The organism is Methylobacterium sp. Leaf456 (assembly GCF_001425465.1).
GTDB lineage: Bacteria > Pseudomonadota > Alphaproteobacteria > Rhizobiales > Beijerinckiaceae > Methylobacterium.
Genome location: NZ_LMQV01000034.1, coordinates 1 through 223,644 on the forward strand (window position 1 = coordinate 1; position 223,644 = coordinate 223,644).

The 223,644-nt window shown below is 69.8% G+C and carries 213 protein-coding genes, 1 other RNA gene and 4 pseudogenes (1 of these 218 only partly in view); 95 read left to right on the forward strand and 123 right to left on the reverse strand.

Annotated elements, in window-relative coordinates:
* From ASG52_RS27300 to ASG52_RS15620, 4 genes and pseudogenes are all read right to left on the reverse strand, one after another.
* Positions 1–736: pseudogene (locus ASG52_RS27300) on the reverse strand (IS630 family transposase); the annotation flags it as partial.
* Position 737: 1 nt separating this feature from the next.
* Positions 738–964 (reverse strand): annotated as a pseudogene (locus ASG52_RS28405) (helix-turn-helix domain-containing protein); the annotation flags it as partial.
* A gap of 264 nt (positions 965–1,228) precedes the next feature.
* Positions 1,229–1,873, reverse strand: a complete 645-nt coding sequence (locus ASG52_RS15615) for a hypothetical protein (RefSeq protein WP_056244982.1) — start codon at positions 1,871–1,873, stop codon at positions 1,229–1,231.
* 33 nt (positions 1,874–1,906) lie between these two features.
* Positions 1,907–3,100 carry a hypothetical protein gene (locus ASG52_RS15620; RefSeq protein ID WP_056244985.1) on the reverse strand — a complete coding sequence of 398 codons (1,194 nt, stop codon included), beginning with the start codon at positions 3,098–3,100 and terminating at the stop codon, positions 1,907–1,909.
* Positions 3,101–3,368: 268 nt separating this feature from the next.
* On the opposite strand from ASG52_RS15620, the gene ASG52_RS15625 reads away from it, so the two are divergent.
* Positions 3,369–5,273, forward strand: a complete 1,905-nt coding sequence (locus ASG52_RS15625) for a cation:proton antiporter domain-containing protein (protein WP_056244987.1) — start codon at positions 3,369–3,371, stop codon at positions 5,271–5,273.
* Between the two features lie 192 nt (positions 5,274–5,465).
* Complete coding sequence (locus ASG52_RS15630) at positions 5,466–6,725, forward strand: glycosyltransferase family 25 protein (RefSeq protein ID WP_056244989.1); 1,260 nt, start codon at positions 5,466–5,468, stop codon at positions 6,723–6,725.
* A 72-nt stretch (positions 6,726–6,797) separates the two neighbouring features.
* On the opposite strand, the gene ASG52_RS15635 is transcribed toward ASG52_RS15630, so the two are convergent.
* A complete protein-coding gene (locus tag ASG52_RS15635; RefSeq protein ID WP_056244990.1) occupies positions 6,798–8,186 on the reverse strand; it encodes a tetratricopeptide repeat protein in 1,389 nt (462 codons plus the stop codon).
* Positions 8,187–8,311: 125 nt separating this feature from the next.
* Complete coding sequence (locus ASG52_RS15640; RefSeq protein WP_056244994.1) at positions 8,312–9,208, reverse strand: DUF3313 domain-containing protein; 897 nt, start codon at positions 9,206–9,208, stop codon at positions 8,312–8,314.
* Positions 9,209–9,466: 258 nt separating this feature from the next.
* Here ASG52_RS15640 and ASG52_RS15645 point away from each other — a divergent pair, with 258 nt between their 5' ends.
* Complete coding sequence (locus ASG52_RS15645) at positions 9,467–10,966, forward strand: MFS transporter (protein WP_056244997.1); 1,500 nt, start codon at positions 9,467–9,469, stop codon at positions 10,964–10,966.
* Here ASG52_RS15645 and ASG52_RS15650 read toward each other — a convergent pair.
* The 3 genes from ASG52_RS15650 to ASG52_RS15660 all read right to left on the reverse strand — a co-directional run bounded on the left by ASG52_RS15650 (position 10,923) and on the right by ASG52_RS15660 (position 13,798).
* Positions 10,923–11,423, reverse strand: coding sequence for a DoxX family membrane protein (locus ASG52_RS15650; protein WP_056245000.1), 501 nt, complete (start codon positions 11,421–11,423; stop codon positions 10,923–10,925). The two genes, ASG52_RS15645 and ASG52_RS15650, sit on opposite strands and share 44 nt — an antisense overlap.
* A gap of 79 nt (positions 11,424–11,502) precedes the next feature.
* The gene (locus tag ASG52_RS15655) at positions 11,503–12,669 is read right to left on the reverse strand and encodes a multidrug effflux MFS transporter (RefSeq protein ID WP_056245760.1); all 1,167 of its coding nucleotides are present in this window, start codon (positions 12,667–12,669) and stop codon (positions 11,503–11,505) included.
* Positions 12,670–13,123: 454 nt separating this feature from the next.
* On the reverse strand, positions 13,124–13,798 hold the full coding sequence (locus ASG52_RS15660) for a hypothetical protein (RefSeq protein ID WP_286159072.1): 675 nt from the start codon (positions 13,796–13,798) through the stop codon (positions 13,124–13,126).
* Between the two features lie 252 nt (positions 13,799–14,050).
* On the opposite strand from ASG52_RS15660, the gene ASG52_RS15665 reads away from it, so the two are divergent.
* Both ASG52_RS15665 and adh read left to right on the forward strand, forming a co-directional pair.
* Positions 14,051–15,757, forward strand: a complete 1,707-nt coding sequence (locus ASG52_RS15665; RefSeq protein ID WP_286159073.1) for a serine hydrolase — start codon at positions 14,051–14,053, stop codon at positions 15,755–15,757.
* Between the two features lie 194 nt (positions 15,758–15,951).
* Entirely contained in the window at positions 15,952–17,475 is a 1,524-nt protein-coding gene (adh, locus tag ASG52_RS15670) for an aldehyde dehydrogenase (protein WP_056245003.1), read from the forward strand.
* Positions 17,476–17,768: 293 nt separating this feature from the next.
* Here adh and ASG52_RS15675 read toward each other — a convergent pair whose 3' ends face one another.
* The 7 genes and pseudogenes from ASG52_RS15675 to ASG52_RS15700 form a co-directional block, all read right to left on the reverse strand.
* Entirely contained in the window at positions 17,769–19,421 is a 1,653-nt protein-coding gene (locus ASG52_RS15675; protein WP_056245005.1) for a methyl-accepting chemotaxis protein, read from the reverse strand.
* Positions 19,422–19,484: 63 nt separating this feature from the next.
* Positions 19,485–20,498, reverse strand: coding sequence for a cytochrome-c peroxidase (locus ASG52_RS15680; RefSeq protein ID WP_082552597.1), 1,014 nt, complete (start codon positions 20,496–20,498; stop codon positions 19,485–19,487).
* 220 nt (positions 20,499–20,718) lie between these two features.
* Positions 20,719–21,045, reverse strand: coding sequence for a hypothetical protein (locus ASG52_RS27305; protein ID WP_156383994.1), 327 nt, complete (start codon positions 21,043–21,045; stop codon positions 20,719–20,721).
* 153 nt (positions 21,046–21,198) lie between these two features.
* Positions 21,199–21,408 (reverse strand): annotated as a pseudogene (locus tag ASG52_RS15685) (IS1 family transposase); the annotation flags it as partial.
* Positions 21,409–21,798: 390 nt separating this feature from the next.
* Positions 21,799–23,088, reverse strand: a complete 1,290-nt coding sequence (locus ASG52_RS15690) for a type III PLP-dependent enzyme (protein WP_056245010.1) — start codon at positions 23,086–23,088, stop codon at positions 21,799–21,801.
* 111 nt (positions 23,089–23,199) lie between these two features.
* Positions 23,200–24,732 carry an AMP-binding protein gene (locus tag ASG52_RS15695; protein WP_056245014.1) on the reverse strand — a complete coding sequence of 511 codons (1,533 nt, stop codon included), beginning with the start codon at positions 24,730–24,732 and terminating at the stop codon, positions 23,200–23,202.
* Positions 24,733–24,740: 8 nt separating this feature from the next.
* Positions 24,741–24,989 (reverse strand): acyl carrier protein, encoded by a 249-nt coding sequence (locus ASG52_RS15700; protein ID WP_056245017.1) that lies wholly within the window; start codon positions 24,987–24,989, stop codon positions 24,741–24,743.
* Between the two features lie 184 nt (positions 24,990–25,173).
* On the opposite strand from ASG52_RS15700, the gene ASG52_RS15705 reads away from it, so the two are divergent.
* The gene (locus ASG52_RS15705) at positions 25,174–26,115 is read left to right on the forward strand and encodes an NAD(P)H-binding protein (protein ID WP_286159086.1); all 942 of its coding nucleotides are present in this window, start codon (positions 25,174–25,176) and stop codon (positions 26,113–26,115) included.
* Between the two features lie 196 nt (positions 26,116–26,311).
* Here ASG52_RS15705 and ASG52_RS15710 read toward each other — a convergent pair whose 3' ends face one another.
* Genes ASG52_RS15710 through ASG52_RS15720 form a run of 3 tightly spaced genes read right to left on the reverse strand, consistent with a single transcriptional unit; the run spans position 26,312 to position 33,011 of the window.
* Complete coding sequence (locus ASG52_RS15710) at positions 26,312–27,202, reverse strand: transglutaminase family protein (RefSeq protein ID WP_056245020.1); 891 nt, start codon at positions 27,200–27,202, stop codon at positions 26,312–26,314.
* Complete coding sequence (locus ASG52_RS15715; RefSeq protein ID WP_056245023.1) at positions 27,199–29,742, reverse strand: circularly permuted type 2 ATP-grasp protein; 2,544 nt, start codon at positions 29,740–29,742, stop codon at positions 27,199–27,201. Before ASG52_RS15715 ends, ASG52_RS15710 begins: the two co-directional genes overlap by 4 nt.
* Entirely contained in the window at positions 29,739–33,011 is a 3,273-nt protein-coding gene (locus ASG52_RS15720) for a transglutaminase family protein (protein WP_056245026.1), read from the reverse strand. The genes ASG52_RS15715 and ASG52_RS15720 overlap by 4 nt, the downstream gene beginning before the upstream one ends.
* 379 nt (positions 33,012–33,390) lie before the next feature.
* Here ASG52_RS15720 and ASG52_RS15725 point away from each other — a divergent pair, with 379 nt between their 5' ends.
* A complete protein-coding gene (locus tag ASG52_RS15725) occupies positions 33,391–34,560 on the forward strand; it encodes a zinc-binding metallopeptidase family protein (protein WP_056245028.1) in 1,170 nt (389 codons plus the stop codon).
* A 159-nt stretch (positions 34,561–34,719) separates the two neighbouring features.
* Here ASG52_RS15725 and ASG52_RS15730 read toward each other — a convergent pair whose 3' ends face one another.
* Positions 34,720–35,391, reverse strand: a complete 672-nt coding sequence (locus tag ASG52_RS15730; protein WP_056245031.1) for a DUF2147 domain-containing protein — start codon at positions 35,389–35,391, stop codon at positions 34,720–34,722.
* Between the two features lie 276 nt (positions 35,392–35,667).
* Positions 35,668–35,877, reverse strand: a complete 210-nt coding sequence (locus ASG52_RS15735) for a hypothetical protein (protein WP_056245034.1) — start codon at positions 35,875–35,877, stop codon at positions 35,668–35,670.
* 515 nt (positions 35,878–36,392) lie between these two features.
* On the opposite strand from ASG52_RS15735, the gene ASG52_RS15740 reads away from it, so the two are divergent.
* Entirely contained in the window at positions 36,393–36,635 is a 243-nt protein-coding gene (locus ASG52_RS15740; protein WP_056245037.1) for a hypothetical protein, read from the forward strand.
* 53 nt (positions 36,636–36,688) lie between these two features.
* Here ASG52_RS15740 and rpmF read toward each other — a convergent pair whose 3' ends face one another.
* From rpmF to ASG52_RS15765, 5 genes are all read right to left on the reverse strand, one after another.
* Positions 36,689–36,877: a 50S ribosomal protein L32 gene (gene rpmF / locus ASG52_RS15745; RefSeq protein ID WP_056245039.1), complete on the reverse strand. Its 189-nt coding sequence runs from the start codon at positions 36,875–36,877 to the stop codon at positions 36,689–36,691.
* A gap of 242 nt (positions 36,878–37,119) precedes the next feature.
* Positions 37,120–37,980, reverse strand: a complete 861-nt coding sequence (locus tag ASG52_RS15750; RefSeq protein WP_056245042.1) for a transglycosylase SLT domain-containing protein — start codon at positions 37,978–37,980, stop codon at positions 37,120–37,122.
* 178 nt (positions 37,981–38,158) lie between these two features.
* Positions 38,159–38,974: a Cof-type HAD-IIB family hydrolase gene (locus tag ASG52_RS15755; protein WP_056245044.1), complete on the reverse strand. Its 816-nt coding sequence runs from the start codon at positions 38,972–38,974 to the stop codon at positions 38,159–38,161.
* Positions 38,975–38,982: 8 nt separating this feature from the next.
* A complete protein-coding gene (locus ASG52_RS15760; RefSeq protein ID WP_056245047.1) occupies positions 38,983–39,519 on the reverse strand; it encodes a gluconokinase in 537 nt (178 codons plus the stop codon).
* Complete coding sequence (locus ASG52_RS15765; RefSeq protein ID WP_056245049.1) at positions 39,512–40,834, reverse strand: hypothetical protein; 1,323 nt, start codon at positions 40,832–40,834, stop codon at positions 39,512–39,514. The genes ASG52_RS15760 and ASG52_RS15765 overlap by 8 nt, the downstream gene beginning before the upstream one ends.
* A 266-nt stretch (positions 40,835–41,100) precedes the next feature.
* Between ASG52_RS15765 and ASG52_RS15770 the strand changes: the two genes are divergently transcribed.
* Together ASG52_RS15770 and ASG52_RS15775 are read left to right on the forward strand one after the other, a co-directional pair.
* Positions 41,101–42,267 carry a polysaccharide biosynthesis/export family protein gene (locus tag ASG52_RS15770; RefSeq protein WP_056245051.1) on the forward strand — a complete coding sequence of 389 codons (1,167 nt, stop codon included), beginning with the start codon at positions 41,101–41,103 and terminating at the stop codon, positions 42,265–42,267.
* 8 nt (positions 42,268–42,275) lie between these two features.
* Positions 42,276–42,965: a phosphorylase family protein gene (locus ASG52_RS15775; protein WP_056245054.1), complete on the forward strand. Its 690-nt coding sequence runs from the start codon at positions 42,276–42,278 to the stop codon at positions 42,963–42,965.
* On the opposite strand, the gene hpnH is transcribed toward ASG52_RS15775, so the two are convergent.
* Positions 42,915–44,081, reverse strand: a complete 1,167-nt coding sequence (hpnH, locus tag ASG52_RS15780; RefSeq protein WP_056245056.1) for an adenosyl-hopene transferase HpnH — start codon at positions 44,079–44,081, stop codon at positions 42,915–42,917. The two genes, ASG52_RS15775 and hpnH, sit on opposite strands and share 51 nt — an antisense overlap.
* 577 nt (positions 44,082–44,658) lie before the next feature.
* On the opposite strand from hpnH, the gene ASG52_RS15785 reads away from it, so the two are divergent.
* A complete protein-coding gene (locus tag ASG52_RS15785) occupies positions 44,659–47,307 on the forward strand; it encodes an MMPL family transporter (RefSeq protein WP_056245058.1) in 2,649 nt (882 codons plus the stop codon).
* Positions 47,308–47,394: 87 nt separating this feature from the next.
* Here ASG52_RS15785 and ASG52_RS15790 read toward each other — a convergent pair whose 3' ends face one another.
* The 7 genes from ASG52_RS15790 to ASG52_RS15820 all read right to left on the reverse strand — a co-directional run bounded on the left by ASG52_RS15790 (position 47,395) and on the right by ASG52_RS15820 (position 55,370).
* Positions 47,395–48,207 (reverse strand): YfdX family protein, encoded by an 813-nt coding sequence (locus ASG52_RS15790; protein WP_056245061.1) that lies wholly within the window; start codon positions 48,205–48,207, stop codon positions 47,395–47,397.
* Between the two features lie 261 nt (positions 48,208–48,468).
* Positions 48,469–49,695: a GGDEF domain-containing protein gene (locus ASG52_RS15795; RefSeq protein WP_056245064.1), complete on the reverse strand. Its 1,227-nt coding sequence runs from the start codon at positions 49,693–49,695 to the stop codon at positions 48,469–48,471.
* A gap of 192 nt (positions 49,696–49,887) precedes the next feature.
* The gene (gene hpnK, locus ASG52_RS15800) at positions 49,888–50,727 is read right to left on the reverse strand and encodes a hopanoid biosynthesis-associated protein HpnK (RefSeq protein ID WP_056245067.1); all 840 of its coding nucleotides are present in this window, start codon (positions 50,725–50,727) and stop codon (positions 49,888–49,890) included.
* Between the two features lie 127 nt (positions 50,728–50,854).
* A complete protein-coding gene (gene hpnJ, locus ASG52_RS15805) occupies positions 50,855–52,279 on the reverse strand; it encodes a hopanoid biosynthesis associated radical SAM protein HpnJ (protein ID WP_056245070.1) in 1,425 nt (474 codons plus the stop codon).
* Between the two features lie 57 nt (positions 52,280–52,336).
* Positions 52,337–53,533: a bacteriohopanetetrol glucosamine biosynthesis glycosyltransferase HpnI gene (hpnI, locus tag ASG52_RS15810; RefSeq protein ID WP_056245073.1), complete on the reverse strand. Its 1,197-nt coding sequence runs from the start codon at positions 53,531–53,533 to the stop codon at positions 52,337–52,339.
* 92 nt (positions 53,534–53,625) lie between these two features.
* A complete protein-coding gene (locus ASG52_RS15815; RefSeq protein WP_056245076.1) occupies positions 53,626–54,240 on the reverse strand; it encodes an MlaC/ttg2D family ABC transporter substrate-binding protein in 615 nt (204 codons plus the stop codon).
* Positions 54,231–55,370, reverse strand: a complete 1,140-nt coding sequence (locus tag ASG52_RS15820) for an HpnL family protein (protein WP_056245079.1) — start codon at positions 55,368–55,370, stop codon at positions 54,231–54,233. The genes ASG52_RS15815 and ASG52_RS15820 overlap by 10 nt, the downstream gene beginning before the upstream one ends.
* A gap of 222 nt (positions 55,371–55,592) precedes the next feature.
* Here ASG52_RS15820 and ASG52_RS15825 point away from each other — a divergent pair, with 222 nt between their 5' ends.
* Positions 55,593–56,783: a hypothetical protein gene (locus tag ASG52_RS15825; protein ID WP_056245082.1), complete on the forward strand. Its 1,191-nt coding sequence runs from the start codon at positions 55,593–55,595 to the stop codon at positions 56,781–56,783.
* A 217-nt stretch (positions 56,784–57,000) separates the two neighbouring features.
* Entirely contained in the window at positions 57,001–57,255 is a 255-nt protein-coding gene (locus ASG52_RS15830) for a DUF6894 family protein (protein WP_056245085.1), read from the forward strand.
* 37 nt (positions 57,256–57,292) lie between these two features.
* Here ASG52_RS15830 and ASG52_RS15835 read toward each other — a convergent pair whose 3' ends face one another.
* The 7 genes from ASG52_RS15835 to ASG52_RS15865 form a co-directional block, all read right to left on the reverse strand.
* A complete protein-coding gene (locus tag ASG52_RS15835) occupies positions 57,293–57,475 on the reverse strand; it encodes a hypothetical protein (protein WP_156383995.1) in 183 nt (60 codons plus the stop codon).
* A gap of 185 nt (positions 57,476–57,660) precedes the next feature.
* On the reverse strand, positions 57,661–57,873 hold the full coding sequence (locus tag ASG52_RS15840) for a hypothetical protein (protein ID WP_056245090.1): 213 nt from the start codon (positions 57,871–57,873) through the stop codon (positions 57,661–57,663).
* A 70-nt stretch (positions 57,874–57,943) separates the two neighbouring features.
* Positions 57,944–58,555, reverse strand: a complete 612-nt coding sequence (locus ASG52_RS15845; RefSeq protein ID WP_056245091.1) for a glutathione S-transferase — start codon at positions 58,553–58,555, stop codon at positions 57,944–57,946.
* A 37-nt stretch (positions 58,556–58,592) separates the two neighbouring features.
* Positions 58,593–59,744, reverse strand: coding sequence for an alpha/beta hydrolase fold domain-containing protein (locus tag ASG52_RS15850; RefSeq protein WP_056245770.1), 1,152 nt, complete (start codon positions 59,742–59,744; stop codon positions 58,593–58,595).
* Positions 59,745–60,044: 300 nt separating this feature from the next.
* Positions 60,045–60,266, reverse strand: coding sequence for a hypothetical protein (locus tag ASG52_RS15855; protein ID WP_056245094.1), 222 nt, complete (start codon positions 60,264–60,266; stop codon positions 60,045–60,047).
* Positions 60,267–60,326: 60 nt separating this feature from the next.
* A complete protein-coding gene (locus ASG52_RS15860; RefSeq protein WP_056245096.1) occupies positions 60,327–61,175 on the reverse strand; it encodes a metallophosphoesterase in 849 nt (282 codons plus the stop codon).
* Between the two features lie 20 nt (positions 61,176–61,195).
* The gene (locus ASG52_RS15865; RefSeq protein ID WP_056245100.1) at positions 61,196–61,801 is read right to left on the reverse strand and encodes a cation efflux transmembrane domain-containing protein; all 606 of its coding nucleotides are present in this window, start codon (positions 61,799–61,801) and stop codon (positions 61,196–61,198) included.
* A gap of 188 nt (positions 61,802–61,989) precedes the next feature.
* On the opposite strand from ASG52_RS15865, the gene croR reads away from it, so the two are divergent.
* The 13 genes from croR (at position 61,990) to ASG52_RS15930 (ending at position 75,706) form a co-directional block, all read left to right on the forward strand.
* On the forward strand, positions 61,990–62,466 hold the full coding sequence (gene croR, locus ASG52_RS15870) for a 3-hydroxybutyryl-CoA dehydratase (protein WP_056245102.1): 477 nt from the start codon (positions 61,990–61,992) through the stop codon (positions 62,464–62,466).
* 2 nt (positions 62,467–62,468) lie between these two features.
* Positions 62,469–63,281 carry a TrmH family RNA methyltransferase gene (locus ASG52_RS15875; RefSeq protein WP_056245104.1) on the forward strand — a complete coding sequence of 271 codons (813 nt, stop codon included), beginning with the start codon at positions 62,469–62,471 and terminating at the stop codon, positions 63,279–63,281.
* 88 nt (positions 63,282–63,369) lie between these two features.
* Positions 63,370–64,863 carry a helicase HerA domain-containing protein gene (locus ASG52_RS15880; RefSeq protein WP_056245105.1) on the forward strand — a complete coding sequence of 498 codons (1,494 nt, stop codon included), beginning with the start codon at positions 63,370–63,372 and terminating at the stop codon, positions 64,861–64,863.
* Between the two features lie 95 nt (positions 64,864–64,958).
* Positions 64,959–66,548, forward strand: a complete 1,590-nt coding sequence (crtI, locus tag ASG52_RS15885) for a phytoene desaturase family protein (protein WP_056245107.1) — start codon at positions 64,959–64,961, stop codon at positions 66,546–66,548.
* The gene (locus tag ASG52_RS15890) at positions 66,548–66,970 is read left to right on the forward strand and encodes a DUF2141 domain-containing protein (RefSeq protein WP_056245110.1); all 423 of its coding nucleotides are present in this window, start codon (positions 66,548–66,550) and stop codon (positions 66,968–66,970) included. Before crtI ends, ASG52_RS15890 begins: the two co-directional genes overlap by 1 nt.
* Before the next feature lie 9 nt (positions 66,971–66,979).
* Positions 66,980–67,933 carry an ABC transporter ATP-binding protein gene (locus tag ASG52_RS15895; RefSeq protein ID WP_286159075.1) on the forward strand — a complete coding sequence of 318 codons (954 nt, stop codon included), beginning with the start codon at positions 66,980–66,982 and terminating at the stop codon, positions 67,931–67,933.
* A complete protein-coding gene (locus ASG52_RS15900) occupies positions 67,930–69,129 on the forward strand; it encodes an ABC transporter permease (RefSeq protein ID WP_056245115.1) in 1,200 nt (399 codons plus the stop codon). Before ASG52_RS15895 ends, ASG52_RS15900 begins: the two co-directional genes overlap by 4 nt.
* Positions 69,130–69,241: 112 nt before the next feature.
* A complete protein-coding gene (locus tag ASG52_RS15905) occupies positions 69,242–70,078 on the forward strand; it encodes a type 1 glutamine amidotransferase (protein WP_056245118.1) in 837 nt (278 codons plus the stop codon).
* Positions 70,079–70,186: 108 nt separating this feature from the next.
* On the forward strand, positions 70,187–71,725 hold the full coding sequence (locus ASG52_RS15910; protein ID WP_056245121.1) for a phytoene desaturase family protein: 1,539 nt from the start codon (positions 70,187–70,189) through the stop codon (positions 71,723–71,725).
* A gap of 65 nt (positions 71,726–71,790) precedes the next feature.
* Entirely contained in the window at positions 71,791–72,546 is a 756-nt protein-coding gene (locus ASG52_RS15915) for a lysophospholipid acyltransferase family protein (RefSeq protein WP_156384007.1), read from the forward strand.
* On the forward strand, positions 72,543–73,685 hold the full coding sequence (locus ASG52_RS15920; RefSeq protein WP_056245126.1) for a glycosyltransferase family 2 protein: 1,143 nt from the start codon (positions 72,543–72,545) through the stop codon (positions 73,683–73,685). The genes ASG52_RS15915 and ASG52_RS15920 overlap by 4 nt, the downstream gene beginning before the upstream one ends.
* A 132-nt stretch (positions 73,686–73,817) precedes the next feature.
* Positions 73,818–74,930 carry a Ppx/GppA phosphatase family protein gene (locus tag ASG52_RS15925; protein WP_056245127.1) on the forward strand — a complete coding sequence of 371 codons (1,113 nt, stop codon included), beginning with the start codon at positions 73,818–73,820 and terminating at the stop codon, positions 74,928–74,930.
* 59 nt (positions 74,931–74,989) lie between these two features.
* On the forward strand, positions 74,990–75,706 hold the full coding sequence (locus tag ASG52_RS15930) for an RlmE family RNA methyltransferase (RefSeq protein WP_056245130.1): 717 nt from the start codon (positions 74,990–74,992) through the stop codon (positions 75,704–75,706).
* Between the two features lie 123 nt (positions 75,707–75,829).
* Here the strand turns inward: ASG52_RS15930 and ASG52_RS15935 are convergent, their stop codons facing one another.
* The 13 genes from ASG52_RS15935 to ASG52_RS15990 all read right to left on the reverse strand — a co-directional run bounded on the left by ASG52_RS15935 (position 75,830) and on the right by ASG52_RS15990 (position 95,888).
* Entirely contained in the window at positions 75,830–77,236 is a 1,407-nt protein-coding gene (locus ASG52_RS15935) for an alginate export family protein (protein ID WP_502691080.1), read from the reverse strand.
* A gap of 446 nt (positions 77,237–77,682) precedes the next feature.
* A complete protein-coding gene (gene murD / locus ASG52_RS15940) occupies positions 77,683–79,056 on the reverse strand; it encodes a UDP-N-acetylmuramoyl-L-alanine--D-glutamate ligase (protein WP_056245133.1) in 1,374 nt (457 codons plus the stop codon).
* A 197-nt stretch (positions 79,057–79,253) separates the two neighbouring features.
* Positions 79,254–80,336: a phospho-N-acetylmuramoyl-pentapeptide-transferase gene (gene mraY / locus ASG52_RS15945; protein ID WP_056245136.1), complete on the reverse strand. Its 1,083-nt coding sequence runs from the start codon at positions 80,334–80,336 to the stop codon at positions 79,254–79,256.
* A 95-nt stretch (positions 80,337–80,431) separates the two neighbouring features.
* Positions 80,432–81,892, reverse strand: a complete 1,461-nt coding sequence (locus ASG52_RS15950; RefSeq protein ID WP_056245138.1) for a UDP-N-acetylmuramoylalanyl-D-glutamyl-2,6-diaminopimelate--D-alanyl-D-alanine ligase — start codon at positions 81,890–81,892, stop codon at positions 80,432–80,434.
* Complete coding sequence (locus ASG52_RS15955; protein ID WP_056245141.1) at positions 81,889–83,352, reverse strand: UDP-N-acetylmuramoyl-L-alanyl-D-glutamate--2,6-diaminopimelate ligase; 1,464 nt, start codon at positions 83,350–83,352, stop codon at positions 81,889–81,891. The genes ASG52_RS15950 and ASG52_RS15955 overlap by 4 nt, the downstream gene beginning before the upstream one ends.
* Before the next feature lie 195 nt (positions 83,353–83,547).
* Positions 83,548–85,368, reverse strand: coding sequence for a peptidoglycan D,D-transpeptidase FtsI family protein (locus ASG52_RS15960; RefSeq protein WP_056245143.1), 1,821 nt, complete (start codon positions 85,366–85,368; stop codon positions 83,548–83,550).
* A 68-nt stretch (positions 85,369–85,436) separates the two neighbouring features.
* Positions 85,437–85,865: a cell division protein FtsL gene (gene ftsL / locus ASG52_RS15965; RefSeq protein ID WP_056245147.1), complete on the reverse strand. Its 429-nt coding sequence runs from the start codon at positions 85,863–85,865 to the stop codon at positions 85,437–85,439.
* Positions 85,862–86,899 carry a 16S rRNA (cytosine(1402)-N(4))-methyltransferase RsmH gene (gene rsmH, locus ASG52_RS15970; RefSeq protein ID WP_056245150.1) on the reverse strand — a complete coding sequence of 346 codons (1,038 nt, stop codon included), beginning with the start codon at positions 86,897–86,899 and terminating at the stop codon, positions 85,862–85,864. Before rsmH ends, ftsL begins: the two co-directional genes overlap by 4 nt.
* Before the next feature lie 415 nt (positions 86,900–87,314).
* Positions 87,315–87,718: RNase P RNA component class A (rnpB, locus tag ASG52_RS17095), an RNA gene on the reverse strand.
* A gap of 46 nt (positions 87,719–87,764) precedes the next feature.
* Positions 87,765–90,209, reverse strand: coding sequence for an NAD-dependent DNA ligase LigA (gene ligA / locus ASG52_RS15975; RefSeq protein ID WP_056245153.1), 2,445 nt, complete (start codon positions 90,207–90,209; stop codon positions 87,765–87,767).
* 294 nt (positions 90,210–90,503) lie between these two features.
* On the reverse strand, positions 90,504–93,671 hold the full coding sequence (locus ASG52_RS15980) for a multidrug efflux RND transporter permease subunit (RefSeq protein ID WP_056245156.1): 3,168 nt from the start codon (positions 93,669–93,671) through the stop codon (positions 90,504–90,506).
* Between the two features lie 163 nt (positions 93,672–93,834).
* Entirely contained in the window at positions 93,835–95,172 is a 1,338-nt protein-coding gene (locus tag ASG52_RS15985; protein ID WP_056245775.1) for an efflux RND transporter periplasmic adaptor subunit, read from the reverse strand.
* Positions 95,173–95,468: 296 nt separating this feature from the next.
* Positions 95,469–95,888, reverse strand: a complete 420-nt coding sequence (locus ASG52_RS15990) for a hypothetical protein (RefSeq protein WP_056245157.1) — start codon at positions 95,886–95,888, stop codon at positions 95,469–95,471.
* A gap of 323 nt (positions 95,889–96,211) precedes the next feature.
* On the opposite strand from ASG52_RS15990, the gene ASG52_RS15995 reads away from it, so the two are divergent.
* From ASG52_RS15995 to ASG52_RS16010, 4 genes are all read left to right on the forward strand, one after another.
* Positions 96,212–96,733, forward strand: a complete 522-nt coding sequence (locus tag ASG52_RS15995) for a L,D-transpeptidase (protein ID WP_056245778.1) — start codon at positions 96,212–96,214, stop codon at positions 96,731–96,733.
* Between the two features lie 53 nt (positions 96,734–96,786).
* A complete protein-coding gene (locus ASG52_RS16000; RefSeq protein ID WP_056245160.1) occupies positions 96,787–98,142 on the forward strand; it encodes a glutamine synthetase family protein in 1,356 nt (451 codons plus the stop codon).
* A 264-nt stretch (positions 98,143–98,406) separates the two neighbouring features.
* Positions 98,407–98,886 (forward strand): TonB-dependent receptor domain-containing protein, encoded by a 480-nt coding sequence (locus tag ASG52_RS16005; protein ID WP_056245165.1) that lies wholly within the window; start codon positions 98,407–98,409, stop codon positions 98,884–98,886.
* Between the two features lie 235 nt (positions 98,887–99,121).
* Positions 99,122–99,928 (forward strand): invasion associated locus B family protein, encoded by an 807-nt coding sequence (locus ASG52_RS16010; protein WP_056245168.1) that lies wholly within the window; start codon positions 99,122–99,124, stop codon positions 99,926–99,928.
* 312 nt (positions 99,929–100,240) lie between these two features.
* Here ASG52_RS16010 and ASG52_RS16015 read toward each other — a convergent pair whose 3' ends face one another.
* The 8 genes from ASG52_RS16015 to ASG52_RS26505 all read right to left on the reverse strand — a co-directional run bounded on the left by ASG52_RS16015 (position 100,241) and on the right by ASG52_RS26505 (position 107,433).
* The gene (locus tag ASG52_RS16015) at positions 100,241–100,930 is read right to left on the reverse strand and encodes a DJ-1/PfpI family protein (RefSeq protein ID WP_056245170.1); all 690 of its coding nucleotides are present in this window, start codon (positions 100,928–100,930) and stop codon (positions 100,241–100,243) included.
* 25 nt (positions 100,931–100,955) lie between these two features.
* Positions 100,956–102,089, reverse strand: coding sequence for a hypothetical protein (locus ASG52_RS16020; RefSeq protein ID WP_056245173.1), 1,134 nt, complete (start codon positions 102,087–102,089; stop codon positions 100,956–100,958).
* Complete coding sequence (locus ASG52_RS16025) at positions 102,086–102,925, reverse strand: SGNH/GDSL hydrolase family protein (protein WP_056245781.1); 840 nt, start codon at positions 102,923–102,925, stop codon at positions 102,086–102,088. Before ASG52_RS16025 ends, ASG52_RS16020 begins: the two co-directional genes overlap by 4 nt.
* Positions 102,926–103,289: 364 nt before the next feature.
* Positions 103,290–104,489: a DNA-processing protein DprA gene (dprA, locus tag ASG52_RS16030; RefSeq protein ID WP_056245175.1), complete on the reverse strand. Its 1,200-nt coding sequence runs from the start codon at positions 104,487–104,489 to the stop codon at positions 103,290–103,292.
* A 32-nt stretch (positions 104,490–104,521) separates the two neighbouring features.
* Positions 104,522–105,130, reverse strand: a complete 609-nt coding sequence (gene plsY / locus ASG52_RS16035; protein ID WP_056245177.1) for a glycerol-3-phosphate 1-O-acyltransferase PlsY — start codon at positions 105,128–105,130, stop codon at positions 104,522–104,524.
* Positions 105,127–106,437: a dihydroorotase gene (locus ASG52_RS16040; protein WP_056245180.1), complete on the reverse strand. Its 1,311-nt coding sequence runs from the start codon at positions 106,435–106,437 to the stop codon at positions 105,127–105,129. The genes plsY and ASG52_RS16040 overlap by 4 nt, the downstream gene beginning before the upstream one ends.
* Positions 106,438–106,830: 393 nt before the next feature.
* On the reverse strand, positions 106,831–107,214 hold the full coding sequence (locus ASG52_RS16045) for a type II toxin-antitoxin system HicB family antitoxin (protein ID WP_056245183.1): 384 nt from the start codon (positions 107,212–107,214) through the stop codon (positions 106,831–106,833).
* Between the two features lie 12 nt (positions 107,215–107,226).
* The gene (locus ASG52_RS26505) at positions 107,227–107,433 is read right to left on the reverse strand and encodes a type II toxin-antitoxin system HicA family toxin (protein ID WP_082552599.1); all 207 of its coding nucleotides are present in this window, start codon (positions 107,431–107,433) and stop codon (positions 107,227–107,229) included.
* Positions 107,434–107,617: 184 nt separating this feature from the next.
* Between ASG52_RS26505 and gatC the strand changes: the two genes are divergently transcribed.
* The 4 genes from gatC (at position 107,618) to ASG52_RS16065 (ending at position 110,781) form a co-directional block, all read left to right on the forward strand.
* Entirely contained in the window at positions 107,618–107,905 is a 288-nt protein-coding gene (gene gatC / locus ASG52_RS16050) for an Asp-tRNA(Asn)/Glu-tRNA(Gln) amidotransferase subunit GatC (protein ID WP_056245186.1), read from the forward strand.
* A gap of 78 nt (positions 107,906–107,983) precedes the next feature.
* Positions 107,984–109,465 carry an Asp-tRNA(Asn)/Glu-tRNA(Gln) amidotransferase subunit GatA gene (gene gatA / locus ASG52_RS16055; protein ID WP_056245189.1) on the forward strand — a complete coding sequence of 494 codons (1,482 nt, stop codon included), beginning with the start codon at positions 107,984–107,986 and terminating at the stop codon, positions 109,463–109,465.
* Between the two features lie 7 nt (positions 109,466–109,472).
* The gene (locus ASG52_RS16060; protein ID WP_056245191.1) at positions 109,473–109,781 is read left to right on the forward strand and encodes a hypothetical protein; all 309 of its coding nucleotides are present in this window, start codon (positions 109,473–109,475) and stop codon (positions 109,779–109,781) included.
* Positions 109,782–109,830: 49 nt separating this feature from the next.
* A complete protein-coding gene (locus tag ASG52_RS16065) occupies positions 109,831–110,781 on the forward strand; it encodes a class I SAM-dependent methyltransferase (RefSeq protein WP_056245195.1) in 951 nt (316 codons plus the stop codon).
* Here the strand turns inward: ASG52_RS16065 and ruvX are convergent.
* Positions 110,778–111,275, reverse strand: coding sequence for a Holliday junction resolvase RuvX (ruvX, locus tag ASG52_RS16070; RefSeq protein WP_056245198.1), 498 nt, complete (start codon positions 111,273–111,275; stop codon positions 110,778–110,780). The genes ASG52_RS16065 and ruvX overlap by 4 nt on opposite strands.
* The gene (locus ASG52_RS16075; RefSeq protein WP_056245200.1) at positions 111,272–111,847 is read right to left on the reverse strand and encodes an SMI1/KNR4 family protein; all 576 of its coding nucleotides are present in this window, start codon (positions 111,845–111,847) and stop codon (positions 111,272–111,274) included. Before ASG52_RS16075 ends, ruvX begins: the two co-directional genes overlap by 4 nt.
* 158 nt (positions 111,848–112,005) lie before the next feature.
* Between ASG52_RS16075 and ASG52_RS27310 the strand changes: the two genes are divergently transcribed.
* Positions 112,006–112,191 (forward strand): hypothetical protein, encoded by a 186-nt coding sequence (locus tag ASG52_RS27310; RefSeq protein WP_156383996.1) that lies wholly within the window; start codon positions 112,006–112,008, stop codon positions 112,189–112,191.
* A gap of 236 nt (positions 112,192–112,427) precedes the next feature.
* Here ASG52_RS27310 and ASG52_RS16080 read toward each other — a convergent pair whose 3' ends face one another.
* Entirely contained in the window at positions 112,428–113,375 is a 948-nt protein-coding gene (locus tag ASG52_RS16080) for an aspartate carbamoyltransferase catalytic subunit (protein WP_056245207.1), read from the reverse strand.
* A 433-nt stretch (positions 113,376–113,808) separates the two neighbouring features.
* Here ASG52_RS16080 and ASG52_RS16085 point away from each other — a divergent pair, with 433 nt between their 5' ends.
* The 5 genes and pseudogenes from ASG52_RS16085 to ASG52_RS28785 all read left to right on the forward strand — a co-directional run.
* Complete coding sequence (locus tag ASG52_RS16085) at positions 113,809–114,096, forward strand: hypothetical protein (protein ID WP_056245208.1); 288 nt, start codon at positions 113,809–113,811, stop codon at positions 114,094–114,096.
* Positions 114,097–114,269: 173 nt separating this feature from the next.
* Entirely contained in the window at positions 114,270–115,082 is an 813-nt protein-coding gene (locus tag ASG52_RS16090; RefSeq protein ID WP_200945626.1) for a cytochrome b/b6 domain-containing protein, read from the forward strand.
* Positions 115,079–115,987 (forward strand): molybdopterin-dependent oxidoreductase, encoded by a 909-nt coding sequence (locus tag ASG52_RS16095; protein WP_056245213.1) that lies wholly within the window; start codon positions 115,079–115,081, stop codon positions 115,985–115,987. Before ASG52_RS16090 ends, ASG52_RS16095 begins: the two co-directional genes overlap by 4 nt.
* A 340-nt stretch (positions 115,988–116,327) precedes the next feature.
* The gene (gene topA, locus ASG52_RS16100) at positions 116,328–119,042 is read left to right on the forward strand and encodes a type I DNA topoisomerase (protein ID WP_056245216.1); all 2,715 of its coding nucleotides are present in this window, start codon (positions 116,328–116,330) and stop codon (positions 119,040–119,042) included.
* An 11-nt stretch (positions 119,043–119,053) separates the two neighbouring features.
* Positions 119,054–119,235 (forward strand): annotated as a pseudogene (locus tag ASG52_RS28785) (hypothetical protein); the annotation flags it as partial.
* A 5-nt stretch (positions 119,236–119,240) separates the two neighbouring features.
* Here the strand turns inward: ASG52_RS28785 and tkt are convergent.
* The 3 genes from tkt to ASG52_RS16115 all read right to left on the reverse strand — a co-directional run bounded on the left by tkt (position 119,241) and on the right by ASG52_RS16115 (position 124,002).
* On the reverse strand, positions 119,241–121,316 hold the full coding sequence (tkt, locus tag ASG52_RS16105; RefSeq protein WP_056245219.1) for a transketolase: 2,076 nt from the start codon (positions 121,314–121,316) through the stop codon (positions 119,241–119,243).
* Between the two features lie 49 nt (positions 121,317–121,365).
* Positions 121,366–123,225 (reverse strand): glycoside hydrolase family 15 protein, encoded by a 1,860-nt coding sequence (locus ASG52_RS16110; RefSeq protein ID WP_056245220.1) that lies wholly within the window; start codon positions 123,223–123,225, stop codon positions 121,366–121,368.
* A gap of 180 nt (positions 123,226–123,405) precedes the next feature.
* Positions 123,406–124,002 (reverse strand): hypothetical protein, encoded by a 597-nt coding sequence (locus tag ASG52_RS16115; RefSeq protein WP_056245223.1) that lies wholly within the window; start codon positions 124,000–124,002, stop codon positions 123,406–123,408.
* 164 nt (positions 124,003–124,166) lie between these two features.
* Here ASG52_RS16115 and ASG52_RS16120 point away from each other — a divergent pair, with 164 nt between their 5' ends.
* From ASG52_RS16120 to ASG52_RS16155, 8 genes are all read left to right on the forward strand, one after another.
* Complete coding sequence (locus ASG52_RS16120; RefSeq protein ID WP_056245227.1) at positions 124,167–124,754, forward strand: ANTAR domain-containing response regulator; 588 nt, start codon at positions 124,167–124,169, stop codon at positions 124,752–124,754.
* Entirely contained in the window at positions 124,751–125,764 is a 1,014-nt protein-coding gene (locus tag ASG52_RS16125; protein ID WP_056245230.1) for a CmpA/NrtA family ABC transporter substrate-binding protein, read from the forward strand. Before ASG52_RS16120 ends, ASG52_RS16125 begins: the two co-directional genes overlap by 4 nt.
* Positions 125,765–126,195: 431 nt before the next feature.
* The gene (locus tag ASG52_RS16130; protein WP_056245234.1) at positions 126,196–127,488 is read left to right on the forward strand and encodes a CmpA/NrtA family ABC transporter substrate-binding protein; all 1,293 of its coding nucleotides are present in this window, start codon (positions 126,196–126,198) and stop codon (positions 127,486–127,488) included.
* Entirely contained in the window at positions 127,488–128,345 is an 858-nt protein-coding gene (gene ntrB, locus ASG52_RS16135; RefSeq protein ID WP_056245236.1) for a nitrate ABC transporter permease, read from the forward strand. The genes ASG52_RS16130 and ntrB overlap by 1 nt, the downstream gene beginning before the upstream one ends.
* 11 nt (positions 128,346–128,356) lie before the next feature.
* Positions 128,357–129,151, forward strand: a complete 795-nt coding sequence (locus tag ASG52_RS16140; RefSeq protein WP_056245239.1) for an ABC transporter ATP-binding protein — start codon at positions 128,357–128,359, stop codon at positions 129,149–129,151.
* A 19-nt stretch (positions 129,152–129,170) separates the two neighbouring features.
* On the forward strand, positions 129,171–130,391 hold the full coding sequence (locus ASG52_RS16145) for an NAD(P)/FAD-dependent oxidoreductase (RefSeq protein WP_056245242.1): 1,221 nt from the start codon (positions 129,171–129,173) through the stop codon (positions 130,389–130,391).
* Between the two features lie 11 nt (positions 130,392–130,402).
* Entirely contained in the window at positions 130,403–132,193 is a 1,791-nt protein-coding gene (locus ASG52_RS16150) for a NirA family protein (protein ID WP_056245246.1), read from the forward strand.
* A complete protein-coding gene (locus ASG52_RS16155) occupies positions 132,190–133,797 on the forward strand; it encodes a sulfite reductase subunit alpha (protein ID WP_056245250.1) in 1,608 nt (535 codons plus the stop codon). The genes ASG52_RS16150 and ASG52_RS16155 overlap by 4 nt, the downstream gene beginning before the upstream one ends.
* A gap of 15 nt (positions 133,798–133,812) precedes the next feature.
* Here ASG52_RS16155 and ASG52_RS27315 read toward each other — a convergent pair whose 3' ends face one another.
* Positions 133,813–133,959, reverse strand: a complete 147-nt coding sequence (locus ASG52_RS27315; RefSeq protein WP_156383997.1) for a hypothetical protein — start codon at positions 133,957–133,959, stop codon at positions 133,813–133,815.
* Between the two features lie 368 nt (positions 133,960–134,327).
* On the opposite strand from ASG52_RS27315, the gene ASG52_RS16160 reads away from it, so the two are divergent.
* Entirely contained in the window at positions 134,328–134,543 is a 216-nt protein-coding gene (locus ASG52_RS16160; protein ID WP_056245253.1) for a hypothetical protein, read from the forward strand.
* Positions 134,544–134,606: 63 nt separating this feature from the next.
* Here the strand turns inward: ASG52_RS16160 and ASG52_RS16165 are convergent, their stop codons facing one another.
* The 3 genes from ASG52_RS16165 to mntR all read right to left on the reverse strand — a co-directional run bounded on the left by ASG52_RS16165 (position 134,607) and on the right by mntR (position 135,759).
* Positions 134,607–134,819, reverse strand: coding sequence for a hypothetical protein (locus tag ASG52_RS16165; protein WP_056245256.1), 213 nt, complete (start codon positions 134,817–134,819; stop codon positions 134,607–134,609).
* Positions 134,820–134,967: 148 nt separating this feature from the next.
* On the reverse strand, positions 134,968–135,276 hold the full coding sequence (locus tag ASG52_RS16170; RefSeq protein ID WP_056245259.1) for a hypothetical protein: 309 nt from the start codon (positions 135,274–135,276) through the stop codon (positions 134,968–134,970).
* A 12-nt stretch (positions 135,277–135,288) separates the two neighbouring features.
* Positions 135,289–135,759, reverse strand: a complete 471-nt coding sequence (mntR, locus tag ASG52_RS16175) for a manganese-binding transcriptional regulator MntR (RefSeq protein ID WP_056245260.1) — start codon at positions 135,757–135,759, stop codon at positions 135,289–135,291.
* A 277-nt stretch (positions 135,760–136,036) separates the two neighbouring features.
* Between mntR and ASG52_RS16180 the strand changes: the two genes are divergently transcribed.
* Positions 136,037–137,368 carry an Nramp family divalent metal transporter gene (locus tag ASG52_RS16180; protein WP_056245783.1) on the forward strand — a complete coding sequence of 444 codons (1,332 nt, stop codon included), beginning with the start codon at positions 136,037–136,039 and terminating at the stop codon, positions 137,366–137,368.
* 27 nt (positions 137,369–137,395) lie between these two features.
* Complete coding sequence (locus tag ASG52_RS26510; protein WP_082552600.1) at positions 137,396–138,037, forward strand: DUF3885 domain-containing protein; 642 nt, start codon at positions 137,396–137,398, stop codon at positions 138,035–138,037.
* A 3-nt stretch (positions 138,038–138,040) separates the two neighbouring features.
* Here the strand turns inward: ASG52_RS26510 and ASG52_RS16190 are convergent, their stop codons facing one another.
* Positions 138,041–138,931 carry a LysR family transcriptional regulator gene (locus ASG52_RS16190; protein WP_056245267.1) on the reverse strand — a complete coding sequence of 297 codons (891 nt, stop codon included), beginning with the start codon at positions 138,929–138,931 and terminating at the stop codon, positions 138,041–138,043.
* A 159-nt stretch (positions 138,932–139,090) separates the two neighbouring features.
* Here ASG52_RS16190 and ASG52_RS16195 point away from each other — a divergent pair, with 159 nt between their 5' ends.
* The 6 genes from ASG52_RS16195 (at position 139,091) to ASG52_RS16220 (ending at position 144,921) form a co-directional block, all read left to right on the forward strand.
* Positions 139,091–140,416 carry an SLC13 family permease gene (locus ASG52_RS16195; RefSeq protein WP_056245271.1) on the forward strand — a complete coding sequence of 442 codons (1,326 nt, stop codon included), beginning with the start codon at positions 139,091–139,093 and terminating at the stop codon, positions 140,414–140,416.
* Positions 140,417–140,561: 145 nt separating this feature from the next.
* Entirely contained in the window at positions 140,562–140,963 is a 402-nt protein-coding gene (gene sdhC / locus ASG52_RS16200; protein WP_056245274.1) for a succinate dehydrogenase, cytochrome b556 subunit, read from the forward strand.
* 11 nt (positions 140,964–140,974) lie between these two features.
* Positions 140,975–141,394, forward strand: coding sequence for a succinate dehydrogenase, hydrophobic membrane anchor protein (gene sdhD, locus ASG52_RS16205; protein WP_056245277.1), 420 nt, complete (start codon positions 140,975–140,977; stop codon positions 141,392–141,394).
* 29 nt (positions 141,395–141,423) lie between these two features.
* Entirely contained in the window at positions 141,424–143,244 is a 1,821-nt protein-coding gene (gene sdhA, locus ASG52_RS16210) for a succinate dehydrogenase flavoprotein subunit (RefSeq protein WP_056245280.1), read from the forward strand.
* 15 nt (positions 143,245–143,259) lie between these two features.
* Positions 143,260–144,072 carry an O-methyltransferase gene (locus ASG52_RS16215; protein ID WP_056245283.1) on the forward strand — a complete coding sequence of 271 codons (813 nt, stop codon included), beginning with the start codon at positions 143,260–143,262 and terminating at the stop codon, positions 144,070–144,072.
* Positions 144,073–144,096: 24 nt separating this feature from the next.
* Entirely contained in the window at positions 144,097–144,921 is an 825-nt protein-coding gene (locus tag ASG52_RS16220; protein ID WP_056245285.1) for a succinate dehydrogenase iron-sulfur subunit, read from the forward strand.
* A 19-nt stretch (positions 144,922–144,940) separates the two neighbouring features.
* On the opposite strand, the gene ASG52_RS16225 is transcribed toward ASG52_RS16220, so the two are convergent.
* Positions 144,941–145,165: a hypothetical protein gene (locus ASG52_RS16225; RefSeq protein WP_056245786.1), complete on the reverse strand. Its 225-nt coding sequence runs from the start codon at positions 145,163–145,165 to the stop codon at positions 144,941–144,943.
* A 495-nt stretch (positions 145,166–145,660) separates the two neighbouring features.
* On the opposite strand from ASG52_RS16225, the gene ASG52_RS16230 reads away from it, so the two are divergent.
* The gene (locus tag ASG52_RS16230; RefSeq protein ID WP_056245288.1) at positions 145,661–146,683 is read left to right on the forward strand and encodes an LLM class flavin-dependent oxidoreductase; all 1,023 of its coding nucleotides are present in this window, start codon (positions 145,661–145,663) and stop codon (positions 146,681–146,683) included.
* A gap of 12 nt (positions 146,684–146,695) precedes the next feature.
* On the opposite strand, the gene ASG52_RS16235 is transcribed toward ASG52_RS16230, so the two are convergent.
* Entirely contained in the window at positions 146,696–146,941 is a 246-nt protein-coding gene (locus ASG52_RS16235; protein WP_056245290.1) for a hypothetical protein, read from the reverse strand.
* Between the two features lie 280 nt (positions 146,942–147,221).
* Here ASG52_RS16235 and ASG52_RS16240 point away from each other — a divergent pair, with 280 nt between their 5' ends.
* Positions 147,222–148,253 carry an aldo/keto reductase gene (locus tag ASG52_RS16240; protein ID WP_056245293.1) on the forward strand — a complete coding sequence of 344 codons (1,032 nt, stop codon included), beginning with the start codon at positions 147,222–147,224 and terminating at the stop codon, positions 148,251–148,253.
* Positions 148,254–148,274: 21 nt separating this feature from the next.
* Here the strand turns inward: ASG52_RS16240 and ASG52_RS16245 are convergent, their stop codons facing one another.
* From ASG52_RS16245 to ASG52_RS16260, 4 genes are all read right to left on the reverse strand, one after another.
* The gene (locus ASG52_RS16245; RefSeq protein ID WP_056245296.1) at positions 148,275–149,747 is read right to left on the reverse strand and encodes a HAMP domain-containing sensor histidine kinase; all 1,473 of its coding nucleotides are present in this window, start codon (positions 149,745–149,747) and stop codon (positions 148,275–148,277) included.
* Positions 149,744–150,433: a response regulator transcription factor gene (locus ASG52_RS16250; RefSeq protein ID WP_056245299.1), complete on the reverse strand. Its 690-nt coding sequence runs from the start codon at positions 150,431–150,433 to the stop codon at positions 149,744–149,746. Before ASG52_RS16250 ends, ASG52_RS16245 begins: the two co-directional genes overlap by 4 nt.
* 66 nt (positions 150,434–150,499) lie before the next feature.
* The gene (locus tag ASG52_RS16255) at positions 150,500–151,009 is read right to left on the reverse strand and encodes an OsmC family protein (protein WP_056245301.1); all 510 of its coding nucleotides are present in this window, start codon (positions 151,007–151,009) and stop codon (positions 150,500–150,502) included.
* 64 nt (positions 151,010–151,073) lie between these two features.
* Complete coding sequence (locus ASG52_RS16260) at positions 151,074–151,853, reverse strand: ABC transporter ATP-binding protein (protein ID WP_056245303.1); 780 nt, start codon at positions 151,851–151,853, stop codon at positions 151,074–151,076.
* 175 nt (positions 151,854–152,028) lie between these two features.
* On the opposite strand from ASG52_RS16260, the gene ASG52_RS16265 reads away from it, so the two are divergent.
* A complete protein-coding gene (locus ASG52_RS16265) occupies positions 152,029–154,026 on the forward strand; it encodes a methyl-accepting chemotaxis protein (protein WP_056245307.1) in 1,998 nt (665 codons plus the stop codon).
* Positions 154,027–154,059: 33 nt separating this feature from the next.
* On the opposite strand, the gene bchO is transcribed toward ASG52_RS16265, so the two are convergent.
* Genes bchO through ASG52_RS16285 form a run of 4 tightly spaced genes read right to left on the reverse strand, consistent with a single transcriptional unit; the run spans position 154,060 to position 157,943 of the window.
* Positions 154,060–154,950 (reverse strand): alpha/beta fold hydrolase BchO, encoded by an 891-nt coding sequence (bchO, locus tag ASG52_RS16270; RefSeq protein WP_056245310.1) that lies wholly within the window; start codon positions 154,948–154,950, stop codon positions 154,060–154,062.
* A gap of 14 nt (positions 154,951–154,964) precedes the next feature.
* Positions 154,965–156,830 carry a magnesium chelatase subunit D gene (locus tag ASG52_RS16275; protein WP_056245312.1) on the reverse strand — a complete coding sequence of 622 codons (1,866 nt, stop codon included), beginning with the start codon at positions 156,828–156,830 and terminating at the stop codon, positions 154,965–154,967.
* A gap of 4 nt (positions 156,831–156,834) precedes the next feature.
* Positions 156,835–157,314, reverse strand: coding sequence for a DUF192 domain-containing protein (locus ASG52_RS16280; RefSeq protein WP_082552601.1), 480 nt, complete (start codon positions 157,312–157,314; stop codon positions 156,835–156,837).
* A 14-nt stretch (positions 157,315–157,328) separates the two neighbouring features.
* Complete coding sequence (locus tag ASG52_RS16285) at positions 157,329–157,943, reverse strand: cold-shock protein (RefSeq protein ID WP_056245319.1); 615 nt, start codon at positions 157,941–157,943, stop codon at positions 157,329–157,331.
* Between the two features lie 248 nt (positions 157,944–158,191).
* Here ASG52_RS16285 and ASG52_RS16290 point away from each other — a divergent pair, with 248 nt between their 5' ends.
* Complete coding sequence (locus ASG52_RS16290) at positions 158,192–159,175, forward strand: heparan-alpha-glucosaminide N-acetyltransferase (RefSeq protein ID WP_502691081.1); 984 nt, start codon at positions 158,192–158,194, stop codon at positions 159,173–159,175.
* Positions 159,176–159,425: 250 nt separating this feature from the next.
* On the opposite strand, the gene efp is transcribed toward ASG52_RS16290, so the two are convergent.
* A complete protein-coding gene (gene efp / locus ASG52_RS16295; protein WP_056245324.1) occupies positions 159,426–159,992 on the reverse strand; it encodes an elongation factor P in 567 nt (188 codons plus the stop codon).
* 125 nt (positions 159,993–160,117) lie between these two features.
* On the opposite strand from efp, the gene epmA reads away from it, so the two are divergent.
* From epmA to ASG52_RS16315, 4 genes are read left to right on the forward strand one after another with little or no spacing between them, the layout of a single operon-like run.
* A complete protein-coding gene (gene epmA, locus ASG52_RS16300; protein ID WP_056245327.1) occupies positions 160,118–161,176 on the forward strand; it encodes an EF-P lysine aminoacylase EpmA in 1,059 nt (352 codons plus the stop codon).
* Positions 161,173–162,237 carry a lysine-2,3-aminomutase-like protein gene (locus tag ASG52_RS16305; protein ID WP_056245791.1) on the forward strand — a complete coding sequence of 355 codons (1,065 nt, stop codon included), beginning with the start codon at positions 161,173–161,175 and terminating at the stop codon, positions 162,235–162,237. The genes epmA and ASG52_RS16305 overlap by 4 nt, the downstream gene beginning before the upstream one ends.
* On the forward strand, positions 162,234–162,857 hold the full coding sequence (locus ASG52_RS16310; RefSeq protein WP_056245331.1) for a glutathione S-transferase family protein: 624 nt from the start codon (positions 162,234–162,236) through the stop codon (positions 162,855–162,857). Before ASG52_RS16305 ends, ASG52_RS16310 begins: the two co-directional genes overlap by 4 nt.
* A 58-nt stretch (positions 162,858–162,915) precedes the next feature.
* Positions 162,916–163,713 (forward strand): YdcF family protein, encoded by a 798-nt coding sequence (locus tag ASG52_RS16315; protein ID WP_056245334.1) that lies wholly within the window; start codon positions 162,916–162,918, stop codon positions 163,711–163,713.
* A gap of 3 nt (positions 163,714–163,716) precedes the next feature.
* On the opposite strand, the gene ASG52_RS16320 is transcribed toward ASG52_RS16315, so the two are convergent.
* From ASG52_RS16320 to ASG52_RS16360, 10 genes are all read right to left on the reverse strand, one after another.
* A complete protein-coding gene (locus ASG52_RS16320) occupies positions 163,717–163,980 on the reverse strand; it encodes a DUF3253 domain-containing protein (RefSeq protein ID WP_056245337.1) in 264 nt (87 codons plus the stop codon).
* On the reverse strand, positions 163,970–164,683 hold the full coding sequence (locus tag ASG52_RS16325; RefSeq protein WP_056245339.1) for a DUF599 domain-containing protein: 714 nt from the start codon (positions 164,681–164,683) through the stop codon (positions 163,970–163,972). The genes ASG52_RS16320 and ASG52_RS16325 overlap by 11 nt, the downstream gene beginning before the upstream one ends.
* 81 nt (positions 164,684–164,764) lie before the next feature.
* Entirely contained in the window at positions 164,765–165,049 is a 285-nt protein-coding gene (locus ASG52_RS16330) for an acylphosphatase (protein WP_056245344.1), read from the reverse strand.
* Positions 165,050–165,100: 51 nt separating this feature from the next.
* Positions 165,101–165,940 (reverse strand): formate/nitrite transporter family protein, encoded by an 840-nt coding sequence (locus ASG52_RS16335; RefSeq protein ID WP_056245345.1) that lies wholly within the window; start codon positions 165,938–165,940, stop codon positions 165,101–165,103.
* Positions 165,941–166,017: 77 nt separating this feature from the next.
* Positions 166,018–166,449 (reverse strand): gamma-glutamylcyclotransferase family protein, encoded by a 432-nt coding sequence (locus tag ASG52_RS16340; RefSeq protein WP_056245351.1) that lies wholly within the window; start codon positions 166,447–166,449, stop codon positions 166,018–166,020.
* Between the two features lie 31 nt (positions 166,450–166,480).
* Positions 166,481–166,615, reverse strand: coding sequence for a hypothetical protein (locus tag ASG52_RS28410; protein WP_286159076.1), 135 nt, complete (start codon positions 166,613–166,615; stop codon positions 166,481–166,483).
* Between the two features lie 32 nt (positions 166,616–166,647).
* The gene (locus ASG52_RS16345) at positions 166,648–166,842 is read right to left on the reverse strand and encodes a hypothetical protein (protein WP_056245354.1); all 195 of its coding nucleotides are present in this window, start codon (positions 166,840–166,842) and stop codon (positions 166,648–166,650) included.
* Between the two features lie 16 nt (positions 166,843–166,858).
* Entirely contained in the window at positions 166,859–168,862 is a 2,004-nt protein-coding gene (locus ASG52_RS16350; protein WP_056245357.1) for an acetyl-CoA carboxylase biotin carboxylase subunit, read from the reverse strand.
* 138 nt (positions 168,863–169,000) lie between these two features.
* The gene (locus tag ASG52_RS16355; protein WP_056245358.1) at positions 169,001–169,444 is read right to left on the reverse strand and encodes a hypothetical protein; all 444 of its coding nucleotides are present in this window, start codon (positions 169,442–169,444) and stop codon (positions 169,001–169,003) included.
* A gap of 172 nt (positions 169,445–169,616) precedes the next feature.
* On the reverse strand, positions 169,617–170,273 hold the full coding sequence (locus tag ASG52_RS16360) for a L,D-transpeptidase (RefSeq protein ID WP_056245360.1): 657 nt from the start codon (positions 170,271–170,273) through the stop codon (positions 169,617–169,619).
* A gap of 188 nt (positions 170,274–170,461) precedes the next feature.
* Here ASG52_RS16360 and ASG52_RS16365 point away from each other — a divergent pair, with 188 nt between their 5' ends.
* Positions 170,462–171,391, forward strand: a complete 930-nt coding sequence (locus ASG52_RS16365; RefSeq protein ID WP_056245795.1) for a histone deacetylase family protein — start codon at positions 170,462–170,464, stop codon at positions 171,389–171,391.
* A 52-nt stretch (positions 171,392–171,443) separates the two neighbouring features.
* On the opposite strand, the gene ASG52_RS16370 is transcribed toward ASG52_RS16365, so the two are convergent.
* The 3 genes from ASG52_RS16370 to aroC all read right to left on the reverse strand — a co-directional run bounded on the left by ASG52_RS16370 (position 171,444) and on the right by aroC (position 174,213).
* Entirely contained in the window at positions 171,444–171,674 is a 231-nt protein-coding gene (locus tag ASG52_RS16370) for a hypothetical protein (RefSeq protein WP_056245363.1), read from the reverse strand.
* Between the two features lie 332 nt (positions 171,675–172,006).
* Complete coding sequence (ribB, locus tag ASG52_RS16375) at positions 172,007–173,083, reverse strand: 3,4-dihydroxy-2-butanone-4-phosphate synthase (protein ID WP_056245368.1); 1,077 nt, start codon at positions 173,081–173,083, stop codon at positions 172,007–172,009.
* Between the two features lie 29 nt (positions 173,084–173,112).
* Positions 173,113–174,213: a chorismate synthase gene (gene aroC / locus ASG52_RS16380; RefSeq protein ID WP_056245371.1), complete on the reverse strand. Its 1,101-nt coding sequence runs from the start codon at positions 174,211–174,213 to the stop codon at positions 173,113–173,115.
* A gap of 131 nt (positions 174,214–174,344) precedes the next feature.
* On the opposite strand from aroC, the gene ASG52_RS16385 reads away from it, so the two are divergent.
* Both ASG52_RS16385 and ASG52_RS16390 read left to right on the forward strand, forming a co-directional pair.
* Positions 174,345–174,650 carry a type II toxin-antitoxin system RelE/ParE family toxin gene (locus ASG52_RS16385; protein WP_056245374.1) on the forward strand — a complete coding sequence of 102 codons (306 nt, stop codon included), beginning with the start codon at positions 174,345–174,347 and terminating at the stop codon, positions 174,648–174,650.
* The gene (locus tag ASG52_RS16390) at positions 174,647–174,934 is read left to right on the forward strand and encodes an addiction module antidote protein (RefSeq protein ID WP_056245377.1); all 288 of its coding nucleotides are present in this window, start codon (positions 174,647–174,649) and stop codon (positions 174,932–174,934) included. Before ASG52_RS16385 ends, ASG52_RS16390 begins: the two co-directional genes overlap by 4 nt.
* Here ASG52_RS16390 and ASG52_RS16395 read toward each other — a convergent pair.
* Both ASG52_RS16395 and ASG52_RS16400 read right to left on the reverse strand, forming a co-directional pair.
* Positions 174,909–175,538 (reverse strand): DUF3578 domain-containing protein, encoded by a 630-nt coding sequence (locus tag ASG52_RS16395; protein ID WP_056245380.1) that lies wholly within the window; start codon positions 175,536–175,538, stop codon positions 174,909–174,911. The genes ASG52_RS16390 and ASG52_RS16395 overlap by 26 nt on opposite strands.
* Complete coding sequence (locus ASG52_RS16400) at positions 175,535–176,668, reverse strand: anhydro-N-acetylmuramic acid kinase (RefSeq protein ID WP_200945621.1); 1,134 nt, start codon at positions 176,666–176,668, stop codon at positions 175,535–175,537. Before ASG52_RS16400 ends, ASG52_RS16395 begins: the two co-directional genes overlap by 4 nt.
* Before the next feature lie 124 nt (positions 176,669–176,792).
* Between ASG52_RS16400 and tyrS the strand changes: the two genes are divergently transcribed.
* Positions 176,793–178,064, forward strand: a complete 1,272-nt coding sequence (tyrS, locus tag ASG52_RS16405; RefSeq protein ID WP_056245382.1) for a tyrosine--tRNA ligase — start codon at positions 176,793–176,795, stop codon at positions 178,062–178,064.
* 17 nt (positions 178,065–178,081) lie between these two features.
* On the opposite strand, the gene ASG52_RS16410 is transcribed toward tyrS, so the two are convergent.
* Both ASG52_RS16410 and ASG52_RS16415 read right to left on the reverse strand, forming a co-directional pair.
* Positions 178,082–179,011, reverse strand: coding sequence for an AEC family transporter (locus ASG52_RS16410; protein WP_056245392.1), 930 nt, complete (start codon positions 179,009–179,011; stop codon positions 178,082–178,084).
* A gap of 10 nt (positions 179,012–179,021) precedes the next feature.
* Positions 179,022–180,044, reverse strand: a complete 1,023-nt coding sequence (locus ASG52_RS16415) for a polyprenyl synthetase family protein (protein ID WP_056245395.1) — start codon at positions 180,042–180,044, stop codon at positions 179,022–179,024.
* Positions 180,045–180,241: 197 nt separating this feature from the next.
* On the opposite strand from ASG52_RS16415, the gene ASG52_RS16420 reads away from it, so the two are divergent.
* Positions 180,242–180,475, forward strand: a complete 234-nt coding sequence (locus ASG52_RS16420) for a putative signal transducing protein (RefSeq protein WP_056245397.1) — start codon at positions 180,242–180,244, stop codon at positions 180,473–180,475.
* Positions 180,459–181,205 carry a tRNA1(Val) (adenine(37)-N6)-methyltransferase gene (locus ASG52_RS16425; RefSeq protein ID WP_056245399.1) on the forward strand — a complete coding sequence of 249 codons (747 nt, stop codon included), beginning with the start codon at positions 180,459–180,461 and terminating at the stop codon, positions 181,203–181,205. Before ASG52_RS16420 ends, ASG52_RS16425 begins: the two co-directional genes overlap by 17 nt.
* A 40-nt stretch (positions 181,206–181,245) precedes the next feature.
* Here ASG52_RS16425 and ASG52_RS16430 read toward each other — a convergent pair whose 3' ends face one another.
* Positions 181,246–181,584 carry a hypothetical protein gene (locus ASG52_RS16430; protein WP_056245401.1) on the reverse strand — a complete coding sequence of 113 codons (339 nt, stop codon included), beginning with the start codon at positions 181,582–181,584 and terminating at the stop codon, positions 181,246–181,248.
* Between the two features lie 225 nt (positions 181,585–181,809).
* On the opposite strand from ASG52_RS16430, the gene ASG52_RS16435 reads away from it, so the two are divergent.
* Positions 181,810–182,670 carry a S49 family peptidase gene (locus tag ASG52_RS16435; protein ID WP_056245404.1) on the forward strand — a complete coding sequence of 287 codons (861 nt, stop codon included), beginning with the start codon at positions 181,810–181,812 and terminating at the stop codon, positions 182,668–182,670.
* A gap of 34 nt (positions 182,671–182,704) precedes the next feature.
* Here ASG52_RS16435 and ASG52_RS16440 read toward each other — a convergent pair whose 3' ends face one another.
* Together ASG52_RS16440 and ASG52_RS16445 are read right to left on the reverse strand one after the other, a co-directional pair.
* On the reverse strand, positions 182,705–183,109 hold the full coding sequence (locus ASG52_RS16440) for a MarR family winged helix-turn-helix transcriptional regulator (protein ID WP_200945622.1): 405 nt from the start codon (positions 183,107–183,109) through the stop codon (positions 182,705–182,707).
* Between the two features lie 54 nt (positions 183,110–183,163).
* Positions 183,164–183,451 carry a putative quinol monooxygenase gene (locus ASG52_RS16445; RefSeq protein WP_056245406.1) on the reverse strand — a complete coding sequence of 96 codons (288 nt, stop codon included), beginning with the start codon at positions 183,449–183,451 and terminating at the stop codon, positions 183,164–183,166.
* Positions 183,452–183,627: 176 nt separating this feature from the next.
* On the opposite strand from ASG52_RS16445, the gene ASG52_RS16450 reads away from it, so the two are divergent.
* Entirely contained in the window at positions 183,628–184,098 is a 471-nt protein-coding gene (locus ASG52_RS16450; RefSeq protein WP_156383998.1) for a nuclear transport factor 2 family protein, read from the forward strand.
* A 1-nt stretch (position 184,099) separates the two neighbouring features.
* On the forward strand, positions 184,100–184,669 hold the full coding sequence (locus ASG52_RS16455; RefSeq protein ID WP_056245412.1) for a TetR/AcrR family transcriptional regulator: 570 nt from the start codon (positions 184,100–184,102) through the stop codon (positions 184,667–184,669).
* 213 nt (positions 184,670–184,882) lie between these two features.
* Here ASG52_RS16455 and ASG52_RS16460 read toward each other — a convergent pair whose 3' ends face one another.
* On the reverse strand, positions 184,883–185,116 hold the full coding sequence (locus ASG52_RS16460; protein ID WP_056245416.1) for a hypothetical protein: 234 nt from the start codon (positions 185,114–185,116) through the stop codon (positions 184,883–184,885).
* Positions 185,117–185,349: 233 nt separating this feature from the next.
* Between ASG52_RS16460 and ASG52_RS16465 the strand changes: the two genes are divergently transcribed.
* The 4 genes from ASG52_RS16465 to ASG52_RS16480 all read left to right on the forward strand — a co-directional run bounded on the left by ASG52_RS16465 (position 185,350) and on the right by ASG52_RS16480 (position 192,050).
* Complete coding sequence (locus tag ASG52_RS16465) at positions 185,350–186,282, forward strand: glycine--tRNA ligase subunit alpha (protein WP_056245418.1); 933 nt, start codon at positions 185,350–185,352, stop codon at positions 186,280–186,282.
* 86 nt (positions 186,283–186,368) lie between these two features.
* Positions 186,369–188,249 (forward strand): PhoX family protein, encoded by a 1,881-nt coding sequence (locus ASG52_RS16470; protein ID WP_056245421.1) that lies wholly within the window; start codon positions 186,369–186,371, stop codon positions 188,247–188,249.
* Positions 188,250–188,292: 43 nt separating this feature from the next.
* Positions 188,293–190,554: a glycine--tRNA ligase subunit beta gene (glyS, locus tag ASG52_RS16475; RefSeq protein ID WP_056245433.1), complete on the forward strand. Its 2,262-nt coding sequence runs from the start codon at positions 188,293–188,295 to the stop codon at positions 190,552–190,554.
* Positions 190,555–190,913: 359 nt separating this feature from the next.
* Entirely contained in the window at positions 190,914–192,050 is a 1,137-nt protein-coding gene (locus tag ASG52_RS16480) for a helix-turn-helix transcriptional regulator (RefSeq protein ID WP_056245435.1), read from the forward strand.
* Positions 192,051–192,305: 255 nt separating this feature from the next.
* Here the strand turns inward: ASG52_RS16480 and ASG52_RS16485 are convergent, their stop codons facing one another.
* Positions 192,306–192,560: a hypothetical protein gene (locus tag ASG52_RS16485; protein WP_056245438.1), complete on the reverse strand. Its 255-nt coding sequence runs from the start codon at positions 192,558–192,560 to the stop codon at positions 192,306–192,308.
* A gap of 128 nt (positions 192,561–192,688) precedes the next feature.
* On the opposite strand from ASG52_RS16485, the gene ASG52_RS16490 reads away from it, so the two are divergent.
* On the forward strand, positions 192,689–193,276 hold the full coding sequence (locus ASG52_RS16490; RefSeq protein WP_056245441.1) for a phospholipase A2 family protein: 588 nt from the start codon (positions 192,689–192,691) through the stop codon (positions 193,274–193,276).
* A gap of 3 nt (positions 193,277–193,279) precedes the next feature.
* Here the strand turns inward: ASG52_RS16490 and ASG52_RS16495 are convergent, their stop codons facing one another.
* Positions 193,280–195,088 (reverse strand): cation:proton antiporter domain-containing protein, encoded by a 1,809-nt coding sequence (locus ASG52_RS16495; protein WP_056245442.1) that lies wholly within the window; start codon positions 195,086–195,088, stop codon positions 193,280–193,282.
* Positions 195,089–195,239: 151 nt separating this feature from the next.
* Positions 195,240–195,569, reverse strand: a complete 330-nt coding sequence (locus ASG52_RS16500; protein ID WP_056245445.1) for a hypothetical protein — start codon at positions 195,567–195,569, stop codon at positions 195,240–195,242.
* Between the two features lie 314 nt (positions 195,570–195,883).
* Here ASG52_RS16500 and cysS point away from each other — a divergent pair, with 314 nt between their 5' ends.
* Positions 195,884–197,272, forward strand: coding sequence for a cysteine--tRNA ligase (cysS, locus tag ASG52_RS16505; protein ID WP_056245448.1), 1,389 nt, complete (start codon positions 195,884–195,886; stop codon positions 197,270–197,272).
* Positions 197,273–197,570: 298 nt separating this feature from the next.
* On the opposite strand, the gene ASG52_RS16510 is transcribed toward cysS, so the two are convergent.
* The 4 genes from ASG52_RS16510 to ASG52_RS16525 all read right to left on the reverse strand — a co-directional run bounded on the left by ASG52_RS16510 (position 197,571) and on the right by ASG52_RS16525 (position 200,429).
* Positions 197,571–198,440: a lysophospholipid acyltransferase family protein gene (locus tag ASG52_RS16510; RefSeq protein ID WP_056245450.1), complete on the reverse strand. Its 870-nt coding sequence runs from the start codon at positions 198,438–198,440 to the stop codon at positions 197,571–197,573.
* A 19-nt stretch (positions 198,441–198,459) separates the two neighbouring features.
* Positions 198,460–198,981, reverse strand: coding sequence for a GNAT family N-acetyltransferase (locus ASG52_RS16515; protein WP_056245453.1), 522 nt, complete (start codon positions 198,979–198,981; stop codon positions 198,460–198,462).
* A complete protein-coding gene (tsaB, locus tag ASG52_RS16520; RefSeq protein WP_056245455.1) occupies positions 198,978–199,658 on the reverse strand; it encodes a tRNA (adenosine(37)-N6)-threonylcarbamoyltransferase complex dimerization subunit type 1 TsaB in 681 nt (226 codons plus the stop codon). Before tsaB ends, ASG52_RS16515 begins: the two co-directional genes overlap by 4 nt.
* Positions 199,659–199,859: 201 nt before the next feature.
* Entirely contained in the window at positions 199,860–200,429 is a 570-nt protein-coding gene (locus ASG52_RS16525; RefSeq protein WP_056245458.1) for a NifU family protein, read from the reverse strand.
* A gap of 197 nt (positions 200,430–200,626) precedes the next feature.
* Here ASG52_RS16525 and ASG52_RS16530 point away from each other — a divergent pair, with 197 nt between their 5' ends.
* The 4 genes from ASG52_RS16530 to ASG52_RS16545 all read left to right on the forward strand — a co-directional run bounded on the left by ASG52_RS16530 (position 200,627) and on the right by ASG52_RS16545 (position 202,522).
* On the forward strand, positions 200,627–201,175 hold the full coding sequence (locus ASG52_RS16530) for a hypothetical protein (protein WP_200945623.1): 549 nt from the start codon (positions 200,627–200,629) through the stop codon (positions 201,173–201,175).
* A gap of 81 nt (positions 201,176–201,256) precedes the next feature.
* Positions 201,257–201,664, forward strand: coding sequence for a 50S ribosomal protein L19 (gene rplS, locus ASG52_RS16535; RefSeq protein WP_056245460.1), 408 nt, complete (start codon positions 201,257–201,259; stop codon positions 201,662–201,664).
* A gap of 163 nt (positions 201,665–201,827) precedes the next feature.
* Entirely contained in the window at positions 201,828–202,187 is a 360-nt protein-coding gene (locus ASG52_RS16540) for a nucleotidyltransferase domain-containing protein (protein WP_286159077.1), read from the forward strand.
* Positions 202,184–202,522 carry a HEPN domain-containing protein gene (locus ASG52_RS16545; RefSeq protein WP_156383999.1) on the forward strand — a complete coding sequence of 113 codons (339 nt, stop codon included), beginning with the start codon at positions 202,184–202,186 and terminating at the stop codon, positions 202,520–202,522. Before ASG52_RS16540 ends, ASG52_RS16545 begins: the two co-directional genes overlap by 4 nt.
* Before the next feature lie 82 nt (positions 202,523–202,604).
* Here ASG52_RS16545 and ASG52_RS16550 read toward each other — a convergent pair whose 3' ends face one another.
* Together ASG52_RS16550 and ASG52_RS16555 are read right to left on the reverse strand one after the other, a co-directional pair.
* A complete protein-coding gene (locus ASG52_RS16550; RefSeq protein ID WP_056245462.1) occupies positions 202,605–202,793 on the reverse strand; it encodes a hypothetical protein in 189 nt (62 codons plus the stop codon).
* Between the two features lie 28 nt (positions 202,794–202,821).
* Positions 202,822–204,018, reverse strand: coding sequence for a lytic murein transglycosylase (locus ASG52_RS16555; protein ID WP_056245465.1), 1,197 nt, complete (start codon positions 204,016–204,018; stop codon positions 202,822–202,824).
* A 493-nt stretch (positions 204,019–204,511) separates the two neighbouring features.
* Between ASG52_RS16555 and rpsD the strand changes: the two genes are divergently transcribed.
* Complete coding sequence (gene rpsD, locus ASG52_RS16560) at positions 204,512–205,129, forward strand: 30S ribosomal protein S4 (protein WP_056245468.1); 618 nt, start codon at positions 204,512–204,514, stop codon at positions 205,127–205,129.
* Positions 205,130–205,201: 72 nt separating this feature from the next.
* Here rpsD and ASG52_RS16565 read toward each other — a convergent pair whose 3' ends face one another.
* Positions 205,202–205,987 (reverse strand): class I SAM-dependent methyltransferase, encoded by a 786-nt coding sequence (locus tag ASG52_RS16565; protein ID WP_056245472.1) that lies wholly within the window; start codon positions 205,985–205,987, stop codon positions 205,202–205,204.
* Between the two features lie 7 nt (positions 205,988–205,994).
* Entirely contained in the window at positions 205,995–206,597 is a 603-nt protein-coding gene (locus ASG52_RS16570) for an LOG family protein (RefSeq protein WP_056245475.1), read from the reverse strand.
* A 195-nt stretch (positions 206,598–206,792) separates the two neighbouring features.
* Between ASG52_RS16570 and ASG52_RS16575 the strand changes: the two genes are divergently transcribed.
* From ASG52_RS16575 to ASG52_RS16595, 5 genes are all read left to right on the forward strand, one after another.
* On the forward strand, positions 206,793–208,733 hold the full coding sequence (locus ASG52_RS16575) for a LysM peptidoglycan-binding domain-containing protein (RefSeq protein WP_056245486.1): 1,941 nt from the start codon (positions 206,793–206,795) through the stop codon (positions 208,731–208,733).
* A gap of 144 nt (positions 208,734–208,877) precedes the next feature.
* Positions 208,878–210,797 (forward strand): ABCB family ABC transporter ATP-binding protein/permease, encoded by a 1,920-nt coding sequence (locus ASG52_RS16580; protein ID WP_056245488.1) that lies wholly within the window; start codon positions 208,878–208,880, stop codon positions 210,795–210,797.
* Positions 210,798–210,937: 140 nt separating this feature from the next.
* Entirely contained in the window at positions 210,938–211,969 is a 1,032-nt protein-coding gene (locus ASG52_RS16585) for a diguanylate cyclase domain-containing protein (protein WP_286159078.1), read from the forward strand.
* 64 nt (positions 211,970–212,033) lie between these two features.
* A complete protein-coding gene (locus ASG52_RS16590; RefSeq protein ID WP_056245492.1) occupies positions 212,034–212,744 on the forward strand; it encodes a phosphatidylserine decarboxylase in 711 nt (236 codons plus the stop codon).
* Positions 212,745–212,771: 27 nt separating this feature from the next.
* A complete protein-coding gene (locus tag ASG52_RS16595) occupies positions 212,772–213,596 on the forward strand; it encodes a CDP-alcohol phosphatidyltransferase family protein (protein WP_056245495.1) in 825 nt (274 codons plus the stop codon).
* 10 nt (positions 213,597–213,606) lie between these two features.
* On the opposite strand, the gene ASG52_RS16600 is transcribed toward ASG52_RS16595, so the two are convergent.
* Positions 213,607–214,065 (reverse strand): MEKHLA domain-containing protein, encoded by a 459-nt coding sequence (locus ASG52_RS16600; protein ID WP_056245497.1) that lies wholly within the window; start codon positions 214,063–214,065, stop codon positions 213,607–213,609.
* On the reverse strand, positions 214,058–214,402 hold the full coding sequence (locus ASG52_RS28070; protein WP_210170415.1) for a hypothetical protein: 345 nt from the start codon (positions 214,400–214,402) through the stop codon (positions 214,058–214,060). The genes ASG52_RS16600 and ASG52_RS28070 overlap by 8 nt, the downstream gene beginning before the upstream one ends.
* Before the next feature lie 46 nt (positions 214,403–214,448).
* On the opposite strand from ASG52_RS28070, the gene ASG52_RS16605 reads away from it, so the two are divergent.
* The 3 genes from ASG52_RS16605 (at position 214,449) to ASG52_RS16615 (ending at position 217,316) form a co-directional block, all read left to right on the forward strand.
* The gene (locus ASG52_RS16605) at positions 214,449–214,709 is read left to right on the forward strand and encodes a PH domain-containing protein (RefSeq protein ID WP_286159089.1); all 261 of its coding nucleotides are present in this window, start codon (positions 214,449–214,451) and stop codon (positions 214,707–214,709) included.
* Positions 214,710–214,832: 123 nt separating this feature from the next.
* Entirely contained in the window at positions 214,833–216,173 is a 1,341-nt protein-coding gene (miaB, locus tag ASG52_RS16610) for a tRNA (N6-isopentenyl adenosine(37)-C2)-methylthiotransferase MiaB (RefSeq protein WP_056245808.1), read from the forward strand.
* A gap of 36 nt (positions 216,174–216,209) precedes the next feature.
* Positions 216,210–217,316: a PhoH family protein gene (locus ASG52_RS16615; protein WP_056245504.1), complete on the forward strand. Its 1,107-nt coding sequence runs from the start codon at positions 216,210–216,212 to the stop codon at positions 217,314–217,316.
* Positions 217,317–217,506: 190 nt separating this feature from the next.
* Here the strand turns inward: ASG52_RS16615 and ASG52_RS16620 are convergent, their stop codons facing one another.
* The 4 genes from ASG52_RS16620 to ASG52_RS16635 all read right to left on the reverse strand — a co-directional run bounded on the left by ASG52_RS16620 (position 217,507) and on the right by ASG52_RS16635 (position 220,277).
* Complete coding sequence (locus ASG52_RS16620; protein WP_056245507.1) at positions 217,507–217,854, reverse strand: hypothetical protein; 348 nt, start codon at positions 217,852–217,854, stop codon at positions 217,507–217,509.
* Between the two features lie 108 nt (positions 217,855–217,962).
* Entirely contained in the window at positions 217,963–218,178 is a 216-nt protein-coding gene (locus ASG52_RS16625) for a hypothetical protein (protein WP_056245511.1), read from the reverse strand.
* A 235-nt stretch (positions 218,179–218,413) separates the two neighbouring features.
* Complete coding sequence (locus ASG52_RS16630) at positions 218,414–219,634, reverse strand: LL-diaminopimelate aminotransferase (RefSeq protein ID WP_056245514.1); 1,221 nt, start codon at positions 219,632–219,634, stop codon at positions 218,414–218,416.
* A 283-nt stretch (positions 219,635–219,917) separates the two neighbouring features.
* A complete protein-coding gene (locus ASG52_RS16635) occupies positions 219,918–220,277 on the reverse strand; it encodes a hypothetical protein (protein WP_056245516.1) in 360 nt (119 codons plus the stop codon).
* A 128-nt stretch (positions 220,278–220,405) separates the two neighbouring features.
* Here ASG52_RS16635 and ASG52_RS16640 point away from each other — a divergent pair, with 128 nt between their 5' ends.
* Complete coding sequence (locus ASG52_RS16640) at positions 220,406–222,199, forward strand: PHA/PHB synthase family protein (RefSeq protein ID WP_056245520.1); 1,794 nt, start codon at positions 220,406–220,408, stop codon at positions 222,197–222,199.
* Between the two features lie 103 nt (positions 222,200–222,302).
* Here the strand turns inward: ASG52_RS16640 and ASG52_RS16645 are convergent, their stop codons facing one another.
* Positions 222,303–222,839 (reverse strand): CreA family protein, encoded by a 537-nt coding sequence (locus ASG52_RS16645; protein ID WP_056245523.1) that lies wholly within the window; start codon positions 222,837–222,839, stop codon positions 222,303–222,305.
* A 152-nt stretch (positions 222,840–222,991) separates the two neighbouring features.
* On the opposite strand from ASG52_RS16645, the gene ASG52_RS16650 reads away from it, so the two are divergent.
* Positions 222,992–223,644, forward strand: the 5' portion of a protein-coding gene (locus tag ASG52_RS16650) for a DUF2865 domain-containing protein (protein WP_056245525.1). It continues 349 nt past the right edge of the window; the window shows 653 of its 1,002 coding nt (coding positions 1–653); its start codon is at positions 222,992–222,994; its stop codon lies beyond the right edge, outside the window.

Below are 223,644 nucleotides of genomic sequence, written 5' to 3' on the forward strand. Positions count from 1 at the left end.
CGCCCTCAGATCTGGAAGCGTCCGCGCGGCGGCTTTGCGCAAGTCAGCCTTCAGCTTGGCAAAGACTTGCTCGATTGGGTTGAGGTCCGGCGAGTAGGGCGGAAGGTAGAGCAGCTTGGCGCCCACCGCCTGAATGGCTTCGCGCACGCCGGCCACCTTGTGAGCAGCGAGGTTGTCCATAATCACCGTGTCACCCCGTTTCAGCACGGGCACCAAGGTGTCGGTGACATAGGCCCGGAAGCGCTGGCCGTTGGTGGCTCCGTCGAACAGGGCCATGGCCGCCATCCCGCTCGTGCGCAGGGCGGCCGTGACGGTGGTGGTCTTCCAGTGGCCGTGCGGAACCGCGACGCGGCAGCGCTCACCGCGCACGGCCCAGCCGTAGCGGCGCACCATGTTGGTGGTGGTCGCCGTCTCGTCGAGGAAGACGAGCCTGTCCGGGTCGAGTTCGTCCTGAGCCTCGAACCAGTCCTCGCGCTCAGCCCTCACGTCCGGCCGCTGCTGCTCGGCGGCGTGGAGCGTGTTTTTTTGTGCGTGACGGCGTGGCGCCGGAAGAAGCGGGACAGGCCGCTCTCGCTGGTAGCGATGCCGCGTTCGGCCAGCAGGGCGCGCAACTCCGACAGGGTGAGCGTCGGTCGATCCAAGCGCAGTTTGACGATGAACGCGGCTTGCGCTTCGAGGTGCTGCGAGCGCCGGTCGCCGCCCTGCGGCTTGGCCGCCACCCGGCCTTCCCGCTCGANAAGCGCAGTTTGACGATGAACGCGGCTTGCGCTTCGAGGTGCTGCGAGCGCCGGTCGCCGCCCTGCGGCTTGGCCGCCACCCGGCCTTCCCGCTCGAAGCTCTCCTGCCAGCGAATGGCGCTGGCGGGACTGACCCCGAACCGCTCCGCCGCCTGACGGCGCGAGGCACCCTCGGACACGGCCTTCACGACGCGTTCGCGCAGATCCGATGACAACGCTGAGCCCATCAATCCTCCTGTCGAGGACCAAAGGGAATCAGATCACGCCGTGCCAGGGAACCCCGAACGACTCGCAGCGGTCGGCAACAGCTCTAGAGCTGATCCCTAAGGAGAGGGCCTCGGCGAGCGTGCCCTTCAACGGATGACAACGCTGAGCCCATCAATCCTCCTGTCGAGGACCAAAGGGAATCAGATCACGCCGTGCCAGGGAACCCCGAACGACTCGCAGCGGTCGGCAACAGCTCTAGCCGACCGGCGTCGCCGAGGCTCCGATCAATTGTCGAGCTTCTTGTCGTACCAGACGCATTTCTTGACGAGTTCGGCGAGGTTGTACTCACGGCTGGTCGTCTCGACGAGCTTGCGGTCGATCGCGATGTTGACCTGCTTGATGTCGGTGCTGAACAGGCTCATCGGCGAGGCGAAGTAGCAGAACTGCTTGGTCGGGTTCGTGCCGGTGCCCTCGAAGTTCCAGCCGGTGACGATGTCGCCGGTGAGGTAGGGCGTGCTCTTGAACACCGTGTAGGTGGTCCGCACCGGGGCCGAGCCCTCCGGCTGTTTGGCGGCGGCTGCCGCCTGGACCGCGGCGAGCGGCGAGGCCGCGGCGGCGGGCGGCGGCTCCAGCTTCAGCACGGTGTCGGTGAGCGTCACCTCGCCCTTGGTCTTGAGCGTCACCTCGGAGAGCGCCGCCTGCATCGCGCTCGCGATCTTCTCGGCGGCCGAGTCGAACTGGTTCATGTAGGCGTAGCCATAGGACGCCGCGCCGACGCCGATCCCGGCCAAGGCCAGGAAGATGCCCGCCCCGCTCGCCCGCCACAGGAAGGCGCGGGCGAAGGCCATACGCGCCTCGGCGCGCAGGCGACCGTTCACGTTCTGCGCCAGCACGAGGTTCTCGTGCGTGCCGTCGGTCAGGATACTCATGGCGGGCGGGCTCTGGACGGGAACGCGTGAGACTTAAGCCGTCGCCGGCACGGGAGCGGGCGGAGCCGGCGGCACGGTCGGCGCCGTGCGGCGGTCGAGCGGGATCACCGAGCCCTCCCGCGCCGCGGGGCGCAGCGGGTTGTTGGCGATCTCCTGGCGCACGGTCTCGGCGACCGAGGAGAGGAGATAGGGCGCGGCCTCGGCGCTCACCGCGGCGCCGAGGTCGTCCTCGTCCATGAAGGTCCGGCGCACCGACACCGCCGAGAGCGCGAGGATCGTCGAGGCGAAGGCGGCGCAGAGCGCGGGCACGAACACGAAGATGCGCAGGAAGGCATGGACCTGAGCGTCGCTCACCTCGATCGGATCGACGCCGTAGACCATGGCGGTGAAGGAGTGGAGCTGCGAGCGGTTGACCGAATTGCGGTAGGCCTGCTCGGCATCGGCGACCTTGCGGTCGGCAGCCCCCCGGTCGAGCAGGCCGCGGGCCTTGCGCGCCTCCTCCAACTCCTTGACGACCGCGCCGCGGTCGGTTCCGGCCTTGGACACCGCGGCGTTGAGCGTCGCGGTGCGCGGGTCGGTGACGCATTTGAGGTTCGAGTAGCGCACGCCCCGGCTGTTGGTGCCGTAGACGCGCTCGCAGCGCTGCGCCGGCAGCCCCGCGAGCTGCGAGGCGTTCTCGGCGGAGCGCTTCTCGATCTGCTCCAGTTCGCCGGCGTATTGCTCGACGCGGGCGTTGGCGGCAGCGATCCGCGTGTCGATGCTGTCGCGGTCGGCCTGGGCATCCTTGAGGGCGGTCTTGGCCTTGGCCGCGTCCATCAGGCGGGGATGGAACATCATCTCGCCGAGTTGCGACACCGACTTCGTCGTCACGCCCGCGGCGAAGATGATGCCGACGATGGCGAGCCCCCTCACGAACCACGAGCGCTGGGTGCGTGCCAGGATGCCGAGCGGCACGCGGCATAGCTCGACCGCGGCGTAGACCAGCGGCGCGAGCAGCATGAAGTAGAAGGCGCGGTTGTCGCCGTCGCTGTAATAATCCGCGAACAGCCAAGCGCCCGCCAGCGAGGCGCCGATCACCATGAACTCGACGAGGTAGGCGATGGAGACGTAGCCCCACTTGATGCGGTAGCCGCGCTCCACGTCGCGCTCATGCTTCCAGCGGCTCTGGTCGAGCGCCCATTCGCGCCGCTCGCGCGCCACGTCCCGGTTCGGCGACTTCCTGAACATCGATCTCGACGGGCCTCTGCGGAACGGCGAACCGACCATTCCCTAACATCGGGTTACTCAAGCGTAAGCGTGCATTGTGCCGAAGTTGTGCCGCCTGCCGCGATCATCGGTGGACGGCGGGGTGCCGATTGCCGCAGCGCGAAATTCTTCACGTCTTGGGGGCTGCGCGGGATGAAAGCGGTTGCCCCCGCGTGGACCCGCCGCCCATGATGGCGGCGGACCTCCCGGCAAGCCCCCGCTCCTCACCGACAGGCATACGCACCTCCCGATGACCGCACCCGTGCAGGCCGCCACCCAGATCGCCGCGGAAGCCGGGGCGCAGGCGGGCGGCTACAAGGAAGCGATCCTGTTCCTCGTCACCGCGGGCGTGGTGGTGCCGCTGTTCCACCGCCTGCGGGTGAGCCCGGTGCTCGGCTTCATCGGCGCGGGCGCGCTCCTCGGGCCGTTCGGTCTCGGGCGCTTTTCCGAGACCCATCCGTGGCTCGGCCTCGTCACCATCGGCAGCCGCTCCGAGATCGCGCATCTCGCCGAATTCGGCGTCATCTTCCTGATGTTCATGATCGGCGTCGAGCTGTCCTGGGAGCGCCTGCGGGTGCTGCGGCGGCTTGTGTTCGGGCTGGGATCGATCCAGGTGATCGCGTCCGCCGCCATCATCGCCGTGATCCTCGTGGCGCTCGACCAGCCGGTGGCGGGCGCGGTGCTGGTCGGGCTCGGGCTCGCTCTCTCTTCCACCGCGGTGGTGCTGCCTGTGCTGGCCGAGCAGAAGAGGCTCGGCACGCCCGCCGGCCGCGCCAGCTTCGCGGTGCTGCTGTTCCAGGATCTCGCGGTGGCGCCGATCCTGTTCGCCATCGCCGTGCTCGGCCGCAACGACGGCGGCAATCTCGGCGCGGCGCTCGCCGTGGCGCTCGGTCAGGCGGCGATCGCGCTGGCTCTCATCGTCGTCGCCGGCCGCGTGGCGTTGCGCCCGCTGTTCCATCTCGTGGCGCTGACCCGCTCGCCCGAGCTGTTTATGGCGGCCTGCCTCCTCGTCATCGTGTCGACCGCGCTCGTCGCCGCCGCGAGCGGCCTGTCGATGACGCTGGGCGCGTTCGTGGCCGGCCTGCTGCTCGCCGAGACCGAGTACCGCCGCGCCATCGAGGCGACGATCGACCCGTTCAAGGGGCTCTTGCTCGGCGTGTTCTTCGTCTCGGTCGGGATGAGCCTCGATCCGGCACAGCTGCTGGCCGCGCCCGGCGCGATCCTCGGCCTCGCGGTCGGCCTCCTCGTCATCAAGGGCGCGGTGTTGTGGGCCGGCGCCCGCTTCATGGGAATCCCCCGTCCGGTTGCCCTGGAGACGGCCCTCCTGATCGGCCCCGGCGGCGAGTTCGCCTTCGTGCTGATCGGCGGCGCGATGATCGCCGGGCTGGTGCCGGAGCCGGTCGGCGCCGCCGCCCTGATCGTCACCACCGTCACCATGATCGCCATTCCGGCGCTCGCGGTGCTGGGGCGCCGCGTCGGTCGGCGCGTGTCGAGCGCGCAGCTCGGCCGGGCGCGGGCCGAGCCGGTGCCGGAGGCGGTGCAGAACCGGGTGATCGTGGCGGGCTACGGCCGGGTCGGGCGGCTCGTCGGCGAGATGCTCAAGCGCCACGACATCCCCTATCTGGCGCTGGACGCCGACCCGGCCCGCGTCGCCGAGCATCGGCGGCTCGGCAGCCCGGTCTATTTCGGGGATTCGGCCCATCCCGAGATGCTACGCCGCTGCGACATCGCCACGGCGCGCGCCCTCGTGGTCACCCTCGACACCCCGAGCGCGGTCGAGGCGGTGGTGCAGGCCGCCCGCGCCGAGCGGCCCGATCTCACCATCGTGGCGCGGGCCCGTGACGCCCGCCACGCCACCGAACTCTACGAGATGGGCGTGACCGACGCGGTGCCGGAGACGATCGAGGCCTCGCTCCAACTCTCGGAGGCCGTTCTGGTTGATGTCGGCGTGCCGATGGGCCACGTCATCGCCTCGATCCACGAGCGCCGCGAGGAGTTCCGCGCCATGCTCAAGCGCAAGGAAACCGACCAGCGCCCGGCCTTCCGCGCCCGCCGCACAGTCGGCAAGGCGGGGCCCAAGGGAAATGCCAAGGCGGCCGATCCGGCCATACCGCGCGAGGGCGGCCCCTCGGAGCCGGCGAGCCGGAGCGCGTAAGTGGGCGGACTCGGTCTCCTCATGCGATCACTCCGGGTCGTCCGAACGCTCCAATTGCGGTGCCTCGCGCTTGCCGATATTGCGGGGCGGAACGCTCGATCGCCCGTTCGGCGCGCCCTCGCGGCCGGCGTCTCCAGGGACAGGACATCGCATTGTCCTGCATCCGAGCCTTCGCACGCAGACGGGTCCAAGATGAGCGAAGCCGGCTTCAAGTCCATCGTGATGACGACGTTCGCGCGTCTCAACCGAGTCAACAAGGGGCTGCACCGCCATCTCGTGAAGACCGGCGGCACCTCGCTCCTCGATCCAGGCGCGGAGGAGTTGCTGGCGGTCATCGGCGAGGACAGCGACGATTCCATCACCGAGATCACCCACTTCTTCCAGCAGAACAACCTGCTCGCCCTGTCGATCGCCGCGGCGGACCGGATCTTCGTCCGCCGGGCCGAGGCCGGCACTGTGCCCTCGCCGACCCGGATCCTGCATCAGTTGCGCCGCTACGAGAGCCTCGGCCTGTTCGAGGCGGTCGAGCGTCTGGCTAAGCACTACGGCGAGCGCCGGCCGCATCCGGCCCTCGACCTGCTCCTGGCGCGGATGCTGGTGGATCGGGGCGCCTACGACGCGGCCCTGGCGGTGATCGCCCGCGGCGGCCAGGATGAGGAATGGGCCTCGCTCCTCAAGCGGATCGAGGCCGAGCGGCCTCTCGTCGAGAGTGAGCGGTCGGGGCCCGGCCGGAGCTACGACGTGGCGGTCGTGAACCTCGTTCAGGATTACGCGCGCCGCGACATGTCCCTGGCGGCGATGCGGCGCGGCGGCCTCGACTTCCGCATCGTCCCGGCCATCCGGGTCGACGAGATCCCGGCCTCCGATCAGGGCCTGTTCCGCAAGCCCCTGCGGCGGCTGGAGGACGGCAGCTTCGGCAACCAGGCGACGCAGTATCGCATCTGGCGCAAGGCCGCCGACGAGGGGGCCGACCTCACCGCCGTGTTCGAGGACGACACCTGCGCCAGCATGGCGCTGGAGCCGTTCCTGCGCCACGCGCCGATCCCCGAGGATGCCGAGATCATCTTCTTCAACAACCGGCTCTGCGGCGAATCCGACCGCCTGACGGTCCGGCCGATCGGCGAAGCGCTGGCCGACACCAGTCGGCGTCATCCGGGGCTACGGGCGCCGGGGGCGGACGGCTACATCCTGTCCCGATCCGGGGCCGAGAAGCTCGCGCGGATCGTGAAGATCGAGAAGTTCCACTCCCCCGGGACCGACTGGTACATCCTGGCCCACAGTATCCGGCGCGAGGAACTCGCGCTGCTGAATCCGGACTCGGTCCTGTTCCAGGCTCTCAACACCCGATGCCACGGGGCGGAGTTCGCCGACATCGTGCTCAACGGCTACATGACGAGCCTGCCGCTCGGCTACAACCGCCCGCTGGGCGCCGCCCGCTTCAACCGCGTCTAGTGCCTCATCCTTCGGTTCCCAAAGGGATCAGCCCTTCGGCGGGGCGTCGGGGCAGCGCCCCGACTCCTCCTCTCAGAGCGTATACTGAGCCCGCCAATCGGCCTCCGACAGCCCCTCGGTGAACTGGCGCGAGCGGTAGCCGAGCCAGAAATCGGCCACCGACCCGATGTCGACGATGATGCCGCCGCGGTCCTTGGCGGCGTCGGCGTACATCTTGCCGAGGAAGCCCGCGGCGTTGAGGCAGAGCGTGCCGCGCGGCATCGTCTCGATCTCCCGCAGGATCTGATAGTAGACGTCCGGGAAGTGCGGCGCGGTGAGGTCGCTCTTGAACAGGTTCGCGCTCGCCGCCCGGCTCGGCGTCCGGTAGACGGTCACCTCCTTCAGCCCGAACCGCTCCTTCAGCACGCCTTCGAGCTGCGGATGACAGGTGAAGATCGCGCAGCGATCGACCTTCTTGAGGATGTTGTGGATGCTGTTGCGCGTCTGCAGGCCGACATTGGCGTGGCAGCCGGTGAACTTCATCCGCCGGAAGATGTCGGGCGATTCCCGCTTGATCCGGTCGATCAGCCGGATGACGTTGACGTAGCCGAAATAGCCGCGCTCCTCGCTCTTCCAGGTCTTGCGCAGGGGCGGGATGTCCGGGATGCCGACGAGGTCGGCATTGAGGATGGCCTTGAGCAGCGGGGCCTGGAGCCGGTCGATGAACAACTCGATCGCCGGCTTGCTCGGCCCGAACCAGATGTTGAGGTTGCGCGCGAGGTTGTGGTTGCGCGCGACCGTGAAGGCGTCGTCGAACAGCATCGCGCCGATGGCGACGCCCTCGCCGTCGCCGAGCCGCAGGAAGTGATACGGGCGCTCGTTCTCGATGGCGCTCACGATCTCCGCCTCGATCCCGGCGGAATCGAGCAGGTCCGTGCCCGGAAGGAGCGTCTTGCGCAGGGCGCTGACCTTCTCGTAGTGGAACGCCTCGAAGTAATCGACCCGGCTGTCATCGAGCGTCAGCGCCGTATGCTCGACGTTGTGCGCGCGGGCGGCGTCCAGTTCGTGCCGGGCGAGCGCGAAGTTGCGCTCGTCGATGTGCAGCGTCACCACGTCGTGATAGGCCGAGACGTAAGTGGGATCGACCGCCTTGATCGCGTCGGCGGCAGCGATGATCTCGTCCTTGTTCTTGCGTCGGCGGGCGATGTTGAACTTGGCGATCAGGCCTGAGCGGACCTCGTTCGGCTTCTTGCTTGTGGCCACGACGAAATCGGCCAGCCGCTCGGCCGCATCGGGACTGTCCTGCCGGTTCAGGAGCTCGGCGAGCTGCACCAGGGGCAGGAGGTTGTCCGGCTGCTGCAGGAACTGGCCGGCGAGGTAATCGACGAGGCCGGCGGGGTCGTCCTTCTCCGAGGGCCTCGCGCGCGCCTTGTCGGAGTCCGGGGACGGACCCGCCAGGAGGTCTGCCAGGATCGCACTCATTCCGCTGCCTTGACTCGCTTGGCCCCGCGCCTCGGTCGAGGCACGGGACGAGGGCCGCCGCCGATCGCTCGATCGGAGGTGGCGACCGGACTGTCGCCGGGCGCTCGGGCGCCGCGCGGGATGCTCTAGCGCAATCCGCCCTTGTCGGTCCAATCCGGCGGCAGGCCGATCATGTCGCCGAGGATGCCGTCGATGCCGGGCGCGCGGCCGTAGACGGCACAGTCGGGATCGAGGGGCGCCTCGCCCAGAGTCGTGATGCGGATGCGGTCGTAGGTCGGGATCTGCAACTCGCCCCGGAACGGGTCCTTGGTGGTGGCGAGGTAGGAGCCGAAATCCTGGCCGAATTCGCCGGCGAGGTCGTAGGCGTCGGAGGCCGCCGAGAAGCGGGCCGAGTTGGTGAAGGCGTTGGCCGCCCCGCCCCAGATCATCGCGGCGCGCTGGCGCTTGCGCGCGTCGAGCGCCTCCGCCTCGATGGTCAGGCTGCCGAGCCCGATCGGCACCCGCGGCACCGGGATCTTGCCCACCGTGTTGGCGAAGCCCACGCCGACCTGTCCGGCAATCGAGATCGCCGTCGAGGCCGCGATAGTGGTGCCCGCCGCCGGCACGTTGGTCAGGTCGATGCGGGTGATCGCCGAGCGCACCGTCAGGTCGGCCGGGCCGGCGGAGACGATGTCGTAGCGCAGCGACAGGTCGTAGCAGAGCGCCCGGTCGGCGGCGTTGGCGATCAGGCGCCGCTCCACCGCGTCGAGGCCGGGGCCGGAGACGGCCTCCGTGAACGCGGTGGGCACGATCCGCACGGTGCGGACCGTCTGCGGCAGGGTCGGATCGATGAACAGCTTGGACTCGGAGGCGACGGCGTCGCTCGTCACGAACTGGTCGGCGCGCGTCAGCGTGCGCCCGTCGGTGAGCACCACGTCGCCGCAGCCGGCGAGCAGGCCGAGCGCGCCGGCCACCGTGGCGGCGGCCAGCCCGAGGCGCGCCGCCCGGATCGAGGGGCGGGAGAATTGCGACCGCAGCAGCATCAGTCTCTTTCGCGGAGGAACGGGGCCGGCGCGGTGATGCGCCGTCCCGCCGGGGCGGAAAGGGTTGTGTCGTCTCGGACGGGAAGCCTAGCCGTAGCGGGCCCGAGCCGGAAGGACGAGGCGGCTGTCCGAGGGGTCCAGCGGGGCGTATCCGGGGGCCTGTGACCGTTCAGCAACGATGTTTCCGGGGGCCTCGGCGCCGGCCTCCGTCATATGAGCGTTGCAACCGAACCGCCCGTCCCGCGCTTGTCTCCGCCGATGCGCCCCGCCCAGATCGTCCCCCTCGTCGTCGCCACCGCCTTGTTCATGGAGAACACCGATTCCACGGTGATCGCCACGGCGCTGCCGGCCATCGCGGCGAGCCTGAACGAAGACCCGATCGCGCTCAAGCTCGCGCTCACCGCCTATCTCGTGAGTCTGGCGATCTTCATTCCCGTCTCGGGCTGGGCCGCCGATCGCTACGGCGCCCGCAACGTGTTTCGGGCCGCGCTCTGCGTCTTCATGGCGGGCTCGCTCGCCTGCGCGGCGTCGAGTTCGCTCCTCGGCTTCGTCGCCGCCCGCTTCGTCCAGGGGATCGGCGGGGCCATGATGGTGCCGGTCGGGCGGCTCGTGATCCTGCGCTCCGTCCCGAAATCCGAACTCGTCGGGGCGCTCGCCTACCTGACGATCCCGGCGCTGATCGGCCCGATCCTCGGGCCGCCGCTCGGCGGCTTCATCACCACCTACGCCGACTGGCGCTGGATCTTCTTCATCAACATTCCCATCGGCTTGGCCGGGATCGTGCTGGCCACGCTCTATATCGGCGACATCCGGGAAGAAGAGCGCCCGCCGCTCGACGTGCCCGGCTTCCTGCTCTCGGGAGCCGGGCTCGCCCTGATGATGCTCGGCTTCGCCTCGACCGGGCGCCATCTCCTGCCCGACGGCGTGTCCTGGGGCTGCATGGGCACCGGCGCCTTGCTGATAGCGCTCTACCTGCGCCACGCCCGGCGCACCGAGCACCCGCTGATCCGCCTCGATCTCCTGCGCTATCCGACCTTCCGCGCCGCGGTGACGGGTGGCAGCCTGTTTCGCATCGGCACCGGCGCCATCCCGTTCTTGCTGCCGCTGATGCTGCAGATCGGCTTTGGGCTCGATCCGCTGCATTCGGGGCTGATCACCTTCGCGGCCGCCGCCGGCGCACTGCTGATCAAGATCGTCGGCCCGCGCATCCTGCGCGCTCACGGTTTCCGCCGGGTGATGGTAACGAACGCGTTGATCGCCTCCGCCTTCCTCGCGATCAACGGGCTGTTCACTGCCGAGACCCCGCACTGGATCATCGTTTCGGTGCTGCTGCTCGGCGGCTGCGTGCGCTCGCTTCAGTTCACCTGCGTCAACGCCATCGCCTATGCCGACCTCGAATCGCGGGAGATGAGCGCGGCGACCAGCTTGGCGAGCGTGGCGCAGCAGCTCTCGCTCAGTCTCGGCGTCTCCATCGGCGCTCTCGCGCTGGAGGGTGCCGCGAGCTGGCACGGCCATTCGGGCATCCGGCCGGAGGACTTTTCCCTGGCCTTCCTGGCCGTGGCGATCATCTCGGCCGGATCGTTCTTCGTTTTTCGCCGCCTCGCGCCGGATGCCGGCGCCGAGGTGTCGGGTCAGCGCCGGATGGGGGGCGTGGAGGCCGGGCCCGGCGCGGTGCCCAGGCCCGGCGACGGCTCGTTCTCGACGCTGCAGCCGCTTACGCCGCCGCCCGGGCCGGAGCCCGGCCGCCCGCGCGCCTAGCCGGAGCCTTTTTCGCGGGCGCCCGCGCCGGCTGCGGCGCAGCGCCCGAGCGCGCGAAGTAGCCTTGCCAGCTCCAGGCGCCGGGGCCGGTCATGGCGTACATCAGGAAGGCGCCGGCCAGCCCGAGATCGGCCAGGAAGAAGGTCCGCTCCGTCACGGCGCTGCCGCCCACGAACTGCCAGAACGGGTGCAGCAGCGCGGCCATCGCCGCCACGAAGCCGGCCATGGCGAGCCCGGTGATGCGCGGCATCACCCCGAGGATGAGCGCAAGCGGCCCGAACACCTGCACGACCACCGCGGCCGTCGCCACCGCGTTCGGGGCCGGGCAGCCGGCGCCCGCCAGCGTCAGCGCGAAGCCCGAGACGTTGAGCGCCCGCGCGATGCCGGTCGGCAGGAGTGCCGCGGCCATGAGGAGGCGGGCGGCGAGGAGGACGCCGTTCTGGGCAGAACCGAACAAGGGGGGGCTCCGGGGCACGAGAGGCAGTCCCGGAACGGTGTCGGTTCAGGCTGAATCGGCGGTTAAGCCGATCCGCCCATCAACCGGAAATCCCTGCCCGGTACAGGCGCCCGCGCTCGGTCCAGGCGACGACGAGGAGAGAGAGGGCACCCAAACTCGCATAGCCGATCGTCACCGGCATCACCGTGCCGTCGAAGGCGCGCCCGATCAGCCAGCCGCAAAAGGCGCCGAGCATCGTCGTGTAGAAGCCGAGGAAGGACGAGGCGGTGCCGGCAATCGCCCCGAGCGGCTGCAAGGCGAGTGCGTTGAAGTTCGGCATGACGAAGCTGATCAGGAACTGGTTGAGCGCCAGCACCCCGAGGAACAGCGCGATCGGCGGCTGCCCCTGATAGGCGAGCCCGATCCCGACCTGCACCAGCCCGATTGCCGTGAAGGCGGTGACGCCCGCATGCGAGAGCGTCCGCATCCCGAGCCGCCGGACGATGCGGGAATTGACCAGCGTCGCCGCCCCCATGGCGCCCGCCACCAGCCCGAAGGCCACCGGGAACAGGGCGCCGAGATGGTAGAGCCCGGTGTCGAACACCTGCTGGGCCGAGCCGACATAGCCCATGATGCAGCCGGTCATGAGTCCGAGCGCCGTGGCGTAGCCGATGGCGACGCGGGTGCGCAGCACGGTGCCGAGCGCCTCCATCGTCGCCGAGAACGACAGCGGGCGGCGATACTCGGGGTGCAGCGTCTCCGGCATGCGCGCGGCGAACCACAGGGCGAGAATGCCCCCGAGCGCCAGCATCGAGACGAAGACCCAGTGCCAGGAGCCGAGCAGCAGCATCGTCGCGCCGATGGCCGGCCCGAGCATCGGAATGATCAAAAAAACCATCATGATGAGCGACATCACGCTCGCCATCTCGCGGCCCGAGAAGCGGTCGCGCACGATCGCGGTCGAGAGCACCCTTCCCCCCGCCGCGCCGATGCCCTGGATGACGCGGGAGGCCAAGAGCCACTCGAAGCTCGGCGCCACCATGGCCAGCCCGCAGCCGGCAGCATAGATCGCGAGGCTCGCCAGCAGCACCTTGCGCCGCCCGAGCGCGTCCGAGACCGGCCCGTAGACGATCTGGGCAAGCCCGAAGCCGATCATGTAGACGTAGACGAGGAGCTGGAGGCTGTTGGCGTCTTCGACCGCGAACCGCTGCTGGATCAGCGGAAAGGCCGGCAGCAGGTTGTCGATCGACATGGCGGTGACCGCCATCATCAGCGCGACGATGCCAACGAACTCTGCAAATCCCGGCCCGACCCAGGGCGGCCCGGCGGCATTCGTCGCGCTGCCGGGAGCGGGCCGAGGGGATGGGGTCACGTCGGATGGCCTTGAAGCGCGGGAGCCGGGCCGCTTGTGCGGACGGGCGCTGGGCGAGGTCGGTGCGGAAAGACACCGCGCGCCGTGATCGTTCCCGGATGGGGCGGGTTCAAATCGACCAATCCGCCACCCGCGCATCCCCTCTCTCCGCTGCGCTGGGAGAGGGCTTCATGCCCCCTTGTCGGGGCATGAAGCGAGGCGGCAGCCGGCGGTGAGGGGGCTTCGACGGAAGTGGCTCGATCGGATAAGCCCCCTCACCGCCGCTCCGGCTTCGCCTCTCTTTCTTGGAGGACGACGAGGTCCCTACAGGCCTCTCCCCGCGTGCGGGGATGAGGAGAAAACCTCCGCCTTACTTCTTCCCCGCGGCCTTGCCCGAGGCGTCCTTCGCGGGCTCCGGCGCGTCCTTCCCGGCATCCTTGTCGTCGCCGGCATCGTCCGGCCCCAGCGCCGCGCTCAGCTTTTCGTAGTTTTGGGTCACGAGCGCGATGTTGCCCTCCGGCGGCTTGCCGCCCGGCTCGCCCGCGGCGATGGCGCCCTTCAGCTCCTTCACCGCCGCCGCCTTGTCCTTGGCCGGCATGGTCTTGTCGGCCTCCAGCGCGGCGAGCTGTTTTTTCAGCAGCGGCGTGATGCCGACATAGCTCTTGGTCTGCGGGTCGATCCCCTCCAGCACCGCGTCGATGCTCTCGCTGGTGTCCTGGAACTCGTCGAGGCTGGCGAAGCCGTTGCGCTTCACGATGGCCTCGGCTTCTCCTTGCGCCTTGGCCTCGGCCTTCGGATCGGGCTTGTCGGGGGACCCTGCGTCGATCTTGGCGAGTTCGGGCTGGGCCGCGAGCACGCCGTCGATCTTGGCCTGCGTCAGCTCCACGGGCTTCGGGGCCTCCGTAGGCTTCTCCGCTGGCGCGGGAGCGGCCTTCTGCTTGGTCGCATCCGCCTTCTGGGCGAGCGCGGGGGCGGTCGCGAGGGGGGCGGCGAAGCCCGCTCCGATGAGGGAGGCGGCGAGCCAGATGCGCGCGGATGTCGTCATGTCGTCTGCCTTCAGCTGTGGGGCTTTCCCGAAAACCGGGGGCCGCCTGCGGCAACCGCGGGTCGGTCGCCGGCAACCGGTCCCGGTTGCGGCTCCGGGAAAGCCGTGGAATCATCTCGGAGGGTCGCGGCAAAACCGTGATCGCCCTCGTCGGGAGGCCCTCGCTGAGACCCCCGAAACGTCCGGAGCCCGGAACCGTTGCACGCCGGCCCCCTTGTCTCCGTTCTCGTTTTCGCGATCCTGCTGGTCCCCGTGCACGCGGCCCCGGCCGATTACGCGCGTCGCGCGGCGGCCCTGATCGAGCCCTACCGCGAGTCCGGGCTGATGAGCGGCACGATCCTCGTCGCCAAGGACGGCAAGCCGGTGTTTCGCCAAGCCTACGGGCTGGCCAACCGCGAGTGGAACGCCAAAAACACCCTCGACACCCACTTCCGCATCGGCTCGCTGACGAAGCAGTTCACGGCGGCCGCGATCCTCCAGCTGGTGGAGGCGGAAAAGCTCTCGCTCGACGATCCAGTCGCCCGCTTCTATCCGGAGGCGCCGAAGGCCTGGGACGGCGTGCGGGTGCGCCATCTCCTCAACCACACCTCGGGCATCATCAACTATACGGCCCTGCCCGATTACCTGCCGGCAATCTCGCGGATCGAGCGGCCGGCCCGGGCGCTGGTCGAGCTGGTGACGGGCGAGGCGCTGCTGTTCGAACCCGGCGCGCGGGTGGAGTACAGCAACACCAACTACCTGCTGCTGGGGCTCGCCATCGAGTTCGCCTCGGGCGAACCCTACGCGCGCTACCTCGCCGAGCACATCTTTTCGCCGCTCGGCCTCAAGGACACCGGCTACGACGACGCCACCGCGATCCTGCCGCGGCGCGCGTCGGGCTACCGCTTCGGCCAGGGCCAATGGCGCAACGCGGCGCCGATGGCCTCCTCGGTCGCCTACGCGGCGGGCGGGCTCTATTCCACCGTCGACGACCTTCTCGCCTGGGACGAGGCGCTGTTCTCGGGGAAGGTCATCTCCGAGGCGTCGCGGCAAAAGATGTTCGACGACGGCGGGCGCGGCTACGGCTTCGGATGGTATGTCGGCACCGCGCATGGGCGCACGCTGTGGTCGCATGGCGGCGCGGTCCCGGGCTTCCTCGCCATGACCGATTACTACCCCAGCGAGCGGCTGGCGGTGATCGTGCTCGCCAACAACGAGAACGCCCCGGCGCAGAAGATGGCCCGCGAACTGGCGGCGCTCTGGTTCGGGTTCATCGAGACGCCGGACCCGATCGTACTCGAAGACATGATCCTCGATCGCTACGCCGGGACCTATCGGCTGGGCCCTCGCTTCTTCCTCGACGTGCGCCGCGACGGCGGGCGGCTGATGGTCCAGGGAACAGGGCAGCCGGCCAACGCCTTCGTGCCGGAGAGCGACCGCACCTTCTTCTCCCGCGTGGTCGATGCCCGCATCACGATCGACACCGAGCCCGACGGGCGCCCCAACGGGCTGGTGCTGCACCAGAACGGGCGCGACCGGATCGCCCCGCGGATCGACCCAGCGGAGGCCGCCCGCATCCTGGCCGAGCCGCGTCGGCCGCCGGTGGAGGTGTCGCTCGATCCCGCTCGCCTCAGTCCGCATGTCGGCCGCTACAGCCTGGCGCCGGGCCTCGTCCTGACGGTCGGGCTGGAGAACGGCCGGCTGTGGGCGCAGGCGACGGGCGAGCCGCGCCACATCCTCTACGCCGAGGACGAGCGCGCGTTCTTCATGAAGAGCGTCGAGGCGCAGATCACCTTCGAGGGCGACGGCGTGGGCCGCACCACCGGCCTCGTCCTCCACCGCGGCGGACTCGACACCCCCTGCCCGCGCATCCCCGAGAGCCGCCCGCCCCCCGGCCGCGATGGCGCCACGCGGGTAAAAACGGAAACCGGCAGCACCGCACGGTCCTCCGGGGTCGCCAGACGCGGTGATCGGGACTAAATGAAGAGCGAGCCCGCGGACAGGCAAGTCTGGAACGGTTCCGCTTTCGCCTCGGAAACCTCAAGTCCGGCCGTGTCTTGCCGCGCTGCAACAGCGGTTTGGCCTAAAGTCCACCTTGATCCGCCGGGCCGATCGGCTTTCTCTCCCGCGGAACGCCGGGCACGGCCAACCAACAATGTGATGGAGGATTCGCGATGAACAAGCCGGAGTTCCTAGCCGACGCCAAGACGAAGTCGCCCTTCTCGGCGCGCTACGACAATTTCATCGGCGGCCAGTGGGTCGCGCCGGCCAGCGGCCGCTACTTCGAGAACACCTCGCCGATCACCGGCAAGGTGATCTGCGAGGTCGCCCGCTCGGACGCGCAGGACATCGAGAAGGCGCTCGACGCCGCGCATGCCGCCAAGGAAGCCTGGGGCCGCACCTCGCCCGCCGAGCGCGCCCGCATCCTCCTCAAGATCGCCGACCGGATGGAGGAGAACCTCGATCTGATCGCGCTGGCCGAGACCTGGGACAACGGCAAGCCGATCCGCGAGACCACCGCCGCCGACATCCCGCTCGCCATCGACCATTGGCGCTACTTCGCCAGCTGCGTGCGGGCGCAGGAAGGCGCGATCTCCGAGATCGACCACGACACGGTCGCCTACCACTTCCACGAGCCGCTCGGCGTCGTCGGCCAGATCATCCCGTGGAACTTCCCCATCCTGATGGCGGTGTGGAAGCTCGCCCCCGCGATCGCCGCCGGCAACTGCGTGGTGCTGAAGCCCGCCGAGCAGACCCCGGCTTCGATCCTCGTCGTGATGGAACTGATCGGCGACCTGCTGCCGCCGGGCGTCATCAACGTCGTCAACGGCTTCGGCCTGGAGGCCGGCAAGCCGCTCGCCTCCAACCCGCGCATCGCCAAGATCGCCTTCACCGGTGAGACGACCACCGGCCGCCTCATCATGCAGTACGCCTCGCAGAACCTGATCCCGGTCACGCTGGAGCTGGGCGGCAAGTCGCCGAACATCTTCTTCGGCGACGTCGCCAACGAGGACGACGACTTCTTCGACAAGGCCCTCGAAGGCTTCACGATGTTCGCCCTCAACCAGGGCGAGGTCTGCACCTGCCCGAGCCGCGCGCTCGTGCACGAGTCGATCTACGACCGCTTCATCGAGCGCGCGATCAAGCGCGTCGAGGCGATCACCCAGGGCTCGCCGCTCGACCCGGCGACCATGATCGGCGCGCAGGCCTCCTCCGAGCAGTTGGAGAAGATTCTTAGCTACGTCGACATCGGCAAGCAGGAAGGCGCGGAGTGCCTCACCGGCGGCGCCCGCGGCAACCGCGACGGCGAACTCGCCGACGGCTTCTACATGCAGCCGACGGTGTTCAAGGGCCACAACAAGATGCGGATCTTCCAAGAGGAGATCTTTGGGCCCGTCCTCTCGGTGACCACCTTCAAGGACGACGAGGAGGCGCTCTCCATCGCCAACGACACGCTCTACGGCCTCGGCGCCGGCGTGTGGACCCGCGACGGCACTCGCGCCTACCGCTTCGGCCGCGCCATCCAGGCCGGCCGCGTCTGGACGAACTGCTACCACGCCTACCCGGCGCATGCGGCCTTCGGCGGCTACAAGCAGTCCGGCATCGGCCGTGAGACCCACAAGATGATGCTCGACCACTACCAGCAGACCAAGAACATGCTGGTCAGCTACTCGGCCAAGAAGCTCGGCTTCTTCTAAGAACCTCCAACCTCCCGAGACCCACCTCCAGCCCCGGCCGAAAGGCCGGGGTTTTTTTGTTTTTGCGAGCCGGCGGTGCGGAAAAACCTCGGGATCGTGCCGCATCTTCACCGAGCCCCACCCGCGACCGCTGCCGGTTAAGCGAGGCCCGGATGGCGCCCTCGCCAAGGACTGGTTTCGACCCAGTGCAGACAATGCGTCGGTCCGCTTTCACCGATCGAGCGCGCGTCCGCTCCAATCGGACCCTTCGCGTCCGGTGCCCATGTCGGATCGAGGTCGCCACAATGTAGCAGTCAAGCAGCCCTGACGCTGACCAGGAAGCGGGCGACCTCCTGGCGCAACTGCTCGGCTTGGTCCGACATGTCGGAGGCGGCCTGCAGGACGTGGTCGGCGGCGAAACCGGTCTGCTCCGCGGCCTCGGCGACCTCCGCGACGTGACCCGTCACGGCGCGGGTGCCCTGCGCGGTGCGGCCCACCCGGTGCACGATCACGCTCGTGGCCGCGCCCTGCTCGCCGACGGCGCCGGTGATCGAGGCGGCGACCGTGTCGATCTCGCCGATTCGCGCGGTGATGCCGCCGATCGCCGCCACCGCCTGACCGGTCACCCCCTGGATGCGGGCGATCTGCCCGGTGATCTCGTCGGTCACCCGCGTCGTCTGCGTGGCCAGCGCCTTCACCTCGGAGGCCACCACCGCGAAGCCCCGCCCGGCCGAGCCGGCGCGCGCCGCCTCGATGGTCGCGTTCAGGGCGAGGAGGTTGGTCTGGCTGGCGATGTTCGAGATCAGGGCGACCATCTCGCCGATCTGCCCGGTGGCCGCGCTGAGTTCCCGCACCACGCCGGCCGTCCGGTCGGCATCCGTCACCGCCCCGCGGGCGAGGTTGGCCGATTCCTGCATCTGACGGCCGATCTCGGAGACCGAGGAGCCGAGTTGCTCGGTCGCTGCCGCGACGGCATCGACATTGGTCGCTGCCTCGCCGGCAGCGGCACTCATCCGGGCGGAGCGCTCGGCGGTGTGCCCCGCGGTGACGCTCATCGTCCGCGCGGTCTCGCGAAGCTGGGCGGCGGAGGTGCCGACCGTGCCGACGATGCGGCCGACGGACGCTTCGAAGCCGTCGGCGAGGCTGCGCACCATCGCGCTGCGTTCGGCGGCGGCGCCGGCCTGGGCCGTCTCGGCCTCGAGGGCGCGGCTGCGAACGAGGTTGTCCCTGAATACCTGGACGGCGGCGATCATCGCTCCGATTTCGTCCCGGCGGTCCGTGGCCGGGAGGGCGACGTCGAGGTCGCCGCCAGCGAGCCGGGTCGTGTCGCCGGCCAGCCTGACGAGCGGCTTCGAAAGGGTGCCCGAGAGCCAGAATGCCACGCCCGCACCCACGGCGACGGTCGCAGCGGAGAGGCCGAGCATCAGCCAGATCTTCCACGCCATCGCCGCACCCGTGGCGCCGATCTGCGCCTGCGCCTCCTGGCCGGCCAGAACCACGGCTTCGTCGAGATCGCGGCCGATCGCGGCGCTGTGGCGCGCCATCACCGCCAGGGTCGGGATCGCCCGCGCCTTGCGCAGACCCAGCAGGATCTCCGCGTCCGCGCGCCATTGCCGGGCCTCGGCCTCGGCGGTGCTGGACAGGGCGAGCATCCGCTCCGAGAGGGCCGAGCCCTTCAGGCGGCCGAGCCCCGCATCGAGGGCGTCGGCATTCGCGGTGAACTCGCCGCCGATCCGCTTCACGTCGAGGAGGTCGGTCATGGCGGTGACCCTTGCCACGAGGGCCTCGGCCCGGCGGAAACGATCGCGGGCGGTGCGGCTGGCCTCGTTCGCCTCGACCGCGCGCCCGGCGAGACCGGAAAGCTCCTCGAAGGCGGAGAGGCCCGTGAGGCCTGTCATCGCGGACAGGAGCCCGCCGAGCAGCATGAAGCCGAGAAGCGGCAACAGGATCTTGTGGCGAATCAACATTGCGGATTCGTCTCGTCGTTCGTCCGGGTGGGACGGCGTGGAAAATGGGAAGGGACGGGCCAATCAGTTCGGCAGGTTCGGCAGCGCCGTCTCGGTCTGGTCCGCGGTCAGCGAGCGCAGGAACGCGATCAGGTCCGCGCGCTCGCCGTCGCTGAGGCTGACCGGCTTCATCAGCGGCGACCGCGAGGGACGCGCCAGGCCGCCGTTCTCGTAGTGGGCGATGATCGCTTCGAGATCCGCGAACTGTCCCGCATGCCCGAACGGCGCCCGGTAGCTCAGGTTGCGCAGGCCGGGCGTCTTGAAGGCGTGCTTCGCGTAGCGGTCGTCGGGATCGATGGCGGCGCGGCCGATATCCTTGGTGTCGATGCCGAGATCGTGGAACTTGTTGTCGGTGAAATTCCAGCCGGTATGGCAGCCGGCGCAGGCCGCCTTGCCGGTGAACACGGCAAAGCCCCGCTTGGCTTCGCCCGACATCGCAGCCTCGTCGCCGTCGATCCAGCGGTCGAACGGCGCCCAGCCGGAGACGACGGTCCGTTCATAGGTGGCGATGGCCGTCAGGATCGTGTCCTGCGTCACGCCCTTGCCGGGAAACAGGGCGTCGAACGACGCCTTGTATTCGGGGATGCGCTTGAGGCGGGTGATGATCTCGGGAAACTTGCCGTCCATCTCGGCGTCGGCGGTGATCGGGCCCATCGCCTGGGTTTCGAGGTCGGGCGCGCGGCCGTCCCAGAACAGGGTCGGGATCCAGGCGGCATTGAGCACCGAGGGGGCCTTGCGGGCGAGCGGCTTGTTGGTGGCGCCGATCGCGCCGGGAACCGGCACCTCGAACCCGAAGGACGGGTTGTGGCAGCTTGCACAGCTCAGGTTCTGCTTGCCGCTGAGACGGGGATCGAAGAAGAGCATTTTGCCCATCGTTGCCATCTGGGGCGAATAGGGAGCCTCGTCCGGGAAGGGGATGTGCGTTGGGCGCTTGTAGGCAGCTTTGGCGGACTCCAGGCTCTGCGCTCCGGCCGTGAGCGAGGCGAGGCAACCGATCGCGAATTGCACCCCCGCAAAGAAACCGAACCTCGGAAGCATTCGTACAGCCCCTAGTGGCGTTTAGTATGTTTTCAGCGTGTTATGTTGCATATGTTAATTTATCTTCAAGCGATGGATTGCCCCCCCCACGCATTCGGCCAACCACCGAATTCGCAAGATTTGAGGAGATGCCTGAACCAACAAAGCGTCCGTGACGCTGCAACTAGATCCTTATTCGGCAGTTCCTGGTGGCGCTCACATCGGACTGGTCGGTAGTGTCTCAGTTTGAATTTTCGGCGGTCTTCTGGTCCCATCGGCGCAGGAGCCAGAGGGCCGTCAATAAGATAGCGCTTTGCAGAAACGTAAAAATTGAAACGCCAACGATATTTGATGACTTCATTTTTTGTTTAAAGGTGATTCCGGGGTTGCTTTTGATATCTGGCGTGACGTAGTCAAATATATAATATGAGAGCGAGCCAGAGATGATCAAAGTTATAATAACAAGAAATATATAGGCGCGGATAGGCACACGATTCTGCTTGACTAGAACAAATGTGCCTAAAAAGAATGTCGGCAACATGAAAATGGCATACATGACCATCAGCATCACAAAGGTCAATAAAAACTAATAATAAATTGCGTAATACTGTGATTATCATACACAGATGAAGACACCGAGAGAATGATTGACACCGCGAGCCACAACATTAGCGAAGCTGTATACCACGCCTTGAAGCAATAAATCCAATCGCTCCCCCATTTAGGCATCTAAAGTATCGCCTCGCTTCTTGTATGGCCCGCGCTTGCCCGGCGCGGGCGCCGCCGCCTCAACAAGCGCGGCGATGTCTTCCATGCTCCACAACCGATCCGACACGCCCGCCGCCATGGCCGGGCTCATCCGATGCTTCTTGTGCAACATCACGAAGTTGTACCAGACGGTGTAGAGCGCGACCATATGGGCGTGGTTCTCAGACGGGAGCGCCGAGCGCGCCGGACCGGGATCAAATTTCAAGCTGAGACACTACCGACTGGTCGCTTGTGTCTTGAATGTCTGGTTTGAGCCGCGGCGGCAAAACCTGCTTTCCACCCTCGGCGGGCGCTCGCAAGGTCGAACCCGTTGGGCGCGGGTGTGAAAAAAAGCGCGCCCCGAAGGACGCGCTCTGGAGGTCGGCGCTGTCGGATATGGGGTCGATGACAGCGTCGCCGTACTGTAACGCGCCGGTGGCGGCTTAAACAGCCAAGCTGACATCACCGACGCGTGAGGCGTGTTGCCCTGACCTGAATCGGGTTCCGGTACCCCAGTGATCTTGCTGCCTAAATCCGAAAAAATTTCTCCCGTCGAGGAGAGGGTGGAGCCAGATCAATCCCCGCGCACCCGGATCACCCTGGCGCTTCCCCCCTCTACCAGCACCTCGGCCGGCATCGGGTGGCTGAGGAAGCCGGTCGGGCTCGCGGTGAGCCCGTAGGCGCCCGATTGCAGCACGGCGACGAGGTCGCCCTCGGTCAGTTCGGGCAGCGGGGCCGCGCGGGCGAGCACGTCGAGCGGCGTGCAGAGCGGGCCGGAGACGGTGCAGGGCGTGGCCCCCTCCCCTTGCCGAACCGCGACCACGGGAAAGTCGCGCTTGACGATCTGGCCGAGATTGCCGCTCGCCGCGAGATGGTGGTGCATGCCGCCGTCGGTGATGACGAAGCGGCTCCCGCGCGAATGCTTCACCGCCAGCACGCGGGCCACGTAGATTCCCGCCGGCCCTGCGAGATAGCGGCCGGGCTCCAGCACCACGCGGGCGCCCGCCAGCAGCGGGTTTCTTCGGAGTGTCTCGATCAGCGGCGGCAGCCCGGCGCGCAATGCCTCGAGATCGAGCGTCGCGTCGCCGGAAAAGTACGGGATGCCGAGCCCGCCGCCGAGATCGATCGTCTCCAGCGGTCGCGCTGTTTGTTGCGCGATCTGAGCCGCCAGCTCCAGGCCGTAGGCCCATTGCCCGAGCAGCGTGTCGGCCTTGAGCCCCTGCGTGCCGGCGAACAGGTGGAGCCCGACGAGGTGCAGGCGCGGTTGCCCTTCCACTGCGGTGATCGCCTCGGACAGCTCCTCCTCGTCGAAGCCGAACGGCGAGGGTTTGCCCCCCATCCGCATCGCCCCGCCCTGCGCCGTCGCGCCGGGATTGATCCGCAGCGCCACCCGCACGGTCGTCCCGTGCCGCTCGGCAGCAGTGGCCACGCGGAAAAGCTCCTCGCGGTTTTCGAGGTGGATTTCGCCGATGCCGCCCCCGATCACCCTGTCGAGATCGGCCGCCGACTTGCCCGGCCCCGCGAACAGGATTCTTTGGGGTGGGACGCCGGCCTTGAGGGCCGCGTCGAACTCGGCGCCCGAGGCAATCTCGGCGCCGGCCCCTTCTTCGTGGAAGACGCGGATCACCGCCGGGTTGGGGTTGGCCTTGACCGAGTAATCCACCTCGGCAAAGCCCGCGACCGCCGCGCGGAGCGCCCGGTAGGCCCGGCGCAGCAAGTCCGCGTCGTAGACGAAGAGCGGCGTGCCGTAGTTTTGGGCGAGGTCGGTCAGCGGCAGGCCGCCGACGTGCAGGATGCCTGGCGCATCGCGCGAAAAGTTTTCGGCGATCAGGGCTGTGGCGAGATCGGGGGCGGTTTGGCTCATGACAGGACCGCCTCTGGGGCGACGGTGCCCCCCACCGTCTCCCTCATCCTGAGGTGCGAAGCGAAGCGCAGCCTCGGGATGAGGATGGTGGTGGGATGAGCGGGGTGGGAATCACCCATCAGCCCGGATCTCCGCCGCCGCGCGCTCGGCGGTGAGGCGCTTGTAATCGACCTTGCCGTTGGGAGTGGTCGGCAACGCACTCACCGCCTCGATGGTGCGCGGCACGAGATGCGGTGCGAGCGCCTTGCGCAGGCGCTGCATCACGTCCGCGGTCGCGGGCGCCGCCTCGGCGGGCACGGTGACGGCGTGGATGCGCTGGCCGAGGCTCGGATCGGGAAGGCCGATCACGGCCGCCGCGCGGAAGGCGCCGGTCTCCATCAGGGCGGCTTCGACCTCGGTGGGGCTCACCCGGAACCCCTGCGTCTTGATCATCGCGTCCTCGCGGCCGATGAAGCGGAAGAAGCCGTCGCCATCCTCCACCGCGAGGTCGCCGGAGCGGCAGACGAGGGCGGGCGCCTTCCCCTCCGGCGGAAACGGATCGGGCACCAGCACGCGGGCGGTGTCCTCGGGGCGCTTCCAGTAGCCCATCGAGACGGTGGGGCCGCGATGATGCAGGATGCCGGGCTCGCCTGCCTGCGCACGCCGTCCGTCCGGGGTGACCAGAAAGATGTCGGTCTCGGGGATGGCGCGGCCGATCGAGTCGGGGCGCCGGTCGATCTCGTCGGGCGGCAGGTAGGTCGAGCGGAAGGCCTCCGTCAGGCCGTACATCAGCACCACCGCCGTGTGCGGCAGGCGCTGGCGCAGGCGCGCGATGGTCGGCACCGCGAGGCCGCCGCCGGAATTCGTCAAGTAACGCAGCGCCGAAAGGTCGGCCTTGGCGAGATGCGGGGCGGCCCGCGTCAGCAGCGTCCAAAGGGTCGGCACGCCGGCCAGCCCCGTGATGCGGTGGGTCTCCAGCGCGCGCACCACGTCGTCGCCGAGCCGCGGCGTCAGCAGGACGATCCGGGCGCCCTGCTCGACCGTGGTGAGCAACTGGTTGAGGCCGTAATCGAACGAGAACGGCAGCACCGAGAGGATGCGGTCGTCCGACTGAATCCCGAGATAGGTCCGCACGATGCGGGTGCCCGCCAACAGGTTGCCGTGGGAGAGCATCACCCCCTTGGGCAACCCGGTCGAGCCCGAGGTGTAGAGGATCGCGGCCAGCCCCGCGGGGGCGGCCTCTCCGGGGGTGAGGGCCGGCTCGCCGGGCACGGCAGCCTCCTCCGTGAGGATGCGAACGCCAAAAAAATCGTCGAGCGCGCCTTCCAGGCTGTCGGCATGGCCCCGGTCGGTCAGGAGCGCGCGGGCGCCGCTGTCGGCGACGATGTGGCGGACCTGGCGCGGGCGAAGGCTCGGATGGATCGGCACGAACACGCCGCCGGCCGCAGCGACCGCGAAGAGCGCCACGCATTCGCGGATCGATTTCGGCAGCAGGATCGCGACCCGGTCCCCCGCCCCCAGGCCGAGCGCGGTCAGTCGCGCACTCAGCGCGGCGACGCGGGCCCGGAAGGCGCCGTAGGTGAGAGTCTCGGCGCCGTCCACGACGGCGACCGCCTCGTCGGCGCCCGCGCGCGCGAGCAGGTGATGCAGCAGGCTCGGGGCCATCGTTGGGATCAGGCGGGGCGCCGGTCGTCGATGAAGTGGGCCAGCGTGTCGACGCTCTCGAAGTTCGACAGGTCGAAGCTGTCCTCGTCGATCTCGACGCCGAAGCGGTCGCCGAGATGCATCATCAGGTCGAGGATGCCGATGGAGTCGAGGGCGTCGCTGGTGACCAGCGAGGTCGAGCCCGTGACCGAGCCGGGGGGCAGGCCCGGGTTGCGGGCCGCGATGAAGGCGAAGATCGCCTGTTTCACATCAGCCATCGACTGAACCACGGCCGTCGCCTTCCCCCAAACCTCGCGGCGGATGAGGTTCGCGGCTTACGCCCAAACGGGGGCTCAAGTCCATCGCACGCGCTCCGGCTTGACTTGGGGGCCGCCAACCGGTGCCCTCTCGCCCATGATGTCGAGCGACCCGAACAATGCCCCGAGGCCGCGCCGCGTCCTCGTGCTCGGCGGCACCGGCACGATCGGGCGGGCCACCGTGCGGGCGCTGGTGGGGCGCAGCCATGATGTGGTCTGCCTCGTGCGGCCGGGTTCCGATCCGGGGCTGCCGGCGGGGGCCGAGGCGCGCTTCGCCGACGTGACCGATCCGGTCGCCCTCGCCCGCGACGGTGTTCGCGGCGAGGCGTTCGACGTGCTGGTCTCCTGCCTCGCCTCGCGGACCGGCGCGCCCCGCGACGCCTGGGCGATCGACCACGACGCGCAAGCGAACGCGCTGGCGGCGTGCCGGGCGGCGCATGTGGGCCATGTCGTCCTGCTCTCGGCGATCTGCGTTCAGAAGCCGCTGCTGGCCTTCCAGCACGCCAAGCTGGCCTTCGAGGCGGCCCTGATCGCGTCGGGGATCGACTACAGCATCGTCCGGCCCACGGCCTTCTTCAAATCGCTGTCGGGGCAGGTCGAGCGGGTGCGGCGCGGAAAGCCGTTCCTCGTGTTCGGCGACGGCGAACTGACGGCCTGCAAGCCGATCTCCGACGACGATCTGGCCGCCTACCTCGCCGACTGCCTCGACGACCCTGAGCGCCGCAACCGCGTGCTGCCGATCGGGGGCCCAAGCCCCGCGATCACGCCGCGTGCGCAAGGGCAGGCCCTGTTCGCCCTGCTCGGGCGCGAGCCGCGCTTCCGGCAGGTCCCGGTGGGGTTTTTGGATACGATCATCGCCGTCCTGAGCGGGCTCGGCCGTTTCGTGCCGCCGCTCGCGGCAAAAGCCGAGCTTGCGCGGATCGGGCGCTACTACGCCACCGAATCGATGCTCGTCCTCGACCCCGCGACCGGCCGCTACGACGCGGAGGCCACGCCCTCGACGGGTTCGCAGACGCTGTTCGACTATTACGCGCGTTTGGTCCGCGGTGAGGCCGTGGCCGAGCGGGGCGACCATGCGGTGTTTTGATGCCGGTCGCGCTGGAGCCGAGTTTGGTCGGCCCATCCCACCCAACCCCCTCATCCTGAGGTGCTGAGCGTGAGCTCAGCCTCGAAGGAGGGCTCCAGGGATCGCGCGTTCCGCTGGAGCCCTCCTTCGAGGCTCCGCCTTCGGCTGCGCACCTCAGGATGAGGGGGAAGGTTGGAGGGGCGGGTCGAGCGGTCCGTCAGACCCCCGCCTCGTCCTCCGGGATCACATCCACCTCCACCGTCAGCTTCTGCGCCCCCGCCGACGAGACGATGCCGTCGATCGGGGCGACGTCCCCATAGTCGCGGCCGCGGGCGACGACGATGTGGTCGTTCTGGACGACGCAGTCGTTGGTCGGGTCGAGGCCGATCCAGCCGAAATCTTGCCCGCACCACAGCGCGACCCAGGCGTGGCTGGCGTCGGCGCCGCGCAGGCGCGGGCGGCCCGGCGGCGGGCGGGTGCGGAGGTAGCCGCTGACATAGGCGGCGGGCAGGCCGAGGCCGCGCAACCCCGCGATCATCACGTGGGCGAAGTCCTGGCAGACGCCGGCCCGGAGCGCGAAGGCTTCGGCCAGCGGCGTCGAGACGGTGGTGGCCTTGGCGTCGAATTTGAAGTCGTTGCGCATCCGCCGCATCAGCTCGACGGCGGCGCCGTAGGCGCTGCGCCCGGGGGAAAAGCTGCCGCGGGCGTAGTCGGTGACCGCGGGCACGAGCGGCACCCGCTGGCTGCGGAACTGGAAATGGGCCGGGCCGTCGGGGCCGAGGCTCGGCAGCGCGAGCGCGGCCTCGCGCACGGCCTCCCAGCCGGGGCCGGATTCCGGCCGTGGGGGCAAGGGGCGCTCGACTTCGACCCGCGAGAACGCCTCGACCGAGAAGGTCGTGTGCGGCGCGTCGAGGACGAGGCTGACCGTGTCGAGGCCAAAGAAGTCGCGCCGCTCCAGGCGGCTCTTCGGGGCCGGGCTGATCGCGACGGTGCTCTCCAGCACCCGCTGGCCGTCGCCGTCGCGGGGGCGCAGGCGCAGGGTGCAGCGCGCGGAGCGGACGGTGCGGGCGTAGCGGTAGGTGGTGAGGTGGCGCAGGCCGTAGATCACGCGAGACCCGTCAGCTTCTCGGGCCGCAGCGCCTCGGCGCCGCTGGGGAAGTAGCGGCCGGCGATGCCGTCGGCGAGGCGCTCCAGCTCCTCGGCGAGCACTTCCAGGCCCTCGCCGTCGATCTCCGCGGCCGGCGCGGTCTGGAAGGTGCCGGCGAGGTTGAGCGCGTGGCGGCGGTGCGGTTCGGGCAGGCCGTCGGCGGCGAGCGCGGGCAGCGCGTCGAGATGGGCGACGATCGCCGCCATCTGGTAGGCGACCGAGCGCGGGTTGTAGGGGTCGAGCACGCCCATGTCGCAGACCGCGTCGCGGCTGACGCCGGCGAGATAGCGGGCGCCGTAGGCGATCTGCGAATCGACCAGCGCCAGCATCACCCCGAGATCCTCGGCGGTGGCCTCCGCGCCGCAGAAGGCGGCGGCGAAGCCGCAGGTGTTGATCGCCCGCTCGATCCGCCGGCCCATGTCGACGAAGCGCCAGCCGGCGCCGTGGTTCATGTTCTCGTGGGCGAGCCCCGTCAGCGCCGAGAGATGGCCGAGCGCGCGCTCGGCCCGTCCGCGCAGCTGCGCCTCGGTCGGCGTGAAGACCTCGCTGAAGACGAGGGTGTCGCGCAGGTCCGCCAGCGAGCGCCACGCCTCCGCGGGCAGGCGCTCGCGCAGCGAGGCGGCGATGCGGCGGGCCTCCAGCGCGTGGTTGAGGGCCGAGCCGTAATGGTCGCGTCCGCTCAGCGCCTCCTGGGCGAGCACGGCGGTCGGCAGGTCGGCGGCCTCGACGCAGTGCCATTCCTTCAGCAGCGCGCGGATGCGGCGGGCGGTGGGCGCGTCCTCGGCGGCGCAAGGATCGGCGGTGATGGCCTCGCCGAAGCCGCCGAGATGCGCCTGGACGAGGCGGATCACGGCCTCGGTGCGCTCGAGATAGCGCCCGAGCCAGAACAGGTTGTCGGCGGCCCGCGCCGGCAGGTGGCCGGCGATGCGGCGGATGCGCGGCGGCGTGGTCGAGACGAGGCTCGGCGTGTCGACGGGGGTGTCGGAGAGAATCCAGACGTCGGCCGAGCGGATGCCGGCGCGCATCTCGCTCGGGTCGCCGTCCTCGCGCTCGGCGACGCGGCAGAACGCGCTCGGCAGCACGCGCCAGCCCTGCGGGGTCCAGGCGGCAAAGACCCGCATGACGAAGGGCCGGGCCACCAGCGCCCCGTCCTGCCAGGTCGGCATGGTCGAGAGCGCGGCGGGCTCCTGGGCCACCCAGTCGAAGGCGCGTTCGCGGAGCGCCGCCAGCGCCCGCTCGCGGGCCGCGCCGAAGGCGATGGGGGCCAGCAGCGCGTCGCGCTCGGGGCCGCGCACGGCGGTTGCCGCGGGTCGCAGCGTCAGGGCGTCGAGATGGTCGTGGGTGTGGGCCAGACCTTGCGCGTCGCCGCACCACCATGTCCGCGGGCCGGTAAGCCGCAGATCCTCGCCGGTGAGCGCGCGGGCGATGCCGGGCAGGTAGGGGCTCAGCGCCGCCGATTCGATCACGCCGGAGCCCGGCATGTTGCCCATCACCACGCCGCCCCGGCGCAGCACTTCGAGGAGGCCGGGCACGCCGAGGCGCGAATCGGTGCGCAGTTCCAGCGGGTCGAGATAGTCGGCGTCGATCCGGCGCCACAGGGCGTCGGCGCGCTTCAGCCCGGCGATGGTGCGGACATGGACGAGGCCGTTGCTGACGACGAGGTCATCGCCCTCGACCAGCAGGAAGCCGAGATAGCGGGCCAGCGCCGCCTGCTCGACATAGGTGCTGCTGTAAGGCCCCGAGGTCAGCAGGCAGATGCGCGGGTCGCTGCGCTCGCAGGCGGCCGCCAGCCCGGAGCGGAACGCCTGGAAGAAGCCCGGCAGGCGCTCGACATGGAGGTCGGCGAACAGGTCCGGGAAGGCGCGGGCCAGCACCATCCGGTTTTCCAGCGCGTAGCCGAGGCCGGACGGCGCTTGCGTCCGGTCGGCGAGCACCTGCCAGCGCCCGTCCGCGCCGCGGCCCACGTCGGCGGCGTAGATCGGCAGCCAGCGCCCGCCGGGCGGGGTCAGGCCGTGGGCCGGGCGCAGGTATTCGGGGCTGCCCGCGACGACGCCCGCGGGCAGCAGGCCGTCCGCGACGAGCCGGCCCGGCCCGTAGATGTCGGCGACGATGCGCTCCATCAGCCCGGCGCGCTGGACGATGCCCGCCGACAATTCGGCCCAGTCGGCCGCGCCGATGACGAGGGGCAGCGAGCCCAGCGGCCAGGGATGCTCCTGCTTGTCGCCGTAGACCCGATAGGAAATCCCCGCGTCGCGGATATGCCGCTCGGCGGAGAGGAAGCGGGCGGCGATCTCGCGGTCGTCGAAGCGAGCGAGCCGGTCGAGGAATCGGGGGTAGGCGCCGTGAAGCGCACCGTCGGCCCCCATAAGCTCGTCGGCGCGGCCGGGATGCGGCCTGTAGCCTTCCGTCCAGCGGCGGATTCGTGCCGCCGCCTCTTCGGCCACCGAGGCCGGATCGGGGCGCGCGGCCCCGTCCACAGCAAGGGCGGCCGCAGGCGTCATCTGGGAGCGGGCGTGCGCAGGTCGAGGGTGAGCGGGAACTCGGTCGAGCGCTCCTCGGGCGGCATCGTCACGGTGCCGGGGGTGTGGCCCATGGCATCGAAGCGGGCCAGCCGCCGCCCCTCCGCCTCGTAGGCGTTGACCGGGAAGCTCTCGTAGTTGCGCCCGCCCGGATGGCTGACATGGTAGCGGCAGCCGCCGAGCGAGCGGCCGCTCCACGAATCGAGGATGTCGAAGGTGAGCGGCCCGTGCGGCGGGATCGTCGGGTGCAGCGAGGAGGCCGGCTGCCACGCCTTGAACCGCAGGCCGGCCACCGCCTCGCCCAGAACGCCGGTCGGCGTCATCGGCAGGCGCCGGCCGTTGCAGGCGATCACGTGACGGCCGGGCACGAAGCCCTCGACCTTCACCTGAAGCCGCTCGACGGATGCATCCACGAAACGCACGGTGCCCCCGGCGGTCCCCTCTTCGCCCAGCACGTGCCAGGGCTCCAACGCCTGCCGCAGTTCGAGGCTCACGCCGCCCTGCTCGACCCGGCCGAAGACGGGGAAGCGGAACTCGCGCTGCGCCGCGAAGGCCTGGGCATCGAACTCGTAGCCGCCGACGCGGAGGTCTTCCAGCAGGTCGAGGAAGTCGGCCCAGAGGAAATGCGGCAGCATGAAGCGATCGTGGAGCGCCGTGCCCCAGCGGACACAGCCGCCGGTGCGCGGCTCGCGCCAGAGCCACGCCACGATGGCGCGCAGCAGCACCTGCTGGGCGAGGCTCATACGGGCGTCCGGCGGCATCTCGAACGAGCGGAATTCGAGCAGGCCGAGGCGCCCCGTCGGGCCGTCGGGCGAGAACAGCTTGTCGATGCAGATCTCGGCCCGGTGGGTGTTGCCGGTAATGTCGGCGAGGATGTTGCGGAACAGGCGGTCCACCAGCCAGTGCGGAATGTTGGCGCCCCCCGGCCCCGGCACCTGCGCCATGGCGATCTCCAACTCGTAGAGACCGTCGTGGCGCGCCTCGTCCATGCGCGGCGCCTGACTCGTCGGGCCGACATAGAGGCCGGCGAACAGATAGGACAGCGAGGGGTGGCGCTGCCACGTCAGCACAAGGCTCTTGAGCAGATCGGGCCGGCGCAGGAACGGCGAATCGGCCGGGCTCGCGCCGCCGAGCACCACGTGGTTGCCCCCGCCCGTGCCGGTGTGGCGCCCGTCGATCATGAACTTTTCGGCGCCGAGCCGGGTCTGGCGCGCCTCCTCGTAGAGGCCGCGGGTGATGTCCACCGCCTCGCGCCAGGAACCGGCGGGGTGGACGTTCACCTCGATCACGCCGGGATCGGGCGTGACCTTGATGACGGACAGGCGCGGATCGTAGGGCGGCTCGTAGCCCTCGATGTGGAGGGTGCGCCCCACGCTCTCGGCCGCCTTCTCCAAGTGGCCGACGAGGTCGAGATAGTCGTCGGCCCGCTCCAGCGGCGGCATGAACACGCACAGCACGCCGTCGCGCGGCTCGATCGCCAGCGCGGTGCGCACGGCGACGCCCTCGATCCCGCCGCCGTTGGCGCGGTCGGCGCCCTTCGGCAGCGGCGCGCCCGGCTCCCTCGGCAGGTCGCCGCGGTCTTCGAGCGGGTCCTGCGGGTGGTAGTAGGGGTAGGAATCCGGCGGCACGTGGGGCAGCGAGCCGAGCGGCAGGCGGAAGCCCATCGGCGAGTCGCCGGGGCTAAGATAGGCGCCGCCGCGGCGGAATTCCCAGGCCTCCGAGATCCACGCCCTGCCCTCGCCGGCGGCGAGGTTGGCGAGCGGCAGCACGTAGCCGACGGGCTGATCCAGGCCGCGCTCGAACACGCGCTTGAAGCGGGCGTCGGCCTCGACGCTGCCGGTCTGCGGCGCGGAGGTCGTGACGTTGACCGGCAGCTCGCTCTCGCGGCTCTTCCAGTAGACCGCGTCCTCGTAGGCCGGGAAGACGAAGCGGTTCAGGCCGAGCCGTTCGGCCAGCGCGCCTAGCAGCGCCTTGGCGTCGGCGACGGTGGCGTCCTTGGGGCCGGTCTCGGCGGCGATCCGGTCGGCGTTCTGCCAGATCGGTTGGCCGTCCTTGCGCCAGTAGAGGGCGAAGGCCCAGCGCGGCAGGCTCTCGCCCGGATACCACTTGCCCTGGCCGTAATGCAGCATGCCGCCTTTCGCGAAGCGGTCGCGCAGGCGGCGGATCAGCGTGTCGGCCAAGGCCCGCTTGGTCGGGCCCACCGCCGCGACGTTCCACTCGGGCGCTTCGAAGTCGTCGATCGAGACGAAGGTCGGCTCGCCGCCCATGGTCAGGCGCACGTCCTGCGCCGTCAGATCGGCGTCGATGCGCTCGCCGAGAGCATCCATGTCGGCCCAGACGTCTTCCGAGAACGGCTTGGTGATGCGCGGGGCCTCGGCCACGCGGGTGATCTTCATCTCGTAGGCGAACGCGACCTCGGCCGGCTCGGCGAGGCCGGAGATCGGGGCGGCCCCGTGATAGTGCGGCGTGGCGGCGAGCGGGATGTGGCCCTCGCCGGTGAGCAGGCCGGAGGTGGCGTCGAACCCGATCCAGCCCGCGCCGGGCAGGTAGACCTCGGCCCAGGCGTGGAGATCGGTGAAGTCGTTCGCCGTGCCCTTCGGGCCATCGACCGCGACCGTGTCGGGTACGAGCTGGATCAGGTAGCCCGAGACGAAGCGCGCCGCGAAGCCCAGGCGGCGCAGCACCTGCACCAGCAGCCACGCCGAATCGCGGCAGGAGCCGCTCTTCAGCGTCAGCGTCTCGGTCGGCGTCTGCACGCCGGGTTCCATGCGGACGCCGTAGGCGACCTCGCGGGCCACCAGCTCGTTGAGCGCGACGAGGAAGGTGACCGTGTGGGTCTCCTCCGGCACGCGCGTGAGGAAGGCGTCGATCTTCGGCCCCCTCGCGTCGTCGAGGACGAGGTAGGGGGCGAGCGCGAGCTTCAGGTCGTCGGCGTACGTGAAGGGGCGGCGCTCGGCGTAGGCCTCCACGAAGAAGTCGAACGGGTTGATCACCGCGAGGTCGGCGGTGAGATCGACCTCGACCCGGAACTCGCTGGTCTTCTCCGGGAAGACCAGCCGGGCGAGCCAGTTGCCGCTCGGGTCCTGCTGCCAATTGATGAAGTGGTTTTCGGGGACGACCTTCAGCGCGTAGGCCGGCACCCGGCTGCGGGTGTGCGGCGCGGGGCGCAGGCGGATCGTCTGCGGCCCGAGCGCGATCGGCCGGTCGTAGCGGTAATGCGTGACGTGGTGCAGGGCGGCTTGGATCGACACGGAATCTCCGGACGTCTCGTCTGATCGCGAACGGCCTCGCGGCGCAGGCTGTCGGGTGCTTCCCGCGCTTATACGACTACGGCGGGGCGAGGCACGCGGGAAAAGCAAGAAGCGTGCTTTGGGCACGCGGCGTGCTTTGGGGACTTCCGTGTGACCAGGCGCGAAGAGCGCCCCGCGCAGCGGACCTCGGCTTCGGCCGAGGTCGTCTAGCGGAGCGGAAAGCCCAAGCCCGCGGACGCGGGCGCCGGCGCTTGAGGCCTAACCGGTATCGGGATGATCGCTCCGAGCGATCATCCTGGAACCGTACTGGTACCGGCCGCTTAGGTCCCATGGGGGCCGGCGCGGCCGGACGATCCTCCCCGCTGCGCGAGCCGCATCCATGAAAATCTTCCAGTGCCAGGCCTGCGACCAGCCGGTCAGCTTCGAGAGCACGGTCTGCCAGAGCTGCGAGCGGCGGCTCGGCTATGTCTGCGACCGGCACGCGGTCTCGGCACTCGAACCCTGCGGCGAGGACGCCCGCGGCCCGTTGTTCCGCGCCTATGCCCATCCGGGGCGCAAGTACCGCTTCTGCGCCAACGCCGCGCACGACGCCTGCAACTGGCTGGTGCCTGAGGAGAGCGATGAGCCCTACTGCGTCACCTGCCGCCACAACCGCGTGGTGCCCGATCTCGCGGTGCCGGCCAATGTCGAGCGCTGGCGCCAGATCGAGGCGGCCAAGCGCCGGCTGTTCTACTCGCTGCTGCGGCTCGAACTGCCGCTGGTGACGCGGGTGCAGTATTCCGACGGCCTCGCCTTCGACTTCCTGGTCGATCCGTCCGAGACGCGCTCGCCCGGGCCCCCGGTGATGACCGGCCATCTCGACGGGCTGATCACGCTCTCCATCGCCGAGGCCGACGACGTCGAGCGCGAGCGGCGGCGCAAGCTGTTCGGCGAGTATTACCGCACCCTGCTCGGGCATTTCCGCCACGAGATCGGCCATTACTTCTGGAACCTGCTGGTGCGCTTCGACGCGAGCCTGCCGCTGTTCCGCGCCGTGTTCGGCGACGAGAGCGTCGATTACGGGATCAGCCTGCAGCGCTACCACGCCCACGGACCCGCGCCGCATTGGGAGGAATCGTTCGTCTCGGCCTACGCCACCGCCCATCCGTGGGAGGATTTCGCCGAGACCTTCGCCCACTACCTCCACATCGTCGATACGCTGGAGACCGCCAACGCGTTCGAGATCCGGGTGAAGCCCAAGCACCGGGCCGGCGCCGACCAAACGGGCGCCGTCACGGTCGATTTCGACCCCTACGAGACGCCGGACTTCCAGCGCGTGGTCGAGGCGTGGATTCCGTTGACCTACGCGATGAACTCGCTCAACCGCTCCATGGGCCAGCCGCCGCTCTACCCGTTCACGCTGACGCCCGCGGTGATCGCCAAGCTCGCCTTCGTCCACGAGCGCATCTACGCCGCGCGCCTGCCCGGCGGGATGGGGGTGGAGGGCGACGAGATGCTCAAGGCGGTGATCGCCGGCCTTCGCCAGCGGGTGGCCGCGCCGACGGTTTGATTTTTATAACACGCCGTCATTCCGGGACCGCGCAGCGGAACCCGGAATCCACCCGTGATGCGCGGCCTCACGGGGCGTCGAAGCCAGTCGTGGATTCCGGGTTCTCGCCTTCGGCGAACCCAGGAACGACGGCCCGTGGGTGATGCGCGGGCTCCGCCCTCATTCCGCCGGCTGGGCGGCCTTCGGCGCGGCGGGCTTGGGCGCGGGCTTGCCGGCGGGCGCCGGGCCGGCGGTGCCGGTGGCGGTCGGGCCGTTCGCGGCGGCGGTCGCGGGCTTGGGGGCCCACTCGGCATCGGCGCGCGGGCCGGTCGGGCTGTTGGTCGGGCCGGCGAGCTGGCCCGGCGCCATGTCGTTGACGCGCTTCCACGACTGGGACTGGCACAGGAACGCGATGAGGCAGCCCTTGACGGTCAGCTCCTCCGGCTCCTCCGACCAGACCGTCACGTCGTAGAACTTGCCGTCCTCGGCGTTGTAGATCTTGCCCTCGTAGCGGGCATCCTCGTTGAGCTTCAGCCCGAGAATGAGCTGATGGCCGAGCGAGGCGCGGGCGCGCTTCTTCGGGTCGGGGTTGCGGAAGTCGACCCGCGGCTTGCCCTCGTCGTTGTTGGGCACCTTCAGCCACACGGCGTAGCCGCACAGGTTCTTCTCCTGCGGGCCGCACTTCTCGACGCGGATGCGCGCCTTGCCGTCCTGGGTCAGCCACGTGCCCGACGGGTCGCGATGCGGGGCGGCCATGGCCGGGGCCGCCACGAGGGTCGCGAGGGCGGCGAACGCGCCGGCGCGGAGCATCGAACGAGCGGAGGCGAAGGCGGCGATCGGTTCAAAGGTCATGCAGTCATCCCCGTTCCGGCACGGCGGGCCGCGCCGCTCGTCACCGACATGGCTCCGGCCTCAGGGCCGGATGGCGGCAGGCCGATTTTCGCGGCCCGTTGCCTTCTGGCCGCAGCCATCGAACGGGAAGGTGACCGGATCATGACCGCTTCACGGCACTCCCGGAGCAAATCCCGAAGCGCAGGGATGGCCCCCGCGCAACGCGAAAGGAGCCGGTGCACCGGCACCGACCCCTTTGGCTCGTTCCATCCAGGCATTGCCGCCCGAGAGAAAAGGTTACTCCGCCGGGGTGACGTCGGCGGCGAAGTGGCCGCACCAGTCCTTGGAGGCGACCACCGGCCACAGGCCGTGGCCCTGCGGCTCCGGCTGGCTCACCGGCGGGTTGAAGCGGCACAGGCCCTCGTCGCCAGCGCCCTGGCCGGCATTGGTCTTGTGCTCGTCGAAGAAGCGGCAGCTCTGGCAGGCGGCGCTGTTGTTGCTCGACATGAAACTCTCCGATGTTTGCGGCGCCGGCTCGGAACCGGACCGCCTTCGAGTTTTTAATTAGAGCGATTCCAGAGAAGCGTCAAGCAGTTTAGAACGATTCCGGATTGTGAGCCGGGGAAGCAGCGGGTGTCGCTCGGTTTTCCCCCTTCGCTTCCGGGCTGCCGACCCGGCATTCGCACCACTCCGTCACCGCGAGGCGAAGCCGAAGCGATCCGGAGCGCGACGTGTTCGGAAGGGGCGAGACCGCGCCGACCACGCGGTCCCCGCACGACTCACCTGGACGATGCGGAGCGCTGGATGGCTTCGGGTTCGCCTTGCAATGACGGCGGAGGGCTCAAAGCTCTTCGCGGAGAGGCGATAGGCACGGAGCCCCGGCTCGTCGCCGGTGCCGAGCTCGCGGGCGAGTGCGCAGGAACCGGATTCGCCCGCGCGGTCCCGCGACAACACATTAAGATCCGGTTAACGTCGGCCCCGCTCTTGCACGAAAAACCCGTGCGGGGGCCGGAGAGGCGACGATGGATCGTTCCGGGACGCGAGACGGTGCCGAATCGGACAACGGCCGCACGGAGGCCGGGCGCGCGCTGGTCGCCGCGACGCAGGCCGGCCCGCCGCCGCGGGTCCGGGGCGGGCGTCCGCTCGCGGGATTCTTGACTCAGCTCATCGTCAGCGCCGACCCCGGCCTTCGTCCGGCGCGCCTGGAACGCACGAAGGCCGCGGTCGCGCTCTACGCGCGGGCCGCGGCCTTCGAACGGGGCTGACGCCCCGCTTCTTCTTCAATGAGACGAAGCGGCGCTTGAAGCGCCGATTCGGATCAGGCTTCCGCCGACTTCACCTTCATGACCTGACGGCCGCGGTACATGCCGGTCTTCAGGTCGATGTGGTGCGGACGGCGCAGTTCGCCCGAGTCCTTATCCTCGACATAGGTCGGGGCCTTGAGGGCGTCGGCGGAGCGGCGCATGCCGCGGCGGGAGGGGGAAGTCTTTCGCTTCGGAACGGCCATGGGAGTACCTCAGGCTAATAGGGCGCCCGAGGGATCCTCATCCGAGGATCGCCGACGGCACCACGTGCGTGACGGAGATTCGAGGCGGGCTGTATAGCGAGACCGATGCCGACTGGCTAGAGCGCTTTCAGACGAAGTGGAGGCCGGTTCGTCGTCAGAAAGCGCGGCAAAAAAGAACGAGAGCCGGCTCCGGCTCTCGTCGTAACGGATGCTTGTCCTACGCCCCTTACGGAAGGGTCGGATCAGGGCGTGGCGGCGAGGGCCGTGGCTTCCATGACCGGGGCGGCGGGGGCCTTGCGGGCGACCGTCACGGGGCGCGCGACGGAGGCCAGCACGGTCTCGGACGGGCGGCGCGGCGGCAGCGGCACCTCGACGGCGTCGCTCGTCTGGACCGGGGCGGCCGCAGCAGCGGCGGTGTAGGCGACGGGCGCGGCGGCGGCCTGGACGGCGGCGACCTGAACCGGGGTTTGCACCGGCTCGGCGGCGCCGGAGAGGGCGGCGGGCCGTCGCGGCGGCAGCGGCACCTCGACGGCGTCGGCCGGGGCGGTGGTGGGGGCGGCGTAGGCGAGCGCCTGCGTGCCCGTCGCCGGGGTGCTGCCGCGCAGCGCGAACAGGCCGTCGAAACCGTTGGCGGATTTGGCGGAAGAGGCGGCGACCGTCGTGGTCGAGGCCGCCTCTTGCGGCACGTCCGCCTCGATGCCGAGGCGCTTGGCGACGTAATAGTAGCCGCGGTTGTAGTAGCGGTAGGCCTGTTCGAGATCGCCCTGGGCGGCGCGGTAGGCGCCCGCGAGGTAGGCGATGCCGTATTTCAGGTTGGTGTTGGGATCGTAGAGCCCGGAGGCGTCGCCGCTGTAGCCGAGGCCGCGGGCGGTGGCGTGCTTGATCTGCATCAGCCCCAGCGCCGAGCCGCCCTTGGCGCGGGAATTGTAGTTGCTCTCGCGCTTGACCACCCGATGCACGAAGGCGGCCGGCACCTTGTAGGCGCGGGCATGCTCGGCGATCAGCGCGTCGATGTTGTCGCGACCAGACACCGAATCCGACGCCGCCTGGGCGAAAGCCGACGCCGGAAGGACGGCAAGCAGGGCGGCGAGGACGAGGCGCATGGGAGACCCGTGGTTTTTTCTACGGCTCAGTTTGTGCCCCCACGGGTCGGGTCGAAATGAGGCGGGAACGTGGATTTGCGGCCCTCAAGCCCCCCGCCCCGGCCCCTATCCCCGCCCCTGTCGCCGGAATGGCACAGCTTCGGTCGTGCTCGCGGGGCGCGGTGCAACCTGTGCGGATTCACACCGCGGCCAGCACGAATCGCTCGATGGCTTGCGCGAAGCCGTCCGAATCGTTGTCGGCGGTGACGTGGGTCGCCGCCGCCCGCACCGCCGGATCGGCATTGCCCATGGCGACGGAGAGCCCGCTCGCACGGAACATCGCCACGTCGTTGCCGGCGTCGCCGAGCGTGGCGATCCGTTCGGGCGGGAGGCCGAGGCGGCGCCCGAACTCGCGCACGAAACCGCCCTTGTCGGTGCCCGGCGGGGTCACGTCGAGGTAATAGGCCTGCGAGCGATGCACCGCCGCTTCGTCGCCGAGGTCGGCGGCGAGCGCGGTCTCGATCTCGGCCAGCCGGGCGTGATCGCGGCTCACGCCGACGATCTTGGCGGCTTCCGAGAGGAGCGGCGCGAGGTCTGCGACCACCTCCGGCTCGGCCTGGAGCGTGCGCCGCTCCAGATCGGCATAGGGCGCGGACGGGTCGCGCAGATGCCACGCGCCGCGGGCGAAGACCCAGGCATCGATCCCCTCCGCGTCGAAGCGCGCCACGGCTTCGCGCGCCGCGGCCTCCGGGATCAGAGCCTCGGACAGGATCGCGAGGTCCGGCCCGCACAAAGTGCTGCCGTTGAAGGCACCGAGCGGCAGGCGCAGGTTCAGGGCGGAGACGAATGGCTTCAGACCGACCGGCGGGCGGCTCGAGGCCAGGGTGAAGCCGATCCCCGCCGCATCGAGCCGGCGCACCGCCGCGATGGTCGCCGCGGTCAGGCTCTTGTCGGTGGTGACCAGGGTGCCGTCCACGTCGGAGACGACGAGGGCGATGCCTAAAGGATTGCTCATGCCGGTTCCTATCCGCAGAGGTCGCCGGGGGAGCGCCCGAGCCGGGTCGCCACCGCCGCCACGATGGCGTCGGGCCCGTCCTCGATGGCGACGACGATCGCCTCGTCCGGCCCCGGCGGCTCCAGGGCGGCGAACTGGCTGTCGAGGAGACTGGGCGGCATGAAGTGGCCGCGCCGCGCCGCGATCCGGCGGCCGATCAGGTCGCGGCTCCCCTCCAGGAAGACGATCCGCACCTCCGGCCGTTCGCCGGTCAGCGTCCGGCGGTAGCCGCGTTTGAGCGCCGAGCAGGCCACCACCCCGCCCTCCCCGGTCGCGAGCTGCCGGTCGATCCAGGCGCGGATCCGTTCGAGCCACGGCCCGCGGGCGGCGTCGTCGAGGGGATGGCCCGCGCGCATCCGCGCGATGCTTTGGGCGTCGTGGAAGTCGTCGCCGTCGGCGAGGGGCAGGCCGAGGCGCTGGGCGAGCAGCGAGGCCACGGTGCTCTTGCCGGAGCCCGACACGCCCGTGACCACGAGCACGAGGGGGGCGTCCGCGGCTTCAGTCATGCGGAGCTTCCGCGCGCTCGCGCGCGTGTTCTTCCCTGTCCGCGTCGAGGACGCGGTCGAGCAGGCGGCGGGGGCCGAGCGTCATGTCGAAGAAGTCGTACTCGCCCGGAAGGTCGTTCGACATCAGGAACTGGAAGTGCATCCGGAACGGCCGGAACCGGACCCGCTTGTAAGTCTCGGGCGAGATGATCTCGCGGAAGCGCGCGGAGCGGATGATCGGGTTGGCCACGACCGCGTCGGGGGCGAGAGCGAGGTCGAGCTCAGTTGCGGGGTTGAAGCCGGGAAAGTTCATCCAGTCCTGCGGCGCGCCGTAATCGACCCAGACGAGGTTGCGGCTCTTCACGAGGCTGGCGATCTCCGCCCGCAGCCGCTGCGCCCGCGGCTGCAGCGCCACCAGCGGCAGGCCGGAACCGAGGGTGACGAGTCCGAGATTCGGACCGTCGCCCGTGCCGAGGCCGGGCGCGCGGGCGATCATCCGGGCAGCCGTCTCGACGGCGGTGAGCGCACCGGAGGAATGGCCGACGATCAGGATCTCGTCGGGAGGCGTCTCTTCTTCATGGAGCGTCGCCATACGCGCGAGGGCGTGGTCGGCGAAGGCGTCGAGCCGCCGTTCGTAATCGGGGCGCCAGCCCTGGCCGTGCTGCCAGTTGAACACCCAGTCGTTCAGGAGCTGCCAGAAGAAGATTCGGTTGAGCGCGGCCTCCATCGCGGCGAGCAGCGCCAGCCCGACGACGAGGCCCGCCGGCACCGTGACGAGAGCGGGCAGGTCGAGGCCCAGCGTACCGCCCTCCCCCAGGGCGGCATGGACCGCGTAGGCGACCGCGCCCGCGGCGACGGCCAGCATCAGCAGCATCACGAACGGATAGAGGATGACGTTCCCGTACTTCCAGTGCAGCCGGTAGAACGCCACGAACAGGCCCCGGACCAGCGTGTCCGCGGTGCCCGCGAGCAGCAGGCCCGAACTCGCGACCTTGGAGCGGGCGAAGTCGCGGCCGACGATGTCGTCCCACAACAGCACCTCGTAGGTGGTCTCCGCTCCTTGCGTCTCGGGATGGCCCGTGACGCGCCAAGCCTGCACCAGCGGCTCGCCGTGGGGATCACTTCCCAGGAGCGGCGCGAGTTCGGCCCGGCCGATCTCGCGCTTGGCCTGCCCGAACACCTTGGCGTAGCGGGTCAGCTCGCGCACGAACAGCAGGCGGTAGCGGCTGCGCGCCTCGGGGTCGTAGCCCGGGACATAGAAGACGTGCCGCCGCGCGACCCGGCCGGGGCGCGGCTCCGGCACGCCGGGAGGTGTGTGGCTGAAGGGCTTCGACATCCCTGCCCTGTGCGACGGCCGCGTGGATCGGCCCAAAGGATCGGCCCAAAGGATCGGCCAAGAGACCGACATTGCGCCTCGCCTAGCCCAATCGCGTCGCGCCCGGCAAATCGCACCGGGCGCGAAGTTGGCCGGGGATGGATGTGAGCAGCGGGGATAGGCGTGCGAAGCGTGCGGTCCCGGCCCCGGTGTGGCGGCATCGCCACGGACAGCTTGGCCGCTTTCGGGGTAGGCACGTCGTGAGACAAACCGTCAGGCGAACCTGAATGCGCGTCACTGCAACTCTCCTCCTCACCGCACTCGCGGTGTCGGGGTGCTCGGTGCTCCCGACTTCGGGGCCGACCGCGCGGGCGATCGACGGCGGCGCCGACATCGCCACCGCCGAGGGCCTGTTCGCCCGCTACGAGATCATCGACATCGATCCTTCCATCGTCGAGGCCCTGCGCACGCGGCCCCTCGACAGCCTGCTCGTCACCTTCGGCGACAACCGACCCGCCGCCGAGCCGCTGATCGGCGTCGGCGACGGCGTTGCCGTCCAAGTCTGGGAAGCCGGCTCCGGCGGCCTGTTCTCCGGCCCGCTGGTCGCCGACCGCTTCTCGGCGGGCTCCAAGTCGGCGACGATCCCCGAGCAGGTCGTCGGCCCCGACGGCGCGATCACGGTGCCCTATGCCGGCCGCATCAAGGTCGCCGGACGGCGCCCGCAGGACGTCCAGACTCTGATTGAGAGCGAACTGGCCGGTAAGGCGATCCAGCCGCAGGTGCTGGTCTCGGTGACGCGGCCGGTGTCGCAATCGGTCACCGTCACCGGCGAGTCGGCTGCGGGCATGCGCGTGCCGCTGAGCGGCCGCGGCGACCGCCTGCTCGACGTGATCGCGCTCGCCGGCGGCGTGCGCACCTCGGTCGCCGACACCTTCGTGCGGCTGTCGCGCAGCGGCCGCACCGTCACGGTGCCGATGAGCACGGTGGTGGCGAACCCGCGCGAGAACATTTTTGTCCGCGCCAACGACACGCTGACGCTGGTGCGCGATCCGCAGACCTTCCTCGCGGTGGGGGCCGTCGGCAACACCACCGAGGTCCCGTTCGGCGCCGAAGGGCTGACCATGGCGCAGGCGCTCGCCCGTGCCTCGGGCCTCAGCGACGCCCGGGCCAATCCGGAAGGCGTCTATATCTTCCGCTACGAGCCGGCGGGTGTGGTGCGCCGGCTCCGGCCGAACTCGCCGCTGCTGGGTTCGCCGCAGGTGCCGGTGGTCTACCGCGTCAACATGCGCGACCCGCAGAGCCTGTTCCTCACCCAGACCTTCCGCATGCGCAACCGCGACCTGCTCTACGTGTCGAGTGCGCCGTTCTCGGAAGTCGCCAAGGTGCTCAGCGTGGTCTCGACCGTCGCGGCGCCGGTCGGCTCCGCCGCCTCGATCTACCGCGTCACGCAGTAAAACCCGCCGTGGCCGCAATCCTCGCGGTGGCGGGCCTCGCCCGCGAGGCCCGCATCGCCGCCGGACCGGGCGTCGTGCCGATCCAGGCCGGCGGCCGGCCGGACCGGCTGCGGGCGCTTCTCGTTGAGCGACCGGCGGACAACGTGCGGGCGGTGGTGAGCTTCGGCATCGCCGGCGGGCTCGATCCGGCGCTCGCACCCGGCGACGTGGTCGTGGCCGAGGCGATCTGGACCGAGACCGGAGCGGGCTTCGCCCGGCATCCCACCTCCACGCCCCTCCTCGCGGGTTTTCGCCGACGCCTGTCGGCGCTCGGCCCCCGGATGGTGCTGGCCGATCTCGTCGGCGTCGAGGCCGCGGTGATGTCGACGGAGGAGAAGGCCGCGCTTCGGGCACGCACCGGGGCGGCGGCGGTCGATATGGAGAGTCAGGTGGCGGCGGCCTTTGCCGCGGCCCACGGCCTGCCCTTCGCGGCGATCCGCGTGGTGTGCGATCCGGCCGAGCGGGCGCTGCCGGCGTTCGCGGCCAACGCCCTCAAGCCGAACGGCGACCCCGATATTCGGGCCGTGCTCTCCGCGCTCGCGCGACGCGAGGCGAAGATCGGTGAGCTGGTGCGCCTCGCCCGCGATTCGGGCGAGGCGTTTCGCGGTTTAGGCCGCGCTCGCGCGCTTCTGGGTCTCGCGCTTGGTGTCGACGCCTGAGGCTTTGATCTCGGACAGCTTCTGGGCGACGTTGCGGGAGAACACGAACTCGGCCGGGCGCTGGTTCTCGAGGCTGACCTCCGGCGCCATGTCGCCCTCGGTCTTGATACCGCGGAGCGCGTGCAGCACCGGCTTCCAGGGCTTGCGCACGGAATCGACCACCGAAGACGCCTCGTAGCCCGAATGGACCATGCAGTCGGCGCACTTCTCGTAGTTGCCGGTGCCGTAGGCGTCCCAGTCGGTCTCTTCCATCAACTCCTTGAAGGTCGCGGCGTAGCCCTCGCCCAGGAGATAACAGGGCTTCTGCCAGCCGAACACCGTGCGGGTCGGGTTGCCCCAGGGCGTGCAGTGGTAGGTCTGGTTGCCGGCCAGGAAGTCGAGGAACAGCCCGGACTGCTGGAAGGTCCACTTCTCGCGGCCCTTCTCCTTGCCGTGGCGGAACACGCCGCGGAACAGCTCCTTCGTCGCCTTGCGGTTGAGGAAGTGCTGCTGGTCGGGGGCGCGCTCGTAGGCGTAGCCCGGCGACACGGTGATGCCGTCGATGCCCATGCGGGTCACCGAGTCGAAGAAGTCGGCGATCTTGTCGGGCGAGGAGTTGTTGAAGAAGGTGCAATTGATGGTGACGCGGAAGCCCATCTCCTTGGCCTTGGCGATCGCCGCCACCGCCTTGTCGTAGACGCCGCGCTGGCACACCGACCCGTCGTGCATCTCCTTGTCGCCGTCGAGGTGGATCGACCACGTGAAGTAGGGCGACGGCTTGTAGTCCTTGATCTTCTTCTCGAGCAGCAGCGCGTTGGTGCAGACGATCGCGAACTTCTTCTGCGCGATGATGCCCTGGACGATCTGCGGCAGATCCTTGTGGAGAAGCGGCTCGCCGCCCGCGATCACGACCACGGGGGCGCCGCACTCGCGCACGGATTCGAGCGCCTCATCGACGGGCAGGCGCTTGTTCAGGATCTCGTCGGGATAGTCGATCTTCCCGCAGCCGGCGCAGGCGAGATTGCAGCGGAACAGCGGCTCCATCATCATGACGAGCGGGTAGCGCTTCCGCCCCGTGAGGTGCTGCTTGAGGATGTAGCCGCCGATCTTCGCGACGTACCGTATGGGAATTCCCAAGGCGCGGCTCCTTTGTTCTGGCCCCAGACTTTGCCGGGTTGATTAGCGAAAGAAGGACTGGAATTCCAGTGATCTAGGCTGGAACCGTTCGGATTGGGCACCCTGCGGCGCGTAAAAAGCCTGACTGTGGCAAGCCGGTTTCCCTGTCCCTCCCGCGGGGAGCGGGAGGACGCCCGCGCTCGGAGCTGCGGGGCGGGAACGTTCTGCCCTTTTCGCGGCTCTGCGGCGGATGTTTGACTGCTTGGCCGTAGCCGAGGCTTGTTTCATCCCTCCGCCAGCGTGCGGTGCGGTATCGCACCGCACGGATTGCGGAAGTGCGAGCCGGGTCACGATTCTGGGCTTCCGTTGCATTCCGGGACCGGGGCCGGTACGTAGCGCCCCAAAGGCACGGATGCCCGGTGCTGCGCATCGGGCCTGATTCGTGTCGCCCGGGTCCGCCCGGTCACTTCCGTTCCGAGGGCTCGTTCCGGGGCTCACGATCCGAATTCGATCCGGCATAGGCCGCCTGCCGGGATGCGGAACGCTTCCCGAACCCGTCGCGGGTGGGGCCGGATCGTCAGGGCAGGCAGGGTTCTACGTGATCGAACGTCTCGTCGCGTTTTCCGTCAGGCGCCGCTGGTTGGTTCTCGTCACGGCGGCGATCCTCACGGTCGCGGGCGTGGCGGCAGCCGCCCACCTCTTCCGCATCAACACCGACGTCGAGCGGCTGATCGACCCGAGCGTGCCGTGGCGCCAGGACGAGATCGCCTTCGAGAAGGCGTTCCCCCAGCGCACCAACCTCGTGGCCGCGGTGATCGACGGGCAGACCCCCGAGATCGCCGAGGAGGCCGCCGCCCGCTTCGCCGACGCCCTCAAGACGCATCGCTCGGAGATCGAGACGGTCTACCGCCCCGACGGCGGCCCGTTCTTCGACCGCAACGGCCTGCTGTTGATGTCGCAGCAGGAGCTGGAGCAGACGACGCAGCGCCTGATCGAGCAGCAGGGCCTGCTCGGGCCGCTCGCCGCCGACCCCTCCTTGCGCGGCGTGATGCGGGTGCTCTCGCTCGGCGTGAAGGGCGTGAAGAGCGGCGACGCAAAGATCGACGACCTCACCCAGCCGATCACCCAGATCGACGACACCCTGCGCAAGGTGCTCGACGGCCAGCGCGCCCGGATGTCGTGGCAGACGCTTCTGGCCGGCGGCAAGACCCAGGTCACCGACACCCGCAAGTTCGTGATGATCCAGCCGGTGCTCGACTACAACGCGCTGGAGCCCGGCCGCGAGGCGACCCTGCTGATCCGCCGGATCGCCGCCGAGCAGAACATCGATTCGGCCCATGGCCTGCGCATCCGCCTGACCGGCCCCGTCGCGGTCGCCGACGACGAGTTCGCGACGCTCGCCGACGACGCGTTCCTCAACTACTCGCTGACCACCGCCGCCATCGTCCTGTTCCTGGCGCTCGCGCTCTACTCGGCGCCCCTCGTGGTCGCCGTGCTGATCACCACCTTCGCCGGCCTCATCGTCACCGCGGCGCTCGGCCTCGCCATGGTCGGCGAGCTGAACCCGATCTCGGTCGCCTTCGCGGCCCTATTCGTGGGCCTCGGCATCGATTTCGGCATCCAGTTCGCCGTGCGCTACCGGGCCGACCGCTACGAGACGGGCGATTGCGACACGGCGATCCGCGCCGCGGCGCGGGGCGTCGGCTGGTCGCTGACGCTGGCGGCCGTGTCGCTGCTCGCCGGCTTCTTTGCCTTCCTGCCCACCAAGTTCCGCGGCGTGTCCGAACTCGGCCTGATCGCGGGCGTGGGCATGATCGTCGCCTACCTGTTCTCGCTGACCCTGCTGCCGGCGCTGATCGCGGTGTTCAACCCGCGCGGCGAGAAGCGGGCGGTCGAGACCACGTGGATGGCCGGCGTCGATCACTGGATCATCGAGCACCGCAAGTGGGTGCTGATCTTCGTCGGCGCCATCACCGTGGCCGGCATCCCGCTGCTCTTGAAGCTGCCGTTCGATTCCAACCCGATGCACCTGCGCAGCCCGAAGGTGGAATCGATCGCGACCTATCTCGACCTGATCAAGGATCCGGCGACGAGCCCCAACACCATCGACGTGCTGGCCCCAGATGTCGCCGCCGTGCCGGCGCTGAGCCAGCGCCTGCTGACGCTCGACACGGTCGCCGAGGTTCACTCGATCGACACCTTCGTGCCGCGCGACCAGGACCAGAAGCTCGCCACCATTCAGGAGACGGCGCAGCTGCTCGCGCCCGCGCTCAACCCGTCGCGCCGCCCGCCGCCGCCGACGGATGCCGACAACGTCAAGGCGATCCGCGAGACCGCCGCGGCGCTCAAGACCATCGGGGGCGGTGGCGACCCCGGCAACAAGGCCGCCGACAAGCTGTCGGCCACCCTGGAGACGCTGGCCACGGCCCCGGCCGAGAAGCGCGAGGCGGCGAGCGTGGCGCTCACCACCGATCTCAAGACGCTGATGAGCCGCCTCTCCGGGCTGCTCGATCCGAAGAAGATCACGCTGGACAACCTGCCCAAGCAGCTCAAGGCCGAGTGGGTGACCGCCGACGGGCGCGCCCGCATCGAGGTGCATCCCAAGGGCGATTCGAACAACGACGAGGTGCTGCGCCGCTTCGCCAAGGAGGTGCAGACCGTCGATCCGCACGCCACCGGCGCGCCGGTCGCCACGACGGAATCGAGCTACACCATCCTCGGGGCCTTCGTGCAGGCGGGCGTCACGGCGCTCGTGCTGATCTTCATCATCCTCTCGGTGGCGCTCCGCAAACCCTGGGACGTGGCGATGACGCTCGGCCCGCTGGTGCTCGCGACCCTGTGGACCTTGATGACGCTCAACATCATCGGCATGCCGCTGAACTTCGCCAACATCATCGCCCTGCCGCTGATGCTTGCGGTCGGCGTCGCCTTCCACATCTACTACGTCATCGCGTGGCGGGCGGGCGTGGTCGACATGCTGGCCTCCAGCCTGACGCGGGCGATCTTCTTCTCCGCGCTCACCACCGGCACGGCCTTCGGCTCGCTGGTGCTGTCGAGCCATCCGGGTACGGCCAGCATGGGCGAGCTGCTCGCCCTGTCGCTGTTCTTCACCCTGCTCGCGGCCTTCTTCGTGGTGCCGGCCTTCCTCGGCCCGCCGCCGAAGCAGCCCGACGCCAACCGCCCCGAGGGCGACGTGGCGGCCCGCCCGCCGGGCACGGTGGCCCGCGAGACCGCGGCGGTGAAGTAGTTTTTTGAACTCACGACGCGCAGAAACCAGGAAGCCCGAAGGCCGGGGAGGCCTTCGAGCTTCTTCTCATCCGGACCGATGCGAGGCTTACGACGGAGCCTTGCTCGTGTTCTGGGCCGGCTGAGGCGTCGCGTTTGAGCCGGTGACGGCCGGGCTCGTATCGGACTGGCTCGTCTTCGCCCCATCCTTCCGATCGGGCTTCTGCGCCTTCGCCGCGACCTTGTCCGGCACCAGGGCGATGTCGGCCACGTCGAAGCGCATCCGGCCCTCGGCCTGCTTCAGGACTGCGTTGGCCTCGTAGTAATGGCCTTGGTGGATCAACGAGGCGGCCCGATGCACGTCCTCGGTGGTCTTGGCGAGCGGCAGCACCGCGACCGTGGTGTTCACGTCGATGCCGGCGAGCCGCAGCTTTTTCGTCGCGCCCTTCCGGTCGCCGGATTGCAGGCTGTGGTTGGCGTCCGCGATGGCCGCGTTCTTCGCGGGCGTCGGCACGAAATCCTCGCCCAGCGTCATCTGGCTGTCGACCGGCAGCCACGCCACGGCCGCTTTGTCGGCGGTCTCGGGCGCCTTCGTGCCCGCGGGCGGCTTCAGTGCGGCTTCCGCCTTGGTGAACACGGCATCGTCGGTCCTGGCCTTATCCAGGGCGGTCTGCGCCCGCTCGATCATCGTCTTGGCCTGTGCCGGCTCCGCCTCGAACAGGGCGAGCCGCGTGCCGCCGATGTCGCGGAGCGCCGCCGCGCCGTCGGCGGAGAGCTTGAGGACGTCCCGATCCACCGCGTTCCGGGCAGGGCTCTCGATGAGCGTCCCCTGCGCAGGCGCGGCGTGCTCGGCGGCGAGGGCCGCCCCGCCCAAGGCTGTGGTGGCGACGAGGATGCTGGCAAGGAGCGTGTGACGTTTCATGACCGGATCTCCTGATGAGAGCCTGTCTGGCTTCGGCGGTCGTTGTGATGTGATCGTCGGCCTCGGCTCTGTCGGGAAAACGCCGCGCCCCGGCGCGTGTTGCGTGAATTCTGTGTAATGATCCGGATAGGTTTTAGATATGATTGAATTAATAAGAATAAGAGGTCGCCGTGCCGTCGGTTGCTTCGGTGAGAGCTTGTCCTGCCTTCGGTCGCGGAACCGGCGTGAGCCGTCTGGTTTCAGTGCTCGGCTTCGAACCAGTCACGCCGACGCGGCGACGAAACCAGCGAAGTCGTCCGCGGCCAGCGCCCCATTCGGCGGCCAGATGCAGTCGCGGCCGGCGCGTTTGGCGGCGTAGAGGGCGGTGTCGGCGGCTTCGATCAGGGTGGAGAGGGGGGCCTGCGGTGCGACCACGCCGGCGACTCCGAAACTCGCCGTCACGATCCGTCCATTGCCGAGGATGGGGTGCGGGATCGCCGCCGCGCGCAGGGCGCGGCGGATGTCCTCGGCGACGGCGCGCGCCTCGTGGAGCGCCTTGCCCGGAAGCAGGACCAGCATTTCCTCGCCGCCGTAGCGGAAGGCGAGGCCGGATTGCGTCCGCGCCACGTCGGCGACCGCCTCGCAGACGCGGCGGAGGCAGGCGTCGCCCTCGGTGTGGCCGTAGGCGTCGTTGAACGCCTTGAAGTGATCGACGTCGAGCAGGATCGCCGTCACGACCTGGGGCGCGGCCTCGGTCCGGTGCCAGAGCGCGTCCGCGCTCTCCTCGAGGTGGCGGCGGTTGTAGAGACCCGTCAGCGCGTCGATGCGGGCGATCTGCATCAACCGGTCGTGCAGGAGGCGGCTCCTCAGATTAAACAGGAACGAGCGTCGCTCCGACCGTTCGAGGAAATAGGCGGCCATGAGCAGGAGGATGCTGCCGATGATGAAGAACAGCGCGTTGGCGATGTAGGTGTCCCGCGTGAAGATGCCCGACAGGGCGGTGGTGACCATCTGGATCACGAGCATCGCCGTCAGGGACAGGGCGGCGTAGTTGAAGCGCAGGCGCTGGATGATCGACGAGAACATGATCGCCAGGAGGCTGCCGTACTGGTAGCTCAGCCGGTCGGGGCTCTGGCTGAAGATCATCACGGTCATCGGCAGGATGACGCACAAGACGCCGCCCATCGAAGCCAGAAGCTCCCGGACATGCGTGGAACGGAAGCGGTGGGCGACGAGCATCATGACGATCAGGCTCGGGGTGAAGATTCCGAGCCGGGCGATCACCATTTCGGTGAAGCGGTCGTTGAGCGTCACATAGTCGGTGATCAGGAAGATGTCGTAGAGGATGACGGCGATGATCCCGCAGATCACGAACATGCGGGTGCGCTCATCGACCGTCTCGCGCTCGAACGCGCGTTCGAGCGCCGGCGGAAAGGCGAGCCGGAACGAGCCGGAGCCGAGTTGCCTGTCGATGTCTTCGCTGGAAATCCCTGGGGCGCAGGAGGTCATGCCGCATCCTGAGCCGCACGGGTCAACGGCGAATACGGTATTGGGTTCGACTTAAAGACCGGTAAACGGCGCCGTGGTCGGCCATGAATTCAGATGAGTCTCAATAGAGCATTGGTCGTAATATTGCGTTAAGCGACATTCGATTTGCGTTCGGGGATAGGATTGGCTTCCGTTGTGCCGCCCTCGTCGCCGTCAGGTGAAATCGGAGAATCCGCCGCGAGCGATGTCCGGCTGCGCCGCGAGCGCAACGGATTCGGCGGCGATGAGAGCGTCGCGCTCGGCGGCGTAGGCGTAGCCGGGGGCCTCGCCGGGGAAGCCGCCCGCGGTGGCGGGGTGGGTGTAGAGTTCGGTGAGCCCCTCGGGCAGGTGGCGCAGGAGGCCGGCGACGCGGGCCGGGGTCATCGCGCCGGACCATGCGAGGCCGAGCGTGCGGTCGGGGATGAGCAGGCCGGCTTGCCGGGCGCGCACCGACAGCAGCGCCGACCAGGGGGCGATGTCGAGGGCCGGCTTGGGGCGGGCGCCGGGTTCGGCGCGGCGCAGCACGTCGCGGGGTTCGCGGGGGACGCGCAGCGCCCGCATGCCGTAACGCGACCCGATGGCGAGCACCGCGCCCGCGATCAGCGGATGGACGTGGAAGTGCTTGTGGGCGTTGACGTGGTCGAGGGGGAGGCCCGTGGCCCGGTAGGCCTCGAACTGCGCGGCGATCTCGGCGGCCAGCTGGCGGCGGGCGGCAGGCTTGGCAGCGAGGTCGAAGCCGAGGCGGCCCATGTCGGCGCGCATCAGGCCGTTGGCGTCGGTGAGGTCGGGGAGCTGCGCGGGGGCGAGCGTCGGCCACGCCTCGACCAGCACGAGATGGAGGCCGACGCGCAGCGACGGCATGCGCCGCGCTCGCTCGATGGCGTCGGCGGCTGCGGGGGCGGAGACCATCAGGCTGGCGGCGGTGAGGATGCCGTCGCGATGGGCCTGCTCGACGGCCTCGTTGACCTCGCGGCTCAGGCCGAAATCGTCGGCGGTGACGACCAATCGCTTCAAGCGGTATCCCCCGTCATGGGTGTCGAGAGGGCCAGCCCTCTCGCGGGTCCAGGGCGGAGCCCTGGAAACGAAGAAGGCCGGGCTCGCGCCCGGCCTTCTTCGTTTCTCAAACGCCCCGCTGCAAGCGTTACGCGGCCGCCTTGCGGTCGCGCAGGAAGTGCCAGAACTCGACACCCTCGCGCAGGCGGCGCTTCATCATGTCGGGCGAGCGGACCATCTCGCTGACGATGGAGGCGATCTTCGGGGCGCGGAAGTAGAACTTCCGGTAGAACTCCTCGACCGCCGAGAAGATCTCGCCGTGCGACAGGTGCGGGTAGTGGAGCGGCGCGATCTGGACGCCGTTCTCATCGACCAGCTCGGCGTTCTCGACATCGAGCCAGCCGTTCTCGACCGCCTGCTTGTAGAGGAAGGTGCCCGGATAGGGCGCGGCCAGCGACACCTGGATGGTGTGCGGGTTGATGCGCTTGGCAAACGCGATCGTCTCCTGGATCGTCTCTTTGGTCTCGCCGGGCAGGCCGACGATGAAGGTGCCGTGGATGGCGATGCCGAGCTCGTGGCAGTCCTTGGTGAACTTCTCCGCGACTTCGACGCGCATGCCCTTCTTGATGTTGTTTAGGATCTTCTGGTTGCCGGACTCGTAGCCGACGAGCAGGAGACGCAGGCCGTTCTCCTTGAGGACCTTCAAGGTCTCGCGGGGAACGTTGGCCTTAGCGTTGCACGACCACGTTACGCCGAGCTTGCCGAGCTCGCGGGCGATCTCCTCGGCGCGCGGAAGGTTGTCGGTGAAGGTGTCGTCGTCGAAGAAGAATTCCTTGGTCTGCGGGAATTCCTTGAGGCAGTACTTGATCTCTTCGATGACGTGCGCGACCGAACGCGTCCGGTACGTATGCCCGCCGACGGTCTGCGGCCAGAGGCAGAAGGTGCAGCGGCTCTTGCAGCCACGACCCGAGTAGAACGAGATGTAGGGGTGCTTGAGGTACCCGATGAAGTACTTCTCCATCTCGAGATCGCGCTTGTAGACGCTCGTGACGAAGGGCAGCTGGTCCATGTCCGACATGATCTCGCGGTCCTCGTTGTGGACCACGACACCGTTCTGGTCGCGATAGGACAGGCCCTTGATCTCGGCCATCGGCACGCCGTCGGCGACTTCCTTGACGGTGAAGTCGAACTCGTTGCGGGCGACGAAGTCGACCATCGGGGCCTGGGCCATCGAGCCGGCGGCATCGACCGCGACCTTGGCGCCAATCAGGCCGGCGATGAGCTTCGGGTTGGCGGCCTTCAGCGCCTCGATGCACTTCACGTCCGACTTGAAGGACGGGACCGAGGTGTGGAGCACCACGAGGTCGAAATCATTGGCCTGGGCCACGACTTCGTCGATCTTGATGTTGTGGGGCGGGGCGTCGATCAGCTTGGAGTTCGGCACCAGGGCGGCGGGCTGGGCCAGCCAGGTCGGGTACCAGAACGACTTGATCTCGCGCTTGGCCTGGTAACGGGAGCCTGCGCCGCCGTCGAAGCCGTCGAAGGTGGGGGCCTGCAGGAAGAGCGTGCGCATGGGGTTCAAGGCCTCAAGGCTCGGGCGTTGAGCAATAACGGTGGGGTCGAGCGAAGGTCAGACGGACGTGGCACCGGTCTCGTGACCGAGGCCGTGTTCCGGGATCAGCGTACCGTCCGCAACCACACGGTAATCGTGACCTTTCCATGTCACCGCACCCGAGACGAAGCTCCAGGTGAAGTTGATGAAGGACAGCATGTCACGTATCGGCAACAGCCAGTAGGCGTGGGGCGCCAGCCCGAAGGCGCGCTCGATGCGCAGACAGAGCAGGACGCGGCAGGCGAGCGCGAGCGCGGCGACCGCCAGAGCGGCGTTGCCGGCGCCCGGCAACAGGGCGGCGATGAGCGCCAGCGGGAAGGCGTGGGTGACGAAGGAGCCGGCATAGCCCGCCGGATCGACGTTGCGGATGGTGCGGTTCCAGCGCAGCTCGTGCCGCCACAGGCCGGACAGCTCGGTATCGACGCAGGCGTGCCCGATGGTGAAGGTCGGGATCGCGACGATACCGCCGTCGCGGCGCAGGGCCTCGCCGATCATGTAGTCGTCGGCGAGATCGTCCTTGAAGGCGCGGAAGCCGCCGATCTTTTCGAGCGATTCGCGGGTCATCGCAATGGTCGAGCCGAAGCAGGGTTTGGCGAGGCCTAAGCTCGTGCCGACGAGGACGTTGGGCACGAAACCCACGTCGATGGCGAGCGCCGAGAGCTGGGCGCAGAGACCCCGCTCCGCCGGCTCGCCGTGATAGAGGCAGGTGACCCCGGTGACGCCGGGGCGGGACAGCTCGGCGACGACCCGCTCAAGATAATCGGGGCGCACCGTCATGTCGCTGTCGGCGAGCACCACGGTCTCTTGGGCGATCCGAGCCGACATGTTGATGAGGTTCGAGACCTTGCGGTTGGAGCCGTGCTGGCTCGCATCCACCACGAGGTCGAGACGCACGCTCGGATAGGCCGCGCGCAGGCGCTCGACGACGGCAATCGCCGGATCGGTCGCGTTCTGGACGCCGAACACGATCTGGACCGGGCCGGCATAGCTCTGGCGGCAGAAGGTCTCGAGGTTCTCGAACAGGTCCGGCTCGGCGCCGCAGAGCGGCTTGAGGATGGTCACGCCGGGGCGCGGCGCGTCCGCGGCAAGCGCGGGTGCCTTGCGGGCGGCGAAGCGGCCGGCGAGCACGGCGGCGAGCAGCGCATAGAGGCAGCCGGCGAGCGCCGGCACGAGGAAGAGCGACGAGATCCAGGCCGTCATCTCGGTCAGGTCCATGGCGCGCCGTCGCTCTTGTCTTTGTTGTCGGGCCGCCGGAGCGGAGCTTTTTTGGGGTTGAGCCGTCCGGCCCGCTTCCCGGCGGACGCCGGTTACTTGGCGCCTTTGGCCAGCATGCCGTCCGTGCGCTCGCGCATGAACTTCAGCAGGCCGTCGGCGCCGCCGGTCTTGAGCGGCTCGGCGAAGCCCGCCCGCATGGAGGCGACTTCGCTGACGTTGCCGTTGAGCAGCACGTCCTGCACGCGGTTGTCCGCGTTGACGACGTAGTCGACGTCCGAATCGTCGCCGTCCTTGTTCGAGACGCGGGTCGAGACGACGCGGTTGGGGCCGCGGGTCTCGCTCTGCGGCTTGATCTCGAACTTGCCGCCCGCGGCCTGGGACAGGCGGTTGGCGTAGAGCGTGACGAAGTACTTGCCGAACGCCTCGGTCAGCGCGGCCTGCTGCTCCGGCTTGAAGGTCTTCCACTTCGGCCCGACGGCGGTCGCCACCATGGCGTTGGTGTCGAAGGTCGCCGCCAAGGTGTCGCCGACGGTGGCGAGGCGGGTCTTGAGGTCGCCCGCGCCGTTCTTCAGCGCTTCCTCGAACTTGGCGTAGAGCTTGGTGATCGGCGCGACGGCGGGGTCCTCGGCGGCCCGCAACTCGCGCGGGGCCCCGGCGAGGGCGAGCACCGCGAAGGCGGCGAGGAGGGTGCGGCGGTTCAGGCGCACTTCTGGAGGGCTCCGGGCTCGTTGTCGGGGGCAAGGGCGGCCGGACGGCCGGCGGGGAAGCCGTAGGCGGTCGCCCGCGGCGTCGCAAGCGGGGTCGGGGCCGCGGGCTCCGGCCGGCGGCCGAGGCGGGCCCGGATCGCGGCGAGGCCGGTGCTGACGGCGTCGGCCGGGGCGGCCTCGGTGCCGCGCTCCATGACGTGCCACAGGGCGAGGCTCGGCAGGCCGACGGCGAGGTCGGCGACGCGCTTGACCAGCGACAGGGCGAGCGCGGTTTCCGCCGGGATGCCGAACAGGGCGCAGAGGGCGATCAACCCGCCCTCCTGCGCGCCGATGGCGCCGGGCACCACGAAGGCGGCGCCGCGCACGGCCTGGGCGAGGCTCTCGATCACCAACGCCTCGACGAAGGTGACGGGATGGCCCATCGCGTTGAGCGCGATGTAGACCTCGAGCGTCCCGATGATCCAGCCGACGAGGTGGATCAGGATCGCGCTGCCGACGCGGGCGTGGTTGGCGTAGAGGCGGCGCAGGTTGTCGTAGAGCACGTCGATGGCGCCGAGCGCGCGCCACTCGCGGGCGGCGGCGAAGCGCGACAAGGCGGCCTCGACCAGGCGGTGCCCGCTTCGGCGCTGGATCACATAGAAGGCGGCGAGCGCGGGGATCGCGATGACGACGCCGCCGGCCACCGTGCGCACCACCGGCCCGTCGCCGGTGAAGTGCATGAGGAGCGCGAGGCCCGCCACCGTGAACAGGAGCTGCGTCAGCGCCTGGGTCATCAGATCGACGAACATGCTGGCGCCGGCCATGCCGCCGGGGGTGCCGCGGCGCGTCAGCAGGCGCGCGCCGATCAGGTCGCCGCCGACCTGGGCCACGGGCAGCAGCGTGTTGATGCCCTCGCGGACGAAGCGGAGGCGGATGCAGTCGCGCAAGGTCGGGCCGGCGCCGCGGGGAAACACGACGTGCCAGCCGAAGCCCGCCCAGGCGACCGCGACGAAGCGGGCGACCACGACCGCGAGCGCGCCCCAGCCCGCGCCGACAAGGGCGGCGCCGACATCCGTCACGCCGGAGGACAGGAACAGCGCGAGCGCCGTGACCAGTCCTGCGATCGACGCCAGTGTGGTGAGACGCTTCATCAGCCTCTTTCGACCTTTGCGGATCTTCGTCGAGGGGCTTGTGTTGTCGAAATCCCACCGCCCCGGACTTCGAAAGCGTGGCGGCAGCAGGAAGGGTCTCGGCAGGTTGCAGCTTTACCCTGCCCTGTCTATCACCCGATTGACACACCGGGGAGCAAAGCGGCGCCCGCGGTGGAGGTGAAGCGACGATTGTCGCCGGACGCCGCTTCTATGGAGCCGAGAATGGATCGCGAGCCGCAGATCACGGCGGAATCCGCCCTGATCGACGACCCGTCGACGCGGGGCTACGCCGGTCAAACCGCGCAGGTCGGCGCTCAGGGTGGCGTGCCGGCCCCCCGCAGCCCGGTGATGGCCTGGAACGAGTGGGACCCGCTGGAGGAGGTGATCGTCGGCTCGCTCGACGGCGCCACGATCCCGACCCATCACCTCACCGTAATCTTCAACCTGCCGCGGGCGGCCCAGCCGTTCTACCGCTTCGCCTCAGGCTTCAAGTATCCGAAGTTCATGAAGAAGCTGGCTCAACAGGAGCTGGACAACTTCATCTCGATCCTGGCCGGCGAAGGCGTGAAGGTGCGCCGCCCCGACACGGTGGACTTCTCGAAGAAGTTCAAGGCGCCGCGCTGGACCTCGCGGGGCTTCTGCGTCGCCTGCCCGCGCGACCCGTACCTCGTCATCGGCGACGAGATCATCGAGAGCCCGATGTGCTGGCGCTCGCGCTACTTCGAGGGCGACGCCTACCGCTCGCTCTTCAAGGAGTATTTTCGCGCTGGGGCTCGGTGGACGTCTGCGCCGCGTCCGCAGCTCACCGACGACCTCTACAACTACGACTACCGGGTGCCGAACCTGAAGGCCGGCGAGCCGATGCAGTTCACGGTCAACGAGTTCGAGCCGGTGTTCGACGCCGCCGACTTCGTGCGCTGCGGCCGCGACCTGTTCGTGACCCGCTCGAACGTGACCAACCTGATGGGCATCGAGTGGCTGCGCCGCCATCTCGGCCCCGGCTTCCGCATCCACGAGATCGAGAGCCGCTGCCCGCAGCCGATGCACATCGATTCGTCGTTCATGCCGCTGGCGCCGGGCAAGGTGCTGGTCAACCCCGACTACATCGACGTCGAGAAGCTGCCGGCCGTGCTCAAGAAGTGGGACGTGCTGATCGCGCCGCGCCCCGACCCGGTCTCGGGCTTCATGAGCAAGATCTCGATGTGCTCGCCCTGGACCTCGATCAACGTGCTCGCCATCGACGAGAAGAAGATCGTCGTCGATCAGAGCCAGCCGACCCTGATCAAGGCGCTCAAGGATTGGGGCTTCGACCCGATCCCGGCGCCGTTCCTGAGCTACGGCCCGTTCGGCGGCTCGTTCCACTGCGCCACGCTCGACGTGCGCCGCCGCGGCGTGCTGAAGTCCTACTTCTGATCGCCGGCCGCACGGCCCCGACGGCTTCGGAGGCGTGTCCCGGAAACGGGGCACGCCCTTTTCGTTGCGACCGTCGAGGGGCGAACCGATCCATCAAAAGTAACGGCGGATCGGCGGTCATCTCCGTACGGTCTCGGACAATCGCGGGAACTCGGCCTGGCATGCCTGTGATGGGGAGCGCGCTCCCGCCCCAGACGCTTCGAGGGCCCTGCGTGCGATGCCGCGATATCACTTCAACATGCACGACGGACGCTCGATCATCGACACGGATGTGCTGGAGCTCGCCGATCGCGCGCAGGCACGACGCATGGCGATCCGGCTCACGGGACAATTCCTCGGCGAGGAAGCCGACCTTGTCGCCCGCGGCAAGGAGTGGCGCATGGAAGTCACCGACGGACAGGGCCTCATCCTGTTCCGGCTCGACTTCGTCGTGACGAACGCCGCCGCGATGGGTGGCTCCGTCGAGATATAGGCACTTCCGGTTCCATCGCGACCGGCGCGGCGCACCGTCAGGAGGTCCACAACCCGAGCCGGCGGCGCTCGATCCGCTTGCGGAGCGGCAGTTTGGCCCTGAAGGAAGCGGGCGAGTGTGGGATGCCGTCCCGATCCGCGATCCGGATGTCCGAGCATCCGACCTCAGCCCAATCGTCGGCCAGACACATGGCGCTGGCCGGATTGCAGCGGGTGGCCATTCGCGGCTCCCCATGCAGGTCGGCGGAGATCGTGAAGGGTATGGCCGGAGGCGACATCGCAGAACCTCACGGGTTCGTGAATATCATGGGCCAACGTGCCGGACGCCGTGCAGTGCCGCCGGATGGTACGCTTTTTGACATTTCCTGTGCTTGTCCGACTTGCGACCGCGGCACCGGCGTCCGCGTCAGCGGTCCGCGAGGCCGCCGGGGGGCCGCACGGCCCGGCGATAGACCGCGCCGGCCACCACCAAGGCGCCGCCATATTGAACGAACCCGCCCTCCATCAGCCCGTCGGGTGCGAGATGGGCCTGGATGGCGAGGCGGGTCAGGGCGTTGAGCGCCAGCAGCGCGAGGCAAAACAGGGCCGAGGCGAACAGGGCGGCGACGAAATCGGGCATGGCGAAGCCTCCGGCGGGAGCCGGAAAATCTTAGCAAGGCTTAAGCCAGATTAACTGTCGCGGCCGTGCATCACCCGGCGGGTGGACGCGTCGCCACCATCGAGGGCCGCTCACCGATCCGGGCGAACCACGCCGCCAGTTCCGGAGCGTCGTCGCGCCACGCGATGTCGGAGAAGCGCAGATCGAGGTAGCCGAGCGCGCAGGCGAGCGCGATGGTGCCGATGTCGATGCGCTCGGTCAGTTCCCCGGCCCGCTCCTCGAACCACGCCAGCGTGGTCTCGATCTTGGCGCTCTGGCCCTTGATCCAGGCGGCCGAGCGCTCGGATTCCGGCCGGGCGGTCAACTCGTAGCGGATCAGCAGGGCGGCATCGAGCACGCCGTCGGCGGCCGATTGCTCGTTGAGCGCCCGCCAGCGCGCCGCGCCCTCGCGGGGAAACAGGTCGCCACCGGCCAGCACGTCGAGGTATTCGCAGATGACCCGGCTGTCTGCGAGCGCGTGGCCCGCGTCGTCGATCAGTGTCGGCACCTGCGCGAGCGGGTGCTGGGCCAGCACCGCGCGGTCGCGCTCGACCGGGTGGACCTTGCTCGGCAGCAGTTCGATGCGCTCGGCCATCCTAAGTTCGTGGGCGACCACCATCACCTTCCGGACGAAGGGCGAGGCGTGCGAGTGGAACAGCTTCATCGGCGACCGGGGACTCGATTGCGAAGGGAAAATGTGATCAGCGCCGCGCGGCGGCGTCGGGGCTCGTGGGCGCGTGAGCTTTCGGCACCTCGACGCCGAGGCGCTTGACCGGCCAGCCGTCGCTCCAGCGCTGCATGTCGCTGAAGGCCGGGTTGGCCTTGAGGCTCGCGGCGTCCTTCGCCGTGAAGGCGGCGGCCGCCGCCATGTCGAAGCTGCGCCAGAAGGCGAGAAAGTCGAGGCTGTCGGCCCGCGCGTTGTTGATCTGGGCGACGAGCTGGGTCTGCTCGCCGGAAAGCGCCATGTCGGCCGACCAGCGGAACGGCGGCGGCTTCTCGCCCGGCGGGTCCGGCGGCAGCTTGATCGCCCCCGAATCGTAGGCCGCATCGAGCCCCGCGGGCGAAGCGAGCGTCGCGGTCAGCGCCGGGAATCCGTGATCGTCCGACAGCGCCCGCACGAACAGCTTGCGCTCGGCGGGCACTGCGGTGGCATCGCGCAGGATCTTTCGCGCGGCGGCGTCGGCGGCGCGGGCGTCCTTGTCGCCGATCATCGTAACCAGCATCGTGCCGGGATCGATGGTGTTCAGCTCCCCTAGCGGGATGCCGCGGGACTTGGCGTCCCGGGCGATGCCGCCGGGCATCACCGCGAAGACGAGCTTCGGCGCGGGCAGGCCGTTCTGCGCGGCCTCCGCCGCGATGTGGGCGGCGAGCGGCGCGCCGGCCAAGTGGCCGATCAGGGCGATGCGGCCGGTATCGGGCTTGGCATCCGTGTCGGTGGCGAGGTCGGCGAGCGCGGATTTCACGAGGCGCGCCGCGATGGCCGGCGCGTCGGAGGGCTTGGTGCGGTTCACCTCCTGGAAGCGGGGAAACAGCACCAGCCAGTCGTTGCGGGCGAGATGGTCGATCCAGGCACCGTAGGCCTGCGGGTTGGGCGCGCCCCAGGCGTGCAGGAACACCGCCACCGGCCGCCCGCCCGACGGCGCGGGACCGGCCTTGTGGAACACGAACGAGGCGGCGCTGGCCCGGCCGACCGCGCGCTTGGTGATGGTGGCCGCCTTGTCGCCGACGCCGCCCGGCCCCTCGGCCGGTTGCACCGGCGGCGTGGCGCCCTGCGCCGGCGCGGCGGCGAGGGCGGCCAGCAACCCGAGAACAACGGGCATGGCGGCGAGGCCGGAACCGGACTTCGGGCGCATCTCACTCTCGAACGGCACGATCGGATCGGCCACACGGGGCCGTGAACGCCTGAATAGCAGATTCTTCGGGAGAGGCGACCGATACCCCGATCGCTTGGAACGAGCGATCGGTCCGGCTCGATGCCGCGGCGTCTCCCACCCACCCCCCTCATCCTGAGGTGCGGAGCGAAGCTCAGCCTCGAAGGAGGGCTCCAGCGTATCGCGCGGCGGGCTGGAGCCCTCCTTCGAGGCCGCTTCGCGGCACCTCAGGATGAGGGGGTTGGGTGGGATGAGTCGGGGCGGTCGAGAGTCCTGCGAACGCTACTGCGCGTCCTTTATCCGCCGGCATTCCGTCTTCAGGTAGCTCGTCTTGCCGACCTCGTCGCGGAGATCGGTGCGGGCGATGATCTCCTGCCAGCCGCTGGTGCAGCCGAGTTCGTTGGCGACGCGCACCTTGCGCACCTCGCTCGCCCGGTCGTCGGTGCAGGCCTCCTGCGGCACGGCGTTGGCGCAGACGAGGACGACGGCGATGAAGGCGCTCACGGGACGGTCTCCGAAGTTTTTGTCGTTGGAGACACGTACGCGCGAGGCCGCCCCAGAGTTTCAGCCAACCTCGGCGACGATGTCGTCCCGAAACGTCGTCCCCTCGACCGGGTTGGCGATCCAGCGCGTGCGGCCGATCCGCCTATCGTGCCCGGCGTGGAAATGGCCGGAGAACCAGAGATCGGGCCGCTCGGCCTCCGCGAGGTCGTCGAGCACGGTGGTTGCGTAGAAGGCCGGCACCCACCACGGCACGCCCGGCGCGTCGCGAAACGCGTCCGCCGCGAGCGGGCTCGGCGGATGGTGCGTCACCGCCACCGTCGGTCCGGCATGAGGTTGGGCCAGAGCTTCGAGGAACGCCGCCTTCTCGGCCCGGTGTGCCGCCATGGCGTCCGCGGGCGACCACGCAGTCCGGTCCGCTTTTCGGATCGAACCGCGGTACTCGCGCGAGCCGGTGACCGGGTCGGTCATCCGTGCGGCGGCGTAGGCAACCGGGTCGGCGGGGCGGTCGGGCGTGTCGGCGGTGAGCCAGCGGCCCGCGAGCGACCAGTCGCTCCACAGCGTGGTGCCGACGAAGCGCACGCCCGCGATCACGGTCGATTGCCCGCCCTGCAGCAGGTGGATGCGCGCGCCCTCGCCGTTGCGCCGGGCCACAGTGCGTTCCAGCGCGGCGAGCAGGTCCGGCGCGGTGCGCTCGTCCCCGGTCGGCGCGTAATGCTCGTGGTTGCCCGGCACCAGCACGATCGGCCGGCCCTCGGCGAGCGAGACGATGACATCGACGCCCTTGTCGGGATGACCCTCGTGCAGGTCGCCGGCGCAGACCAGCACGTCGAAGGGTGCGGCGGGCCGCGGGATCGCCTCGGGCCGGCGGCGTTCGAGATGCAGGTCGGAGAGGGGGAAGAGGCGCAGCACGAAAGGGTCCGTCGGTGAGGTCAGGCGCGGGCGTCGGCGGCGGCCTGCCGCTCGCGGCGAGCGGCCTTGAGGATGTCGAAGGCCGAATCGGCGTTGAGCACGGCGATGCCCAAAGCCGCGAAGAGATCGGGCCAGGGCGAGAGGGTCGCCGCGGTGACGAGCCCGGCCACGATGATCCCGACATTGGCGGCGACATCGTTGCGGGCCGAGAGGTAGGCGGCCCGCGTCAGGCTGCCGTGGCCGTCGCGGTGGCGGGCGAGCATCAGGGCGCAGGTGAGATTGACGAGCAGCGCGCCGATTCCCGTCACCGTCAGCGGCACCGGATCGGGGGCGACGAAGTCCGAAAACTTCTCGTAGGCCGCGTAAGCCGTGGCGAGGCCCGGCACGAGGATGATGAAGGCGAGCGCCGTGCCGAGCCGCGCCCGGTTGCGCAGGCTCCAGCCAAGGCCGGCGAAGATCAGCAGGTTGATCGCCGCGTCTTCCATGAAGTCGAGGCTGTCGGCGATGAGGGCCACCGAGCCGATGGCGAGCGCCACCGTGATCTCGATTCCGAAATAGCCGAGATTGAGCGCCGCCACGCGGGCGACGACCGGGCGCAAGGCGGGCGTGAGGGTCGGACGGGGCACGCGGCGGCCTTATCGGGGACGGCGGAACGGCCGCTGATTGCCCCGGAGCCCGGCCGCTGTCGAGAGGTTGATCCGGCGCGGGCCCTCTCCGCCCAATCGGCATCTGGATTTGCGCCCGCGCCTGTGCGAGGCGAAAGCTTTGCCGCGGTGGTCCTCGCGCCGCGGCCCGGACCTTGGGGAGGCTCCAGATGTTGCCCGAACTGCGCGTGCTCTATTTCGAGGATCTCGAAGTCGGGCTGACTGAGATCCTGCTGAAGGAGATCTCCTCCTCCGACGTGGTGGGTTTTGCCGAGATCACCGGCGACCGCAACCCGATCCACCTCTCCGAGCACTTCGCCGCCCGCACGCCGTTCGGCACCCGCATCGCCCACGGTCTCTACACCGCCGGCCTGATCTCGGCGGTGCTCGGCACCCGCCTGCCGGGGCCGGGCGCGGTCTACATCTCGCAGACCTTGAACTTCCGCGCGCCGGTGCGCATCGGCGACACCGTCGAGGTGAAGGTCGAGGTGGCCGAGCTGATCCCCGAGCGCCGCCGCGCCCGCCTGAAATGCACCTGCTCCGTCGGCACCGAGGTGGTGCTCGACGGCGAGGCCCTGGTGAAGGTGCCGAAGAAGGAGGAGGCGGACCCGCTCGCCATGCGCATGGGCGGCGGCCGCCCGGCCTGAGCTTGCCCGCGCCGATCCCCCTCGACGATCCGGACGACCCGCGCCTCGCCCCCTACCGGGCGATGCGCGAGCGCGACCTCGTCGGGCGGCAGGGCCGCTTCATCGTCGAGGGCGAGGTGACCCTGCGCCTGCTCTTTTCCGAAGGCGCGCGCTTCCGGGCCGAATCGGTGCTGCTGGCACCCGAGCGCTGGCCCGGTCTGGCACCGTCCCTTCCAGGGGACGGCCCGCCGGTCTACCTCGCCGGCAAGGACGTGATGAGCGCGGTGACGGGCTTCCCCGTTCATCGCGGCGTGCTGGCGGTGGGCCTGCGCGGGGCCGAGCCTCGGCCCGGCGCGCTGATCCCGCCCGCTCCGGCCCCGGCCCTCGTCCTCGGCCTCGTCGGCCTGACCAACCACGACAATGTCGGCGGCCTGTTTCGCAACGCCGCCGCCTTCGGCGCCGACGCGGTGCTGCTCGACGCCGCCACCTGCGACCCGCTCTACCGCAAGGCGATCCGGGTCTCGGCCGGCGCCGCGCTGACCGTGCCCTTCGCCCGCGCTCGAAGCGGCACCGCCCTCCTCGATCTCGCCGAGCGCCACGGCCTGACCCCCCTGGCGCTCACGCCGGGCGGCGGCGAGGCACTGGAAACGCTCGAGCCTCCGCCCCGCGCGCTGCTGCTGCTCGGCACCGAGGGGCCGGGTCTGCCCGAAGCCGTGATGGATCGGGCGCGCCGCGTCCGCATCGCCATGGCGCCGGGCTTCGATTCGCTCAACGTGGCGACGGCCGGGGCGATCGCGCTGCATCGGCTGGCCGGTGAACGGCTATCCCGAACCTGACGCCCGCCTGTGGACGGCGCCCCCGGTGCGGCGACCGATCGTTAAGCCGGCGTGTTAAGGGAGCGGGGCGCCGCCAGCGGGGAATCGGATGGGCTACGAGATCGACCTGGGGCGGGCCGGCGAGCGGCCGGCGGTGATGGACCTCACCGAACTGCTGGCGACCCGCCTGCTTGTCCAGGGCAATTCCGGCTCGGGCAAGTCGCACCTGCTGCGCCGCCTCTTGGAGCAGAGCGCCGGCCTCGTGCAGCAGGCGATCATCGACCCGGAAGGCGATTTCGTCACGCTGGCCGAGCGCTACGGCCATGTCGTGGTCGAGGCCGACGGTAACGAGAGCGAGCTTCTGCGCATCGCCGCGCGGGTGCGGGAGCACCGCGTCTCGGTGGTGCTGTCGCTCGAAGGGCTCGATGCCGAGGACCAGATGCGGGCCGCTGCCGCCTTCCTCGGTGGGCTGTTCGATGCCGACCGCTCGCTCTGGTACCCGATGCTCGTCGTCGTCGACGAGGCGCAGCTCTTCGCGCCCGCCGCCGCGGGCGAGGTGTCGGACGAGGCGCGCCGCCTCTCGCTCGGCGCCATGACCAACCTGATGTGCCGTGGGCGAAAGAGGGGCTTGGCCGGCATCATCGCCACGCAGCGGCTCGCCAAGCTCGCCAAGAACGTCGCGGCGGAAGCCTCGAACTTCCTGATGGGCCGTACCTTCCTCGACATCGACATGGCCCGCGCCGCCGACCTCTTGGGCCTCGACCGCCGCCAGGCCGAGATGTTCCGCGACCTCCCCCGTGGCCATTTCGTGGGCCTGGGGCCGGCGATCTCGAAGCGCCCGCTGCCGATCGCGGTGGGCGCGACCGAGACCGAGAGCCGCAATTCGGCCCCCGCCCTCCTGCCGCTCCCCGAGATGGGCGAGGCCGCCCGCGCCCTGATCCTCACCGCAGCACCCGGCGAGGAAGCCAGACCCCTGCCCGCGCCGCGGCCGAAGCCCGCCCGCCCGGCGAGCCCCGACGTGCTGGTCCAGCTCGCGAGCTACCGCCCGCCGGTCCGGGAAGACTTTTCCGAACCCGAGCCCCTCGATCCCGCCGAGCGCGAGGCCGCGATGGCCGAGGTTCTGGCGTCTGTGCTTGCCGATTCGGACGCCGTCGCCTGCACCCCGGCGACGCTTTATCAGGACTTCACCGTGCGCTGCCGCATCCGCCGGATCGGCGGCGAGGCGATGAGCCTGTCCGAGTTCAAGCGCCGCCTCGCGGTGGCGCGCGCCGGGGTCGGCGGCGCCACCGCCGAGGGACCGGAATGGGAGCGGGCGCAAGCGATTGCCGCGGGGCTGCCCGACGATCTCGCCGGCCTGTTCCTGCTCATCGCCCGCACCGCCATCGAGGGCGCGCCCTGCCCCTCCGACGCCTCGCTGGCCCAGGCCTACGGCACCTCCTCGGCGGGCCGGGCGCGACGGATGCTCGCCTATCTGGAGGAGCGCGGCGCCATCGTGATGCGCCGCGATCTGCGCGGGTCCCCGATCATCGCCGTGCCCGATCTCGATGCCGAGACCGGCCCGCAGATCGGCGCCGCGGCGGTGGTGCCGCTGCGCCGCCGTTAAGGACGGACTGCGCGCGACAATCCGCACCTCTTGCCGGGCGCTGAGATAAGGCCAAGATTGGCCGTCACACGGACGGGAATGGGAGCCTCGGGGCGTTGCTTCAGTCGCGGGAAGGTTTGCGGGCGCTCACCGGGCGCCGCGTCGTCGTCGTCGGGGCGGGCCCCGGCGGGCTGGCCTCTGCGCTGCTGCTGGCGAAGGCCGGCCTGCACGTCACGGTGATCGAGCGCGATCCGGTGGTGGGCGGTCGCACCAAGACCGTCGAGGCGCCGGGCGGCTACCGCTTCGACATCGGCCCGACCTTCTTCCTCTATCCGCAGATCCTGGCCGACATCTTCGAATCCTGCGGCGAGCGGCTGGAGGATCACGTCAAGCTCGAACGGCTCGACCCGCAATACAACCTCGTCTTCGAGGGCGAGGGCGGCATCTCGGGCCAGATCCGCGCCACCGGCGACGTGCCGCGCCTCAAGGCGGAGATCGGCCGCCTCGCCCCGGCCGACGCCGAGAACGTCGAAAAGTTCTTCGCCGAGAACCGGACCAAGCTCGACTACTTCAAGCCGGTGCTGGAGCAGCCGTTCGACAACTTCCTGTCGATGGCGAGCCCGGCGATGCTGGCCGCCCTGCCCCACCTGCATCCCGGCCGCAGCGTCGACAAGGACCTGCGCCGCTACTTCGCCGACCCGCGGGTGCGCCTCGCCTTCTCGTTCCAGACCAAATATCTCGGGATGAGCCCGTTCCGCTGCCCGAGCCTGTTCACGATCCTCTCGTTCCTCGAATACGAGCACGGCGTCTATCACCCGGTCGGCGGGTGCGGCGCGGTCTCCGAGGCGATGGCGGGGCTCGCCCGCCGCATGGGCGTCGATGTCCGGCTCAACACGAGCGTCGAGCGGGTGCTGTTCGAGGGCAAGCGCGCCTGCGGCGTGGTGGCCGGCGGCGAGACGCTGAAGGCCGATGCGGTGATGATCAACGGCGACTTCGCCAAGACCATCCGCGAACTCGTGCCGGAGGAGCGGCGCCCGCGCTGGCGCGACGCCAAGATCGACAAGGCCCGCCTCTCCTGCTCGACCTTCATGCTCTATCTGGGGCTCGAAGGGAAAATGCCGGACAGCCTGGGGCATCACACGATCCTGCTGTCCAAGGAATACGAGCGCAACATCAACGAGATCACCGGCGGCATCCTGCCGATGCAGCCCTCGATCTACGTGCAGCATGCGGGCTTCACCGACGGCGGCATGGCGCCGCCCGGTCACACCGCCCTCTACGTGCTGGTGCCGGTGCCGAACCTGAAATCGGGCATCGATTGGGAGACCGTCGCCCCGACCTATCGCAAGCTGGTGCTGGAGCGGCTGAAGCTGCTCGGCCTGCACGACATCGAGGACCGCATCCGCTACGAGCGCGTCATCGATCCCCGCGGCTGGCGGGACGATTTCGCCGTGCACGAGGGCGCGACCTTCAACCTCGCCCACGATCTGCTGCAGATGCTGTGGTTCAGACCCCATAATCGCTTCGGGCCGGGGCTCTACCTCGTCGGCGGCGGCACCCATCCGGGCTCGGGCCTGCCGGTGATCTACGAAGGCGCGCGCATCTCCGCCCGCCTGCTGATCGAGGATCTCGCGCGCGAAAAAGCCCCCGCCATCCTGGCCGAACTGCCCTCGACCTCGCCGCTCGCCACCGGCGAGCCGCATTGATGCGCGCGACCGCCGTTGTGATCGCTGGGCTGGTGCTTGCCGGCCCGGCCTGCGCCGCGAGCCTGGAGGTCGTCGTCGAGGGGGCCGAGCCCGGCGCGGGCGCGGTCTACGTCACGCTCTGCCAGGGCAGCCTGACGGAAGCAGGCTGCCGCCAGGGCCAGGACGCCCTGGCCCAGGGCGGCGCCCAGCGCTTCCTGTTCCGCGACGTGCCCGCGGGCACCTGGGCGGTGGCGGCGTTTCAGGATCTCGACGGCGACGGGCGGCTCGGTCGCACGCAACTCGGCCTGCCGCTGGAGCCCTACGGCTTCTCCGGCGCGGCCGGGCGCCGCGCCCGGCCGGATTTCGGCGCCGCCGCCTTCACCCTGGCCGAGCCCGGCGCTGCCCTGCGGGTGCGCCTCGCCCGCGCCCTGCCCCGGCGCTGATTCCTTATCGTGAGCGTCCCGCCGCCCCTCGTCCGCGTCGAGGGGGCCGCCCTCGCCTTCCGCGGCCGGCCGGCCCTGCGCGGCCTCAACCTCACCGTGGAGGCCGGCACGACCTTGGCGCTGCTCGGGCCGAACGGCGCCGGCAAGTCCACCTTGATCCGTCTGCTCGCCGGACGGCTCGGGCCGGATTCGGGCCGCGTCCGGGTGCGCGGCGGCGATCCGCACGCGGATCGGGCGGTGCGCGGGCGCATCGGCTACGTGCCCCAGGAAATCGCGCTCTATCCGCGCCTCAGCGTGGCGGAAAACCTCGAGGTGTTCGCCCGCCTCGCCGGGCTGTCCCGCGGCGCCCGCCGCGACGCGGTCGGTTCGGTGCTCGCCCGCTGCGCCCTCGAAACGGTCGCCGGGCGCCCCGTCGCCACGTTGTCCGGCGGCTACCAGCGCCGGACCAACATCGCCGCGAGCCTGCTCGCCGCCCCCGACCTGATCCTGCTCGACGAGCCGACGCAGGGGGTCGATCTCGACGCCCGCGCCGCGATCCACGCGGTGCTGGCCGGCCTGCGCGCCGCGGGCGCGGGCGTCATCGTCAGCACCCACGATTTCGTCGAGGCCGAGCGCCTCGCCGACCGCGTCGCCATCCTCAGCGAGGGTCGCTTGCGGCTGGCCGGCGATCTCGCCGCGCTGATGCGCCCGCTCGCCGCCGCGCCGCCGGAGCACGAGGCGGTGATGGAGGCGGCCCCCGGCCCGGCGGCCCGGACGGCTCTGCGCGAGGCCGGCTTCGCCCCGGAAGCGGGTGACGCCCGGCTCTGGCGCGCCGACCACGGCGCCGCGGGCGGCCTCGACGGCGCGGCCCTGCTGGCGAGCCTGCGCGGGATGGGCGTGCCGGTGGCCGAAATCCGGGTGCGCTGCCCCGGCCTGGAAACGCTTTATCGCGAAGCCCTCGACGGATCGGAGGCGGCGGCGTGATCGCGGCGGCCTTCCGGGTGATGTGGCTCTCGCTCCTGCGCGACCGCGCGGCGCTGACGATGGCCTTCGTCCTGCCCACCGTCATCTTTTCGATCTTCGCCGCGATCTTTTCCGGCGCGCTCGGCGACCGCGTCCGCATCCACCTGGGTCTGGCCGATCTCGCTCAGACCGCCACGACGCAGCGCCTCGCCGCCGCCCTGGAGGCCGAGCCGAGCCTGCGGGTCGAGCGGCTGCGTGCCGCGGATGTCGAGGGCGCGGTCGCCGCCGTGCGCCGCGGCGAGGTCGATGTCGCCCTCGTCTTGCGGGGCGAACTCGCGGCGCAGAGCGGCCTCGCGCCTGCCGACCAGCCGGTGGTGCTGGTCGAGAGCCCGGCCCGTGCGCTGGCGAGCCCGATCGCGCTCGGCCAGCTTCAGCGCGCACTGAACGGGGCGCTGCCCGACGTGGTGCTCTCGCGCATCGTCGCCGACGTGGAGCGTTCGGGGAAGATCGGCGCCGACGAGCGCACCTTTCTCGACGAGGCTTTTGCCGAGCAGCGGGCCAAGAAGGAGCCGTTTTCCTTCGCCAACCTCGTCGAGACCCGCTCCGCCGCCTCCGGCCGCGGCAACGAGCGCATCGGCTACTATGCCGGCGCCATCACCGCGGTGTTCCTGCTGTTCGCCGCGATGCAGGGCGCGCTCTCGCTGGTGGACGAGCGCGAAGGGGGGCTGGCCGACCGCCTCGCCGCCGGCCCCGGCGGCCTGCGGGTGATCGTGCTGGGAAAATTCCTGTTCCTTCTGCTCCAGGGCATCGTCCAGGCCGGCCTGATCTTCACGGCAGCCGCTTTGCTCCACGGCGTCGATGTCTCCGGCCACTGGCTCGGCTGGCTCGTCACCTCGGCGCTCGTCTCCGCCATGGCGGCGGGTCTGGCACTCGCCGCCTGCGCCCTGTCCTCGACGCGCCAACAGGCGCATCTCGCCGCCACCTTCGGCGTGCTGCTGCTCTCGGCGGTGGGCGGCAGCATGGTGCCCCGCTTCCTCATGCCCCCCTGGCTACAGCAGGCCGGCTGGCTCACCCCCAACGCCTGGGCGATCGAGGCCTACCAGACCGCGCTCGGCGAAGGCGTTTTCGCCGCGCTTCCGGCTTGGGGTGTGCTCGCCGGGCTGGCGCTGATGGGGCTCGGAGCGGCGTTGGGGTTGGTGGGGCGGCGCACGCGCTGAGGCGTGAGGCGGATCGTCCCGCGGCGGCCCGCCCCCGCGACCGACATGGGAGAATCTGGCACAGCCCCGGTCCGGGCTTCGCCGCGCTCGGGTCTACCGCACCGAGGAAGCGATGCCGCGCCTGCTGATCGCCGATGGAAACGACCGCGACGGCCGCGCGACGCGCTGCGATGTCCTCGGCCGCACGACGGCGCAGTCCTTCGCCGATGTCGTGACCGACATCGCCCCGGGGGCGGAATGCATCCTGATCGCGCCCGCCGACGCGGACGCGGCCCTGCCCGAGGGCCTTGGCCTGCACGAGGCCGACGGGTTGATCGTCACCGGCTCGACCCTGCGCCTGAGCGAGGGCGGTCCCGCCGTCGAACGCCAGCTCGACCTGATGCGTGCGGCGTTCGCCGCCGGGCTGCCGATCTTCGGTTCGTGCTGGGGCATCCAGGTCGCCGCCGCGGTGGCGGGCGGCCGGGTCGGCCCGAACCCGCGCGGGCCCGAATACGGATTCGCCCGCCACCTCGCGCCCACAGCGGAGGGCGCCGCTCATCCCCTGCTCGCCGGCCGCGGCCCGGCCTGGGACGCGCCCGCGATCCACACCGATGCGGTGCTGGAGCCGCCGTCCGGCGCCCGCGTGCTCGCAGCCAACGCGGTGCTGGACGTGCAGGCCATTGAGATCCGCCACGGGCGCGGGCTGTTCTGGGGCACGCAGTACCACCCGGAAGTCGATCCCGACGAGCTCGCTGCCATGCTGACGCTCAGCGCCGCGGCCGTGGTCGAGGCCGGGTTCGCCGCCGACGGAGCCGCGGTCGAGGCTTATGCCGATGAGGTGCGCGCTTTGACCGATCCAGGCGCCCGCCAGCGCCTCGCGTGGCGCCACGGCCTCGGGGACGATCTGCTCGATCCGGGCCAGCGCCGCCGGGAGATCGGGAATTTCCTGGCGCACCTGTCCACACGTTGAGGCGGTCTCAGGGGGCAGCGCGACCGGGTGGCACGTTGACCCGCAGCATACCGCATCTAGCTTTGCCGTGAAGGCCGGCGCCTCAAGCCCCGGCGGGGATGAGTTGCGATGAGCCAGGGTTCCTCGGTCGCGGTGGTGGGCAGCGGGCTCGGCGGGCTGGCCGCGGCCTGCGTGACGGCTGCGAGGGGGCACCGCGTCACCGTCTACGACAAGAATGCGTGGATGGGCGGCAAGGCGGCGGTGCTGCACGAGGGCGGGTTCCGCTTCGACATGGGGCCGACCATCCTCACCGTGCCCCGCGTGCTGGAGCGGGTGTTCGCGGAGGCCGGCAAGTCGGTCCACGACTACATGGATCTGCGTCGCCTCGACCCGCAATGGCGCTGCTTCTTCGACGACGATTCCCGCATCGACCTGATCGAGGACGTGGATGCCATGGCGACGGCCATGGATCGGTTCGCACCCGGCCAAGGCGTGGGGGATGGATACAAGAAATTCATCGCGGTCTCCGAGCACCTGCACGGCGTCTCGGAGCGCTTCTTCTTCTGGAAGGCGGTGCAGGACCTGTTCGACACGATCGACATCCGCGCCAACATGAACCCCGGCACCCTGCGGGACGTGCTGTCCCTGCGCATGCACGCCACCGTCGCCAGCACGATCCGCGGCAAGGTGAAGGATGCCCGCCTCGCGCAGATGCTCGACCACTTCGTGCAATATGTCGGCTCCTCGCCCTACGGCGCGCCGGCCGTGCTCTGCGCCATCGCCCACATGCAGACGGCCGAGGGCGTCTGGTATCCGATGGGCGGCACCCGCGCCGTGGCCGAAGGCCTGATGAAGCTCGCCACCGAACTCGGCGCGACGCTCAAATCCTCCGACGAGGTGACGGGGCTCGACATCCAGGGCGGCGCGATCCGCGGCGTGAAGACGGCCTCTGGCACGACGCCGTTCGACGCCGTGATCTCCAACATGGATTCGGTGCGCACCTACCGCGAACTCGTCGGCGGCGAGGTCGGCAAGACCTACGAGAAGAAGAGCTTCGAGCCGGCCTGCTCCGGCGTGGTGCTCTATCTCGGCCTCAACAAGCGCTACGAGCACCTCGCCCACCACGATTTCATCTTCTCCCGCGATCCGGAGGAGGAGTTCGACTTCATCTACCGCAAGGGCGAGCCCGCCCCGGACCCGACCGCCTATCTCGCGGCCCCCTCCTCCACCGACCCGAGCGTGGCGCCCGAGGGCGGCGAGGCGCTCTACGTCCTCGTCCACACCCCCTACCTTCGCCCGCACCACGACTGGCAAAAAATGTTTCCGGCCTATCGCCGGACCATCCTGGAGAAGCTGAAGCGCACCGGCGGCATGCCGGACATCGAGGAGCGCATCGTCGTCGAGCGCCACCTCACCCCGCAGGACATCCACGACCGCTACAAGGTCTTGAACGGCGCGATCTACGGGCTCGCCTCGCACGGCCGCATGATGGGCGCGTTCAAGCCGGGCAACCGCTCGCGCGAAGTGCGCGGCCTCTACCTCGCGGGCGGCGCCGCCCATCCCGGTCCCGGCATGCCGATGGTGATGATGTCGGGCTGGATCGCGGCCGACGCGCTCGATGGGGACATCCGCGGCCGGGCCGAGCCGGAGCTGCGCGCCAGCGCGTGACCGGACGAGGCGTTCCGCCCACCCCACCCGAACTCCCCGAGCGCTCGGCCTTCGTCTGGCGCTTCATGGCGGGCTATCTCGACCGGTTCGTGCGCCGACACATGAACGCCCTGCGGCTCGCCCGCTGGGGCGTGCCGGCGCATGTCGAGGCCGGCACGCCGCTCGTGGTCTATTGCAACCATCCGGCGTGGTGGGACGCGGCGATCCTCATCCTCATCGGCGACCGGCTGTTTCCCGACCGCGCCTGCTACGCCCCGTTCGACGAGGCGATGCTCAAGCGCTACGGCATCTTCCGCCGCATCGGCGCCTTCCCGGTCGATCTGGAGAGCCGCCGCGGGGCGGCCCAGTTCCTGACCGCCTCGCGGGCGGTGCTGTCGGGTCCGGGGCGCGCCCTGTGGATCACCGCGCAGGGGCGGTTCAGCGACACCCGCGCCCGTCCGCTCGGGCTTAAGGGCGGCGTCAGCCGGGTCCCTGAAATCGCTCCGGACGCCCTGGTGCTGCCGCTCGCCCTCGAATACGCCTTCTGGGAGGAGCGCGGCGCGGAGGCCTTCTGCGCCTTCGGGGCGCCGATGCGAGCGGGCGACCTCCTCGCCCTGCCCCGGCCGGAGCGCCTCGCCCGGATGGAGGCTGCGCTCACCGACACCCTCGACCGGCTCTCCGCCGACGTCATCGCCCGCGATCCCGCCCGGTTCGAGACGTTGGTCTCGGGGAAGCGCGGCGTCGGCGGAATCTATGACAGCTGGCGGCGGCTCGGGGCGATGCTCACCGGGCGCCGCTTCGAATCCGGGCACCGCGCCACACGACAGGAGTCTGAGCGATGATTCTGGCGCTCGCCCTGCTGGCCCTCGCGCTCGCCGCGCTGCCGGCCTGCCTCGCGGCGATCAACCTCTCGATCCTGCGCACGCCCGAGCCGGAGCCCGAGGCGCCCGGCCTCATCTCGATCCTGATCCCGGCCCGCAACGAGGCGGGGGTGATCGAGGGCACGGTGCGCGCCGCGCTCGCGAGCGCCGGCATCGCGATCGAGGTGCTGGTCGGCGACGACCATTCCACCGACGACACCGCCGCCATCGTCCGAAAGATCGCCGAGACCGATCCGCGCCTGCGCCTTGTCGCCGTGCCCGACCTGCCCGAGGGCTGGACCGGCAAGAACCACGCCTGCGCCATGCTCGCCCGCGAGGCACGCGGCGACCATCTCCTGTTCCTCGATGCCGACGTGACGTTGGCGCAGAACGGTGCTGCGGGCCTCGCGGCGCACGCAAGACGCGCCAAGGCCGACCTCGTCAGCGGCGTGCCGCGGCAGGTGATGGAGAGTTTCGGCGAGCGCCTGACCGTGCCGATGATCAACTTCCTGCTGATCGGCTACCTGCCGATGGCGATGATGCGGCTCTCGCCCGACCCGTCGCTGGGGGCGGCCTGTGGCCAGATGATCCTGATGCGGAGTGAGGCCTACCGCGCCAGCGGCGGCCACGAGGCGATCCGCACCTCGCTTCACGACGGCGTGCGCCTGCCGCGCCTGTTTCGGAGCATGAGCCTGCGTACCGATCTCGTCGCCGGGCACGCGCTCGCGACCTGCCGGATGTACCGCGATTGGCCTCAGAGCTGGGCCGGCTTCTCGAAGAACGCCCGTGAGGGCATGGCCACGCCCCGGGCGCTTCCGGTGTGGACGGCGCTCCTGTTCGGCGGCCACGTGCTGCCCTGGCTGGTGCTGCTCCTGGCGCTGACGGCGGGCCATGCTTCCGCCGCCTGGATCGCGGCGGGGGCCACCCTCCTGTCGCTGGCGACGCGAACGGCGATCACCCTGGTGGTGCGCGAGCCCGCCGCCACCGTGCCGCTGCATCCGGTGACCGTCTGCACCGCGCTGGCGATCCAGTGGAACGCGCTGCTGCGCCCAGGCCGCGCCGGCGTCGCGGTATGGAAGGGGCGCCGCTATCCGATCACCGCCCCGCCCCGGACATCCTGACGATCGGGCGGCAAAATCTGCGCGGGCCGCGATCGAGTCTTTGCAGTTGGCCGGTAACGCCTGTAGCTTCGAGGCCACGATGGTGCGGCCTGCTGCCGTGTCCGCGTGCGTTCAGGAAGCTCGGCCGCGTCCATGAGGGATGAGAGCGCCGCCGCCGTGTCGGCTCGCCCCGCCGCCGACCCGCAAGACCCGCGGGACGGCACCCGCACGGTCGTGGGCGGCCGGCCGATCGAGCCCTATCCGACCCGCTATGGGCGCCGCGACGCCTACGCCGCCCTCGATCTCGGCACCAACAATTGCCGCCTGCTGGTGGCCGAGCCGACGCCCAACGGATTCCGCGTCATCGACGCGTTCTCGCGCATCGTCCGCCTCGGCGAGGGCTTAGGGAACTCCAACCGCCTGACCGAGGCCGCGATCGAGCGGACCGTGGAGGCTTTGCGCATCTGCAAGGCCAAGATGAAGGCCCGCGGCGTCGCCCGCTCCAAGGTGATCGCGACGGAAGCCTGCCGCCTCGCCGTCAACGGCGCCGAGTTCGTGGACCGGGTGCGCGCCGAGGTCGGGCTCGATCTCGAGATCGTCGATCGCCAGACCGAGGCCTACCTCGCCGTCACCGGCTGCGCTGCCCTGGCCGATCCGCGCGCCGAATCGGTGGTGATCTTCGACATCGGCGGCGGCTCCACCGAGATCGCGTGGCTCGACGGCGCGGCGGCCAACCCCTCGACCGACCCGACGCTGCGCATCCGCGCCTGGGATTCGCTGCCCGTCGGCGTGGTGACGCTGGCCGAGCGCCACGGCGGCACCGAGGTGACGCGGCTGACCTTCGAGGGCATGGTCGAGGAAGTCGGCGACCTGATCTCCCCCTTCGCTATCCGCGCGGCGGCGGCGGCGACCGCGCCGTACTTCCACCTGCTCGGCACGTCGGGCACCGTGACAACGCTGGCGGCCATGCATCTGCGGCTCGCCCGCTACGAGCGGCGCCGGGTCGACGGCCTCTGGATGAGCGACTTCGAGGTCAGCGACGCCATCGAGGACCTGCTCGACACCCGCCTGGAGCAGCGCGCCGACAACCCCTGCATCGGCCGCGACCGCGCCGACCTCGTGCTCGCCGGCTGCGCCATCCTGGAGGCGATCCGCCGGGTTTTCCCGTCCGAGCGCCTGCGCATTGCGGATCGGGGCCTGCGCGAGGGGCTGTTGATGAACATGATGCGCGAGGACGGCGTGTGGCGCCGGGGGCGCTATCGCTGAGCGTCCTTCCCGCTCGGGCCGCGTTCCGATAGGGACGACGCCTTGAGAGGACCAACATCATGAGCGACCGGCGAGGCGGATCGGGCGGTCTGCGCGGCGACCTGAAGCAGCGGGTGAAGACCGGGCGCGGTCGCACCCTGTCGCAGAAGCGCTGGCTGGAGCGCCAGCTCAACGACCCCTACGTGGCCCGGGCCAAGCGCGAGGGTTTTCGCTCGCGCGCGGCGTTCAAGCTGGTGGAGATCGACGAGCGGTTCAAGTTGTTGAAGCCGGGGCAGAAGGTGCTCGATCTCGGCGCTGCGCCGGGGGGCTGGGCGCAGGTCGCGGTCAAGACGGTGGGCGAAAGCGGCCGGGTCGTCGGCATCGACCTGCTCGACATCGAGCCGATGGCGGGGGCGACCTTCATCACCGGCGACTTCCTTGACCCCACCGCCCCCGAGCGCCTGACCGAGCTGCTGGGCGGCAGGGCCGACCTCGTGCTGTCCGACATGGCGGCCAACACCACCGGCCACAAGAAGACCGATCACCTGCGCATCATCGGGCTGGCCGAGACCGCGGCGGCCTTCGCCCGCGAGATCTTGGCGCCGGGGGGCGCCTACCTCGCTAAGGTGTTCCAGGGCGGCACCGAGGGCAGCCTGCTGGCCGACCTCAAGCGCGATTTCGCCGTGGTCCGCCACGTCAAGCCGGCGGCGAGCCGAGCCGATTCGAGCGAACTCTACGTGCTCGCCACCGGCTTCCGCGGCCAGTCCGAGGACGAGGACGCCGAAGAGGAGGCGTAGCCACTCCGGCCAGTCCCAGGTTTCGAAAGGACTACGTCCTTTCGCGGGTCCAGGGCAGAGCCCTGGAAAGGAAGTGGGGCTCTGCCCCGCGCCCCGCCAAAGGACTCGTCCTTTGGGATCCCGTTAGAAGAACAGCGTCGTGTTCAGGTAGCCGTAGAAGGTATTGCCGGTGTCGGGCGCGTTGGGGGCATTGCGCAAAAAATCGCCCTTGATGAGGTAGGCGACGCCGGTGTCGAGGATCATCGCGTCGGGAACGATCCAGTACCGGATGCGGCCCTCGATCTGCTGGCCGGCGTAGCGGCCGGATCGGCCGGTGCGGTCGCGGACCAGCGTCGCGCCGAAGCTGTCGGTGGGGGTTTCGAGGAACAGCGGGCGGTAGGCCACGAAGGCATCCCAGATCGGGCTCGGCGTGACTTCCAGGCGTAAGGCCGGCGAGATCAGGTTGGCACGCTGCACCGGACCGTAGAGGCCGGTCGGGCCGTATTCGAAGCGGCGGGCGCCGAACAGGGTGTCGAAGCGGTTGAACCCGTTCGGGTTTCGGCCGTCGCCGCTGGCGTGGTCGTATTGCAGCGCGATCCGCGGGCGCCACGTCGCGTCGAAGGTGTAGCCGACCTCGGCATGGAGGAAGTAGGCCGAGACGTCGAGGTCGCGCCGGTCACTCGCGGCGGCGGTCTCGCGGGCCTGCCCCGTCTGGTAGATCGCTTCCAGATCGTAGTCGAAGGCGCCGACCTTCGGCGCGCGGGCCAGCCGCAGGCCGGGGGTGAACAGGCGCCGGTCGCGGGTCTGGACCGAGCGCAGGCCGGTGCCGGAATCCCGCTCCATGAGGCCGTAGCCGTAAACCTCGAAGGTGCCGCCGAGCACGCCCGCCTTGGTGTAGGAGGCGCCGAAGAGCTGGAGATCGAGGCTCTCGCGGTCGAAGGCGATGTCGTTGTTGAGAATGCCCTGCGTGTCGTCGGGCAGACGCGTGTGCGGCATCGTCCACAGCACGGTGAGCCGGTCCTTGGCGGCGTTCTGCCAATCGTAGGACAGGCCGGTGAAAGCGTTGATGGTATTGCGGAATTGCTGCCGCGAGACGAGGCGGCGCGAGCCGATGTTCTTGGTGAAGCGGCCGACCGTGAGGCTGCTCTTGGTTCCCTCCCCGGCTCCGTCGGCGAGGTCGAGGGCGAGGTAGGCCTGACCCGGTTCGAGGGCATTGATTTCGGTGGTGAAGGCTGAGGAGTTGCGCTGCTGGAAGTAGCCACGGCTGTCGAACAACTCGCCGCCGATGCGCAGGGGGCCGGTCTCGTACTCGACGAAGAGCGTGGTGAGATACGAGTTGAGGATGTCGTTGCGGGCGAAGGTCTCGGGCCGGAATTGACCCGCGATGCCCTCGGCCCGCGGCCGGAACGAGCCGCTGATGCGCAGGTTGGCCGGGCTCCCCAACGCCTCGTGCAGGAGGAAGCGGGGTTTTGACGGGTTCGCGGAGAAGACCGGGCCGCCCTGCGCGGCGGCGAGGCTGGGGATCGTGGCGGCGAGCAGGCAGGCGGGCAGCCGGAATCGTTTCAAGACATCATCCTCGTCCTGATGCGGCATGGACCGATCCGGCGAGACGATGCCCGATCTGTTATGCCAACGCTCAGGTTGGATGCATTATTCCGTCAGGTTTTTTTGGTGTGCGGTCTGAATCCTGTTTGACGTGTGCTGGTGCTGTGCTTCGGCAACGAGGACAGAAAAACGGACTGTTCGGTTGAGTACGGCGGGATGAAATTTGGATGTGCTTCACGGAACGTCCTACTCGACCAGCCGATATCCGGCTGATCGCTGCGGACTCCGCCTTACGCCGTCGTTGCGAGGCGGAGCGAAGCAATCCAGCGCTCCGCACTGTCCAGAGAGGTCGCCCATGGCACCGTTTCGTCGGCGCGGTCCCGCCCTCTCCGAAAAAGTCGCGCTCCGGATAGCTTCGGCTCCGCCTCGCGATGACGGAGTAGCCGAACGGATCAGGCCGTGGCGTCGGGAAGCGCCTGCACCAGCACCCGGAAGCGGTCGCCGCGGACCTCGAAGTTCGGGAACTGGTCGTAGGAGGCGCAGGCCGGCGACAAGAGCACCACGGGTTCGGGCGCCGAAGACGCAGCCGCCGCCTTCGCGGCGGTTTCGGTGGCGACTTCCAGGGTCTCGCAGCGGGTGAAGGGCACCCTCCCCTCCAGCGTCGCGGCAAAGGCGCCGCTCGATGCGCCGATCAGGTAGGCGTGGGCGATGCGCTCGAACAGCGGGCTCAGCGGTTCGATGCCGCCCTCCTTGGCCTTGCCGCCGACGATCCAGTGGATGTCGCGGAAGGCCAGCAGCGCCTTCTCGGTCGAGTCGGCGTTGGTGGCCTTGGAATCGTTGACGAACAGCACCCGGCCGCGGCGCCCGAGCCCCTCCATGCGGTGGGCGAGGCCGGGGAAGCTTCTCAGTGCCGCCGCCAGCGCCTCGTCCTCGATCTCCAGCGCCCGGGCGACCGCCACCGCCACGGCCGCGTTCTGGCCGTTATGGGCGCCGCGCAGGGAACCGATGCCGGTGAGGTCGGCGAGGCCGGTGCCGTCTGAATCGACGATGCGGGGGCCCTGAACGGTCAGGTCGCCGGCCTCGTCGCCGTGGCCCTCGACGTGGATGCGCACCCGCGGTCCACCGCGACGGACCGCGATGGCCGCGCACCAGGCGTCGTCCACGCCGACCACGGCGAGGCCGGCACTCGCGACCACCCGCTCCTTGATCGCGGCGTAGTTCTCCATGGTGCCGTGGCGGTCGAGATGGTCCGGCGTGAGGTTGAGGAGCACCCCGACGGAAGGCGCCAGCGACGGCGTGAGGTCGATCTGGAAGGTCGAGAGTTCGACGACGTGGACGCGGCCGTCTGCCGGCGGCTCCAGGGAGAGGATGGCGGTGCCGATGTTGCCGCCCATCTGCACGTCGCGGCCGGCCTCCCGCAGGACGTGGGCGGTGAGCGCGGTGGTGGTCGACTTGCCGTTGGTGCCGGTGATGGCGACGAAGGGCGCGTCGGGGGCCAGCGTCGCGCGCTCGCGGCAGAAGATCTCGATGTCGCCGATGATCTCGACGTCGGCCGCCTGCGCCAGCGGCACCGTCCAGTGCGGCTCCGGGTGGGTCAGCGGTACGCCGGGCGCGAGCACGAGGGACGAGAAGCCGGACCAGTCGGCCTCGCGCAGGTCGGAGACCGTGATGCCCTGCTCGCGGGCGCGGTCGCGGCTGGCCGCGTTGTCGTCCCAGGCCAGCACGTCGGCCCCGCCCGCCAGCAGCGAGCGCACGGTCGCGAGCCCGGAGCCGCCGAGGCCGAACAGGGCGATCTTTTGGCCGGCGAAGGTGGTGGCGGGGGTCATGGCGAACGGCCTTTCACGACGACGCGACGCGTCTCCCACCCCTCCCCCTCATCCTGAGGTGCCCGCCTTGGCGGGCCTCGAAGGAGGGCTCCAGTTCGCTCAGCGATCCCTGGAGCCCTCATTCGAGGCTGCTTCGCAGCACCTCAGGATGAGGGGATTGGGTAGGAACGACGTTGCGACGCGCCTCCTATCACAGCTCAGCGCAGCTTCAGCGTCGCCAGCCCGACGAGGGCGAGGACCACGGCGATGATCCAGAAGCGGATCACGACCTGCGGTTCCTTCCAGCCCTTCTGCTCGAAATGGTGGTGGATCGGCGCCATGCGGAAGACGCGCTTGCCCGTGAGCTTGAACGAGGCGACCTGGATGATCACCGAGAGGATTTCCAGAACGAACAGGCCGCCGACGATGGCGAGCACGATCTCGTGCTTGGCCGCCACCGCGATCGAGCCGAGCAGGCCGCCGAGTGCGAGCGAGCCGGTGTCGCCCATGAAGATCTGCGCGGGCGGCGCGTTGAACCACAGGAACCCGAGCCCCGCCCCGATCACCGCACCGCAGACGACGGCGAGTTCGCCGGTGTCGCGGACGTAGTTCACCTGCAGGTAGCCCGCGGTGAAGGAGTTGCCGACGAGGTAGGCGATGATGCCGAAGGTGCCGCAGGCGATCATGACGGGCACGATGGCGAGCCCGTCGAGACCGTCGGTGATGTTGACCGCGTTGCCCGCGCCCACGATCACGAAGGCGGCGAACGGCACCCAGAACCAGCCGAGGTTCAAGAGCGCGTCCTTGAACACCGGGAAGGCGAGCTGGTTCTGGAGCGAGACCGGCGAGTAGATCGAGATCAGGAGGCAGGCCGAGCCGGCGATGGCGAATTCGAGCAATAGCCGGAACTTGCCGGAAAAGCCCTTGTGCGACTGCTTCGTGACCTTGAGGTAGTCGTCGTAGAAGCCGATCGCGCCGAAGCCGAGGGTGACGGCGAGCGTCACCCAGACATAGTGGTTGCGCGGGTTGGCCCAGAGCAGCACCGAGACGATGGCGCCGGCGAGAATCATCAGCCCACCCATGGTCGGCGTGCCGCGCTTGGTCAGGTGGCTGGCCGGCCCGTCCTCGCGGATCGGCTGACCCTTGCCCTGGCGGATGCGCAGGAGCGAGATGATCCACGGGCCGAACCAGAACACGAAGAAGCCCGCCGTGAACAGCGCGCCGCCGGTGCGGAAGGTGATGTAGCGGAACACGTTGAGGGGCGTGAGCGTGCCGCTCAGTTCCGACAGGAGATAGAGCATCCGTAGGTCCGCCCGCGGCAGGTTTTTCGAGATCGACCGCGTCGGGCGCGGCCGGACTCACGGTGGGTGGGCGAGAAGCGGCCCGTGGATGGCGCTCAGCGAACCGCCTGGAGCGAGGCTTCGCGCTGGTCCGGGGGCAGCGCGTAGCGGGCTTTGACCGCTTCGACAATCCGGACCATGCGCATGGAGTTCGAGCCCTTGACCATCACGGCGTCGCCCGGACGCAGCGTCGCGACCACCGCGTCGGTCAGTTCGTCCGCCGTGTGGGCGGCAACGCCGCGGCTCTCCCGCGGCAGCGCCTCGAACAGGTGACGCATCAGCGGGCCGGCGGTGAAGACGAGGTCGATGCCGTTCGCCTTCACGGCTTCCGCCAGTTCGCGGTGCAGGCTCTCGCCGGCCTCGCCCAGTTCCTTCATGTCGCCGAGCACGGCGATGCGGCGGCCCTTGGCGCAGGTGTCGATGCCGGCGAGCGTCGCCAGGGATGCGCGGATCGAGGCCGGGTTGGCGTTGTAGCTCTCGTCGACGAGGTAGGCGTCGCCCTCCGCGATTCGAAGGGCCGTGCGCTCGCCGCGCCCGACCGGGGGCTTGAGCCCCGCCAGCGACAGGGCGGCGCGGGCGAGGTCGGCGCCCAGCGCGTGAACGCAGGCCATCACGCCGAGCGAGTTCATGGCGACGTGCCGGCCCGGCGTGCCGAGCTGGTAGGTGACAGACAGGCCCATCACGGTGGCATCGACCACGGAGATGTCGGGGCGGGTGAGGATGCGGTGGGCGCGGACATCCGCCGCCTCGTGCTCGCCGAAGGTGATGACGCGGCCGGCCTTCGAGGCGTGGGCATGCGCCAGCATCCGCGAAAAATTCGGGTTGTCGCGGTTGATCACCGCGACGCCGCCCGGCGCGAGACCGGAAAAGATCTCGCCCTTGGCGTCGGCGATGGCCGAGAGCGAGGGGAAGTGCTCGATATGGACCGGCTCGACGGTGGTGATCAGCGCCACGTCCGGCCGCACCTGGGCGGTGAGCGGCAGGATCTCGTCGGCGTGGTTCATGCCGATCTCGAACACGCCGAAGCGGGCGGATTCGGGCATGCGAGCCAGCGTGAGGGGCACGCCCCAGTGGTTGTTGTAGGAGGCGACCGAGGCGTGGGTCTCGCCTTGCGCCCCGAGCACGTGGCGCAGGGCTTCCTTGGTGCCGGTCTTGCCCACCGAGCCCGTCACCGCGACGATGGCCGCCTGGCTCCGGGCGCGGGCGGCGGTGCCGATCCGGCGCATCGCATCCAGCACCGGGTCGTCGGAGCCTTCCGGCACCGCCAGCACCGGGCCGTGGGTCGAAAATTCTCCGGCGCGTGAGGCGGCGACCACGGCGGCGCCCGCGCCCTTGTCGAGGGCGGCGCGCACGAAGTCGTGGCCGTCGCGGGCCTCGCCGCGGATCGCGAAGAACAGGTCGCCGGGCTGGAGCGTGCGAGTGTCGATCGAGGCGCCGCCGATCGGGCGGAGCTCGCCGTGCAGCGCGCCGCCGGTGGCGGCTTCGAGTGCGGCTTGGGTCCAGAGGGGGGCCGTCATCCGTTCACCTCAGCGATCGCGGCGCGTAAAACCTCGTGATCCGAGAACGGGAGCACGCTTGTGCCCACGATCTGGCCGGTTTCATGGCCTTTGCCGGCCACCACCAGCACGTCGCCGGGCTCGAGGCTGCGAACGCCCTCGCGGATCGCCTCGCCCCGGTCGCCGATCTCTTCCGCGTCCGGCGCGGCGGCCAGGATCGCGGCGCGGATGCTCGCGGGCTCCTCGGTGCGCGGGTTGTCGTCGGTGACGATCACGCGATCGGCCAAGCGTTGCGCGATGTCGCCCATGATCGGCCGCTTGCCCCGGTCGCGGTCGCCGCCGCAGCCGAACACCACGACGAGCCGGCCCGTCGCGAACGGGCGCAAAGCCGTCAGCACATGCTCCAGCGCCTCGGGTTTGTGGGCGTAATCGACGAGGCACAGGCCCCCGTTGGCCTCGCCGATCCGCTCCATGCGGCCGGGCACGCCGGTGAGATGATCGAGCGCGGCGAAGACCGCGGCCGGGTCCTTTTCGCCCGCCGGCGTCGAGAGGGCGAGGCCGGCGGCGACCAGCGCGTTCTCGACCTGGAAACCGCCCACCAGCGGCAGCCGCACCGTGTAGGTGTCGCGCCCGTGCGCCAGGGTGAGGGCCTGGGCGAAGCCCTCGGTGCGGGCCTCGAGCACGCGGATGAAGTCGCCGTGGCGGCCGGTGGTGCGGATCGCGTGGCCGGCGGCGTCGGCGGTGCCGATGACGCGCTCGGCATAGGCGCCGTCGGCGTTGATCACCGCCGGGCGGCCCTTCGGCAGCAGGGTGGTGAACAGGCGGAGTTTCGCTTCGAGGTAGTCCTCGATGGTCGAGTGATAGTCGAGATGGTCGCGCCCGAGATTGGTGAAGGCGGCCGCCGTCAGCCCGACGCCGTCGAGACGCCGCTGCTCGATGCCGTGGGAGGAGGCCTCCATGGCGAGATCGGTGATGCCTTCGTCCGCCAGCCGCGCCAGGGTCTGGTGCAGGGTGACCGGATCGGGCGTGGTCAGCGAGCCGTAGGACGCGCCGCGGTTGGTGACGATGCCGACCGTGCCGAGGCTCGCGGCGTCGCGGCCGATGCGGGAGAGGATCTGGCGCACGAAGTCGGCGACCGAACTCTTGCCGCTGGTGCCGGTCACAGTCACCACGGTCTCGGGCTGGCGGCCGGACAGGCGGGCGGCGGCGAGGGCGAGCGCGCGGCGGGCATCCGCTACGGCGATCCAGGCGGTGGCCGCGGGCAGATCGGCCGGGCGCTCGCCCTCCCCGACGACCGCGACCGCACCCGCTTCAGCCGCTTTCGCGGCAAAGAGCCGTCCGTCCGCCGTGGTGCCGGGCACGGCGACGAACACGCCGCCGGACACGACCTTGCGGCTGTCGGCGGTGAGGCCCGCGACCGGAAGGTCGGCGCTATCGATGCCGGCTTCCCCGAAGAGATGGCCGAGGGTGGGCTGGCTCATGCGAGGCTCCCGTGACCTGTCGCGGCCTCCCATCCATGCCCTCATCCTGAGGTGCCGCGAAGCGGCCTCGAAGGAGGGCTCCAGATCCCGAAGGGCGAACTGGAGCCCTCCTTCGAGGCCTCCGCTGCGCTGCGGCACCTCAGGATGAGGGCGTGGGTGGGATGAAGTGTTCCTGTGTCTCGGGCAAGCCCGTCCTTACGGCCCACCCGTCTGCAGCGCGTGATACGCGCCCAATTTGACCATCAGCGGGAACGGCTTGGCCGGCGGCTCGAACTTCGGCGGCAGGCCGAGCACCGGGGCGGTGCGCTCGATGATCCGGCCCGTTACCACGCCGGAGTTCCAGGCGGCGGTGGCGTAGCCGCCGCTCTCCGGCAGGCCCTGCGGCTCGTCCATGATGGTGACGAACAGGTATTTCGGCTTGTCCATCGGCGCGGCGGCGGTGAAGGTCGTGAACAGGCGGTTCTTGTTGTAGCGCCCGTTGATGACCTTCTCGGCCGTGCCGGTCTTGCCGCCGACATAGTAGAGCGGCACCGCCGACTTCTTGGCCGAGCCCTCCACCGCGTTGAGGCGCATGATGAAGCGCATCGCCTCGCTAGTCTCGGGCTTGATCACCCGGGTCGACTTGGCGTGGGCCTCGGCCTCGGTGGTCTTGAGGAAGGTCGGCGTCATCAGCTCGCCGCCGTTGACGATGGCCGCGACCGCGGCGGCGGCCTGGAGCGGGGCGACCGCGAGGCCGTGGCCGAAGGCGATGGTGATGGTGTTGATCTCGGTCCAGCGCGGCGGGACGATCGGCATCGCCGATTCCGGCAGCTCCGTGCGCAGCCGGTCGAGCAGGCCCATCTTCTTGAGGAAGGCCTTGTGGCCTGGCACGCCGACGCCGAGCGCCATCTTGGCCGAGCCGATGTTGGAGGAGTGGGTGAACACCTCCGGCATGGTGATGACGCGGTTGGTGCCGTGATATTCGTGGATCTTCTGCCGGCCCCAATGCAGCACGCCGCCGCGGGTGTCGAAGGTGGAATTCACGTTGTACTTGCCGGAATCGAGCGCCATGGCGAGCGTCATCGCCTTGAAGGTCGAGCCCATCTCGTAGACGCCGACATTCATCCGGTTGATGCGGTCGTCCGAGAGCGCGTCCTTCGGCTCGTTCGGGTCGAAATCCGGGTAGGAGGCGAGCGCGATGAGCTCGCCGGTGTTCACGTCCATGATCATCGACGCGCCGGCCTTGGCCTTGAAGTGCTCGACGCCCTTCACGAGTTCGTCGCGGACCGCGAACTGGGCGCGCAGATCGATCGAGAGCTGGACCGGCTTCAGGTCGGTCTGCTTGGTGGCGAGCCCGAATTCGTTGAGCGCGCGGTTGCCTTGCGTGTCGATGTACTTCTCGATGCCGGCGATGCCGACATTGTCGAGGTTGGTCACGCCGAGGATGTGGGCGGCCGCCGTGCCGTTGGGATAGACGCGCTTGTGGTCGGGCAGGAAGCCGACGCCGGGGATGCCGAGGCGGTGGACTTCGAGCTGCTGCTTCGGGGTGATCTCGCGCTTGATCCAGACGAAGCCCTTTTTGGAGGACAGCTTCGTGCGCAGTTCCGCGGCGTTCAGCTCCGGCAGAACGGCGGTGAGGAGTTCCACCGCCTCGTCGCGGTCGAAGGTGCGGGCCATGCGGGTCGGCTCGGCGAAGACCGAGACGGTGCGGATGTCGGTGGCCAGCATCTCGCCGTTGCGGTCGATGATGTCGGGGCGAACCGCCGTGGTCGCGGCGGCGGCGACGCGGTGGTCGTCGCTGTTGTTGGCCGGCGTCGCCGCCACCACGATCAGCCGCAGCGAGATCGCGCCGAACACCGCTGCGAAAGCGAGGCCGACGATGGCGACGCGGGAATGCGAGCGCTCGATGGCGAGCCGGAACATCGTCCGGGTGAAGCGGGTGAGCGCCGAGGCCGGCGGCTCGCTCGCCACCACGCGCTCGGGGCCGGCCTCCGCCTGCATCGCGACCGGCGGCGCCTCGGCGGCCGGATCGGGCATCGCCGTCTCCTGGGGGGACGGCTCGTGGAGAGACGGCTCTTGGGACGAGTCGTGCGACACGGCGAACGCTACCTCGTGGCCGAAGGGCGGGTGGAAACGGTGCGGGTGGAGACCGAGCCGGTGGTGCGCGGCTCGTCGCGGGGCGTCAGCGGCTTGTCCTTGGGCGTTGCGGTCGGCGTCGCCGTGGAGGCGAGCAGCCGGCCGATCTCGTCGCCGCGGTCGGGGCGGGCCGGCAGATCGGACAGGCGGGCGAGGTGCTCGTCGCCGATCAGTTCGAGGGCGAGATGGCGCTCGACCGCGGCCTGGAGCCGGTCCGGCCGGGTGAGCAGCTGCCACTCGGCCCGCAGCACGGCGATGGCCTGGCGCTCCTTGTGCAGCCCGCTCTTGAGCTTCGAGACTTGGCCCGCCTGATAGAGCGTATCGTACTTGATCGAGTAGGCGTAGATCGCCGAGCCGATCAGGCCGGCAATCGCCAGCACGTTGAGAAGCCGGATCACCGCCGTCCCCCCTTTGGCGCAACGGGCAGGCTCGCCAGCGCCTGAATGGCGGAGAGCGGCGGCGGCGGGGCCGTCTCGGTCCGCTCGGCCGCCCGCAGCTTTGCCGAGCGGGCGCGCGGGTTGCCGTCGGTCTCGGCCTCGGAGGGCAGGACGGGCCCCTTGGTGACGAGCCGGAAGCTTTTGGGAGCGGGCGCCTCGACGCCGGGCATGTGGCGCGACCCTTGAGACGTGCGCCCGCTGCGGGCGGCGAAGAACTGCTTGACGATGCGGTCTTCGAGCGAGTGGAACGTCACCACCGCGAGCCGCCCGCCGGGCTTGAGCACCTGCTCGGCGGCGTGCAGGCCGCGCACCAGCTCGCCGAGTTCGTCGTTGACTGCGATCCGCAGGCCCTGGAAGGCGCGGGTCGCCGGGTGGATCGGGCTGCCGGGCTCGGCCCGCACCACGCTCGCGACGAGATCGGCGAGTTGCGCCGTCGTCTCGATCGGGCCGCGGCGGCGCGCCTCCAGGATGGCACGGGCCACGGCGCGGGAGCGGCGCTCCTCGCCGAAGTGATAAAGAATGTCGGCCAGCGTCGCCTCTTCCGCCTCGTTGACGAGATCGGCGGCCGAGGGTCCCTCCCCGCCCATGCGCATGTCGAGCGGCCCGTCCTGGCGGAACGAGAAGCCGCGCTCGGCCTGATCGAGCTGCATCGACGACACGCCGATATCGAGCACCACCGCGTCGGCTTGGCTCTCGCCGATCCCGGCGAGCAGGGTGTCGAGCTCGCCGAAGCGGCCCGGAACGAGGCGCAAGCGACCCTCCGCCGCCCGCACCATCTCGGCGCCGGCGGCGATCGCCGTGGGGTCGCGGTCGATCGCCACGACGTGGCTGTCGGGATGCGCGTCGAGCAGCGCGCGGGTGTAGCCGCCGGCCCCGAAGGTGCCGTCGATGACGAGGCCGCCGCGACCGGTGTCGAGCGCGGTCAGCACCTCGGCGAGCAGGACCGGGAGGTGGCGGGCGTGATCGCCCTGTGGGCGGCGCGGCGCCCGGCTCATCGGCCGGCCTCCCGAGAGGTGAGTCGTTCTGCGCGGGGCCGCGGGGCGGCTCCGACGGTCTCCGTTACGGGAGAATGCATGATGGCCTGCTGCGTGGGCGGACCACACAGCCGCGGCCCGGACGATGGTGGCGTTGCCGGTGCGTCGGCCCTGGACACGCGCCAGACCCCTCGTCAGGCAACCTGAACGAGTGTCGGCCGATCCGATATCGGGCGTCAACGGGATGGCGCGGGGTAACATAGGCCCTCGAAACGCGTCAACGAGCTCGGCCATGCGGGCTGTCCCGGATCAGACCCCAGCAAGGTTAACCGAGCGCTAATGCGCGGCGGAAAAGCGGAGGCCGGCCCCGGCGCAGGCGAGTCCGCACGCCGGTTGGGCGAGGGCGCGGCAACGGTCTTCGCGATTTTTGTAAGGGTGGATCAGCCGGCCTGTAAGCCGGGTTCTGTAGGGCTCATGGGCGAACCCATGAGCGTGGCAGCCATTCCTCTGGGACGGTCGTTGCCGACCGCCTCGAGCAACCAACCCGGGCGACGGGCCTGGAGAGCGGGCCTGCCCTCCCCCGAGGGGAAGGGCGTGTCGCCCCTATTCGGTTTTGCTCCCGGTGGGGTTTGCCGTGCCGTCCGCGTTGCCGCGTCCGCGGTGCGCTCTTACCGCACCCTTTCACCCTTACCCTCGCAAGACACGGGGCCTTGCAGGGCGGTCTGCTCTCTGTGGCACTGTCCCTGGGGTCGCCCCCGCCGGAGGTTATCCGGCACCGCCTCTCCATGGAGCCCGGACTTTCCTCCCCGCATAACGCGGAGCGGCTGCCCGGCCGACTGATCCGGCGCCGGACTTGCGCCGGGCGGGGGGCGGGGTCAAGCGCGGATCAGGCCTGCGCCAGCATCCCGAGCCATTCGTCCTCCGACACCACCGTCACGCCGTGCTTCTCGGCGTCCTTGAGCTTCGAGCCGGCGCCGGGGCCGGCGACGACGAGGTCGGTCTTGGCCGAGACAGAGCCCGAGACCTTGGCGCCGAGCCGCTCGGCGGTGGCCTTGGCCTCGCTGCGGGTCATCTTTTCGAGCGTGCCGGTGAAGACCACGGTCTTGCCGGCAAACGCCGCTGCCGAGGCCGTGGCTTCCAGCGGCGTCGTCTTGACCCGTTCGAGCAAGGCCAGAACCGCGTCGCGGTTGTGCTCTTCCGAAAAGAACTGGATCAGCGAGTCGGTGGCGACGGGGCCGATCTCGCCGTCGTCGGCGAAGACGCGGTAGGCGTCGCCCGGCTTCTGGTTCGACGCCCGCTCCAGCGCGGCCTCGGCTTGCCCCTCGCTGCCGTAATGGGCGAGCACCGCCTCGCGCTGCGACGGCGTGAGTCGCGCCCGCAGCCGCGCGCCGAGGCTCAACCCCTCGATCTGCTCACCGGGCGTCGGGTCGAGGGTCTCGAACAGCTTGTCGCGGGTGCCGGGGCCGATCCGCGGCAGCGCCGACAGCTCCAGCCAGTCGCGGCCGGCCTGGGCCTTACCAGCCGCGTCGAGGGCCGCCATCACGGCCTGCATGTCGGGAAAACGCTTGGCGAGCGCCTTGGCGGTCGACTCGCCGATATGGGGAATGCCGAGCGCGAACAGGAAGCGGTTCAGCGCGATTTGCCTGCGCGCATCGAGCGAGGCGAGCAGGTTGTGGATCGCCTTGTCCTCCTCCTCGCCCTTCTTCTTGGTCGGTTTTTTCGCAGGCGGCTCGCCCTCCGCGCGGCGCTGTGCCGAGAGTTCTTCGCGCCGGGCGACGATGGCCTTCTTCAGCGGCTCGAATTCGAGGCGAAAGAGGTCGGCGGGCTGGCGCACGAGGCCGGCCTCGAACAGCACCTCGATATAGGTCTGGCCGAAGCCTTCGAGATCGAAGCCGTTGCGCGAGACGAAGTGCTTGAGCCGCTCCAGCCCCTGCGCCGGGCAGATCAGGCCTCCGGTGCAGCGCCGCACCGCGTCGATTTTTTTCGTGCGCGGATTGAGTTCCCGCACCGCCCGGCTGCCGCAGGCCGGGCAGGTCTCGGGGAAGACGAAAGGAACGGCGTCCGCCGGGCGCTTGTCGAGCACCACGTCCATGACCTTGGGGATCACGTCGCCGGCCCGCACCACGATGACGGTGTCGCCGACGCGGATGTCGCGGCCCTCGCGGATCGGCTCGCCGTCGCCGCCGACCCCCTGCACGTAGCCCTCGTTGTGGAGGGTCGCGTTCGACACCACGACGCCGCCGACGGTGACGGGCTTGAGGCGCGCCAGCGGGTTGAGCGAACCGGTGCGGCCGACATTGATGTCGATGGCGACGAGCTGCGTGATCGCTTCCTGCGCGGCGAACTTGTGAGCCAGCGCCCAGCGCGGGGCGCGGGAGACGAAGCCGAGGCGCCGCTGCAGGGCGAGGTCGTCCACCTTGTAGACCACGCCGTCGATGTCGTAGCCGAGGTCGGCCCGCTCGGCCTCGATCGCGCGGTAATGCGCGATCATCTCCTCGGCCGACCGGCACAGCTTGGTCCGCGGGTTGACCGGCAGGCCCCAGCCGCGGAACCGGTCGAGCACCGCCGATTGCGTGTCGGCGAACGGCTCCGAGACCTCGCCCCAGGCATAGGCGAAGAAGCGCAGCGGGCGGGATCGGGTGATCGCCGCATCCTTCTGGCGCAGGGAACCCGCGGCGGCGTTGCGCGGGTTGGCGAAGGTCGGCAGGCCCGCCTCCTCCTGCCGTTCGTTGATGGCGGCGAAGTCGGCGTGCGAGAGGTAGACCTCGCCGCGCACCTCCAGCACCTTCGGCCAGCCGGTGCCCGACAGCGTTTCCGGGATGTCGTCCACGGTCAGGGCGTTGGCCGTGACCTTCTCGCCGACCTCGCCGTCGCCCCGCGTCGCGGCGGTGTCGAGCCGCCCGTCCACGTAGCGCAGCGACAGCGACAGCCCGTCGATCTTCGGTTCCGCGGTGAAGGCGACGGGGTCGTCGCCCCCGAGGTTGAGGAAGCGGCGGACGCGGGCGACGAAATCCTCCACCTCCTCGTCGGCGAAGGCGTTGCCGAGCGAGAGCATCGGCACCGCGTGCCGCACTTTCTCGAACCGGCTCGACGGCTTGGCGCCGACCGACACCGAGGCGCGGCCGGTGCCGGCGAGCGCGGGAAAGCGCGCCTCGATCCGCTCCAGTTCGCGGCGGAGCGCATCGTATTCGGCGTCCGTGATCTCGGGCGCGTCCTCGCCGTGATAGAGCCGGTCGGCCTCGGCGATCTCTTCGGAGAGCGCGGCGTGGCGAGCGCCGGCCGCCTCCTCGGTGAGGGCGTCGACTTCGGCGGAGATCGGGGAGCGCGACATGGGCGCGTTCTAGCGCAGGCGCGGTCGGCGGGCAGCCGTTTTTGCTGTCGTCCCCGACCGGTATCCCACCCATCCCCCTCATCCTGAGGTGCCGCGTCAGCGGCCTCGAAGGAGGGCTCCAGTTCGCTCAGCGATCCCTGGAGCCCTCCTTCGAGGCTTCGCTTCGCTCGCACCTCAGGATGAGGGGGATGGGTGGGAGGATGCTTGAAAAGAGAAACGGCACACAGACTCGGAGCCGCCCCCCGATCCGGAGATCGAAAACGCGGCTCCGAGCCTCGCGCCAAAGCCTTTTCGCTACTCCGCCGGCACCGAATGCCCGTGGCCGTGCCCGGCGTCGGGCGCCGCTTCGGCGTTTTCGCCCGCGGCGACTTCCTTGGCCTTGAACAGCCGCATCACCACCACGAAGAACACCGGCACGAAGAACACTGCCAGCACGGTCGCGGTGATCATGCCGCCCATCACGCCGGTGCCGATGGCCTGCTGGCTTTTTGACGCCGCGCCGGTGGCGATCGCCAGCGGCACCACGCCGAAGATGAAGGCGAGCGAGGTCATCACGATCGGGCGGAAGCGCAACGTCGAGGCCTGGATCGTCGCCTGGACGATGTTGGTGCCGGGCTTCCACAGGTCGCGGGCGAACTCCACGATCAGGATCGCGTTCTTGGCCGAGAGGCCGATGATCGTGATGAGGCCGATCTTGAAGTAGACGTCGTTGGGCAGCTCCCGCAGGTACACGGCCGCCACCGAGCCGATCACGCCGAGCGGGATCACCAAGAGCACCGAGAACGGGATCGACCAGCTCTCGTAGAGCGCGGCCAGACACAGGAACACGATCAGCACCGACAGCGCCAGCAGCAGCGAGGCCTGGGAGCCCGCCTGCTTCTCCTGCAGCGACTGGCCGGTCCAGGTGTGGCCGAAGCCCTTCGGCAGTTGGCTCATCAGCCGCTCCATCTCACTGATCGCCTCGCCCGAGGTGTAGCCGGCCTTCGGCTCGCCGGTGAAGCGGACCGACTGGTAGCCGTTGAAGCCGACGATCTGGCTCGGGCCCATGCTCCATTTCAGGTCGGCGAAGGAGGACATCGGCACCATGGTGCCCTGGCTGTTCTTCACCGCGTAGTTGAGGATGTCGGTCGCCTGCATGCGCTGGAGCTGCTCGGCCTGCACGTAGACGCGCTGCATCTTGCCCCGGTTGGGGAAGTCGTTGGTGTAGACCGAGCCGAGATTGACCTGGATCGCGTCGTTGATGTCCTCGAACTTGACGCCGAGCGCGGCCGCCTTCTCGCGGTCGATGACGAGTTCGGCCTGGGGCGTCGGCGGCAGGCCCTCGATCTTCACCGCCTTGAGGATCGGGCTGTGCTTGGCGAGCGACAGGAGCTGCGCCTCGGCCGCGGTGAGCGCCGAGTAGCCCTTCTGTGCGCGGTCCTGCAGGCGGAAGGAGAAGCCCGCGGCGTTGCCGAGGTTGTCCACCGGCGGCGGCTCCTGCGCATCAATGATCGCGTCGCGGTAGCCGTTGAGCGCCGCGTTGGTGCCGGCGACCAGCGCAGCGGCGGAGTTCGCCGCGTCGCGCTCGGACCAGGGCTTCAGGGTGACGAAGGCCTGGGCGAGGTTCGGGCCCTGGCCGGAGAACGAGAAGCCGTTCAGCATCGTCACCGTGGCGACGCCGGGCTGGGCCATCAGGTGCTCCTCGACCTTGCGCACGGCCCCTTGCGTCCGGTTGAACGAGGCGCCGGGCGGGGTCTGGATATCGACGGTGAAGAAGCCCTGATCCTCGATCGGCAGGAAGCCCTCGGGCAGGCGCATGAAGGCGAAGCCGGTGCCGGCGACCAGCGCGAGATAGATCACCATCACCCGGCCGGACTTCTTGATGCACCACGCGGTGCCGCGGCCGTAGCGGGCGGTCTCGCGGTCGACGATCCGGTTGAACCAGCCGAAGAAGCCTTTTTTCGCGTGGCCGTGGCCCTTCTCGATGGGCTTGAGGAAGGTGGCGCAGAGCGCGGGCGTCAGCGACAGGGCGAGCAGCGCCGAGAAGCCGATCGAGGTCACCATCGCGATGGAGAACTGGCGGTAGATGATGCCGACCGAGCCGGGGAAGAACGCCATCGGGATGAACACCGCGACCAGCACCAGCGTGATGCCGATGATCGCGCCGGTGATCTGGCTCATCGCCTTGCGGGTGGCCTCCTTCGGGGAGAGCCCCTCCTCGGCCATGATGCGCTCGACGTTCTCGACCACGACGATGGCATCATCCACGAGGATGCCGATGGCGAGCACCATGCCGAACATCGTCAGCACGTTGATCGAGAAGCCGGCGAGCAGCATCACGGTCACCGTGCCCATCAGGGCGATCGGCACGACGATGGTCGGGATGAGGGTGTAGCGGATGTTCTGCAGGAACAGGAACATCACGATGAACACGAGGATCACCGCCTCGACCAGGGTCATCATGACCTTCTTGATCGAGGCCTTCACGGCCGGCGTGATGTCGTAGGGGATGTCCCACTTCAGGCCCGGCGGGAAGAACTGCGACAGCTCCTCCATCTTGGCGCGGATGGCGCTCGCTGTCTCCAGCGCGTTGCCGTCGGGTGCCAGCGTCACCGAGATGCCGGCCGCCTCGCCGCCGTTGAGGCGGGTCGAGAACTGGTAGGCGTCGCCGCCGAGTTCGATCCGGGCGACGTCGCGCAGGCGCACGTTCGAGCCGTCGGAATTGGCCCGCAGCACGATGGCGCCGAAATCCTCCACGGTGCTGAGCTGGCCCTTCACCACGATGGGGGCGAAGGTGGCGTGATCGACCGGGCTCGGCTGCGCGCCGACGGCGCCGGATGCGATCTGGATGTTCTGGTTGCGGATCGCGTCGGTCACGTCGTCGGGCGTGAGCGAGAGGCCGCGCAGCTTGTCGGGATCGACCCAGACGCGCAAGCTACGTTCCGTCGAGTAGAGGGTCGCGCGGCCCACGCCCGGGATGCGGCGGATCTCGTTGAGGACGTTCCTCATCAGGAAGTCGCCGAGACCGATCTCGTCCATCTTCCCGTCGGTCGAGACCAGCGTGATGATGTTGAGGGTCGCGGCGGAAGCCTCCTCGACGAGGATGCCGTTCTGGCGGACTTCCGCGGGCAGGCGCGCCTCGACGCGCTTGAGGCGGTTCTGCACCTCGACCGAGGCGAGCGCCGGATCGGTGCCGGGCTGGAAGGTCGCCGTGATGTTGATCGAGCCGAACGAATCGGTGGTCGATTCGAAGCTCATGATGTCGGCCGCGCCGTTCAGCTCGTCCTCGATGAGTCGGGTGGTGCCGGTGTAGAGGCTCTCTACAGAGGCTCCGGGGAAGGCGGTCGAGAGCGCGATCGAGGGCGGGGCGATCACGGGATACTGCGCCACCGGCAGCATCGGGATCGACAGCACGCCGCCGAGGATGATGAACAGCGCGACGACCCAGGCGAAGACCGGGCGGTCGATGAAGAAGCGGGCCATGGGGCTCGGTGCGTCCTATCGATTTTTTAAGAGCGACGGACCCGTGGGTCCGCCGAGGGCGCGGGCGCTGAGGACTTTCCTCCCCTGCATCCCACCCACCCCCTCATCCTGAGGTGCGTGGGTGGGAGGTGATGGGTCGGCGCAGTCCCGAAAATCGAAAAAATCAGTCCTGGAACTGGTGGGCGACGACGGGCTGGGCGACCGAGCCGGTGGCGGCCTCCTTGTCGTGCTGCTTGTCCTGGCCGTCGGTGTCGTGGCTGTCGGAATCGACCGGCTTGCCGGCGTCGGTCGAGTTGTCCGTCTTCCAGCGCACGGACTTCACTTCGGTGCCGGCGACGATCTTCTGGAAGCCTTCGACCACGACCTTCTGGCCGGCCTCCAGCCCTTCGCGGATCAGCCAGTTGCCGCCGACGACGGGGCCGACCTCGACCGGCTGGAGCATGACCTTGCCGTCGTCCTTGACGACCCAGACCTCGGGCTTGCCGTCGTTGGAGCGCTGGATCGCCTGCTGCGGCACCGCGATGGCGTCGGAATCGATGCCCTGCTTGATCCGGGCGCGGACATACATGCCGGGGAACAGCTCGTCGTGCGGGTTGGGGAACAGCACGCGGAGCGTCACCTGACCGGTGCTCGGGTCGGCGGTGACGTCGGAGAACAGCAGGCGCCCGGCCGAGCCGTAGAGCGTGCCGTCGTCCATGATGAGATGGACGTTCGCCGTATCGTGGGCGAGTTTCGACAGCTCGCCCGAGGCGATATCGCGGCGCAGCTTGTTCAGCTCGCCGACCGACTGGGTGATGTCGACGTAGATCGGGTCGAGCTGCTGGATCGTCGCCAGCACGCCGGTCGTGCCGGACTCGATCAGCGTGCCCTCGGTCAGCAGCGCCCGGCCGATGCGGCCGGAGATCGGGGCGCGCACCTCGGTCCACGAGAGGTTGAGCTTGGCCCGGTCGCGGGCCGCCTTGGCGCCGGCGACCTCGGCCTCGGCCTGCTTCTTGGCGGCGAACGCCGTGTCGTACTGCGCCTGGCTCGCGGTGTTGCGGGCGAGCAGGGTCTCCAGGCGATCGGCCTGCTGGTTGGCGAGCACCAGGGCGGCCTCGCGGTTGGCGAGCGTCGCCTCGGCGCTGGCGAGCTCGACCTGATAGGGGGCCGGATCGATCTTGTAGAGGACGTCGCCCTCGTTGACCTGGCTGCCCTGCTCGAACAGACGCCTCACCACGAGGCCGGAGACGCGGGAGCGCACCTCGGCGATGCGCATCGGCGCGACGCGGCCGGGCAGATCGCGGACGTAAGGGATCGGCTGCGGCTTGACGCTGACGACGCTGACCTCCGGCGGCGGGCCCGGCACCGGGGCGGCGGCCTTCTGCTCGTTGCAGGCCGAGACCGCGACCAACACGGCGCTGACCAGCAGCGTCGCCGGAACGGTCCAGCGGGAGCGGGGGCGCCCGGTCTCGGACCCGGCGGTGCCGGGGAGAGGCTCGGGCGTCTGGGGGGACGGCGTCACGATGAGGTTGCTCCTTACGATACGCTCGACACGCAAGGGCACCCGCGGCGCGGCGGGCGGCCCTTCGGTCATGGATCACGGCCGGCCCCGGAGGGGCGTGTCGGGGCCGTGGCAATCGCCGGGCCAGAGCGTGAGACGGCTGGTCTCAAGGGCCCGTCGGAAGGATGCTCAAGGGTGCATCCGTGAGGGAGACGGCCGCGCGGCGCGGCCATTTACGGTCGGGCGCATCCTGGGGCTCAAGTTTGGCATTCCCACGACGGTGGGGGCTGCCGGCCCCGATGCGCCGCCGCGACGGCTCAGGCCCTGGGCGGGCGCTCGATCAGCGGATGGTCGGTCCCGGCGGGCGTGGCGTCGGAGCAGGGACGGCCGCTCGCGCCGGCCACCTCCGGCACCGGGCCGACCGGCGCCGGGCCGAGGCGCCAATGCGTCTCCGATTCCTCGAGATCGTGGGCGACGCGCTCCACGCGCTGGCCCGTGGCCGGCTCCTGGGTCGGGCGCTGCTCGAAGGCGGTCTCGTGCAGGGGGCTGGCCGCGAAGGACGCATCGACGGGCAGCCCGACCACCACGAGCAGGCTCATCAGCCCGGCCAGGAAGGTCAGGACGAGACGGGTCGAGGGGCCTGCGGTCGCGGGGCCTGAACGGACTGTGCGGGTGAGAAGCGTCACGGTGATGCGAGTGTGGGGGAGGAAACCGTTCCGTTCAATCGACTGCGACATTCTGGCCGACCTGCGCTTGGAGGGACGATTCGTCTCCGAGAACGTCAGGAATCATACGAACTTGCCGGCCCAGCATCGCCCGTGACGGTAAACGGACCGTCATCACCGCGACGCAGGGCGGCATCCCATTCGCCGCAGGTGTTGCCGAAATCACACGATTTTGCCTTCCTCCTGCCCCCTCCCCGGGCCCAGAACCCGGTATGGCCCGGCCGCGGGAGCGCGCCGGGCCGACCTTCGAGGAGGACTCGACCGTGACGAACCGTCATCCGCGGCTTCATTCGAGATGGCCGCGCCTCGCGGCGGCTTTGGCCCTCGCCGGCACCATGGGCGCCGCCGCGCCCGCCCGCGCCGACCTGCTCGACAGCGGGCCGATCGCCGACTTCATCAACGTGTTCAAGACCCAGGCGATTCCGCGCGAGACCGTGGCGTACGCCGGCAAGGAGCGGCCCGGCACCATCGTGGTCTCGACCTCGCAGCGCCGGCTCTACTACGTGCTCGGCGGCGGCGCGGCGATCCGCTACGGCGTCGGCGTCGGGCGGCGCGGCTTCTCGTGGTCGGGCACCAAGACGGTCACGGGCAAGAAGGAATGGCCGGATTGGCGCCCCCCGGCGCAGATGCTCGCCCGCCGCCCCGACCTGCCGCGCTACATGGCCGGCGGCCAGGACAACCCGCTCGGCGCGCGGGCGATGTATCTCGGCTCCTCGCTCTACCGCATCCACGGCTCCAACGAGCCGGAGACGATGGGCGCGGCGGTCTCCTCGGGCTGCATCCGCATGACCAACAAGGACGTGGTCGATCTCTATGACCGGGTGAAGGTCGGCACGAAGGTGATCGTGAAGGACTGAAACGCCCCCGGCGCCCGCGGTTGCGGGCGCCGCCTTTCTTGAAAGCTTTCCGAATGACCGACGACGGCCTGCGCGCCCTTCACGACGAGTTGCACGCGAGCGGCGTCCGCACCCTCGTGGCGGCCTTCGTCGATCTCCACGGCCTGCCGAAGGGCAAGCTCGTGCCGCTGGAGCGGCTGTCCGAATGGGCGGCGGGGGCCGAGCGGCACACCGCCTATTCGATGGAGGGGTTCGGCTCGTGGCAGGAGACGGACGAGGTCACGGCGCTCCCCGACCTGTCGCGGCTGATCCGGCTTCCCTGGGAGCCGGACCGGGCCTGGGCGCCCGCCGACCTCGCGGTCGAGGGCAAGCCGTTTCCAATGTCGACCCGCTTCGTGCTGAAGACCGTGCTCGCCGAGGCCGAGGCGATGGGCTTCGCCTGCGACCTAGGCATCGAGTGCGAGGTGTCGCTGCTGCGCCGGGGCGCGGACGGCGGACTGGAACTGCCGCAGCCCGGCGGGGTCGAATGGCCCTGCTACGACCTCGGCGGGCTCCGGGCCGGCCGCACTTGGCTCGAACGGGTCGCGGGCGCGATCCGGAACCTCGGCTGGGGGCTGGAAGCTGTCTCGCACGAGGCCGGACAGAGCCAGTTCGAGTTCAACATCCGCTACAGTGACGCCCTGACCACCTGCGACCGGCTGATCCTGTTCCGGACGATGATCAAGCACTACGCGGAGGACGAGGGCCTCGTTGCCACGACGATGCCCAAACCCTTCGCCGACGGGTCCGGGAACGGCGCCCACTTCAACCTGTCGCTGCGCCGCCTCGACACCGGCGCGAACGCCTTCGCGGGCTCGGTGGGGGAGGATTCGCACGGGCTCGGGCTGTCCGAGACCGGGCTCCACTTCCTCGGCGGCGTGCTGCGGCACGGGCGGGGCCTGTGCGCGGCCTTCGCGCCGACGGTGAACAGCTACAAACGCATGTCCTCCGTCAACGGCACGTCGGTCGTCGGCCCGGCGCCGACCTTCAACAGCTACGGCGGCAATGTGCGCCTCAACGCCCTGCGGGTGCCGACCGGCGGGGGGCGCCTGGAGAACCGCATCCCGGACGGGGCGGTGAACCCCTATCTCGCCGCCGCGCTGATGCTCGCTGCCGGGCTGGAGGGCATCCGCGAGCGGATCGATCCCGGCCCGCCCAACGCCGACGACCTCGCCACTCTCGATCCAGCCGAGCGCCGCCGCCGCGGCATCGGCCCCCTGCCGCAGACCCTGCGCGAGGCGGTGGAGGCGTTCGCCGCCAACCCGCTCGTAGGGCGGACGCTGGGACCGGGCCTGCGCGAGGCCTTCGTCCAGGCCAAGGGCCGCGAATGGGCCGAGTACCACCACGCGGTCGGTGCTTGGGAGACCGCCCGCTACAGCCGGATGTTCTGACGGCACGCGAGCGCCTGTGGCCCATCGGCCATAATCCCGCACCGCGAAAACGATCTTTTGGAATCCCTCAAAACCGACGCAGGCCATGTCTGGAACGGTTCGGAGGAGGCCGTTCGCAGCGCGGCTCACGTAGGCTTGACCGTGAATGTCGCTGCATCGTCACCGCTGCCGATCGACGTGCCGGTCCGAGTCCCTCGCTGCTGTGATGTTCGACAAAAACGAAAAATACGGTTCGGGTTCAAGGCGAACACCGACCCGCTCGACGTGAACGCCTTCGTCGCGGCCGGCGAGGTGCGCAGCCGCGGCTTCGACCTCAGCGTCGCCGGCTATCTCGCGCCGGGTTGGCGGGTGTTCGGCACGGATACCCACGCCGATGCCGCCGGGACGCGCGACAACAACCGCAACATCCCGGTCGGCACCCGCCTCGCCAACGTGCCGACGAACAGCCTCGCGGTGCAGAGCGTCTACGAGGTCCAGGGCGGCGACCTGCGCGGGCTCGGGCTCGGCGGCGGGCTCACCCATGTCGGCGCCCGCAACGCCGGGACGGCGGCGGCGACGTTCCGCCTGCCCGAATACACGACTCTCAATCTGATCGCGTATGACTGGATCACGCCGGAGGTGAAGGTCTACCTCAACCTCGAGAACCTGCTCGACGCGACCTATTACGACCGCGCGTTCCAGAACTGCTACGCCACGCTGGGCCTGCCGCGCGCGATCATGGGCGGCGTCGCGGCCCTGTTCTAGACGAAGTGCGTCCGCTCCCCGCTTGAGCCTCCGGGCCGGGGCGTGTACGGCGCAGGCGTCATGCCTTCGCCTCATTCGAGGGGAAAGCAGGCCGCCCGCTCGTCCGGGCGCGCTTCGCGCGCCGGGGGCCCATCCTCAGACGACGGGTCGGACCGCATTTTTCGTCAGACCGGTGCGCATCCTGCAAAGAGGCGCCGCGTCCCACGCGACATCCGCCAAAGGGGTCATTACGCCGATGTTCCTTGCCAAGTCTTCCATGGCCAAGCATTCCGCGCGCCCGCTGCGCGTGGCCGCCTTCCTCGCCATGGCGAGCCTCGGGGCCGGCCTCAGCGCGACCGCCTTCGCCCAGGCACCTGCCAAGAAGCCGGCGGCCCCGGCCCCGACGCCCGCTCCGGCCCAGTCCCAGCCGGCGGCGCCCGCCGGGCAGCAGGCCCAGCAGACCGGCCCGCAGATCATCAACGTGAAATCGGAGCCGAGCCAGGCCGACTGGACCAAGGTCTGCGGCAAGGACAACGCGTCCGGCACCGACGTCTGCTACACCACCCGCGATTTCGTGTCGGATTCCGGCCAGCCGGTGATGGCGGTCGCGCTCTACGACATGAAGAACCCCACGGCGAAGCAGGAGGTGAAGGTCGTCCGCTTCCTCCTGCCGCTCGGCCTGATGCTCGCGCCGGGCATCCGCTTCAGCGTCGAAGGCAAGGAGACCACGGCCGGCAAGTTCGCCGTCTGCTTCCCCAACGGCTGCTTCGCCGAGGCCCCGGCCGTCTCCAACGAGCTGCTCGCGGCCTTCAAGAAGGGCGGCACGCTCAACGTCTCGGTGCAGAACCAGACCCAGCGCGAGGTCGTGTTCGCCGTGCCGCTCGCCGGCTTCGGCAAGGCCTTCGACGGTCCGGCCGTTGACCCGAAGGTGCTGGAGGAGCAGCAGAAGAAGCTCCAGGCCGAGATGGAGAAGCGCAGCGACGACATGCGCAAGAAGCTGGAGCAGCAGGGCGGCGCCGCCCCCGCCCCGGCCGCTCCGGCCGCCAGCGCCGCGCCGAAGTAAGCGCAACGCCTTTCGAGTTTTTTCAATCGCCCCGCCGCGGACCCCGCGGCGGGGTTTTTCGTTCGCCCAGCGGTATCCGTTCGACCAATTCGGTGGGACGGGCATCCCCTCTCCCCGCACGCGGGGAGAGGGCTTCGGCGACCCTGTCGTCGCCGAAGCGAGGCGGCAGCCGAGGTGTGAGGGGGCGATCCCGGACGGGTCTCTTCCGTCGAGTCCCCCTCACCTCCGCTACCGCTTGTCGCGACGACAACAGGGTCGTCGCGACCCTCTCCCCGCGTGCGGGGAGAGGGGGAGCGGCGGCCTCCGCAGCGATCAATCCGATTGTACCTGCCGCGAAACGATCCGCGCCACGATCGCCTCGCGCTCGGCCCGGCTCGCCGCGAGCCTTTTCCGCACGGCGGCGGTGATGGCAGGGCCGGCGGTTTCCGGCCTTCCCGCGTCGAAGGGCGGGGCCGGGGCGTATTCGTGCTGGAGCTGGATCGCCTGGGCGGTGGCCGGATCGGTGAGTTCGGCAGCCAACGTCAGGGCGAAGTCGATGCCTGCGGTGACGCCGCCGCCGGTGACGAGGTTGCCGTCCCGCACCACGCGTTCTTCCACCGGCACCGCACCGAAGGCGGCGAGCAGGTCGTGCGCGGCCCAGTGCGTCGTGGCGCGCCGTCCCACGAGAAGGCCCGCGGCGCCGAGCACCAGGGCGCCGGTGCAGACCGAGGTGAGGTAGCGGGCACCCGAAGCCTGACGCCGGACGAAGTCGAGGGTCGCCTCATCCTCCATCAGGGCGTTCACGCCCACGCCGCCCGGCACGCACAGCACGTCGAGGGCGGGACACTCCCAAAAGGTCGTGGTCGGGGTGAGCACGAGGCCGGTGGCGCTGGTGACCGGCGCGAGGTCTTTTGAGACGAGATGGACGCGGGCATCGGGCAGCGTGGCGAACACCTCGTAGGGCCCGGTCAGGTCGAGCTGCTGCACCCGCGGGAAGACCAGGAGGCCGATCTCGAGCGTCATGGTCCCTCCCCTTCGCCCAGTCAGCCTACCGCAGATAAATCACGCTGTAGAGCGAGGCGCGCAGCTCCGCCTCGTCGAGCCAGACCCGGCCGAGTTCGCACCGCTCGCGGATGCCTGGCTGCATCCGGGCGCAGTACTCGCCGGTATTGTCCTGCAGGTGATATTGGCAGCGCCCGCCCGCTGTCCGCCGGGCGAGGATCGGGCTCGAATGGTCGGCGGCGAGGTCGGGGTCCTTCGGATCGCGCTCCTCCAGCACGTACCAGGAATAGCCGACCACCGGCAGGCGGCCGTGATCGAGCGCGTAGTCGATCATCGCCATCAGCCGATCGGTGCCCTGGGCGAGGGCCGGGTCGGCGCTCTTTACCCGCTCCATGAAGTCGAGCTGGTTGTCGGCGATGGATTCCGAGACCGGCAGCAGCGGCACCGGCAGGGGTGTTCGACGGCAGCGCCGCTCGACATGGGCGATCCAGCCGGCGTTGAAGGCGTCGGTGGCGGGGTCGCGCAGCCGGTCGACCGTGCCACCGAGGCTGCGCCAGCTCATCTTCGGGGCGAGCCGGCTGCGCCAGCGTAAGGCGGCAAAGGTGCGCAGGTGCTGGCCGTAGCCGTCGAACGAGGGCAGGTCGCGGTCGGGGCACAGGCCCCCGAGATTGTAGAGGAGGGCCGCGGCCTCCTCCTGCCCGTCCTCCAGCTTGTCGAAGAACGGCTTTCGTATGGGGTTGCGCTCCTTGGAGGCTTCCGTGTCGTTGCGGCTCTCGGCGATCTCTTCGGCGAGATCGGGGTGGGCGTTCAGGTATGTCCGCAGGGCCCGGTCGCGGCTCCGAAACAGGCCGGCGGGGTCGGCGAAATAGTAGCGGGTGGCGACATCCAGCGCCGAGACCGTGACGCCGACCCGCTGCGAGATCATGTCGGCGGTGGCGTAGGCGAAGCAGATTGCGCTGTCGCCCTGGCTCATCGGCGAGCGCGCCGGATCGGGGCTGATGCGTCCGTCCAGCGGATGCGTGCTTTTCCGCGCGGGCAGGGCCACGGCGGCGTCGGTGCAGCCACGGCTGCGGGCGTAGGCCGGGCGCTCCGGCAGCAGGCGCGCGTCGAGGGCGGCGGCGGGCTCCGCGGCGAGGATCGACAGGAACCCGATGAGAAGCCGCCGCGCGGCCTGCCTCACTCCGCCACCGTCGGACCCGGCTCGGGGTCGTCTTCGGCCGCGTCCGCGCCGCGCACCACTTCCGCTGCGGCGGCCTCGGCCAGCAGGGCATAGCCGCCGTCGGCCATGTGCAGGCCGTCCTTGGCGAACAGTTCGGAGCGGGTGAGCCGGCTCTGGGCGATCCAGCCGCGCATCAGATCGGAGCGGCGGATCACCGGCACGCCGAGTTCGGCGCCGATGTCGCGCACGGCGTCGCGGAAGCGGTCGGCGCCGGGCGTGGCGTCGAGGGCCGGGCACCATTGCGGCTCCATCAGCACCACGTCGATGCCGGCCTCGCGGATGCGGGCGACCGCGGCCTGCGTCGCCGTGCGGAAATGGGTCAGCGAGATGCCGCGCAGGGGATCGTTGCTGCCGGTCTGCCAGATCACGAGGTCGGGCGCCGGCTTGATCACGTCGCGGTCGAGGCGGGCCAGCATCTCGTCCACGGCCTCGCCACCGATGCCGCGGTTCTCGACCAGGATGTCGCCGGCGAGCTGCGGCAGGGCGCGGCGCAGCAGCGCCTCCAACCGGGCCGGGTAGGAGGCGGCGCGGGTGCTGGCGCCGATGCCTTCCGTCGAGGACGAGCCGAAGGCGACGATCCGCAGCGACTCGCCGGCGGCGATGCGCTGGGCGACCCGCGGCAGGCTGCCCGGCACCGGCGCGGGCTCGTCGTCGAACAGGCCGAGGTCGAACCGGTCCGGCAGCAGGTCGGCATAGGCCAGGACGGCGGTGGACGACAGGCTGAGGGCGAGCGCGACGGCCGCCGTGCGGGTCAGCCGTCGTCCGGCGGAGGGGCGGTGGCGTAAGAGAATCCGCATCACGCTCGCGACGTCCTGCACCCCGCGGACATCCCGGTTCGCACCCGATGGCCGGCAGGCGGAGGGCTACGGACACCGGACTTCCGCCTGCGGGAGACCGGTCCGGGGCATGTTCGCCCGGTTTTGGGGGATTGGAGAGCAGCGGGCCTTGGGGGCCGCCGATTCCCTTGCTCCGGTTGCGATTTAACGGTGGGGGCCGAGGGCGGGCAAATGAAATAAATTGCGCAAAGGTTAACCGGGCTCAATGTGGATTGGGGGCAAAACCCGGCTGGATGGCATAGGCCGATACGTCCGCCCGCCTCGATTTTCCACTCCTCATCGTCATTCCGGCTTCGCTTCGCGCCCCGGAATGACGGCCGTGGGTTCACGCCCGCGACAGCAGCGAGACCGTGCCGCTGCCGTGCCGCTCGATCCGGCCGTCGAGTTCGAGTTCCAAGAGCAGCGAATGCACCACCCGCACCGGCAGCCCGGTGGCGCGGGCGAGCGCGTCGGTGCCGACGGGGGCCGGGCTCAGCGCTGCGAGAAGACGTGCGCCGGCCTCGCCGGGATCGGCGTCGGGCGCGGCACGGAACGGCGCCGGCTCCTCGCGCATGGCCGCCACCACCGGGCGCGGGCCGGTGCCGTCGAGGTCGATCTCGTCCCAGTAATCGGGTTCCTCCGCGTCCGGTCGGTCGGCGACGCCGCCGGCATGGCCCGTATCGCCGGAGATCAGGGGCTCGATGACGGTCAGCACGTGTTCCACCTCCGCCACCAGGGTCGCGCCCTGGCGGATCAGGTCGTTGGTGCCCTCGGCGCGCGGATCGAGGGGCGAGCCCGGCACGGCGAAGACTTCGCGGCCCTGTTCGAGGGCGAAGCGCGCGGTGATGAGCGAGCCGGAGCGGCGCGCGGCCTCGACCACGACGGTGCCGAGGGCGAGCCCCGAGATGATGCGGTTGCGCCGGGGAAAGTCGCGCCCGCGCGGCACCCAGCCCATCGGCATCTCGGCGAGGATGGCACCGCCCGCCTCCAGGATTTCATTGACGAGGCCCCGGTGGCTGTCGGGATAGATCTTGTCGTGCCCGCCCGCGATCACCGCCACGGTGCCGCCTTTGAGCGAGGCGCGGTGGGCGCGGGCGTCGATGCCGCGGGCGAGCCCCGAGACGACGACAAGACCGGCTTCCGCCAGGCCGGTCGCGAGCCGCTCGGTGAAGGCGAGGCCGGCGGTTGAGGCGTTGCGCGAGCCGACGATGGCGACGGATGGTTTGAGGTGGGCACTCGCCTCGCCGCGCAGTGCGATCAGCGGCGGCGCGGTGTCGGTGGCGTGCAGGCTTTTCGGGTACTCCGCCTCGCCCATGGCGACGTAGCGCACGCCGAGCCGGGCGGCGGCGGCCATCTCGCGCTCGATCTGCGCCTTGGCGGCCGGGACGATGGGCTTGCCGGTGTGCTTGGTGAGGTCTGGAAGGGCGTCCAGCGCCGCCGCCGCGCTGCCGAAGCGGTTGATCAGGCCGCGGAAGGTGCGTGGGCCGACCCGCTCGGTGCGGATCAGGCGCAGCCAGTCGAGGCGCTGCGCGTCGGTGAGCTGCATCGAAAAACTCCCCGCTCGTCCGGGAGTCGGCATCAGCCCTTCTGCCCGATCCGCCCCTCGGTGCCGGCCGCGAGCCGGCGGATGTTGGGGGCGTGCTTCCACCATAGCAGGGCGGCGAGCACGAGGAAGAGCGCCGCAACGTGTCCGTGTCCCAGCGCCCACAGCACGAGGGGCGTGGCCGCCGAGGCCGCCAGCGCGGCGAGCGAGGAGTATTTCAGCGTGAAGGCCAGGCCGAGCCAGATCGCCGCGAAGGCCAGAAGCGTCGGCGGGCTCATGGCGATGAGGATGCCGATGAAGGTCGCGACCCCCTTGCCGCCCTTGAAGCCGAGCCAGACCGGGAAGAGATGGCCGAGGAAGGCCCCGAGCCCAGCGGCCAGCGCCGGCCCCTCCCCCCAATATCCGGCGATCAGCACGGCGGCGGTGCCCTTCAACGCGTCGCCGAGCAAAGTCGCGGCGGCGAGACCTTTCCGGCCGGTGCGCAGCACGTTGGTCGCGCCGATATTGCCCGATCCGATCGCCCGCACGTCGCCGAGGCCGGCGACCTTGGTGAGGATCAGCCCGAACGGGATCGAGCCGAGGGCGTAGCCGAACGCGAGGGCGCCGAGGAGCAGCGGCCAGCCGGCATCCAGAAGCGTCGTCATGCGGCAACCGCGAAAAGATCGGAGCGGTGGACGACCCGGCCGCCGACCAGCGTCAGCACCGCCGCGCCCTGGAGCCGCGCCTCGTCGAAGGGCGAGTTCTTGGAGCGCGACTTCAGCTGCCGCTTGTCCAGCACGTAGGGCAGGTCGGGGTCGATCAGCACGAGGTCGGCCGGAGCGCCCGGCGCGAGGCGTCCGGCCTCGCGGCCGAGCAGCTTGGCGGGGTTGGCCGAGAGCGCGGCGAGCAGCCGTGGCAGGGACACGTCGCCGGTGTGGAGCAGGCGGAGCGAGGCGCCGAGCAGGGTCTCGATGCCGAGCGCCCCGTCGGCGGCTTCGGCGAAGGGCAGGCGCTTGGTCTCGACGTCCTGCGGGTTGTGGTCGGAGACGATCACGTCGATCACGCCCTCGTTGAGCGCGGCGATCACCGCCTGCCGGTCGTCCTCGCGCCGCAGCGGCGGCGAGAGCTTGCAGAAGGTGCGGTAGTGGCCGATGTCGCCCTCGTTCAGCACGAGGTTGTTGACCGAGACGCCGCAGGTGACCGGCAGGCCCGCCTCTTTCGCCCGCTGCACGATCTCAACGGAATCGGCGCAGGAAATCATCGCCGCGTGGTAGCGCCCGCCGGTGAGGCGCGCGAGGCGGATGTCGCGCTCCAGCATGATCGTCTCGGCCTCGCGCGGCACGCCCATCAGCCCGAGGCGGGAGGCCATCTCGCCCTCGTTCATCACGCCTTCCGCGGCCAGATCGGGCTCCTCGACATGCTGCATGAGGAGCGCGCCGAAATCGCGGGCGTAGGTGAGCGCGCGGCGCATCACCTGGGCGTTGGTCACCGCCTTGAGCCCGTCGGTGAAGGCCACCGCCCCGGCCTCCTGCAACAGGCCGAACTCGGTCATCTCGCGGCCCGCCAAGCCCTTGGTGATGGCGGCGGCGGGGAGGACGTTGACGCAGGCGGTGTCGCGGGCGCGGCGCAGCACGAAGTCGACGATGGGCGGCCCGTCGATCACCGGATTGGTGTCCGGCATGCACACCAGCGTGGTGACGCCGCCGGCGGCGGCGGCGGCGCTCGCCGAGGCCAGGGTCTCGCGGTGCTCCGCGCCGGGCTCGCCGACGAAGGCGCGCAGATCCATCAGCCCCGGCGCCAGCACGTGCCCGCCGCAATCGATTTTTTGTGAGCCGTCCGGCGCGCCGGGGAAGGCGCCCCAGGCGACATCCTGAATGCGCCCGCCCTGCACCAGCACGGCGCCGGGGCCCTCGCGGCCGGTGGCCGGATCGAGCAGGTGGGCGTTCGAGAGGAGAAGCGGAGCGACTGTCATCGGCCTTTTCTAAAATCCCCGTGCGATCGATCCGCCTTAGTGTCTCTCACAAAACTCCCGCCGCTCTGTCGCGCCCGAAGACGGAGCAGGCGGTGGACGGGAGTTTTGTGAGGCACTCTTAGTCCGCCACCGCGGGCCGTGCTGATGCATGATCCAACCGACCCATACCCAGATTCCGCCCATGGCTGCGGTCGCACACGTCGCGAAGGTATCGCCGTCCCAGCCCCGCGCCATTCCGGCGAGGAACAGAGCCACGATCGAGCCGATTGCGGTCACGACGATGCGTCCGAGCATCCTCCAGAAGCCCGGCACGTCGGTAAACCAGTGTTGCAGCCATAACCAGAGGCTCAGCATCCCGCGACGGTTCGCTGTGAGGATCGATCGGAGTCCGGCTCAGGCCTCAGCCTGTTCCAGCAGGACCTGTCGAATAAAGCGCTGACGGGACATGCCCCGGCGCTCGGCGGCGGCGTCGATGGCGCCGAGCGCCGCCTCGTCGAGAAGCGCGTCCTCGTCGGTCGAAACCACGACGGCGGCGTGTCCGGCCGCGAGCGCCTCGGCGACTTCGCGCTCGCCGCGCAGGATGTCGAGGCTGCGGCCGAGCGGCGGCGCGCGTCCCTCGTCGGCTTCCGCTTCGAGCCACAGACGCAGCACGGCCGGGGCCTGTTCGAGCACGCTCTCGGCCGTCTCGGCGGCGACGGTGCAGCCGGTCAGGTCGGGGAACCACAGGCCCCAGAGCGAGCCCGGCTCCTTCTCCAAGATGCCGATGTAGCGGATCATGCGCGCGGCCTCTCAGGCAGTCCAGCCCGCGGCGCGGGCGATCGAGCGTGCGGTTCCAACGGGTAGGTCGCCGCGCCCGCGCGGGACCGCGATATGGTGCATCCGGTCGGCATGCCGGTAGACATCGTGGCCGCCTCGCGATTTCACGATCCGCCAGCCTTCACGCTCCAGGCGTCGGCGGATCGCCTGGAGATCAAGGTCGAAGTCGCGTGGCGGCATGTCAAGCGCGGCTCCCCGGCGTCGCGGAGGCCGACTACAACGCTCGCGCTCGGGCGGGAAGCGGGCGCGCGCCTCCGGCGATCCGGCCACTCGCCGTTGCCGGGCCGCGAAACCCGGTGCTATAGCCCGGCCGATGCCGGCTGGCCTTGTCCGGCGGGCTTTTTCGAACTTTTCCACGGGCGGCATGTCGGTCGACGAGAAGACGGTACGGCGCATCGCGCATCTGGCGCGCATCGCGGTCACGGACGAGGAGGTCGGCCCGCTCCAGGGCGAGCTCAACGCGATCCTGGCCTTCGTCGAGCAGCTCGGCGCGGTCGATGTCACCGGCGTCGAGCCGATGACCTCGGTGACGCCGATGCGCATGAAGAAGCGTGAGGACGTCGTGAACGACGGCGGCCGGGCGAGCGACGTCGTCGCCAACGCCCCCGACACCGAAGACAATTATTTCCTCGTTCCCAAGGTCGTCGAGTAGCCTTTTGCGACTCGCCGGAGCGTCTGCTCCGGCGAGGGGCTGCCCCTGCGGGATTCGGTACGGCGATCTGGAACGCTCATGACGGCACTCAACGAACTCACCCTGGCCGAGGCCCGAGACGGGCTGAAGGCGAAGGATTTCTCCGCCCGCGAGATCGCGCAGGCGCATCTCGACGCCATCGAGAAGGCGGATGCGCTCAACGCCTACATCGTGGGTACGCCCGACCGCGCCCTGAAGATGGCCGAGGTGTCGGACGAAAAGATCGCCAAGGGCGAGGCCCGGCCCCTCGAAGGGCTGCCGCTCGGCATCAAGGACCTGTTCGCGACGCAGGGCGTCCACACCACCGCGGGCTCCAAGATCCTGGAAGGGTTCGAGCCGCATTACGAATCGAACGTCTCGACCCAACTCTGGCGCGACGGCGCAGTGATGCTGGGCAAGCTCAACCTCGACGAGTTCGCCATGGGCTCGTCGAACGAGACCAGCGCCTACGGCAACACGATCTCGCCCTGGCGCCGTAGCGGCTCGGACGTGGCGCTCGTGCCCGGCGGCTCCTCGGGCGGCTCGGCGGCGGCGGTCGCGGCGCATCTGTGCCTGGGGGCCACCGCCACCGACACCGGCGGCTCGATCCGCCAGCCCGCCGCCTTCACCGGCACGGTCGGCATCAAGCCGACCTATGGGCGCTGCTCGCGCTGGGGCATCATCGCCTACGCCTCCTCCCTCGATCAGGCCGGGCCGATCGCCCGCACGGTGCAGGATTGCGCGATCCTGCTCGGCTCCATGGCCGGGCACGACCCGCGCGACACCACCTCGGTGGATCTGCCCGTGCCGGATTTCGAGGCCGCCATTTCCCGCGGCGTGAAGGGGCTCACCATCGGCATCCCGAAGGAATACCGGGTCGAGGGCATGCCCGAAGAGATCCTGCGCCTGTGGGACCAGGGCGCGGAATGGCTCAAGGCCGCGGGCGCGACGATCAAGGAAATCTCGCTGCCGCACACGCAATATGCGCTGCCGGCCTACTACATCGTCGCCCCGGCCGAGGCGTCCTCGAACCTCGCCCGCTACGACGGCGTCCGCTACGGCCTGCGCGTGCCCGGCAAGGACATCGCCGGGATGTACGAGAACACCCGCGCGGCGGGCTTCGGCCGCGAGGTGAAGCGCCGCATCATGATCGGCACCTACGTGCTCTCGGCGGGCTATTACGACGCCTATTACGTGCGGGCGCAGAAGATTCGCACGCTGATCAAGCGCGACTTCGAGCAGGCCTACGCCGCGGGTGTTGATGCGATCCTCACGCCGGCCACCCCGTCGGCCGCCTTCGGGCTGGGCGAGATGGCCAGCGCGGACCCGGTGCAGATGTACCTCAACGACGTGTTCACCGTGACGGTGAACATGGCCGGACTGCCGGGCATCGCGGTGCCGGCCGGGCTCGATTCGCAGGGGCTGCCCCTCGGCCTCCAGCTCATCGGCCGGCCCTTCGATGAGGAGACCCTGTTCGCCGCGGCCCAAACCATCGAGAACGCGGCCGGGCGGATGAAACTTCCCCCCGCGTGGTGGGCTTGAGCCGGGTATGAACGGTCCCCCCGTCGTCCCGGTCTATCCGTTCTCGGTCTGGATCCTCGCCGGCTTCGATCCGGTGCTGATCGCGGTCGCATTCATCCTCGGCTGGAAGGCCGACCAGTTCGGCAAGGTGTTCATCGCGGCCATCGCCGCGCTGGCGATCTCGGTGCTGTTCGCCTGGATCGTGACCAAGATCGGCCTGCCCTGGCCGGCCCCGGTCGCCGCCGACCTGCCGACCTTCTTCCCCGTCCGCACGGTCTCGGCCTTCCTGTGGGCGGCGGCCGGCTACGGCGCGCGGCGGGTGCTGAAACGGAGCTGACGCCCGTTTGGCTTGTGCCGCGCCCGCTTCCGCCGCAGAAACGGGCGCCATGGCCTCTCCAACCCCTCCGACACCGCATCCGCCCTGCCCGGTCACCGGTGAGCCCGCGACCCGCCTCGTGCAATGGGTCAGCGCCCGCCTGCTGACCGACCTGTGGCGCTACACCTTCAAGGTCGATGTGCGCCCGAGCTTCAAGGGCACGCGCCGGTTCGGTCTGTGGGAGTCGCCGACCGGGCTCTACTTCTTCGATCCGATGCTCCAGGGCGATGCAGGCTTCTACACCAGCCTCTATGCCCGGCTGAACATCCGCCACTATCCCCGCGAGGGCCATCCGCGGGCGGAGTTCCGGCTGGCCGCCCGGCATGTGGTCGAGGGGGCGCGGGTGCTCGATGTCGGCTGCGGCTTCGGCGCCTTCCGCCACGAGGTGCGCCACGCCCGCTACACCGGGCTCGACCCGCACTTCTCCGGGGAACCCGGTTCCGACTGGGCCCGGATCGAGACCCTGACGGACCATCTGAAGGGTCAGGAGGGCGCCTACGACGTGGCGAGCGCCTTCCAGGTGCTGGAGCATGTCGAGGACCCGGTCGGCATGCTGACCGACATGGTCAGGGCGGTGCGTCCGGGCGGAAAAGTGATCATCGGCGTGCCGCATGTGCCGGCGGCGCATACGCGCATCCCGAACTACCTCATCAACGCCGTGCCCCACCACCTGACATGGTGGACCAAGGACGCGCTGCTGGCGGTGGCAAACCGCGTCGGGCTCGTGAACGCGCGGGTCGAGACAGCGCCCTGGGCCGATGTCGACGGCTTGGTCTACTGGATGGAGCGCTGCTCGCCGGTGAAGTGCCGCGACCGGCACTACGGGCATTCCTGGGCCTGGCACGCCTCGGCGCTGATCGGCTTCCTCGGCGGCTGGCTCTTATGGAAGATCAAGCCCGTGCCGAAGACCCGCGACGAGGGCGCCTCGCTGCTGCTGGTGGCGGAGAAGCCCGCGGGCTAATCGTCCTCGTCTTCGAACCCGACGCCCGGCGCCATCCCGCCCATCACGTCGAGGCAGGCCTGGAGGATGTAGGCGGCGGCGAGCTTGTCCACGAGTTCGCCCCGACGCGCCCGCGAGGCGTCGGCCTCCAACAGCGTGCGGGTGACGGCGGCGGTGGAGAGGCGCTCGTCGAAGAACAGCACCGGCAGCGGCAGGATCGGCTTCAGGTTGCGGGCGAAGCTCCGGCTCGACTGGGAGCGGGGCCCCTCGGTGCCGTCCATGTTGAGCGGCAGACCGATCACCAGTCCTCCGACGCCGTGTTTCGCGCAGAGCGCGGCGAGGCGCTGCGCGTCGGGGGTGAATTTGACCCGCCGGATCGTCTCCAGCGGCGAGCCGATCCGGCGCCCGACATCGGACAGCGCGACCCCGATGGTCTTGGTGCCGAGGTCGAGCCCGATCAGCCGCGGCTGCCCGGCGGAGGCCTCGGCGAAGGCTGCGATCTCGTCGCGGTTCACGCGTCCGTCGTCCCGAGCCGTTCGAGGGCCGCCGCGTCGTCGCCCTCGAAGGTCGCGGGCAGCGGGCCGGCACCCTCGCCGAGGATGTGCAGCACCTCCAGGCCCTGGAGCCCGCGCACCAGGGTCGGCAGGTCGGCGCCGCCGAAATGCACGGTCTCCAGATCGGCGTTGAGCACCCAGACATCGTATTCGGGGAAACCCGGCGTCACGTCGAAGAACAGGAAATCGCCGCGCGCGGTCTCGCCGAAGAAGCAGGCCCGGTCCATCAGGTCCGCGTCGGCATCGCCCTCCACGGTGAAGCGGTGGGGCTCGTCGCCCTCGCCCTTCAGGCCGTCGATGGCCACCGCGATGCCGTGGGCGATCAGGTGGGCGCGGGCGACGAGGTCGCCGGCCTCCACCGGCACGGGGGTGAACAGGCGGACATGCCCGCCGATCCGCCCGGCGCCGCATTCGCGGGCGAAGCTGCGGTAGCTGCCCGGCAGACTGAAGCCGAGTTCCGACTCGGCCCGGGCGAGGTCGGCATCGCTCGACCGGAGGCCGGGCACCAAGTCCGGGAAGATGCTGTCCCACATCACGAAAAGACTCCGGCGCTCGCGAGGGGCCGGCTTAGGCCGCGGGCGGGCAGCTTGTCCACCGCCGGATTAACCATCCGGCGCGGTCGAGTGCTGAGGGAGGGAGCACAGCGCGCCTCGGAGTGTTAAGGGTTTGTTAACCAGCCCGGAGTCGCCCCTTGACCTGCCCGTCGATGCCGGAGACGCCGCACCCCGCGCCCCGCCGCCGGCTGGCCCGTCGCCACGTCCTGATGCTGATCCTGGCCTGCGAGGTCATGGTGGTGGGCGTGGCCAACGCCGACCGCTACCGCCCGCCGGGCATCGTGGTCGATCAGACCGTGACGCGAGGGAATGTCATCACGTGAGGCAGGGCTGAGCCGCAGTGAAGGCGCCTCGGCGCCCGTTTCGAGCCGTCATTGGAGGCGGAGCCATCCAGAGCTCCGCGCTCCCCGAAAAAATCGCGACGGCGGACCACGCCACGGTCGAAGCGCCCTACCCTCTTCGGAGACGGCGCGCCCTGGATGGCTCCGCCTCGCCATGACGGCTCGGGTCATCCCGAACCTCCGGGGTCCGGTCCGACGCGTCGAAATCCGAAAAAGAATCAGCCGTTCGGCAGGTGCGTGGCGAGCGCTTCGAGCACCGCCATGCGCACGGCCACGCCCATCTCGACCTGCTCGCGAATGAGCGACTGCGCCCCGTCGGCGATCTCGGAGGAGATCTCGACGCCGCGGTTCATCGGGCCCGGATGCATCACCAGGGCGTCGGGCTTGGCCAAAGCCAGCTTGTCGCCATCGAGACCGTAGTACCGAAAGTACTCCTTCACCGAGGGGACGAACGAGCCGTTCATGCGCTCCCGCTGGAGGCGCAGCATCATGACGATGTCGCAGCCTTTGAGCCCCTCGCGCATGTCGGTGAACACCTCGACGCCGAAGCGGGCGACGCCGGTCGGCAGGAGCGTCGAGGGGCCGATCACCCGCACCCGTGCGCCGAGCGCGTTGAGCAGGAGGATGTTGGAGCGGGCGACCCGCGAATGCAGGACATCGCCGCAGATCGCCACCGTCAGCCCCTCGATCTCGCCCTTGTTGCGGCGGATCGTGAGCGCGTCGAGGAGCGCCTGGGTCGGGTGCTCGTGGGCGCCGTCGCCCGCGTTGACGACGGCGCAATCGACCTTGCGGGCGAGCAGATGCACGGCGCCCGCGGCGTGGTGGCGCACGACGATGATGTCGGGCCGCATGGCGTTGAGCGTCGCCGCGGTGTCGATCAGGGTCTCGCCCTTCTTCACCGAGGAGGAGGCGACCGACATGTTCATCACGTCGGCGCCGAGCCGCTTGCCGGCGAGTTCGAATGAGGATTGCGTCCGCGTCGAGGGCTCGAAGAACAGGTTGATCTGGGTGCGGCCGCGCAGGGTGGTGCGCTTCTTCTCGACCTGTCGCGAGAGCGCCACCGCGTCGTCGGCGCGGGCGAGCAGGGCTTCGATGTCCGGCCGGCTCAGGCCTTCGATGCCGAGCAGGTGACGGTGCGGGAAGGCGGGTGCGATCTCGGCGGTCATGCTGCGGTTCCGGCGTCGGCCGTGGCTATAGGTGCGGGCGGTCGCCCCGGCAAGGCGAGCAAGGGTGGGGGCGTCCGTTCTGCTCCGGCATCTCCGTCATTCCGGGGCCGCGCAGCGGAACCCCGAATCCACCCGTGATGCGCGGCTTACGTGTGGCGTCGAGGCCAGTCATGGATTCCGGGTTCGCCTTCGGCGCCCCGGAACGACCACCGTCGAGGCAGGTAGGAGGCGGAGGGCGCTGTTGGCCACGCGCGACACCATTCCTCCAATCCGGGCGCGGCCAAGAGAATTTCCTGATCCTCGCGAGCCCGTGAACGAGAAAAATTTGAACGATCCGAGGGCCGAGCCGTTGCCAGCCTGTCCGTGGGCGACGCGACGGCCCCGCGCTTTCCGAGCGCAGCGCCGTCTCGCCCGCCGAAACGAAAGGAATGCCATGAACGCTCGACTTCTCCTCACGGCCGGCGCCCTCTCGCTGGGTCTCGGCCTGTCGTCGGGAGCCTTCGCGCAGGGCATGCAGCCCGGTGCCGGGATGGACCCGGCGATGGGCGGCCAGATGCAGCAGGGCCAGATGGGCGACGACATGGGCCAGGAGCAGCGCCCGATGAAGCGCAGCTCCAAGAAGATGAAGAAGCCCATGAAGAGCAAGAAGATGATGCGGTCCAAGCGCATGAACTCCGGGATGGAGTCGCAGGGTGGCATGAGCGGCCAGGGCGGCATGTAGTCTTCTCGCCCGGCGCCCCGCGCCGGGTTAGTTTGAGAGCGCCCGTCCGGTTCGTCCGGGCGGGCGTTGTCGTGTGAACCGGGACGAGGGGATCCGCCGTGGCCGCAGGAACCGCGTTGGGCAAGGGCGCCCTAGGAAAGGGCGACGTCGTCGAGACCATGCGCCGCCGCTGGATGTTCCGTCATCCGCTGGTGATCCGGCTCGCGCACTGGATCAACGTGGTCTGTCTCGCGATCCTGCTGATGAGCGGGCTGCAGATCTTCAACGCCCATCCGGCGCTCTACTGGGGCGCGGCCTCGACGTTCGACGCACCGTTCGTCGCCATCACCGACGACCAGCGCGACGACGGCTCGGCCCGCGGCGTCACCTATGTGGCCGGCAAGAGCTTCGACACCACCGGCTGGCTCGGCCTCTCGAACTACAACGGCGAGGCCACGGGCCGGGGCTTCCCGTCCTGGGCGACGCTGCCAGCGCATCAGGACCTCGCCACGGGCCGGCGCTGGCACTTCCTGTTCGCCTGGGCCTTCGTGATCAACGGGCTGATCTACCTCCTCTACGGCATCGGCACCGGCCAACTGCGCCGCCGGATCATCCCCGACGGCGACCAGATGCGGGGCCTGGGCTCGTCGATCCGCGAGCACCTGACGCTGCATTTTCCGGAAGGCGAGGAAGCCAAGCGCTACAACGTCCTCCAAAAACTCACCTATCTCGTCGTCGTGCTGGGGCTGCTGCCCTTGATGCTGCTCACCGGCCTGTCGATGTCGCCCGGCGTCAACGCCGTGGTGCCGCTGCCCGACCTGTTCGGCGGGCGCCAATCGGCCCGCACCATCCACTTCATCGTCACGAACCTCTTGGTGCTGTTCGTGATCGTCCACGTCCTGCTCGTGCTCGCCTCCGGCGTATGGAACAACATGCGCAGCATGCTGACCGGCTGGTACGTCATCGAGCGCCGCAAGCTTCCCGCTGGCCCGGAAGAGATCCGATGACGCGCCGCCTCTCGATCCCCACCCCCCATCGCCGCGGCTTCCTCACCGCCGCCGCAGGCCTTCTGGGCGTCTCGGCGCTCGGCAGCTGCGACCGCTTCGCCGTGACGCCGACCGGCCGCCAGACCTTGAGGCTCGGCGAGGACGCCAATCTCTATGTCCAGCGCCTGCTGCTCACCCCGGCCTCGCTCGCCAAAGAGTTTCCGGATTCCGACATCTCCCCTTGGTTCAAGCCGAACGGGACGATCGATCCGCAGGATCGGGACTACAAGGCGCTCGCCGCCAAGAATTTTTCGGATTGGCGCTTGCGCATCGACGGCCTCGTCGAGACTCCGCAGTCCTTCTCGCTCGCCGACCTACGGGCGCTGCCCGCCCGCACCCAGACCACGCGCCACGACTGCGTCGAGGGCTGGAGCGCTATCGGCAAGTGGACCGGCGTGCCGCTGGCCGAGGTGTTGAAGCGAGCGGGCCTGAAGCCGAGCGCCCGCTACGTCGTGTTTCACTGCGCCGACACGATGGAGTTCACGGAGGCCGACGAGAGCGAGAACGCCAATCCCGGCATGACCGCCCGCGCGGAAGGCGAGGAGAACCAGGCCAGCGACTCGAAGGCCGCCGGGGCCGAGGCGCCGGACGCCGACGCGCCGAAGGGCACGCCGATCCGCTACTACGAAAGCATCGATCTCACCGACGCCTACCACCCGCAGACGATCCTGGCCTACGACCTGAACGGCCAAGCGCTGCCGGTCTCGAACGGTGCGCCCTTGCGCCTCAGGGTCGAGCGACAGCTCGGCTACAAGCAGGCCAAGTACGTCCTGCGCATCGAGGTACGCGACACGCTCGCCGGCATCGGCGAGGGCGGCGGCGGGTATTGGGAGGACCGGGGCTACGAGTGGTACGCGGGGATTTGATCCCGTTCGGTCGGCTCATTCCATCCAACCTCCTCATCCTGAGGTGCCGCGTCAGCGGCCTCGAAGGAGGGCTCCAGCGGATCGCGCGACTTCTGGAGCCCTCCTTCGAGGCTCCGCTCCGCGGAGCACCTCAGGATGAGGGGGATGGGTGGGAAAGGCCGAGCGTGCCGGCGGTGATGATGCGTGCTTCCCCCTCCACGCGGGATCGTGCCGATTTGACAACGCAGGCTCGGTCACCCACTTCTGCGCGGCGCGAGCCCCGGCCGTCGACGGATGTCCGGTCGGCGCTTGATCCCCAAAACCGTCCCCGCGGTGAGGCTCTGGCGAGAGGCAGAGGTTCATGAAAGTCGTCGTCGTCGAGTCGCCGGCCAAGGCCAAGACGATCAACAAGTACCTGGGGAGCGACTACGAGGTTCTGGCCTCCTTCGGTCACATCCGCGATCTGCCGGCCAAGGACGGCTCGGTCGATCCGGAAGCCGATTTCGCGATGATCTGGGAGCTGGAGGATCGCGGCTCGAAGCGCGTCTCCGAGATCGCCCGCGCCCTGAAGGGGGCCGAGAAGCTGATCCTCGCCACCGACCCGGATCGCGAGGGCGAGGCGATCTCCTGGCACGTGATCGAGGCCCTCAATGCCAAGAAGGTGCTGAAGGGGATGCCCGTCGAGCGGGTGACCTTCAACGCCATCACCAAGGCGTCCGTCGATGCGGCGATGCGCAAGCCCCGCCAGATCGATCAGGCGCTGGTCGACGCCTACCTCGCCCGCCGGGCGCTCGATTACCTCGTCGGCTTCAACCTCTCGCCCGTGCTGTGGCGCAAGCTCCCCGGCGCGAAGTCGGCCGGCCGCGTGCAGTCGGTGGCTCTGCGCCTCGTGGTCGAACGCGAGATGGAGATCGAGCGCTTCAAGCCGCGGGAATACTGGTCGCTCGTCGCCACGCTCGTCACCGAGAAGGGCGGCGTGTTCGAGGCCCGGCTCGTCGGCGCCGACGGCAAGCGCATCCAGCGCCTCGATATCGGCAACGGCGAGGAGGCGGCGGCGTTCAAGCGCGACCTCGAACTCGCGACCTTTCAGGTGGCGTCGGTCGAGGCCAAGCCCGCCAAGCGCCATCCCCAGCCGCCGTTCACGACTTCGACCCTCCAGCAGGAGGCCTCCCGCAAACTCGGGATGGCGCCGGCTCAGACCATGCGTGTCGCCCAGAAGTTGTACGAGGGCGTCGATGTCGGCGGCGAGACCGTCGGCATCATCACCTACATGCGGACCGACGGCGTCGACATGGCGCCGGAGGCGATCGCCGACGCCCGCCGGGTGATCGGGAAGGAGTTCGGCGACGATTACGTCCCGGACGTGCCGCGGAAGTACACGGTGAAGGCCAAGAACGCGCAGGAGGCCCACGAGGCCGTGCGCCCGACCGACATGGGCCGGCTGCCGAAATCGGTCGCCCGCTTCCTCGAACCGGAGCAGGCCAAGCTCTACGAGCTGATCTGGACCCGCACCGTCGCGAGTCAGATGGAATCGGCCGAATTCGAGCGCACCACCGTCGACATCGCCGCCAAGGTCGGCCCGCGCAAGCTCGATCTGCGCGCCACTGGTCAGGTCGTGACCTTCGACGGCTTCCTCGCGCTCTATCAGGAGGGCAAGGACGACGAGGAGGACGAGGACGGCAAGCGCCTGCCCGCGATGAAGGCCGACGATCCGCTCAAGCGCGAGCGCATCGCCTCGACCCAGCACTTCACGGAGCCGCCGCCGCGCTATTCCGAGGCCAGCCTCGTCAAGCGGATGGAGGAACTCGGCATCGGCCGGCCCTCGACCTACGCGGCGGTGTTGCAGACCCTGCGCGACCGCGAATACGTCAAGATCGAGAAGAAGCGCCTCCAGCCGGAGGACAAGGGCCGGCTCGTCACCGGATTCCTCGAAAGCTTCTTCAAGCGCTACGTCGAGTACGATTTCACCGCGAGCCTGGAAGAGCAGCTCGACCGGGTCTCGAACGCCGAGATCGATTGGCGCAGCGTGCTGCGCGACTTCTGGCGCGATTTCTCCGCGGCGATCGGCGGGACCAAGGAGCTGCGCGTCGCCGAGGTGCTGGAGGCGCTGAACGGCCTGCTCGGGCCGCACATCTTCCCGGACAAGGGCGACGGGTCCGACCCGCGCACCTGCCCGACCTGCGGCGCCGGCCAGCTCTCGCTCAAGCTCGGCAAGTTCGGCGCCTTCATCGGCTGCTCGAACTATCCCGAGTGCAAGTACACCCGCCAGCTCTCCGCCTCGGCGGTCGAGGGCGAGGGGGACGGCTCGTCTGCCGACGGCGGCCAGCCGGGCGTGCGGGTACTGGGCGAGGACCCGGCCACCGGCCTCCCCGTCAGCATCCGCGACGGCCGGTTCGGTCCGTTCGTGCAGCTCGGCGAGGCCTCGGCCGAGAAGGGGGCGGAGAAGCCCAAGCGCTCCTCGCTGGCCAAGGGGTTGACGCCGTCTTCCGTCACCCTCGAAGTCGCGCTCAAGCTGCTGTCGCTGCCGCGGGAGGTCGCCAAGCACCCCGAGACCGGGGAGCCGATCCTGGCCAATATCGGCCGCTACGGCCCCTACGTGCAGCACGGAAAGACCTACGCCAATCTCGGCAAGGACGACGACGTGCTGGAGGTCGGGGCTAACCGCGCCATCGACCTCATCGTCGCCAAGGAGCAGGGCGGCGGGCGCGGCGGCCGGGGGGCGGTCGATCCGGGCCGCGTCGTCGGCAAGGATCCGGGCGGGCTCGACCTCGTGGTCAAGGCCGGCAAGTACGGCCCCTATGTCAGCGACGGCTCGGTCAACGCCACGCTGCCGAAGTCGGTGTCAGCCGAGAGCCTGACGCTCGCGCAGGCGATCGAGCTGATCGAGGCCAAGCGCGCGGCCGGCGGCGGCAAGAAGCCGGCGCGTAAGACGGCGGCCCGGAAGCCGACGGCGAAGGCGGCGGATTCGGAGGCCGCACCGAAGGCGAAGAAGCCGGCGGCGCGCAAGACCGCCGCGAAGCCGGCTGCCGGCAAGGCGGCGGCGAAGCCCGCGGCCCGCAAGACCAAGGCGGGCTGAGTCCGGCTCCCCCCTCTCCCCGCATGCGGGGAGAGGGTTGCGACGACCGCGTCGTCGTCGCGACAAGCGGTAGTGGGGGTGAGTTCCGAAGGAACCTCTTCCGGGCAAGCCCCCTCACCTTCGGCTGCCGCCTCGCATTGCCGACGACGGGGTCGGCAAAGCCCTCTCCCCGCGTGCGGGGAGGGGGGATGCGCTGGCTTACTTCTTGGCCCGCTTGGCCTGCGCGCGCGCCGCCTCCAAGACCTTCTCGGCGGTGAAGCCGAACTTGCCGAGCAGATCCTTGAGCGGCGCGGACGCCCCGAAGGTGTGCATGCCGACGATGGCGCCCGTGGAGCCGGCGTAGCGGTCCCAGCCGATCACGCTGCCCTGCTCCACCGCGACGCGGCCGAGCACGTCGGGCGGCAGCACGCTGTCGCGGTAGGCCTGATCCTGGCGTTCGAACAGGTCCCAGGACGGCATCGAGACGACGCGGGCCTTCACGCCCTCGCCCGTCAGCGTCTCGTAGGCCGAGAGGCAGAGCTGCACCTCAGAGCCGGTGCCGATCAGGATCACGTCGGGGGTGCCGTCGCAATCGGCGAGGACGTAGGCGCCCTTGGCGGTGCCGGAGGCGGCGCCGTACTTCGAGCGGTCGAGGGTCGGCAGCGGCTGGCGCGAGAGGGCCAGCACCGCCGGCTGGTCCTTCAGCGAGAAGATGACCCGATAGGCTTCCGCCACCTCGTTGGCGTCGGCCGGCCGCAGCGTCACGAGGCCGGGGATGCAGCGCAAGGAGAGGATCTGCTCCACCGGCTGGTGGGTCGGCCCGTCCTCGCCGACCCCGATCGAGTCGTGGGTGAAGATGTGGAAGACAGGCAGCTCCATCAGGGCGGCCAGCCGAATCGGCGGGCGCATGTAGTCGGCGAACACGAGGAAGGTCGCGCCGTAGGCCCTCAAGCCGACGAGCCCGAGGCCGTTCACGATCGAGCCCATGGCATGCTCGCGCACGCCGAAGTGGATGTTGCGTCCACCCGGCTCGAACGGGGTGAGCGAGCCCGCCCCCTCGAAGGTGAGGTTCGACTTGTTCGACGGCGCGAGGTCGGCCGAGCCGCCGAGCAGGAACGGCACGTGCTTGGCGATGGCGTTGAGCACCTTGCCGGACGACTCGCGGGTGGCGAGTCCCTTGGCGTCGGGCTCGAACACCGGGATGTCCTTTTCCCAACCGTCGGGAAGACGGCCTTCCAAGAAGGCGGACAGTTCCTCGGCATGCTCCGGGTCGGCCGCCGTGGCGGCGTCGAAGAAGCCCTGCCATTGGGCGTGGAGCGCCGCGCCGCGCTTGCCGATGCCGTCGGCAAAGGTGTCGTAGACGCCGTCCGGCACGAGGAACTGCGCGTCCTCCGGCCACCCGTAGGCGCGCTTGGCGCCCTTCACCTCGTCCTCGCCCAGCGCGTCCGAGTGCGCCTTGGCGGTGTTCTGCTTGTTGGGCGCGCCGTAGCCGATGATCGAATTGACGACGATCAGCGTCGGGCGGTCGCCCGACTGGAGGAAGGTCTCCAGCGCCGAAGCGATGGCATGGGTGTCGTTGGCGTCGGCCACGCGCAGCACCTGCCAGCCGTAAGCCAGGAAGCGGGTCGCGACCTCCTCCGAGAAGGCCAACTCCGTATGGCCCTCGATCGTGATGGTGTTGTTGTCGTAGATCCAGCACAGGTTCGACAGGCGCAGATGCCCGGCGATGGACGCGGCCTCCTGGCTGACGCCCTCCATCAGGTCGCCGTCGGAGCAGATGGCGTAGACGTTGTAGTCGAACAGCGGCAGGTCGGGCCGGTTCAGGCGCTCACCCTTGAAGCGCCCGCCGATGGCCATTCCGACGGAGTTCGCCACACCCTGGCCGAGCGGACCGGTGGTGGTCTCGACGCCGGTGGTGAAGTGGTATTCGGGATGCCCCGGCGTGCGGCTGTCGAGCTGCCGGAATTTCTTGATGTCGTCCAGCGAGATCGCGGGGGCGTTGGCCCCGTCCTTCTCGGCGACGCGGGCGAGATGCAGCAGCGCGTAGAGCAGCATTGAGGCGTGGCCCGCCGAGAGCACGAACCGGTCGCGGTTCGGCCAGTGCGGGTTCGCCGGGTCGTAGCGGAGGTACCGGTTCCACAGGGTGTAGGCCACGGGCGCCAGCGCCATCGGCGCGCCGGCATGACCGGAATTGGCCTTCTGCACCGCGTCGATGGCCAGCGTCCGGATCGTGTCGATCGCGAGTTTGTCGCCCTCAGCGAGAGCCGCCTTGGGGCTCGTGTCTGCACCGCTCATCAGTCTACCGTCTCTCTCGCTTCCATCATCCGCTTGCCCGCGGGACGCGCTATTGCGCCGCGATGGATTCGCCTGCCCTCGACTCGGAATGGTCCGCGCCGCCGCCCCGTTCCCTCGCAGGACCGATCGCGCGGCTGTAATTGAGGATCGTGTTGACGAGCGCAACATGCGTGAACGCCTGGGGGAAGTTGCCCACCTGCCGTTTGGCGCGCACGTCGTACTCTTCGGAAACCAAGCCGAGGTCGTTGCAGATGCCGATCAGGCGCTCGATCAGGGCGTGCGCCTCGTCGCAACGGCCGAGCCCGATCAGGTTGTCGGCGTACCAGAAGCTGCAGGGCAGGAAGGCGCCCTCGTTGCCCGGCAGGCCGTCGGCGTCGGTCCCCTCGGTCTCGTAGCGGAGGATGAAGCCCTCGCGCATCAGGTGCTTCTCGACCGCAGCCACCGTGCCGACCACCCGCGGGTCGTCCTGCGGCAGAAAGCCCATATGGGCGATCAGCAGCACGCTCGCGTCGATCGCCTTGCTGCCGTAGCTCTGGACGAAGCTGTTCAGCTCCGTGTCGAAGCCGCGCTCGCACACCTCGGCATGAATCTCGTCGCGGATCGTGCGCCAGTGGTGGACCGGGAGTTCGGCGGCGGTGGGGTCGTCCTTGCGGAAGGTCTCGACGCTGCGCACCGCCCGGTCGAAGGCGACCCAGGCCATCACCTTCGAGTGGACGAAGTGGCGCCGCCCGCCGCGCACCTCCCAGATGCCCTCGTCGGGCTCGCGCCAGACCCGCTCCAGATGCTTGATCAGCGCGAGGCCGACCCGCCGTCCCTCCTCATCGTCGGGCATGCCGCGGGCGCGGGCCTGGAACAGCGCGTCGAACAGCTCGCCGTAGACGTCGAGCTGGAACTGGGCGATCGCGGCGTTGCCGACGCGGACGGGCTTCGAGCCCTCGTAGCCGGGCAGCCAGTCGAGTTCGATCTCCGGCAGCAGCCGCTCGCCCGCGATGCCGTAGAGGATGTGCGCCTGCTCCGGGTTGCCGGCGACCGCGCGGGTCAGCCAGTCGCGCCACGCGCGGGCCTCGTCGATGTAGCCGGAATCCATCAGGGCCAGCAGCGTGAAGGTCGAATCGCGCAGCCAGCAGAAGCGGTAGTCCCAGTTGCGCACCCCGCCGAGGTCTTCCGGCAGCGAGGTGGTGGGCGCGGCGACGATCCCGCCGGTCGGGCGGTAGATCAGGGCCTTCAGCGTCAGCAGCGAGCGGCGGAAGACGTCGTTCCAGGGCGTCTCAAGCGTGCAGCGGCTCGACCAGTCGCGCCAGAACCGGTTGGTGTCGTCGAGCCAGCGGCGCGGCTCGATCGGCGGCGGGTCGTCCTCGTGCGAGGCGCCGTAGCTCAGCACGAAGCGGATCGCGTCGCCCTTGTAGACGGTGAATTCCGAGACCGTGGTCTGGTGGGTCGAGCCCCGCAAGGGGGCGTTGGTGCGCAGCACCACCTTGTGCGGGCCGGAGATGGCGCGCAGATCGCCGAGTTCGCTGCGCGACACCCACGGCACCGCCGAGCCGTAATCGAACCGCACGGCCAGATCCATGCGCATGGCCATGCGCCCGCGCACGCCCTCGACGAGGCGGATCACGTGACTGCCGTCGCCGACCGGCATGAAGTCGGTGACGCGCACCTCGCCCTCGCGGGTCTTGTGCGTCGTCTCCAGAACGAGCGAGCCGCCGCGGTAGCGCCAGGAATGCTCGGCGCCTTCCGCCGTGGGCGCGAGCTTCCAGAAGCCGTGCTCTTCCGTTCCGAGCAGGCTCGCGAACAGGGCGGACGCATCGAAGCGCGGCATGCACAGCCAGTCGATGCTGCCGTCGCGCCCGACGAGCGCCGCCGTGCGCCCGTCGCCGATCAGGGCGTAATCCTCGATCCGTCCCGCCATCGTGGTCTCCCGTCTCCGGTCCTTCGAGCCGGACGGCACGGGGGGATGCGGGCCGCGGGTCTCGCTTCGGGTGCGCTGATCCGGCGAAGTGGCGCGACGGCCGCGCTTCGCAAGGCGCAATTCCCAGCAAATGCGAAAAACCGGCCCCTTCGCCGGGCCGGGATGCGGTCGGCGCAGAGGTCAGCGCAGCGCGGCGACCAGCGTGCTGACCGAGCTGCCGAGCGTCGTTACGCGCTCGCCGAGGCCCCGGGCGGTGTCGAGCACGGCATCCGCCGTGTCGGCGAAGGGCAGCGCGCCGCGGGGCAGGAAGCGGCTGTTTTCGGCCTCGACCTCGGCGAAGGGCGACGGCACCGGCTTGGCCGCCGTCTGCGTCGCGGCCGGCGGTTGGACTGCGGGGGGATGGCCGACGGCGATCCGGCTCGACGGTGCCTTGCGGCGATCGGACCGGCTGGTGTTGGCGAAGCGCGCCGGGCGGGTCACCGGCTCGATGCTGCCGGTCACCAGCGGCGTCAGGCGGGCGAAGGCCTCGCTCGCGGGCACCGGATCGAGTTCGGCGGTGAGCAGCGCGCGGCCCGGATCGAAGGTCGAGAGGCCCGGCGCCAGCGACATCACCGGCGGGCGCTCCGGCGCAACTTTCGGTGCGTCGGTCGGCTCGCGGCAGACGAGGGAAAGCAGGCCGGCGACGAGGGCCAGGCCCAGCGTCGGCAGGAAGGGCGGCACCACCGAGCGATGCGTCGCGGTTCCCTCCGGTTGACGGAGCGGATCGACGGTGCGCATGAGCCCTCCCGATGACGTCGCGTAAGCTGTGAGTGTTCGGCCCGGTTTGCGGCGGAAGCGGGGCCGACGCATTTCGGATCTGTTACGGAACCGCGCAGATTTCGTGGAGAGCGGGCATATCGCTTGCCTCCCCGACCACCGGACCCCTCGGAACCCGGGCCTCGATGACCGAGACCAGCCTCACCGTCGCCGTGATCGACCCGAGCCCCGCCCGCGCGGCGATCCTTGAGGAGGGTCTGCGCGCCTCCGGGGTGGACAAGGTCGTGGTCATCCCCGATGGGCCTGGCCTCCAGGCCAGCGTCGCCGCGCTCCAGCCCGACGTGATCGTGGTGCATCTCGAAAGCCCGAGCCGGGACGTGCTGGAGCAGATGTCCGGCCTGTCGCGGCAGGCCGAGCGGCCGGTGGCGATGTTCGTGGACCGATCCGACCAGACCATGATGCAGGCTGCGGTCGATGCCGGCATCTCGGCCTACGTGGTCGACGGCCTGCGCAACGACCGCATCCGCTCGATCCTCGACATCGCCATCCTGCGCTTCAATGCCTTCGCCCGGCTCCAGCGCGAGCTGGAGGAGGCGCGCTCGGAACTGGCCGACCGCAAGCTGATCGAGCGGGCCAAGGGCATCCTGATGGCGCGCAAGTCCCTCAGCGAGGACGAGGCCTACAAGCTGCTGCGGCGCCAGGCCATGAACGAGAAGCGCAAGATCGTGGACATCGCCCGCGCCATCGTCACCGCCGCGGACCTGCTCGGATGAGGCTCACCCTCGGATACGTCCCGCTCGCGGACGCCGCCCCGGTGATCGCCGCCGCGACTCTCGGCTTCGCCCGCGACGAGGGGCTCGACCTCGCGCTGTCGCGCGAGCCGTCCTGGGCGACGCTCCGCGACCGGCTGGCGCTCGGCCATCTCGACGCCGCCCACATGCTCGGCCCGCTGGCCATCGCCTGCGCGCTCGGGCTCTCGGGACCGCAGGCCGATCTGTGCGTGCCGATGGCGCTCAATCTCAACGGCAATGCGCTCACCGTCTCGAACGCGCTCTGGGCCGAGATGGCGCCGGCGAGCGACGCGCTGCCCGAGGTGGCCGCTGCCTTCGCCCGCGTGGCGCGCGCCCGCGCCACGGAAGGGCGACCGCTGACGCTCGGCACGGTCCATCCGTTCTCCTCGCATTCCTATCAGCTGCGCCTGTTCGCGCGGGCCGGCGGGCTCGACCTCGACGCCCATGTGCGCCTCGTCGTGGTGCCGCCGCCCGACACGGTCGATGCCCTGCGCCGCGGGCTGATCGACGGTGTCTGCGTCGGCGCGCCGTGGAACGCCGTCGCGGTCGCCGCCGGGCTCGGGCGCATCGCGGCGCTCGGCTGCGACATCGCCCCCGATTGCCCGGAGAAGGTGCTGGCCCTGCCCGCGACTGGGGCGGGGTTCGCTCCCGCCCTGATCCGCGCCGTCCACCGTGCCGGCCTGTGGTGCGCCGACCCGGCGAACCGCCCAGCGCTGGCCGGCCTGCTCGCCGAACAGGCCGGCCTCGACCTTGCCCCGGCGCTGCTGGCCCGCACGCTCGGCGGCGACCTGACCCTCGACGCCGCGGGGGCGACGCGCTGCGCGCCGGCCTATCTGCGCCTCGACGCGGCGGTCTACCGGCCGGACCCGGCGCATGCGCGGTGGTTCGCGGCGCAGATGACGGCGTGCGGGCAGGCGCAGGGCGATGACCTCACCGAGCGGGCGGCGGCGCTTTATCGGCCGGATCTTTTCGATGGGGCGACGGGCGGCTGAGCGCCGCTTTCGGTGATGCTGTCGGTCTGCGGAAGGCCGCAGACTTCCAAGGCAGCATGGCCGGTCCGTGTGCATCGACGGCTCGGCCGCCCATGTTTTGTGCAGCGCAAACGAGATGCTCACAGACTAGGCAGTAACGCCGCTGCGGCATTCAGGTCAGTGCGGTGGCCGTCCGCTCATCCCCTCTCCCCGCGTGCGGGGAGCTAAGGGAAACCAGCGGCTGTCGGCGTGCGCAACCTGAGCAGCGAACGCCCCCAACCCGCTTGGCACGGTCCCTGCTAGACCCCTCGTATGGCCCGTCAACGACGACGCGCTCGACCGTCAGCAGAGCCGCTGATCCGGAACCTTCGCACGCGGCGATTCGATCGCGCTGGCGATCCCGGACGGCGGCTTTTTTCATGCGCTCAGGCGCGCTGGGGACAAGGAAGCGGATGAGCATCGATCACGGCAACACGACCCGCCGCGGCATCCTCAAGGGCGCGGCTGCCGCGCTGGCGCTGGCCGGTGCGGCCCGCGCCGCTCTGCCGGGCGGGGCGTTCGCGCAAGGAGCGGGGCCGGAGGTGAAAGGGGCCAAGCTCGGCTTCATCGCGCTCACCGACGCGGCACCGCTTTTCGTGGCCAAGGAAAAGGGCATCTTCGCCAAGTACGGCATGCCGGACACCGAGGTGCTCAAGCAGGCGTCTTGGGGCACGACCCGCGACAACCTCGTGCTGGGCTCCGAGGGCAACGGCATCGACGGCGCCCACATCCTCTCGCCGATGCCCTACCTGATCTCGGCCGGCCGGGTGACGCAGAACAACGTGCCGGTGCCGATGTACATCATGGCCCGGCTCAACCTGAACGGTCAGTGCATCTCGATCGCGAAGGAATACCTCGACCAGAAGATCGGCCTCGACACCAAGCCGTTCAAGACGGCCCTGGAGGCCAAGAAGGCCTCGGGCAAGCCGGTCAAGGCGGCGATGACCTTCCCCGGCGGCACCCACGACCTCTGGATCCGCTACTGGCTCGCAGCCGGCGGCATCGACCCGGACAAGGACATCGAGACCATCGTCGTGCCGCCGCCCCAGATGGTGGCGAACATGAAGGTCGGCACGATGGACTGCTTCTGCGTCTGCGAGCCGTGGAACGAGCAGCTCATCCACCAGGGCATCGGCTACACCGCCATCACCACCGGCGAACTCTGGAAGGACCACCCGGAGAAGGCCTTCGCCATGCGCGCGGCCTGGGTCGACAAGTATCCGAATGCAGCCAAGGCCCTGCTGATGGCGGTGATGGAGGCCCAGCAATGGTGTGAGAAGCCGGCGAACCGGGACGAACTCGCGGCCATCGTCGCCAAGCGCCAGTGGATCAACGTGCCGGTCGCCGACGTGGTCGATCGCATGAAGGGCAAGTTCGAATACGGCACCGGCAAGGTCGTCGAGAACAGCCCCTTCACGATGAAGTTCTGGGCCGACGACGCCTCCTACCCCTACCAGAGCCACGACCTCTGGTTCCTCACCGAGGACATCCGCTGGGGCAAGTTCGATCCCTCCACCGACACCAAGGCGCTCATCGCCAAGGTGAACCGTGAGGACCTGTGGAAGGACGCCGCCAAGGCGCTCGGCGTCGCGAACATCCCGACCTCCACCTCCCGCGGCATCGAGACGATGTTCGACGGCAAGGTCTTCGATCCGGCCAACCCCGCCGCCTACCTGTCCAGCCTCGGCATCAAGAAGGTCGCGTGATGGCCACCGGAGCAACCCTGACCGCGACCCGCGCCCGCGCCGCCAAGGCCCGCGCGCCCCTCGTCACCATGGCGGGCTTGCGCGGGGTCGCGGCCCGTATCGTGCCCCCGCTCGTGGTGCTGGCGGGCTTCCTTCTACTGTGGGAGGTGCTGTGCTCCTCCCCCACCGCCGGCCTGCCGCCGCCCTCTCGGGTGGTGACGGAGGCCTGGGACATCATCGTCGATCCGTTCTACGATAACGGCGGCACCGACAAGGGCCTGTTCTGGCATATCGCCGCGAGCCTCAAGCGCGTGGCTTTGGGCTTCTCCCTCGCCGTGATCGCGGGCGTGATGCTCGGCACGCTGGTGGGCCAGTCCGACTGGGCGATGCGCGGCCTCGACCCGATCTTCCAGGTGTTGCGCACGATCCCGCCGCTGGCGTGGCTCCCGCTCTCGCTCGCTGCCTTCCGCGACGGCCAACCGAGCGCGATCTTCGTGATCTTCATCACCTCGATCTGGCCGATCATCATCAACACCGCGGTCGGCATCCGCAACATCCCGCAGGATTACCGCAACGTCGCCGCGGTCATCCGGCTGAACCCGATCGAGTTCTTCTACAAGGTCATGCTGCCGTCGGCCGCACCGTACATCTTCACCGGTCTTCGTATCGGCGTCGGCCTGTCCTGGCTCGCCATCGTCGCGGCCGAGATGCTGATCGGCGGCGTCGGGATCGGTTTCTTCATCTGGGACGCGTGGAACTCGTCGCATATCAGCGAGATCATCGTCGCCCTCGTCTATGTCGGGCTCATCGGCTTCGTCCTCGACCGTCTGGTCGCGGGCTTGGGCGTGCTCGTCACCCGCGGCACCAGCGCAGCCTGAGGAGCGAACCCATGGCTCATCTCTCCCTCTCCCAGGTCGGCATCACCTTCCGCCGCGGCGGCACGACCTCCGAGGTGCTCCGCGACGTGAACTTCGACATCGCCAAGGGCGAGTTCGTCTCGATCATCGGGCATTCGGGCTGCGGCAAGTCGACGGTGCTCAACATCGTCGCCGGCCTGCTCAAGGCCTCGACCGGTGGCGTGCTCCTCGACGGACGTGAGGTGAACGCGCCCGGCCCCGACCGCGCGGTGGTTTTTCAGAACCACTCGCTCCTGCCCTGGCTCACCGTGCGCGAGAACGTGGCGCTCGCCGTGGACAAGGTGTCGAAGGGCAAGAAGTCGAGGGTCCAGCGCGCCGAGTGGATCGAGCACAACCTCGCGCTCGTGAACATGATGCACGCCGCCGACAAGCGCCCGGCGGAAATCTCCGGCGGCATGAAGCAGCGTGTCGGCATCGCCCGCGCGCTCGCCATGGAGCCGACCGTGCTCCTCATGGACGAGCCGTTCGGGGCGCTGGACGCGCTGACCCGCGCCCATCTTCAGGACCAGCTCATGGAGATCCAGACGCGGCTCAGGAACACCGTCATCATGATCACCCACGACGTGGACGAGGCGGTGCTCTTGTCCGACCGCATCGTGATGATGACGAACGGCCCGTCGGCCACCATCGGCGAGATCCTGCCGGTGCCGCTGGCCCGCCCGCGCCGCCGGCTCGATCTCGTGGAGGACGCCACCTACGTCCACGCCCGCGCCGCGGTGCTGGAGTTCCTCTACGCCCGCCACGCCAGGCCGGCGCTCGCGGCCTGAGGTCGAGGGTCTGCGATCCATGAGCGTGAAAGAAAGGCTCGTCGTCGTTGGCAACGGCATGGCCTCGCTCCGCTTCCTCGAGCGGTTGACCGAGCGCGCGCCGGGGCGGTTCGACGTGACGGTGGTCGGCGCCGAGCCGGTGGCGGCCTACAACCGGGTGCTGCTGTCCTCGCTGCTCGGCGGCGAGGTCGACGAGGCGGCCTGCGGCTTCCGTCCCCTCTCCTGGTACGAGGAGCACGGCATCCGCCTCGTCACCGGCGCGCCGGTGACCGAAATCGACCGGGCCAACCGGCTCGCCATCGTCGGCTCGGCGCACGTGCTGCCCTACGACCGGCTGGTGCTGGCGGTGGGCTCGCTGCCGATCCGCCTGCCGCTGCCGGGCATCGACCTGCCCGGCGTGCTGACGTTTCGCGATTTCGCCGACGTGGCGGCGATCCGCAAGGCGGCCGTCGAGCACGCCAGGGCGGTGGTGATCGGTGGCGGTCTGCTCGGCCTGGAGGCCGCGGTCGGGCTCGCCCGGCTCGGCGTCGACACGACCCTCGTCCACGTGATGGACCGGGTGATGGAGCGCCAGCTCGATCATACGGCCGCCCGCCTCGTGCGCGCCGCGATGGAGGCCCGCGGCGTCACAGTGATGCTGTCCGCCGACACCGCCGCCATCGAGGGCGACGGACGGGTCGAGCGCCTGCGGATGAAGGACGGCAGCGTGATCCCGGCCGACCTCGTGGTGATGTCGGTCGGCATCCGCGCCTCGACCGCGCTGGCGCAGTCCTGCGGGCTGGCCTGCGGGCGCGGCATCACGGTGGACGACCGGATGACCACCTCGGACCCGGACGTGTTCGCCCTCGGCGAATGCGCCGAGCATCGCGGGCTCGTCTACGGCCTGGTCGAGCCGGCCTACGAGCAGGCCGAGGTGCTGGCGCGACACCTCGTCGGGGAGGCAGCCGCCTATCCCGGCACGTCGCTTGCCACGAGCCTCAAGGTGTCGGGCCTGCCGGTGTTCTCCGCCGGCGTGGTCGATACCCCCGAGGGCGCCGAGGCGGTCGTGATGCACGATGCCGCGGCGGGCCTCTACCGCAAGCTGATCATCGCCGACGGGTGCCTCGCGGGCGCGGTGTTCGTCGGCGACATCTCCGAGCAGGCGCGCTGCAAGGCGCTGATCCGCGACCGCACGCCGCTCGATCCGAACGACCGGGACGACCTGATGTTCGGCCCGGCCCCGAAATCCCTCGCAGCGTGAGTGAGGCAGCGATGGCAGACGACTTCAACGCCGAGCAGAAGCGCTATCTCGAAGGCTTCGCTTCGGGGATCGCCGCCGCCCGGATGACCGGCGGACTGGCGATCGGGCAGCCTCCGGGCGCTACCGTCACCGAGCCGACCGGCCCGGACGCGATCCACATCAAGGCGCAGGAGGCCACCGTGAAGGCGGGCGGCAAGCTCTGCGACCAGGAGAAGTGGAAGCGCGCGGAAAATCCCTTCGACGGCCACAACCGCCTGAAGGCGGAGGCGGCCACCGGCAAGCAGCCCAAGCCCGAGGACAATTTCCGCTGGCGCTATCACGGCATGTTCTGGGTCGCGCCGAACCAAGTCTCCTACATGTGCCGCATCCGGGTGCCCAACGGCATCCTCCAGCACTGGCAGGTCTCCGGCATCGCCGATCTGGCGGACGCCCATGGCGGCGGCTACAGCCACGTCACCACCCGCGCGGGCCTGCAGGTGCGCGAGATCGCGCCCGAGCACGCGCAGCCCTTCCTCGACGGGCTGACCGATCTCGGCCTCACCGCGCAGGGCGCGGGCGCCGACAACATCCGCAACGTCACCGGCTCGCCGGCCGCGGGCATCGACGCGCGGGAATTGCTGGACACGCGGCCCCTCACCAAGGCCTGGCACAACTGGATCCTCAACGACCGCTCGCTCTACGGCCTGCCGCGCAAGTTCAACGTCTCCTTCGACGGCGGCGGCGTGACCCCGGCCCTGGAGGAGACCAACGACATCGGCTTCCAGGCGATCGAAGTGCTCGACGGCGCCGCGGTCGCGCCGGGCGTCTGGATGCGCCTCGTCCTCGGCGGCATCTCGGGTCACCGGGATCTGGCCCGCGACACCGGCATCGTCCTCAAGCCCGAGGACTGCAACAAGGTCGCGGACGCGATCATCCGGGTCTTCATCGAGAACGGCGACCGCACCAACCGCAACAAGTCCCGGATGAAGTACGTCCTCGACGCCTGGGGCTTCGACAAGTACATCGCCGCCGTCGAGGAGAAGCTCGGGCGCAAGCTCGACCGGGTCGAGCCCGCCCACGTCGCGCCCCGCCGCCCGACCGACCGCTTCAGCCATGTCGGCGTGCACGCCCAGGTTCAGCCGGGCCTGAACTGGGTCGGCGTCGTCCTGCCGGTCGGCAAGATGACCACCGACGAGATGCGCGGGCTGGCGAAGATCGCGGCCGAGTGCGGCGACGGCCAGTTCCGCATGACGGTCTGGCAGAACTTCATCTTTTCGGGCGTGCCGGACGCCAAGGTCGCCGAGGTCGAGGCTCGCGTGGAAGCGCTCGGCCTCACCACGAAGGCCGCGGGCATCCGCTCCGGGCTCGTCGCCTGCACCGGCGCGCGCGGCTGCAAGTTCGCGGCCTCCGACACCAAGGGCCACGCGATGATCATCGCCGACCATGTGGAGCAGGCGGTGCCCGGCCTCGACGTGCCGGTGAACGTCCACCTCACCGGCTGCCACCATTCCTGCGCCCAGCACTATATCGGCGACATCGGCCTGATCGGCGCCAAGGTCGTCGTCTCGGACGAGGGCGACACCGTCGAGGGCTACGACATCGTCGTCGGCGGCGGCTTCGCCGAGAACCCGAAGATCGGCACCGAGATCTGGAAGGCCGTGAAGGCCGAGGATGCGCCCGCCCGCGTCGAGGCCCTGCTCAAGACCTACCTCGCGCTCCGCGAGAGCAAGGACGAGAGCTTCCAGTCGTTTACGGCGCGCAAGGGGCCTGAGGCCCTGCGCGACGCCGCCGAAGACCAACCTGCCCTCAAGGCCGCAGCATGACCCAGCACGTCACGCCCCCGCTCGTCCTGATCCCGGAAAACGCGCCCTTCAGCCCCGACCAGCGCTCGTGGCTGTCGGGCTACTTCGCCGCGCTCCTCGGCCCGGCCGTGGAGGGCGCCACCGCGCTGGCGCCGGGCGAGGGGCCCTCGACAGGCCCGAAACTGGCCGACAACGACGACGCGCCCTGGCACGACCCGTCGATGCCGATGACCGACCGTATGGACCTCGCCAAGGACAAGTCCGAGCCGCAGAAGCTGATGGCGGCGATGGCCCAGCAGGATTGCGGCCAGTGCGGCTACAACTGCGCCGACTACGCCAACGCCATCTTCCTCAAGAGCGAGGAGCGCCTGAACCTTTGCCAGCCCGGCGGCAAGGAAACCCTGCGCATGCTCAAGAGGCTGGACGAGGAGTTCGGCGCCTCGGGCGGCGCTGCGCCGGCTTCGAAGGGCGCGGGCGAGACTCCCGAAAAAAAGGAGCCGGAACTGGGCCCGCTGGGCTTCTGCCGCGAGAACCCGGTCGAGGCGACGTTCCTGTCGCGCACCCGGCTCAACGCGCCGGGCGGCGAGAAGGAGACGTGGCACATCGAGATCGACCTGAGGGACACGCCGATCACCTATGAGGTCGGCGATTCCCTGGGGTTGTTTCCGGCCAATGCCCCCGCGCTCGTTGATGCGGTGATCGCGGAACTCGGTGCTCGCCCCGAACGGAAGATCAGTGGCAAGACCCTGCGCGACCGGCTGATGACCGAATACGCGCTCGGCGCGGCGCCGGACAACCTCTACCAGCTGCTCTCGCTCCTCACCGCGGGCGAGGCGCGCAGGAAGGCGCAGGCGCTGGCCGCCGGAGAGGACCCGGATGGGGATGCCGCCCATCTCGACGTGCTCGGCGCGCTCCACAAGTTCCCCGGGGCGCGGCCCGACGCCGAAGTCTTCCTCGAAGCCCTCGACGAGTTGCAGCCGCGGCTCTACTCGATCTCGTCCTCACCGAAGATGGATGTGGGCCGCGTCTCGCTCACCGTCGATGCGGTGCGCTACAATCACCGCTCGCGGCTTCGCCTCGGCGTCGCGTCGACCCATCTCGGCGAGCGCATCCCCGAGCAGACGAAGGTCAGGATCTACCTGCAGAAGGCGCACGGCTTCGCGCTGCCGGAGGATCTCTCCAAGGACGTCGTCATGTGCGGGCCGGGCACCGGCATCGCCCCGTTTCGCGCCTTCCTGCGCGAGCGCGCCGCGACGCAGGCACCGGGCCGCAACTGGCTGTTCTACGGCCACCAGCGGCAAGCCTCGGACTTCTTCTACAAGGACGAACTGAACGGCCTGAAGGACGACAAGGTCCTGACCCGCCTGTCGCTCGCGTGGTCGCGCGACGGCACGGAGAAGACCTACGTGCAGGACCGGATGCGCGAGAACGGCGCCGAGCTGTGGAAGTGGCTGGAGGGCGGCGCCCATTTCTATGTCTGCGGCGATGCCAAGCGCATGGCCAAGGACGTGGAGCGCGCGATCATCGACGTCGCCGCGAGCCACGGCGGCAAGAACCCCGACGAGGCGGTGGCCTATCTCGCCGCCCTCAAGAAGGCGGGCCGCTATCAGGCCGACGTGTACTGATCGGAAGGCGGCCGGTCACAGTTCCAGCCGCTGCCGGTCGATCTCCACGAGCAAAGCCTCGGCGTCGATGCAATCCTCGAACGGCGCGTTCCTGATTTCGTGGATGAGGAACGTCAGACACAGGACACAGAAACAGGCGATACCGCAGACCACGAACGACACGGCCATCTCCCCCCGAGGATGGTGATTGTTATCGATCGATGCAGTGCATGCGGCCTGCCGGAAATCAAGCGTCGGCGCGCAACCTCGGCAGTAAAATGCCGACGCCTGTCTCCTCTCTCCTACCCATCCCCCTCATCCCGAGGTGCTGCGGAGCAGCCTCGAAGGCGGGCTCCAGCGGATCGCGCGACCCCTGGAGCCCGCCTTCGAGGCCGCCGCTGCGCGTCGGCACCTCAGGATGAGGTGATTTGGTGAGAGTGGCGTCGTTCGGTGACCTGCCGGCACACGGTTCAGCAAAAAACCCCTTCGCGCCCCACCCTCGCGCGTCCGCTCCCCCTGGCGTATGATGAATTCAGGAGGAGCATCGAACCATGCGCTACACCGTACATTGGACCGGCCCGGCAGGATCGTCCGCCGCCGAGCCGCACGCCGTCGGCGTTCGCGCGGCGGAGCGGGCCATGACGTTCGCCAGCATGGGCGCTTCGGACGTCTACGTCCAGACCGAGGACGGCCGGGTGTTTCGCGCGCCCGCGCAGATGGCGGCGCTCGTCCAGTACGCCCAGTCCACCGACGGCGAGCGGCACTGAGGCCCGCGGCGATTCATGCCGGACCCCTGTGGCTGGCGATTCAGGCGGCGGGTCGAACGTGGATCAGGGCGCCTTCGGCCCCATCAACTGCCACTCGAACACGAGTTGGCGCAGGCGCTCCTGCGCGGCCCGGCGGGCCTCGTCGAAGGTGGCGTAGCTCTGCGGGCCATGGCGCCGCGGCGTCCCCTTTTCGAGGATCGAGCAGACGTAGCGGTTCGGTACGCGCCAGCACGGCCTGACGTCGATGGAGTAGGGATGGGTGGTCCGCTCGGCCATGCACCGCTTGTGGCATGGCGCCACCCCCGAACCAAGCGAGGCCGGAAGCGCCTGACGGCCTAGGCCAATCACGATTCCTCGGGGCGGGATCCTCATGCCGCATCGGCTTTCTCCGACAAGCCGGTACCCACCTCGTCAGACCGATGCTCTACGCTTCGTCCGCGTCCTGCGCCGGCCGCAGCGAGCGCTCCAGCGTCTCCAGCACGGTGTTGGCGAGCGCCGCGTCGGGATCGTCGCGGAACAGGGCGTCGCGCAGCATGGCGAGGTAGCCCTCCAGCCGCTCGTCGTAATGGTCGGAATCGATCGAGCGCAGCACGCTCGCCAGGAAGCCGACCGCCATCTGGTGGGCCACCTGCTTGGCGCCGAGGTCGGCCACGCTCTCGGCGAGGTTGGTCACTGCCGCATCGTGCCGGGCGCTGACGGCGGCGAGCGCCGCGATCTGCTGGTTCACTTCCATCACGCTTTTCCCTCAGGACCCGAGCCGCGCGTCACTGAACCGGCGGAACGCCTCCAGCGTCTCGGCGCTGACATGGTGCTCGATGCCCTCCGCGTCGCGCCGCGCCGTCTCGGCACTGACGCCGAGCGCGCAGAGGAAGCGCTCGACGATGCGGTGGCGCTCCCGCGACTGCTCGGCCAGCGCCTGCCCCGCGGCGGTGAGGAACACGCCGCGATAGGGCCGCTGCTGCACGAGGCCCTCTTCCGCCAGCCGCTTGAGCATCTTGGCGACCGTCGGCTGGGCGACGCCGAGGCGGGCGGCGATGTCGACCTGCCGCGCCTCGCCGCCGTCGCCGATCAGGTCGGCGATCAGTTCGACGTAGTCCTCCACGAGTTCCAGCCGACGCGCCTCGCGCGCTTGGCGAAAGCTCTCGACATGGACCTCCGGATCGACGAGCGGCGCCCCGTCGTCGGGGCCTGCGGTCTCGCGCGGCGATTCCTGCATGATGGACGGCGCTCTCCTCGCTCGGGGCCGGGTCGGAAGCGGCGACAAGGCCGCACCGTCCGCCTTCTGTAACGCAAGCGGGGGCGAATCGGGAATCCCGCGCGCCGCCTCTTGATGAAAGCACCGGCGCAGCTTTATAGCTGAGGCTATAAACGAACTCGGCCGTTCCGGGCGGGTTCGTCGATCGCTCCCGCTCTCGGTCGCGTCCTGCCGCTCTCTTGGAGGACGTGAAACGGACCGACCGGATTTCAGGGCGCCGCCGCGCATGGACACCGTGATGGATCGCGTACGACCCCCCGCCCCCGAGGCACCTCCGGGCCTCAGCCTTGGTGCGCTCAACGGCAGCGTGCCGGTGGCGGCGGGGGGCTCGTGGATGCGGCGGTTCCTCGCCTTCCTCGGGCCGGGCTACATGGTCTCGGTCGGCTACATGGACCCCGGCAACTGGGCCACCGACATCGCGGGCGGCGCGCAGTTCGGCTACACCCTGCTCGCCGTCATCCTGCTGTCGAACCTGATGGCGATCGTGCTGCAAGCGCTGGCCGCCCGGCTCGGCATCGCCACCGGCCTCGACCTCGCCCAGGCCTGCCGCGCGCGCTATCCGAAGCCCGTCGGTTTTGCCCTCTGGCTGATCTGCGAGGCGGCGATCATCGCCTGCGATCTCGCCGAGGTGATCGGCACCGCCATCGCCCTCAAGCTCCTGTTCGGCATCCCGCTGACGCTCGGCGCGATCATCACCGCACTCGACGTGTTCGTGGTGCTGCTGCTGCTGCGCAAGGGCTTTCGCGCGCTGGAGGCCTTCGTGATCGGGCTTCTGGCAATCATCTTCGTCTGCTTCGCGGTGCAGATCGTGCTCGCCGCCCCCCCGGTGCAGGCGGTGCTCGGCGGCTTCGTGCCGTCACGCGAGATCGTGACCAACCCGGCCGCGCTCTACATCGCCATCGGCATCATCGGCGCCACCGTGATGCCGCACAACCTCTACCTCCACTCCGCCATCGTGCAGACGCGGGCCTATCCGCGCACGGAGCCCGGCCGCCGCGAGGCCCTGCGCTTCGCGGTCGCAGACTCCACCATCGCCCTGATGCTGGCGCTCTTCGTCAACGCCGCGATCCTGATCCTGGCCGCCGCCGTGTTCCACGCGGGCGGGCGCACCGACGTGGAGGAGATCGAGCAGGCGCACGAACTGCTCTCGCCGCTGCTCGGCGTCGGCGTCGCCTCGACGTTGTTCGCCGTGGCCCTGCTGGCGTCGGGCCTCAACTCGACGGTGACCGCGACGCTCGCCGGCCAGATCGTCATGGAGGGGTTCTTGCGGTTGCGCCTGCCCGATTGGGCGCGCCGCCTCGTGACGCGCGGCATCGCCATCGTCCCGGTGGTGATCGTCACGGCGCTCTACGGCGATCAGGGCACCGCAAAACTCCTCGTGCTCAGTCAGGTGGTGCTGTCGATGCAGCTGCCCTTCGCGGTGATCCCGCTGGTGCGGTTCGTCTCCGACCGCGGGCTGATGGGGTCTTTTGTCATTCCGCGCTGGCTCGGCGGGCTGTCCTGGTTGATCGCGGGTGTCATCGTGGCGCTGAACGTGAAGCTGTTGGTCGATACGCTCTTCGGCGGGTGACGCATCGGGCGTCCGTGGAGTTGCCTCATGCCGGAAACCTCCATCCTTCGAAGGATCGAGAATACCTTCGGCCATGCTCGCCGATTCCCGCGGCCGACCTTCTACGCGTTCGAGAACGCCCTCCGGTTCGATCTCGGTGGCGACCTTGAGGCCGTGGCGCCGCGCTTTCTGCAAGCGATGGATCGGGCTCGGACGGTCGCTCGTGCGGTCTTCTCCGCTTCGGATATGCTCACGGCTGTCGTCTCATACTACAGCGGCGAGCGGCGAACGCGCCGTGATACAAAATGGCAAGGAGTCTTGAGCGAACTTGGCTTTTATCTACCATTCGACAAATTCGAGCGCTTTCCGGGCGGCGAAGACGATAGACAGGATCTTTTTGTTTACTGGCAAATGGCTGATTTCAGGAGCGATCCGGCACTCATCGACGCTTTGCTGTGGACAAGTATTGCCAACGAAATGCGTGTGACGCCAAAGGCGCGCTGGCTCAGTTCCATCTTCATCGTCGACTTCGAGCGTCGCCTCACCCTGTTCGCCTATGATGACCGCGGCATGGACGTGGTCGCGATGGACCGCGAATCGCTTCTGCCGATCTATCGTCAGTTCGGCGATTGGCTGCTCGATTATGACCGCGACCGCATGGACGCGCGCTTCGCCGAGACTGGCGGCTGAGATTCACGCCCCGGCCGCGCGCAGATGTGTCACGAACTCCTGCGCGAAGGGCGGGAGCGCGTCGAGGTCGCGCAGGCACAGCATCAGGTCGCGGGCGGCCCAGGGGTCGCGCAGCGGCACGATGGCGATGTCCATGACGCGGCGTGCGCGCCGCGCCGTCGTCTCCGGCACGATGCCGAGGCCGACGCCACACTCGACGAGGCGGCAGACCGCGTCGAAGCTGCGCAGTTGCACCCGCAGCCGCATCGGTCGGCCGATCCGGGCGGCCTTGTCGGCGAGGAAGCGGGTGAGCGCGCTCGGCCGGTCGAGGCCGACGAGGTCGTGTTCCAGCACCTCGGCGAAGGCGATGTCGTTCTGACGCGCGAGCGGGTGACCAGGCGCGACCACCGCCACGAAGCGGTCGTGCCGGAACGGAAAGGTCTGGAGCCGCCCGGTATCGACGGTGCCGGCGACGATGCCGAGATCGGCGGCGCCGTCGGCCACCATCCCGACGATCTCGTCGGAGGTGCGCTCCTCGATATCGACGCTGACGCCGGTGTGGAGCGCGAGATAGGCCGAGAGCGCCTCGGGCAGGAACTCGGTCAAGGCGTTGGTGTTCGACAGGACGCGGATCTGCCCGACGGCCCCGCCCGCGAACACGGACAGGTCGCCCTGCATCCGCTCGATCTGCGCCAACAGCTCGCGGGCGTGGGTCAGCAGGGTGCGCCCGGCTTGGGTCGGGCTCACGCCCTGGCGCCCGCGGATCAGCAAGGCGGCGCCGAGCGAATCCTCCATCGCCCGGATGCGCGTCGAGGCGGCGGCGAGTGCGAGGTTCGCCCGCTCGGCCCCATGCGTGATCGAGCCGGCTTCCACCACGTGGCGGAAGAGGTTCAAGTCGACGAGGTCGAAGCGCATCAAGCGATGATCCCTCCGCGTTCGCCGTTCGAGCAGCGTCAGCCTGCCACAGGCTGTATCACGAGAGCGCGACCCACCCGCCAGCCTTCGCCATCCGCGAAGCCTCCCACCACGAAAGCCGAATTGCGAACAATTCAAATTCGCGTTTGAACCCCGTCTATGAGCCAGACGGCGGCACAGTTCTTGGGGGCGGAAGGAACGGTTGCGGCAACCGGCGCCCTCCTCGTGCTGTGCATGGGCCTGTGGGCGACGGGGCTCGTGGCCGAGGTCGTCACGGCGCTGCTGTTCTTCGCCGCCGCAATGCTGCTGAAGCTCGCCCCGGCCCAGACCGTCTTCTCCGGCTTCGCGTCTTCTGCCTTCTGGCTGGTGACCAGCGGCATGGTGGTCGGGCTCGCCATGAACCGCACCGCTCTCGGTGATCGGCTCGCCCGGATGCTCGCGGCGCGGCTGCCCGCCTCCTATCCCGGTTTCGTCGCCGGCCTCGTGGCCTTTTCCTTCGCGCTGGCCTTCGTGATGCCGTCCAATCTCGGGCGCATCGCCGTGATGGTGCCGGTGCTGATCGCGCTGTGCGACGCCTTCGGCCTCAAGGCCGGGCGCCCTGGCCGCACGGGAGCGATTCTTTCGTTCGGCATCGCCACGCCGGTGCTGTCGGCGGCGATCCTGCCGGCCAACGTACCGAACCTCGTCATGGCCGGCACCGCCGAGACGCTGCACGGCATCCACCTCGCCTACCTGCCGTATCTCTTTCTGCACGCGCCGGTGCTCGGCTTCGTCAAGGGCGCGATCCTCGTCGCCTGCACCGTCGCGCTCTTCCCCGACCGGCTCGACGGCGCCCGCCCCACCCTCCCCCCGCTGCCGCCGCTCTCGGGAGAAGAGCGGCGGCTGTCGGTGATTCTGGCGATCATGCTGGCTTTGTGGCTCACCGACGGCTGGCACGGCATCGCCCCGGCCTGGATTGGGCTCGCGGCGGCCGTGATCTGCCTGCTGCCGGGCGTCGGCGTCGTGTCGGCCGCAAGCTTTTCGGACATCCCGCTGCGGACCTGCTTCTACGTCGCGGCCCTGTTCGGGCTCACCGCGGTCGTCAACGAGACCGGGTTGGGCGCGAAGATCGGCCACGCCCTGCTGGCGGTCGCTCCGCTGGAGCCCGGCGCACCCGCAAAAGACTTCGCGACGCTCGTCGGGCTGTCGATCGGCTTCCTGTTCGTCGGCACCGCCAACGGCGCGCCCGCGCTCTACACCGCTCTGGCGGGCGAGTTCGCGGCATCGAGCGGGCTCGAACTGATGAGCGTGCTGATGGTGCAGGTGGTCGGCTACTCGACGCTGTTCCTGCCCTATCAGGCCCCGCCGATCATCATGACGATGGATCTCGCCGGCCTCTCCTTACGGGATGCGACGAAGCTGACAGCAGTAAGCGGCCTCGCCTCCCTGATCGTGGCGGCGCCCCTGGCCTATCTCTGGTTTTGCCTGACCGGGAGGTTGGTGTGAGGGTGAAACAGAAACAGCGTTTCGTCATTTCGCTTCATGCTGCGGCGCAGCACGGGGCATTGCTCGTCAAGCCTGAGCGCCCTAACCCTTCATTCGAAAAAATCCAATCTCCGAACCTATACCGGACGCGAGGAAACTGACCGCGATGGCCCCAACCGTGAGACCGACGGTCGCCCAGCCGCTCTCGCCCCATCTCCAGATCTACCGCTGGACCTGGACCATGGCGATGTCGGTGTTCCACCGCATCACCGGCACGGCGCTCTACGGCGGCACTGCGCTGGTCGCGATCTGGCTCGTGTCGCTGGCGTCGGGCCCGAAGGCCTACGACACGGTGGCGTGGTTCTTCGGCTCGTGGATCGGGCGCACGATCCTGTTCGGCTACACCTGGGTGCTGATGCACCACATGCTGGGCGGTATCCGTCACTTCGTCTGGGACTTCGGCTACGGCTTCGACCGCGACCGCCGCCTTGGCCTCGCCCGCGCGACGCTGATCGGCTCGATCGTCCTCACGATCGTCATCTGGGCGCTCGCCCTCGTCCTGCGCTGAGAGCCGCCGCCATGTCCCAGGTCGACAACCGCCAGAACACCGCGCTGTCCATGCGCACCCCCCGCGCCCGGGTGAAGGGGCTCGGCGCCTCCGGCCACGGTGCCGAGCATTTCTGGCTCCAGCGCCTCACGGGTGCTGCCAACGCGCTGCTGATGCTCGCCTTCGTGGTGATCATCGCCAAGATGGCCGGCCGCCCCTACCCCGAGGCGGTGGCGCTCGTTGCGCATCCGCTGGTCGCGATCATCCTGATCCTGGCCGTGGTCTCGGTGGCCCTGCACATGCGGCTCGGTATGCAGACCGTGATCGAGGACTACGTGCACAGCCACGGCCTCAAGCTCGCGGCGCTCGCCGCCAATACCTTCTACGCCGTCGTGGTCGCCGCCGCCTGCCTCTACGCGATCGTCCGCGTGAGCCTGGGCGGGCTCGCCTGACCGCCAACCCGAAGCTTCGAGGGATTCCCATGGCCTCCAACGGATCGAACGGCAGCGGCGCTCCGGCCTATGCCATCACCGACCACACCTTCGACGTGGTGATCGTCGGCGCGGGCGGCGCGGGCCTGCGCGCCACCGTCGGCTGTAGCCAAGCCGGCCTGCGCACCGCCTGCATCACCAAGGTTTTTCCCACCCGCTCGCACACGGTCGCGGCGCAGGGCGGCATCTCGGCCTCGCTCGGCAACATGGGCCCGGACGACTGGCGCTGGCACATGTACGACACCGTGAAGGGCTCGGACTGGCTCGGCGACCAGGACGCGATCGAGTACCTCGTCCGCAACGCCCCCGCGGCGGTCTACGAACTCGAGCACTGGGGCGTCCCGTTCTCGCGGACCGAGGAAGGAAAAATCTACCAGCGGCCCTTCGGCGGCATGACCACCGATTACGGCAAGGGCACTGCGCAGCGCACCTGCGCCGCGGCCGACCGCACGGGGCATGCCATGCTCCACACGCTCTACGGGCAGGCGGTGAAGAACAAGACCCAGTTCTTCATCGAGTACTTCGCCCTCGACCTGATCATGGACGAGGACGGGCGCTGCCGCGGCGTTATCGCCATCGATCAGGCCACCGGCGAGATTCACCGCTTCCGCGCCCAGCAGACCATCCTGGCCACCGGCGGCTACGGCCGCGCCTACTTCTCGGCGACCTCGGCCCACACCTGCACCGGCGACGGCAACGCCATGGTGCTGCGCGCCGGCCTGCCGCTGCAGGACATGGAGTTCGTGCAGTTCCACCCGACCGGCATCTACGGCGCCGGCTGCCTCATCACCGAAGGCGCGCGCGGCGAAGGCGGCTACCTCACGAACTCGGAAGGCGAGCGCTTCATGGAGCGCTACGCGCCGTCGGCGAAGGACCTCGCCTCGCGCGACGTGGTCTCGCGCTCGATGACGATGGAAATCCGCGACGGCCGCGGCGTCGGCAAGAACGGCGACCACATCTTCCTGCACCTCGACCACCTCGACCCGAAGATCCTGCACGAGCGCCTGCCGGGCATCTCGGAATCGGCAAAGATCTTCGCGGGCGTGGACGTGACCAAGGAGCCGATCCCGGTCCTGCCGACGGTCCACTACAATATGGGCGGCATCCCGACGAACTATCACGGCGAGGTGCTGACGCTGAAGAACGGCAACCCCGACACCGTGGTCCCCGGCCTGATGGCGCTCGGCGAGGCGGCCTGCGTCTCCGTCCACGGGGCCAACCGGCTGGGCTCCAACTCGCTGATCGACCTCGTGGTGTTCGGCCGCGCCGCGGGCCTGCGCTGCGCCGACATCGTCGAGCCGGACGCCCGCCAGCCGGAACTGCCGCGGGACTCGGCCGAGAAGGCGCTCGGCCGCCTCGACCGCTTCCGCTACGCCGACGGCGCCACGCCGACCTCGGAGCTGCGCGACCGGATGCAGCGGACCATGCAGAACAACTGCGCGGTCTTCCGCACCGGCGAGGTGCTGGAAGAGGGCCACAACCTCATCCACGACGTCTGGCGCGGCATTGCCGACGTGAAGGTCTCCGACCGTTCGCTGGTGTGGAACACCGATCTGCTCGAGACCCTGGAATTCGACAACCTGATCGGTCAGGCGGTCGTCACCATGGACTCGGCGGCCAACCGCAAGGAAAGCCGCGGGGCGCATGCCCGCGAGGACTTTTCCGAGCGCGACGACAAGGAATGGATGAAGCACACGCTGGCGTGGCTCGACCCCAACGCGCACGCGGTCAACATCGATTACCGCCCGGTCCACACCTACACGATGTCGAACGAGATCCAGTACATCGAGCCGAAGGCTCGGGTGTACTGAGAGGAGCGTCGACACGTGTTCAAGCGCAAGAAGCCCAAGGGGCCCCCGGCCGGATCGGGGCTGCTGTGTAGCGGCGCGCCCGCGCAGCCGCCCGCGTCCTGGCAGGAGGTGGTGCAGCGTTACGGCGCCCCCGTCGATCCGGCGGTCGAGCGGGCGCGGGCGACCAACCCGGCCGAGGCGGCCTTCTTCGCGCAGGAGGATCGCCTCGCCACCAAGTGGCACCACTATCTCGAAGTCTACGACCGGCACCTGTCGCGCTATCGCGGCAAGCCGGTGCGCGTCCTCGAACTCGGCATCTACCAGGGCGGCTCGCTGCAGATGTGGCGGCGCTATTTCGGGCCGGACGCCGTGATTCACGGCCTCGACATCAACGGGGCCTGCAAGCAGATCGAGGAACCCGGCATCAGCGTCCATCTCGGCAGCCAAGCCGACGTGCCGCTCCTGCGGCGCATCGCCGAGGCGATGGGAGGCATCGATGTCGTGATCGACGATGCGGGCCATATCAGCCCGGAGCAGATCCTGAGCTTCGAGGCGCTCTATCCGCTGATGGCGCCGGACGGGGTCTACATCGTCGAAGACGTCCACGCCTCCTACTGGCCGGAACTCGGCGGCGGCCTGCGGGCGCGCGGCGCGTTCATGGAATACGCCAAGCACCTGCTCGACCGGTTGAACGCCCGCTACGTGCTCGATCCCGACCCGTTCTCCCGCGATCCGGGCTTTGCCGACGCGACGCAGGCCATCGCCTTCTACGACAGCATGGTGGTCTTCGAGCGGCGGCGGAAGGCTCCGCCGCGCGCGCTCACCGTCGGCCACCGCACCCTCTCCTGACGTTTCCGTAAGCGAAAGCCGGCCATGGCCCAGTTCAATCTTCCCAAGAACTCCCAGGTCACCGAGGGCCGATCCTGGCCCGCCCCCGCGGGCGCCAAGAACCTCCAGGTGTTCCGCATCTATCGCTGGAACCCCGACGACGGGCAGAACCCGCGCATCGACATCTACCGGGTCGATCGCGACGATTGCGGGCCGATGGTGCTCGACGCGCTGCTGTGGATCAAGAACAAGGTCGATCCGACGCTGGTCTTCCGCCGCTCCTGCCGCGAGGGCATCTGCGGCTCCTGCGCGATGAACATCGAGGGGCAGAACGCGCTCGCATGCACCATGGGCATCGACGAGTGCCGCACCCCCGACAACGCCCTGCCCTTCCTGAGCCGCAAGGACAAGGACGGGGCGGTGCGCATCTACCCGCTGCCGCACATGCCGGTCCTGAAGGACCTCGTGCCGGACCTGACCAACTTCTACGCCCAGCACGCCTCGATCGAGCCCTGGCTCCAGACCGAGACCCCCTCCCCCGAGAAGGAGTGGAAGCAGACCCCGGAGGACCGCGCCCGGCTCGACGGCCTCTACGAGTGCATCCTGTGCGCCTGCTGCACCACGTCCTGCCCGAGCTACTGGTGGAACGGCGACAAGTTCCTGGGTCCGGCGGCCCTGCTCCAGGCCTATCGCTGGCTGATCGACAGCCGCGACGAGAACACCGGCGAGCGCCTCGACGCCTTGCACGACCCGTTCCGGCTCTATCGCTGCCACACGATCATGAACTGCGCCAACACCTGCCCGAAGAACCTCAATCCGGCGAAAGCCATTGCCGAGATCAAGAAGATGATGGTCGAACGGGCGGTCTGATTCTTTTTCGACCTGCCGATCAAATCCTGAGGTCGAACGGCAGGTCGAACAGCAGGCTGTGATCGACGTAACTGACCCGCAGGGTGTGCTCCCGCGCGCCGTTCGGCAGGCTGTCCTCGTCGCGAAGATTGCGGATCATGTCGCGGGCGGCGCGGAAGGCCATGCCGCAATCGGGGCAGTCGCGGGTTTCGGTCGGGCCGATCCTCTGGCCGTTCCGGCACAGTTCGAAATGAAAGATCGTCATCCGGGCGCGGGGCTCCGAGGCGAATTCGGAGAGCCGCACTGCAAGGCTCGCGCCGCGCATCATGAATTCGGTGGAAACACTCCGCCGGAATTGAAAAAGCCCGCCGGCTGGCGCCGACGGGCTTTCTCTTGCAGGGGCCACGCTGCCTCATGCGCGCTGGGAGCTACGGCCCCACCCTCGGATGGGCGGGGGAACTCGACCGGCGGCGCCCGAGGGCGGCCACTATCCCTGCCGGTTCTCGTTGGGTGGCTTGTCCTGATCCGCGTCGGCGGTGCGTGCTGGGGAGACGGTATTGCCCTGATGTCTCATGGCCAACCTCCTTACTCGCAAGGACGGCGCTGCGAAGCGCCGATGACCAGAGGCTAGGACGGGTCGAGGGGGACGCGCAAGCCCCCGCCTTGCGGATTCTGTCGCGGCTCACGATCTCGCGTCTCGGGAGGGGGAACGAAGCGTTGCGCAGACAAGCGCCGTGAAAGCGTTCGGAAAGATTTGTCGATGACCCTCCCGCCCCTCTCCGTCCTCGACCTCGCCCCGATCCCTGAGGGCGGCACCGCCCGCGACGCGCTCGACCGCAGCCGGGCGCTGGCGCAGCACGCGGAAAGCCTCGGCTTTCGCCGCTTCTGGCTCGCCGAGCACCACAACATGACCGGCATCGCCAGCGCGGCGACCGCGCTGGTGATCGGCCACGTCGCAGCGGGCACGCGGTCCATCCGTGTCGGCGCGGGCGGCATCATGTTGCCCAATCACGCGCCGCTCACCGTCGCCGAGCAGTTCGGCACCCTGGCGACGCTCTTTCCCGACCGGATCGATCTCGGCCTCGGCCGCGCGCCCGGCACCGACGGGGCGACGCTCCGGGCGCTGCGCCGCGACTACGGTGCCGCCGATACCTTCCCGCAGGACGTGCTGGAGGTGCAGGCCTTCCTCGCCGATCCGCAGCCGGGCCAGGCCGTCCGGGCGGTGCCCGGTGCGGGCACGAAGGTGCCGCTGTGGATTCTTGGCTCCAGCCTGTTCGGGGCCGAACTCGCCGGGATGCTGGGCTTACCGTACGCCTTCGCCTCGCATTTCGCGCCCGACGCGCTGATGCCGGCGCTGGAGACCTACCGCGCCCGCTTCCGCCCCTCGGCGCAACTCGCAGGGCCTTACGCGATCGTCGCGATCAACGTCGTTGCGGCGGACGGCGAGGCCGAGGCGCGGCGCCTGTTCACCACGCCGCAGCAGGCTTTTGCCAACCTCGTGCGAGGCACCCGCGGTCTGCTGCCGGCGCCGATCGACGACATTGAGGCCTATTGGTCGTTGCCCGAGAAGCGGCAGGCCTCGCGGATGCTGGCGCGCTCGCTCGTCGGCACCGTGGGCACGATCCGGGACGGGCTCGAAGCGTTGGCGGCCGAGACCGGGGCCGACGAGATCATCGTCGCCAGCGCCATCCACGACCACGCGGCGCGGCTGCGCTCCTACGCGATCCTGGCCGAGGCGCACGGAGGACTGGGCGCTATGGAAGCCCAACGCTCCGCGGCGTAAGTCCCAAAAGAGTCAGGCGGCGCGGGCGCGCGGGGCTTGGCGGGTCGCCGACTGGGCCTCGCGTGGCGTGGCCGGCTGGCCGAACATCACCTGATAGAGGGCGGAGGGGCTGTAGGCCCGGCCCTCGCCGTCGGTGATGCGGACATCGGCCATGCCGGAGGTCGCGAGCGACAGGCTCTGCTCCAGGGCGCTCAGCATCGAGCCGTGCTGCCAGGAATAGACCCGCGGGGCGGCGCCGGCGGTGACGGTGAAACTCACTGGACGGGTCCCGATGCTGTTGCGGCGCGGTGGGCGGCGGCCCGCATCCTGGGGGCCCGGCCTCGACTGCCGATGGGGTAAGGTTGACCACTCGATAGTGGCTCTTGGTTGACGAAGTCTTCGCGAAATTTGACTTTTTCGGTGGCGGAAGCGCGGAGCCTCCGTGGCGGCGATGTGGCGCAGGCCCACGAACCGGTGCCCCGCACGCGCGTTGCCGCGATGCACGCGAGGGCCTTCGGGCGAGTCGGCGTGCCCCATTACCCAAGCGGAGCGGCACATCATGGAACACCGCCAGTTCGGACGCTCGGGCCTGACCGTGCCCGTTCTCAGCCTCGGCACCGGCACCTTCGGCGGCACCGACGCCTTCTTCGAGCGCTGGGGCAGCACCGACGTGGCGCAGGCGAGCCGCCTGATCGACATCTGCCTGGAATCGGGCGTCAACTTCCTTGACACCGCCGACATCTATTCGAGCGGCGATTCCGAGAAGATCTTGGGCGAGGCGATCAAGGGGCGCCGCGACCGGCTCTTGATCTCGACCAAGGCGACCTTCCGCTCAGGGGACGGCCCGAACCAAGTCGGCTCCTCGCGCCATCACCTGATCCGCTCCTGCGAGGCGAGCCTGAAGCGGCTCGGCACCGACCATATCGACATCTACTTCATGCACGGCTTCGACGCGCTCACCCCCGTCGAGGAGACCCTGCGGGCGCTGGACGACCTGACCCGGTCGGGCAAGATCGGCTATATCGGCGCCTCGAACTTTTCCGGCTGGCAGCTGATGAAGGCGCTGGCCACCTCCGAGCGCGACGGGCTCGCCCGCTACGTCGTCTATCAGGGCTACTACTCGCTGATCGGCCGCCATTACGAGTGGGAGCTGATGCCGCTCGGCCTCGACCAGGGCGTCGGCCTGATGGTGTGGAGCCCGCTCGGCTGGGGCCGGCTCACGGGCAAGATCCGGCGCGGGCAGCCCGCCGCCTCCGGCCGCATCGCCGCGGGCGGTGCCGAGGGCGGGCCGACCGTCTCGGACGAGTATCTTTACGGCGTGGTCGATGCGCTGGACGCGGTGGCGGAGGAGACCGGCAAGACCGTCTCTCAGGTGGCGCTGGCGTGGCTGCTGACCCGCCCGACGGTGTGTAACATCGTCATCGGCGCCCGCAACGAGGAGCAGTTGCGCCAGAACCTCGGCGCGGTCGGCTGGACCCTGACCCCCGATCAGATCGCCCGCCTCGACGCGGCGAGCCGGGAGAACCCGGTCTATCCGTACTGGCACCAGATGGGGTTCGACGAGCGCAACCCGAAGCCGACGGCGTGGTGAGGCGAAACCCCTCTTCGAACGCTACGATTCCGGCCGCATCGAAGATGCGAGGGGTTGGGCCGGTCGGCCCGGCTCCCGGTCCTCGGCCATCGGCAAGGTCAGGGTGACGGCCAGCCCCGGCGCGTTGTTGTCGAGGCTCAAGCTCCCGCCGTGCAGGCGCGCCACCGCGGCGACGAGGCTGAGGCCCAGGCCGAAGCCGGGGCGGGTGCGGGCGGCGTCGAGGCGCACGAACCGGTCGAGCACGCGCGCGCGATCGGCCTCGGGCACGCCGGGGCCGTGGTCGGCGACGCGTAAGGTGACGCTGTCGCCGTCGCGCCGCGCCGCGACCGTGATCTCGGGGGCACCGCCCGCGCCGTATTTGATGGCGTTGTCGATGAGGTTGGCGAGCGCCTGACCCACCAGCTCGCGGTTGCCCCGCAGCGGCAGGTCCGGCTCGCTCGTGAAGCTGAGATGCAGGCCGCGCTCCTCGGCCAAAGCCTCGTAGAGTTCGGCCATCGCGCCCGCGACTTCGCCCCCATCGAAGGTCGTACCCGCGGTGTCGGGCGCGTTGCCGGCCTCCAGCCGGGCGATGGTGAGCAGCGCGTTGAACACCCGGATCAGCCCGTCGCTGTCCTCGACGATGCCTTCGATCGCCGCCCGCAGGTCGTCGGGCGACCCGGCGGTGCGCAGGGCCTCGTCGGCGCGGTTGCGTAGGCGGGTGAGCGGGGTCTTGAGGTCGTGGGCGATGTTGTCCGAGACCTCGCGCATGCCGCGCATCAGCTCGCCGATGCGCTCCAGCATCAGGTTGAGGTTCTGGGCGAGGCGGTCCAGCTCGTCGCCGCTGCCCGAGACCTTGAGGCGCCCGTCGAGGTCGCCCGCCATGATGGTGCGGGTCGTCTCGGTCATGTCGTCCACGCGCTTGAGCACGCGGCTCGCCACGAACCAGCCGCCGACGACGCCGAGCACCAAGACGAGGGCCAGCGAGGAGCCGAAGGTGTTGCCGATGGCCGCGCGCAAGCGGTCGCTCTCTTCGGTGTCGCGGCCCACCAGCAGGCGAAAGCCCCCGGCGAGCGTATAGACCCGCATGATCGCCCGGTGCTCGGCATGATCGGAATCCGATCCGCGGTCGTAGGGGCCGGCGTACTGGCCGGGCGTCGAGAGCACCCCCACCGGCACGCGGCTGACATTGCCGACGATGTGTTCGCCCGCCGGCGTGGTGACGAGGTAGAGCGAGGCGCCGGGCTCCCTGGCGCGGCGCTCCACCACGGCGATGAGGCGGCGCAGGCCCCCGGCCGTATATTGCTCCGACAGGCCGTTGATCTCCGCCTCGATGGTCGAGACGATCTGGTCGTCGAGCACGCGCCGCGCGTTCCAGGCGACGTAGCCGAGGCCGACGCTCGCGAGCACCGCGAACAGCACGAGATAGGCGAGCGACAGCTTGAACGCCGTCGTGCGGAAGACCTTCTGGAGACGCGCCCGCAAGGTCTCGCGGGGCGGTTCGGTCCGAGCCGTCACGGCTCCTCCGTCCGCACTACGTAGCCGGCACCCCGCACGGTGTGGATCATCGGCCGCTCGAACCCGCGGTCGATCTTGCCCCGCAGCCGCGAGACGTGGACGTCGATGACGTTCGTCTGCGGGTCGAAATGGTAGTCCCAGACGTTTTCGAGCAGCATCGTTCGTGTGACCACCTGCCCGGCATGGCGCATCAGGTATTCGAGCAGGCGGAATTCGCGCGGCTGGAGCGGGATTTCGCGGCCGGCCCGGCTGACCCGGTGGGACAGCCGGTCGAGTTCGAGTTCGCCGACCCGGTAGGCGGTGGGCTCGGCCACCCCCGCCGGACCGGCCTGGCGCCGGGCCAGCACCTCGGTGCGGGCGAGCAACTCCGAGAAGGCGTAGGGCTTGGGGAGGTAGTCGTCGCCCCCGGCGCGCAGCCCCTTCACCCGGTCGTCCACCTGACCCAGTGCCGAAAGAATCAGCACCGGCGTGGCGATGGCCTGCTCGCGCAGTGAGCGCACCAGGGACAGCCCGTCCAGCTTGGGCAGCATCCGATCGACGATGAGGACGTCGTAGGCGCCCTCGCGGGCGAGCGCGTAGCCGTCGAGGCCGTCGCCTGCGTGATCGACGGTGTGGCCGGCCTCGCGAAAGGCCTTGGTGAGGTAGGCGGCGGCCTCGCGGTCGTCCTCGATGATGAGCAGGCGCATGGGGCTTCGGTGTGAGCGTCGAAGGGCAACGGGCGAACCGTCGCCCTCCGATGTAAGGCGCCGGCCTCAGGAGCGGGAGGCGCCGACCGTCAGCTCGGGCTTGTGATTGAGGGTCTGGAACACGACGCAGTAGCGCTCGGTCAGCTTGAGGAGCTGGTCGAGCTTCTCCTGCGGGGCGTCGGTGTCGAGGTCGAACTTCAGGCGGATCGCCCGGAAGCCGACCGGGGCCTCCTTGTCCACGCCGAGCGTGCCGCGGAAGTCGAGGTCGCCCTCGGCGCTGACGGTGCCGGCCTTGATCGGGATTTCGAGCGCCGTGGCCACCGCCTTCACGGTCACGCCCGCGCAGGCGACGAGAGCTTCGAGCAGCATGTCGCCCGAGCAGAGTTCGGCGCCCGAGCCGCCGGTCGCCGGGTGCAGGCCCGCCACCGCCAGCGCGCGGCCGGTCTCGACCTTGCAGGCGATGTTGGCGTCGTCGAGCGCGCCCTTGGCCTTGAGGGTGATGACGGCGGAATCCGGGTTCTCGCGGTACTGGCCCTTCAGCGGGGCCTGGAGTGCGCGCAGGGCGTTGGCGTCCATGGGGTTTTCCTCGGTCGTTTCTTGATGCGGGCGGGCTTAACGGGTTTCGTACCCGCGCGACAACTCAGAACGAGCTTCCGCCGGCCAGTTCCGGCGCGCGCGCGGCGTCGCGCGGGCGCAGCGAGCGGTCGAGCGCCCCCAGAATCTTTCGCGTCGCCGCCTCGCTCGTGGGCGCGGACGGCTCGCGGGGCCGGGCGAGGTCGAGGGCCACGCTCTCGTCGAGGCGGCCGGGCTTGGGCCGCATGACGATGGCCCGGTCGGCCAGCGCCACCGCCTCGCCGACATCGTGGGTGACGATCAGCACGGTCGGGCGCACCTCCTCCCACAGGGCCAGCAGGTGGCGGTGGAGGTCCTTGCGGGTGAAGGCGTCGAGCGCCGAGAACGGCTCGTCGAGGAGCAGCACCCGCGGATTGGCCACGAAGGCGCGGGCGATCGAGACCCGCTGCTGCTGCCCGCCGGAGAGTTCCCGCGGCCAGCGCCCGGCATGCTCGGCCAGTCCCACCCGCTCCAGCGCGTGGGCGATCCGCTCGGTCCGCTCTCGCCTGGGGAGGTCCGCGATGCCGAAGCCGACATTGCCGGCGACATCGAGCCAGGGCAGCAGCCGCGGCTCCTGGAACACCAGCCCGACGCCGGGATGGGGGCCGGTGATCGGCTCGCCGTCGAGGGCGATGCTCCCCGCGCTCGGCCGGTCGAGCCCGGCGACGAGGCGCAGCAACGTGGTCTTGCCGCAACCCGAGCCGCCGATCAGCGCGACGATCTCGGCATTCGGCACGGAAAGATCGATGGATTCGAGGGCACGGGTGCCGTCGGCATAGGTCTTGGAGAGGCTCTGGAGGCTCAGCATGGCAGGAGGACGATGCACGGGAGCCCGCCGGGAGCAAGGCCGCAGGGCACCCGAGTGACGAACCGGTCACATCGTCCGAGATCGCCGGTCGTGGATCGGCCCCTTAACCGCTCCTTATGTCGGACTTGTCATGGGTTAAGTCGATGCCCGTTTCGGGTTTGACGGTTCCCCTGCCATGAAGCTCGGCCTTCGCCATCGTCTCTATGCCGGTTTCGGCAGCCTCATGCTGATGGGCGCTGCGCTCGGCGCGTTCTCCTATCATGGGCTCGGCCGCGTCGTGGAGCAGTACGACAACCGCGGGCGGATCGAGGAGATCACCCGCAAGCTGTTCACGGTGAACGGGCTGGCCGAGCGCTTCACGGCGCAAGCCCTCGATTTCAGGGCCGATCCCAAGGCCGAGACGCTCCAGGCGATGGAGACGACCCGCGGACAGCTCGTGACGCTCAGCGACGAGGTGGTGCGCACCACGATCAACGAGGAGCGGCGCAAGCTCTACGGCCAGATCACCGTGCTGGCCGAGGCGATGAAGAGCGACCTCGACCGGCTCGGCCGCAGCGGCACCGCCATCGCCGAGACGAAGGCGCGGCTGTTCACCGGCGGCGACGAGCTGACGAAGCTCACCACCGCCCTCGTGCGCGAGGTGCGCCTGGACGGCAGCCAGACCCAGCTCGCCCAGGTGCAGACGGCGGAGGCCGCCGTGCTGCTGGTCCGGGTCGCCAACTGGCGCTTCCTCGCCACCCTCGATCCGAAGGGCCCGAAAACCTTCGCGGACAACGTTGCCAAGGCCCAGGCGGCCCTGAAGGTGGTGCGGACGTCGGATTCGGAAGGGCAGTTCGCCGCCGCGCAGAAGGCCGCCGAGGGCGCGCTCGCGGCCTACGATGCCGCCTTCCAGGCCGCCTCCGCCGCGATCGAGGACGGGCGCGCGGCGTTCGCCGACGGCGTGAAGCCCAAGGCCGACGAGATCAAGGCGGTCGGCCTACGCTCGCGCGGGATCGCCGAGGCCCGGATGGCCGAAATCCTGGCGGAGACGCGGGCCAGCGTCGACACCGCCGCGACGGTCCAGCTCGGCCTGATCGCGCTGGTTCTGGCGCTGGGCGCGGGCCTTGCCGTCCTCATCGCCCGCAGCATCGTGCGTCCGCTCTCCGGCATGACCGGCGCGATGAACCGGCTCGCCGCGGGCGAGACCGAGATCACCGTCCCGGACCACGGCGGCGCCGACGAGATCGGCGAGATGGCCCGCGCGGTGGAGGTCTTCCGCCAGAACGCGCTCGCGCGGATCGCGCTGGAGGCGCAGCAGGTGGCCGAGCAATCCGACCGGCAGCGCCGCGCCGACCGCGTCGATGCCCTGGTCCAGGGGTTCCAGCGCTCGATCAGCGGCTCGCTGGACATCGTGACCGCGGCGGCGACCGAACTCGACGCCACCGCCCGCTCGATGACGAGCGTGGCCGACGCCACCAGCCATCAGGCCGACGCGTCGAGCGGGGCCGCGGGCGAGACCGCGGCCAATGTCGAGATGGTGGCGGCGGCCGCCGAGGAGATGGTGGCGTCGCTCCGCGAGATCGAGCGGCAGGTGCTGCGCTCCAGCGAGGTCGCGGGCGGCGCGAGCCGCGAGGCGCAGGCGACGGATGCCGCGATGGCGCAGCTCGACGCGGCGGCGAGCCGCATCGGCGACGCCGTCACGCTGATCTCGGGGATCGCCGCGCAGACCAACCTCTTGGCCCTCAACGCCACGATCGAGGCCGCCCGCGCGGGCGACGCCGGCCGCGGCTTCGCGGTGGTGGCGTCCGAAGTGAAGGAACTTGCCGGACAGACGGCGCGGGCGACCGACGAGATCTCCGGGCAGATCGCGGCGATCCAGTCGGCGACCGCCAAGGCGGCGGCGGCGATGCGCCAGATCGGCGGCACCATCGCCTCGATCAACGAGATCGCCACCGTGATCAGCTCAACCGTGGCCGAGCAGACGGCGGCCACGAACGAGATCTCGCGCAACGCCGCCGAGGCCGCCCGCGGCACCCAGGACGTGAGCGCCCATATCGAGCGGGTGCGGACCTCCTCGGTCCAGACCGGAGACGCGGCCGGTCAGGTGCTCTCGGCGGCCGCCGACCTGTCGATGCAGTCGCTCAGCGTGAAGCGCGAGGTGGACGGCTTCCTCGACGCGATCCGGGCGGCGTGAGCCCCTTTTGAGGGGAACTGCCGGCCGACGCGATCAGGCGTCCGCCGCAGCCTCTTGCAGGATGATCTCGGCGATGCGCCCCGGCGCCTCCTCGTGGGCGAGGTGGCCGAGGCCTCGCACCAGTTCGATGCGGGCGGCGGGGAGGCGGTCTCGCAGCGCGAAGGCGGTGTCGGGGCGAATCGCCTTGTCCTCGCTGCCGACGACGAGGAGCGTGCTGGTGGCGAGCCGCGGCAGGTCGCGGTCGAGCGCGGCGAGGTCCCAGTTCGCCATCATGCCGAGCGCACCGGAGACGTGGCCGGCGCGGGTGAAGAGGCGGCGGTAGAGATCGAGACCCGCTGGGTCGAGGCGCGAGCCCGTGCCGTCGATGAGGCGCCGCACCGCCGCCTTGTCGGCGCTCCAGGCGAACAGCTTCGGCGTCACCGGATTGACGAACAGCAGCCGGGCCATGCTGGGAAACAGGACGCTCGCCACCCCCGGAAACGGCGTCAGCGCGCCGTTGAGCGCGACCAGCAGGTCCGGAGCCATGCGCTTGTCCAGGCACATCCGGGCGAGCACCGCCGCACCCGCCGAATGGCCGATGGCGAGCGCCGGAGAAAATTTCAAAGAATCGGTCAGCCCGGCCACCGCCTCGGCCATGCCGGGCAGCGACAGGCGCCGTGGCGGCAGCGGATCGGTGAAGCCGTGGCCCGGCAGGTCGGGGGCGAGCACGCGGTAGCGCTCGGCCAGCAGCGGGGCGAGGCCGCGCCAGGAATGGGTCGCCGCCCCGGTGCCGTGCAGGAGCAGCAGGCCGGGTTTTTCAGGGTCGCCGAACTCCTGGATGTGCCAGCGCAAGCCCGCGGCCTCGACGAACCGGCTGGCGGCGCGGTGGGGCCAGTCGCGGCCGTCGCGCTCCCACATGGGGCGGTCGTCTTCGAAAAGCGGCATGACGTACCCTGCGCTCACGCCGTCGCCGCGCGCACGGCGGCGCGCACGCTCCCGGCATCCGCCATCGGCAGCGGGCAGTAGCGCGCCTGCGCGGCGTCCGCGAGGGCCCGCGCTCCGTCGGGCCGGGCGCCGGTGTCGATGACGAGGATGCGCAGGCCGTGATGGCGGATGGCGCGGCCCGCGGCCAACGCCTCCTCGCCCGCCAGCGCCCGCCCGCCGAGGCCGGAGCGGGCGACGTTGGCGCGCCCGTCGGTGAGCAGCACAACGACCGGCGTGCCGCCGGCCCGGCGCACCGCGAGCCCGAGGGCGGTAGCGGCGTCGAGCCCGGCCGCGAGCGGCGTGCCGCCGCCGCCGGGCAGGCCGGCGAGCGCGCGCTTGGCCCGCACCAGCGAACGCGTCGGCGGCAGCAGCACCTCGGCGCCCGCGCCGCGGAAGGCCACGAGCGCCACCCGGTCGCGCCGGACGTAAGCTTCGGCCAGCAGCAGCTCGACCGCGCCCTTGGCCTCGGCCAGCCGCTCCAGGGCCGCAGAGCCGGAAGCATCGACGCAGAAGATCGCCGTGGTCTCGCTGCGCTGGCGAAAGCGGCGGATGCGAAAATCCTCCGGGGCGACGATCACGCGGCGCGTCTCCCCCTCGCCTCGGCGCAGGCGCTGCCAGGGGGCGGCGGTGCGGAGCGTCGCGATCAGGTCGAGCCGCCCGCGGCGCGGGTCGCCCGGCCGGCTCCCCACCGGCCGGCCCTTGTGTTGGGACGCCGCCGCCGCGCCCTTGCGCCCGGCCTCGGCCTTGCGGAGCGACGGTCCACCCGCGAGCAGCCGCGCCAGCAGGTCTTTCGGGATCGCCGCCTGGGCGGCCTCGATCACCACCTCGTCGAGGTTCTTTTGGGGTTGGGCGGATTCGTCTGCCTCGCTCTCGGGGGGCGGCGAATCGTCCGGCTGAGATTGGGTCTCCGGCGGCGGCTCGGCCTGTTCCTCCGGCGCGCTCGCCTCGCCGTCCTGCGGTTGGGGCGCGGGAAGCCGCGTCGCCCGCGGCGCCAGGACGAGGCGGGCGGCCTCCATCAGCGCGGCGTCGTCCGGTGGGCCGCCCGCGGCGATCCGTGCGGCGCGCAGGGCTAGAAGCGGGGCGCGCAGGGAGGCGATGCCCAGCGCTGCGGCGGTGTTGCAGAGGATCGTGACGGGATCGTCCGCGAGTTCCACCGAAACACCGCCCCGCTCCTCCCATCCCTCCCCCTCATCCTGAGGTGCGAAGCGCAGCGCAGCCTCGAAGGAGGGCTCCAGCGGAGCGCGTGGCTGGCTGGAGCCCTCCTTCGAGGCCCGCTGCGCGGGCACCTCAGGATGAGGGGGGGTGTAGGAAGGAGTAGTTTCCGCTTCGCGCAGGCTCACCCCGGTCAGATCGATCCGGAAGGCCAGCCGGTCGGCCAAAGCCTCGGCCACCGCCTCGTCCTCGATGCCTTCGTCGAGCAGCACCAGCCCGATCCGGGCCGGCAGGCGGGCGGCGAGGCCGTCGCGTTCCAGCGCGATCACGCCGGTGTCGAGGGCGGCGCAGAGACGGGCGACGGTGCCGGGTTCCAGGCGCTCGGCCATCGGCACGATCACGACGCCGCCATCGGCCTCCGCGAGCAGGCCGCTCTGGGCCACCGGGCGGCCGGCGCGCAACGTCGCGGGCAGGTCGAGGCCGCCGATCAGGCGGTCGTCGCCGATGCCGGGAGGCAGACGCCGCAGCGGACCGGCGATGTGCGTGCGCAAAAGGTCGAGCCAGCGGTCGCGGACCGGGCCGGCGCCGGCGCGCAGCACGAGGCCGCCGAGGCCGTGCGGGTCGGCGGCGAACAGCGCGAGGGCGCGCAGGCTGTCGTCCCAGGCCGGGTTCGGCGCGGGCTCGCCCAAGGCGTCAGCGCCGAAACAGCGGGTGCTCGACCCGGTCGCCGGCCCGGATGCCGAGCTTGGCCGCGGTGCCGGCGTTCAGTTCGAGCACCGACAGCACCGGCTCGCCCGAGGGGATGATCTGCGTCGACAGCGGCTCGGTGTCGGCGGCGATGCGGGCGATCGAGCCGTCGGAGCGGATGAACACCATGTCGAGCGGCAGGTAGGTGTTCTTCATCCACATGTTGACCGGCAACGGACGCTCGAAGTCGAACAGCATGCCGTGGTCGGCCGCCATGGTGCGGCGGTACATCAGGCCCTTGGCGCGCTGGGCGTCGTTGCGCATCACCTCGACCTTGAAGGCGCGGCGCCCGTCCTTGGTCACGATGGCAAGCGGCTCGGTCGGCGCCTGTTCGATCGTTGCCGACGGCTCCTCGGCGTGGGGCGCAGCCAGCGGGACGGCCAGCGCAGCGAGGCAGGCCAGGACGATCTTCGAGGGAACGCGCACTTGCAAAAACCCCGTCAGTGGGAGGCCGGAAGCGCCCCGTCGACGAGGCGGACTTCCGCCGCCATAGCACCCTTCGAGCCGTCGCCGTAGCGCACCAGCACCGTCTCGCCCGGTTTCAGCTCGGCGATGCCGTAACGGCGCAGGGTTTCCATATGGACGAAAATGTCCGGCGTGCCCTCGCCGCGGCTGACGAAGCCGAAGCCGCGCAGGCGGTTGAACCACTTCACCACCGCGGTCTCCAGCCCGCTCGTCGGCGTGACCGAGACGTGGGTGCGCGGCATCGGCAGTTCGGAGGGGTGGACCGCGGTCGATTGATCGAGCGAGATCACCCGGAAGGTCTGCCAGCCGCGGGCGCGGCGCACGGCCTCGACCACGATCCGGGCGCCCTCGCTGGCGGCCTGGTGCCCGTCGCGGCGCAGGCAGGTGATGTGCAGCAGCACGTCCGGCGAGCCGTCGTCGGGGACGATGAACCCGAACCCCTTCGACACGTCGAACCACTTGATGTGGCCCGCGATCTCGACGAGGTCGAGCGGCGGCTCGGCCTCCGCCCCGTGGTCGAGGTCCCGTGCGGAGTCCGGGGACTCCGTGGACCGGGCGAGGCCCGGACCGGCTCCGTAATCGTTCGACATGTAAGCAACCCGTGCCGAATCGCGCCGCGCAATTCCGCTGCTACGTTAACAAAGTCCCGATTCCCTGAAAGCCCGTTTGACCGGCATTGAGACACTCGGCCGAAGCAATTTTGCCCGCCATGGCGGCGGCGCCTCACCTGATGTCGCGAAGGATGCCGAAGGATCGAGCAGCCGAGGACACGCCCATCCTCGCCCCGTCCGGAGCGGAATGGTAGGGCCGCCGCATGTTCGTTTCTCTGTACGTCTCTCTGTCCGTCTCGCCGCCACCCGCCGCCGCGCCGCGAAGCCGCATCGATGCCCTCGACGTCGCCCGCGCCGTCGCGCTCGCCGCGATGGCGGGCTACCACACCCTATGGGATCTCGGTTTCCTCAGGCTGACGCCGGAGAATTTTGCCCTGACCCCGCCGGGGCGGCTGGCCGCCCACGTCATCGCCGGATCGTTCCTGCTGCTGGTCGGCATCGGGCTGGTGCTGGCCAACCGGCGTGGGGTGCGTCTCGAAGCCTTTTCCATGCGGATCGCCCGGATCGGCGGGGCGGCGGGACTCATCACGGTCGCGACCTACTTCGCGTTTCCCGACAGCTACATCTTCTTCGGCATCCTGCACTGCATCGCCCTGTCGAGCCTGCTCGGCCTGCCGTTCGTGTTCGCGCCGGTCTGGCTCACGGCGCTCACCGCGATGGCGGTGCTGCTGGCGCCCGCGCTGATCGCGCATCCGCTGCTCGATGCGCCGGAGCTGTATTTCCTCGGGCTCGGACGGCTGCGGCCGGACACCAACGATTGGGTGCCGCTGTTTCCCTGGTTCGGGATGGTGCTGGCCGGCATCGCGCTCGCCCGGCTCGGCGGGCCGGCTTCCGTGAGCGGGCCGCTCGCCCGCTGGCGCGCGCGGAGCCGGCCCGCGCGGGCGGCGGCCTTCGCCGGGCGGCACAGCCTCGCCGTCTATCTGGTGCATCAGCCGGTGCTGCTGGCCGTGCTGTATGGCCTTGTCAGCCTCACCGGGCCGCATCCGCGGGCCGGGGCGGCGAGCTTTCGCGCGAACTACGCGACGAACTGCGTCCGCACCGGCGGCGGGCCGGACGCGTGCCGGGTCGCGGCGCGCTGCACCGAGCAGGCGCTGCGGCGGGAGGGATTGTGGGGGTTGGGTGCCCCCTATGCGCCGGAGCAGCGGCTGAAGGCGCAGGGGCTGTCGCAGGGCTGCTACGAGGCCGCCGAGGGGACGGCGCCGGCACCGTGAATCGATAAACGCGGCGTCGACCGCGCATCCCCTCGCCCCGCTGTGCGGGGAGAGGGCTTCGGCGACCTCGTCGTCGCCGAAGCGAGGCGGCAGCCGGTGGTGAGGGGGCGGTTCAGGAGAAGCCTCCTCCGGCCACGCCCCCTCACCGCCGCTGCGGCTTCGCCTCCGCTTCCTGCATGGACGACGGGGTCCATGCAGGCCTCTCCCCGCGTGCCGGAGAGGGGAATCCGGCTTCGCCGGGAAGGCCAGCTCAGTCCTTCGCACGCTCCACGTACGATCCATCCGCCGTCATGATGACGACGCGGGTGCCGGTGGAGATGTGGGGCGGGACGCTGGTCTTCACGCCGTTCGACAGGATCGCCGGCTTGTAGGACGAGGAGGCGGTCTGGCCCTTCGTCACCGGCTCGGTCTCGACGATCTCCAGCGTGACGCGCTGGGGCAGCTCGATCGTCAGCGGCACGCCGTTGTGGGTCGAGAGCGTGACGGTCATGTTTTCCTGGAGGTAGGGGGCGGCGTCGCCGACCACGTCCTCGGGCACCGCGATCTGCTCGTAGTTCTCGGGGTTCATGAAGTGGAACCCTTCGCCGTCCTGGTACAGGAACGTGTGGTCGCGATCCTCGACGAAGGCGCGCTCGACCTGCTCGGTGGTGCGGTAGCGCTCGGCGATCTTCACGCCGTCGGTGATGCGGCGCATGTCGAGCTGGGTGACCGGGGTGCCCTTGCCGGGGTGGATGTTCTCCGCCGTCAGGATGACGTAGAGCTTGCCGTCCTTCTCGACGACGTTGCCCTTGCGAAGGGTACTGGCGATCACTTTCACGAGCGTGGACCTTAAGGCTTGACGAGAACGGCACTGCCCCACACGCCGGACGGCCGTGCGAGCGGAATCATCCGCGAGGCCCTACCCTATCCGGGCTCCCGTTGCCAGCCGAAGCGGTTTTCCGCGTGAGCGCCGAGGGGACACCCTGGTGGCAGCCGGCCGTCCACGCGGACCGCCGGCCCCTGCTGATCACCCGCAACCGCATCGTCGCGGGGTTGCGCGGCTGGTTCGCGGAGCGCGACTTCGTCGAGGTCGAGGCTGCCGCGCTTCAAGTGTCGCCGGGCAACGAGGCGCATCTCTCGGCCTTCGCCACCGAGGCGCTGCTGCCGGACGGGACGCGCGCGCCGCTCTACCTTCACACCTCGCCGGAATTCGCCTGCAAGAAGCTCCTGGCGGCGGGCGAGCCGCGCCTGTTCAGCCTTGCCCGGGTGTTCCGCAATCGTGAGCGCGGCGCACTGCATCACCCCGAATTCACCATGCTCGAATGGTACCGGGCTGGGGAGACCTACGACGCGCTGATGGCCGATTGCGCCGCCCTGCTCGCGCTCGCCGCCGAGGCCGCGGGGGCAAGGCACTTGAGCTTTCGCGGGCGGACCTCCGATCCGTTCGCCCCCTTCGAGCGGCTGACCTTGGCGGAAGCTTTTGAGCGCCATGCCGCCATCGATCTCCTGGCCACCCTCGCGCCCGATGGCGCCACCGACCGCGAGGGGCTGGCCGCGCAGGTCGTCACCCGCGGCCTGCGGGTCGCGGCCGACGACACTTGGGCCGACTTGTTTTCCCGCGTCCTCGTCGGGCTGATCGAGCCGCATCTCGGCAAGGACCGGCCGACGATCCTGTGCGAGTACCCTGTGAGCGAGGCGGCGCTCGCCCGCCCCGTTCCCTACGATCCGCGGGTGGCCGAGCGCTTCGAACTCTATGCCTGCGGCGTCGAACTCGCCAACGCCTTCGGCGAGCTGACCGACCCGGCCGAGCAGCGCCGCCGCTTCGAGATCGAGATGGCCGAGAAGGCGCGGGTCTACGGCGAGCGCTACCCGATCGACGAGGAGTTTCTGGACGCGCTGGCGATCATGCCGGAGGCGAGCGGCATCGCCCTCGGACTGGATCGGCTGGTGATGCTGGCGACCGGCGCGCCGCGGATCGACGACGTGGTGTGGACGCCGGTGGCGCGGGGCGGTGCCAAGTGAGCCTTTCCCGATTCGAGCGCGCGGTGAAGGACCCGAGAGCCCTGGTCGAGGCCGGTCTCGTGCCCGCGGAAAACCTGACTGCCCTCGAACGCGTCGCCGCCCGCTACGCCGTCTCCGTCACGCCCGACATCGCCGAACTGATCGACCCGGCCGACCCGGACGACCCCATCGCCCGCCAATTCCTCCCCCGCTCCGAAGAGATCGAGACCACCCCGGAAGAACGCGCCGACCCGATCGGCGACGACGCGCACAGCCCGCTGCCCGGCCTCGTCCACCGCTATCCCGACCGGGTGCTGCTGAAGCCGCTCCACGTCTGCCCGGTCTATTGCCGCTTCTGTTTCCGCCGCGAGCGCGTCGGGCCCGACGGCCACGGCACGCTCACCGAGGCGGAGCTTCAGGCCGCCTACGCCTACATCGCGGCGCGGGACGAGATCTGGGAGGTCGTGCTCACCGGCGGCGACCCGTTCGCTCTCTCGCCCCGGCGCCTCGCCTCCATCGCCGCTGCGCTCGGCGCGATCCCGCACGTGAAGGTGCTGCGCCTCCACACCCGCGTGCCCGTGGTGGAGCCCGCCCGCGTGGACGACGCCCTCGTCGCAGCTCTCAAAAAATTTCCCGGAGCGGTCTACGTGGCGCTCCACGCCAACCATCCGCGCGAATTCTCGGACTCCGCCCGCGCCGCCTGCGCCCGGCTGGTCGATGCCGGCATCCCGATGGTGAGCCAGAGCGTGCTGCTGCGCGGCGTCAACGACGACGCGCAGACGCTCGAAGCCCTGATGCGCCGCTTCGTCGAGAACCGGATCAAGCCCTACTATCTGCATCACGGCGACCTCGCGCCGGGCACCGGCCATCTGCGCACGTCCCTCTCCGAGGGGCAGGCGCTGATGCGGACGTTGCGCGGTCGCCTGTCGGGGCTGGCGCAGCCGACCTACGTGCTCGACATCCCTGGCGGCCACGGCAAGGTGCCGGTGGGGCCGGGCTATCTCGATGAAGCGCCCGAGGGCTGGCGCGTCACCGATCCGCAGGGCACGGTGCATCCCTACCCGCCGAAGGACGACCGATGACGCGCAGGCTGTGGGGACGGGCGAGTTCGGCCAACGTCCAGAAGGCGATCTGGGGCCTCGAAGAGCTGGCTCTGCCCTATGAGCCCATCGAGGCCGGCGGCGCCCACGGCATCGTCGGCGAGGCGCGCTACCGTGCGATGAACCCCAACGGCCTCGTGCCGACGCTCGAAGAGGACGGCTTCGTCCTGTGGGAGTCGAACGCGATCCTGCGCTACCTCGCCCATGCCCATGGTGGCGTGCTGGCGCTGCCCGAAGAACCGCGCGCCCGTGCCCTGATCGACCAGTGGCTCGACTGGCAGGCCACCGCCTTCACCCCGGCCATGCGCGACGCCTTCCTCCAGCTCGTGCGGGTCGCGCCCGAGAAGCGCAACGCGGCGGTGATCGAGGCCTCGCAGGCGGCGGGCGAACGCTGCGCCGAGACGCTCGACCGGCACCTCGCAGGTACGCCCTACGTCGCCGGCGAGACCTTCTCCATCGCCGACATCGCGGTGGGCTGCGCGGCCCATCGTTGGTTGATCCTGCCGTTCGAAAAGGTGGAGCGACCGCACATCGTCGCGTGGCGCGACCGGTTGGCGCAACGTTCGGCCAGTTCGTCCGTTCTGTCGCTGCCGCTCACCTGAGCCATAGGGCGGAGGTCATCCCATGGCGGACGCCGCGCCCCGACCGACCGGACGAAAAATGTTCTTCCCGCTGTCGAAGCTGATCTTCTTCGTCATCACGCCGTCGAACTTTTTGATCATGCTCGGATTGCTCGGCTGCCTGCTGCTGTTCACGGAATTCGGTCGCACCCTCGGGCGGGCGATGGCACTCGCGGGCTTTTTGGGCCTGCTGATCGCGGGCCTCGGGCCGCTCTCGGCCTGGGTGCTGATGCCGCTGGAGAACCAGTTTCCGGCCTTCGCCGACGACGGCGCGCCGGTCGCCGGCATCGTCGTGCTCGGCGGCGCGGTCGAGGCCGACACCTCGATTTCCCGCGACCAGATCACCGTCAACGATGCGGGCGAGCGGGAGATCGCGCTCGCCGACCTCGCCCGGCGCTATCCGCAGGCCCGGCTCGTCTTCTCCGGCGGCAGCGGCGCCATGCGCGAGCACCCGATCTCGGAGGCCGAGATCGTCAGCCGCTTCGCCGACAGCCTCGGCGTGCCGCGCAACCGGCTGATCCTGGAGCAGCAATCCCGCAACACCCGCGAGAACGCGGTGTTTTCCGCCCGCACGGTGCTGCCGAAGCCGGGCGAGCGCTGGCTGCTCGTCACCTCCGCCTGGCACATGCCCCGCGCCATCGGCTGTTTTCGCGAGGCCGGGTTCCCGGTCACCGCCTATCCGGTCGATTACCGCACCAGCGGCCCGCGCGACGCCTACCGCCTCACCACCTTCGCCTCGGACGGCCTGTCGGAGTTCGACATCGGCGTGAAGGAGTGGATCGGGCTGATCGCCTACAAGTTCGCGGGCTATACCAAGACGTGGCTGCCCGCGCCTTGATGCTCAGCCGCGCGGCAGGCTGAGGCGGTATATCCCGCGAAAATCATCCGGGTCGGCCACCGGCTTGCCCTTGCGCACGATCTGCACCCGGCCTTCCTTGGTCAGCCGCACGGCCACGCGCCGCACCGGCTGCATCAAGGGGCCCCAGCCGTCGGGATGCGAGCCGCCGAGCGCGCGGGCGACTTCGGACGGGCAGCAGGTCTTGTCCGAACCCCGCTCCGCGACGAGGCGCAGCATCGTCTCTTCGATCTCGACTTCACTGGCCATGATGATCTTCCTCGGCGAGGAGCGCCGCGCGGATCGGCGAGGCGAACTGGCGCCGCCACATCACGAACACCACGCTGCCGGTCGCCAGCATCAGCACCGGCGCGCTCACGAACCAGCCGAGATAGGCCAAAGCGAACAGGAAGGCGCGTTGTCCTTTCGCGAAATGCGAGCCCGCCGCGACGTTCATGGCGCCGGCCCGCTCGGCGGCGCGGCGCATCACGTCCTCGGGGGCGCCCGAGCCTTTCGGCGGCACCGCGCCGATCAGGATCGCGCCGTAGTTGAACAACCGGTAGGCCCAGGCGAACTTGAAGAAGGCGTAGACGAACACGACCGCGAGCCCCGCGACCTTGATCTCCCAGGTCGCCCGCGTCGTCGCCGAGCCGAACGGCAGAGCCGAGAACAGGTTGAGCACGTCGTCGCCCGAGCGCGACAGCGTCAGCACCGAGCCCAGCGCGATCAGCGAGGTCGAAGCGAAGAAGGCGGTGCCGTTCTGGAGCGAGGCGTTGATGGTGGTGTCCACCACGCGGTTGTCGCGGGCGATCATCTGGGCCGCCCAGTTGCGCCGCTGCCGGTTCATGATCTGGCTGAGGCTCAACCGGTCGCCGCGGCGGCGTTGCACCGCGAGGCTGTAGCCGACCCAGGCCGCGACGAAGAACACGAGTGCGGTGAGGTCGAGGGGCGAGAAGGCGCGGATGTCCCACATCGTCAGCGCGGGGTCCTACCCGTTCGGTTCGTAGCCATGCCTGCGCCGCTACAGGCCGCGGGCCGCAGCGGCAAGCCCCGATCAGGACAGGATCTCGAATCCTTCACCCGTGAACGGCTCGGTCGCGCCGACCGCGATGTCATCGACACGGGCCATGAGCGGGCCGCGGCGGCACTCGGCGAGCAGCGCATCGATCGCCGCCTCGGGACCGGAGAACAGCGCCTCGACCGTCCGGTCGGGCCGGTTGCGGACCCAGCCGGCCACGCCGTGATGCAGCGCGCGTTTCCGCGTCCAGGCCCGGTAGGACACGCCCTGCACGCGGCCGGAGATCACCGCGCGGATCGTTTTTTTCGCGTCTGAACTCAAATCGAGAGGCTCCCGGTCGAAGCCGAGCCGGAAGCCCTCGGAAGGCTCGGCTCAGCGGGTGGCCACGACGGCGGACGGCGCTTCCGCATGGCGCCGCACGGCCTGCGGACGGTAGGTCAGGTACCACGCCAGCGAGATGAAGAGCACGCCGCCGACGAAGTTCCCCAGCGTCACGGGGATCTGGTTCCAGGCCCACCACTGCTCGAACGAGACCGGCGCGCCGAGCATCATGCCGGCCGGAATCATGAACATGTTGACGACCGCGTGCTCGAACCCTTGCGCGAAGAACAGCAGGATCGGCAGCCACCCTCCGAGGATCTTACCGAAGGTCGAGGTGGACATCATCGACATGGTCACGCCGAGGCAGACCATCCAGTTGCACAGCATCGCCTTGACGAAGACCGTGATCATGCCGGCGGTGCCCAGCGCCTCGTAGGCGGTGGTCTTCGTCTGCGCGATCTCGACGATCTTCCTGGCGACCGGGTTGGCGTCGGCGCCGGTGTGCCAGAAGTTCGTGAGCGCGATGACGAGCAACAACGCGTAGAGCAGGCTGCCGATCAGGTTGCCCAAGAAGCCCCAGGCGAAGTTGCGCATCATCGGCGCGAAGCCGATCCGCCCCTCCATGAAGGACAGGGCGAGGATGCCGAAATTGCCGGTGCAGAGTTCGAGCCCTAGGCAGACGATCATCACGAAGCCGACGGGAAAGACGATCGCGCCGACGAGCGGTACGCCGGTCTGCACCGCGGCGGTGAGGGCGAGGCTGGTGGCGATGCCGAGGAGCGCACCGGCCATCATGCCCCGCACGATCATGTCGCGCACGAGAAGCTCGGCGCGCATCACGCCGGAATCGCTCATGGCCTTGGCCATGTCGGCGGGTTTGACGAAGTCCATCTTTTGTCCCTCGCGGAAGGATGGTTCGTCTTGCGGCGAGGCAGGTTCGGTGCCAGTCGGGATGATTCGGCCGCGGGTCAGGCCCGGCTGCGGCGCATCCAGCCGCCGATCTCCTGGCGATAGGCCCCTGGCAGTTGTGCCGCCTCCGCCGCCGCCAGCACCGCTTCGAGATAGCCGGGCCGCGGCACGCCCGGCGGTGGGCTGCGACCGAGATAGATCAGGGCGCGCTTGATGCCCTTGTCGGTCACGACCGGCTGATGCGCCTTCACGTAGAGCCCGCCGGCCACGCCCTCGTAGCGGTCCAGCGCCGGAACGTCGGAGAGCGCCAGCTCCCACAGCACGCCCCAGACGGTGGCGGCCGGCGCGCGCACCACGGAGGCCCAGCCCTCCCGCATGATGACGAAGCGGTGCCGCGGCAGCCGCCCGCGGCCGATCAGCCGCGAGGCCGGACAGCGCAGGGCCATGGCGGCGGCGTCCATGTTGGCGCCGTAGGCGAAGTAGAGCGGCATTTTTTTTATGAGAGGGATGCGAGCGGTGCGATTACTCGCCGGGTGCCTGTCTCTCGCGTTCGACGGCACGCTTCACGGCCCGCTCGTTGGCGAGGACGGCCAACCAAGCCGTCGTCAGCACAACGGCCGGGATGATGAACGTCACGAAGATTTCGCCCGAACTCACGGCTTGAGGCTCCGAAGCGCGTATCGTGCCATTCAATGTAGGCCGAGACCCGTACCGAACCAAATGAGCGCGAACGCTACGGTTCCGACGCTCAGGTTCGGCGCGCTCGCTACTCCGAAGCTCACGGCGGTGACCGGCGTGACACCGCCGATCACCACGAAGGCGACGGCCACGTTGTTGAGGCCGGTCGCCAGCAGTTTCGTCTGCTCGTTGTGGATCTGGTTCACGGGCCCTTCGGCCCGTTCACTCGAACTCCATGATCACGGCATCGACCGCGAGGCTGTCGCCTTCCTTGGCGGCGATCTTGGAGATCTTGCCATCGCGCTCGGCGCGGAGGACGTTCTCCATCTTCATCGCCTCGACGATGGCGAGCGGCTCGCCGTTCTTCACCTCCTGGCCCTCGCTGACCATGATCTGCTTCACGAGGCCCGGCATCGGGCAGAGCAGCTGCTTGCCGGAATTGGCGTTCTCCTTGACCGGCATCAGGTCGGCGAGTTCGGCCTCGCGGCGGGTGTAGACGCGGGCGTCGGCCGCCGCGCCCTGGTGCTGCAGGAACACGCCGTTGAGGAGCGGGCGCACCTGGATCGCGACGGTCTCGTCGCCGACCTTGCCGGACCAGACCGGCTCGCCGGGCCGCCACTGGCTGCGCACCGGCACCACCGCGCCGTTCTCGACCGTCACCAGCAGGTCGCTGCCGACGGTATCGACGGTGACGGCGAAGCGCTGGCCGGAGAGCACCACCACGCGCTCGCGCTGGAAGGCCAGCAGGCTCGGGTCGCGCATCTGGCCGGAGATGCCGCGCTTGCGCGTGTTGAGCTTGTGGTCGATCGCCGCCGCGACTGCCGCCATCCGCAGGGCGACCTGTCCCTCGGGCTCGGGGGCGGTGAACCCGTCCGGGAACTCCTCCTTGATGAAACCCGTCGAGAGCGCGCCCTCGCGCCAGCGCGGATGCGCCATCAGGGTGGCGAGGAACGGGATGTTGTGGCGGATGCCGTCGATGGCGAAGGCATCGAGCGCTTGGCCCTGCGATTCGATCGCGGCGAGACGGGTCGGCGCCCAGGTCACGAGCTTGGCGATCATCGGGTCGTAGTGGATCGCGATCTCGCCGCCCTCCTCCACGCCGGTATCGTTGCGGACGATCGCCTCGCCGAACTGGCCTTCCTCCGGCGGCTGGTAGGTGGTGAGCCGGCCGATCGAGGGCAGGAAGTTGCGGGTCGGGTCCTCGGCGTAGACGCGGCTCTCGACCGCCCAGCCGTTGAGCTTCACGTCGTCCTGCCCCAGCGGCAGCGTCTCGCCGGCCGCGACGCGGATCATCAGCTCGACGAGGTCGAGCCCGGTGATCATCTCGGTAACGGGGTGCTCTACCTGCAGGCGGGTGTTCATTTCGAGGAAGTAGAACGACTTGTCCTGGCCGGCGACGAACTCGACCGTGCCGGCGGAGTCGTAGTTGACGGCCTTGGCGAGCGCCACGGCCTGCTCGCCCATCTTTCGGCGGGTCTCTTCGTCGAGGAGCGGTGACGGCGCCTCCTCGATGACCTTCTGATTGCGGCGCTGGATCGAGCATTCGCGCTCGCCGAGATAGATCACGTTTCCGTGCTTGTCGCCGATCACCTGGATTTCGATGTGGCGCGGATCGGTGATGAACTTCTCCACGAACACGCGGTCGTCGCCGAAGGAGGACGAGGCCTCGGACTTCGCGCGGGCGAACCCTTCCGCAACCTCATCGGCCGACTCGGCGATGCGCATGCCCTTGCCGCCGCCGCCGGCCGAGGCCTTGATCATGACGGGGTAGCCGATCTCGTCGGCGATCTTCACGGCGTGTTCAGGCGACTCGATGACGCCGAGGAAGCCCGGAACGGTCGAGACGTTCGCTTCGGCCGCGGCCTTCTTCGACTCGATCTTGTCGCCCATGGCGGCGATGGCGCCGGGGTTCGGGCCGATGAAGACGATGCCGTGTTCGGCGAGCGCCCGCGGGAAGGATTCGCGCTCGGACAGGAAGCCGTAGCCCGGATGCACGGCCTGGGCGCCGGTCTGCTTGCAGGCGTCGATGATCTTCTCGATGACGAGGTAGGACTGCGCCGCCGCCGCCGGGCCGATATACACGGCCTCGTCGGCCATCGCCACGTGGACGGCATCGCGGTCGGCGTCCGAATAGACGGCCACCGTCTTGATGCCCATCCGCCGGGCGGTCTTGATCACGCGGCAGGCGATCTCGCCCCGGTTGGCAATCAGGATTTTTTCGAACATCGCGAGCCGCTTCTTCTTGGGAGACCGTCCTGGCTCACCCCTCCCGAAGGCGAGCCCGATCTCATTCCGATAAAGCAGTTGTGCGAAGAGCGGAAGCTGCGCCGTCCGGCCCGTGGAGCCGGCCGCACGCTGTATTCATCATGCAGCGAGCGGAAGGGTGCCGGTGCGGGCGCCCACGGGCTGGCGGTTCCAGCTCTTGGCCTTGAGCGCGAAGGCGATCAGGGCCTCGTCGCTGACGGTCGCCTCGCGGACGATCTCCATGGCGATGCGGGCGCCGGTCGGGGTCGGGCCCTTGCGGCCGGCCAGCGAGGCCGAGAGCCACGCGGCGGTCTCAGGCGTGATGCGGCCGGTCGGGCGCTCGCCGTAGACGGCGAAGTCGACGATGGAGGCGGCGAGGAAGGCGGAAAAGCCCTCGTGCTGGTCGGCCACCGCCCGGTCGAGGGCGAGCAGCAGGTCGGCCTCGTGGCGGCTCATCAGGCCGTCTGCCAGGAGGTCGCGGGAGAGTTCGGCGACGTCGGCGCCGGTGATCCGGCCCGCCTCGACGATCCGGTCGCAGAACAGCTGAAGAGCAGTGTTGGTCATAATCCGATGCCTCTCCGGCCAGTTGTCGCCGGTGTTCGTCCCTGTGTGAGGAGAACTTACGCGCCGGCTTTCCCAGAAGAGGTTAATGGCAGAGTCTGAACCCGTGTTCAGGTAAATGCGGGCTCACGAATGAGCCTTTCGAGACTCTTGCTGTATTGCGGTCAGACTTCGTTCACCGAACCACGACCTTGGTCCCGACCGGCACGCGGTCGTAGAGGTCGATCACGTCGGCGTTGAGCATGCGGATGCAGCCGGACGACACCGCCTGCCCGATCGACTCCGGCTCGTTGGTGCCGTGGATGCGAAACAGCGTGTCCTTCCGATCTCGCGCCAGATAGAGCGCACGGGCCCCGATGGGGCTCAAGGGCCCACCCTCCAGCCGCGGCGGCAGGTCGGGCCGACGGCCGATCATCTCCGGCGGCGGGTTCCAGTCCGGCCATTCGAGCTTGCGGTCGATCTCCGCCCGGCCCGTCCAGGCCATGCCGGCCTTCCCGACCGAGACGGGGTAGCGCAGAGCCTTGCCGCCGGGCTGGACGAGGTAGAGCCACCGCCCGCCCGCATCGACGATCACGGTGCCGACCGGCTCCTTGGTGGCGAAATCGACGGTGGTGCGGGCGAGCGCCGGATCGAGCTTGGCCTGGGGCGCGAGCTTCATCCACGCGGCGTCCCGCTCCGGGCCCGGCGGCAGGGCGGGAATCGCCGGGCTCGCCTCCGGGGTGGGCGGCAGAGCGGCGAGCTGCGTCGGGGGCGTCTGCTGCGCCGTCCGGCTCTGGCAGCCGGCGAGCAGGGCAAGGCCGGTGACGAGGAGAAAGCCGGACGCGCGGCGCATGGCGATGGCAATCGGTCGGTCCCACGCCGGGCGCGGGACGGGTTAACGAAGTCCTGCCGAGCGTAATCCCCGACACGGCGCCGGGGCAGTGTCATCGCGGGGGCGTGAACGCATTTGCCGGGCCTGTTGCGGCGCGGCTACAAGAAGCCCAGGGCGACCGCCGAACGACGCGCCCGGGAGGACACGTCCTGAGCACTCTCTACGTCACCCATCCGAGCGCGCTCGAGCACGCGACCCCGCCCGGCCATCCCGAGCGCCCCGCCCGCATGCAGGCGGTGGAGCGGGCGCTGGAAGACGAGCGCTTCTCCGCCTTGGTGCGCACGCACGCGCCGAAATCCGATCCCTCGGTCGCCGAACTCGTCCATCCGGCGGCCTTCGTCGCCCAACTGGTCGAGGCCTCGCCGAAGGAGGGCCTGCTCCAGATCGATTCCGACACGCTGATGTCGCCGGGCTCGCTCAACACCTGCCTGCACGCCATCGGCGGGTCGATCCACGCGGTCGATGCGGTGATGAAGGGCGAGTGCGCCAACGCCTTCGTCGCCATGCGCCCGCCGGGTCATCACGCCGAGATCTCCCGCGCCATGGGCTTCTGCCTGTTCAATCACGCGGCCATCGCGGTGCGCCACGCGCAGAAGAACCTCGGCGCGGCGCGGGTGGCGTTGGTCGATTGGGACGTCCACCACGGCAACGGCTCGCAGGACATCTTCTGGGCCGACAAGGACGTGATGTACGCGTCCACCCACCAGATGCCGCTGTTTCCCGGATCGGGTTCGGCGAACGAGCGGGGTGACCACGACACGATCGTCAACGTGCCGCTGCGCGCCTTCGACGACGGTGCCGTGTTTCGCGAGGTCTTCGAGACGCGCATCCTGCCCCGGCTCGACGCGTTCAAGCCCGATCTCATCGTGATCTCGGCGGGCTTCGACGCGCACAAGCTCGACCCGCTGGCCAACGTCCAGCTCGACGAATCCGATTTCGGCTGGGCGACGCGTCGGGTGATGGAAGTCGCCGACCGCCACGCGGGCGGCCGGGTCGTGTCGATCCTGGAGGGCGGCTACAGCCTCGACGGCCTCGCTCGCTCGGTCGCCGCCCACATGGACGCGCTGATGGGGCGCTGACGTGGATGTCGAAGGATGTCCGGCGCGACCGGCCGGACATCCCGCCTCGCGTCTATCGCCCAGCGAGGATCAGGGTGATCAGCACCGCCGCCACGCTGACGAACATGACGCTGCCCAGCACCAGCTCAGACAGCGCGTTGGCGGAGATGTAGGTTCCGGCGACGCGCCCGAGGACCGAGACGGCGCCGTGCCGCTCATGCGCCCCCGGATGACCGCAGGACGGGCAGGCGACCGCCTTCTCCGAGACGCGGTGATCGCAGGCAGGACAGGGGACAAGGACCATGCGGTGCTCCCTTCCGGTCGGGCGACCGTCGGATGGCCGCCCCACTCGACCTGGGAACGGCTCCGCTTGTCTGCAAGGGGGTACGGGTTTTCGAGTGAACGCGGAGCGCCGTGCGCATCCCCTCGCCCCGCACGCGGGGAGAGGGCTTCGATGACCTCGTCGTCATCGAAGCGAGGCGGCAGCCGGGGGTGAGGGGGCGGTTCAGGGCGAGCCTTGTCCGTCGAGTCCCCCTCACCGCCGCTTCGGCTTCGCTTCCTGCATGGACGACGAGGTCCATGCAGGCCTCTCCCCGCGTGCGGGGAGAGGGGGAACCCGGCGGCGCGCGAAGCAACCTACCCTTCTAGCGGCTCCTCGCCGACCAGCTCGATACCGAAGCCCGAGAGGCCGACATAGGCGCGGGACGAGGAGGACAGGTTGCGGATCGACACGACGCCGAGGTCGCGCAGGATCTGCGCGCCGAGGCCCACCTCGCGCCACTGGCGCACCCGCTGCGCCTCGGCGCCCTCCTCGGCGTAGCGGTTGATCGGCACGCCCGCGGTGCCGTCGCGCAGATAGACAAGGACGCCCCGGCCCTCGGCGGAGAAGCGGCGCATCACGCTCTCGATCTGGCGCCCGCCCTCGATCACGTCGGCGACCACGTTGGAGCGGTGCAGGCGCACCAGCATGTTGCGGCCGTCGCCGATATTGCCGTGGACGAAGGCGAATTGCTGGATCGGCTCGAACGGCGTGACGTAGGCGTAGCCGGTCATCGGGCCGAACTCGGTCTTGACCGGGAAGGTGCCGACGCGCTCGACCAGCCGGTCGCGGGCCTGCCGGTAGGCGATCAGGTCGGCGACGGAGACGCGCTTGAGGCCGTGCTGCTCGGAGAACGCATCGATCTGCGGCCCCTTCATCACGGTGCCGTCGTCGTTGGCGAGTTCGCAGATCACGCCCACGGGGGGCAGGTTGGCGAGCTTGCACAGATCGACCGCGGCCTCCGTATGGCCGGAGCGCATCAGCACGCCGCCGTCGCGGGCGATCAGCGGGAAGACGTGGCCGGGGCGCACGAAGTCGTTCGCGCCCATGTTGCCGTTGGAGAGCGCCCGCACGGTGTTGCAGCGCTGCTCCGCCGAGATGCCGGTGGTGAGCCCGTGGCGCACGTCCACCGTGACGGTGAAGGCGGTGCCGAGCGGCGCGTCGTTCGAGGCCACCATCGGATCGAGGTGGAGCCGGCGCGCTTCGGCGAGCGTGATCGGCGCGCAGACGATGCCGCAGGTGTTGCGGATGATGAACGCCATCTTCTCCGGCGTGCAGAGCGAGGCGGCGACGACGAGGTCGCCCTCGTTTTCACGGTCGTCGTCGTCGGTGACGACCACGATCTCGCCGCGGGCGAAGGCCTCGATGGCCTCGGTGACGCTGCAATGGGGCACTGGCTTCGTCTCGTTCGTGTTCGAGCGGGTCAGGCGCGTTCGCCGACCTGCCCACGATGGCGCAGATAATGGTCCGCCAGCACGCACGCCATCATCGCCTCGGCGACGGGCACGGCGCGGATGCCGACGCAGGGGTCGTGGCGGCCCTTGGTGATCAGGTCGAGTTCCTGGCCGTCGCGGTTCACGCTCCGGCGCGGCGTCAGGATCGAGGAGGTCGGCTTCACGGCAAAGCGCACCACCACCGGCTCGCCGGAAGAGATGCCGCCCAGGATGCCGCCGGCATGGTTGGCGAGGAAGCGGGGGCGACCGTCGTTGCCGCTCCGCATCTCGTCGGCGTTGTCTTCGCCGCGCAAGGCCGCGGAGGCGAAGCCGTCGCCGATCTCGACGCCCTTGACCGCGTTGATCGACATCATCGCGGCGGCCAAGTCCGCATCGAGCTTGCCGTAGATCGGCGCGCCGAGGCCGGGGGGCACGCCTTCGGCCACCACCTCGATCACCGCACCGACCGACGAGCCGTCCTTTCGGATGTCGTCAAGATATTCTTCGTAGAGGGCGGCGGCCTGCGGGTCGGGGCAGAAGAACGGATTCTTTGCCACCTCGTCCCAGTCCCAGCGCGAGCGGTCGATGGCGTGCGGGCCCATCTGGACGAGCGCCGCGCGGATGGTGATGCCGGGGATGACCTTGCGTGCGACCGCGCCCGCGGCGACCCGCGCCGCGGTCTCGCGCGCGGAAGAACGCCCGCCGCCGCGATAATCGCGAAAACCGTACTTGGCGTCGTAGGTGTAGTCGGCGTGGCCGGGCCGGTAGCTGTCGCGGATGTCCGAATAGTCCTTCGAGCGCTGGTCGGTGTTCTCGATCATCAGCGCGATCGGCGTGCCGGTCGTGAGCTGGCGCCCCCCGGTGCGGTCGTCACTGAACACGCCCGACAGGATCTTCACCTGATCCGGCTCGCGCCGCTGGGTGGTGAAGCGCGACTGGCCGGGCTTGCGCCGATCCAGCTCGGCCTGGATGTCCTCCGCCTCCAGCGGCAGGCCGGGCGGGCAGCCGTCCACCACGCAGCCGAGGGCGACGCCGTGGCTCTCGCCGAAGGTCGTGACGCGAAAGAGATGGCCGAAGCTGTTGTGGGACATGGCGCTGCGTGCCTTAGCGCGGGATGCCGTGGGGCACAAACTCGTCATGCCGCATGAGCCGAGCTGATGAGTGCTCTGCACAGCCGCGGGTTTCCGATGGAATAAACGTAGCCCATAGGCTACAATTCTGCATGCCCGAGATTCTTCGGACACCCGCCTTCACCGATTGGCTTCGCGGGCTTCGCGACGCGCGCGCCAAGGCGCGGATCGCGTTGCGGATCGACCGTCTCGCTCTCGACAACCCCGGCGACGTCAAGTCGGTCGGTGGCGGAGTGAGCGAGATGCGCATCGATTACGGGCCGGGTTACCGCGTCTCCTTCACACGTCGAAGCGGCGTGCTGGTGATCCTGCTGTGTGGGGGCGACAAGAAGAGCCAGGATCGCGACATCGCCCGGGCCCAAGCGCTCGCGGCCTCACTGCGAGGGATCGCTCAATGACCGAAACCAGCCCCTACGATTCTGCCGAATTCCTCGATTCGGATGAGGCCATTGCCGAATACCTCGCGGCAGCCGTCGAAGAAGGCGATGCGGCCCTGTTCCGTCGGGCGCTCGGTGTCGCGGCCCGCGCCCGCGGCATGACCGAGATCGCACGGCAGACCGGCTTGTCGCGGGAAAGCCTGTATCGGGCGCTCTCCGACGAAGGCAATCCGAGCCTCGACACCGCGCTACGCGTGGTCAGCGCGCTCAATGTCCGCCTCACGGCGACCGTAGCGTCCGGCTGATCTGTTCTTCCGCCACATCAAGCCCGCCCCGCGCCTTGAGCGCCCGATAGGCCGCGACGCCGTTCGCGAGGTCGGCCCAGAGCCGCCGCTCGTCGGCGAGGTCGGCGAGCGTGTAGGTGAGGCCCATGATGTGGGCGGCCTCGTAGCCTTCGGGCAACTCGCCCGCAGTGCCCAGCGTGATCTCCGCCACCGGCAGTGCTTCCGAAAAGTCCGACAGGCGCGTCCGCAGAGCCGCCCCGCTCGCGCGCAGCCGGGCGCCGGCCCGCGGCCCGTGCTCGCGGATCGCCGCCACCGTGCCTTGCGCCAGCGACAGATGCACGGCCTCGCGATGGGCCGGAAACAGGTAGACGAGATAATAGCCCTGCGTCGCGCTGGTGGTCACTGCCGGGTCGAAGGCCGCCAGCCAGGGCACGGCGGCCCAGCGGGTGCCGCGGCCGGGGCTGCCCTTCACGAGGTAGGTGCTCCCGAACGGGGCCAGCGCGGCGCGCAACTCGTCCGCCGCGCCGCGTCGGATCACATGGGCGAGCGGGTGGCCGGCCGGCGGGTCGAGCCGGGCCAGCGGGTATTCCTCGATGATGCGGCGCAGGGCGTGGCCGAGCGTCACGGCCGATGCAGCACGCCGCCCGGCGCCGGGGCGGAGACGCCCGTGGTGCTCGGGAAGGTGATCGGCAGGCCCTCGACCGAGCGGAGCGCCAGATAGGCGAAGGCCTGCGCCTCCAAAAAGTCGGCGGACCAGCCGAGGTCGTCGGCGTTCACGATCTCGGCGTCGAGCAGATCCGCCAGCATCGTCATCAGGGTCCGGTTCTTCACGCCGCCGCCGGCGACGATCCAGCGGGTCGGGCGCGCGGCGGCGTGGTCGAGGCTCGCCCGGATCGCGCGGGCCGCGAAGGCCGTCAGCGTCGCGGCGCCGTCGGCGGTGCCGAGATGGCCGGCGAGCCGGTGCGAGAACCACTGGCGGTCGAGCGATTTCGGCGGCGATTTTTCGAAGTACGGATGCCGGAGAAGCCACGCGACCAGCTCCTCGTCCACTCGGCCCCCGGCCGCACGGGCGCCGTCGCGATCGAAGGCCACGCCCTCGCGCTCGGTCATCCAGTCGTTGACCGGCGCGTTGCCCGGGCCGGTGTCGAAGGCCAACAGCCCGCCGTCCTTATCGATCAGCGTCACGTTGGCGACGCCGCCGATGTTGAGGACAGCGATCGGCCCCGAATAGCCCGCGGCCTCGGCGAGCGCCCGGTGGAACACCGGCACCAGCGGCGCCCCCTGCCCGCCCCGCGCCACGTCCTCGGCGCGAAGGTCGGCGACCACTGGAATCCCGAGACGCCGCGCCAGCCCCGCGCCGTCGCCGATCTGCACCGTCAGGCCCTCGCGCGGGCGGTGCATCACCGTCTGTCCGTGGAAGCCGACGACTGCGATGTCGGCAGGCGTCAGTCCGTTCTCGGCAAGGAACGCTTCGACCGCCTCGGCATGGGCGCGGGTCAAAAAAGCCTCTGCCTCGGGGAGGCAGCCCGGTCGGTCGGTGCGGACCTTCACGGATTCGGCATCGCGGAGCGCGTGCGTCAGCAGCGCCCGCTCCTCATCCGAATAGCCGCGATAGCCCGTGGGGCCGAGCGCGGCGACGCGGTCGTTGCCGCTGCGCGTCACGCGGATGGCCTTCCCGTCGCTCTCGATCAGGGCGACGTCGATCCCGTCGAGAGACGTGCCGCTCATCAGGCCGATCGCGCGCCGCATCGTCATGTGCCGCTTGTCCCGTCGCGTTTCCGGTATCGGTTTGCTAAGAGCCGGCCCGTCCGCTCGCCTTCGCATGCGAGCTAGCACGGGCTCTGCGCGCCTGTCGCGCCGCCCCACTCCAGAGACCGCCATGACCGCCGAGAGCTTCGCGCCGCAATCCGACTTCCTGAAGGTGCTGACCGAGCGCGGCTACATCCATCAGGCTTCCGACAGCGAGGGCATCGACGCGGCGGCCCGCGAGGGGCGGCTGACCGCCTATGTCGGCTACGATTGCACCGCGGCCTCGCTCCATGTCGGGCACCTGCTCTCGATCATGATGCTGCACTGGCTCCAGGCGACCGGCGGCAAGCCGATCGCGCTGATGGGCGGCGGCACCACCCGCGTCGGGGACCCCTCCGGCCGCGACGAGGCGCGCAAGATCCTGAGTCTGGAGCAGATCGAGGAGAACAAGAACGGCATCCGAAAAACCTTCGACCGGTTCCTGACCTTCGGCGAGGGGACAGGCGACGCGATCATGGTCGACAACGCCGAGTGGCTGACCAAGCTCAACTACATCGAGATGCTGCGCGACGTCGGCCGGCACTTCTCGGTCAACCGCATGATGTCGATGGACAGCGTGCGGCTGCGGCTGGAGCGCGACCAGGAGCTGTCGTTCCTGGAGTTTAACTACATGATCCTCCAGTCCTACGACTTCGCTGAGCTGAGCCGCCGCTACGGTTGCCGGCTGCAGATGGGCGGCTCGGACCAGTGGGGCAACATCGTCAACGGCATCGATCTCGGCCGCCGCATGGGCACGCCGCAGCTCTACGGGCTGACCTGCCCGCTGCTGACGACGGCGTCGGGCGCCAAGATGGGCAAGACCGCCGCGGGCGCCGTCTGGCTCGATGCCGGGATGCTGAGCCCGTACGATTACTGGCAGTTCTGGCGCAACACCGAGGACGCCGATGTCGGCCGCTTCCTCAAGCTGTTCACGCTGCTGCCGATGGACGAGATCGCCCGTCTTTCCGCGTTGCAAGGCGCCGAGATCAACGAGGCCAAGACGGTGCTGGCCACCGAGGCGACCCGTCTGATGCACGGCGACGAGGCCGCGCAGAATGCCGCCGAGACTGCGCGAAAGACCTTCGTGGAAGGCACGCTCGCCGAATCGCTGCCGACCGTCACGGTGCCGCGCGCCGTGCTGGACGCCGGCCTCGGCGTGCTCACCGCCTTCGGGCCGGACTACGCGAAGCTCGTGCCCTCGACGAGCGAGGCGCGCCGCCAGATCAAGGGCGGGGGCCTGCGCGTCAACGAGGTGCAGCTCACCGACGAGAAGGCGACGCTGACCTTGAGCGACACGACGGCGGACGGCGTCATCAAGCTCTCATTCGGCCGCAAGAAGCACGTGCTGCTGCGGCCCGAGTAGTCTTTTCGGGCCCGTCGTCAGAGCGGGATCACGAGGGCGATCCCGGCCAGAACCAACGGGATCGCGGCGAGGGCGAGCAGCGTCTGCGCCGCGATGATCCCGGCCATCAGGGCGGCGTCCCCGCCGAGCTGACGCGCCATGATGTAGGACGAGGAGGCCGTCGGCAGCACTTGGAACACGAGGGCGACGGTGAGGGCGGGGCCGTCCAGGCCGAAGATCAGGGCGCTCACCACCGTGGCGGCGGGCATCGCCAAGAACTTGATCGCGCTGGCCCCTGCGATCGCCCCGGTCCAGGCCCGCACCGCGCCGAATTCGAGCGCCGCGCCGATGCAGAGCAGACCGAGCGGCAGCGAGGCGGCGCCGAGCGTGCGGAAAGCCGGCTCCAGCCCCGGCGGCAGGTGGAGCCCGAGCATCCGGAAGCCGATTCCGGCGAGCGAGGAGACGACCAGCGGGTTGGTCGCGATCTGTCGGGCGATGCCGAGGCCGGACAAACGGGCCGAGCCGTAGCGGGCGAACACCACGACGCAGAGGATGTTGACGGTCGGCACGATCGCCGCATTGCAGATGGCCGCGAGCGCGATGCCCTTGGCTCCGTAGAGGCCCGCCGCCAAGGTAACGCCGACATAGTTGTTGAAGCGCACCGCGCCCTGGAACACCGAGGTGTAGCCGGGCCCGTCGATCCGCATCAGCGGGCGCGCCGCGACGACGAGGCCGGCGACCGTAGTTGTTGCCAGGATCAGCGTCAGGGCCAGCTCGGCCACCGGCAGCGCGTCAAGCTGCGCGGTGGCGAGTCCGTGGAAGAACAGGCTCGGCAGCAGGACGAAGTAGGCGAGCCACTCGGCGCCCGGCCAGAACGCGCCGTCGAGGAAACGGCCGCGCCGCAGCCCCATGCCCAACGCGATCAGCAGGACGACCGGCAGCAGCGCCAGAGCGACCGCGCCGGTCATGCCTTCAGCGTCAGTGCGCGCGGGCGATGCAGAAATCGACCGCCTGAAGGAGCGCCGCCTTCACCGGGCCATCCGCAAACACGTCGAGCGATGAGCGGGCGGCGTCGCCGTAATGGCGGGCGCGCTCCATCGTCTCTTCCAGCGTGCGGTGGCGGCGCAGGATCGCCAACGCTTGTTCGAGGTCGCCCTCGCCCAGTTCCTCGCGCTCCAGGGTGCGGCGCCAGAAGACGCGCTCCTCGTCCGAGGCGCGGCGGAGCGCCAGCACGATCGGCAGGGTGATCTTGCCCTCGCGGAAGTCGTCGCCGACGTTCTTGCCGAGCGCGGCGCTGGTGCCGCCGTAATCCAGCACGTCGTCGATGAGCTGGAAGGCGATGCCGAGATTCATCCCGTAGGCGCGGCAGGCCGCCTGCTCGGCTTCCGGCCGTCCGGCCAGAACCGGGCCGACCTCGCAGGCGGCGGCGAACAGTTCGGCGGTCTTGCCGCGGATTACCGCGAGGTATTCCTCTTCCGAGGTCTCGGTGTTCTTGGCGGCGGTGAGCTGCATCACCTCGCCCTCGGCGATCACGGTGGCGGCCGCCGACAGGATGTCGAGGGCGCGGAGCGAGCCGACCTCGACCATCATGCGGAAGGCTTGCCCGAGCAGAAAGTCGCCGACCAGAACGCTCGCCTCGTTGCCCCACTTGATGCGGGCGGCGACGCGCCCGCGGCGCATGTCGCTCTCGTCGACCACGTCGTCGTGCAGGAGGGTCGCGGTGTGCATGAACTCGACCGCGGCGGCGAGCTTCACCGCCCCGTCCCCGCCCGCGTAGCCGGCCAGGTCGGCGCAGGCGAGCGTCAGGATCGGCCGCAGGCGCTTGCCGCCCGACGCGATCAGATGGTTGGCGACCTCGGGGATCATCGCGACGTCGGAGCCGGTGCGCGACAGGATCGTGGTGTTGACCCGCTCCATCCCGCCCGCGACGAGGCGCACGAGGTCGTCGAGGCTCGCTTCCGAATCCGTGCGGCCTTGGTCCAGCGGTACGACGACGCCCAAGCGCGGAGCCTCCGGATGGCGTGCCGGCGCAACGCCGGCCCCTCTTCCCCGTGGCGCCCCCTCTCGCATGCGACAGCCTGCATCGCAACATGCGCCGGGGCCGCGCGGCCCTGCGCCGCGAAGGCATTCCTCTCCCTTTCGATGGCGATGCTGTAGGGAGAGTTACGGCCCATGACGGCCGGAAGGCAGGCACCGCCGTGACCGAACTGATCCGCAGCAACGACATCGTCTTGATCGGCTTCGCCCGCTCGCTGCTGGAGGGCGCACAAATCCCGCTCCTCGTCGCCGACGAGCACATGAGCGCGCTCGAAGGCTCGATCGGCGCCTTCGGTCGGCGTCTGCTGGTGCCGGACGACCACGCGCCCCAGGCCCGGCGCATCCTGACGGATGCCGGCCTCGCCTCCGAACTGCGCGATGATCCCCGCGGCTGAGCCCGACCGCTTCCTCGGCGGCGCCCTGCTGCTGCATCAGCCGCCCCGCGGGGCGCATCGCGCCGGCACCGATGCGGTGCTGCTCGCCCGGTTGCTCGCACCGGAGCCGGGAGAGACGGTCACCGATCTCGGCGCCGCGACCGGCGCGGTCGGGCTCACGGTCGCGCATCTCGCGCCGGAATGCCGCGTGGTGCTGGTGGAGCGCGACCCGGCGCTGGCCGCGCTGGCGCGGGAGAACGCTGTGGCCAACGGGCTCGACGCGCGGGTCTGCGTCATCGAGGCCGACCTGCTCGCGCCCGGCGCCGTCCGCCGCGCCGCGGGGCTGGTGTCGAACAGCGCCGACCTCGTGCTGACCAACCCGCCCTTCTTCGAGGGACCGGGCCACCGCCCCTCCCCCGATGCCGGCCGCGCCGCCGCCCACGCCTTTCCGGCGGAGGGCGGGCTCGATGCCTGGCTGCGGGCCTGTGCCGACCTCGCTCGGCCGGGCGGGCGGGTCGGGTTGATCCACCGGGCCGACGCCCTGCCGGCCTGCCTCGACGCGCTGGAGGGCCGCTTCGGCGAGTGCGCCGTGCGCGCCGTCCACGCGCGGGCGGACCGCCCGGCGATCCGCGTGCTGATTTCGGGGAGGAAGGGCAGCCGCGCGCCGTTCCGCCTGCTGCCGCCGCTGGTGCTCCAGGATTCCGAGGGACGCTCCACGCCTGAAGCCGAAGCCCTGCACGGGCGGACATGAGAAAGGGGCGCCCGGACGGGCACCCCTCGGGATGTGCGGCTCAGTAGAACCGGCGGTGCCAGTGGTGGCGACGGTGCCAGTGATGGCGGCGATGCCAGTACGGCCGTGGGCGGTAGTAGTACGGGCGATAGTAGCGCCGCGGGCGCCAGTAATGCCGGCGATAGTAGTGCCGCGGGCGGTAATAGACCGGACGGTAGTAGTAGCGCGGGCGCCAGTGGCGGCGGTAGCCGTAGTAATAAACCTTGGCGACGAGCGGCGCCTCGGCGGTTTGGGCGGCCATCGGCGCGACCGGGAGCGGGGCGGCGTTCGCCGTGGCGTTCAGCCCGGCCAACCCGCCGAGCATCCCGAAGGCCAGGATGAACAGGCGTAGGATACGCATGGAGACGGTTCCCTCCGTTCCGTCCGGATGGTGCGGACGCGCGCGGACGGATTCGCGGCCCGGCCGCGCCGGAACGATCGTTCGGAAACGGCGGTCATGAACGTCGTATGGCCGAGTTTGGTTCGCGCGCTTTCGACTTCGTGATCGGCCTTGCAGGAGCCGGCTCGATGGATCGCGATCCGGCCTGCTGTTAACGAGGGATCCCCGTCAGCCGCTGAGACCTCCATGCCGTTTCGCCTGCCCGAAAAGTTGCGCTTCCTCCTGCCGCGCCGCTTCCGCAAGGCGGCGCCGCGGGTCGCGGTGGTGCGGCTCAGCGGGGTGATCGGCGCGGTCTCGCCGATCCGGCCCGGCCTCTCGATCGGTTCGGTAGCGCCGAGCCTGGAGCGGGCCTTCGCCATGCCGAGGCTTTCCGCGGTGGCGCTGGTCGTCAACTCGCCCGGCGGCTCGCCGGTGCAGTCGCACCTGATCTTCAAGCGCATCCGGACGCTCGCCGAAGAGAAGAAGATCAAGGTCTTCGCCTTCGTCGAGGATGCGGCCGCGTCCGGCGGCTACATGATCGCCTGCGCGGCCGACGAGATCGTGGCCGATCCGGCCTCCATCGTCGGCTCCATCGGCGTCGTCTCGGCGGGCTTCGGCTTCGACCGGCTGATCGAGCGCATCGGCGTCGAGCGCCGCGTCCACACGCAGGGCGAGGCTAAGGCGATGCTCGACCCGTTCCGCCCCGAGAACCCGGAGGACGTCGCCCGCCTGAAGGAACTTCAGGCCGACGTGCAGGATCTTTTTACGACCCTCGTGCGCGCCCGGCGGCCGGGGCTCGATGCGGGCCAGGACCTGTTCACCGGCGCGGTCTGGACCGGCCGTCAGGCGGTGGCCCTCGGCCTCGCCGATTCGGTCGGCGACCTGCGTGGCACACTGCGGGAGCGCTACGGCGAGAAGGTCGAGCTGCATGTGGTGCCGGAGACCCGCGGCTCGCTGCTGGCCCGCCTGCTGCGGCGCTCGACGCCGGGACAGACCGCCGCCTCGCTCGCCGAGGGCGCAATCGCGACGGTCGAGGAACGTGCGGCCTGGGCGCGGCTAGGGCTGTAGCAAGCCACGCCTACGGCTCATGTGTGCCGCGTCGTCAAAGCGGCTTGTCCATCTCCTCGGCGATGATGGCGAGGTATCCGGGAAGCAGCGCTTCGAGCCTTTCCTGCCCGAACCGCGTCAAGCCGACATGCTTGATCCTCGCGTCGCCGGTATCCTTGGCCTGGGTGATCAGCCCATCGTCGAGCAGGAAGCGCAACGTTCGCGCGACGACGGGGCCGGCCACGTCCAGGCGTTCGGTGAGTTCACCGACGGTCAACGTGTCCCGGTCGGGCTCACGATCGATGACGATGAGAACCAGGAATCGCAACTGCGACAGACCCTGGTCGTTGAAGTAGCTCTCCAGTCGCCGGATCATCAGGCTTGCCCTGCGCATCATGGCAAGGCCCGACGCAATCGTCCTCGGCGCAACGCCGTGGGCCTCTGCATAGCCTTGGATCATCTGTTGTGACGGGAGATCTTTCAAGAAAAACACGCGCACGCCCTTGCCGGTGAATCACGCGACGGGTTGCAGGAAGGTCAGTTCGACCGGGCGGGCCAGCCACGCCTCGTATCGTCGAAAGACCGCCTGCGTGTAGGGCTGTGCGTGATGATGGTCGAAAGCGGCCTGATCAGACCAGATCTCGTAGAGGTGAAGCTGTTCCGTAGCGACCCCACGATGGAGATCGAAGCGTAGACATCCTCCCTCGGCCCGAGTCGCGACCATGATGGCCTCGATCGCCGCCACGGCGTCCGGCAGGTGCTCTGGCTTGGGCGTGATCGTGGCAAAGATCGCGAGCGGCACGGCATCCTCCCCGTCTAAATAATTATCAAGATATATATCCTGATATCTGTTTCCGCAACAGGCGATGAGTCGGACGGAACCTCCCTGACGCGCTTGTACGGTCGCAGGCCGTCACAGTTGCTGCCAACTTCAAAACACTGTACCGATCGGTCCATTCTTGACCTATCGGTACGGAGATGCCCATGTCACGCCCGCCGCTGCCCCCCTTCACCGCCGAGACCGCCGCGCAGAAGGCGCGCATGGCTGAGGACGCCTGGAACAGCCGCGACCCCCAGAAGGTGGCGCTGGCCTACACGCCCGACAGCGTGTGGCGGAACCGGGCGGAGTTCATCCAGGGCCGCGATGCGATCGCCGCCTTCCTCACCCGGAAGTGGGCGCGCGAACTCGATTACCGCCTGATCAAGGAGGTGTGGGCGCATGAGGGCAACCGGATCGCCGTGCGCTTCGCCTACGAGTGGCGCGACGACAGCGGCCAGTGGTTCCGCTCTTACGGCAACGAGAACTGGGAGTTCGACGAGGCCGGCTTGATGGCCCGCCGCATCGCCTCGATCAACGACCTGCCGATCGCCGAATCCGACCGCAAGTACCGCTGGCCGCTGGGCCGCCGGCCGGACGACCACCCGTCGCTGACCGATCTCAGCCTCTGACATGGCCCGCGCGATCGCCCGGCGGGACGATCTCCTGCCCGTGCTCGCCGAGACCTTTCGCGAGCACGGCTACGAGGGCGCGAGCCTGTCGCTGATCGCGACCGCGACGGGGCTCGGCAAGGGCAGCCTCTACCACTTCTTCCCCGGAGGTAAGGCCGAGATGGTCGAGGCGGTGCTGGCCGAGATCGAGGCATGGTTCGAGGCCCGCGTCTTCGCCCCCCTGCGGCAGGCCGACGATCCGGCCGCGGCGATTGCCGCGATGTTCACGACAGTGAGCGACTACTTCCGCTCGGGCCGGCGCGTCTGCCTCGTCGGCGCGCTCAGCCTGAGCGACGCCCGCGACCGGTTTGCCGAGACCCTGCGGCGCTACTTCGCCCTGTGGGTCGAGGCGCTGACCGGGGCGCTCGTCCGCGCCGGCCATCCGCCGGAGGGGGCGACGGCGCTCGCCGAGGACATCGTCGGCGGCATCCAGGGGGCGGTGGTGCTGGCCCGTGCGCTGGACCGACCGGAGACTTTCGACCGAATTCTTGTGTGTTTGCGGGAGCGGAGCCGGCTGACGGCGGGTGCCTGAAGGTGGCACCGTTTCGCTCGGCCGCTCCCACCCAACCCCCTCATCCTGAGGTGCTGCGAAGCAGCCTCGAAGAAGGGCTTCAGGGATCGCGCGGCGGGCTGGAGCCCTCCTTCGAGGCCTCCGCTTCGCTCCGGCACCTCAGGATGAGGGCGAGAGTGGGAAAACCGCGACGCGGTCAGGCTCGATCCAGATTGAAAAAGGCTGGGTGAGCGCTCAGCGGCAGGCCGCCGGGGCGCTGCCGTAGCCGCTATAGACCACCCGCACCTTGCGGACGCAGGTCTCGGCGGGCGCCGCAACCGGGGCGATCTCGACCGGCGTGACCGTCACCTTGGTCTCGACGGTGTCGGTGCCGTCGGAGGTGGCGAGCGCGGAAGCACCCATCACGATCGGCGTGGCCGCCAGCGAAGCGGCGACGAGGGCGGCGAAAACAGTCAATCCCTTGCACATGATCTTCCGAGCCGTGGTTGGCGCTGGCCGTTGGGGCGAAGCGTAGCCATTCTTTCGCCGCATTAACTTGGCGGCAACCTCTACCGTTCCCGGTCTCGAAGGTTCGACGAAGAAAAGATGTGCCGGGCGGCACGTGGCCTCGGCCGGGCGGCGAGAACGCCCTCGCTTGACACCCCGCCCCTCGCTCGTAAACGAGCCGGCGACTCCTTCCTCCGCCGTCGGACCCCCGCACAATGAGCGACGCCGATCTCTCGCCCACCCGCTCGTTCCAGGGCCTGATCCTGACGCTCCAGCGCTTCTGGGCGGCGCAGGGCTGCGTGATCCTCCAGCCCTACGACATGGAGGTCGGCGCCGGCACGTTCCATCCGGCGACGACGCTGCGGGCGCTCGGCCCGAAGCCGTGGAAGGCGGCCTACGTCCAGCCCTCGCGCCGGCCGAAGGACGGGCGCTACGGCGAAAATCCCAACCGGCTGCAGCACTATTACCAGTTCCAGGTGATCCTGAAGCCGAACCCGCCGAACCTCCAGGAACTCTACCTCGCCTCGCTCGACGCGATCGGCGTCGATCTCAAGCTCCACGACATCCGCTTCGTCGAGGACGATTGGGAAAGCCCGACGCTGGGCGCCTGGGGCCTGGGCTGGGAATGCTGGTGCGACGGGATGGAGGTGAGCCAGTTCACCTATTTCCAGCAGGTCGCGGGCTTCGAATGCGCGCCGGTGGCGGGCGAGTTGACCTACGGGTTGGAGCGCTTGGCGATGTACGTCCAGGGCGTCGAGAACGTCTACGACCTCAACTTCAACGGCGGCGAGGGCGACGCCAAGGTCACCTACGGCGACGTCTTTCTCCAAGCCGAGCAGGAATATTCGCGCCACAACTTTGAGGCCGCCGACACGGCGATGCTGTTTCGCCAGTTCACCGATGCGGAAAAGGCCTGCCGCAGCTACTTGGAGGCCGGCGCGCCGACGGACGAATCCGGCCGCCACCGCATGGCCCAGCCAGCCTACGACCAATGCATCAAGGCGAGCCACGTCTTCAACCTGCTCGACGCCCGCGGCGTCATCTCGGTGACCGAGCGGCAGAGCTACATTCTACGGGTGCGCGAACTGGCCAAGGCCTGCGGCGCGGCGTGGCTGAAGACCGAGAGCGGCGGCGCCGCCGCGGCGTGACGCTTGGGCGCGGGCGCCGTCATCGAAGCGACATGCGAGGGGAATAGCGCCGGGGCTTCGACCGACGCTTTCGCGACGAGCCCGCGATGTCCGACACCCCCTCCCCCGATCTCGACGCCCTCATCGCGGTGCGCCTCTCGCGGCGCGGCCTGATCCGCGGCGCGGGCGCCGCCGCTTTGGCCGCCGGCCTCGGCCCCGTGCCGACGCTGGCCGCCGAGCCTTCCGCCTTCGACTTCCCGGAACTCGCCGCCACCGTCGACGAGCATCTCCACGTGGCGGAAGGCTACGAGGCGCGGGTGCTGCTGCGCTGGGGCGATCCGCTGTTCCCGGACGTGCCGGCCTTCGACCCCACGGCGCAGACCCCGGAGGCGCAGGAACAGCGCTTCGGCTACAACAACGACTTCGTCGGCTTCATTCCCCTTGAGGGCGATCCGAACCGCGGCCTGCTCGTGGTCAACCACGAATACACCAACGCCGAACTGATGTTTCCAGGCCTCGGCGCCTCCGACCGCAAGGGCGTGATCGCGGCGCTGTCAGCGGAACAGGTCGCAATCGAGATGGCGGCCCACGGCGGCTCGGTGGTCGAGATTCGCTACGATAACGGCCGCTGGGCCCCGGTGATCGGCTCGAACTTCACCCGCCGCATCACCGCGAACACGCCGATGACGCTCACCGGCCCCGCCGCCGGCCATCCCCGGCTGGCGACCGCCGCCGACCCGGAAGGGCGGCGGGTGGAGGGGATGATCAACAACTGCTCCGGCGGGGTGACGCCCTGGGGGACGTGGCTCTCGGGTGAGGAGAACATCCACTACTATTTCCAAGGCACGCTGCCGGAGGGCCACCCGGAAACCGGCAACGGCAAGACGATGGGGATGGGCAGTCCGCAATACACCTGGGGCCGCTTCCACGAGCGGTTCGATCTTTCGAAAAACCCCAACGAGCCCAACCGCTTCGGCTGGGTGGTGGAGATCGACCCGTTCGATCCGGCCTCGACGCCGCGGAAGCGCACCGCGCTCGGGCGGTTCAAGCACGAGGGTGCGGCGGGGGTGACGGCGGGGGACGGGCGCTACGTCGTCTATCTCGGCGACGACGAGCGGTTCCAGCACGTCTACCGCTTCGTCAGCGCTAAAGCCGTCGGGGCCACCCGTGCAGCGAACTCGACTCTACTCGATTCGGGAACGCTCAGCGTCGCCCGTTTCGAGGCCGACGGCACCGGCCGGTGGCTTCCCCTGACCCACGGCCAGGGCGGGCTCGACGCGGCGAACGGGTTCAGTTCCCAGGCCGACGTCCTGATCGAGACCCGCCGCGCGGCCAAGCTTTTGGGTGGTACCCCGATGGACCGCCCGGAGGACATCGAGGCGAGCCCCAAGACCGGTCGCGTCTACGTGATGCTGACCAACAACACCAAGCGCACGCCCGAACAGGTCGATGCCGCCAACCCGCGGGCGGCCAACGCCTTCGGTCACGTCATCGAGATCACGCCGGACGGGGCCGACCACACGGCGCAAACCTTCCGCTGGGAGGTGCTGGTGCGCTGCGGCGATCCGGCCAAGCCCGAGGTGAAGGCGACGTTCTCGCCGCTGACCTCGTCGGACGGCTGGTTCGGCATGCCGGACAACTGCGCCTTCGATGCGAGCGGCCGGCTCTGGATCGCCACCGACGGCAACAACCGCCGTGCCACCGGCCGGGCCGACGGCATCTGGGCGGTGGAGACGGACGGCCCGCGCCGGGGCACCTCGAAGCACTTCCTGCAGGTGCCGGTCGGCGCCGAGATGTGCGGCCCCTGCTTTACCCCGGACGACCGCACCTTCTTCGTCGCCGTCCAGCATCCGGGCGAGCCCGACGAGGAGGGGGGCCTCGGCTCCTACGAGAAACCCTCGACCCGCTGGCCGGATTTCTCCGCCGACATGCCGCCCCGGCCTTCGGTGGTGGCGGTGACGCGCAAGGGCGGCGGGCGGATCGGCTGAAGTCATCTCGACGCGGCCCGAGCGGGCCGCTATTCCCGCGCGCATGCCCGATCTTCTCCTCGAACTCCTCTCCGAAGAAATCCCCGCGCGCATGCAGCGGCGTGCGGCCGAGGATCTGAGGAAGCTCGTCACCGATGCGCTGGTGGAGCGCGGCTTCCTCTACGAGGGCGCCAAGGCCTTCGCGACGCCGCGGCGCCTCGCGCTGCACGTGGCCGGGCTGCCGGCCCGCGGCGAGGCGGTGCGCGAGGAGCGGCGCGGGCCGCGCGTCGGCGCGCCGGACGCGGCGGTGCAAGGCTTCCTGAAGAGCGCGGGGCTCGCGAGCCTCGATCAGGCGACCACGATCACCGATCCGAAGAAGGGCGAATTCTACCTCGCGGTGATCGAGCGGCCCGGCCGCGAGACCCTCGACGTGCTGGCCGAAATCCTGCCCGGAATCATAAAAAACTTTCCCTGGCCGAAATCGATGCGTTGGGGTGCGGCCTCGGCGCAACCCGGTAGCTTACGCTGGGTGCGCCCGCTGCAATCGATCGTCGCCACCTTCGGGCCCGAGACCGAGAATCCCGAGATCGTCCCGTTCTCGGTCGACGGCATCACGGCGGGCACGACGACGCGCGGCCACCGCTTCCTGGCGCCCGAGCCGTTCGAGGTGCGCCGCTTCGACGACTACGTCCAGGCGCTGGAACGCGCCCACGTCATCCTCGACACGGATCGGCGCAAGGACATCATCCTGCACGACGCCCGCGACCTCGCCTTCGCCCGCGGCCTCGACCTCGTGGAGGATGACGGCCTGCTCGAAGAGGTCGCCGGGCTCGTCGAGTGGCCGGTCGTGCTGATGGGCTCGTTCGAGGAGCGCTTCCTGGAGATTCCGGCGGAAGCCATCCGGGCGACGATCCGCGCCAACCAGAAATGCTTCGTGCTGCGCAAGAGCGGCACCGAGGAACTGGCCCCGGCCTTCCTGCTGGTCTCGAATCTGGTGGCTTCCGACGGCGGCGCCGCGATCACCGCGGGCAACGAGCGCGTGGTGCGCGCCCGGCTCTCGGACGCGCGCTTCTTCTTCGAGACCGACAAGGCCACGGGGCTGGAAGATCGGCTGCCGAAGCTCGACACCATCGTCTTCCACGAAAAGCTCGGCACCCAGGGCGAGCGCATCGCCCGGATCGCCGCGTTGGCGAAGGAAATCGCCCCGCTGGTCGGCGCCGACCCGGCGCTCGCCGAGCGCGTCGCCCGGCTCGCCAAGGCCGACCTCGTCACCGAGATGGTCGGCGAATTCCCGGAACTGCAGGGTCTGATGGGCCGCAAATACGCTGCGCTCCAGGGCGAGCACCCAAGCGTCGCCGCGGCCATCGAGGAGCATTACAAGCCGGTCGGCCCCTCCGACCGCGTGCCGACCGATCCGGTCTCGATCGCGGTGGCGCTTGCCGACAAGCTCGATACGCTGGTGGGCTTTTGGGCGATCGATGAGAAGCCGACGGGGAGCAAGGATCCATTTGCGCTGCGGCGGGCGGCTTTGGGCGTGATCCGACTCGTGAACGAGCAGGGTCTGCGACTACGCCTCAACCTCCTAACGTCACTTGCCCTCATAAAAGTGCAGCTAGATAGGTTTGGTGAAGTTTCTAACGACCAAGCTCAAGCGCTCTCGGACTCCTTAAAGCAGTTTGGCGTCACTGATCTCGATGCGCAGGCCGACGTCATTCACCATGCAGTGGAGAAGGCTGGCATTGATGTCAGTGAAGAACTTACAAAGAAAATCAATAACGATGTTTATACGATCTGCCTGTCTTTGTTGTCTTTCTTTGCCGACCGCCTAAAGGTCTACCTCCGCGACCAAGGCGCCCGCCACGACCTGATCGACGCCGTCTTCGCCCTCCCCGGCCAGGACGACCTCCTGCTGGTGGTCCGCCGGGTCGAGGCGTTGGGCGCGTTCCTCGGCACCGACGACGGAAAAAACCTGCTCGCGGGCTACAAGCGCGCGGCCAACATCCTGCGCATCGAGGAGAAGAAGGACGGCCGCGCCTACGGCGCCGCCCCCGACGCCGCCCGCGCGGCCGCCGGCCAGCCCGAGGAGCGGTCGCTGGCCGAAGCCCTGGACGCCGCCCGGGCCGAGGCCTCCGCGGCGGTCGCGGCGGAGGACTTTTCGGGAGCGATGCGGGCGCTGTCGCGGCTGCGGGCGCCGGTGGATGCGTTCTTCGAGACCGTTACGGTCAACGCCGACGATCCGGCTCTGCGCGAGAACCGCCTGTTGCTGCTCAACGCACTGCGCGCCGCCACCCGCGAAGTCGCGGACTTTTCGCGCATCGAGGGGTGAGCGCCGATCCGGCCTCTCTCCCACTCTCCCCCCTCATCCTGAGGTGCGAAGCGAAGCGGAGCCTCGAAGGAGGGCTCCAGGGATCGCGCGACCACTGGAGCCCTCCTTCGAGGCCGCTTCGCGGCACCTCAGGATGAGGGGATTGGGTGGGAGACGCCGAGGGTAAGGCTTCGAGACGCGGTCGCCCCCGCGACGCTCATCTCTATCAATTGATAAGTTGGCGATTGCAGTCCTCGACCCTATTCGCCGCCCAAACCTTTCTCCCAAAAAAATCCATCCACCGGACGTTGCGCCTCGGAAACAGACGGCGCCCGCGAATCGTGCGATTCCGTACAGATACGACGGGATTTTGCCGGCAAATGACACGCTTCGATGCGCCCGCCCTGATCGATGCGTGCTACGCCGCCGCGCTCGATCCGGCCCTGTGGCCGGCGGCGCTCGATGGGATCGCGCAGGCGGTCGGCGGGCGGGGTGGGCTGATCGTCTCGCACGATCCGCGGCGGACCCCGCTGACGCTGCACTCGGAGAGCCTGGACGCGGTCGACCGCGATTACGGCGCCCGCGGCTGGTGGCAGTTCGACACGCGCATCGCGCGGGCCAACGCCCTCGGCCTCGCCGCCGGCTCGGTGGTCTGCGACGAGATGTATTTCCCGGCCGACGCCAAGCGGCACGATCCGTTCATCCAGGATTTCTTCCGCGGCCACGGCCTCGACAACCTCGCCGGCTGCCTCGACACCGATCCGATCGACGGCACCGGCCTGTCCTTCAGCGCTCCGCGGGATGCCGCGCGCGGGGTCTTCGAGGGGTTCGAACTCGACCGGATGCGGCTGCTCGGCCCGCACGCCACGCGGGCGTTCAAGCTGACGACGATTCTGGGCGAGGCGCGGCGCGGGGCGGGGGACCTCGGCACGGCGCTCGACCGGATGCGGGCCGGCATCGTCGCCCTCGACCGGGCCGGCTGCGTGCGCAGCGTCAACGCGGCGGCCGAGAGGTTGGTCGCGGGCTATCTCGTCCTGCGCACCGGCCGCACGCCGGAGGCGGCGGAGCCCGCCGACCGCGACCGGCTCGGGCGCTTCCTGGCCGAGTACCTGCCCGGCCCCGGCGTGCCGCGGAAGACCTCGATCCTGCTGCGGCGCAAGGGCGGCGGTCGCCCGCTCTTCGTCGAGGCGCTGCCGCTGCCCGGCGGCGCCTCCGATTGCGCCTGGACGAGCACGTGGACCGGAAACGGCGTCAACGGCCTGATCCTGCTGGTGCGCGACCTGCTCGCCCCTTCCGCCCGCGCCATCGAGCCGCTGCTGGAGCCGCTCGGCCTCACCGCGGCGGAGGCCCGCGTCGCCGCCCTGGTCGGCCGCGGCGCGAGCCCGCGCGAGGCCGCCGGGACGCTCGCGGTCGGCGAGAGCACGGTGCGGACGCAGCTCAAGGCGATCTATGCGAAGCTCGGGATTCGCCGACAGAGTGAGCTGGCGGTGCTGGTGACGCGGTTGGATGGGGTGTGAGGGGCGCCGCCTGTCGGCGGCTGCCGGGTCGGCTTTCCCATCCATCCCCCTCATCCTGAGGTGCTGCGCAGCAGCCTCGAAGGAGGGCTCCAGGGATCGCGCGTCTACTAGAGCCCTCCTTCGAGGCTCCGCTTCGCTTCGCACCTCAGGATGAGGGGGGTTGGTAGGATGGGAGGGGCGTTCGGCAACGCCCGCTCCGCCTTCCGACGCCGTCATCGCGAGGCGGGGCCGAGGCAATCCGCTGAGGCTGGAAAATCAGCCTTTCTTGCCCTGCTGCTTGAAGGTCTGGATCGCGTTCTGGCAGCCCGGCGAGAGCTTGGCCATGTTCTTCTGGAAGCAGGCCTGGACCTCGGGGCCGTCCTCGGGGGGGAGGCCGGCGCAGTGGAGGGTGAAGTCGCCCATGCATTGCTGCTGCAGCACGGCCTTGTCTTCCGGCGACATCGGCGCGGCGAGCGCAGCCGAGGCGAGGCCGGTGAGGAGGGCGGCGGACAGCATGAGACGAACCGGCATGGGGGGCTCCGACGATCAGAGGGAAGAATCGTTCGACAAGTCGCGAGACCGGCAAAGCGTTGCATTATCCTTGGCCGGAACGGGGGAAGGAAGCATCGCGTTGAGGAGGCCGCCACAGGAGACCCGCCGTGCGTCCTGCCTTCCTTCTCGCATCGATACTCCTCGCGCTGTCGCCGGCGGCCTTCGCGCAAGGCCCGGCGGCCGGGGCGATCGTCGAGGAGGTGCCGGCGACCGAGGACGACACCCCGCCCGGCCCCCCTCCCCCGCTGCCCGACCTCGCCGACCCGAACGGGCGCGCCGGCTCGGCGCTCAACGAGCCAGACGAGCGCTCCGGCATCCCGAAATCCCTGCGGGCGTCCGGCTCGCGAGCGGGCGGGCCGGCCAACGAACTCAATCCGGGCGGTCGCGCCGAGGCGCCCGCGCCGCCGAAGGGCGAACTCGTCAACGTGCTGACCGGGCGCGCGCTGTTTCACGGCAACTATTGCGGCAAGGGCAATCGCGGTGAGGGTTTTCCGCCGATCGACGCCCTCGACGCCGCCTGCATGCGCCACGATGCCTGCTACGGCACCGCCGGCTACAGCTCGTGCGCCTGCGACACGGTCCTGCGCCGCGAGGCCACCACCGTCTCGGACGATCCCGCGGTGCCGCTGGAGACGCGGCGCCGGGCGCTCAGCGTGACCCAGGCCGCCGCCGCGATGGAGTGCCGCCAGCCGTAAGGGCTACTCCGCCTCGTCCCGGCGCTGGCGCAACTCCGGGGCGGGCTGCTCCGGCTCGGTCGAGGGCGCGACCTGGCTCTCGGTGCGGCTGGTGTCCACGAACAGGCGGGCCTCGCCCTCGCGCACGCCGAGGCTGCGCAGCGCGTAGGTCATCATGCCGAGGGCCAGCTCGCGCTCGGCCATGAGCACGAGGCCGACGCCGTCCTCCTCCAGGCGGCGGCGCTCGGCGTCGCTGTGGGTGCGGACCACGCTGTCGATGCCGGGGTTGGCCGCCCGCGCCTTGGCGAGCAGGCGGCGGCCCTGGTGCGAATCGGGCGTGGCGACGACGAGGAGGTGGGCGCCGGCGATGTCGGCGGCCTCCAGGATGCCGGGCGCGCCGGCCTCGCCGAACACGGCCGCCACGCCCTCGGCGCGCAGCTCCTCGACCCGCCGGCGGTCGCGCTCGATCACGACGTAGGGCAGGTTCCAGTCGGCGAGCGCCTTGGCGATGGCGCTGCCGACCCGGCCGTAGCCGACAAGCACGGCGTGGCCGCGCATCCCCGGCTCGCCCAGGCTCGTCGGCAGGGCGGCGGCGCGGCCGCGTTCCAGCCGACGGCGCCACTCCGGCCGCTCGCCGAGCCAGGCGGAGGCGCGCTCGGCCAGCGCGAAGAACAGCGGGTTGAGGGTGATCGACAGGAGCGCCCCGCCGAGGATGAGGTCGCGGCCGGGCTCGGGCAGCAGCTTGAGCGCGATGCCGAGCCCGGCCAGGATGAACGAGAACTCGCCGATCTGCGCCAGACTCGCCGCGATGGTGAGCGCGGTGCCGACCGGATGCCCGAAGGCCAGCACGATGGCGATGGCGGCGAGCGACTTGCCGACGACGATGACGCCGAGCACGCCCAGCACCGAGAGCGGCTCGCGGATCAGGATGCCGGGATCGAACAGCATCCCGACCGAGACGAAGAACAGCACCGCGAAGGCGTCCTGCAACGGCAGGGAATCGGCCGCGGCCTGATGGCTGAGGTCGGATTCGGCGAGCACCATGCCGGCGAAGAAGGCGCCGAGCGCGAAGGACACGCCGAACAGATCGGAGGAGGCGAAGGCGATGCCGACCGCAGACGCCAGCACCGCCAGCGTGAACAGCTCGCGCGAGCCGGTGCGGGCGGCGAGTCCCAGCAGGTAGGGGATGAGCCGGCGCCCGCCGATCAGCATCACGGCCATGAACACGCCGACCTTGGCGAGCGTCAGCGCGAGCGTCACCCCGATGCCGTAGTCGGTGCCGTGATCGCCCTTCGGTGCCGCCCCGCCGAGCGAGGGCGCGAGCGCGGGCAGCAGCACCAGCGCCAGCACCATGGCGAGGTCCTCCACGATCAGCCAGCCGACCGCGATGCGGCCCTTGTCGCTGTCGAGCAGGCCCCTGCCCTCCAGCGCCCGCAGCAGCACGACGGTGCTGGCCACCGACAGCGCCAGTCCGAACACGATGCCGGCCCCGAGCGACCAGCCGAAGGCGGCGGCGAGCCCCGCCCCCATCGCGGTGGCGGCGGCGATCTGCACCACCGCGCCCGGCAGCGCGATGGCCCGCACCGCCATCAGGTCTTTGAGCGAGAAATGCAGGCCAACGCCGAACATCAGCAGGATCACGCCGAGTTCGGCGAGCTGCGCCGCGAGTTCGGGATCGCCGACGAAGCCGGGGGTGAACGGCCCGATCGCGATCCCGGCCACAAGGTAGCCGACCAGCGGCGGCAGCCGCAGCCTTTGCGCCGCCATGCCGCCCACGAAGGCGCAGACCAGCCCCAGCGCGATGATCGAGATGAGTCCGGTGGCGTGATGCAACGCGAAAGGGTCCCCGCGGGGCGCCGCCTGCCCCCGGGTTCCTTAGAGCAATTTTTCGGCCCTTGTCCGCATCGGTTTGGGCGTGGGGATACGGTGCGTGCCGGGCGTCACCCTCTGGCTCGCGGTGCTCCCGCGGTAACCCCGAAAAAAATCAGTCCTGGCAGGTGATCCGCAGCGGGCGGGCCGCCGTCGGGGCCGGGATCGGGGCGACGGGGATCGCGCCGGTGTACTCGTCCTGGGCGGCGACGCCGTAGTTCACGGCGCTGGCGTAGCCTTGCGACTCGCACCACGCGTTGGCGACCACCTGGCCGCACTCGCTCGGGCCGCCGCTGAGGCACTCGCCGACGCCGTAGCCCTCTTCGGCCGGGATCAGGAAGGTCTTCTCGACATGCGCGCGGGCCGGGGCCGGATCGCCGGCGAGCGCCTGGGGCGCGGCCGAGGCCAGGGCGAGGGCGAGGACGACGGCGACCGGACGGCGCATGGTGGAGACCCTGTTAACGGATTCGCTCGGTTGCGGAGTGTTCGGACGGCTCGGTAAACAAATCCTTGCGCCGACCGGTCACGGCTGCTTGAGCCGTGACGCGGGGGGAGCCGTTCTCGAATTCCTCACGGTTCTGGGTTAGCTCATGCCCGGGCCGGCGACCGTCGCGGCGTTGCAACAGCGAACCGGCGCGGCTCCGGCGGCAATGTGGCGGCGCTTGCCGAGGGACCGCCGAACACGCTGCGGCGCAACGAGAAACCGAGGACGGCACGCCGCCGTCGCGAAGGCCGGACGGTTCCGGCGGGACCTCTTCGATGACCCCGATGTTGCGGCTCTACAACACGCTGACCCGCGAGAAGGCGGCCTTCCAGCCGATCGATCCGGCGCATGTGCGGATGTATGCCTGCGGGCCGACGGTCTACGACGCGGCCCATATCGGCAACGCCCGGCCGATCATCGTCTTCGACCTGCTGTTCCGGCTCCTGCGCCACCTCTACGGGCCGGGCCACGTCACCTACGCCCGCAACGTCACGGACGTGGACGACAAGATCAACGCGCGCGCGTTGGAGCGCGGCATCACCATCCGCGAACTCACCGACGGCACGCTGGCGCAGTTCCACGCCGACATCCGCGCGCTCGGCGTGCTGATGGCCGACGACGTGAACGTGGCGGGCGAGCGCCCCCGCTTCGTCGAGCCGCGGGCGACCGACCACATCGCCGAGATGCACCGGCTGATCGAGGGGCTGGTGGCGGCCGGACACGCCTACGTCGCCGAAGGCCACGTGCTGTTCGACGTGCCGTCCATGGTGGATTACGGCGCGCTGTCGAAGCGCCCGCTCGACGAGATGGAGGCCGGCGCCCGCGTCGAGGTCGCCCCCTACAAGCGCTCGCCCCTCGATTTCGTGCTGTGGAAACCCTCGAAAGCGGGCGAGCCGTCCTGGCCGTCCCCCTGCGGGATCGATGCACCGGGGCGCCCCGGCTGGCACATCGAGTGCTCGGCGATGTCGTGGAAGCATCTGGGCGAGACCTTCGACATCCATGCCGGCGGCATCGACCTGATCTTCCCACATCACGAGAACGAGGTGGCGCAATCCCGCTGCTGCTTCGGCACCGACATGATGGCCAATGTCTGGCTCCACAACGGCTTCCTGCAGGTCGAAGGGGAGAAGATGTCGAAGTCGCTCGGCAACTTCATCACCATCGGGCAGGTGCTGGCCGACTGGCCGGGCGAGGTCGTGCGCCTCAACATGCTCAAGACGCATTACCGCCAGCCGATCGACTGGACGCTCCGCGGGCTAGAGGAGTCCGGCCGGATGCTGGAACGCTGGTACGACGCGGCCGGCGAGGCCGCGCCGGCCGAGGCGATGCCGGAGCGGGTGGTCGAGGCCCTGTGCGACGACCTCAACACGCCCGCCGCGCTGGGCGAGTTGCATCGGCTCGCGGGCGCCGACGCCCCGGCGCTCAAGGCGGCGGCCGGGCTGATGGGCTTTCTCGGGGAGACCAAGGCGCAGCGCGAGGCCGCCCGCGTCAGCGCGGCGGGCGTCGATGTGGCGAAGGTCGAGGCGCTGATCGCCGAGCGCAAGGCGGCACGGTCCGCCAAGGACTGGGCGGCTTCCGACCGGGTCCGGGACGCGCTCGCCGCGATGGGCGTGAGCGTGAAGGACAACAAGGACGGCACGACGACCTGGACGGTGGCTGGCTGAAAGCGGTTTCACCGCTCCCCTCATCCCACCCCCCCTCATCCTGAGGTGCCGGAGCGAAGCGGAGGCCTCGAAGGAGGGCTCCAGCGGATCGCGAGGCTAGAGCATCGTCCTAGATATGGGATCCAGGACAATGCTCTATGTTTTTGTGCCGCATCGTCTTTTTCCGAAAGCCGGAAACCACCTTTCGGGACGATGCTCTAGCTGGAGCCCTCCTTCGAGGGTGACGCTGCGCGCCGCCACCTCAGGATGAGGGGGGGAGTGGGAGAAGCGTTCAGGCGCATCAGGCCTGAACGGGTCGCTACACCGCCGCGATTCCGGGCGCCGACACGTCGGCTCCTTCATGCGCCGGGACCGGCGCGGGTCGCACGGGCCCCATCCCACCCCGCGTCTCGCGCAGGGCTCGCCGCACCGCCGCCTCGGCTTCGGCGGTGGCTCGCTTGCGGTCGGTGGCGGCGTCGAAGGGGATCGGTGGGCCCCAGGCGATGTGGACGTCGATGGGGCCGCGGGTCGCGAACAGGCCGAGATGGGGCGCGAGTTCCATGTCGCCGTACCACGCCACTTCCGGCCGCTCAGTGCGCGTCACCGGCAGGCCGTTGCGGCGGGGGTAGCAGAGCGCCAGCGGCTGCAATCGGATGCGGGCGAGCCCCCCGGTCTCGGCGGCGAGCGCCGCGCGGGCGGCCCCGACCAGCGAGGAGCGGAACGGCAGCAGGTGCAGCCCGTCGCCGGTGGTGCCTTCCGCGAACAGCACAATCAGGTCGCCGCCCGCCAGCCGCTCGCCGACGGTGGCGTTGACGCTGGCGGTGGCCGCGCGCTTGGCCCGCTCGATGAACACCGTGCGCTGGAGCTTGGCCAGCGTGCCGATCACCGGCCAGCCCTCGATCTCGGATTTCGCCACGAAGGAGAGCGGGCGGAGCGAGCCCAGCGCGACGATGTCGAGCCAGGAGACGTGGTTCGACAGCACGAGCGCCGGTTCGCCGGGCGGCGGCGGCGTGCCGCTTTGCGTCACCCGCACCGAGAACAGGCGCAGAAACAGCCGGTGGAACCAGACCGGGATGCGCGCGGCGAGCCGCCCGCGGCCGAAGCGCAGGCTCAAGGCTTGCGGCGCGACGAGGAGCGCGAAGGCCAGCGCCTGGAGCGCCAGCCGCAGGCCGATGCCGGGCCGCGTCATCGGGCGGAGAACGGGCCGATCACGCGAGCGCCGCGCTCATGGTCAGCGCGGTCGCCCGGCTGCCGTTGGGCAGCGGGTAATAGCCCTTGCGCTCGCCGATCTTCACGAAGCCGGCCCGCGTGTAGAGCTTGAGCGCCGGAGCGTTGCCCTCGTCCACCTCGAGATGGACCGTGCGGATGCCCGAGAGGGCCAGTGCGTTCATGTGCTCGCGCAGCAGGCGGTGGCTGTTGCCGCCGCCGCGGGCGGACGGTGCCAACACGATGGTGAGGATCTCGGCCTCGTCCGCGGCTTTGCGCGAGAGCACGAAGCCGATCACCGAGCCGCCGCGGCGCAGGGCATGCGCCTCGGTCGAGCGCTCGCACAGCATCCGCTCGAACTCGTGGGCGGCCCAGGGCCGCGCGAAGGCGGTGGCGTGCAGGGCTTCGAGCGCGGGCGCTTGGCCGGCGTCGCGCAGGGGGGCGATGTAGGGCGTGGCGCCCCAGGCGTCCCACCACGCCGACCACCAATCGAGAGCCCAGAACGGGGAGAGGGGCCGATTCATGCCCGCGCGATCCTGGCGTGGTCCTGCGGCCGGGCATCCGGCCCGCGAAGGTAGAGGGGGCGCGGCAGGGCCTGCGTCGGGTCGGCGACGAGGCCGAGCGAGGCGACCCAGGCGATCTGCGGCGCGCCGGTGGCGGCGACCGCGACCGACAGGCCCGCTTCCGTGGCGGCGGCGGCCAGAGCGGCGGCGCCCGTGCCGGTGAGGATGGTGCGGCGCTGCCCGAGCAGGGCCACGGCCTCCGGGATCGGCACATGGCGCGGCGGGATCACCACGCCCTCGGCTACGCTCATCGCCTGGAGGTAGACGGCGCCGTGGCGCGCATCGATGGCGGCGGCGATCAGCGCCTCGCCGTCGAGCGCCAGTTGCGGCGCGAGCAAGGCCGAGAGCGTGGTGACGCCGACGACCGGGATGCCGGTGGCGAGCCCGATGGCACGCGCCGCCGACAGCCCGACCCGCAAACCGGTGTAGCTGCCGGGCCCGACCGTGACGGCGACCCGCGACAGGCTGGCGAAGCCGCCGTCCACCCGCGCCATCACCCGCTCGATCAGCGGCAGCAGCGCCTCGGCGTGGCCGCGGTCGAGCGGCATCGACTCGTCGGCCAGCAGGTCGTCGCTCGCATCGGTGGCGATGCAGGCGGCGCAGGCGTCGAGCGCCGTATCGATGGCAAGGATCCGCAAACCGTCACACCCGCCGACGGGAGTCCTTTGGGACCATCCGCCGGCTTTTCCATGAACCGCCGGAGCGCCGGCCGGCGCCCCGTACGGGTCACTCTAAGCCGAAAAGCACGGCCTCGTCAGCGCGTCCGCCCGCGGCCTCCCCAACAAGCCGCCAAGAAGCCGCGACGAAGCCGCGCCTGTGTTGCCGATGCGCCAGCCGGATCAGACCGCCTGAACCTCGCGGACCGAGGGGAGGAAATGGCGAAACAGGTTCTGCACGCCCTGCCGCAGGGTCGCGGTCGAGGACGGGCAGCCCGAGCAGGCGCCCTTCATCTCCAGGTAGACGATACCGTCACGAAAACCCCGGAAGGTGATGTCGCCGCCGTCGCCCGCCACCGCCGGACGTACGCGGGTCTCCAGCAGGTCCTTGATGGTCACGACCGTGTCGTGGTCGGCCTCGTCGTAGAACTCGTCCGTGGTGTCGTCCTCTTCCAGCACCGCGCCCTCGGCGAGCACCGGGCGGCCGGACTGGAAGTGGTCCATGATCGCGCCGAGCACGGCGGGCTTCACCTGCGGCCACTCGTTCACCCCGTCGGCCTTGGTGACCGAGATGAAGTCGTGCCCGAAATAGACGCCGGAAACGCCCGGCACCGCGAACAGGGCGGAGGCCAGCGGCGAGCGCTCGGCGCCGGCGGCGTCGCGGGCCTCGAAGGTGCCGTCGGTCAGCACGACGCGGCCGGGCAGGAACTTCAGGGTGGCGGGGTTCGGCGTGGCTTCGGTCTGGATGAACATGAAAGGATTCCTCGTGTCCGCTGGCGCCGGTTCAAGGCCGGCCGGGAACGGCCACGGGTTCTTTTGGGAGTTTCCCGCAGCCGCCTTCCATGTGGACCGACAGGAGCGGATTCTCAACCACGGGCGGCGCACTCCGCGTTGATCGCGGGTGGCCGCGGTTGCAGGATGGGCGGCCTGCTCCCCTGACGCGATTCGCCATGGATCCCGCCTTCACCGACCCGCAAACCGCGCGCATCGCCGCCTTCCTCGGCGGCATCGGCATTCCGGTCGAGCCCGCCGACCTGCCGGGGCGCTGCTTCGTGCCGGGCATCCGCATCGAATGCGGGCGGCTCCTCGTGGACGAGGCGCGCATGACCCATCCGGGCGACCTGCTGCACGAGGCCGGCCACATCGCGGTGATGACGCCGGAAGTACGGGCGCGGCGCAGCCTCGACATCAGCCAGAACATGGGCGACGAGATCGCCGCCATCGCGTGGTCCTGGGCAGCGCTGACCCATCTGCGGCTCGAGCCCGCGGTGGTGTTCCATCCAGCCGGCTATCGCGGGGCGTCGGTGTGGTTCGCCGACCTGTTCGGCTCCGGCCACGCCCCCGGCCTGCCGCTGCTGCAATGGATGGGGCTGACCTACGACGCGACGACGGCGCAGGCGCACGGTGCTCTGCCGTTCCCGCACATGCGCCGCTGGCTGCGTGAGACGCCGGAGTCGGCCCCCATGGAGCCCATCGACAAGCCGGCCGACATCGGCTAGAGGGCGGCCCAACTCACAACAGGATGCCGAAATCCTGACGCCCGACGCCTTCAGCGGCGGGCTCAACGGCCGGAGCTTACCATGAACGTCATCGAGCAGCTCGAGCGGGAAGAGATCGCCCGTCTCAACAAGACCATCCCGGATTTCGAGCCGGGCGACACCGTGACCGTCAACGTCCGCGTGAAGGAAGGCGAGCGCACCCGCGTCCAGGCTTACGAGGGCGTCTGCATCGCCCGCGCCGGCGGCGGCCTCAACGAGAACTTCACCGTCCGCAAAATCTCCTACGGCGAGGGCGTGGAGCGCGTCTTTCCCGTGCACTCCCCGATGATCGACTCGATCAAGGTGGTCCGCCGCGGCAAGGTTCGCCGCGCCAAGCTCTACTACCTGCGCGACCGTCGCGGTAAGTCCGCCCGCATCGTCGAGCGCAGCGACCGCGGCGACAAGGCTGGCAAGGCTGGCAAGCAGAAGGCCGCCCCCGCCGCCGAGTGATTTTTTGGGACTTTGCCTCGCGCCAAGCGGGGGTGGTCCCGATCCAAGAAACCCGCTCCGAGATGCTCGGGGCGGGTTTTTTCGTGCTCGGTGCGCGGCGGCACGCTTTCCACGCCGAGAGACGCGGGCCACATTGATCGGCGTGATGAAGCGAGGACGCGCCGTGCTCGACCCCGCTCGAAAGCCGCCGATCCCCGACCCCGCGACCGAGCGGGCGATCCGCGCCTTCCTCCGGCATATCGAGGGGCGCACCCCGATCCGCGCGGCGATCCTGTTCGGAAGCCGGGCACGGGGGACGCACACGGCCGAAAGCGACGCCGACCTCGCCGTCGTGTTGGCCGGATCGGTGGGCGACCGGCGCGCGGCCTCGCGGGACATGGCCGGAATCGCGTTCGAAGCCTTGCTCGAAACCGGTATTCTGATCGATGCTCTGCCGCTCTGGGAAGGTGAATTCGACCGCAGCGTCGCCTTCCGCAATCCGGCTCTCATCGACGCGATCCGACACGAAGGGCGACGGCTGTGACGACGCCCTCCGACGCGCCCTCCATCTTCAAGGGCCGGGCGGAGCGGGCTCTGGTCGGCGTTGGCCTGCTTCTGGAAAGCGGTGATCTGGCGGGGGCGTCGAGCCGTGCCTACTACGCGATGTTCGACGCGGCGCGCGCCGCCCTTGGGAGTGTCCGGCCCGATCTCGGCGGCGCCATCGAGACCCATCGCGCGCTGATCGGCGCCTTCGGTGAAAACGTCGTGCTGAGCGGTCACGTCGATGCCGCGCTCGGGCGCTCGCTCGATCAGGCCGAGAAGCTGCGGCTGATGGCCGATCACCTCAGCGATCCGCTCACGCTCGACGACGCGCGCTGAGCGGTTGCCGAAGCCGAACAGTTCCTGGCCGAAATCAAGCGGCGCTTTCCGAACCTCTGACGGTCGGCCGAGCCGCAGCCCTTCAGCGCGGCCGACGCCGCGGAGCCGGGGCGATCCGCGGCGCGGGGGCGGCGATGCCGGCTCGGCCGGTTTCACGCATCGCCGTGCCGTCATGCGCCATGGCGGCGGGGCCGCCGGCGCCGAGGGCGTGGGCCGGCGGTGCTGTCAGGACCAGCAGGACCGGGATCAGGAGCGCACGGGCGGCCGGCATGGCAATCCTCCTCACACCGCGGAAAACATCAGCCGCGCCGCAGCGCCGCCAGCACCTTGCCGCCTGGCCGTCCCGTGGCCGGCATGCCGAGTTGGCGCTCGACGTCCTTGATCGCCTCGCGGGTCTTCGAGCCGACCTTGCCGTCCGGCTCGCCGACATCGTAGCCGCGGGCGATCAAGCGGGATTGCAGGTCGCGGCGCTCGGCGCGGGACAGCGGCGGATCGTCGGTCGGCCAATCGGCCTGGACGCCGGCGCGCCCGCGCAGGCGGTCGGACAGCACCGCGATGGCGAGCCCGTAGGATTCGGCGGCATTGTAGGAGTAGATCGCGTCGAAGTTCTTCGTGACGAGGAAGGCCGGGCCGTCGATGCCCGCGGGCGCGATGATGCCAGCGGGGCCCTCGCCGGTCAGCGGACGCCCGTCGATACGGGTGACGCCGAGCGACGACCAGTGGCCGACCGCGTGCTTGTTCTTGCGGCCGGCGGCGCCGACGTTGAAGCCGCGCGGCAGCTTGACCTCGTAGCCCCAGGGCTGGCCGTTCGACCACTTGGCGACCCGCAGGAAGTTGGCCGTGGAGGCCACCGCGTCGGCGACCGAATCGACCACGTCGCGCCGCCCGTCGCCGTCGCCGTCGACGGCGAGCCGCTGATAGGTCGTCGGCATGAACTGGGTCTGGCCGAAGGCGCCGGCCCAGGAGCCGGTCAGCCGCGAGGCCTCGATGTCGCCCCGCTCGATGATCTTGAGCGTGGCGATGAGTTCACCGCGAAAGAAGTCGCGGCGGCGGTTGCCCGAGCAGGCGAGCGTGGCGAGCGACTGCACCAGCGGCATCTTGCCGAGGTTCTTGCCGAAATTCGACTCCACGCCCCACACCGCCGCGATGGTGTGGCGATCGACGCCGTAGCGCGCCTCGGCGTTCGCCAGCGCTTGCGCGTGCTGGCGCATGGCGGCGCGCCCGTCCTCGACCCGCTCCTCATCGACCAGCGCCGACATGTAGTCCCAGATCGGCGTCTTGAACTCGGGCTGGGCCTGGGACAGCTCGATCACCTTGTCGTCGTAGGCAATGCCGCTGGTTGCCGCCCGAAACGTCTGGGCCGAGACACCCGCGCCTGCCGCCTGCGCCTGGATGCCGGCGAGGCAGGACTGGAAGTCGGCCAGGGCGGACGTCGAAAACAGTCCTGCGGCGAGCGCGAGGGCGATCAGGCTGGCGCGAGGGGTCGGCGTCGGCATGGTCGGGGTGTCTCCGGCGGATCGGATGAATCTTTGGGGCTGATTCAGGCGACACGAGGGTTAACGAAGCGTGAGGATGGCTCCATCCCGACGGTTCACGGATCGAGGATCGTCGCGGCAAGTCGTCATGGAAGCGCATTCCTTTCGGGCAGGACCTCCCCGTCATTCCGGGGCGCCGATAGGCGAACCCTGAATCCACGACTGGCCGCGACGCCGTACAGAACCGCGCATCACGGGTGGATTCCGGGTTCCGCTCCGCGGCCCCGGAATGACGGGGAAGGGCCCGGCTTGTAGAGTCAACGCCATCAGAATTTGACGCCAACGCCCTTCTCGGCTAGCAGGCCCGGACGAACGGAGCTCCTCAGCGGGGCCCCGCGTCGTTTTCATGCGCACCCGCGAGCGGCAACGTCCGCTCTGTCGCCCTCGCTACGGCTTTGGCCTTGAGGGAAAGGAGGGCGCGTTCCTCGAAAGTCTTGTTCCAGAGGAACAGCGAATGTCCAAACGCGTCCAGGCGAAGCACAAGCTCGATCGCCGCATGGGCCAGAACATCTGGGGCCGCCCGAAGAGCCCCGTGAACCGCCGCGAGTACGGCCCCGGCCAGCACGGCCAGCGCCGCAAGGGCAAGATGAGCGACTTCGGCACGCAGCTGCGCGCCAAGCAGAAGCTCAAGGGCTATTACGGCAACATCACCGAGAAGCAGTTCCGTCGCTACTACGCCGAGGCGATCCGCCTGCGCGGCGACTCGGGCGAGAACCTGATCGGCCTGCTGGAGCGCCGCCTCGACGCGGTGGTCTACCGCTCGAAGTTCGTCGCGACCCCGTTCGCCGCGCGCCAGTTCGTCAACCACGGCCACGTCAAGGTCAACGGTCGCCGGGTCAACATCCCGAGCTACCAGGTCAAGGTCGGCGACCTGATCGAGGTGAAGGAAGCCTCCCGCCAGCTCGAGATCGTCGTCGTGGCCTCGCAGCTCGCCGAGCGCGACGTGCCGGACTACATCGAGGTCGATCACCACAAGATGACCGCCCGCGTGACCCGCATCCCCGGCCTGACCGAGGTGCCCTACCCGGTCCAGATGGAACCGAACCTCGTCGTCGAGTTCTACTCGCGCTGATTTTTCCGGACCTCGTCCGGATATGGAAAGGGCCGCCCCTCGGGGCGGCCCTTTCTCGTTTCAAGCGGCGCTTCAGCCGAGAAGCTTACGCAAAAAGCCGCCGCGCCCGTGCCGGTACGACCGACCGCCGAGCCGGCGCAGGGCCTCCTCGGCAGGGACCAGCGGATGGGCGGCGTACATCCGGGCGATGCCGGCGGCGTCGTTGGGCATGTCCGAGAACGCGCGGACGATCGCGTCGTAGTTCTTCCTCAGCACTTTTGAGGACGGATCGAGCCCGGTGATCACCACGAGGCCGGTGGGCGCGCAATCGACCAGCATCACGGTGAGGTCGGGCCGGTACTTCGCCAGGATCGGCACCACCTTCCAGACATCGCCGGTCCACCAGTCGGCGTAAGGTGTGCCCTGGCTGCGCGCATGCGCCTGCATCGGATCGCGCTCGGCCATCGGCTCGGCCAGCGGCAGGCAATCGTGCAGGCAGAGGATCGAGTCGCGCCGGGCGATCGCCTCGGTGTTCATCACGTCGCGCAGCAGGAACTCGAACAGGTGCATCCCGTCGAGGAAGGCGAGGTCGATGCGCCCGCCGAGCTGCTGGCGCAGCCGCAGGTGCTCGAAGAACACGTCGCTCATCACCTGATAGAGCGAGACGCGGGTCTTGTTAGCCGCGACGTTGGCGTCGAGGCTGAATTCCGGGTCCACCCCGATGCCGTGGCGGCAGGCGACCTGCGCGAACACGGTGCCGCGGGCGACGCCGATCTCGAGGTAGCGCTCCACCGCCGCGTTGCGCGACAGGCGGGCGAGGAATTGTTCGTAGTGCAGCCCCGTATGTGGGCCGAACAGCCTCTGGTCGGTCGCCTCCATCGCGGGCTCAGAACCGCTTGGCGATCAGGGCGTCGGATTGCGGCGCGGGCTCGGCCCTCGCCAGCGCCCCGCGCAGCTGTTCCACCGCCGCCGCCGGATCGGTCCCGACGAGGTAGTTGAGGTCGAGCCCTTCGCGGATGAAGCCATGGCCGCGCATGTGGTCGAGGAGCGTAATCAGCGGGTCCCAGAAGCCGTTGACCGACAGCAGCAGGATCGGCTTGGCGTGCTGGCCGAGCTGCGCCCAGGTCATCTGCTCGACCAGTTCCTCCAGCGTGCCGATGCCGCCGGGGAGCGCCACGAAGGCGTCGGCCCGGTCGAACATCAGCTTCTTGCGGGTGTGCATGTCGGAGACCACGACGGTCTCCTGGATCGCGTCGAGCATCCGCTCGCGCGATTTCAGAAAGTCCGGGATGATGCCGGTGACCTGGCCGCCGGCATCCAGCGTCGCCTGCGCCACGGTGCCCATCAGGCCGACATTGCCGCCGCCGTAGACGAGGCGGATGCCCTCGCGGCCGAGCGCTTGGCCCAAGGTGCGCGCGGCCTCCGCGAAGGCCGGATCGCCGCCGAAGCCGGAGCCGCAATAGACGCAGACCGAGGTGAGACGCTCCATCACAGGCTCCCGGCTCCGTCATACGCACGGAAAAGTGCTGAGAAATCACGAGAATCCGGTCGGCACCCGGCTGCGAGCTTTGGTGTTCTTCTCATGTTCGGTAATATGTCAGGTGATTGAGACGGGTTGTCGATGACGCTGCGGGCCGTCTCACGACGGCGCGCCACGGTGCGAATGAGCAGGAGTCGGTGAGCCATGACGGCTGAGGTGCGGCGAGGCATCGTGCTCGCGCTTGCGGGCCTGCTCGGCGGCTTCGCCATGGTCGTCGCGCTGTTCGGAACGGGAGAACTCCTCAAGCGCAACGCGGCGGGCGGCTCCTCCGCCGAGACCTCGAACGAGGCCTCTTCGGGATCGGACAAGGCTGCTCCTCTTGCCGCTCTCACGCCGCCGCCGCAAGGGAAAACCCCCGGCCCGGAGGCCGGCCCCGCGCCGCGCGCCGCGCCCGCCGAGGCCGAGGGTACGCCGGCCTTCGACATCGTCCGCGTCGAGCCGGACGGGGCGAGCGTCATCGCCGGGCGCACGACGCCGAACGCGCGGGTCGAGCTTTTGCGCGACGGCAAAGCCTATGCCGAGGCGAAGGCCGATTCCGCCGGCCAGTTCGCCCTGACGCCGCCGGACCTGCCGACGGGATCGAGCGAGATCGCGCTACGCGCCACCGGACCGGACGGCAAGCCGCTGCACGGGCGCGAGAGCGTCACCGTGGTGGTCGCCGAGAAGCGCGACGCCAAGCCGTTGATCGCCCTCTCGGCGCCCGATGCGCCGACGCGGGTGCTGTCGCAGCCCGACGCGCCGGAGGCCGGCACCGGCCGCCCCGCCACCGCTTTTTCCGAAACACCCGGCAAGGCTGCCCCTGGCGCGACGCCCGCGGAGCCCGGCAAGCCGGCCGATCGGAAAGGTACGGCCCAGGCCGAGGCGCCCGCGCCGACGCGGGAGGCGGCCCGGCCCCCCGACGCACCGAGGAACAAGCCGGCTGCCGCTGCGGCCGAGGCCGCGCCGCGGATCGTCAGCATCGACGCGCAGGACGGCGGGCGGCTCGACGTGACCGCACAGGCCTCCACCGAGAGCACCCTGCGGCTCTACCTCAACGACACCCTGGTGGCCTCCGGGCGCCCCGGCGCCGACGGGCGCATCGCCTTCACCATCGGCCGCGGCGTGCGGCCGGGCGCCTATCAGGTGCGGATCGACGCGGTCGATCCGGCCGGCGGCAAGGTCCGCCGCCGCGCCGAGGTCGCCTTCACCTATCCGGAGAGTGCGCCCCGTCTCGCCCATGCGGAGAAGCCGGCCGCGGAGACGCCCGGCGCTCGCAAGGCGGCGGACGACAAACCGACCGATCACAAGGCGGCCGAGCACAAGCCGACGGAGGGCGCCGCGCCGTCCCCGAAGGCGCCGACGACGGCCGCCGAGGCGTCGAAGCCGGCGCCGAGCGCCGCCAAGCCGGACGCGAAACCCGCCGCTCCGAAAATGGCCGAGAGCGCCCCGCCGGAGCGCCGCGGTGCCGCCGGACCGACCGAGACGCAAGCCGGCGCCCCCCGCGCTGCGGATTCGGCGGAGCCCCGGCCCGGCACCGCGCCGAGCGGTCAAATGCAGGCTCAGGCGCAGCGTCCCGCGGACAAGGCGGCCGAGCGGACGGCGCCGAGCGCGTCCGCCCGCGCCGCGGCCCCGCCTTCGCAGCCCGCGCCCGAGACCCGGCCCGCACCGAGCCTCGCGCTCGCCCCCGCCATCGTCCCGCCGCCCTCTGCGGCGTCTCCCGGCACGGTGACGCCCGGCACGCCTTCCGTCGCGGCGGGCACCGGCGTCGGTACCCCCAAACCCGCCGCCGACGGCGCCGCCGCGGCAGCCCTCGCGCCCAAGCTGCCGGAGGCCGCGGCCCCCGAGGCCGGGCGGATGGCGGAGGCGCCGGGCCAAAGTGCCGGCACGGTGTTCATCCCCGAGATCAGCACGGCGCGCATCAGCCGCGGCGACAGCCTGTGGCAGATCAGCCGCCGCACCTACGGCAAGGGCAACCGCTACACGGTGATCTACGACGCCAACCAGGAGCAGATCCGCGATCCCGACCTGATCTATCCGGGCCAGATTTTCGTGTTGCCGAAGGATGCGCCCACGGCGGCGGATACCCCGGCGCCCAAGAGGACTTGAGCACGGACCTGAATCGTACGCAGGCATGATGCGTCCCCGCACCGGATGCGCGCGGGCTCCGTTGCGCCTATATCCCGGCGACCGACAGCCCTGAGCGCCCCCTGCGTCCAGGCGTCATCCCCGCATCCGCATCCCGATCCCATCATGGCAACCGCATCCGAGCCGGCGGCGCCGAGCGCGCCCGCGCCGCTCGAACGACCCGGCCTCATCGCCACCTACCGGCGCCTATGGCCCTATCTCTGGCCGCACGGCCGGGGCGACCTGCAGCGCCGCATCTTCCTGGCCTTCGGCCTCCTGATGCTGGCGAAAGCCGCCACGATGGTGATGCCCTTCACCTTCAAGTGGGCGACCGATGCGCTGGTGGCGGCGACCGACAAGACCGCGCCGGCGGCCGTCCCCGCCGGGCTGATCTCGGCGCCGTTCCTGCTCATCGGCCTCTACGGCCTGTCGCGGGTCGCCATGGCGGCGATGACGCAGGTGCGCGACGGTCTGTTCGCCAAGGTGGCGATGCACGCCGTGCGCCGCCTCGCGCTGCTCACCTTCGAGCACATGCACCGGCTGTCGCTGCGCTTCCATCTGGAGCGCAAGACCGGCGGCCTCACCCGCGTGCTGGAGCGGGGCCGCAACGGCATCGAGGAACTGTCGCGCCTGATGGTGCTGACGCTGGTGCCGACCATCGTCGAACTCGCCCTGGTGCTCGGCATCCTCGCCTGGGAATTCGACTGGCTCTACTCCGCCGTCGTCGCGACCATGATCGCCGCCTATCTCGGCTTCACCTGGAAGGCGACCGAGTGGCGCATCGGCATCCGCCGCCGGATGAACAACTCGGACACCGACGCCACCACGAAGGCGGTCGATTCGCTGCTGAACTACGAGACGGTGAAGTACTTCGGCGCGGAGAACCGCGAGACCGCCCGCTACGACGCCTCGATGGCGACCTACGAAAAGGCCTCGACGCAGACCTACGTCTCGCTCGCGGTGCTCAACGCCGGCCAGGCCGTGATCTTCACCATCGGCATGACCGCGGTGATGGCGCTGGCGGCGCGCGACATCATGGCCGGGCGCACCACCATCGGCGGGTTCGTGCTCGTCAACACGATGCTGATACAGCTGTCGATGCCGCTCAACTTCATGGGCATGATCTACCGCGAGATCAAACAGGCGCTCGTCGACATCGACGACATGTTCCGCATCATCGACCGCAACCCCGAGATCGCGGATCGCCCCGGCGCCCCGGCGCTGGCGGTCCCGGCCGGCACCGTGCGGTTCGAGGACGTGCGCTTCGCCTACGATCCCGCGCGGCCGATCCTGCGCGGCGTCTCGTTCGAGGTGCCGGCCGGGCGCACGGTCGCCATCGTCGGCCCCTCGGGGGCGGGCAAATCCACGCTGTCGCGCCTGCTGTTCCGCTTCTACGAGCCGCAAGCCGGGCGCATCACCATCGACGGGCACGACATCGCGAATGTCCGCCAGGATTCCCTGCGGGCGGCCATCGGCATGGTCCCGCAGGACACGGTGCTGTTCAACGACACCATCGGCTACAACATCCGCTACGGCCGCTGGGACGCCACCGAGGCCGAGGTGCGCGAGGCCGCGCGGCTCGCTCAGATCGACCGCTTCATCGAGAGCCTGCCCGAGGGCTACGAGACCCCGGTGGGCGAGCGCGGCCTGAAGCTGTCGGGCGGCGAGAAGCAGCGCGTCGCCATCGCCCGCACCATCCTCAAGGGCCCGCCGATCCTCGTCCTCGACGAGGCGACCTCGGCGCTGGATTCCTTCACCGAGCGCGAGATCCAGGCGGCGCTCGACCGCGTCAGCCAGGGCCGCACCACGCTGGTGATCGCCCACCGCCTCTCGACGGTGGTCAATGCCGACGAGATCCTGGTGCTGGATCAGGGCCGCGTCGTCGAGCGCGGTGAGCACGCGAGTCTCTTGGCCCGCGGCGGCGTCTACGCGGCCCTGTGGGACCGCCAGCGGCAGGCGGACGCGGCGCGCGAGGCGCTGAAGCGCGCCGAGGACGAGAGGATGCTGGCCGCCGGGCCCCAGGCCGAACCGCAACCGGTCGCTTGAGTCCAGCCGGACGATCACGAAACCGTGATCGTCCGGCTGTGGATAGGATGAAATCGGCCCATCCCCCGTCAACCCGTTCGGCTCACGCTCCCCAGCGAGGACGCGCCGCCACGGCGCCGAACCCGGACGGCCCCCCATTGATGCCTGATGCTGCACGGTTTCGAGAGACGCCCGACGAGCCGGACGCCGTCGAACTCGAGCGCCTGCGCCTGCAACTGCGAATCCAGGCCGCCATCATCGCGGCCCAACAGGACATGCTGCGCGCCGAGGCCCTCGGCGACCGCGCGATGGAGGCCGCCGGGCTCGGCCTGTGGGAATGCAGCCTTCCCGGCGACGGCCTGCGCTGGAGCCGAAGCGTCTACGATCTCTTCGGGATTCCTCACGGCGTCACGCTCGATCGCCGCTTGATCGTGGAGCAGTACACGCCGGACTCGCGCCGGGCGCTCACAGTGCTGCGGGACCGGGCGCTCGCGCAGGGAGGCGGCTTCCGGCTCGACGCGGAAATCCGCCTGCCCGACGGGCGGCACCGCTGGCTGCGGCTCACCGCGACGGTCGATCGTCGCGACGGCGTGCCGGTGCGGCTGTTCGGCCTCAAGCAGGACGTGACCGACGAGATCCTGCTCTTGGAGCGCACCCGCCGTCTCGCCGAGACCGATGCGCTGACGGGGCTGGCCAACCGCGCCCGGTTCGACGCGCGCCTGCGTGCGCCGGTCGGCACCCTGTTCCTGATCGACCTCGACGGCTTCAAGGCGATCAACGACGCGTATGGGCATCCGGCGGGCGATGTCTGCCTCCGCGAGGCGGGGAACCGGCTCCTGCGGATCTGCCGAGCGGGCGCCCTGGTCGTGCGGCTCGGCGGCGACGAGTTCGCGGTCGTCCTCGACGAACGACTCCCGGCCCCGGAGGCCGCGGCCCTGGCGCAGCGGATCGTCGAGGCCCTGGGGCGACCGTTCGATCACGAGGGCCGGCGCTACCGCCTCGGCGCCTCGGTCGGCGTGGCCCTGTCCGGGCCGGATTTGGGAGCGGAGGCGGGCGACCTGTTCGCGCGGGCCGACACCGCCCTCTACGCCGCCAAGGCGGCCGGGCGGCGCACCTTCCGCCTGTTCGATCCGGCGCTCTGCCTTCCGACTGCGACGACGGGCAGAGTCGGCCCTGGGCAGAGGATCGGTTGACGTTCGCTCGGCCCCCTGCCATCCGGCGGGTCGCATTCGCCCCGCCGGAGCCCCATCGGAGCCCATGACCGACCTCATCGAGACGATCCGCCGGACGCTCGTGCCGATCCACAAGGAGGGGTATCCCTTCATCCTGATCGGCATCGTGCTCACCGTCGGCGCCGGGCTGTTCTCGCAGTTCTTCGCGTGGGTGTTCCTGATCCTGACGCTGTGGGTCTGCTACTTCTTCCGCGATCCCGAGCGCGTCGTGCCGGTCGGCGACGGCCTGATCGTGTCGCCGGCCGACGGGCGGGTGAACCTGATCTCCACGGTGCTGCCCCCGCCCGAGCTCGACCTCTCGCACGAGCCGATGCTGCGCATCTCGGTGTTCATGAACGTGTTCGACTGCCACGTGAACCGCGTGCCGGTGACCGGCAAGATCGGCCAGATCCACTACACGCCCGGCCTGTTCCTCAACGCCGAACTCGACAAGGCGAGCGACGACAACGAGCGCAACGGCATCGTCATGGAGACGACCCATCGCGGCCAGCCGCTGCGCATCGGCGTGGTGCAGATCGCCGGCCTCGTGGCGCGGCGCATCGTCGGCTTCGTCGCGGCGGGCGAGACCAAGCAGGTCGGCGAGCGCTTCGGCCTGATCCGGTTCGGCTCGCGCGTCGACGTCTACCTCCCCGTCGGCACCCGCATCCTCGTCGGCCTCGGCCAGAAGGCGGTGGCGGGCGAGACGGTGCTGGCCGATCTCGGGGGTGGCCCGGAGCGGGCCTTCCGCCGTATCTGAGCGGCGACAGGAAGAGCCGGAGCCTCCATGGACGATCTGTTTCCGCCCTTCGCGCCCGATCCGAACGACCGCCCGCGGCGCTTCCGCCCGGTGCCGTTCCGGATCATCGCGCCGAACATGATCACCCTGCTGGCGCTCTGCCTCGGGCTCACCGCGATCCGGCTCGCTTTCGAGGGCAAGTTCGAGCCCGCGGTGCTGGCCGTGGTGGTCGCCGCCGGGCTCGACGGGATCGACGGGCGGGTGGCGCGCCTGCTCAAGGGCACCTCGCGTTTCGGGGCGGAACTCGATTCGCTCGCCGACTTCGTCAATTTCGGCTGCGCCCCGGCGCTGATCCTCTACAGCTTCGCCCTGCACAATCTGAAATCGGTCGGCTGGATCGTCTCGCTGGTCTTCGCCATCGCCATGTGCCTGAGGCTCGCCCGCTTCAACGCGATGCTCGACGACCCCAACCGCCCCGAATGGAAGAAGGACTACTTCGTCGGCATGCCCGCACCCGCGGGCGCGCTCACCGGCATGCTGCCGCTCTACCTGCACTTCCTCAACGTGCCGTTCCCGCAATGGAGCACCGGGCTGATCCTGGCCTACGAGCTGGTCATCGCGCTCCTCGTGGTCTCCACCGTGCCGACGTTTTCCGGCAAGACCTGGGGCAAGCGCGTGCCGCGCGACCTCGTGCTGCCGATCTTCCTCGTGGTGGTGGTGGCCTTCGGCCTCGTGATCTCGTTCCCGTTCGAGGCTCTGGCCGCGCTCAGCCTCGGCTATCTCTGCGTCATCCCGTTCGGCGCCGTGCAGTACCGCAAGCGCCTGAAACAGGAGGGCGGCGAGGAGCCGACCCCGGCCGAGACGGCGCCGTAACGGGCCGGCTTCAGCCCGTCACGGGAAAGGTCGCGGCCTGCCCGCGGACCCGGCCCGCCTCGTCCACGAGCTGCCACACGATGCCGTCGCCGATCGGGAACCGCCGGCCCGACTTCGCGATGCGGAGGCCGCGGTAATCGGCGACGAACCCGTCGCGGGCGACCGCGTCGAGCAGGCGCTGGCGCTTGGCCCGCTCCGGCGCTTCCGCCGAGAACCGCGAGGGCAGGCCGACGATCTCGTCCCAGTCGTAGCCGAAGGCGGCCTGCGCCGCCCGGTTGGCGTAGACGAACAGCGGGTCGGGCGACGTGTCGTGGGCGAGCACCGCGAAGGGTGCTTGCCCGTAGAGCCAATCCGGCCCGAGCCCCGGCTCGGGCACGAGCGGGCGGCCGACGAGGCGCCGGAAGCTACCGGTCAGCAGGGCGAAGAACTCGCCATCGTCTCGCAGCGTCACCCGCACCCCCTCATCCATGCCTGCACGCCGACGTGATGCGGACGCGGTTGACGCCTTGAGGACGGCTTGCGACCAGAGCGTGCGGTGCTGGACTGATACGATGATCGAACGCCCCCTGACGACCTATCGTCCGATCTTCGTCTTGTGGATCGCGCTGCTCCAGCAGGTGCCGCTGCAGCTGTTCTTCTCGTTCTGGGCCGGCGGCTTCTTCGGCGGGATTTTTCAGAGCTTCCTCCGGCCGATGCTCGGGGCGCTGCCCGTCACGATCTCGCCCTTCGTCGCGGTCGGCGCAACGGTCTTCGTCGCGTTCCCCGTCATGGTCGGGATCGGGCGGGCGATGAACATACCGCAACACCGTCTACACCCTCTACGACGACCGGCTGGAGATCGAGGAGGGGGTCCTGACCATCCACGCCAAACGGGTGATGTTCCGCGACGTGCGCGAGGTGTCCCTGCGGCGCGGCGTGCTCCAGCGCAGCGTCGGACTCGGCTCGGTCTATCTCGCCACCCAGGCGACCGGGACCGGATCGTCGTGGAACGCCTTCAGCCTGCTCGGCACCGGCAGCACCTTCGGCAGCGGCGCGATGATCAAGGACATTCCGGAGGCCGGCGAGGCCTACGAGCGCCTGCGCGCCCTCGTGGACGGCACGCGGCCCGAGTGAGGGTTCACCTCGCGGGCGCGACGGCCGGCGAAAATTGTGTTACGCGCGGGCCGCCCTCATGCTTCGAAGAGTCGAACGCGGCCGGCCGATCCTCACTTCGTGCCCGCCGCCCAGGATGCGATCTTGAAGAAAGCCTACGTCAAGTCCTACGGCTGCCAGATGAACGCCTACGACGCCGGCCGCATGGCCGACGTGCTGGCGGCCGAGGGGTACTGCGCCACCGACGCGGTGGAGGAGGCCGACATCGTCGTCCTCAACACCTGCCACATCCGCGAGAAGGCCGCCGAGAAGGTCTATTCGGAACTCGGGCGGCTGCGCGTGCTCAAGGGCGAGCGCGCCGAGGCCGGCCAGGAGACCAAGATCGTCGTGGCGGGCTGCGTCGCGCAGGCCGAGGGGCGCGAGATCCTCTCCCGCGCCCCCGCGGTCGATGTGGTGGTGGGGCCGCAGAGCTATCACCGCCTGCCCGACCTGCTGCGTCGCTCCCGCGAGGGCCGCGTCGTCGACACCGAATTCCCGCTGGAAGACAAGTTCGACCACCTGCCCGCGCGCCGCAATCGCGGCGTCACCGGCTTCCTCACGGTGCAGGAGGGCTGCGACAAGTTCTGCGCCTTCTGCGTGGTGCCCTATACCCGCGGCGCCGAAGTCTCGCGCTCGGTCGCGGCGGTGGTCGAGGAGGCGCGCCGCCTCGTCACTGAGGGCGTGCGCGAGATCACGCTGATCGGCCAGAACGTCAACGCCTATCACGGCGACGGGGCCGACGGCGCGCCCGCCACCCTCGGGGCGCTGATGGACGCGCTGGCCCAGGTGCCGGGCCTGCTGCGCCTGCGCTACACCACCAGCCACCCCAACGACTTCGCGGATGACCTCATCATCGCGCACGAAAAGAACCCGCTGGTGATGCCCTACCTGCATCTGCCGGTGCAGTCGGGCTCGGACCGCATCCTGCACGCGATGAACCGGCGCCATACCGGCGATGCCTATCGCCGGCTGATCGAGCGCATCCGGATGGCCCGCCCCGACATCGCCCTGTCCTCGGACTTCATCGTCGGCTTTCCCGGCGAGACCGACGCGGATTTTGACGAGACGATGCGGCTCGTGTCCGACATCGGCTTCGCGGCGGCGTTCTCGTTCAAGTACAGCCCGCGCGCCGGCACGCCCGCGGCCGAGCGCGAGGACGCGGTGCCCGAGAGCGTGAAGACCGAGCGGCTGGCTGCCTTGCAAAAACTCCTCGACGCGCAGCGCCACGCCTTCAACGAGGCGTCGGTCGGCACGGTGACGGAAATTCTGGTCGAGAAGGTCGGGCGCCATCCGGGGCAAGTCGCGGGCAAGACGCCGCAGCTCCAGGCGGTCCAGTTCGATGCGCCCGCCTCCACCATCGGCACGCTGGTCCCGGTGCGGATCGTACGCTCGGGCTCGAACAGCCTGTTCGGCGCGATGCTGCCCGATGCGGCCGCCGCCGCGTGACCTATATAGGGACGCACCGAGGCAGGAATCTCTTGCGTGCCGATTGACGTTGCGTCCGCCCGCGGCCCCGCCGGCCGCGGCAAAGCCCCTTCCGCCGGGCGCCCCGGCCTCGCCGAGACCGTCGAGGTCTCGCTGACCTTCGACGACAACCGCCTCGCCAGCCTCGTCTTCGGCCAGTACGACCAGAACGTCGCGCATATCGAGCGGCGGCTCGGCATCACCGGCACGGCGCTCGGCAACCATCTCGTCCTGAAAGGGGCCCCCGACGCGGCGGAAAAAGCCCGGCGGGTGTTCGAGCGGCTCTACGCCCGCGTCCAGAAGGGCGGCACGACGCTGACGCTGGGCGACGTGGACGGGGTGATCCAGGAGGTCACCGTCCAGGGCAACCTGTTTCCCTCCGCCGAGATCGCCGCCGATCCTGGTCGCGAGCATTTCGACCAGATCGCCACCCGCAAGCGCGGCGCCGTGCGCGCCCGCAACGCGGCGCAGAGCGACTACATCAAGCTTCTCCGCGCGAACGAGTTGGTGTTCGCCGAAGGCCCCGCCGGCACCGGCAAGACCTGGCTCGCGGTCGGCCACGCGGTCTCGCTGCTGGAGCAGGGCCACGCCGAGCGGCTGATCCTGTCGCGCCCCGCGGTCGAGGCCGGCGAGCGGCTCGGGTTTCTCCCCGGCGACATGCGCGAAAAGGTCGATCCGTACCTGCGGCCGATCTACGACGCGCTCTACGACTTCATGGAGGCCCGCCACGTCGATCGCGGCCTCCAGACCGGCATCATCGAGATCGCCCCGCTCGCCTTCATGCGCGGGCGCACGCTCACCAACGCCGTGGTGCTCTTGGACGAGGCGCAGAACACGACCTCGATGCAGATGAAGATGTTCCTGACGCGGTTGGGTGAGAACTCGCGCATGATCATCACGGGTGATCCGAGCCAGATCGATCTGCCGCCTGGGCAGAAATCCGGGCTGGTCGAAGCGGTCAACGTGCTCGACGGCGTCGAGGGCATCGGCCGCGTCCGCTTCCGCGACGTGGACGTGGTCCGCCACGACCTCGTGCGCCGCATCGTCACCGCCTACGAGAAGGCCGCCCACGGCGAGGGTGAGCACGACCGCAACCCGAACCCGCGGCGGCGACCACTGGCGTGACGTAGCCTTTCGAGGGTTCTCCAACCTTACCCTCATCCTGAGGTGCCGACGCGAAGCGGCGGCCTCGAAGGAGGGCTCCAGGGATCACACGATACACTGGAGCCCTCCTTCGAGGCCGCTCACGCGGCACCTCAGGATGAGGGGGCTCGATGGGAGGGCCGAGCGTCGGTGGCTTGGCCCGGAACTTCGCTCAGCGCAGAGGCGGCGAGCGGTAGGCCGGGGCCAGCATGTAGGTCTCGGAGTTCCGGCGCGGGCCCTGGGGCGTCAGCACCTTCATGTCGTTGTAGTAGTCGTTGCCGGTGATGCCGAAGCTGCCGCCGTTCATCACGGTCGGGACCGGCACGGCGCCGATGGCGCGCAGGTCCCGGCCGTCGGTGCTCATCGGCGGGCCGGCGAAGCGGCTGGTGTCGGGATCGGCCTCGTAGACCTGCGGTCCGGTCCGCTCGCCGTAGAGGAGATCGCCCACGCCTTGGGCGAGGGCGGTGTCGGCGACCGTCAGGCCGAGGAGGGCGGCGAGGACGAGGCGGGTATGGGCCAAGGGTGGCTCCTTCGGAAGGGCGTCTGTCTCGGCTCCCCCGCGCGGGCGGGAGGGCCCTGTTTGTCGGCTTCGATCAAGCCTGAAACGTGACAAGAAAGGCTTTCCGGCTCAGCCCTTCGACTGGAGCACCGTGCGCCGCTCGCGCAGGCGCGGCTCGCAGCCGGTGCGGTAGGCGTTCAGCACCAGCGGCTTCGTCGTGCAGTCGTATGCCTCGTCGGGCGAGGGCGCCGGCACGGGGTCGCGGGCCACGATCGGGTGGGGGGCGCAGGCGCCGGTAGCGGCGCCGGCGAGCGCCAGGGCGGCGAAGAGCTTCAGGCGGCGCATGCGGATCCTCGAGGCGCAGACCGACCGCCGAGCCAAGACCCGGCGGCGGAACAGGAGATGACCCTGCGGACGCAGAGGCGCACTGACAAGCTTCCCCGCGTGCCCACGCGGGGAGCCGGGCCCGATTGCGCGGGGCTGTCGCCCCGCCGCAACATCTTTTGCGAGACGGATCGCAGCGGCATGACGAAGGACGCTGCCTCCGACGAGTGTCGGAGACGGCGCACCACGAAAAAAATCAAACCGCCTTCTGCATCGGTACGACGTTGTGCAGCGTGCGGTCCGAATTGTCGAAGAAGCGGCGGATGTTGCGCGCCGCCTGCCGGATGCGCTGCTCGTTCTCGACCAGCGCGATGCGGACGTAGTCGTCGCCGTGCTCGCCGAAGCCGATGCCCGGCGCCACCGCAACGTCGGATTTTTCCAGCAGCAGCTTGGAGAATTCCAGGCTGCCGAGCGGCCGGTATTTTTCCGGGATCGGCACCCAGGCGAACATCGAGGCTTGCGGCACCGGCAGCTTCCAGCTGGCCTTGCCGAACGACTCGATCAGCGCGTCCCGGCGCTTCTTGTAAGTCGCCCGCATCTCCTTGATGCAGTCGTCCGGCCCGTTCAGCGCGGCGGTCGCCGCCACCTGGATCGGCGTGAAGGCACCGTAATCGAGATACGACTTCACCCGCGTCAGCGCCGCAAGCAGCCGCTCGTTGCCGACCGCGAAGCCCATGCGCCAGCCGGCCATGGAGAAGGTCTTCGAGAGCGAGGTGAACTCCACCGTCACGTCGATGGCGCCCGGTACCTGCAGCACCGATGGCGGCGGGTTGTCGTCGTCGAAATACACCTCGGCATAGGCCAGATCCGAGAGCAGGATCAGCTCGTGCTTCTTCGCGAAGGCGACGAGGTCGCGATAGAAATCGAGGTTGGCCACGTAGGCCGTCGGGTTCGAGGGGTAGCAGACCACGAGCGCGACGGGCTTCGGGATCGAGTGCGCCACCGCCTTTTCCAGCGCCGGGAACATGGCGGGCGTCGGCTCGGCGGGCACGGAGCGGATCACGCCGCCCGCCATCAGGAAGCCGAAGGCGTGGATCGGGTAGCTCGGGTTCGGCACCAGCACCACGTCGCCCGGCGCGGTGATCGCCTGAGCCATGTTGGCGAAGCCCTCTTTGGAGCCCAGCGTCGCCACGACCTGCGTGTCGGGGTTCAGGCTCACGCCGAAGCGGCGCTGGTAGTAGCCGGCCTGGGCCCGGCGCAGGCCGGCGATGCCCTTGGAGGCCGAATAGCGGTCGGTGCGCGGCTTGCCCGCGGTCTCGACCAGCTTCTCGATGACGTGGCGCGGCGCGTCGAGATCGGGGTTGCCCATGCCGAGATCGATGATGTCGGCGCCCTGGGCCCGGGCGGCGGCCTTGATCCGGTTCACCTGCTCGAAGACGTAAGGCGGAAGGCGCTTGATGCGGTGAAAATCGGTCATGGCGGGTTCTGTCCGGTGTCGCGGAACGCTTCCCCCCGCGTCGCGGCGGCGGCAGGGAATCGGCGTGTTTACCATCGGCGCGCTTGCGCGCCGATGGTTTTTTGTTGCTGGCCTCAAGCGCCGGCGGCTTCCTGCTCGGCCTCAGTCGCCGGCGCCCGCATCTGCGGGCTTAGGCTTTCGCTCCGCTCGACGCCTCGGCTGAAAGCCGAGGCCGCTGCGCGCGGCGCTCTTCGCACCGCGTCATACGGTGCTACCGCGCGGCTGGCCCTTTTTCCGTCGATGGTCACTGTGGCGGAGCCAGCCCCTGCGCGGTGGCCTTGGCGGCGCTCTCGGCTGCGCGGCCCTTGGCTTCGTTGCGGCTGCGGGCGCCTTCCAGTTCGGATTGCAGCGCCTTCAACCCCTCGGCGCTGCGGGCGCGGGCGGGGCGCGGCGCCGATTCGCCGACCGGCATGTAGCCCGCATCCGCCTTGCGCGAGCCGGCCACGAAATCCGGCGCCTGCGTCTCCTTCGGGCCGTAGCCCGCGCCGACGAAGGCGGCCTTCATCGGATTCACGTCGCTCGAACAGCCGGCCGCGAGCGCCAGGACCGGCACGGTAAGGGCCAGGGAACGGGCGATACTGCGAAAAGAGCGGCTCACGAGCATGACATCGGTCGGAAAATGGGACCTGGGGACGGCGACATGTCCTGCCTGGAGCGTTAAATTGTCGGAAACGAGGCTCGCCGCGCCCCCATGAGGCTGACGGACGCGCCGATGCGGGAGGATGGACACGCGTGGCCACGGAGCGGACCAGCCCGGCAGCAGCGGATTTCGAGACGATCGCGCGCAACGCCAACCAACTCGCCGAGAGCTTCCGGCAATCGGCCCTCAAGCCCTTCGAGACACTGGGGCAGAGCGGCGGGGGGCAGGGTGGCAACGAAATCGACGAGATGACCCGCACCCTCACCAAGGTCGCCGAGACCTGGCTGAGCGACCCCGAAAAGGCGGTGCGGGCCCAGACCCGGCTCACCGAATCCTTCGCCGCCCTGTGGGCCTCCACCGCCGCGCGGATGCAAGGCCAGATCCCGCAGCCGGTCGCCGCGCCCGACACAAAGGACAAGCGCTTCGCCCACGAGGATTGGAGCAAGAATCCGCTCTTCGACATCATCAAGCAGAGCTATTTCATCTTCAGCCGCTGGGCCGAGGAGATGGTCGAGAAGGCGGAAGGGCTCGACGAGCACACCCGCCACAAGGCCGAGTTCTACCTGCGCCAGCTCCTTTCGGCCTATTCGCCCTCGAACTTCGTGATGACCAACCCCGAACTCCTGCGCCAGACGCTGGAGGAAGGCGGGGCGAATCTCGTGCGCGGCATGAAGATGCTGCAGGAGGACCTCCAGGCCGGCGGCGGGCAGCTGCGCGTGCGCCAGACCGACCTCAACGCCTTCACCTTCGGCAAGGACGTGGCGGTGACGCCAGGCGAGGTAATCTTCCGCAACGAGCTGATGGAGCTGATCCAGTACGCGCCCAAGACCGAGACGGTGCTGAAGCGACCGCTGCTGATCGTGCCGCCCTGGATCAACAAGTTCTACATCCTCGATCTCAACCCGCAGAAGAGCCTCATCGGCTGGATGGTGTCCCAGGGCATCACCGTGTTCGTGATCTCCTGGGTCAACCCCGACGAACGCCACCGCGACAAGGATTTCGAATCCTACATGCGCGAGGGCATCGAGACGGCCATCGACATGATCGGCGTCGCCACCGGCGAGAGCGAGGTTTCGGCCGCGGGCTACTGCGTCGGCGGCACGCTTCTGGCCGTGACGCTGGCCTATCAGGCCGCCACCGGCAACCGCCGCATCAAGAACGCGACCTTCCTCACCACGCAGGTCGACTTTACGCACGCGGGCGATCTCAAGGTCTTCGCCGACGAGGAGCAGATCAAGCAGATCGAGGGGCGGATGGCCGAGCGCGGCTATCTCGAAGGCGCGCGGATGGCCAACGCCTTCAACATGTTGCGCCCGAACGACCTGATCTGGTCCTACGTCGTCAACAACTACGTCAAGGGCAAGCCGCCGCAGGCCTTCGACCTGCTCTATTGGAACGCCGACGCCACACGGATGCCGGCCGCCAACCACTCGTTCTACCTGCGCAACTGCTACCTCAACAACACGCTGGCCAAGGGCCAGATGGTGCTCGGCAACGTGCGCCTCGACCTGAAGAAGGTGAAGGCGCCGATCTTCAACCTCGCCACCCGCGAGGACCACATCGCCCCGGCGCTCTCGGTGTTCGAGGGCTCGGGCAAGTTCGGCGGCCGGGTCGATTACGTGCTGGCGGGCTCGGGTCACATCGCGGGCGTCGTCAACCCGCCGGGCAAGAAACCCAAATACGGCTTCCGCACCGGCGGCCCGACGAAGGGCAAGTTCGAGGACTGGATCGCCGCCTCGACCGAGCACGAGGGCTCGTGGTGGCCCTACTGGTTCCAATGGCTGGAGGAGCAGGCGCCGGATCGCGTGCCCGCGCGGATTCCCGGCGACGGCGCGTTGCCCTCGCTCGGGCCCGCGCCGGGGACCTATGTGCGGATGAAGGCGTAGTCCGGAAACGAAGCCCTCTCACCGCCCCGGATCGGGGGATTCGAGAGACCGACCGCCGTTCTCGCCGGCTCCGCCTCGGGAGGTGGAGCCGGCGCAAGTCGCTTCACTTCACGAAATCCGCGCACTTCTGCGGCGCTTCCGTCCCCCACGGCGCCAGCGGCACGCTGGAGGTGGAGTTCTTGGGCGAGCCCTGCACCACCTTGTCCGAATACACCATGTAGATCAGCGTGTTGCGCTTGGCGTCGCAGCCGCGCACGATCTGCATCGATTTGAAGATCAGCGAGCGCCGCTCGCTGAACACCACGTCGCCCTGCTTGACCTTGTCCTTGAACTGCACCGGCCCGGTCTGGCGGCACGACAGCGAGATGTCGGACACGTCCTCGGCGAGGCCGAGCGTGCCCTTGATGCCGCCCTTCTCCGGCTGGGTGTACCAGCAGGCGACGCCCGACACGTCGGGATCGTCGATCCCGTAGACCACGAGCTTGTCGTTCGGGGTCAGCGGGCGCCACACCGTCGACTTGTCGAAGATCCGGTCCGGATCCTCCGCCGCGCCCGCCGCCCCCGGCACCAGCGCGGCGGCGAGGCAGGCCGCCGCCGTCAGAACGCGGGCATTCCCCATGGTGCCCCTGAGCCACATCATCGACGCAATCCCCTCAAAGCCTAGCCGTAAACACATGGTGTCCCTGTCCCCCGGCGGCGAGGGGCGTTAACACAGGCGTGAGGCGCTCCGCCGTCACGCACCGGCCCCCACCGTCTCCCGCGACCCCCTGCCCGAGATCCCAGCATCCGCCCATGCCGCTGATCGGACCGCAGCTTCGCCGTGCCTTCGCCGCCCTCGCCGCGGTGGCTGGCCTCGTTCTCGCCCAGGGCGGCGCTGCCTCCGCGGGCGATGTCTGGGCGTGCCAGCGCTACAAGACCGAACTCGCCAACCTGAACGCCAGCGCCTCCACGGCGGCGGCGCTCCAGAGCGAGGTGTCGCGCCTCGAAGCGTACTATCGCAGCCTGAACTGCGAGGGCGGCCGGTTCCTGTTCTTCGATACCCGGCCGCCGCAATGCGGGGCGGTCGAGGCGCGCATCCGCTCGCTCAACGCGACCTATGGCGGCGGCGACGGCGAGGTGGTGGCCGCCCGCCGCCGCCAGCTCGTCGCGGCGGTGTCGAGCGCCTGCTCCGGCGTGGTGCCCGAGGCCGGCCAGGAGGCGCGGCTCTCCGGCGGCCAGACCGCGCGCGGCGGCCCGCAGGTGATCTGCGTCAAGACCTGCGACGGCTCCTACTTCCCGATGAACAACCTCCCCGACGGCCGCGAGGGCGCCGACGAGATGTGTCAGGCGCTCTGCCCCGGCACCGAATCGCTCGCCTACTCGATGCCGCACGGCGACGACGCGCTCAAATACGCCGCGACCCTCAAGGGCAGCCGCGCCTACGCGGCGACGCCGACGGCGTTCAA

What these genes read in the sequence shown, in the direction of transcription:
- ASG52_RS15630 (WP_056244989.1), top strand. Translation starts at nt 5,466, where the DNA reads ATGAGCGAAGCCGGCTTCAAGTCCATCGTGATGACGACGTTCGCGCGT.
- ASG52_RS16230 (WP_056245288.1), top strand. Translation starts at nt 145,661, where the DNA reads ATGACCCTCCCGCCCCTCTCCGTCCTCGACCTCGCCCCGATCCCTGAG.
- ASG52_RS16220 (WP_056245285.1), top strand. Translation starts at nt 144,097, where the DNA reads ATGGCCCAGTTCAATCTTCCCAAGAACTCCCAGGTCACCGAGGGCCGA.
- ASG52_RS16075 (WP_056245200.1), bottom strand. Translation starts at nt 111,847, where the DNA reads ATGTGGGACAGCATCTTCCCGGACTTGGTGCCCGGCCTCCGGTCGAGC.
- ASG52_RS15755 (WP_056245044.1), bottom strand. Translation starts at nt 38,974, where the DNA reads ATGAGCAATCCTTTAGGCATCGCCCTCGTCGTCTCCGACGTGGACGGC.
- ASG52_RS15930 (WP_056245130.1), top strand. Translation starts at nt 74,990, where the DNA reads ATGAGCGACCGGCGAGGCGGATCGGGCGGTCTGCGCGGCGACCTGAAG.
- ASG52_RS15995 (WP_056245778.1), top strand. Translation starts at nt 96,212, where the DNA reads ATGGGCGCCGCCGCGCCCGCCCGCGCCGACCTGCTCGACAGCGGGCCG.
- ASG52_RS15920 (WP_056245126.1), top strand. Translation starts at nt 72,543, where the DNA reads ATGATTCTGGCGCTCGCCCTGCTGGCCCTCGCGCTCGCCGCGCTGCCG.
- ASG52_RS15880 (WP_056245105.1), top strand. Translation starts at nt 63,370, where the DNA reads ATGGGCTACGAGATCGACCTGGGGCGGGCCGGCGAGCGGCCGGCGGTG.
- ASG52_RS16525 (WP_056245458.1), bottom strand. Translation starts at nt 200,429, where the DNA reads ATGTTCATCCAGACCGAAGCCACGCCGAACCCCGCCACCCTGAAGTTC.
- ASG52_RS15835 (WP_156383995.1), bottom strand. Translation starts at nt 57,475, where the DNA reads ATGGCCACCCGCTGCAATCCGGCCAGCGCCATGTGTCTGGCCGACGAT.
- bchO (WP_056245310.1), bottom strand. Translation starts at nt 154,950, where the DNA reads ATGCCGCTTTTCGAAGACGACCGCCCCATGTGGGAGCGCGACGGCCGC.
- ASG52_RS15960 (WP_056245143.1), bottom strand. Translation starts at nt 85,368, where the DNA reads ATGCCCGATCCGGCCGCCGAGGCGCCGCCGGTCGCGATGCAGGCGGAG.
- ASG52_RS16465 (WP_056245418.1), top strand. Translation starts at nt 185,350, where the DNA reads ATGAGCGACGCCGATCTCTCGCCCACCCGCTCGTTCCAGGGCCTGATC.
- ASG52_RS15840 (WP_056245090.1), bottom strand. Translation starts at nt 57,873, where the DNA reads ATGCCCGATTTCGTCGCCGCCCTGTTCGCCTCGGCCCTGTTTTGCCTC.
- ASG52_RS16190 (WP_056245267.1), bottom strand. Translation starts at nt 138,931, where the DNA reads ATGCGCTTCGACCTCGTCGACTTGAACCTCTTCCGCCACGTGGTGGAA.
- ASG52_RS16630 (WP_056245514.1), bottom strand. Translation starts at nt 219,634, where the DNA reads ATGACCGATTTTCACCGCATCAAGCGCCTTCCGCCTTACGTCTTCGAG.
- mntR (WP_056245260.1), bottom strand. Translation starts at nt 135,759, where the DNA reads ATGCAGGAATCGCCGCGCGAGACCGCAGGCCCCGACGACGGGGCGCCG.
- ASG52_RS16140 (WP_056245239.1), top strand. Translation starts at nt 128,357, where the DNA reads ATGGCTCATCTCTCCCTCTCCCAGGTCGGCATCACCTTCCGCCGCGGC.
- ASG52_RS16115 (WP_056245223.1), bottom strand. Translation starts at nt 124,002, where the DNA reads ATGCGCACCGTCGATCCGCTCCGTCAACCGGAGGGAACCGCGACGCAT.
- ASG52_RS16515 (WP_056245453.1), bottom strand. Translation starts at nt 198,981, where the DNA reads ATGAATCGGCCCCTCTCCCCGTTCTGGGCTCTCGATTGGTGGTCGGCG.
- ASG52_RS15770 (WP_056245051.1), top strand. Translation starts at nt 41,101, where the DNA reads ATGCGCGTCACTGCAACTCTCCTCCTCACCGCACTCGCGGTGTCGGGG.
- rplS (WP_056245460.1), top strand. Translation starts at nt 201,257, where the DNA reads ATGAACGTCATCGAGCAGCTCGAGCGGGAAGAGATCGCCCGTCTCAAC.
- ASG52_RS15680 (WP_082552597.1), bottom strand. Translation starts at nt 20,498, where the DNA reads ATGCTTCCGAGGTTCGGTTTCTTTGCGGGGGTGCAATTCGCGATCGGT.
- rpmF (WP_056245039.1), bottom strand. Translation starts at nt 36,877, where the DNA reads ATGGCCGTTCCGAAGCGAAAGACTTCCCCCTCCCGCCGCGGCATGCGC.
- ASG52_RS15910 (WP_056245121.1), top strand. Translation starts at nt 70,187, where the DNA reads ATGAGCCAGGGTTCCTCGGTCGCGGTGGTGGGCAGCGGGCTCGGCGGG.
- ASG52_RS15820 (WP_056245079.1), bottom strand. Translation starts at nt 55,370, where the DNA reads ATGAAGCGTCTCACCACACTGGCGTCGATCGCAGGACTGGTCACGGCG.
- tkt (WP_056245219.1), bottom strand. Translation starts at nt 121,316, where the DNA reads ATGAGCGGTGCAGACACGAGCCCCAAGGCGGCTCTCGCTGAGGGCGAC.
- ASG52_RS16110 (WP_056245220.1), bottom strand. Translation starts at nt 123,225, where the DNA reads ATGGCGGGACGGATCGAGGATTACGCCCTGATCGGCGACGGGCGCACG.
- ASG52_RS15845 (WP_056245091.1), bottom strand. Translation starts at nt 58,555, where the DNA reads ATGAAGCTGTTCCACTCGCACGCCTCGCCCTTCGTCCGGAAGGTGATG.
- plsY (WP_056245177.1), bottom strand. Translation starts at nt 105,130, where the DNA reads ATGACGACGCTTCTGGATGCCGGCTGGCCGCTGCTCCTCGGCGCCCTC.
- ASG52_RS15890 (WP_056245110.1), top strand. Translation starts at nt 66,548, where the DNA reads ATGCGCGCGACCGCCGTTGTGATCGCTGGGCTGGTGCTTGCCGGCCCG.
- ASG52_RS16570 (WP_056245475.1), bottom strand. Translation starts at nt 206,597, where the DNA reads ATGGAGCGTCTCACCTCGGTCTGCGTCTATTGCGGCTCCGGCTTCGGC.
- ASG52_RS16645 (WP_056245523.1), bottom strand. Translation starts at nt 222,839, where the DNA reads ATGATGTGGCTCAGGGGCACCATGGGGAATGCCCGCGTTCTGACGGCG.
- ASG52_RS16265 (WP_056245307.1), top strand. Translation starts at nt 152,029, where the DNA reads ATGAAGCTCGGCCTTCGCCATCGTCTCTATGCCGGTTTCGGCAGCCTC.
- ASG52_RS16455 (WP_056245412.1), top strand. Translation starts at nt 184,100, where the DNA reads ATGGCCCGCGCGATCGCCCGGCGGGACGATCTCCTGCCCGTGCTCGCC.
- ASG52_RS15980 (WP_056245156.1), bottom strand. Translation starts at nt 93,671, where the DNA reads ATGGCCCGCTTCTTCATCGACCGCCCGGTCTTCGCCTGGGTCGTCGCG.
- ASG52_RS16120 (WP_056245227.1), top strand. Translation starts at nt 124,167, where the DNA reads ATGACCGAGACCAGCCTCACCGTCGCCGTGATCGACCCGAGCCCCGCC.
- ASG52_RS16530 (WP_200945623.1), top strand. Translation starts at nt 200,627, where the DNA reads ATGGATCCCGCCTTCACCGACCCGCAAACCGCGCGCATCGCCGCCTTC.
- ASG52_RS16125 (WP_056245230.1), top strand. Translation starts at nt 124,751, where the DNA reads ATGAGGCTCACCCTCGGATACGTCCCGCTCGCGGACGCCGCCCCGGTG.
- ASG52_RS16360 (WP_056245360.1), bottom strand. Translation starts at nt 170,273, where the DNA reads ATGCGCCGCGCGTCCGGCTTTCTCCTCGTCACCGGCCTTGCCCTGCTC.
- ASG52_RS16400 (WP_200945621.1), bottom strand. Translation starts at nt 176,668, where the DNA reads ATGACGATGCGGCGCGCGATCGGCCTGATGAGCGGCACGTCTCTCGAC.
- ASG52_RS16430 (WP_056245401.1), bottom strand. Translation starts at nt 181,584, where the DNA reads ATGCGTATCCTACGCCTGTTCATCCTGGCCTTCGGGATGCTCGGCGGG.
- ASG52_RS16635 (WP_056245516.1), bottom strand. Translation starts at nt 220,277, where the DNA reads ATGCTCGTGAGCCGCTCTTTTCGCAGTATCGCCCGTTCCCTGGCCCTT.
- tyrS (WP_056245382.1), top strand. Translation starts at nt 176,793, where the DNA reads ATGACCGCCGAGAGCTTCGCGCCGCAATCCGACTTCCTGAAGGTGCTG.
- ASG52_RS16060 (WP_056245191.1), top strand. Translation starts at nt 109,473, where the DNA reads ATGAACGGTCCCCCCGTCGTCCCGGTCTATCCGTTCTCGGTCTGGATC.
- ASG52_RS15990 (WP_056245157.1), bottom strand. Translation starts at nt 95,888, where the DNA reads ATGTCGCAGTCGATTGAACGGAACGGTTTCCTCCCCCACACTCGCATC.
- mraY (WP_056245136.1), bottom strand. Translation starts at nt 80,336, where the DNA reads ATGCTCTATCTCCTGTCGGAACTGAGCGGCACGCTCACGCCCCTCAAC.
- ASG52_RS15950 (WP_056245138.1), bottom strand. Translation starts at nt 81,892, where the DNA reads ATGACGGCCCCCCTCTGGACCCAAGCCGCACTCGAAGCCGCCACCGGC.
- cysS (WP_056245448.1), top strand. Translation starts at nt 195,884, where the DNA reads ATGACCCCGATGTTGCGGCTCTACAACACGCTGACCCGCGAGAAGGCG.
- ASG52_RS16485 (WP_056245438.1), bottom strand. Translation starts at nt 192,560, where the DNA reads ATGCCGGTTCGTCTCATGCTGTCCGCCGCCCTCCTCACCGGCCTCGCC.
- ASG52_RS15700 (WP_056245017.1), bottom strand. Translation starts at nt 24,989, where the DNA reads ATGGCTGATGTGAAACAGGCGATCTTCGCCTTCATCGCGGCCCGCAAC.
- ASG52_RS16600 (WP_056245497.1), bottom strand. Translation starts at nt 214,065, where the DNA reads ATGGATGAGGGGGTGCGGGTGACGCTGCGAGACGATGGCGAGTTCTTC.
- ASG52_RS15925 (WP_056245127.1), top strand. Translation starts at nt 73,818, where the DNA reads ATGAGGGATGAGAGCGCCGCCGCCGTGTCGGCTCGCCCCGCCGCCGAC.
- ligA (WP_056245153.1), bottom strand. Translation starts at nt 90,209, where the DNA reads ATGTCGCGCTCCCCGATCTCCGCCGAAGTCGACGCCCTCACCGAGGAG.
- ASG52_RS16435 (WP_056245404.1), top strand. Translation starts at nt 181,810, where the DNA reads ATGCCGTTTCGCCTGCCCGAAAAGTTGCGCTTCCTCCTGCCGCGCCGC.
- ASG52_RS16325 (WP_056245339.1), bottom strand. Translation starts at nt 164,683, where the DNA reads ATGTGGGACATCCGCGCCTTCTCGCCCCTCGACCTCACCGCACTCGTG.
- sdhA (WP_056245280.1), top strand. Translation starts at nt 141,424, where the DNA reads ATGGCCTCCAACGGATCGAACGGCAGCGGCGCTCCGGCCTATGCCATC.
- aroC (WP_056245371.1), bottom strand. Translation starts at nt 174,213, where the DNA reads ATGTCCCACAACAGCTTCGGCCATCTCTTTCGCGTCACGACCTTCGGC.
- ASG52_RS16500 (WP_056245445.1), bottom strand. Translation starts at nt 195,569, where the DNA reads ATGCGCCGTCCGGTCGCCGTCGTCCTCGCCCTCGCCCTGGCCTCGGCC.
- ASG52_RS16085 (WP_056245208.1), top strand. Translation starts at nt 113,809, where the DNA reads ATGAACGCTCGACTTCTCCTCACGGCCGGCGCCCTCTCGCTGGGTCTC.
- ASG52_RS15690 (WP_056245010.1), bottom strand. Translation starts at nt 23,088, where the DNA reads ATGAGCCAAACCGCCCCCGATCTCGCCACAGCCCTGATCGCCGAAAAC.
- ASG52_RS15760 (WP_056245047.1), bottom strand. Translation starts at nt 39,519, where the DNA reads ATGACTGAAGCCGCGGACGCCCCCCTCGTGCTCGTGGTCACGGGCGTG.
- hpnI (WP_056245073.1), bottom strand. Translation starts at nt 53,533, where the DNA reads ATGGACCTGACCGAGATGACGGCCTGGATCTCGTCGCTCTTCCTCGTG.
- ASG52_RS15915 (WP_156384007.1), top strand. Translation starts at nt 71,791, where the DNA reads ATGGCGGGCTATCTCGACCGGTTCGTGCGCCGACACATGAACGCCCTG.
- ASG52_RS15740 (WP_056245037.1), top strand. Translation starts at nt 36,393, where the DNA reads ATGGATCGTTCCGGGACGCGAGACGGTGCCGAATCGGACAACGGCCGC.
- ASG52_RS15725 (WP_056245028.1), top strand. Translation starts at nt 33,391, where the DNA reads ATGAAAATCTTCCAGTGCCAGGCCTGCGACCAGCCGGTCAGCTTCGAG.
- ASG52_RS16425 (WP_056245399.1), top strand. Translation starts at nt 180,459, where the DNA reads ATGATCCCCGCGGCTGAGCCCGACCGCTTCCTCGGCGGCGCCCTGCTG.
- topA (WP_056245216.1), top strand. Translation starts at nt 116,328, where the DNA reads ATGAAAGTCGTCGTCGTCGAGTCGCCGGCCAAGGCCAAGACGATCAAC.
- ASG52_RS16595 (WP_056245495.1), top strand. Translation starts at nt 212,772, where the DNA reads ATGGACGATCTGTTTCCGCCCTTCGCGCCCGATCCGAACGACCGCCCG.
- ASG52_RS16015 (WP_056245170.1), bottom strand. Translation starts at nt 100,930, where the DNA reads ATGACGCTCGAGATCGGCCTCCTGGTCTTCCCGCGGGTGCAGCAGCTC.
- ASG52_RS16480 (WP_056245435.1), top strand. Translation starts at nt 190,914, where the DNA reads ATGACACGCTTCGATGCGCCCGCCCTGATCGATGCGTGCTACGCCGCC.
- ASG52_RS15645 (WP_056244997.1), top strand. Translation starts at nt 9,467, where the DNA reads ATGCGCCCCGCCCAGATCGTCCCCCTCGTCGTCGCCACCGCCTTGTTC.
- ASG52_RS16450 (WP_156383998.1), top strand. Translation starts at nt 183,628, where the DNA reads ATGCCCATGTCACGCCCGCCGCTGCCCCCCTTCACCGCCGAGACCGCC.
- ASG52_RS15825 (WP_056245082.1), top strand. Translation starts at nt 55,593, where the DNA reads ATGGATCGCGAGCCGCAGATCACGGCGGAATCCGCCCTGATCGACGAC.
- croR (WP_056245102.1), top strand. Translation starts at nt 61,990, where the DNA reads ATGTTGCCCGAACTGCGCGTGCTCTATTTCGAGGATCTCGAAGTCGGG.
- ASG52_RS16625 (WP_056245511.1), bottom strand. Translation starts at nt 218,178, where the DNA reads ATGCGCCGCCTGAAGCTCTTCGCCGCCCTGGCGCTCGCCGGCGCCGCT.
- ASG52_RS16165 (WP_056245256.1), bottom strand. Translation starts at nt 134,819, where the DNA reads ATGGCCGAGCGGACCACCCATCCCTACTCCATCGACGTCAGGCCGTGC.
- ASG52_RS16255 (WP_056245301.1), bottom strand. Translation starts at nt 151,009, where the DNA reads ATGGACGCCAACGCCCTGCGCGCACTCCAGGCCCCGCTGAAGGGCCAG.
- ASG52_RS16410 (WP_056245392.1), bottom strand. Translation starts at nt 179,011, where the DNA reads ATGACCGGCGCGGTCGCTCTGGCGCTGCTGCCGGTCGTCCTGCTGATC.
- ASG52_RS15625 (WP_056244987.1), top strand. Translation starts at nt 3,369, where the DNA reads ATGACCGCACCCGTGCAGGCCGCCACCCAGATCGCCGCGGAAGCCGGG.
- ASG52_RS15765 (WP_056245049.1), bottom strand. Translation starts at nt 40,834, where the DNA reads ATGTCGAAGCCCTTCAGCCACACACCTCCCGGCGTGCCGGAGCCGCGC.
- rpsD (WP_056245468.1), top strand. Translation starts at nt 204,512, where the DNA reads ATGTCCAAACGCGTCCAGGCGAAGCACAAGCTCGATCGCCGCATGGGC.
- ASG52_RS15620 (WP_056244985.1), bottom strand. Translation starts at nt 3,100, where the DNA reads ATGTTCAGGAAGTCGCCGAACCGGGACGTGGCGCGCGAGCGGCGCGAA.
- ASG52_RS16470 (WP_056245421.1), top strand. Translation starts at nt 186,369, where the DNA reads ATGTCCGACACCCCCTCCCCCGATCTCGACGCCCTCATCGCGGTGCGC.
- ASG52_RS16225 (WP_056245786.1), bottom strand. Translation starts at nt 145,165, where the DNA reads ATGACGATCTTTCATTTCGAACTGTGCCGGAACGGCCAGAGGATCGGC.
- ASG52_RS26510 (WP_082552600.1), top strand. Translation starts at nt 137,396, where the DNA reads ATGCCGGAAACCTCCATCCTTCGAAGGATCGAGAATACCTTCGGCCAT.
- ASG52_RS16460 (WP_056245416.1), bottom strand. Translation starts at nt 185,116, where the DNA reads ATGTGCAAGGGATTGACTGTTTTCGCCGCCCTCGTCGCCGCTTCGCTG.
- dprA (WP_056245175.1), bottom strand. Translation starts at nt 104,489, where the DNA reads ATGCAGCTCACCGACGCGCAGCGCCTCGACTGGCTGCGCCTGATCCGC.
- ASG52_RS16130 (WP_056245234.1), top strand. Translation starts at nt 126,196, where the DNA reads ATGAGCATCGATCACGGCAACACGACCCGCCGCGGCATCCTCAAGGGC.
- ASG52_RS16565 (WP_056245472.1), bottom strand. Translation starts at nt 205,987, where the DNA reads ATGGAGGCGACCGACCAGAGGCTGTTCGGCCCACATACGGGGCTGCAC.
- ASG52_RS16240 (WP_056245293.1), top strand. Translation starts at nt 147,222, where the DNA reads ATGGAACACCGCCAGTTCGGACGCTCGGGCCTGACCGTGCCCGTTCTC.
- ASG52_RS16575 (WP_056245486.1), top strand. Translation starts at nt 206,793, where the DNA reads ATGACGGCTGAGGTGCGGCGAGGCATCGTGCTCGCGCTTGCGGGCCTG.
- ASG52_RS15795 (WP_056245064.1), bottom strand. Translation starts at nt 49,695, where the DNA reads ATGACCTCCTGCGCCCCAGGGATTTCCAGCGAAGACATCGACAGGCAA.
- ASG52_RS16320 (WP_056245337.1), bottom strand. Translation starts at nt 163,980, where the DNA reads ATGGCCAGTGAAGTCGAGATCGAAGAGACGATGCTGCGCCTCGTCGCG.
- ASG52_RS16000 (WP_056245160.1), top strand. Translation starts at nt 96,787, where the DNA reads ATGACCGACGACGGCCTGCGCGCCCTTCACGACGAGTTGCACGCGAGC.
- ASG52_RS15675 (WP_056245005.1), bottom strand. Translation starts at nt 19,421, where the DNA reads ATGTTGATTCGCCACAAGATCCTGTTGCCGCTTCTCGGCTTCATGCTG.
- ASG52_RS16045 (WP_056245183.1), bottom strand. Translation starts at nt 107,214, where the DNA reads ATGATCCGCTACATCGGCATCTTGGAGAAGGAGCCGGGCTCGCTCTGG.
- ASG52_RS15730 (WP_056245031.1), bottom strand. Translation starts at nt 35,391, where the DNA reads ATGACCTTTGAACCGATCGCCGCCTTCGCCTCCGCTCGTTCGATGCTC.
- ASG52_RS16180 (WP_056245783.1), top strand. Translation starts at nt 136,037, where the DNA reads ATGGATCGCGTACGACCCCCCGCCCCCGAGGCACCTCCGGGCCTCAGC.
- ASG52_RS16285 (WP_056245319.1), bottom strand. Translation starts at nt 157,943, where the DNA reads ATGTCGAACGATTACGGAGCCGGTCCGGGCCTCGCCCGGTCCACGGAG.
- ASG52_RS16440 (WP_200945622.1), bottom strand. Translation starts at nt 183,109, where the DNA reads ATGATCCAAGGCTATGCAGAGGCCCACGGCGTTGCGCCGAGGACGATT.
- ASG52_RS16585 (WP_286159078.1), top strand. Translation starts at nt 210,938, where the DNA reads ATGCCTGATGCTGCACGGTTTCGAGAGACGCCCGACGAGCCGGACGCC.
- ASG52_RS16025 (WP_056245781.1), bottom strand. Translation starts at nt 102,925, where the DNA reads ATGCGGATTCTCTTACGCCACCGCCCCTCCGCCGGACGACGGCTGACC.
- ASG52_RS16510 (WP_056245450.1), bottom strand. Translation starts at nt 198,440, where the DNA reads ATGACGCGGCCCGGCATCGGCCTGCGGCTGGCGCTCCAGGCGCTGGCC.
- ASG52_RS16250 (WP_056245299.1), bottom strand. Translation starts at nt 150,433, where the DNA reads ATGCGCCTGCTCATCATCGAGGACGACCGCGAGGCCGCCGCCTACCTC.
- ASG52_RS15635 (WP_056244990.1), bottom strand. Translation starts at nt 8,186, where the DNA reads ATGAGTGCGATCCTGGCAGACCTCCTGGCGGGTCCGTCCCCGGACTCC.
- ASG52_RS16160 (WP_056245253.1), top strand. Translation starts at nt 134,328, where the DNA reads ATGCGCTACACCGTACATTGGACCGGCCCGGCAGGATCGTCCGCCGCC.
- hpnJ (WP_056245070.1), bottom strand. Translation starts at nt 52,279, where the DNA reads ATGCGCACGCTCTTCCTGCAGGCCCCCACCTTCGACGGCTTCGACGGC.
- ASG52_RS15905 (WP_056245118.1), top strand. Translation starts at nt 69,242, where the DNA reads ATGCCGCGCCTGCTGATCGCCGATGGAAACGACCGCGACGGCCGCGCG.
- ASG52_RS15750 (WP_056245042.1), bottom strand. Translation starts at nt 37,980, where the DNA reads ATGCGCCTCGTCCTCGCCGCCCTGCTTGCCGTCCTTCCGGCGTCGGCT.
- ASG52_RS15830 (WP_056245085.1), top strand. Translation starts at nt 57,001, where the DNA reads ATGCCGCGATATCACTTCAACATGCACGACGGACGCTCGATCATCGAC.
- ASG52_RS15655 (WP_056245760.1), bottom strand. Translation starts at nt 12,669, where the DNA reads ATGGCGGTCACCGCCATGTCGATCGACAACCTGCTGCCGGCCTTTCCG.
- gatC (WP_056245186.1), top strand. Translation starts at nt 107,618, where the DNA reads ATGTCGGTCGACGAGAAGACGGTACGGCGCATCGCGCATCTGGCGCGC.
- ASG52_RS16310 (WP_056245331.1), top strand. Translation starts at nt 162,234, where the DNA reads ATGACGCGCAGGCTGTGGGGACGGGCGAGTTCGGCCAACGTCCAGAAG.
- ASG52_RS16080 (WP_056245207.1), bottom strand. Translation starts at nt 113,375, where the DNA reads ATGACCGCCGAGATCGCACCCGCCTTCCCGCACCGTCACCTGCTCGGC.
- ASG52_RS16150 (WP_056245246.1), top strand. Translation starts at nt 130,403, where the DNA reads ATGGCAGACGACTTCAACGCCGAGCAGAAGCGCTATCTCGAAGGCTTC.
- ASG52_RS16065 (WP_056245195.1), top strand. Translation starts at nt 109,831, where the DNA reads ATGGCCTCTCCAACCCCTCCGACACCGCATCCGCCCTGCCCGGTCACC.
- ASG52_RS15715 (WP_056245023.1), bottom strand. Translation starts at nt 29,742, where the DNA reads ATGACGCCTGCGGCCGCCCTTGCTGTGGACGGGGCCGCGCGCCCCGAT.
- ASG52_RS15695 (WP_056245014.1), bottom strand. Translation starts at nt 24,732, where the DNA reads ATGGCCCCGAGCCTGCTGCATCACCTGCTCGCGCGCGCGGGCGCCGAC.
- ASG52_RS15735 (WP_056245034.1), bottom strand. Translation starts at nt 35,877, where the DNA reads ATGTCGAGCAACAACAGCGCCGCCTGCCAGAGCTGCCGCTTCTTCGAC.
- ASG52_RS16355 (WP_056245358.1), bottom strand. Translation starts at nt 169,444, where the DNA reads ATGACCAACACTGCTCTTCAGCTGTTCTGCGACCGGATCGTCGAGGCG.
- ASG52_RS16145 (WP_056245242.1), top strand. Translation starts at nt 129,171, where the DNA reads ATGAGCGTGAAAGAAAGGCTCGTCGTCGTTGGCAACGGCATGGCCTCG.
- ASG52_RS16580 (WP_056245488.1), top strand. Translation starts at nt 208,878, where the DNA reads ATGGCAACCGCATCCGAGCCGGCGGCGCCGAGCGCGCCCGCGCCGCTC.
- ASG52_RS16350 (WP_056245357.1), bottom strand. Translation starts at nt 168,862, where the DNA reads ATGTTCGAAAAAATCCTGATTGCCAACCGGGGCGAGATCGCCTGCCGC.
- ASG52_RS16090 (WP_200945626.1), top strand. Translation starts at nt 114,270, where the DNA reads ATGTTCCGTCATCCGCTGGTGATCCGGCTCGCGCACTGGATCAACGTG.
- adh (WP_056245003.1), top strand. Translation starts at nt 15,952, where the DNA reads ATGAACAAGCCGGAGTTCCTAGCCGACGCCAAGACGAAGTCGCCCTTC.
- ASG52_RS16370 (WP_056245363.1), bottom strand. Translation starts at nt 171,674, where the DNA reads ATGGTCCTTGTCCCCTGTCCTGCCTGCGATCACCGCGTCTCGGAGAAG.
- ntrB (WP_056245236.1), top strand. Translation starts at nt 127,488, where the DNA reads ATGGCCACCGGAGCAACCCTGACCGCGACCCGCGCCCGCGCCGCCAAG.
- gatA (WP_056245189.1), top strand. Translation starts at nt 107,984, where the DNA reads ATGACGGCACTCAACGAACTCACCCTGGCCGAGGCCCGAGACGGGCTG.
- ASG52_RS16340 (WP_056245351.1), bottom strand. Translation starts at nt 166,449, where the DNA reads ATGCCGCTCTACTTCGCCTACGGCGCCAACATGGACGCCGCCGCCATG.
- ASG52_RS16010 (WP_056245168.1), top strand. Translation starts at nt 99,122, where the DNA reads ATGTTCCTTGCCAAGTCTTCCATGGCCAAGCATTCCGCGCGCCCGCTG.
- ASG52_RS16335 (WP_056245345.1), bottom strand. Translation starts at nt 165,940, where the DNA reads ATGGACTTCGTCAAACCCGCCGACATGGCCAAGGCCATGAGCGATTCC.
- ASG52_RS15955 (WP_056245141.1), bottom strand. Translation starts at nt 83,352, where the DNA reads ATGAGCCAGCCCACCCTCGGCCATCTCTTCGGGGAAGCCGGCATCGAT.
- sdhD (WP_056245277.1), top strand. Translation starts at nt 140,975, where the DNA reads ATGTCCCAGGTCGACAACCGCCAGAACACCGCGCTGTCCATGCGCACC.
- ASG52_RS16155 (WP_056245250.1), top strand. Translation starts at nt 132,190, where the DNA reads ATGACCCAGCACGTCACGCCCCCGCTCGTCCTGATCCCGGAAAACGCG.
- sdhC (WP_056245274.1), top strand. Translation starts at nt 140,562, where the DNA reads ATGGCCCCAACCGTGAGACCGACGGTCGCCCAGCCGCTCTCGCCCCAT.
- ASG52_RS16590 (WP_056245492.1), top strand. Translation starts at nt 212,034, where the DNA reads ATGACCGACCTCATCGAGACGATCCGCCGGACGCTCGTGCCGATCCAC.
- ASG52_RS16550 (WP_056245462.1), bottom strand. Translation starts at nt 202,793, where the DNA reads ATGCCGGCCGCCCGTGCGCTCCTGATCCCGGTCCTGCTGGTCCTGACA.
- ASG52_RS16390 (WP_056245377.1), top strand. Translation starts at nt 174,647, where the DNA reads ATGACCGAAACCAGCCCCTACGATTCTGCCGAATTCCTCGATTCGGAT.
- ASG52_RS15790 (WP_056245061.1), bottom strand. Translation starts at nt 48,207, where the DNA reads ATGAAACGTCACACGCTCCTTGCCAGCATCCTCGTCGCCACCACAGCC.
- ASG52_RS15640 (WP_056244994.1), bottom strand. Translation starts at nt 9,208, where the DNA reads ATGCTGCTGCGGTCGCAATTCTCCCGCCCCTCGATCCGGGCGGCGCGC.
- ASG52_RS16260 (WP_056245303.1), bottom strand. Translation starts at nt 151,853, where the DNA reads ATGCTGAGCCTCCAGAGCCTCTCCAAGACCTATGCCGACGGCACCCGT.
- ASG52_RS16315 (WP_056245334.1), top strand. Translation starts at nt 162,916, where the DNA reads ATGTTCTTCCCGCTGTCGAAGCTGATCTTCTTCGTCATCACGCCGTCG.
- ASG52_RS16095 (WP_056245213.1), top strand. Translation starts at nt 115,079, where the DNA reads ATGACGCGCCGCCTCTCGATCCCCACCCCCCATCGCCGCGGCTTCCTC.
- glyS (WP_056245433.1), top strand. Translation starts at nt 188,293, where the DNA reads ATGCCCGATCTTCTCCTCGAACTCCTCTCCGAAGAAATCCCCGCGCGC.
- ASG52_RS16040 (WP_056245180.1), bottom strand. Translation starts at nt 106,437, where the DNA reads ATGACAGTCGCTCCGCTTCTCCTCTCGAACGCCCACCTGCTCGATCCG.
- ASG52_RS15660 (WP_286159072.1), bottom strand. Translation starts at nt 13,798, where the DNA reads ATGACGACATCCGCGCGCATCTGGCTCGCCGCCTCCCTCATCGGAGCG.
- ASG52_RS15615 (WP_056244982.1), bottom strand. Translation starts at nt 1,873, where the DNA reads ATGAGTATCCTGACCGACGGCACGCACGAGAACCTCGTGCTGGCGCAG.
- ASG52_RS16555 (WP_056245465.1), bottom strand. Translation starts at nt 204,018, where the DNA reads ATGCCGACGCCGACCCCTCGCGCCAGCCTGATCGCCCTCGCGCTCGCC.
- ASG52_RS16385 (WP_056245374.1), top strand. Translation starts at nt 174,345, where the DNA reads ATGCCCGAGATTCTTCGGACACCCGCCTTCACCGATTGGCTTCGCGGG.
- rsmH (WP_056245150.1), bottom strand. Translation starts at nt 86,899, where the DNA reads ATGAGCCGGGCGCCGCGCCGCCCACAGGGCGATCACGCCCGCCACCTC.
- ASG52_RS15850 (WP_056245770.1), bottom strand. Translation starts at nt 59,744, where the DNA reads ATGCGCCCGAAGTCCGGTTCCGGCCTCGCCGCCATGCCCGTTGTTCTC.
- ASG52_RS16170 (WP_056245259.1), bottom strand. Translation starts at nt 135,276, where the DNA reads ATGGAAGTGAACCAGCAGATCGCGGCGCTCGCCGCCGTCAGCGCCCGG.
- ASG52_RS26505 (WP_082552599.1), bottom strand. Translation starts at nt 107,433, where the DNA reads ATGCCGCCACGCGACTTCGACCTTGATCTCCAGGCGATCCGCCGACGC.
- murD (WP_056245133.1), bottom strand. Translation starts at nt 79,056, where the DNA reads ATGACCCCCGCCACCACCTTCGCCGGCCAAAAGATCGCCCTGTTCGGC.
- ASG52_RS27305 (WP_156383994.1), bottom strand. Translation starts at nt 21,045, where the DNA reads ATGCTGATGGTCATGTATGCCATTTTCATGTTGCCGACATTCTTTTTA.
- ASG52_RS16195 (WP_056245271.1), top strand. Translation starts at nt 139,091, where the DNA reads ATGAGCCAGACGGCGGCACAGTTCTTGGGGGCGGAAGGAACGGTTGCG.